We start from the raw sequence: 228,492 nt of genomic DNA, 5'->3' as shown, positions 1-228,492 counted from the left end.
TAGAACGGTTCGGCGGTCAGCGAGGACGGCACACTCAGGGTCGTCACCCCGGCTTCGCGGGCACGCAGTTCGATTTCAATCATCAATAGCCGGCCAATGCCCTGCCCTTGCAGTGCCGGGTTGACGAACACCGAGCGCACCACATTGGCGTCGAGGGCAGCGGTGGCGACGATCATTTGATCCTGGACCGCCACCAGCACCACGCGGCGCTTGAGCAACTCCAGCACGGCATCCGGTGTGAAGTTGCTCGCCACGCGGGCGATCACATCCGCCGGGTAATCCCGTGCATTGCTGCTGTGCAAGGCGGCGAGGATGACCTGGCTGATGCCTTCGGCATCTGAGGCTTGAGCGAGACGAACGGCGGTAGACATGATTCCCCCTGCCTGACACGACTATGACAGACGCCACAATACCAATGTCGCACCGCCCCTCCCACCGTTTGAGCGCATTTCAATCCAACAGCCGATTCGGCTGCCACACCCCGCCTTTCAGCTTTCCCGGCTGGGCCACCTGGTTGTTTCAGCCGGGATTCACCCAGCACAACGCACAAAATAGCGTCAACGCTCACCCCATGGATTTCGTGCCCCATGCAAACCACCAACACCGTCCTGATGATTCGCCCGGCGCGCTTTGCCTTCAACCCGGACACCGCGATCAACAACCGCTTCCAGCGCCCACCCCTCGACCCGTCAGGCGCGCAGCACAAAGCGCTGGAAGAGTTCGACGGTTATGTCGATACGCTGCGCCGGCATGGCGTGGAGGTACTGGTGGTGCAGGACACGCCGGCGCCCCACACGCCCGACTCGATTTTCCCGAATAACTGGTGGAGCAGCCACGCCGACGGCAGCCTGGTGCTGTACCCGATGGAAGGCCAGAACCGACGGCTGGAGCGCGACAAGGGTGTGCTGCAAATACTGGAGCAGCGTTTTGCAATCCACCACACCATTGACCTCAGTCACCTGGAACAACAGAACATTTTCCTCGAAGGCACCGGCAGCATGGTGCTCGACCGCCAGCACCGCATCAGCTACGCCTGCCACTCCGGGCGCACGCACCAGGACGCCCTGCGCCAGTTCGCCGAACGCCTCGACTACCGACTGTGCGTGTTCCACGCCGTGGACCGTCACCAGGCGCCGATCTACCACAGCAACGTGATGATGAGCGTCGGTCGCGACCTCTCGGTGGTGTGCCTGCAGGCCCTGCCCGACGCCACCGAACGCCAGGCCCTGGAACGCTCCCTGCGCGACACCGGCAAAGACATCCTCAGCCTCGACTTCGACCAGCTCGAAGCCTTCGCCGGCAACATGCTCGAAGTGCATGACCGTGACGGCCAGCCGCTGCTGGTGATGTCCGCCAGCGCCTGGGGCGCGCTGCAACCGACACAGCGCCAGCACGTGGAGCGCCACACGCGCCCCGTGGTGGTGAACATCGACAACATCGAACGCATCGGTGGCGGCAGTGCCCGCTGCATGCTGGCGGAAGTGCACTTGCCTGCCCGCCCCTCATTTCAATAAGGAGTCTTGCCATGACCCGTTACATCGACGTCAACGACCTCTGCTACCTGGTCTCGCAGAAGGGCCTGCCCACCTGCATCAGCGAAATGGCCGAGTACATCCGCGCCGACTACCTGCGCTGGCCGGATTTCGAAAAATGCGCACGCCTGGCCAACCACTCGCCGGACGGCGTGATCGAGTTGATGCCGGTGTCCGACGCCTCGCTGTACGCCTTCAAATACGTCAACGGCCACCCGAAAAACACCCTGGCCGGCCTGCTCACCGTGATGGCCTTCGGTGCCCTGGGCGATGTGGATACCGGCCAGCCGGTGCTGCTCGCGGAAATGACCCTGACCACCGCCATCCGCACCGCCGCCACTTCGGCGCTGGTGGCCCGCTACCTGGCTCGCGACAACAGCCGCAGCATGGCGTTGATCGGCAACGGCTCACAAAGTGAATTCCAGGCCGTGGCGTTCCACGCCATGCTCGGCATCAATGAAATCCGCCTGTTCGATATCGACGCCCAGGCCACCGCCAAACTCGCCGCCAACCTCAAGGCGTTCCCGGCGATCAAGGTGATCCTGGCCGGCAGCGTGGCCGAAGCGGTCAAAGGTGCGGACATCGTCACCACCGTGACCGCCGACAAGGCCTGCGCGACCATTCTCACCGACGACATGATCGAACCGGGCATGCACCTGAATGCCGTGGGCGGCGATTGCCCGGGCAAGACCGAGCTGGACCGACGTATCGTCGAGCGCGCCCGGGTGATCGTCGAGTACGAACCGCAAAGCCGCATCGAAGGCGAGATCCAGCAAATGCCGCAGGATTCGCCGGTCACCGAACTGTGGCAGGTGATCAACGGCCGGCAGCCCGGCCGCGAGAACGCGCGCCAGGTCACCCTGTTCGACTCGGTAGGCTTTGCCATCGAAGACTATTCGGCGCTGCGCTATGTGCTGGATGTGGCCAAGGCCCTGGATGTTGGCCGTGAGCTGGAGCTGGTGCCGGACCTGGCCGACCCGAAAGACCTGTACGCACGGCTGGCCCAACAACCGGCGGCACAGCAGAAAAAGCGCGCCTGAAACCGCTCTGGCCTGCCGCTTCACGCCCGAGGCAGGCCAGAATTTCAGCTTTGACAAGCCGATTCAGCCCGTGCAACAGCCGATTCCGCTGCATTGCACTTTTTAACAGCGCAATTTGCGCTTTATGCAGGGGGTAAACGACACAAAAAACGCACCACCATGGAGCATCCTCTGCGCCGACGAGAAGGATGTTTCAACTTTATGACCGCCCCTGACATCAATTACAAAATATAGGGACTCCACCATGACTTCACTGCGATCACTCTTCGCTGCATTGCTGTTGCCACTGTGCGCCACCGCCGCCCATGCGCAAGACTGGAAAGAAATCCGCTTCGGCGTGTTCCCCGAGTATCCCCCCTTCGAGTCCGTCGCCGCCGACGGCAGCCTGCAAGGCTTCGATATTGAATTGGGCAACGCGATCTGCGCCAAGCTCGAGGTCAAATGCACCTGGGTGCATAACGAATTCGACGGCATGATCCCGGCCCTGCGAGCGCGCAAGTTCGACGCAATCATGTCGTCCATGGCCGTCACCCCGGCCCGCGAGAAGGTCATCGACTTCAGCGACCGGCTGTTCCTCAGCCCGACCTCGGTGATCACGCGCAAAAGCGCCGACTTCGGCGACACCCCGCAATCATTGAAGGGCAAACAAGTGGGCGTGCTGCAGGGCTCGCTGCAGGAAGCCTATGCCCGTGCGCAGTTGGCCAAGCTGGGGGCGCAGATCAAGGCGTATCAGTCCCAGGAGCAGAACTACGCCGACCTGCAAAACGGTCGCCTCGATGCCACCCTGACCGACAAGCTCGAAGCCCAGCTCAACTTCCTGTCCAAGCCCGAAGGCGCCGACTTCAAGACCGGCCCGGCCTTCAAGGACCCGACCCTGCCCCTGGATATCGCCATGGGCCTGCGCAAGAACGATCAGCAGTTGCGTGAACTGATCAACAAAGGCATCGCCGCGGTGCAGGCTGATGGCACCTATGCGCAAATCCAGAAGAAGTACTTCGGCGATCAGGACATCTACCACGAGTGATGCCAACCCCGACCCTGTGAGAGAAGGCTTATGTGGGAGGGGGCTTGCCCCCGATGAGGACATGCCAGTCGACACATGCATTGACTGACCCACCGCTATCGGGAGCAAGCCCCCTCCCACAGAAGCCCGCTCCCACGAGGGTATGTCCGGGCCCTTTAGAGACCTCCCCCATGAACGAATTCCTCAATCTGCAGGGCTACGGCCCGATGCTGGCTCAAGGCGCGTGGATGACGCTCAAGCTGGCGTTCCTGGCACTGGCCTTGAGCCTCACCCTCGGCCTGATTGCCGCCGGCGCCAAACTGTCCAGCGCCCGATGGCTGCGCGTGCCGGCCACGCTGTACACCACACTGATCCGCAGCGTGCCGGACCTGGTGCTGATCCTGCTGATTTTCTACAGCTTGCAACTGTGGCTCAATGACCTGAGTGAAGTGTTCGGCTGGGACTACTTGGAAATCGACCCGTTCACCGCCGGGGTGATCACCCTGGGCTTTATCTACGGCGCGTATTTCACCGAAAACTTTCGCGGTGCGATCCTCAGTGTGCCGGTCGGCCAGTTGGAAGCCGCGACCGCCTATGGCTTGAACCGCTGGCAGCGTTTTCACCTGGTGCTGTTCCCGCAGTTGATGCGCTTCGCCCTGCCAGGCCTGGGCAATAACTGGCTGGTGCTGCTCAAGTCCACGGCGCTGGTGTCGATCATCGGCTTGTCGGATCTGGTCAAGGCCGCCCAGAACGCCGGCAAGACCACTAACGAACCGTTGTATTTCCTGATCCTCGCGGGCCTGGTGTATCTGGTGATCACCACCTTGTCCAACCGCGTCCTCAAGCGCCTCGAACGACGCTATAACCTCGGCATCAAGGGGATGGCACGATGATCGAACTGTTCCAGCAATACGGCCTGGCCTACCTGTTCAGCGATGGCACGGGCCTGTCCGGCGTGGCCATGACCTTGTGGCTGTTTATTGTCTCGGTGGTGCTGGGCTTTGCGCTGTCGATACCCTTGGCACTGGCTCGCGTTTCGGAGCACTGCTGGTTGCGATGGCCGGTGGAGGTCTACACCTACCTGTTTCGCGGCACACCGCTGTATATCCAACTGCTGATTTGCTACACCGGGCTTTACAGCCTGGAAGTGGTGCAGGACAACGCGCTGCTCAACCAGTTTTTCCGCAATGCGCTGAACTGCACCCTGCTCGCCTTCGTACTCAACACTTGCGCCTACACCGTGGAGATTTTCGCCGGGGCGATCCGCAATATTCCCTACGGTGAAATCGAAGCGGCCCGCGCCTATGGCCTGCACGGCTGGCGGCTCAATCTGTTTGTGGTGGTGCCGGCGGCATTGCGTCGCGCATTGCCGGCCTACAGCAACGAAATGATCCTGATGCTGCACGCCACCTCTCTGGCGTTCACCGCCACCGTCGCCGACATCCTCAAGGTGGCCCGCGACGCGAATGCCGAGACGTTCCTGACGTTCCAGGCGTTCGGCATCGCCGCTCTGCTCTACATGCTGCTGTCCTTTGCACTGGTGGGCCTGTTTCGACTGGCCGAACGTCGCTGGATGCGCTTCCTTGTTTCTACCCGAGGCTAACCCATGAATCAGTCCGCACAGGCCCTGGCCACTTACCCGCTCGATGTACCCGTTGCCACACCCGCAACCGCGGCTATCAAGCTGCAAGTCGAAGGCATCCACAAACGCTACGGCGAACACGAAGTGCTCAAGGGCGTGTCCCTCAACGCCCGCAACGGCGACGTGATCAGCCTGATCGGCGCCAGCGGCTCGGGCAAGAGCACCCTGCTGCGGTGCGTCAACTTTCTCGAACAGCCGGACGCCGGGGTGATCACCCTGGACGGCATCAGCCTCAAAATGCAGCCCGGCCGCGCCGGCACCCGCGCGCCCCACCCGGCGCAACTGCAAAACCTGCGCACACGCCTGGCCATGGTGTTCCAGCACTTCAACCTGTGGAGCCACATGACGGTGCTGGAGAACATCACCATGGCCCCGCGCCGGGTGCTGGGCGTCAGCGCCGCCGAGGCGCAACAACGCGCGCGTCTGTACCTGGACAAAGTCGGCCTGCCGAGCCGCGTGGCAGATCAATACCCAGCATTTCTGTCGGGTGGCCAGCAGCAACGCGTGGCCATTGCTCGGGCGCTGGCGATGGAACCCGAGATCATTCTGTTCGATGAACCGACCTCGGCGCTGGACCCAGAACTTGTAGGAGAAGTCCTCAAAGTCATACAGACGTTGGCCGAGGAAGGCCGTACCATGCTGATGGTCACCCACGAAATGGGCTTTGCCCGCCAGGTGTCCAGCCAAGTGCTGTTTTTGCACCAGGGTCGGGTCGAGGAACAAGGCGGAGCCGACATCCTCGATCACCCCAGCAGCGAACGCTTGCAGCAATTTCTTTCCAACCGTTTGAAGTGAACTCATGGATACCAAGGCCAACGGACCCCATTCTTCCCCTGCGCTGGATCGCATCGATGAAGCGATCATCGATGTGTTGCGTCACCAGGGGCGCATCACCTACGAAAAGCTCTCGTCGCTGGTGCACCTGACGCCCAGGCCTTGCCTGGAACGGGTGCGCAAGCTGGAGCGACGCGGGGTGATTCGCGGGTATGGGGCGATCATCGATGTACAGATGGTCTCGCCGGGGTTGTCGCTGCTGGTGCTGGTAGCCTTGTCCAATCAAAGCGGGCGCTCGGCGCAGAAGGCATTCGAGGCCTGCGTCAAAGCCTGCCCTCAGGTGTTCGAATGCCAGTTGATCAGCGGGCCGTTCGACTACAGCCTGCGCATGCGCTGCCGCGATATGGAGCATTACCGGGTGCTGACCGAGACTTGGTTGAACAACGATGAGTTGCACATCGACAAGTTGGTGGCGCATCCGGAGTTGGCGGTGGTGAAGAACACCGCCATCGAGCTGACCTGATGTAGTGAGCGGGCTTGTCCTAATGCCAGTCAGTTAAGGCTTAACGCTGTCACTGTGGGAGGGGGCTTGCTCCCGATGAGGGTGCGTCAGTCGATAAACTGCTGACTGGCACACCCTCATCGGGAGCAAGCCCCCTCCCACAAGTTATTCATCGTCCGTTCTATCGCTTAACTGACTGGCATTAGGGCCTGTCCCGCGCTGGGGGGCGAAGCCGCCCCAACAAGGACGCCGTGGTGTTTCAGAAATACCGAGGTGAGCGGATTTGGGGCGGCTGTGCCACCCAGCGCGGGGCAAGCCCGCTCACTACAAGGCAATGCGTTTGCCGGGGCGGGTGCTGATCGGCGCGGCCTGTCCGTCCTTCTGTTTGCCCGTTCGCGCTTCGCTGATCAGTCCCGGTATCAATTTGCCCTCCGGCAGATTCTTCCAGAACCGACTCGGCAAGTGCCCTTCCATGACTTTGGGGTTCAAGCGCGCCGGGTTGAAGATATGGCTGTAGTAGGTCAGCCACATGTCGCTGTGCGGGTCTTCGACAGTCTGCGCCAGTTGCCGCCACGCCTCGGGGCATTCGCGTTGATGAATCAACTGCTCACCGTCGTAATACACCCCATCTAGAGGCGTGGCGATCATCCAGCGATGGCGCCCCATGCGTCCGATAAAATGCTGGCTGGCACTCTCGAGAATGTCATGGGCCGGCTCATGCCAGGCGACGTACTCCGGCAACTGCGGCCCCGCCTCGGCCGGCAGTGCAATGAACCGTACAAAGGCATGCAGGTGATGGGCTTCACGGCTCACCTGCTTGATCCGCCGCTGCAACTCGCTGCCCAACTTGTCCCCCGCCAGCATCGCCGTACGGTCACCATGGCTGACTCGCCATAGCACTTCGTACAAGAGGCTCCAGCGCTGGTCGCCGTGGTAACGGGCCGCCGACTCCAGCAACACCAGCAGTGCCTTGGGAATGCGCGCCTGAAACGGCCCCAGCCCGGCAGGGATCGGTTCATCGGTGGCAAACAGGTCCGCCACTTCCGCCTCGCCCCAGCTCACCTGGCTCGGGTCGACCTGATGGCTGAGCAACCAGCGCGCCTGTTCGCGCCAGGTGCTGAACAGGTTGTCGCATTCCAGGCTGATCATCCCCATAACCCCATTTGTTGCGGCTGCGGACGGTCGCGCAACTGTTCACGCAGCAGCACACTGCTGCTGTCGGCCTGTTGCGGGTGATAGTCACTGGTGATGAAGAACGGCTTGGCCTTGGCCAGCACGCACCGCATGCGCGCCAGGTCTTCGAAACGGATCTTGCGTTCACGTCGCAAGTCCACCAGGCGCTGGGTGGTGCGCAAGCCAATGCCGGGGATGCGGGCGATCAACGTGGGTTCGGCGCGGTTCAGGTCCAAGGGGAACACTTCGCGGTTGTCCAGGGCCCAGGCCAGCTTGGGGTCGATATCCAACGCCAGGTGGCCTGGGCCTTCAAACAGCTCGTTGGCGCTGAAACCGTAGCTGCGCAACAGGAAGTCGGCCTGGTACAAGCGGTGTTCGCGCATCAGCGGGGGTGCGGCCAGGGGCACGCTTTTCGGGCTGTTCGGAATGGGGCTGAACGCCGAGTAATAAACGCGGCGCAGCTTGAAGTTGCCATACAACGCCTCGGCGCCATGCAGGATGGTGCTGTCGTCAGTGTCATCGGCGCCGACGATCATCTGCGTGCTCTGCCCGGCCGGGGCAAAACGCGGCGCCCGGGGTTCGTTGAGGACAGTCTGCTCGCCGGTGTAGATGGTGCGCATCGCCTGTTTGATCGAGCCGATCTGTTTCTCCGGTGCCAGGGTTTGCAGGCTGGCATCGGTGGGCAATTCGATATTCACGCTCAAGCGATCCGCATAGCGCCCCGCTTCGGCGATCAGCGCCGGGTCGGCTTCGGGAATGGTCTTGAGGTGGATATAGCCGCGAAAGTCGTGCTCTTCGCGCAGCAGCTTGGCCACGCGCACCAACTGTTCCATGGTGTAGTCGGCCGAACGGATGATGCCGGAACTGAGAAACAGCCCGCTGACGCAATTGCGCCGGTAGAAGTCCAGGGTCAGGGTGACCACCTCCTCCGGGCTGAAGCGTGCGCGGGGCACGTCGCTGGAGCGGCGGTTGACGCAATACTGGCAGTCGTAGAGGCAGAAGTTGGTCAGCAACACCTTGAGCAACGACACGCAGCGACCATCCGGGGTATAGCTGTGGCAGATGCCCATGCCGTCGGTGGAACCCAGCCCGGCCTTGCCTTCGGAACTGCGCTTGGGCGCGCCACTGCTGGCGCAGGAAGCGTCGTACTTGGCGGCGTCGGCGAGGATGCTGAGTTTTTCGATCAACTGCATGGAGGGCTACCGATACTGGTTTTTTGTACAGTATCAGGAGCCGGACGGCGTTGCCAGTACCGTCTGTAGGAGCGAGCGTGCTCGCCCCTACGGCAGACGATCAGCTCGCGGTGGCGAGGAGCAGATCCTGCACCGAACGTCCTGTGCCACGATGGCGGTCATGCTCGAACAACGAGCTCGCAATTTCGTCCGCGCGAATCGGCAGTACCGACAGCAAGGTATCGCTCAAGCCATGGCTGGCCTGGCTGAAGCCCTGGATGTAGACGCCCGCCTTGCAACGTTCATCGGTGATGATGCGGTAATCGCGGGCCACTTCGAAGTCGCCCATATAGGCCTGCAACGGCGCCAACAGTTCGCGGTGCTGCTGGCGCTCATACCCCGTGGCGAGGATGACCGCGTCGTAGTGGTTGACGCTGGTTACGCCGCTGGCGTTGTCGCGCAGGATCAGTTCAATGCCCAGCGCGCTGGCGCTGGCTTTCTCCACCACGGTCAGGGGGCGGAACGCCTGGCGGGCGATGCCGGAGACTTTCTGGCGGTAGAAGATGCCGTAGATACGCTCGATCAGGTCCAGGTCCACCACCGAGTAGTTGGTGTTCTGGTACTCGGCAACCAGCCGCTCGCGTTCGGCACCGACTTGCTGGAACACCAGGTCGGTAAAGGCCGGCGAAAACACTTCGTTGACGAACGGGCTGTCATCGGCGGGCTTGAGTGCCGAACCGCGCAGGATCATGTCGACCTGCACCGACGGGAAGCTGTCGTTCAAGTCGATAAACGCCTCGGCCGCACTCTGGCCACCGCCGATGATCGCAACACGCATCGCCTTGCCTTCGACACACGGCTGGGTGGCCATGCGCTCCAGGTAGTGAGAGTGGTGGAAGACACGGCCATCATCCTTGAGGCCCTTGAACGCTTCGGGCACGCGCGCGGTGCCACCAGGGCTGACCACCACGTTGCGGGTGGTGCGTACATGCTGCTCGCCCACCGCATCGCGGGAAATCACACGCAGCGCTTCAACCTGCTGCTGATGCAGGATCGGCTCGATCGCCAGCACTTCTTCGCCGTAGCGCGCCTGGGCCTGGAACTGCCCGGCGACCCAGCGCAGGTAGTCGTTGTACTCCATGCGGCACGGATAGAAGGTGCCCAGGTTGATGAAATCCACCAAACGGTCGTGGGTTTTCAAGTAATTGACGAAAGAGTAAGGGCTGGTGGGGTTGCGCAAGGTCACCAGGTCTTTGAGGAAAGAGATCTGCAACTCACTCTGGGTGACCAGGGTATTACCGTGCCAGCGATAGTCGGCCTGTTTGTCGAGAAACAGTACGTCCAGTTTGCCCTGGGCCTTTTCGCGCTCCTGCAGGGCGATGGCCAGCGCCAGGTTCGAAGGGCCGAAACCGATACCGATCAGGTCGTGAACCGCAGCCGAAGCAATTGCCTGTGTCATTCCAGTGTCCTCTGGATAAGCCCCTGGCGGTGGGGCGGGAATACCTTCGCGACCCGCACATCAGGTCGTGTGTTGATAGGAAACGAGGACAGTGAAATAAAATTTAACTGATCAGCGATCAGTGTGCTTCCCACTCGCGCATTCGCACCCGGCAATGCTTCATGGCATTGACGATGTGCTTTTCTACCAGGGCGCGGGAAATGTTCAGGCGCTCGGCGATTTGCAGGTGAGACAAGCCGTCGAGTTTGCGCAGCAGGAAGCTGTCGCGGCAGGCGGCCGGCAATTCGGCCAGGGCACGCTCGAGCATTTCCAGGCGCTGCCCGCGGTCGTGACTGATGTGCGGCGAGTCCGTGGCGAAACGCTCTTCGCTGTCCAGCACCTCCAGGGGTTCGGCCTGACGCAGGGCATTGCGTCGATGGCCGTCGATCACCAGGTTCAGTGCCGTGCGGTACAGAAACGCGCGTGGCTGCTCGATCGGCGTGTCACTGGAGCGTTCCAACACCCGGACATACGCGTCATGCACCACATCCTCGGCCACCTGGCGGTTGCCCAGCTTGGCGTTGAGGAAACACACCAGCTCGCGATAGTAGTTTTCCAACATGACTCCCGACAGACCCGTGGCGGCATTAGGTGCGCGCACCGGCAAGTGCGACTGTTCAGTGATAGCAGTTTGAGAGCGTGCAATTTATAGTAATTCTCATCTACTTTTAAACAGCTCTCGCCTCAACGGTCATTTTTTTTCTTCACCGAACCTGTAACTGCTTGTGTAACCGGCTAAATCTCCGGCCAATTTCCTCGTTTAACTGTCAGCTCTGCGCGACTGCGCCCCGATCTTGACTGGCTGGAACACAAGCATGAAACGCCCTCGACCTGCCCGACGCGCCCTGCTTATCGCAGCGTGCCTGATTCCCATCATCGCGGCCGCAGCCTGGCAGGCCCTTCCCCCGAGCCGTGACACTTACGCGACCGTCACCGTCACCCGCGGCAGTATCGAAAACAGCGTCACCGCCCTCGGCACCTTGCAACCCCGACGCTATGTCGACGTTGGCGCCCAGGCTTCCGGGCAGATCCAGAAGATCCACGTAGAAGCCGGTGATCAGGTCAAGGCCGGCCAACTGCTGGTGGAGATCGACCCGTCCACGCAAAAAGCCAAGCTCGACGCCAGCCGCTACGCCATCGAAAACCTCAAGGCCCAGTTGCAGGAACAAACAGCCCAGCATGCCCTGGCACGCCAGAAGTACCAGCGTCAGCAACGCCTGGCCGCCGGCAACGCCACCCGTGAGGAAGATGTGCAAACCGCCCAGGCCGAACTGAGTGCCACCCAGGCGCGGGTCGAGATGTTCCAGGCACAGATTCGCCAGGCCCAGGCCAGCCTGCGCAGCGACGAAGCCGAGTTGGGTTACACGCGGATCTTCGCGCCGATGGATGGCACCGTGGTCGCCGTGGACGCACGCGTCGGCCAGACGCTCAATGCCCAGCAACAAACACCCTTGATCCTGCGGATCGCCAAGCTGTCGCCGATGACGGTGTGGGCTGAGGTTTCAGAAGCCGACATCGGCCACGTCAAGCCCGGCATGACGGCCTACTTCACCACGCTGAGCGGCGGCAATCGACGCTGGACCAGCACCGTGCGACAGATCCTGCCGATCCCGCCCAAGCCCCTCAATGAGACCAGCCAGGGCGGTGGCAGCCCCAGCAGCACGAGCAAAAGCGGGAGTGGCCGTGTGGTGCTGTATACGGTGCTTTTGGATGTGGACAACGCCGACAACGCGCTGATGGCCGAGATGACCGCCCAGGTATTTTTCGTCGCCGGCCAAGTCAAGGATGCGCTGACCGTGCCCGTTGCCGCCCTGCAAGGCACCGCCAGTGCCGACCGGCAGATCGCCCGGGTCGTGGCGAAAAACGGCGCTATCGAAGACCGCGAAGTCCGCCTGGGCATCAGCGACCGCCTGCGTGTCGAGGTGCTGGACGGCTTGCGCGAAGGCGAGCACCTGTTGATCGGCCCGGCCGACGGCAACGGGGGCTGAGTTGAGCACGCCCCTGATCGAACTCAAGCACATCCGCAAATCCTACGGTGGCGGTGACAGCCCGCAAGTCGATGTGCTGCGCGGCATCGACCTGTCGATTCATGCCGGGGAATTCGTCGCCATCGTCGGTGCGTCCGGCTCCGGTAAATCCACGTTGATGAATATCCTCGGTTGCCTCGACCGACCCACCGAAGGCGAGTACCTGTTCGCCGGCGAAAATGTCGCGCACCTGGACAGCGACGCCTTGGCCTGGCTGCGCCGCGAGGCGTTCGGGTTTGTGTTTCAGGGTTATCACCTGATCCCGTCGGGTTCCGCCCAGGAAAACGTCGAGATGCCGGCGATCTACGCCGGTATCAGTGCCGATGAACGCCATGCGCGGGCCCATGCCCTGCTCACTCGCCTGGGCCTGGCCGAGCGTACCGGCAACCGTCCGCACCAGCTTTCCGGTGGCCAGCAGCAACGGGTGTCGATTGCCCGGGCACTGATGAATGGCGGGCATATCATCCTCGCCGACGAGCCCACCGGCGCCCTCGACAGCCACAGCGGCGCCGAGGTGATGAACCTGCTGGACGAGCTCGCGAGCCAGGGTCACGTGGTGATCCTGATCACCCACGACCGTGATGTGGCCGCACGCGCCAACCGTATCATCGAGATCCGCGACGGCCTGATCATCAGTGACTCGGCCGAAGCCGACAGCCCCGCCCCCACTCTTACGGCCGGCGCTCTGCAAGCGGTGGACCTGCGCCAGCGCCTGGCCGACGGCGCCGAACACAACGGCGCCTGGAAGGCCGAGCTGCTCGACGCCGTACGGGCGGCGTGGCGGGTGATGTGGATCAACCGATTTCGCACGGCCCTGACCTTGCTGGGGATCATCATCGGCGTCGCCTCGGTGGTGGTGATGCTGGCGGTGGGCGAAGGCAGCAAGCGCCAGGTGATGGCGCAAATGGGCGCATTCGGCTCGAACATTTTGTATGTCAGTGGTTCGTCGCCGAACCCGCGTACACCGCTGGGCATCATTACCCCGCAGGACGTGGCGGCGCTGGCCACGCTGCCGCAGGTCAAGCGCATCATGCCGGTCAACGGCGCTGAAGCCGGCGTGCGCTTCGGCAATATTGACTACATGGCCTATGTGGGCGGCAACGACACGCAATTCCCGGGCATTTTCAACTGGCCGGTCGTGGAAGGCAGCTACTTCACCGAAGCCGATGAACGCAACGCCGCCACGGTGGCGGTGATCGGCGCCCGCGTGCGCGACAAGCTGTTCAAAGGTTTGATCAACCCCATCGGCCAATACATCCTGATCGAAAACGTGCCGTTCCAAGTGGTGGGCGTACTTCAGGAGAAGGGCTCCAGTTCCGGCAACAAAGACAGTGACGACCGCATCGCCATCCCCTACTCCGCCGCCAGCATCCGCCTGTTTGGCAGCTACAACCCGGAATACGTGGTGATCGCCGCCGCCGACGCCAGCCGGGTGCACGACGCCGAGCAGGCCATTGACCAATTGCTCAAGCGGCTGCACCACGGCAAGCCCGACTATCACCTGACCAACAACGCCGCCATGATCCAGGCCGAAGCCCGCACGCAGAACACCCTGTCGCTGATGCTGGGCTCGATTGCCGCCATTTCGTTGCTGGTGGGTGGCATCGGCGTGATGAACATCATGTTGATGACCGTGCGCGAACGCACCCGTGAAATCGGTATCCGCATGGCGACCGGTGCACGCCAGCGCGACATCCTGCGCCAGTTCCTCACCGAGGCGGTGATGCTCTCGGTGGTCGGCGGCCTGTGCGGTATCGGCCTGGCGCTGCTGGTGGGCGGCGTGTTGGTGCTGGCGCAGGTGGCGGTGCAGTTTTCCCTGGTGGCGGTGGCGGGTGCGTTTGGCTGTGCGCTGGTCACCGGTGTCGTATTCGGCTTTATGCCGGCCCGTAAAGCAGCCCGGCTCGATCCGGTTAAGGCGTTGACCAGTGAATAAACCCTTCCCGCTATCCGTGCTCAGCCTGTGCCTGGCGCTCAGCGCCTGCGCCGGCAACCCGCCGGCTGTGGACAACGGCATCGCGCCGCCGACTGCCTGGCAGTACGCGGAACGTGAGGCCGCGCAAGCAAGCAACCAGCGTTGGTGGACGCAGTTTGGCAGCGTGTCACTCAACCGGCTGATCGATCAGGCGCGCCGTGACAGTTTCGACGTGGCCGCCGCCATGGCACGGGTGCGCCAGGCCCAGGCCAGTGCCGTAATAGCCGGGGCGCCGTTGTTGCCTGAAGTTAAATTCAACCTGAGCGCCAGCCGTGAAAAACTGCTGCACGGCAGCGGTAACTCGTCGCTGGATGCTACCGAAAACAATAACACCGTGGACAATTTCGGCGCCAACCTCACCGCCAGTTATGAGCTGGACTTCTGGGGTGGCCGCGCCGCCGCCCGGGACAGTGCGCTGTACACCCTGCGCGCCAGTGAGTTCGACCAGGCCACCGTGGAACTGACGCTGCTCAGCAATGTGGCCGACCGCTACGCGCAAACCCTGGCCGCACGCCAGCGCCTGCAGATCGCCGAGCTGAACCTGGCGAATGCGCGCAACGTGCTGAACCTTGTGCAAACCCGCTTTGACGCCGGCTCCGCCACCGCCCTGGAACTGGCCCAGCAGAAAAGCCTGGTGGCCAGCCAGCAGCGGCAGTTGCCGTTGATCCAACAACTGGCCGAGGAATCCCGGATTACCCTCGCCGCGCTGCTCGGCCAGCCGGTGCAAACCCTGGACCTGGGCAACGAAGCGTTCCAAAGCCTGACTTGGCCGGCCATCGGCGCCGGGGTGCCCAGCCAGCTATTGAGCCGTCGTCCCGATCTCGCCCAGGCGGAAGCGCAACTGGCGGCGGCCAGTGCCGACATCACGGTGGCCCGCGCGGCGATGCTGCCCACCGTGACCCTGGGCGCGACCCTGGGCTCGGGGTCGTCCAAGGCAGAAGAGATCCTGCGCAGCCCGTTCTACAACCTGACCTCCGGGTTGGTCGCACCGATTTTCAATCATGGCCGTCTGACCGCTGAACGCGACAAAGCCCGCGCGCGCCAGGATGAGCTGCTGCAGGCTTACCGAGGCGCGATCATCAACGGCTTTGCCGATGTGGAAAAAGCCCTCAGCAGCATCACGCGCCTGGACCAGCAGCGCGAGTGGCAAGCCGAAGAACTGCAACAGGCCCAGACGGCCTTCCAGATCTCGCAAAGCCGCTACCAGGCCGGCGCGGAAGACCTGCTGACGGTTCTGGAAACCCAACGCACGCTGTACGCCGCCCAGGACTTGAACGTGCAACTGCGGCTGTCGCGCGTGCAAGCCAGCATTGCCTTGTACAAAGCATTGGGTGGCGGATGGAGTACAGATATCCGATAAACGAAACTCCTGTTTCTTACACAAACCGTTTTCTCTGCCTACATTTTATGACCCCAGGTCCTTGGTAAAAAAGCCGCCATCACATGGCTGCCCGGGACCTCTCGATGAAACCCAGTGTTCTTGTAACCAGCCTGGCGGGGGCGTGCTTGTGGCTGATGGCAGCGGTGCCCCATGCGCAACCGCTGATCGCGCCCACCGCGATTGACTGGCTGCTGGACTGCCCCCTCCCGGCTTTTGAACGACTGGATCCCGAGGTGCTTGAACGCACCCAATGCGGCCAGGTGAGCGTCCCGCGCGACCACGCCGCCCCCGCACGTGGCCGTGTGCGCCTGAACCTCACCCGCGTCGGTGCGCGGCAACCGCTCAACCGTGAAGGCGTGGTCTTCATCCAGGCCGGCGAGCCGCAAACCGCCAAGCGCACCACGTTTGCCCAGCAGTTGGCCAGCCGCTGGGAGTCTTATGCCACCCCGGCCTATCGCACACTGGTCGACCGCTATGATGTGATCGAATTGAGCCTGCGCGACCTCAACACCCCGAACGCAATCGAACAGGCCGCGCGAGACCTGGAGTATGTGCGCGAACAATTGGGCGAGGCCCAACTGCATTATCTGGGCAACGCCCAGGGCACCCGGCTCGGCAATCGTTACGGCGCGCTGTTTCCCGAGCGCGTTGCACGCATGGTGCTGGTCAACACCCGGCCGGGAGAACCGGGCGTTGCGGGTGTCGAGCAGTTGCTGCTCAAGGAGACGGCCCGATCCGGCAGCGATGGGTGTGTGGCCCGTTGGCTGGGGGATTTTCTGGTTTATGGCAAGCACCCGCCGCCTTCGGCGCGTTGCCTCGACACTGGCCATTGGGAGTAACCCCACGACAGCGTGCGTTGACCTGCCACTGATCAGTTCTACAATGCCCCCCATTCTTTCCCGGGAGCCTTCATGGACATCGAACTGGCACGCACCTTCCTCGAAATCACCCGCTGCGGCAGCCTGGCCGCCGCAGCCGAGAAGTTGCACGTTACCCAGACCGCCATTACCGCCCGGGTCAAAAGCCTGGAGAGCCAGTTGGGCAGCACGCTGTTCGTGCGCAATCGCGCCGGTGCGCGGTTGACCGCTGATGGCGAGGCGTTTGTGGTTTACGCCAACCAGTTGCTGCAAACCTGGGAAGCGGCGCGGCGCGACCTGCCGTTGCCCGACGGCTATCGCAACGTGCTGCATATCGGTGGCGAGGTCAGCCTGTGCACCCCGTTGATGCTCGGCTGGGCGCGGGTGCTGCGCGAACAGATTCCGGGGTACGCGCTGCGTACCGAAGTACGCGAAGGCGACTACCTGCTGCGTCAACTGGAATTGGGCGTGCTGGATGCCGCCCTGGTATTCCAGCCGCAGTACTGGCCGGGTTTGCAGGTGGAGCAGGTGCTGGAAGAGAAACTGATCCTGGTGCAACTGGTGAGCAAGCCTGCGCCATACGTGTATATCGACTGGGGCCCGGGCTTTCGTCAGCAGCACGACGCCGCTCTGCCCGACAAGGCGCGTGCCGCCTTGAGCTTCAACCTCGGGCCACTGGCGCTGCAATACATCCTGGAAAATGGCGGCGCCGGCTACTTCCGCACCCGCGTCGTGCAGAGCTACCTGGACAGCGGCGTGATGCAACGCGTGCCCAAGGCGCCGGAGTTCAGTTTCCCGACTTACCTGGTGTATTCACGGGCGCGGGACTCGGCGGTGTTGCAACAGGCGCTGGAATTGTTGCGCGGGGTGGTCAAGGTCGAAAGTGACTGGTCGCAGCGCTGGGACCCACTGATATGAATCACCCCTCGCACACTCAGATCACTTCGCCTGCAAAAACTCGCACAATTTCGAGCACCAACTAAGCTGACGTTCCAACAAAAAACACCGAGCTGCCCACCATGGCCCATCCCACCGAAGCCTTCCGCGCCCGCTACCGTGCCGGAGTCAGCCGCCATTACCACCCCTGGCTGCACGCCGGTTTCGTGTTGGGCTACGGCATTTTCTGCATCATCCTGGCCGGGGCCTCCCTCGAGCGTATCAGCCCGCTTGAATGGCTGACCGTCCCGCTGACGCTGGTGTTCTTCAACCTCTGCATCTACCTGGTCCACCGTCACCTGGGCCATCACAAGCACGCCTTCGCCCGGCTGTTCTACGCACGCCATACGGGCGATCACCACAGTTTCTTCACCCCCGGCTTCATGACCTACAGCAGCCCCAGGGACTGGCGCGTGATCCTGTTCCCGGCCTGGCTGATCGTGCTGCACAGCCTGGTCATCACTCTCCCCGCCTGGTGGTTGCTTCAACCACTGAACCCCAACGTCGCCGGGCTGTTTGCCGCCTGCATGATCCTTGGGTATTTACTTTACGAAGTGTTTCACGCCTGCGAGCACCTGCCCGTTGCCCATCCCATCGCACGCCTGCCATGGGTGCGCCAGATGCACCGGCTGCATGCCCTGCATCATCGCCGCGAATTGATGCAGGGGCGTAATTTCAACATCGTGCTACCGCTGATGGACTACCTGTTCGGCACCCTGCATTGGGAGCCGGCCCCCCACGACAACCAGGAATCGTCATGAGTACCCGTCCCAAAAAACTGCGTCATCTGCTGTTCGTACTGGTTCTGGCGGTGATCGCTTTTCTGCTGCTGATGCCGACCAAAGTCCAGCCGGTCAACTGGACGCCGCCCAAGGCGCCTTCATTGAAAGACGGGGTGTATGCCGAAAACCAGCGGCTGAAGCATGTCCAGAAAGTCGGCGCACAAAACATACCCGGGCCCGAGGCTTTGGTGCTGGATGCCCAGGGTTTGCTGATCAGTGGCTTGCATGACGGGAGGATCATTCGTACCGCGCCCGACAGCCAGACCCTGGAAGTACTGGCCAATACCGGTGGGCGACCGCTGGGCATGGCGCTGCATCCGGATGGGCGCTTGATCATTGCCGATGGCATCAAGGGCCTGCTCGCCCTGGATGGCGCCCGCCAACTCACGACCTTGAGCACCAGCGCCAACGGCGTGCCATTGGGTTTTACCGATGACGTGGTCGTGGATGCCGAAGGACGTTATGCCTACTTCAGCGACGCGTCGAGCCGCTGGGGTTACGGCCAGGATGGCGAAGCGGTGATTGAGCACGGCGCTGACGGGCGCCTGCTGCGTTATGACTTCAGCCACGGCACCACCGAAGTGCTGCTCGATCACCTGCAGTTCGCCAACGGCGTGGCGTTGGGCCCGGACGAAAATTACGTGCTGGTCAATGAGACCGGTGCCTACCGCATCAGCCGCTATTGGCTCAAGGGCGAACGCAGCGGCAGCCACGACCTGTTTATCGACAACCTCCCCGGCCTGCCGGACAACCTCAGCTTCAACGGTCACGAGCGCTTCTGGGTTGCCCTGTATTCACCGCGCAACCCTTTGCTGGATGCCTTCGCCGGCTATCCCTCACTGCGTAAAGTGATGGTGCGTGCCCTGATGGTGGTGCCCAAGCCCGTCGAGCGCAAAGCCTTTGTGCTGGGGCTGGATACCGAGGGCAAGGTGATCGCCAACCTGCAGGATGGCAGTGCGGGCAACTATTCGCCCATCACCACCGCGCGGGAATATGGCAACTGGTTGTACCTGGGTTCGTTGACGAACACGAGCCTGGCGCGCCTGCCCCTGAAATTGGCACTCAACGCCGAATGACAAAAAAGGGGCAGCCCGCCAAGGCTGCCCCCTCTGATTGACGCCGTTGGATCAGTGAATAATGGTCTGGGTGCAGATATGCCCCAGGCTCACGTATTGCACATTGTTCCCGCCCACGCCCACACCGGGGAACTCGGCCAGCTCGATGCGCCAGCCACCCTGGTTATAGGTGGTCGCCCACTTGTACGGAACGCCGGTGCTGCTGTCGTTGATCACGGTGCTGTAATCACCGAAGCAAGTGCCGATGTTGGCCGAAGCCTGGGACACGCCGGCGCTGTTGGTAGTCGCGGTGTAGTCCACCCAGCGGTAGTTCAAGTCGATGAAGTGGTTATCCACGCGCAGCACCGGGGTGACACCGAGCAGCGGCGCACCGGTGGAGTCCGACCATTTGGTCGACCAGTTCAGCACGCGAGCGGTTTGCGTGGCCAGCGGCATCTCACTCACCGGCACTCGCACGATGTTGTCACCCTTCACGTCGTGCGTATCCAGACGGGGCGTGGAACCCAGGCTCAGTTGGTAATACTTGCTCGGGTCCTGCGCCACGGCCGGGTTGGCACGTACCCGCACCTTGACCGTGGTGCCGGGCGCAACGCTCGGGTAGGTAGAGGTGGAACCGGCCGGTACAGGCACCCAATTCACCCCGTCGAAGCGGTCGAAGATCCACTGGTTGCGGCTGCCGCTCTCATCGCCCGCCAGGTACATACTCACGCTCTGGCCACGCACGGCCTTGAAGTCGAAATAATCGACATCGCTGGCGTTGTCGAGGTTGCCACTGACCTTGTTCATCGAGTCCGGCAACACAAACGCAGTTTGCGCGGTGTCGTTGGGTTCGAAGGCGTCGATATTGGTGTCCACCGCCACACCGAAACTGAACTGCGCGTTGTTGGCGGTCTTGGCCAGCATGAACCAGTAGTAATCACCGGCCGGCAGGATGCCGGTCAGGTATTCATCGGCGCTGCCTGGGTTGTCGGACGTTGCCACCAACTGCGGGTTGCCCTGGCCGTCATCCACGAACAGGCTCAGCGACATATCGGCACCGGCGCTCTGGTCGATCAACTGCACCACCGCCCGCGCGTTTTGCGGCAGGTTGAAGTGGTAGGTGAAATCCTGGCCCGTCTGCACTTGGTCAATGGTGTAGAGGGTGTTGATGTCCAGGGTCGGAAACAGCGGTACAAAATCGGCAACGGCCGCGCTTTTCAGCTGAGCCTGGCTCGGCTTTTTCAACTCGCCGACGGCGGTGTTGAACGGTGCGGCTTTGGCGTTCTTGGTCACCGCCTTGGCCTTGCCCTTCATCGCGTCCAGCAGTTTTTGCCGAAGCTCGGCCGAGACCGGTACCGCCTCGATCTTGCCGCCAGGTTTGAGCGCGTCAACCACAGCTTGGTTGACCGTACCAGGGGTCAGTTTAGGAAGGGTTACGTCGGCCAGGGCAGAGGCCGAGGTGAAGCAGGCAGCCATCATGGCCGCGCCCAGGATCAGGCTTTTTTTCGATTTCATTTTTTATCCATCCATAGTTAAAAAATTGAAGCTCAGGTGACGGGTGACGTCCTGTCACCTGGGATGGACTGCAGGATAAAACTGTATGGATGTACAGTATTTTTATGAATGCAACATAGGAGGCTTTCCTTCGATCTTGCAGGAGACTTCACTCAATACCCGGTCATCTCCAGGTACCCCGCCCCACCCTCAAACTTCACCGGCCCTTCCCAGTACGGAATACTCAGGTTCATCCATGCCTTGGGGTTGACTGCTTCAAGGGTGATACCCAGCTGTTTGCCGGGGATTTTCAGCGACCAGCGTGTGGGAATCCGGCGCCCGTCGATGTGGGTGGTGTTCAGCGGGGTGAGTTGGATATCGGCGTTGTGCAAGGTCTGGGTGCGGCCCTGTGAATCGATCCAGGTGCCGGTCAGGTAGCCCGCGCCGTCTGTTTGTCGAACGCGGAACACCATCAGCTGTTCGCCTCGGTCCAGGTGCAGGGAGAACCAATCCCAGCCGGTCTGGCTGGGGGCCAGGGGCTGGCTGCTCCATTCGCGATCAAGCCAGGCGGGGCCACTGACCTGGTAGGTTTTGCCGTCGAGGGTGACACGGCCGTCAGCCATGAAAAACGGTTGGCTGTAGTAGTAAGAGGCTTGGCCCTGGTCGGATTTGCGGCTGTAGCCGTTGTCGCCTTGCAGCACCAGCGGGCGTTGGCTGGTCAGGTGCAGGTCGTAGGCGAATTGCGCACCACCGGCCTGGAGCTGCATCTCTGCCAGCGGGCTCGCCACGCCAGGGCGGGTGGCGAAGCTCCAGTCGTCGATCCAGGCGCTGAACGGCACGGCCTGGGCGCCCGCCTGGCCGACGCCGCCACGGGCGAAACGTTCGGCGGCGTAATGCCGGGTAGCGGAGGTGACGGCGGCGTGGCCGAGCCAGATCGTCGAGTCGTGCCAGCCCGGCTCGGTGGGGCCTGCTTTCAAGGCGTTGCGAAACAGCGTCCATTGCACGCCGAACACGTTGCCTTGCGCGTCCTTGAGGTTGGCGGTGACGTACCACCACTCGATGCGAAAGCCCGGGTGGGGGCCGTGGTCCTCGGGAAAGCTGAAGACTTTGCCGGGCACCACTTGGGCAAAATCCGCCGCATCGCTACCCAGGCCGGCGAAACTTTCTTCGGGCGCGGGGGCTTTATCGCACGCACTCAACAGGAGCAACGCCGCCCAAACCCACGCTTTAATCTTCATCGGCAAAGGTCCTCAATAAGTCCGCCGGGCGGCTGCGATACAACTGCCACAGAGGCCAGGCCGACGCCAGCAAGGTCGCGAACAGCGCCAGCCCGAGCAACTGCGCGAGCTGCCCCGGGAACACCTGCAACGGCAGGCGCCAGCCGAACGCCTGCACGTTGATCACTGCATCCAGGCACCACGCCAGCAGCAGCCCCAAGGGCAATGCCAGGATCAACGTGAGTACCGCCAGCAACCAGGTCTGGCCCAGGTTGAGCAACATCAGCTGCCTGCGTGTCACCCCCAGCGCCCACAACGGTGCGAGCTGGCCGAGGCGGCTTTGGCTCTGGGTCAGCAGGCTGATGAACAGCGCCACGCCCGCCACCCCCAGGGTGAGGCTGTTCAGCGCGGCGGTCGCCGCGAAGGTGCGTTCGAAGACCTGGCTGGACCAGCCCTTGAGTTGCTGTTGGTCAACGATGCGGCTGTCGTCGAGGCCAAATTCGCGCTGCACCGCCTGCACCAGCGGCGTCACGTTATGCGGTGCCACACGCAGGTTGAAGCGTGCAGGCGACAGCGTCGGCCAATGCGCCAACAGGTGCTGTGCGTTGACCAGCACATGACCCTTGGGGTTGCCGTAGTCGGCGTAGATCCCTACCACTTTGGGTGACCACAGACCCTGCGGCGTGGGGATATCAACGGCGTCGCCCAACTGCACGTGCAGGCGCCGCGCCAATTGTTCGCTGAGCATCAGGCTGTCGTCCTGGTGCAAGTGGTCCCAGGGTTCGCTCACCGCCTCCAGCAACGGCCAGTGCTGGCGATAGGTCGGGTCATCGACCACGCCGAACACATCCGCCGGCCAGCCTTGCAATTGCACCGCGACCTGCCAGGTGGGCAGCACCGTCTGTACCAGTGTCTGTTGCGCCAACCAGGTGCCCAGTTGCGAAGCCTGGGCCGGGGTTTGCGGGTTGATGTACAGCTCGGCGGTCAGGCGTTGTTCCAGCCAGTTGTTGAAGGTATGGCGAAACCCCGAGGTCATGGAACCCGCGCCGATGTTCGCCGCCAGGGCCAACAGCAATGCCATCAGTGCCAGGCTCAAGGCCGGCAGTTGCTGGCGACAATCGGCGAGAAACCACTGGCCGAGCACGGAACGGCTGCGCCCCAGCACGGCCTTCAGCACCCCATTGAGCAGCACCGGCAACCCCAGCGCGGCGCCCAGCAGCAAGGCCGCCATCAGCACAAAGCCGGCGGCCAGGCTGTCACCCAACCACAGCGCCAGCAGTGCGATCAGCAGCGTCGCCGCCGCGACCCAACCCTGGCGTCGCAGCCAGCGCCCATGGGCCTCATGCCAGGCCTGGGCATTGGCCAATGCCAACAGTGGCAAGCGCGCCGCCCGCCACAGGCTGCCGGCCCCCGCGAGCAAGGCCCCCATCAGGCTCAAGCCCAACCCGCTCAACCACCAGGCCGGGCTCAGGCTCAGTTGCCCTGCCACTTCGGCGCCATACAACCCACGCAAGCTGGCGGCCACATCCGGCAGCAACAGGCTGGCCAGCAGATACCCGCTGGCAACGCCCAGCACACCGCCGAATAACGACAGCACGCCAAGTTCCACGCCAAGGCTGACGAGTAACATCCGCGCGCTGACCCCACAGGCGCGCAAGGTCCGCAGCAGGCCACGGCGCTGTTCCAGGGCCAGGCCGATGGCGGCGTGGACGATAAACAAGCCCACGACAAACGACAAAAAACCCAGTGCGTCGAGGTTCAGGTGAAAGCTCTCGGTCAGGCGTGCGAGGTTGTTGTCTTCACCTTGCTTGAGCTGCAATGGGACCGGGGGCGTGAGATGGGTTGCGGCGAAGGTCTTGTCCAACAGCAAACGCGAGAGTCGCCCGGGCATCGCCAGCAACGGTTGGGCAAACCCGATATCGGTCAGCAGCATGCCGGGGGCCATGTCCGGCTGCACCTGTAACGGCGGCAGCGCTTGCCCGTCTGCCGTCAGCGGCTGCGCGCCCTCGTGCAAGCCGAGCGCCTGCAAGGTTTGCGCGGCAATCCAGGTGCGCCCCGGCGGCTCGAAGAACGCGAGCATTTGCGCCTGGCTCAAGTGTTGCCCGGCCACGCTACCACTGCCAGGCAACGACAACGGTTCAATGCCCATCAACTGCAGGCGCTGGCTTTCATGCCCCTTGAGCACCACGCGCCCCTGCACCACCGGCGAAACCGGCCAGCCGGCACGGCGCAGTTCGGCGAACAGCGCCTGCGCAAAACCGCCGCCGTCCAACGCGCTCAAACTGGCCTGGGGTTCGCCGCCGATCAGTTGGCTGGCGCGTGCATAGCTGTCCCGCGCCTGGCTGTTAAGCGCCTGCACCCCAGTCAGTAACGCAGTGGCCAGCCACAAGCCGGTCAACACACTGAAGAACTGCACGGGATGACGCCGCCAATGGCTCAGCAGTGCGCGCAACGCCCAATAAAACACGGCCATCTCAACGGGCGTCCGCGGGCACGACGCGGCCGCGATGCAACACCACCTGGTGCTCGAGCCGTGCAGCGATGCGTGGGCTGTGGGTGACCATCAACAGGCTGGTGGAGCTGTCACGCAGCAGGTCCAGGAGTAATTGCAGCACCTCATCGCTGGTGGCTTCATCCAGATTGCCGGTCGGCTCATCGGCCAGCAGCAAGCCTGGTCGAGAGGCCAGCGCGCGTCCCACCGCGACCCGTTGTTGCTGGCCGCCGGACAATTGTTCGGGGTAACGCTTGAGCAAATCGCCCAGGCCCAGGCGCTCTACCAACTGCGCCTGCCAATGCGGATCAAAACGCCCAGCCAGACGCGCCTGGAACGCCAGGTTGTCCTCCACGCGCAAACTGCCGATCAAGTTGAATTGCTGGAACACCAGGCCGATTTCGGTTCGACGCCACTGGGCCAGTTGCCCTTCACTGAGTTGCTCCAGGCGCAATCCACCGACCTCAATACTGCCCGCGTCGACGCGATCCAGGCCGGCTATCAGGTGCAGCAAGGTACTTTTTCCACTTCCCGACTCGCCCATCAACGCCAGGCTGCTACGCTCAGTCAGGCATAGGTCCACCCCGGCCAGTACCGTCAGCGGTCCTTGGGGCGTGGCGTAGTTTTTGCGAACACCTTGCACCTGCAACATAAGAACGCTCGTTTGAAGGATTCCAAACGAGAATAACGGCTGCCTGCATGCCTCACGCAAATTTTTCACATGGATTTCACTGCTTGCCCACCCTCACCTCTCTAAATTGCCCGCCAAGCGTCAACTGCCGGCAACTTTTTAGTTACCGCCATCGACTCTTCTTAATATCTAAGTGTTCAGCTAAAAGACAGCAGCCCTGTGACAGGCTTTTGCTCCATGACGGGCATCCGCCGATTAGTTGCGCCTGTTTTTTACAACACAATAATAGTGACGATGGTGAACAGCGTGGCTGACGTAACCCTGAGCAAATCCCAATCCAATGGGGCAATGTTAAAGCGCTGGAAAAAAGCTCGATTGTCATTGGCCTGTGTCGCCATTATCGGCCTGCTGCTGGCCGGCTTCCTGTTCTGGCCAACAACCCCTGTTGACCTTGGCGTCGGCAACCGCCTGGTGACCTCCGGGGTCCTGGCCAGTTGGCGCAACGGCGACCTGATCGTACTGGTACGCCATGAAGAACGCTGCGATCGCTCCAGCAACCCGTGTTTCGGACCGGCCGAAGGCCTGACGATCAACGGCACCCAACAAGCGACCAACCTGGGCAAAGCCTTCAATACCCTGGGCATGGAAAATACCGATGTGCTCGCCAGCCCCGCGACGCGCACCGCACAGACCGCACAATTCATGTTCGGCAAGGCCACATTGTTATCGTCCCCTTCGGCCATCTGCGGTAAAGCCATGGGCGAAGAGTTGCTCCCTCATAAAGAGCCTGGCCGCAACTTGGTAGTGGTTACCCACAGTGGCTGCATCAGCGATCTCCAGACAGAGCTGGGTTACCCCCATGCCGATGCGGCCGAGTATGGCAGCGCACTGTTTGTACAGGTCTTGCCAAACGGCAAGCTCAAGGCGGTGGGTTCGATGAAAACCGAAGAATGGGCGGCGGCTCTGAAACAACTTTAAACACACTTTTTTACATATTCGCACCTGTTGTGTTCAGCCAAACGACAGCCCTCTTCTGGCATGTTTAATCGCGCCCGTTAGTTAAGGACGTTATGACTTTTTCCCACCGCTTAGTGAACATTGTGATGCTTTGTTCTATGAATTCATTACACTCGTGGCCCTCCATTAAACGTCAAGGAGCGACGTGTTCATGACCCGGTTGAAACCTCTGCCGCTGTTTTTGCTCGGCTTCGCCATTTTCTTTTTGTTGCCGCTGGGTTTTCACGGCCTGTGGATTCCGGACGAGACCCGCTACGGCCAGGTGAGCCAGGAAATGCTCATGAGCGGCAACTGGGTATCGCCGCACTTCATGGGGTTGCGTTATTTCGAAAAACCGGCCGGCGGTTATTGGCTGATCGCCATCGGCCAGGCCGTGTTTGGCGAAAACCTGTTTGGTGTACGCATCGCCTCGGTGCTCACCACGGCCCTGAGTGTGTTGCTGGCCTACTTGATCGCCCGCCGCCTGTGGAATGACCCACGCAAGAGCTTCGCCTGCGCCCTGCTCTACATGAGCTTTGGCCTGGTGGCCGGCCAGGCGGGCTATTCCAACCTCGACCCCCAATTCACGTTCTGGGTCAACCTGAGCCTGGTTGCCCTGTGGTTTGCCCTGGACAGCCGCACTACTCGCGGGCGGCTCGGTGCCTGGGCATTGCTGGGCGTCGCCTGTGGCATGGGCTTCCTGACCAAGGGTTTCCTGGCGTGGCTGTTGCCGGTCCTGATCGCCGTGCCATACCTGGTGTGGCAGCGCCGTGTAGGCGAGCTGTTGCGCTATGGCCCGTTGGCGGTGCTGGTCGCCGCGTTGGTGTGCTTGCCTTGGGTATTGGCCGTTCATGTACAGGAACCTGACTTCTGGCGCTTCTTCTTCTGGCACGAGCACATCCGCCGCTTCGCCGCCGACAACGCCCAGCATGCGCGCCCGATCTGGTTCTTCCTGCCGATCATGGTAGTGGCGTGCCTGCCTTGGTCGGCGCTGTTGCCGGCCACGCTGCTCAAGACCTGGAAGGAAAAAGGCCAGCCGGCGATTGCCTTCCTCGCCTTGTGGATGTTGCTGCCGCTAGCCTTTTTCAGCCTGAGCAAGGGCAAGCTGCCGACCTACATCATGCCGTGCCTGTTGCCCCTGGCCCTGTTGATGGGCCACGCCTTGATCGACCTGGTCAAGCAAGGCAAGACACGTTCGATCCTGGTCAATGGCGTGGTCAACGCCCTGATCGGCCTGACGGCGATGGTGGCGCTGATCTACCTGCAAGTCAGCAACCCGGTGTACGGCAACAGCCATGCCGAGATGTTCAGCCTGTCCCTGACCTTCATCGTGCTGCTGGGCTGGATTCTGGCCAACCTGCTGCAAGTGGTGCGCCCGCTGACCTTGTGGGCGATGCCGGCCCTGGGCATTGGCTTGCTGGTGGCGCTGTTGCCGGCGGGCATGCCGGCGATGATCACGGATAACGAAATGCCCGACCAGTTCGTGGCGGAGCATCTGGATGAATTGCAACAAACCCATGCTTTGCTGAGCAACGAATTGGGCTCTGCGTCGGCGTTGTCGTGGCGCCTGCGTCGTCCGCAAGTGATGATTTATGACACCGAAGGCGAGTTGCGCTACGGCCTGCGCTATGACGATTCAGTGCACCGCAAGGTCGACCTGGCCAGTGTCCAGGGCTGGTTGGCCGATGCACGTAAACAAGGCTCGGTCGGCGTACTGATGCGGGTCAAGAACACCAGTGAACATCTCGAGGAAGGGCAATTGCCACCCGGTGGCAAACGCTATCGCAAGGGCGACCTGCTGCTGATCGTTTACCCACAACAACCTTGATGCAGCGCCTGCCACAGGAATAACCGATGAATTTCTGGAAAACCGAACGTGGCGCGCTGGTGCTGCTGCTGAGCGTTTCCGCCCTGCTCCTGCTGCTGGGATTGGGCGCACGCGATCTGTGGGGGCCGGAAACCCGCTGGGCCAACATCGCCTTGCAGATGCTGCAAAGTGGCGATTACTTCGACCCCTACCTCAAGGGCATGCCGTATTACGACAAACCCCTGCCCTCCTATTGGCTGATCACCGGCTTTGCCAACTTGATGGGGGGCCTGGGCCCTTGGTCGTTGCGCCTGTCGTCAGTCATCTCGGCCTGGTTGAGCATCTGGCTGGTGTACCTGATCGGTGAACGCCTGTTCCGCAAAGGCACCGGGCTGATTGCCGGCTGGATGCTCGCGACCACGTTCTACTTCCTGTTCTGGGCCCGCGTGGCCACGGCGGATGTGCTGACGGTGTGCGGCGTGCTGGCGGCAGTGTGGTGGTACTGGCGCGGGCCGGATGACACTCGCCTGGGACGCTATACCGTGTTCTTCCTGCTGCTGGCGGCAACCTCGCTGTTCAAAGGCTTGATCGGTTTTGTGCTGCCGGGCCTGGTGCTGTTGCCGCACCTGCTCAGTGAGCACCGCTACAAGCGCCACCTCAACCTGCGCCTGGTGGCAGCCATCGTCATCGCCGCAGCGTTCTACGCCATTCCGTTTGTACTGTCCCACCTCTACGGCGCACCGACCTACGGCGCCAGCGGCCTGGAGCTGGTGTTTCGCGAAAACGTGGTGCGCTTCTTCGACCCCTTCGACCATATGGGACCGATCTACACCTACCTGATCTACCTGCCGGTCTACACCCTGCCCTGGGCACCTTGCTGGGTGCTGGGCCTGTGGCTGGCCGTGCGCAACTGGCGCCAGACGCCAGCCAATGTGCGCTGGCTGGTGTGGGGCCTGGGCCTGCTGTTCGTATTCTTCACCGCCAGCGGCAGCCGCCGCAGTTATTACGTGCTGCCGCTGGTGCCGTTTGCGCAGTTGCTGGCCGCCTGGTGGTTGAGCGAGCGCCTGGAGAAAAAGCCGGCCCGTTGGCCGCGCTGGCAAAAAGGTTTCGGCTTCACCGCAGGCTTGCTGCTGTTGGTACTGGGTGTGATCTACCCCTGGACCACCGGCAACGGCGGCGTAACACGTTTCGCCGAAGACGTGCAAGCCGAGGCCGTCAAAACCGCGCCGTGGAACCAATGGCAGATGGTGCTGGTAGAAGTGGACAACAAACTGCCGATGTACTTGCAGAACGGCAGGCAAAACGGCGCCAAACCCTTCTACTACGTCAGCGAAACCCAGGACTTCCCGCGGCAGGGCGACAGTGCCGCGTTCATGGCCTGGCTGAAAAAAACCAGCGGCCAGGACTTCGATCCGCAACGCACAATCATCGTCGCCCAGTATTCCAAGGAAGACCCGACGCCGCTGGCGTTTTTGGGGGCGGACCATCAGGTCATCACCACCCAGCCGGACAATGGCGAACGGCTGTTTCAGAAGCGTTCGGGGGGCAGTGTGGCGTTTATACCGACGCCGCGTGAATAAATGCCTCATCCAAAGTACTGCCGCCATACCTGCTCATGAAGCCTTCAGCATCGGTAAAACGATGAAAACGCTGTTGGCTCAGCATGTAAAAATCATCGCAGTGCGCGACAATCTCATCGACATTATGCGACGAGACGAGTACAGCAACACCTTCCGCTGCGGCCCCCTCCAAACACTTCCAGATGTGGTAACGGAATTCCGGGTCAACCCCCGCCGTTGGCTCATCCAGAATCACGAGGTCTGCGTTAACGGACAACAGGGACAACGTAAAAAACCAGCGTTTCTCTCCGTAACTACAAAGAGATGATTTTTTCTTCCAGATTTCGCAATAGCGCTCAGCAATGCCTGGGCTCCACTTTTCAATTTTTTCCAAGGCACACCGTTGGGTGATCGGTGTATCAGCGCAAAAAATCATCATCATGTTGAAAACATCAAACATGCGAAATACAGGAGGCGTCGCAATGATTTGCGACAGGTAAAGCAGTTTGGAAAATGAATGATGTATTTCACCGCTATCTTTTTTTTTCAGGCGACAGATCACGTCAAAAAATGTGGTTTTCCCTGAACCATTAGGCCCCAACAGTCCTGAAATCGAACCCGCCTCAACGCCTAAAGAAGCGCTTTTGAATAAAACATGCTGGGCATAGCTGATATCCAGCGCATTCACGATCAGCCGCTTCATCAGTACCGACTCCAAACAGGGTTGATTAGCAAAAACCGAAAGACTAATACCCCTGTAAAAATGAACAACCCAACAACCACTGTGACCATAGGTAAGGATTCAGCTACCCCCACCAACATAATGCGATTCGCCCATCCCATAGGATTAAAAATGGCGATGGTCTCAACTAATGGATGTGAGGAGTTTAGACTACCGATACCGAGCGCCAACATCGCGAATGAAAATATTGAAAAAACAGTGCTCGTATTTTGAAAACCAATGGGTATCAGCGTCAACAAGAGTGACGGCGTGGAAAATAGCAAAAAACAAATATAAAAACGTCCAACGATAACCACCCACTCTGTCAGACTCATCAAGCCAAAATGACTTCGCGTCAATACATAAAAAACAGAGCAATAGATTACCGACATAAATGAATGAGCTAATAGCTGCCCAGTGAGAAAAATGATTTTCGTACGCTTTACATAGACAAAGGATCGCAAGAATCCGCTTTCTCTACGTCCCACTATATAAAACGCCAACCCAAACAGGGCCACACTCGAAGCAATGAACGCGTAGAACCATGAAGTTCCAGACAAATAATCACTCGACAGTTGATCACTTGAGACTTTAGTGTACATTATCAAATAGAAGGTAATCGCAGGAGATATCACAATCCAGAGCAGCGCGACAGGCTCCTTCAACTGCTCCTTGATGAAAAGCATCGCCAAGAAAAACGGCTTGAATATTGGGTAGAGTCTCATCACTCACCTCATGGAAACGGCACCATTCTCTCCAAACGCAATGACAATATTGAAGACTCAAAGCCTTTAGAGTACTTATTATTTAAGTTTATATTTTTTGAGTTATTCATATGCAAAAATAGGTCAGGCGAGACATATTTGCTGAAAGCGCAGTTAATACCATTGACCGTCGAGCACTTCACATAAAAGTAACCCGATATATCAATATTTTTCAACACAGAGAGAAAAACCTCCAACGAAAATTCTGACAAGGGTGTTTTTTCTGAATCATCAACAATCGCCACATCCCCGGTTACCTCCTCATATATCTTATAATTATTGCAACTTAAAAAATATCGAAGGTACGCATCTTCCACTTTTTCCTCATCAGCCTCGATTGCCTTAAACAAATCCATGAATCGATAAGTTTGCCACAACTCAAGCAGTGACTTTTCCAATGCTTCGGCAGCCTCACCCGCATAGGACATACCCGCACAATACTTCACATGGTGACTCGTCTTTTTTTGGCCATAAACGACCAGCACACAAACCCCAGGAAAACGGATATCAGATATATCAAAAACAGAAACTTCACCTGAATTCACTAGCGCATCATACAAATATTTGACATTTCTCCCCGCCAGCAAACTTCTAACTTGATCGGGAGAAATCAGTGAGCGACATTGCTTTGTCAACCAAAACCTTACTAGAAATTGTCGCTCAAGGTACTCTTTTACTGAGCCCAAGATTGCGAAATCCAGACGCCAATGAAAACTGCACCCACAGGTATCTCTTAAAGGATATAAAAAATTATCTTTTTCAAGCCCATACGGAGAAAGTGAAATGAACATCGTGGGGATAAAGCACACAGAAAAATCTGAAGTTCTCACCACTTTAGTCAATGAAAACTGATGCTTTTCAATTTCCTCAACAGACACCGGCCTTGACGCCGTCTGAGTGAGTGCACCGATAAAACTATCAACTTCAGTCACCGTCAACGATTCATTAAGAAACCCAGATTTTACTGAGAAAACTTCTCTGTAAAAATGACGTCGTTCAAAATACTCCCCCAAGGCAGCTTTAATAGAGTGCGAACCTCCGCCCACCCCTGATCCATTGACTGAAAGGGAGTCTGATACTTCTACGGAATGTGGTAAAGAGAACAGACACGCAGGTTGAAAAAGTAATGTACCGGGTAGATCCGGCTTTTGCATAGCGTTAACAAGTTTCATGCTGCCTACCTATCAAGTGAACACACACAGGAAAGAATAAGGCTGGATTGACCCCTAGCACTTTACATATCATAGAATCTGTATAGGCCGACCAAGGGCGGCATGCGAGCCCTAACTTTTTAGCCTGAATCTCCACAAGCATGTAAATAGAACCGACCTCCATAAGCGCCATTCGATACCCACGATACCTGTACTTGAACAGGTTCTTAGGAATATAGACTGCATAAATAAGCGCCACGCTTGGGCTGCCAATGTCTCGAGCAGAAGTCAATAAAGCTGCCTTGATATCCTCAAGTTTGACCGTCGCCTGCATGACTTCAAACCTCCGTGAGTTAGGGAGCAAGTGTAGAGTCCTCCCTGCGACGGGCCAGTCATTATCAAGCTCAGTAAGTGAACAAACAAATACTTCAACGGGGTAAAGCGCGCCTCCACTCGGATACCCTCGCTTATGTGTTCCCACGCTCCTTGAGACAAGTGGGCTCACAAGTTTTTCAACTTCCTCAAAACTCAAAGGCTCTGACGAGAAGCTTTCACACGATTCGTTTCTATACAAGCATTTCGCCCTATCCTCATCAGATATTTTAAACTCAACCGTCAGATCCATATCAGGATAAAGGACCAATTCATTTCCGGTTAACTGGGCCAAATGCTTTTCGTCCAACGAATGGAGACCGGTGCAGTGCTGGAAAGCCGCATGAAAGGTAAAATTACTCTTACTATGAAAATCAAGAACCGCCTCATAGACTGAAGCATCTAAAAATCTGAGGTAATAATCGTGTGGAATATTTTTCATACCTCTCCCCCCAGGCAGTCGCACAGATACCAATGTGAAGCTGGCTCTTGGAAAATCCTGCCATCACTTAACTGCAGATACGAGGCACACAAAACATCATCATGGTATTTACGCAGCACACCGCTCTCAGTAAAAAACTTTATACTCCTGACAATTGCACCAACGACAATTAACTCTTGATACAAGCTCAGCTTCTTAAAAGGCATGCTAACGTGGTTGTTTTTACAAAATGCCAGTGCAGACGCCCAATTATTTTTTGCCCGCATAACTGATTCGTTATGAACAAGCCTATCAACGGTACAAAAATGACAAGGATTTCCAACCTCAGCAATGTAAGGCTGCCCAATGCAAAAAAAACCTCCCATCGGCCAACAAACACTAATTGCACTGAATGGTGATAATTTCGCCAATTCAAAATGCATTCTCTTAAGACTTTCATAATCATAAGAATGACAGAGCAAAACAATAAAACATCTGGAGCCCGCGACAGCTTTCACCACATCATCTGAAAAACTTTTAAACTCTATAACTCCCGACACCCCTTGCCTGAAGAGGTCCTCAAAACCCTCTTTTCCTTCCCATGAATGTACGATTATGGTCTTTTCAAAATAAAGGCCATCCATCGCCCGCAAAGGAACTATTTTTTCTAAAAACTCAAATGCACCACCTGCGCTCAAACCATTTTCTGAGAGTACCTCATCCAACTCATCCCTGGTCATCAAACGAGACAATTGCAACTGTCGCAAGGCTTTTAACAGTGGTTGTGAATGTACCTTTGAAATCCCTATATCGGAAACAACTAGACTTCCTGTTTCGAAATTCAGAATCTGGTAATTAGGTATGGCAATATTCATTGCGTGATCCCCCGTGGGGGTTTCAGGCGTAGCCCAGGAAACCCCGCCAAGTGGGTAATTTGAACCTATTCGGAGACAAGTGGCTGCTCTACAATCGAGTTGTGACCGCATCCACCACACCCACCACTTCCTCCATTACAGCCGCCTCCACCGCCACATCCACCGCTCCCACCACAACCACCCTGACTTCCTGACGCCCCTGCGTTACCAGCATACGGATTAAAGTCGTATTCATTATCAAAGTCGAAAACAACCTCTCCAAACTCTGAATTTTTCATTTCAACTCTCCTTACCCTTAATCGTGCGCGAGGCCACTTACTGAAAGTGACAATCACAATTTAGCCAGCATAAAAAAACATGCAAGATATTTAACTCCTCACCGTAGGAACATGAATACATTAAATTAGGAAATTTCACTCATAAAAACCAGAAGCACAATAATTGCTTAAATAGGAAACCCATGAACCAAGTTTTTTACCATCGAACTATTATTTCGTAAAATTAACACCTTACAAACTATCAACTTTCAGATATAAGATTTTTCTACGAACGAACTCCGCGTAGAAAATAGGAAGTCACCTAAAAAACATGGCGGTAAATTCGACAAACGGTATATCCAGATTGCGCAAAGCCATTGAAAAGCCCCGAGCGGGCGCAGCTTCAGCGGTATGGCACTTGTTGGCGATTGCCAAGATCACGGTGGATCGTTCTGTCGAGTGCATAACTCCTTGAAAGCATCGACCTGACATCCTGCTCCCGATGGCGGTGAATCAGCTGTAGACACTCCGCTATCGGGAGCCCCCTCCCACACCACATGCCAATACTCAGATCCGGCGACGACGGTTAAGCTGGGGGATGGCCGTTTGGGGGGCTTCCACGCGCTGCACGCTGGCCGTTGTACCGGCCGCCAGTTGCGCCAGGGTCGGCTGGCTGAACAAGCTGCGTGCATCCACCTCCAACCCGGCCTTGCGCAAGCGTGCCACCAGACTCACCGCCAATAAGGAATGCCCGCCCAGCTCAAAGAAATGGTCGTGGCGCCCTACCCGCTCGAGTTTCAAGACGTCGGCCCAGATGCCCGCCATCACGGTTTCCACCTCGCCCTGCGGCGGCTCATACGCACGGCTGACCACGGCATCCAACCCTGGCTCCGGCAGGGCCTTGCGGTCGAGCTTGCCGGCGGGGTTGAGGGGCAACTCACTCAATTGCACAAAGGCGGCCGGCACCATGTATTCCGGCAATCGCTCCAGCACATGGGCACGCAAGGCCTCCAGGCTCGGCGCCGGGGCGCGCAGGGTGAAATAGGCGACCAGGCGTTCATCGCGAATCAGCACCGCCACTTCACGCAGTGCCGGGTGCGCCGCCAGGCAGGCTTCAATTTCGCCCAACTCCAGGCGCACGCCGCGCAGCTTGACCTGGAAGTCGTTGCGCCCCAGGAACACCAGGTTGCCGTCCGGCAGGTAACGCACCAGGTCGCCAGTGCGATACAACCGATCACCGGGTACGAACGGGCTGTCGATAAAGCGCTCGGCGGTCATTTGCTCCAGCCCCAGGTAGCCTCGTGCTACGCCGACGCCGCCGATATGCAGTTGACCGCTGACACCCAGCGGCACCGGCCTGTCGTGCTGATCCAGCACATAAAGGCGGGTATTGCTGATGGCCCGCCCGATCGGCAACTGCAGGGCAGGCACCGGCGCATCGGGTTGCAGGGTCCAGATGCAGCTGTCGACCGTGGCTTCAGTGGGGCCATAGACGTTGTGCAAGCGCACCTGGGGCAAGCGCGCGCGGACGCTGCGGGCCAAGGCTTCGGTGAGTTCACCACCGCCGCAAAAAACGTCGGTGAGGCTGCTGCACAACGCCGACGCTTCCAGTTCGAGAAATTGCTGCAGCATGGCCGGTACAAATTGGATCACGGTGATGCGCTGCGTGCGAATCACCTCAGCCAGGTAAGCCGGGTCGCGATGACCGTCAACGCGTGCCAGCACCAGGCGCATGCCATGGGTCAACGGCCAGAACAGCTCCCACACCGAGCCATCAAAACTGGACGGAGCCCTTTGCAGCAAGGCGCCTCCCGCAGCGTCCGGGCACAATCGGCAAGCCCACTGCATCAGGTTGCACAGGCCGCGATGCTCGACCATGACGCCCTTGGGCGTGCCGGTGGAGCCGGAGGTATACATCACATAGGCCAGGTTGGCGGCGCTCAGGCCGGGAACCGAGGGGTTGCCGGTCGGTGCGTGGCTCCAGGCACAACGGTCGAAGTCGATGACCGGGAGCGAGACTTCACCCAATAACTCGCGCGTAGCCGCGTGTACCAGCAGCGCTACGGGTTGACTGTCTTTGAGCATGTAGGCCAGGCGTTCGCTTGGAAAGCCCGGGTCCAGCGGCACATAGGCGCCGCCGGCCTTGAGAATCGCCAGCAAGCCCACGACCAGTTCCAATCCGCGCTCGACGCACAACGCTACCCGCGAATCCGCTTGCACCCCACGCTCGCGCAGGTGAAAAGCCAATTGGTTGGCGCGCTCGTTGAGCTCGCGGTAAGTCAGTTGGCCGGCATCGGCCTGCACCGCAATGGCCTGCGGGGTGTGTCGCGCATGGGCTTCAAACAACCCTTGCAGGGTGACAGTCGTAGGGTAGTCGATGTTGCCGGGGTTGAACTCCACCAACAGCTTGCGCAACTCGCTGGCGGGTAACACCGGCACCTCGCTCAAAAGCGTTTGCGGGGCGTGCTCAAGTGCCTGCGCCAGCCCGTTCAATACGGTGTCGAGATAGTCCAGCAAACGCTCGGCGCCGACCTCGCGTGGCGCCATCGCCTTGAGCTGAAAACCGCTCGCGGTGTCGTCCACGCTGATCATCAGCGGATAACTGACGATGTCTTCACTGCTGACCAGGGCGACGCCCGGCACCAGGTCAAAGTCCTTGTCGCCAGGGGTATGCCGATAGTTGAGCAGGCTGTTGAATAGCGGCGTCACGCTGCTGCAACGTTGCGCCAACGCCAGGGACGCTTGCTCGTGAACGAGCAAGGCGCTCAGTTGCGCATGGGTGTCGCCCAACGCCTCGACCACGGTCTTGCCGGCCAGGCAGGCCCGCAACGGCAAGGTATTGATAAACATACCCAGTGCACGGTCAGCGCCCTCGCCCGCCTGCAAGCGGCCCAGCAGCACCGTACCGAACACCACGTCATCGCGGCCGGATACGCAACCCAGCACCTGGGCCCACGCCAAGTGGAACAGGCTCGCGGCGCTCACACCCAGCGCACTGGCCTGCGCCCGCAAACGCCGGTTGAGGGGGGCCGTCACCGAGCGTTCGAAGGCTTCGATTTCAGTGCGGTCCAGCTGATGCTCCTGTAGACCGAACGCCAGGGTCGGCTCGCTGACATCCGCCAACCGCTCGCGAAAAAACGCCTCGTGGGCGGCCTGCTGCGCCGCACAGCGACTCTGTGCCACGACGTTGCGATAAGGCACCGGCGGCGCAAGCTGCGCCTGTTGACCGAGCATGTGGGCGCGGATTTCGTTGGCCAGGACCGTCATCGAGGTAGCGTCATTGACCAGGTGATGGAAGCGTAACCTCGCCGTCCAGCCTTGCTGCCGAGGGTCTTCGGCATACTCCAGGGCCATCAGCGGCGCCTGGCGCAAGTCCAGGGGCTCACACTGTTCACGCAGTGGTTCGACGCGCAAGTGAGCCTGGCGCCACACCACTTGCATCGGCTGCTCAAGGGCCTCCCACACCAGGCTGGTGCGCAGGATGTCGTGGCGGTCGATCACCTGTTGCAGGGCCTGGGCAAACGCGTCCAACTGCTCGCGCCGGGCAAAGCTGAATATCGCGTGTTGCTGGTACGGGTCGTGTTCGTCGGTGATGTGGTGGTAGAGCAAGCCTTCCTGCAGCGGCGCCAGCGGGTAGATTTCCTGCACATTGGCGGCGCCTCCCGGAATACCGGCAACGATGCGCTCCAGACTCGCCTGGTCCAGCTCGGCCAGCGCGAGCATTTCCGGGGTGATCTGGGTGCAGTGCGCTGCAATCCGGTTGGCCGGTACCTCGCTGTCACTGCCGGCACTCGCCGCCGCCAGTGCCGCCAGGGTCGGCTGGCCGAACAGCACCTGCACATCGGCCCGCAACCCGGCCTGGCGCATGCGCTGCACCAGTTGCACCGCCAGCAATGAATGCCCGCCCAGTTCGAAAAAGTGGTCGTGACGCCCGACCTGTTGCACGTGCAAAAGGTCGGCCCAGATCTGCGCCAGGGTGGTTTCCACGCCCTCATGCGGCGCCTCGAACAACCGCGTGATGAAAGCAGCCTGGGTCGGCGCAGGCAGCGCTTTACGGTCGAGCTTGCCATTGGCGGTCAGGGGCAACCCGTCGAGCTTCACGTAGGCCGCGGGCAGCATGTAGTCAGGCAGCGACCCTTGCAGATGCGCGCGCAACGCGTCGATATCGACCGGATGCCGCGCAACGAACCACGCCAGCAATTGCCCCTCGCGATACAGCACCACCGCGTCCTGAACCGCCGGATGCATGGCCAGGGCAGATTCGATTTCCCCCAGTTCAATACGCACGCCACGGATTTTCACCTGGTCGTCGTTGCGCCCCAGGTATTCAAGGTTGCCATCAGGCAACCAGCGCGCCAGGTCGCCGGTGCGGTAGAGGCGACCCTCGCCGAAAGGGTTATCGAGAAAGCGCTCGGCACTCAGTTCGGGACGGCTCAGATAGCCACGCGCCACGCCTTTACCGCCAACGTACAACTCCCCCGTCGCGCCGACGGGCACCTGGCGCTGTTGCGCATCGAGCAGGTACACGCGGGCATTGGCAATCGGCCCGCCGATATGCAGCGGCCGGCCCACTTCGACACGCCCGCTGGTGGCGACCACCGTGGCTTCAGTGGGGCCATAGTTGTTGACCACCTCGAAGGTTTGCGCTCGGCTGTACGTGCGCAGACGGTCGCCACCAATCAACAGGGTGCGCAGGGTCGGGTGTTCCAGCTGCTGGCTGAAGGCGTACTCGGCAACCGGCGTGGGCAGGAAGCATACGTCCAGAGGTTGCGCACGCCACCAGTCGAGCAAGGCATCAATGTCTTCAGCCCCTTCCTGGGGCGGTGGCAGGTGCAGCGTCGCGCCCACACACAGCGCCGGCCAGACCTCCCAGGCCATCGCGTCAAAACCGAACCCGGCCACGCTGGCGGTGTGGCTGCCGGTCTGTAGCTTGAACGCCTGGCAATGCCAGTCCACCAGGTTGGACAGGGTGTGATGCTCGACCATCACGCCTTTGGGCAACCCCGTGGAACCGGAGGTGTAGATCACATAGGCCAGGTTCGACGCGCCGGCCGCCCCCCGCGGGTTGTCGCCCAAGTGCACCGTCGGCCGATCAAGCAACAGAACCGGCACGTCCAGGGCTGGCAGCCGATGCAGCAGAGCGTGCTGGGTCAGCACGGCCACCGGGGCACTGTCGTGCAACAGGTAGTTCAGGCGCTCGGCGGGATGAGCCGGGTCTATCGGCACATAACAGGCGCCGGACTTGAGGATCGCCAGCAGCCCCACCAAGGTATCCAGGCCACGTCGGGCCACGATCGCCACGCGATCATCCGGCTCCACACCGTGCGCCAACAGTTGATGGGCCAACGCATTGGCCTGCTGGTTGAGCTGCTGGTAGCTCAGTTGCCGCCCTTGGCACACCGCCGCGACGGCCTGGGGCGTAAGTGCCACCTGGGCTTCGATACGCCGGTGCAGGGTCTGCGGCGTGGTGTTGGGCTGCGCGGTGGCATTCCAGCGTTGCAGCTGTGCCTGTTCGGCCGGCGTCACCAATGAGAATTGCGCGAGCGTCAACTCGGTGTTTTCCAGCCCCTGTTCCAGCAGCCAGGTGAAGCGCTGCGCCAACGCCTGTACCTCGTCGTGCTGGAAGTACGCCTCGTTGTAGACGCAATGCAGGCACGCCGTGTCCTGGTAGCGGTTGCTGCGCAGGTGAATGGCGATCGGCAACGGTTCGTGATGGTTGGAGACCTTGATCGCCCGGGCCTGGACCTGGCCATAGCGCAGGTCATGGTCGTCCTGTTCGAAGGACACCGACAGGTCGAACAACTGGCCGCGATCGGTGCGGCGCAGGCCCAGTTCGCGGTTCATTTCACTCAAGGGGAAACGCTGGTGGCGAAAATCCCGCTTGAGCTGATCGCGCACACCGCGCACCAGTGCGCTGAACGGCAACTGCTCACTGAACTGAAAACGCACCGCACTCACCTGGGTGAACAAGCCCACCGTGGAACGAAACCGTGCGTTGGAACGATTAAGAATCGGCAGCCCCACCACCCAGTCATCACGCTGATGGGTGCGGGTGAAATACACATACAACGCCGCCAGCAACACGTGAAACGCCGAGGCCTGGTAATGGTTGGCCACGCGTTCCATACGATCGAGCAGCGATACCGGGAAGGGTTGCAGCAGGGTGTTGCTCGGTGCCGGGGTATTCAACCGGGGGGTGAGCAGCGGCTCGGGCAGCAGTTGGTATTTGTCCAGCCAGTAGTCCCGGTCACGGGCGTAGCGGGCGGATTGATGGTAGTGCAGGTCAGCCTCGATGAAGTCGATATAGGACGGCGCTCGCAACTCAGGTGACCGGCCGTGCTGCAGGTCGGTGTACAGCCGAGCCAGGGATTGCAGCATCTGGCCAAAGCCCCAACCGTCGAGAATCAGGTGATGCGCCTGAGTGCCCAGGCGATAGTGATCATCGTCCAGCTTGACCAAAAAAAAGCGAAACAGCGGCTCGCCGGTCATGGCGTAGGGCCGAGACATCGTGGCCTGCATCAGGGCCTGGGTCGCCGCCTTGGGGTCGGGCAGCGCAGAGAAGTCATGCAGCGTCACTTCGGTCGTCAAGGCGGTGGCGAAGGTTTGCCGGGGCAAGCCATTGCCATCGCTGTGCAGTTGCGTACGCAACGCATCGTGCTTGGCCACCAGCAACTCGACGGCACGCTGGATCAAACCTGGCACCACCGGGCCCGCAAAATCGACATAACCGCCGATGTTGTACAGCGGCGAGTCGCCCACCCGCAGTTGGTCGAGCCAGATGTCTTGTTGGGCGGCGGTGAGGGGGTAACTGACCGGCAGGCTGTCGAGATACTTCATAAGATCCTTCTCATGGGGTCAACACTGGCCGCGCAGGAAGTCCATTACGACGAATTGTCCGGATTGGAGCACGCAGGGCCGGGGACGTCTGTCACCCCAAACCCGGACATTCCTGCACGCCAACGGACCTCGCTGATGGTTCATTACTGAAACGATTAAAGCTGTGTAGGACATTGGCCATATTCGGCCGATGCCACTTTTCTAAAATTTCTATTTAAAATTAATATTTCACTTAAATATCAAGTAGTTAAATAACTCTAAAAACCACCTCCGGCTTTTTTCTGTCGGAATACACCTTCAGAAACGTCGAATTAATGACACCGTTTTTATGGCAGGTTGTGTCCCTCGTTTCCGCTACATACGTAGGACAATTCGCTATGGCTAAATAAAATCTCGAACTCCGAGCTGCGTTCAAGGAGTACGGCACGTCCCTCCAGACCCGGGGCGTCCGTTGACGGTTTTCGACATCAAGGATGAGATGGCTATGAGTCTGCCCCGTAGTATTGGCAACACGGAAAACCCGCATTTCTATGCTGAATTGGGTGAGTTGATTTCCAACAGCGGCCACACGAACTTCGCCGCCAACATGCTGCACCTGTTGGACAAGTGGGTACCGATTCACTTGGTGGACCTGAGTGAATGGACCCTCGATGAACTGCGCGACAACGTGCTGGATATCACGTTGCTGGGCAGCGCCGGCCTGCAACAAGACCTGTGCGCGCCCCAGCCCCTGCAGCCGCTCAAGGATCATCCGCTGCTGCGCGAGATGCTGCGCATGCAAGACCCGCTGCTGATCCAGTTGAAGGCCAAGGCCGACAGCACCCACCCGCTGGGCACCTCGCACCAGTGCAACCTGGTGTCGCGCCAGGGCAATCGGCGCTGCGTGATTTCACTGTATCGCCAAGCGACCCAGCGTGGATTTTCCCTGGCCGAATTGTCGTTTCTCAAGAGTCTGTCAGACACCTTGCTACCGCTGATGGAGCGGCATGCGCAACTTCTGCGCCAGGCACCCGACACCGAGGCCGAGCCGAGCCACAACCTGATGGAGCAGTCACAGTTGCAGCGTGAGTTCTACAAGCGCTTGTCGCTCAGTGACATCACCCTCTCCGCCCGGGAGCAGGAAGTCTGCCTTGGCCTGTTGACCGGCGGCACTGTGCCGCAAATGGCGGAAAAACTCAGCGTGAAAAACAGCTCGATCGAAACGTACCTCAAGCGTGCCGCCGCCAAGTTGGGCGTCAGTGGCCGCCATGGCCTGGCCAAATGGATGGTTGGCGCCTGATGAGCTGATGGACTTTCGCCGCGCTGGGCATGGCGCGTGGAGCGTCAACGCAAACCCGACTGCCGCAACCGGTATTCCCTCGGTGTCAGCTGTGCGTAACGAAGAAAAAACCGGCTGAAATAGGCCGGGTCCTTGAACCCCAGCTGATAGCAGATTTCATTGGCGGAGCTGCCGGTAAACAGCAACAGGCGCTTGGCTTCCTGCATCAGGCGCTCCAGGATCAGGCGCTTGGACGGCAGGTCGGCCAGGCGCCGACAGACCTCATTGAGGCGCGCTTCGGTGACGCCGATCCCCTCGGCGTAACGCGCCAATGGCCAGTGCTCCAAATAGTGGGCTTCGATCAGTTCGTTGAAGCGATGGAAGATGCGCAGGTCCTCATGCCGCGTCGGGCGCGCCGGCAGCGAGTGGGCGCACAGCCGCAGCAGGCGAATCATGATCAGGCGGGTCAGGCTATCCAGCGCTGCGGCGCGCCCTGCCCAATCGGCGTTGATCTCGCTGCTCAAGGCTTCAAACAGTTGATCCAGCCCTTGGGCATCCTCCGTCAACGTGACGCAGGCGGCACCTGAAGCCAGGCTGGGGTCGGCTTCCATCAAGGCCCAGACCAATTGCTGGCGCACCGTCAACACATGCCCATCGGCATCGGCTTCAGTGACAAAGGCATGGGGCACCGTGGGCGGCGTGAGGAAAAACATCGGCCCCGACTCGACGTACTGGCGGTCATCCAGATACACCCGCACCGCACCACTTTTCACGTAATGCACCTGGAAAAACCGGTCATGCCGATGCACGGGCATGTTGCGCCCGAAAAATCCCGCCAGGTTGGCGAGCTTGTCGTAATGCACCTCTGCATCGCTGTAACGCTGGTCGTAGACCTGCCCGATATTGATGTTGGGAATCGGCTTCACACTGCTCTCTTCTTGTTATTGAGCGGTCACTGGATCTTGCCACGCTTGACGGTAGTTAACATATTAATTATAACGTTAACAAATTAACGAACGGCCGATGCAGCCGTCGCCACCGTCAGGAGAAACGCATGAGCCGTACCCTGCATGATGTTGCCAGCGGCACCCTGTTCGGCGTTGCGCTGAACTACCAGGGCCTGCTGGACCAGCATCTCGCCGCCTTCGAACAGGCGCCCTACCAGAAGCCGCCGTCCAAACCGGTGCTGTTCATCAAAACCCCCAATACGCGCAATGAGCACGACGGTGTCGTCCTGCATCCCGCAGGAGAGCGCCTGCAACCGGGGCCTGCGCTGGGTGTGGTGATCGGCCGACCTGCCAGCCGCGTCAGCCTGGAAAACGCCATGACCCATGTGGCCGGGTATGTGGTGGTCAATGAGTTCAGCTTGCCGGAAGACAGTTACTACCGCCCTGCCGTCAAAGCCAAATGCCGCGATGGCTTCTGTGCCTTGGGGCCGCAGGTGGTGCCACGGGATCAAATCGCCAACCCCAATCAGTTGAGTCTCAAACTCTGGGTCAACGGTGAGCTGCGCCAGGAAAACTCCACGTCCAACTGGGTGCGGGACATTGCGCAATTGATCGCCGAGATCAGCGAGTTCATGACCCTGTACCCGGGCGATGTGCTGATCACCGGCACCCCGCAAGGCCGTGTGGATGTGCAGCCAGGCGACCGGGTTGAAGTCGAGATCGAGGGCGTGGGCCACCTGGTCAGCCATGTCCAAGCGGAGAATCAAGCATGAGACACGCCCGCATCCGCTTTGAAGGTCAAACCCACGCCGTCCAGGTCGAGGCCGATAACAGCGTGCGCCTGAACGATGGCCGCCGGGTCGAGGAAGATCAGGTGCAATGGCTGCCGCCGGCTACCGGCACCATGTTCGCCCTCGGCCTGAACTACGCCGACCACGCCGCCGAGCTGGCCTTCAAGCCGCCGATCGAACCCCTGGTATTCATCAAGTCCGTGGGTACCTACACCGGCCATCGTGAGGTCACCTGGCGCCCGGACAACATCGCCTACATGCACTACGAGTGCGAGCTGGTAGCGGTCATCGGCAAGACCGCACGCAACGTCAAGCGCGCCGACGCCCTGGACTATCTCGCGGGCTACACGGTGTGCAACGACTATGCGATCCGCGACTACCTGGAAAACTACTACCGCCCCAACCTGCGCGTGAAAAACCGCGACGCCACCACGCCGGTCGGCCCGTGGATCGTCGATGTGGCCGACGTGCCCGACCCCGGCAACCTGACCCTGCGCACCTGGATCAACGGTGAACTGCGCCAGACCGGCAATACCCGCGACATGATTTTCGATATTCCCTACCTGATCGAATACCTGTCCAGCTTCATGACCCTGCAGCCCGGCGACATGATCGCCACCGGCACGCCCGAGGGCCTGGCCGACGTAGTGCCAGGCGATGAAGTGGTGGTGGAAGTCGAAGGCGTAGGCCGCCTGGTCAACCGAATTGTCAGCGAGGCGGACTTTTTCTCCGCCCGGAAAGAGGCGTGAACCGCATGATCAAACATTGGATCAACGGCCGTGAGGTCGAAAGCAAAGACACCTTCATCAACTACAACCCGGCCACCGGCGAGGCCATTGGCGAAGTCGCCAGTGGCGGGGCCGCAGAGGTCGCCCAAGCGGTGGCGGCCGCCAAAGAGGCGTTCCCCAAGTGGGCCAACACCCCGGCCAAGGAGCGCGCCCGGTTGATGCGCAAGCTCGGCGAATTGATCGAGCAGAACGTGCCGCGCCTGGCCGAGCTGGAAACCCTCGACACCGGCCTGCCGATCCACCAGACCCGGAACGTGCTGATCCCACGCGCTTCGCATAACTTCGACTTCTTCGCCGAGGTCTGCACACGCATGGACGGCCATAGCTACCCCGTCGACGATCAGATGCTCAATTACACCCTCTACCAACCGGTAGGCGTGTGCGGGCTGGTGTCGCCGTGGAACGTGCCGTTCATGACCGCCACCTGGAAGACCGCACCGTGTCTGGCGCTGGGCAATACGGCGGTGTTGAAGATGTCGGAGCTGTCACCGCTGACCGCCAATGAACTCGGACGCCTGGCGGTGGAAGCCGGGATTCCCAACGGCGTGCTCAATGTGATCCAGGGTTATGGCGCGACTGCCGGCGATGCGCTGGTGCGCCACCCGGACGTGCGCGCGATTTCCTTTACCGGGGGCACCGCCACCGGCAGGAAAATCATGCAGACCGCCGGCCTGAAAAAGTACTCCATGGAGCTGGGCGGCAAGTCGCCAGTACTGATCTTTGAAGATGCCGACCTTGAACGTGCCCTCGACGCCGCGCTCTTCACCATCTTTTCCCTGAACGGCGAACGTTGCACCGCCGGCAGCCGGATCTTTATCCAGGAAAGCGTCTACCCGCAATTCGTCGCCGAGTTTGCCGCTCGTGCCAAGCGCTTGATCGTCGGTGACCCTCAAGACCCGAAGACCCAGGTCGGCTCGATGATCACCCAGGCGCATTATGACAAGGTCACCGGCTACATCCGGATCGGCCTCGAAGAAGGTGCCACCCTGCTCGCCGGAGGCCTGGAGCGTCCGGCCAACTTGCCTGCGCATTTGAGCAAAGGCCAGTTTATCCAGCCGACCGTCTTTGCCGATGTGCACAACAAGATGCGCATCGCCCAGGAAGAAATCTTCGGCCCGGTGGTGTGCCTGATTCCCTTCAAGGATGAGGCCGAGGCGCTGCAACTGGCCAACGATACCGAATACGGCCTGGCCTCTTACATCTGGACCCAGGATATCGGCAAGGCCCATCGCCTGGCGCACGGAATCGAGGCCGGCATGGTATTTATCAACAGCCAGAATGTGCGGGACCTGCGCCAGCCGTTCGGCGGGGTCAAAGGCTCCGGCACCGGCCGCGAAGGCGGTCAGTACAGCTTTGAAGTGTTTGCCGAGATCAAGAACGTGTGCATTTCCATGGGCAGCCATCACATCCCGCGTTGGGGCGTATAGCCACCGACGTTTGCACTCCAACAAGAATAATGACTCAGGAGAATCATCATGGGCGAAGTAGTTCTGGCAGCGAAAATCTGCCACGTACCGTCGATGTACCTGTCGGAACTGCCCGGCAAACATCATGGCTGTCGCGAAGCGGCGATTGCCGGCCATAAGGAAATCGGCCGTCGCGCTCGAGCATTGGGCGCCGACACCGCCGTGGTATTCGACGTGCACTGGCTGGTCAACAGTGGGTATCACGTCAACTGCGGCGCACAGTTCCAGGGGACCTACACCAGCAACGAGCTGCCGCACTTCATCAAGAACATGGACTACGCCTACCCCGGCTGCCCTGAGCTGGGAGAGCTGATCGCCGCCGAGGCCAACCTGGCCGGTGTGCGCAGCATGGCCCATAACATCCCCAGCCTGGAACTGGAATACGGCACGCTGGTGCCCATGCGCTACATGCACATGGACGTGCCGGAGGCTGAAAAACTCCAGGTCATTTCCATCGCCGCCTGGTGCGCCTGGCATCGCCTGGAGGACAGCTTCACGTTCGGCGCCGCCGTGCGCCGAGCCATCGAAAAGAGTGACCGCAAGGTCCTGGTGCTGGCCTCCGGCTCGCTGTCGCACCGTTTCTCGGACGACCGCGAGGCCGAAGCGAATATCCACAACTGGACCCGCGAATTCGACAAGCAGATGGACCTGCATGTCGTGGAAATGTGGAAGCAAGGCCGCTTCAAGGAGTTCTGCGCGATGTTGCCCGATTACGCCGAACACTGCTTCGGCGAAGGCAAGATGCACGACACCGCCATGCTCCTGGGCCTGCTGGGCGGACCGGAATATGCCCAGCCCGCCGAGATCATCACGCCGCCGTTCGGCAGCTCGGGCACCGGCCAGATCAACGCGATTTTCCCGCTGTAAACCTGGGAGCAAGCCATGCCGCACTTTATCGCCGAGTACACCGACAACCTCGAACAACAGGCAGACCTGCCCGGCCTGTTTGAAAAAGTCCATCGCGTGCTGGGAGACAGTGGCGTGTTTCCCCTTGGCGGTATCCGCAGCCGGGGTGTACGCCTGGACACCTGGCGCATGGCCGATGGCAAGCACGACTACGCCTTTGTGCACATGACGCTCAAGGTTGGCCACGGCCGCGACTTGGCCACGCGCCAGGCGGTGGCCGAGGCGGTCTTTGCGCTGATCACCGCGCACTTCGCCGAGCTGCAGGCGCAGCGCTTGCTGGCGCTGTCGTTCGAGATGGTCGAGCTGCACCCACAGCTCAACTTCAAGCAGAACAACGTGCATGCGTTCCTGAACAACCCGGCGAACTGAAACGGACGCAGTCCTTGCAGGAGCGAGCTTGCTCGCGAAGATCCCACAAGCACCGTGGGTAACCAGGGGCATTGCGTTTTGTTGAGGTTTTTCGCGAGCAAGCTCGCTCCTACAAATAAAAAGTACAACATCATGAGCACAGCCCATTCCACTGCCGGCCGCGTACTGGCCGAGCACGACCGCACCCATCGTTTAGTCACCTGGCGTCTGATGCCGCTGTTGCTGGTGTGTTACCTGTTCGCCCATCTGGACCGCATCAACATCGGTTTTGCCAAGATGCAGATGAGCAGCGACCTGCACTTCAGCGATACGGTCTATGGCTTCGGCGCCGGGCTGTTCTTTATCGCCTACGCGCTGTTCGGCGTGCCGAGCAACATGGCACTGGACAGGGTTGGCCCGAGGCGCTGGATCGCCAGCCTGATGATCGTGTGGGGGCTTTTGTCCACCGGCATGTTGTGGGTCGAGAGTGCCCGTGGCTTCTATGTGCTGCGTTTTCTGCTGGGGGTGGCCGAGGCGGGGTTTTTCCCGGGCATCCTGGTGTTTCTCAACCGCTGGTATCCGGCGCGCCGTCGCGCTCAGGTCACCGCGCTGTTTGCGATTGCGGTGCCCATGGCCGGAGTCCTGGGTGGGCCGATTTCCGGTGCCATCCTGGAAAATTTCCACGACGTAGGCAGCCTGCGCGGCTGGCAGTGGATGTTCCTGATCGAAGGCGCGCCGGTGGTGCTCCTCGGGCTGGTGGTACTCAAGTGGTTGCCGGAGGGTTTCGATTCGGTGAACTGGCTGACGCTTGAGCAAAAACAACAACTGCGTGCCCAACTCAGCAGCGAAGAACAGCGCAAGACCATCACCTCATTCGGCGGCATCCTGCGTGACCGTCAAGTGTGGCTGCTGGTGGCAGTGTATTTCGCAGTGATGCTCGCGGTGAACACCCTCGCGTTCTGGATGCCCACCCTGATCCACGGCGCCGGTATTGGCCGCGACAGCCAGGTCGGCTTGTTGAGTGCCGTGCCGTATCTGGCGGGCTGCTGTTTCATGATCGGCTGCGGGCGGTCTTCCGACCGTCATCGCGAGCGCCGCTGGCACCTGTGCATACCGCTGCTGATGGCTGCCGTCGGCATTGCCGTCGCCGGCCTGGCGCCGGGCAACCCGTTGCTGGTGATGAGCGGGTTGGTGGTGGCCGGCATGGGCGCCAGTGCGGCCCTGCCGATGTTCTGGCAGTTGCCGCCGGCGTTTCTGTCCAACACCACCCAGGCTGCCGGCATTGCCATGATCAGCTCGTTCGGCAGCATCGCCGCGTTCCTCGCGCCCTACCTGATCGGCTGGATGCGCGACGCCACCCAGAGCGCCAGCCTGGCCCTGTATGGACTCGCCCTGTTTATCGCCTTCGGCGGCCTGCTGGTGCTGCGCACCCACGCCGCCATCGTCAACCCACACTAGAGACCGTTGCCATGCTCGACTCCCAGCAAATCCTCGAGGCGGCCAACCGCCTGGACCAAGCCGAACGCAGCCGTGAACAGCTACGCCAGTTTTCCCTCGACTACCCGGGCATCACGATCGAGGATGCCTACGCGATCCAGCGCGCCTGGGTCGCGCAGAAGATCAAGGACGGGCGCACCTTGAAGGGCCACAAGATCGGCCTGACTTCGCGCGCCATGCAGGTGTCGTCGAACATCACCGAGCCCGACTACGGTGCGCTGCTCGATGACATGTTTTTCGACGAAGGCAGTGACATCCCCTTCGAACGCTTCATCGTGCCGCGGGTGGAGGTCGAACTGGCATTCATCCTCGGCAAGCCCCTCAAAGGCCCGAACTGCACGGTGTTCGATGTACTCGACGCCACCGAGTGGGTGATCCCGGCCCTGGAGATCATCGATGCACGCATCCAGCAGGTCGACCCCCACACCCACACGACCCGCAAGGTGTTCGACACCATTTCCGACAACGCCGCGAATGCCGGTGTGGTACTTGGCGGCCGCGCCGTGCGCCCCACCGAGATCGACCTGCGCAAGGTGCCGGCGGTGCTGTACCGCAATGGCGTGATCGAGGAATCCGGCGTATCGGCGGCGGTGCTCAACCACCCGGCCAAGGGGGTGGCGTGGCTGGCCAACAAACTGGCGCCGTACGACGTTACGCTGCTGCCTGGGCAAGTCATCCTGGGGGGCTCCTTTACCCGGCCGGTGGCGGCCAACCCTGGCGATACCTTTCATGTCGACTACGACCTGCTCGGGTCGATTGCCTGCCGTTTCGTCTGAGCCCTGGAGGATTGCCATGGACATGCCCGTCAACCGCTTCAAACACCGCTTGCTCAACGGCGAAGTACAGATCGGCCTATGGCTCGGCCTCGCCGACGCCTACTGCGCGGAACTGGCCGCCAACGCCGGTTTCGACTGGCTGTTGATCGACGGCGAACACGCGCCCAACCCCTTGCAGGGCATGCTCGGTCAGTTGCAGGCCGTGGCGCCCTACCCTGGCCAGGCGTTGATTCGCCCGGTGATCGGTGACAGCGCGCTGATCAAGCAGCTACTGGATATCGGCGCCCAGACGTTACTGGTGCCGATGGTGGAAAGTGCCGCCCAGGCCCGGGAACTGGTACGCGCCATGCGCTACCCGCCTCAGGGTATTCGCGGGGTCGGCAGTGCCTTGGCCCGGGCGTCACGCTGGAACAGCATCCCCGACTACCTCGACAAAGCCGATGAGCAAATGTGCCTGTTGGTGCAGATCGAAAACCGCGAGGGCCTGGCCAATCTGGACGCGATTGCCGCCGTCGACGGAGTCGACGGTGTATTTATCGGCCCGGCGGACTTGAGCGCATCGATGGGGCATCGGGGCAATCCTGGGCACCCTGAGGTGCAGGCGGCGATCGAAGACGCCATCGTCCGCATCGTGCGGGCAGGTAAAGCGGCGGGAATTCTCAGTGCCGATGAACGCCTGGCGCGACGCTATATCGAACTGGGCGCTACGTTTGTGGCGGTGGGGGTGGATACCACGGTGTTGATGCGCGGGTTGCAGGCGTTGGCCGGAAAATTCAAAAGCATTCCAGCGGTCGCAACGCTTGGCGGGGTGTACTGATAATCCCGTGTGGGGAGGGGCGGTGCGACGACTCGACTTGCCCCCTCCCACATTTTGCTCCTCAGTGGGAGGGGCAATGATTCAGCGCTTGAGGTTGATGTTCTTCAAGTCTTCCAGCAGCCCCAACAGGGCCTCGAATTTCTCTTCGCCCAACTGATCCTGCAAGCGCTGATAGTTGGCCTCCATGCACTGGCTCATGGACTCGAAACTCGCTTTGCCCTTGTCGGCCAGCGTCACCAGTACGCGGCGCTGGTCCTGCTCGGCTTTGCGCCGGTGCACCATGCCGGCGGCTTCCATGCGCACCAGCACGCCGGTCATGCTCGGTTTGAGGATGCAGGCCAGTTCCGCCAACTGGTAAATCTCCAGCTCACCATATTGCTCAAGGATGCGGATGATCCGCCATTGCTGTTCGGTCAGGCCGTGCTCATTCAAGGACGGGCGGAAGAAACTCATTGCGGCTTCGCGGGCTTGCAGCAGGGTCAAGGTCAGGGACTGGCGAGGTTTGGACATAGGGATCAGGGTCACGAGGTATTTAGTTAATAATTTAACGAAACTCTAGCATTCCCTGCCGACGAGCGCGCTATAACTTGTTGATCGCACCGCCCGTGGCGCTCTGAATCAAATGCCTGGGCACGCAGCGTCAAGACTTCCATCCCGTCTGGGGCCCTAATGGAGGCATCCGCTTTAGAGCCTTCCTTCACTTTTTCAGGCTACGCCATGATCAACATCGAAACCCCGACGTATTACACCGCGACCAAGAAATACAACCTCAGCTTCCCCACCCTGGAACAGGATATCGACGCCGATGTGGTGGTGATCGGCGGCGGTTTCTCCGGCATCAACACGGCCCTGGAACTGGCGGAAAAAGGCATCACCAACATCGTCGTGCTGGAGGCCCGCTATCTGGGCTTCGGTGGCACTGGCCGCAACGGCGGGCAGATCATGGCCGGCATCGGCCACGACCTGGAGAAGATCAAAAAGGATGTCGGCGAAGACGGCCTGCGCCAAGTGTTCGAGATCAGCGACCTGGGTGCCGACATCATCAAGAACCGTATCGCCAAGTACAACATCGATGCGGATTTCTGCCACGGCTACGGCTACATGGGCTTCAACGCCCGCCAGGAAAAAACCCTGCGTGCCTGGGAAAAAGACTTCAAGTCGATCAACAGCCAGCACGAGATCCGCTTTCTCGGCGGCAGCGATGTGCAACAGATCATCGGCTCCACCGCCTACACGAGCGCCCTGCTGCACATGGGCGGCGGGCATGTGCACTCGCTGAACCTGCTGCTGGGCGAAGCCACCGCCCTGGCCGGCCATGGCGTACGGATTTTCGAGAACAGCCCGGCGCTGGAAGTCCGCTATGGCGAGCGCATCACCGTGCGTACCGGGCGCGGTTCGGTGCGCGCCAGCAAGTTGTTGTGGGCCTGCGACAGTTTCCTCAACAAGCTGGAACCGGAGCTGCATCGCTCGACCATCAACACCTACGCGTTCCAGATGATGACCGAGCCGTTGCCCGAAGAGTTGATCCAGCGCATCAGCCCGATTCGCGGGGCCTACAGCGACATCCGCCCGGTGATCGACTACTACCGCGTGACCAACGAGAACCGCCTGCTGTTCGGCGCCGCCACCCCGCTGGTGGAACATATTCCCGGCGACCTCAAGGCCTGGAACCGGCACCTGATGCTGAAGATTTTCCCCTACCTCAAGGACGTGAAAATCGACCTGGCCTGGGGCGGCCCGATGGCGTGCAGCCCCAACCTGTTTCCGCAGATCGGCACCTTGCCGGGGCGCAGCAATGCGTTTTTCGTGCAGGGCTACTCAGGCTTTGGCGTAACGCCCAGCCACATCATCTGCAAGGTTTTGGCCGAAGGCATGAGCGAAGGCTCGGCGCGCTATGACCTGGTCAGCTCCATTCATCGCCCCACCATCATCGGCAAGGACGCTATCCGCCCATTGCTGCTGACGGCGGGCAAATCCTGGCACCAACTTTCCGGTTACTGGAACGGGCGCCGCTAATCCCCCTTTTTACTCATCAGGAGCAACTGCCATGACCCTTACCACCCTCAAACACGACGTCCAGCTATCGGCACTCGACGCCTGGGGCAGTGTGGCCGACCTCGGCTCGCAGATTCTCGAAGGCGAAGTACGCGCCTTCGGCAAGATGACATTCGGCGCGCCGACCGACCCCGTCAGCAGCGCCTATTTCGGCACGACCCAAGGCAAGTTCCGCATGATCTACCCGTTCGCCGAACAAGCCACCCTCCTGACCGGCGAGGTGATCCTGACCGATGAATCCACCGGCCAGTCGGCGCGCTACAAGGCCGGAGACAGCTGGTTCGTGACCAAGGGCACGCCGGTGTTGTGGGAAGTGGTCAGCGAGAGTTTCGTCAAACACTACTTCGCCGTCGTGTAAGGAGGCGTTGCCATGACGAGTTCTACCGATTGGATCACCGTCGGCGCGCTGGCCGACGGCTTCGCCCCGCACGCCTTTATCCTGCCGAACCTGGCCGAGCTGGCCGGCCAGACCTTCACCCTGCACTTCGCCAATGGCTGGCAGATTGAGCACCGTTTCGAGCCGGAGCGCCTGGCCTGGCATGCCGCCGATGGGCACTCCAGCGGCAGCGCGCCCTACCGCGCCACCTCGATCCGCCCAGGGCTGTACCTGGTGGATTTCATCAAGCACGAAGCCGGGCAAAGCTGGTCGATCAGCCTGGTGCTGGATGTTGCGGGAGCGTCGTTCACGGCCGTGATCGGCAGCCTGCCCAGTCCACAGCAGACCCAGGAAGGCCTTTACCATCGTGCCCTGGCCGGCAAACCGCTGACCTCGGTGCAGGTCGACTTCCTCCACGGCAGCCTCGACCGCCCCTGGCAGGACGGTCATTGCCTGCACGCACCTACCGCCGAGCTGGTGGGGCTGCGCAACCAATATCGCTACAGCCCCAGCGAAGTCTATGAGCACATCTACCTCAACGAGCGCTTCTACGCGTGGCAGTGCCTCAAGGGCGTGGAGCAAGGCCTGTGCGACACCGACCGCTGCCATTACTACAAGATCGCCGAGCAGTTGTACCTGTTTGTATGGCAGGAGAAGATCGTGCCCACCCTCGGCCTGGTGCTGATTGATCTGCAACAGCACCGCAGCGACGGCAAGATTTTCGGCTATGCCGGGACGTCGTTCGATGCGCTGTCGAACTTCCCGGTCAGCTCGTACTGCCAGGTCCTCAACCACACGGAATACCCCCGTGACTGAGCCGCGCACGGTGCTGATCACCGGCGCCGGCAGCGGCATCGGCGCGGCCTGCGCGCGCATGTATGCCGAGGACGGCGCACGCCTGGTGCTGGTCGGCCGGCGTCGTGAGCCGCTGGAGCAGGTGGCACGCGAAACCGGTGGGCTGATCCTGGTGGGCGACGCCGCCTGCCCGGACACCTGGGACGGCTTTATCCAGCAGATCCGTGAGCAGTACGGGCGACTCGACGTGCTGCTGGCCTGTGCCGGTGGCCATGGCCTGGGCAGCGCGACCCAGACCCGCCCCGCCACTTGGGCAGACGCCCTGCGCAGTAACCTCGACAGCGCGTTCTACAGTGCCCGCGCCTGTTTGCCGTTGCTGCAGGCGAGCACGGGCAACATCGTGCTGATCGGCTCCATCGCCTCGTTGGCCGCAGGGCCTGAAGTGTGCGGCTACACCACGGCCAAACATGCGTTGCTCGGGCTCAATCGCTCCCTCGCGCGCGATTACGGGCCGTACGGCGTGCGGGTGAACGCGGTGTGCCCGGGCTGGGTACACACGCCCATGGCCGATGCGGAGATGCAAGCGTTGATGGACGCTTATGGCGATACCTTGCAGCAGGCCTATGCCCGCGTATGCACCGACGTCCCTTTGCGACGGGCCGCCCAGCCGGAGGAAATCGCCAAGGTGTGCCGCTTCCTGGCGTCCAGCGATGCCTCGATCATGACCGGTGCCACCGTGGTGGCCGACGGTGGTTCCAGCATCGTCGACGTTCCCACGCTGGCCTTCGCACACTTGGAGAGCGCCCATGAATGACCTGGAATTCAGCGGGCAAGTAGTGCTGGTCACCGGCGGCGCCCAAGGCATCGGGTGTGGCATCGTCGAGGCTTTTGCCCGGCGCGGCGCACGGGTGGTGATTGCCGACCGCCTGCTGGCGCAGGCCCAGGCAGTGGCCGCGACACTGTGCACGCAGGGTTATGACGTCCAAGCGCTGGGTGTGGACCTGGCGGAGGCCGAGGCGGTGCGGGACTGCGTCCAGGCGCTGCCCCGGCTGGATACCGTGGTGCACAACGCCGGGTATTTTCCATTGACCGCCCTGGAAGACATCACCCCGGCACTGCTGCAGCGCACCTTGGCGGTCAACCTGTCGGCGCTGTTCTGGCTGACCCAGGCGGCGTTGCCGATGTTCCGCGCACAAGGCCGGGGCTGTGTGCTGGTCACGTCGTCCGTCACCGGCAATCGCGTCGGCTACCCGGGGCTGAGTCATTACGCGGCGTCCAAGGCCGGGGTCAACGGTTTTATCCGCAATGCCGCGCTGGAGCTGGCACCGCTGAACGTGCGGGTCAATGGCGTGGAGCCCGGCATGATCGCCACTGCGGCGATGGGTAATCTGGGCGACGCTTCGGTGACTGACAGCATCGCCCGTCGCGTACCCCTGGGGCGCCTGGGTGTGGCGGCGGATATTGCCGGGGCCATGCTGTTCCTGGCCTCGGATCTGGCCAGCTATATCACCGGGCAGACCCTGGTGGTAGATGGTGGCTCGACCTTGCCGGAGGTCTGAAATGCGATTCGAATGTGGGAGCAAGCCCCCTCCCACATGGGATCGAGTTTGTTTTGGCGAATGTCTTTATGCTCCCACCGCCTGCATCCGGCTTGATCTGAAATCCTTCGGCGACACCTCAAACTGCTTCTTGAACGATCGGCTGAAGTGCGCCGAATCGGTAAAGCCCCACTTGTAGGCAATCGAGGTGATCGACTCGCTGCGCAGGAACGGGTTAGTCAAATCGTCCGCACTGCGCTTGAGCCGCGCCCGCTGGATATAACGGCAGACACTGTCGTCCTGTTCTTCAAACAACCGGTACAACTGGCGCACGGAAATGTTGAGCCGATTGGCCAGTCCGATCGGGCTCAGGCCCGGCTGGCTGAGTGACTCATCAATCACCTTCTGCACATAGCTGCGCAGGTTGTTGCCGTGCAGCGCCGCCACGCCTTCGCAGCACTCATCGCCCTGCTCCAGGGCCGAGCCCAGCAGCGAGACGAACGCCGCTTGCAACGCCTCGACTTCACCCCCGCCGTCTTCGGTGTCGTCCTTGCACAGTTGGTCCATCAGCACGTGCAGCATGCGCCCACAGGCCTTGGTCGAGGAGATCTTGCCAAAGGCACGTGCATCACCGCCCACGTGTTTGCAGACCTCGGCGCGCGCGAGAGACAGCGAGGCATGTTCAATCAGGCCGAAGGGGGTGATTTCAATAGAGCCCACCGAATCCATCAGCAGCATCTCGCCGGGGGCCAGTTGCAGGGTCTGGCCGTTCTGGACGATTTGCGAGTAACCGCTGCGCTGGCTGACCAGGAAACACTCCTGGTCGTTGTCGTGGTCGGCGTGGTGCGCCGGGCGCGTGATCAGCCCAGCATTGGTGCGCAGGATAGCCAGGCCACGTGGCAGGTTATGGATTTCGCCGATGAACAGCGAGCGGTTGAAGGCCAGTTCGGTATCGAAGTGGCCGCACGCGGCGCGCAGTTCGCTGTTCCAGCTGTCGAGTCCGTCGTGTGCATGCTGTGGGATGCTCATGGGGTGTCTCCGCAATGGCTTCTTTTTGTTGTTCTGGCGCAATAGTTAACATGTTATCTATATGCGCGCAACAACAACCTGTCTGCCATTGCAGAAGCACTAATGATGCCAATCAGAGGTTCGATAACACCCGTGGCAACCCGGCCAACGTCGCGAGCAAATGCCCGCGTTGTACCGGGCTCAGGGCGATATAACGCCGAAACGCCGGCATTCGATTGACCACTTCACTGCCACCCATATGTTCCAGCCGCACGGTCCATTGCCGGTCGCGCAGTTCAAGGCGCAAACGCTTGAAATCCAGTGGCATCAGGGCCTGGTACAGCGCCTCGTCGGCGTGCAACCGCGCCTGCAACTCACGGCCCAGCGCCGGGTCGCCGCAGCGGCGCCGCACACGAAGACCAGTGCGGCGAATCGCGCCTCCATGCTGCACCTCAAAACTCCCAGCGCCGCCTGCCCCAGCGGGGACTTGCAGGACAAATTCGGTCATGACCAAGTGCATCAACAGCTGCGCCTCGGTGCGCTCGACGATCTCAAACGCGAAGCCGTCCACTTCGAGTGTGGCCAGCCCAAGATTGCGTCGCAAATGCGCCAGGGTCACCCCTGGCCGATAGCCGCTCGGGGCGCGGTCGGCGCGCAACAGCTCAAACAGTTTTTGCCGCAAAGTCGCCATAGCCGTCATGGAGATGCCCCGGTTCATTGCTGAATTCCTTGGCCAGCACCTCCTCCACGGAGGCCGGCTTGAAGGGGTTGACCTTCTGCACCACGAGGGTCCAGAACAATGCATACGCCGCCGTCACGCCCAGCATCACGCCAAATGGCACATAAATGTCCGCCGGGTGCATGCCGGGCGGTGTGATAAACCACATGCCCAACAGGATGCCGATACTCGATACGATCTGCGGCAACGGAAACCATGGCGAACGGTAGGCACGCGGCAAATCCGGGCGACGAATGCGCAGGATCACCACCGATACCGTCACCAGCAGGTAGGCAAAGCTCCACGCACACACCGCCGCCAGTACCAGGTGCATGATGTTGTCGGTGTTACCGCCCAGGTACAGTGCGTGCAGGCAGGGAATCAGCATCGCCACCAGGATGCACAGCAGCGGCGTCTTGAAGCGCGGGTGCAGGTAGGTGAAGACCTTGGGCAGCGCACCGTCCACCGCCATGCCGTAGAGGATGCGCGGCACACCCGCCATCAGGGTATTGATGGTCGCCGCCCCGGCAAACAGAAAGCCGATGCCCAGCCACAGTGGGCCGACCTGCCCCATCACCTGCTCGGCGAATTTGGGAATGGCCATGGGGGTGTCCAGCAGATGCAGGCCGGACGCCGCATCCAGCACCACGTTTTCCACTTGGCGCTTCATCGCCGCACCGTAGATGAACATGCAGGTGGCCACCCCCATCAGCCCCAGCATCATCGCACGGGGCATCACTTTGGCCGATTGGCGCAGGTCCGGCGCCAGGGGTGTGACGAACTCGCAGCCGACGAACATGAACATCGCCATGCCCACCAGTGACAGCACCGTGATCAGGTCCGTGCCCACCAACGAGGCGCCGAACCAGCCGTCCAACTGCACCGCCGGGGCGGCGATCAGGCCGAGCACGCCGAACACCATCAGGGTGGTCCACATGCCAAAGGTGAGGATGATTTCCGCACGGCCGAACGCGCTGACGCCGAAGGCATTCAGCACGCCGAAGACCATCACGAAGCCCACGCCGAGCAGCCATGAACCGCCAGCGGATTCGGCCAGGGTATTGAGGTGTTCGAAATTCACCAAGGCCATGACCCCGGAGAGGATGGTCTCGGCGGTGCCGGCGAACACATGCACGATGAGGTAGGCCGACAAGGTGCCGGTGATCGCAAAAAAACGCCCCATGCCGCAGTTGATGTAGTCGTACACCGAACCGGTGGTGGGCAGGATCGCGGCGGCTTCGGCGAAGGTGGTCGCCTGGGCCAGCATCATGACCACCGCGATCAGCATCGCCAGGGCAAACGCACTGCCGCCGATGCCGAACCCCATGGTTGCGGTGAGTATCACGGGGCTCGCCATGATCAGGCCGATGGTGCTGGCCAACGCGGTGGGAAAACCTACCGTACCCCGGTTGAGGTGCGCGGTGAGTGGGTCGTTGCTCGACATGGTGGGGCCCTCGAAAACGGTTTTTTTAATGTATCGGCACTCTGCGCCCCACCCGAGTTGCTCGTCTTGCCCCTGTGTGCCGCCGGTTTTGTTGCTCCCTGCCACGGCGCAGGGTCTGGCGGCCAGGGTCAATTCCCTGGCACGCAAATGAAAGACTTCAACACCCGGCGCTCGCCCTAATGCGCCCTCACTCTTAACCAAGATGGGGGCAATAACAATGGAGCACACCCTGAAAAATCGTCGCCTGCGCCAGGCGGTCGTGCTGGGCATCACCTTGCTGGCGGGCAAAGCCTGCGCCATCGAGTTGTACGCCAATGCCGACACCCAGGTCACCGGCAATTTCCTTGCCGTCTACGGCATGTTCAACAGCCCGAAGAACTACGACGGGCGCAGCGGCGGTTCCACCTGGCGAGAGGCTTTCATCAAGTATGGCCTGAGCGTGAACCAGAGCCTGGGCAGCTTTGGCGGGGTGTATGGCACTGCCAACCTGGTGAGTTCCGGTACCTGGGGCGACGGCGATGCCTCCGGCGTCACCACCGGCCAGGAACGCACCACCAAGTTTGACGAAGCCTTTGCCGGCTGGCGCTCCGGCGACCTGTTCCCGGCCCTGGGCAAAGACGGCGTGGACCTGTCGTTCGGCCGACAGGTCATCACCCTGGGCGACGGTTTTATCGTCAACGACGACGGGCCCAATCTGGGCAAAGGCGTGGGTGATGGTGAGTTCAACCGGGGCGGCGCCTACTACATCGCGGCGCGCCATGCCTTCGACAAGACCGCCGTGATCCGCCTGGGCGGCAAGGAGGGCGTGCATGGCAGCCTGATGTGGATCAAATCCGATAACCCGGCCCAGGCCATGACCGAAATGGCCGCCGGCACCCTGGAATACAGCGCCGCGCCGGGCACCCTGGGGCTCACCTATCTTCACGGAATCGATGTGGATGAACGCTTCGCCAGCGATGTACAACGCCAACGCAAAGGCATGAACCTCTACAGCCTGCGCGGCACCGGCAATGCCGGTATCGAGCATGCACATTTCGCCTTCGAACTGGCCCGCCAGGACCGCCGCGACAGCCAGGAAAACGCCGGCTACGCCGAAGCCGGCTACACCTTCGCCGACCTGCCGTGGTCACCCGACCTGACGTATCGCTACGCGCGTTATTCGAAAAACTGGGACGGTATGTTCTCAGGCTTCAACCGAGGCTACGGCACCTGGGTACAAGGCGAAGTGGCGGGCAACTACTCCGGGCCGTACAACACCAATACGGCGGTGCAACACGTGGCACTCAAGGTCAAGCCGCTGGACAACGTCACCCTCGGCGCACTGTTTTTCGACTACAACACCGTCAGCACCCGTGGCCAACTCAACCTGGATGGCCGCGAGCTGGACCTGTACGCCGAGTGGGCAGTCAACGAGCACCTGATCATCACCCCCCTGCTGGGCCTGTATAAACCCAACAAGGGGGCAGAGACCGGCGGCAACCAGGTCGGTGGCAACGGCACCAATGTCTACAGTCAGTTGGTGGTCGCCGTCCCCTTCTGAACTTCCTCGGGCGCGCACGGACGCAGCGCCCGGACTTCTGCATATGCACCTTGGTGATAGAGCAGCGGCGCACGGCCGAAGTCATCGAAAGCCACCACCTTGCCGATCATGATCCAGTGGTCGCCACCGTCCACCTGCTGGTATTTCTCACAGTGAAAGCGTGCACTGCAATCGGCGAATACCGGCGAACCACCCTCGCCCGGTTCGTACTCGATCAGGGCAAAACGGTCTTCACGGGGGCGCGCAAAATTATTGGACAGGTGTACCTGGTCTGCCGCCAGTACGTTCACTGCGAAGTGGCTGGCCTCCTCGAACACTTCATGGCTATTGGAACGTTTGTCGATGCTCCACAGCACCAGCGGTGGGTCGAGGGACACCGAGTTGAAGCTGTTGGCGGTCACGCCGACCTTGCGCCCGGAGGCGGTGGCCGCGGTGACCACGGTCACACCGGTGGCGAAGTTGCCCAGGGCGCGGCGAAAGGCCCGTGGGTCGAAAAGGCAGTTGTCAGACATGCAAGACTCCCGGGCGCGTCCCGTGGGGCACCCTCATCGTTATGAGTGAAGAACGTGTCACACCATGCTCGGGTCCGGCGCAAGCCCCATCAGCTCACGGCCGAGGATTTGCGCGCAGACATCGTAATCGGTGTAGGCATGGGCGCCGGTCATATGGGAATCGCGGAACAGGCGCTGCATTTCGTTGTACTCAAACCAGGCATTACCCCCCGCTGCAGCAAACAGGCGATCGACTGCCTCAATGCACATTTTAGTCGCGTAGGCTTGGTTGGTACGCCAGAACGCCAGGGTTTGGCGGCTCGGGTAACGCTGCGCCGCGCTGTGTTCGGCATGCTCCTGCCAGGTTTTTTCAAGGAAGGCGCGGGCAGCAGCCACCTGGTGCGTGGACTCGGCCAGGCGCATCAACGCCGGGGTGGCGGCGCCCACTGCGGCACCGGTGTAGGCGCGCACGCGGTTTTTGGTTTTTTCACGGAACACCTCCAGCATGCGTTCGGCCACGCCGAGGCTGACGGTGGAAAAACCGCTGGCGAAGTACGGCCGATACGGTGCATAGAAAATCTGACTGTCGGGGTAGAGACCAAAACCTGCGGATTTGCCTTCCATCATGTCCTTGGCCTTCTGGATACGGTGTTCGGGCACCCAGGCGTTGTCGATGAGCAAGGTCTTGGTGCCGCTGCCTTTCATACCGGCGGCGTACCAGTCATCACGGATCTGGTAGTCGCTGCGCGGCAGCACCGCGAAGCAGTAATCCTGGGTGCCTTCGGCGTTCTCGCGGCGGCAGCCGACAATCGCCCACTCGCCATGGTCACAGCCACTGCTCCAGCCCATCTCGCCACTGAAATACACACCGCCCTCGCCCTCCGTCACCCGCCCGAACGGCGCGATACTGCTGCTGGACGTGGCATCCGGGTTCTCGCCCCAGATCTCCTGCTGCAACTTCGCCGAGAACAGCGCCAACTGGTGACTGTGGGTACACAGCAAGCTCATGGCCCAGGCGGTGCTGGCGCAGCTGCCGGCGAGCAAGGCGATGCAGTCGGCGAATTCGGGCAGCGACAGCTCCAGGCCACCAAATGCCTTGGGCTGAAAAGCACGGTGCAGGCCGATGCTTTTGAGCAAGGCGATATTTTCATCCGGCACTTGGCGCAGTTGTTCAGCGCGCACCGCATTCGCGGCGATGGCGGGCAGGAGGGGCTTGAGGTCTTCGAGCAGTGGGTTTGGCTTTTTCATGGATGGCCCTGCTTATTATTGGAGGTCCGGCACACGCTCCGGATCGAGGAGCGACGCTGGATGCAGGGCCAGTATCGACCGCATGGCCCGGGCGCAAAATGCACGTTCCACAGGCAAGGTTGTACTTTTCACAAGTTCGGCAGGCACAGGCATAAAACCTGGCAGGCACAGTCAAGCCACCTCGATAGCCGTTGGTTACCCTCGGTTTTTCTCAGTGAACTGCCAGGAATCTTTCATGAGCGATATCCCGCTGCTGCCTCAGGTCGAAGCTTTTCTGCGTCGCCGCCATGGGTTGTTCATCGACGGCATCAACGTGCCGAGCCATGCCGACCAGACACTGGCCGTGACCAATCCTGCCACCGGCCAGGTCATCGCCCAGGTTGCCGACGCGGACCTTGCGGATATCGACGCCGCCGTCAGCTCCGCCACCCGCGGCTTTGCGCGGTGGTCCCAGACCGCACCGGCGACACGCGGCAATGTGTTGCTGAAACTCGCCGACCTGCTGGAACACAACCGCGAAGAACTGGCGCAGATCGAAACCTGCCAGTCAGGCAAGATCATCCAGATTGCGCGCGCCTTCGAGGTCGACCAGGCCGCGCACTTCCTGCGTTATTACGCCGGTTGGGCCACCAAGATCAGCGGCCAGACGATCACGCCATCGCTGCCTTCCTTCAATGGCGAGCGCTACACCGCCTTCACCCTGCGCGAACCGGTGGGTGTGGTGGTGGGCATCGTGCCGTGGAATTTCTCGACCATGATCGCCATCTGGAAACTCGCTTCGGCGCTGGTGTGCGGTTGCAGCATCATCATCAAACCCAGCGAATTCACACCGCTGACCCTGCTGCGCATCGCTGAGCTGGCCATCGAAGCCGGGTTGCCGGCGGGCGTGCTCAATGTGCTGACCGGGGGTGGCCACGTCGGCAAGGGCCTGGTGGAACACCCCGGCACCCACAAGGTGTCGTTCACCGGCTCGGTGCCCACCGGCATCGCCGTGGGCCGCAGCGCCATGGGGGCAGGCTTGACCCGCACGACCCTGGAGCTGGGCGGCAAGAACGCTGCCGGGTTCCTGCCCGATGTGGACGTGGACAAAGCGGTGGAGGGCATCATCGAGGCCGGGTTTCTGCACTCCGGGCAAATCTGCGCGGCGGCCGAACGCTTCTTCGTGCATCGCTCGCAGATCGACGTGGTACTGGAAAAACTCAGCCAGCGCCTGCGCCGCCTGACCATCGGCTCGCCCCTGAACGAACGCACCGAATTCGGCCCGGTGACCCACCGCCAGCACCAACTCAAACTGCTCGGTTACTTCACCCAGGCCCGCGCAGAGCACAACACAATCATCCATGGCGGCACCCTGCTCGATCGCCCCGGTTGCTACGTCGAACCCACGGTGATCCTGGCCAACAATATCAACGACACCCTGCTCAATGAAGAAACCTTCGGCCCTATCGCCACCTTCCTGCCCTACGACAGCGAAGACGAACTGCTCGCCCTGATGAACAACAGCCCCTTCGGCCTCAGCGCCAGCCTGTGGACCCATGACCTGGGCAAAGCCCTGCGCATGGTACCGGCCATCCAGGCGGGCACGGTGTGGGTGAATATGCACACACTGCTCGACCCGGCGGTGCCGTTTGGGGGGAATCGATCCTCGGGGGTAGGCCGCGAGTTTGGCAGTGCATTTATCGAGGATTACACCGAGCTCAAGTCGGTGATGATTCGGTATTGAGCGAACTGAAGGTCAGCAATAGCACCGTTCCCAAACATATCCAGTGACCAAGTGGTGCAGGCTCGAGTAAACCACAAGCTAGCGTTAATGCTCTGAAGGACTCTCTCAGGAGCAACGGATTGCGCCCCACACCCCAAACCCACCGCCTGCGTCACGGTCGCTACTCGGAACATGGGCGTAGCTACCTCATCACCATCGTCGTTCACCAACGCCAGCAGTTTTTTACCGACCTGTTTCTGGGTCGCCTGCTGGTTGCCGAGCTCCGGCAGGTTCATGAACTTGGTTTGGTCGACTCCATGGCCTGGGTCATCATGCCTGACCATATCCATTGGCTGTTTGAGTTGAAACAGCAAACGCTGGCCGACGTCGTTCGTCGTATCAAGTCACGCAGTACGCTGACAATCAACAGGTATCGCCAAAGCAAAGAACGCGTCTGGCAACCAGGCTATTACGATAGGGCTGTGCGTGTAGAAGACGATGTACGCACAATGGCGCGCTATATCGTTGCCAACCCGCTGCGCGCGGGTTTGGTAGAGCGGGTCGGGGACTATTCATTATGGGATGCCGCCTGGCTCTGAAACCGGCCCGTAGTGAGCGGGCTTGCCCCGCGCTGGGCTGCGCAGCGGCCCCAAACCCAGACACCTCGGTCTCACTGAAACAACGCGGCGTTCTTGTTGGGGCGGCTGCGCCACCCAGCGGGGCGAGCCCGCTCACTACAAGCGTTCGGCGCTCGGGTGATGGGTTGCGTGCCCGCTTCTAAAACCGGCCCGTAGTGAGCGGGCTTGTCCCGCGCTGGGCTGCGAAGCGGCCCCAAACCCAAGCGCCTCGGTCTCTCTGAAACAACGCAGCGGACTTATTGGGGCGGCTGCGCCGCCCAGCGCGGGGCGAGCCCGCTCACTACAAGGGCCCGCTATGCCAGCGCAGGGCCAGTGCCGCTGGGCGACGTATCACCTGTTCCACCGTCACCGTCCATAACCGTTGTGCGCCTTCGAAGCGGGCCACTTCGGGCCCCTCCAGGATCAGCGAGGTGCGCCCGGCCAGATGCAGCACCTCTCCCGACTCGAAGTCGATGAACAACAGGCCCGCCACCGGGTTGACCTGTAGGTTGCCCAGGGTGTTGAAGAACAGGTTGCCGGCAAAGTCAGGGATGGTCAGCACGTTGCCCTCGACCCGCACAAAACCGGTGTTACCGCCCCGATGCGAAACGTCCACCGAACGCTGGCCGTCCACTTCGACGTAGCTGGCGACGAAGAAGGTGTCGGCGCTGCGAATCATCATTTGCGCCGCGTCATCCAGGCCGTCAAGACGCTCAACCTGCGTGCCGGGTTTACGTGCAATCGCGTCGACCGGGCGCAACTGGATGTACTTGGGGCAGTTGCCATAGGTGTGCACGACGTCGACCGAGAAGCCATCGTGATCAAGCACCTCGATTCGGCCGTTCATGCGGTTGCGGCGGCGGGTGTTGAGGTCGATCCCCAGCAGGCCCACCGAGGCGCCGACGTGCAGTGCCGTGCGGGCCGGGTCGCCGGTGGACGGCAGGCTGTCGATCTGCAAGGTCTGCGGGTCCGGCGAGTGGGCAAAGCCGGGGGCGCCTTCAAGCATCGTCGCCCAGGGAATGCCCTGCTCGTCCACCACGCCCAGTACCAGGTACGGCAACAAGGGATAGAAGTCCCGGTGTTGTTCCGGCAGGTGATCGCGAATCACCTTGGGCCCGACCACGGCCATGCGGTCGGCCACGCCAACCGCTGCTTGCAGGTAACGTTCGCCGGCATGCCAGGGGGATGTCTGCCGGAGGGATGGTTCGATGGGGTTCATGCTGAGCACCTCATGCTGGAGAGCCCTATGCTGCGCCCTGACAGCCCGTGTGCGAATAACCACGTCAGGCAATCCACTATTACACTCACTGAAATGCAGGATGCTCACGCAGCTGCGCCACACAGTGCTCGACAAAACTGCGCACGCGCATCGGTGCGTTGCGGCCTTCGCGATACACCACCTGCACGGGCAGTGGCGGCTGTTCGTAACCGGCCAATACCCGACGCAGCTGCCCACTGCGCAAATGCTCGTGCGCCGGGTAACTCAGGCAGCGGATCAGCCCCGCCCCATGCACGGCGGCATTGATCGCGCCCTGCACCGTGGTGCAACCCAGGCGGGCACGGGCCTTGAGCTGGTAGCCGTGGAAATCCCAAGCCACCCGGTCGCCTCCGGCTATCAGCCGATGCTGCTTGAGATCGTCCGGGTGCTGGGGTTCGCCGTGGGTTGCAAGGTAGTCGGGGCTGGCGCACAGGATATGCCGCACCTGCCCCACCGACCGTGCGATCAGCGACGAGTTGGGCAAGTGGCCGACAAGGATCGCTACATCCAGACCTTCTTCATGCAGGTTCGGGTAGTAATCGTGATAGCACGCTTTCAGGTGCACGTCGGGATAACGCTCCATGTAAGCGGCCAATACCGGCGCCATCACGTAGCGACTGAACAGAAACGGCAGAAACACCCGCAGGTTGCCTTGAGCCTCAGTCTGCAAGCCCTTGGCCGAAGCTTCAGCAGCATCCACGGCCGCCAGCAAGCGCACACAATCGGCCAGGTACGCCTGGCCCGCGTCGGTCAAGCGCACACCCTGGGTACTGCGCAGCAGCAACGGCACGCGCAACCGTGCCTCCAGCCGCGCCACCGCACGTACCAGTGTCGGCGCGGAGACACAGGTTGCACGTGCCGCCGCGGCCAGGCTCGTGTGCCCGGCCAACGCGGCAAACAGCTGCATATCGCGATAACGCTCCATCAGCCGCGCCGCGTCATCGCCGGGTTCAGCGCGGCGTCCTGGCCCAGCCGCTGGCTGAGGAAATCCACGAAGGTGCTGACTTTGGCCGGTACGCGGGCACTCTGCTGAAACACTACCTGGATCGGCAGCGGTGCCGGTTCGAACGCCTCCAGCACAATCTCCAGCTCGCCCGCCGCCACCTGCGCCGCGATTTGATAGGACAACACCTGGGTCGCGCCCCAGCCCAGGCACGCCAGGTTGATCGCCGCGTTATTCGCCGTGACCACCAGGCGCGGTTCGATAGGCACCGTCACCGGCTGGCCCTGGTCGAAAAACGCCCACTCGTGCACCCGTTGGCTGGCGGACGAGGTGACGATCTTGAAGTCACGCAATTGGGCGGGATGCCGAGGCCGCCCGTGTTGATCGAGAAAGGCCGGCGCCGCACAGACCACCCGGCGTACCTCGCCGACTTTGATTGCCTGTTGCCCCGGCTCGTACAGATGACCGATGCGTACGGCCACATCAACACCTTCATCGGCCAGGTTCACCACACGGTCGACCAGCAACGCGTTGAGCGTCACCAGCGGAAAACGATCCAGGTAATCCCCCAGCACCGGCGCCACATACCGCTCGCCGAACAGTACCGGCGCGGTCACCGTCAAATGCCCGCAAGGGCTGGAGTAACTGCCTGCCGCCGCCTCTTCGGCCTCATCCAGTTCGGCCAGGATGCGTCGGCAGTCTTCCAGGTAACGCTGGCCGGCCTCCGTCAAATGCAGGCTGCGTGTGGTACGCGCCAGCAATTGGGTACCGATGCGCGCCTCCATGGCGGCGATGGCCCGGGTCACGCTGGGCGGTGAGGTATTCAGGCGGCGTGCGGCGGCGGCGAAGCCCTCCTCCTCGGCCACCGCCAGAAACACCTGCATCTCATGAAATCGGTCCATCGGCGCCCCTTGTGGACGTTACGGTGTTTGCAGGCCCGCTACCGTGCGAGGCATGCCGACAAAGCCCGGCAACGCCTCGATGCCGGCGAGCCAGGCCCGCACTTTAGGGTAGTCGGCCAGCGACACATTGCCTTCCGGCGCGTGAGCCACGTAGGAGTAAAACGCGATATCGGCGATGGTCGGTTGCTCACCGACAAGAAACCGCGTCTGGCTGAGTTGCTGTTCCACCAGTTTGAGCAAGGCGTGGGAGCGCGCGATGGCATTGGCGGTGTCGATCTCGGCACCAAACACCACGGCCAGGCGCGCCGACGCCGGCCCTACATGCAAGGGGCCGGCCGCGGCCGAGAGCCAGCGTTGTACGCGAGCCTGCCCCACCGGATCGCTCGGCAGCCATTGGCCTTTGCCGTAGGTGGCGGCCAGGTAGACCAGGATGGCGTTGGAGTCCGCCAGCACCATGCCGTTGTCATCAATCGCCGGGACCTGTCCGAAGCTGTTGACCTCAGTCAGAAATTCCGCGGTTTTGTGCGCGCCGTGCTTGAGGTCCACCAGGATGAATTCCATGGGCAGCCCCAGCAGGGACAGCATCAACTCGACCCGATGCGAGTGGCCGGACAACGGGAAACCATACAGTTTGATCGCAGGCTGGGACATTGAGACGCTCCAAAGGTGGGGGTTTCGACGCCGGTCATGTTCCACCGCAGTGCAAATCGTTGGAATCACCAGGATTTACAATCCAGCATTTCACAGCATGAAACAATACCGCGAGGGTGCTCAGCGCTCCTCCAGCCGGTCACGCAGAAACCGGTGGCTGGCGGAAAACAACCGCTGGTAGGTGAGCAGCACTGCACCGACCGTGCCCAGCGCCGATGATGCGGCGATCAGGAACATGATCACGATCTGGTAGCGCACCGCGTCCAGCGGGCTCTCCCCCGCCAACACCTGGCCGGTCATCATGCCCGGCAGGCTGACGATACCGACCACGGTCATCTGGTTCAGCGTGGGGATCATCCCCGCCCGCACGGCCTGGCGGATCGCCTCCTGGGCGGCTTCCCAGCGTGAGCCGCCCAGGGCCAGGATCATCTCGATGGTATTGCGCCCCGAGGTCAGCTCCTGGGTCATGCGCTCAATGCCCAACGACACGCCGGTCAGCGTATTGCCCAGGATCATGCCGAGGATCGGGATCGCATATTGCGGTTCATACCAGGGGTGGATACGGATCACCGCGAACAGGCCCACCGCCGTCACCAGCCACGAACTGCCCCAGACCGACACGATGCTGTCGACCCGCTGCCCGCGATAAGTGCGTCGCCCACGTCCCGCCGCCGAGATGCCGGCGATCAAGGTCATCGCACACATCAACGGCAGTACCACGTACCAGTAGGCAAACTCGAATACCCAGCCCAGCAGGTACCCGATGGCCATCAACTGCACCACCGTGCGCACGGCGGCCCACAGCAACTGGCGCTCCAGGCCCAGGCGCAACAACAGCGACAAGGCGCCGTTGATCAGGATCAGCGAGGCGGCGATGCCCATGTCCAGTGCGGTCAGGTTTTGATAATTCATGGCTGGGCGACTCCGCTCAGAACACCGGCACTCATCTGCAAATGCAGGTCGCTCATGCGCCGGGCCTGCTCCAGGTCGTGGGAGACCCAGAGGTAGGCGCGGGCCTTATCGGCGGCGTACCAGGCATCGATCAGCGCTTCGACATCCCGGGAGGACGTGGGGTCGAGGGCGGCGGTGGGTTCATCCAGCAACAGCACTTCGGGGTTCAATTGCAGGGTGCGGATCAACGACACCACCTGGGCTTCGCCCCCCGACAGATCGCCGGCGTTTTTAGTCAGGAAGTCCGGTTGCTTACCGGCATGCTCCAGCAACGTGATCACGGCTTGCCGATCGAAGCTGCGCTTGCGCAGGGTCTTGAGGCTGAACGGGAAGCGCAGGTTGTCCTCCACAGTCCCCTCGATCAACGCCGGGCGCTGGGACAGGTAGCTGATATGGCTGCGGTAATGGGGAATCTCTGAGTTAGCAATCGGTTGACCGTTCCACAGGATCTGCCCGGAGCTGGGCGCGTCCAGCAGGGCCAGTGCGCGCAGGAATACGCTTTTGCCGGAGCCTGAGGAACCGGTGATCGACACGCGGTCGGCGCGGTTCAAGCTGAAGTCGGTGGGTTGCAGCAAAATCGCCTGGCGACGCTCGTCCTGGCGCGTGAGGGCGCGGGTTTCTATCAGTGCGCTCATGGACAGGGTGTTCCTCTTGATCCGGTTGGCGGACATGGTGCGGCAGCCGCACAAAGTTTTCATGAAAAAATTCAAACTATCGCCCCTCACGTCGTTCACACCTTCACGTGCAACGTTAGGTAGGAGGCGACATGCAATACCGACAACTGGGCCATAGCGGCCTGCTGGTATCTGAAATCATCCTCGGCACCGTGCCGTTCGGCGGTCGCGCCGAGTTTGCAAAATGCGGCGCGGTGGATGTGCCCCAGGCCAGGCGCATGTTCGACATCGCGTTCGAGGCCGGGGTCAACATGGTCGACACCGCTGACCTCTACTCCCACGGCCTGGCCGAGGAAGTGGTGGGCAAAGCCTTGGGTGACAAGCGCAACGATATCCTGCTGGCCACCAAGGGCCGCAGCCCCGTGGACAATAATCCGAACAACTCCGGCGCCTCGCGCTACCATCTGATCCGCGCGTGTGAGGCCAGTTTGAAGCGCCTGGGCACCGATCACATCGACCTCTACCAATTGCACAATTGGGATGGCCTGACGCCCATCGAAGAGACCCTTGAAGCGCTGCGGCTGTTAGTCGGTTCGGGGAAGATCCGCTACTTCGGCACCAGCAACTTCACCGCCTGGCAGATGATGAAAACCCTGGGCAAAGCCGAGCTGCACGGCATGCTCAAGCCCCTCACCCAACAGATCTACTACACCCCGGAATCCCGTGAGGCCGAGTACGAGTTGCTGCCCCTGGCGCTTGACCAGTCCGTCGGCACCCTGGTGTGGGGCCCGATGGGCGAAGGTCTGCTGACCGGCTCGACCCGACGCGGGCAAAACCCGCCAGCCAATACACGCCAAGGCAGCGACTGGCCGGAACCCTATGTGCATGACCGCGAGCGCGCCCTGGATATCATCGAAACCCTCGCGGCCGTCGGCGATGAGCTGGGTGTGTCGGTGGCGCGCACCTGCCTGGCCTGGCTCAAGGACCGCCCCGGCATCACCGCGCTGATCGTCGGCGCCCGCACCGAAGAGCACCTGCGCGACAACCTCGCCGCCACTGAATTGAAACTCACCGAGGCGCAGTCTTCGCGCATCGAAGCCGTCACCCGGCGCCAGCCGTTGTATCCGTACTGGCACCGCTTCACCGCCGGGATCGACCGCTTCGACCCGGCAGAGCAGCCGTTTTTGGCCGAGCACCAAAAGACCATGGATGCCCGCAAGGACAAGTGATGGAGGGGGCGACCCTCCCGCCGAGGGTCGCCTTGCGCAGTCTATTTCCCGTCAGGCGCCCTCTACGCGATCTTCCGCAAAAAGGGTGGCCCCCCTTACCGCTTGGGCGTCAACCCCACCGCACACGCCACCACCGCCGAATCGCCGTGGTCATGGGGGCGCAGTCTTATCGGCGATTGCGGGTTTCGCGTGTCTACCGCTCGCAACGTGGGGCGTTCAACCACGGGAGGGCTGTGGGCGGGGTCGACGATTTCCATGCAGCGGCGCAGCGAGTTGAAGTCGGGCGACTGCGACAGGGACAGGTGCAGGGTCTGGCTGACCGACACCGACACCACCGAGCTCAATGCGCATTGCCCGTCATAGATCAGGGTGTGGCGGATCAGCGGGTTGTCGTGGCAGTACTTGAGCAGGTTGACTTCTCGCGAATGCACCAGCGCGGTGTTGATGATCAACAGGTCGAACGCTACCCCCACCGAACGTGTCAGCCCCTGCAGTTCGTCGAATGAACTGATGGGCGCAATACGGTGATAACCCAACTGGTTAAGCATTTTCTCGATCTTGATCCGTTGCAGCAGGTCGGTATCGGCAATCAGAAGGCGTAGCGCTTTATTAGACATAGGGTAAACCTGACAGTTGGGCATCCACGTCGATCATTCAACGGTGAATACGGTAACGGTCGGCACCCGGCTATGACTTTAAGGCGATTCTGAAACGGCAGACGCAGCGCGAGCGCACTTTTAAGAATCGCCTGAAAGCCCTGCCGCCGGCTTGCCTCTACCATGGTCTGCGTCTGCAAATGCCCGATGGAATTGATTGTGTTGATGCCCCTTTTGCGAATCCTGCTGATCGCCGGTGCGTTGCTGGCCCTGGCGCCACCGGCCCGCGCCGCGCTGAAAATCGAAGGTACACGGCTGATTTACTTCGGCCAGGACAAGGCCGCCGGCATCAACGTGGTCAACCAGGCGTCACAAGACGTGGTGGTGCAAACCTGGATCACCGCCGAAGATGAAACCGCCAACCGCGATGTGCCGTTTGCCGCCACCGAGCCGCTGGTAAAACTGGGGCCAGGGGAGCATCACCGGCTGCGGGTGCTCTACGCAGGCGCCGGACTGCCCAGCGATCGTGAATCGTTGTTCTGGCTCAACTTCATGGAGGTCCCGCTCAAGCCGAAAGAGCCCGGCAGCGTGCAATTTGCGATCCGCCAACGCCTCAAGCTGTTCTACCGACCGCCCACGCTCGAAGGCGGCTCGACCGAAGCGTTGCAGCAGTTGGTGTGGAGCCGCCACGACGCGAAGAGCATCACCGTGAGTAATCCCAGCGCGTTTCACCTGTCGTTGGTGAACGTGCACACCGACACCCAGGCGCTCAGCGATTATCTGCTGCTCAAGCCCCACGAAAGCATCACTTTGACCACGCCGGGCGTTTTGCCCAAAGGCACCACCCTTCACTTCACCGAAATCAACGACATCGGTTTGCAGGCCCGCCACCGCGCGGCGCTCAACTGATCCATCGCGGGGTATTGGCACCTATGTCACTCATCAAACGTGTTCTCCCATTCTTGCTGTGGGGCTGCGCCGCGCTGCCCGCCACCAGCCATGCCCTGGCCTGCGTGGAAGATGGCAGCGGCGCGTACGAGGACATCAACCCCCTGGGTACCTCGCTGGCGGTGGCGGCCGACGCGCCGGATGGCACAATCATCTGGGAGTCAGGCCCACGCTCCACGAATGTACTGTGCAAGGATGACCGCAACCACGGCCGCGAAGAAGTGTATTTCTACGTCAACCCGGCCAGTGTCAGCATCGGCCAAGGTATCCGTGTGGGTATTCGCTACAACAACACACCAATCACCCAAAGCACCGGCAAGGTCGGTACCGGCTTCTTCTCGGACCATGGCTGCAACTTGTCCAACTGCACCGGTTGGGACAAGGCGCGCTTCACCCTGAACTTCAGTGTGTTCATCGAGAAATATGGCAAGACACCGCCCAATGGTCAGGCCAGCACCCTGGCCAAATACCGCGTATTTCAACTCGACGGGGTACGTGGACAGAACACCAACCCCAACAGCAACCTTAACTACATCGTCACCGGTATGAACGACATCCGTTTCGTGCCCTGCGCGCCCGAGCTGACTATCACCCCCAGCGTGGTCAACTTCCCCACGCCTTCGCGCACGGCGCAGATCGGCGCGGTGGCCAGCACCGCGAATTTCAACCTGAGCCTGCGCAAAGCCTGCGACACGCCCTACACCGTCAACGCACGTTTCGCCACCACCCCGGGCGGCGGCAGTGTGATCAACGGATTGCTGGTGCCGGCCAACAACAGCTCGGTCGGCATCTCGTTGTCGCGTGCCGAAAGCGATCTGCGTTTGCCGTTCAATGACTGGTTCACCTTGCAGACGCTGATGGGTTCCGGCCAGGCGCGCAATGATTTCCGTGCGGACTTGAGCTGGCGCACCCTGCCGATTCCCGGGGCTTTCGAGGCGGCGGTGGTGGTCGACATGTTCTACAAGTAGCCGGCGACTTTAAGGATCGTCTTATGCCACTGGCAGCGATCTGCCACTACTCTCTGTCGATGCGATTGAAAAGTTATCTGCTCCAGATCAACCCCGTCCTCTCCCGACCCGAAGCAGCCAGAAGGCTGCTTCGTACGTTTGCCACCGTGTTACTGATTGGTATCTTGAGCGGCGTCTATACCTTCCTGTTGTCCACCTTCAACAACGATATCTCCCAACGACGCGGCTACATGAGCAGTGCCATCGCCGAGGCACATACTTTTTTCACCAATCGCGAGGCCCTGCTGGAAAGCCTCAGCCTGTCGGCGGTGCGCAAACAGTCACGGATCTATCCGCCGTCCCCGGAAGAAGAACATCTGCAACTGGGCGATATCCCTGGCAACCAATGGAGCATCTGGCTGACCGCACGCATGCGCGACTACCTGAAGGCCCGGCAACTCAACCTGCTCTACGTGAACGCCGGCCCCAGCCCGCAGGTGACCCGCCTCTACAACTCGACCGCACAGGTGCTGCCGACGTCCAAGTGCATGCTCAACCGCCTCAAGGCCCTGCAATATCGTGACCCGAGCACCCTCGGCGAGCTATGGCTGAGTGACAGGACCGAGCACCACTCGCACCTGTACGTGTTCATCCGCCTGGACGAGCGCGATGTCAATTCAGGTTGGCTGGGCCTGGAGATGGAGAGCCGCGAGGTCTCCTCGACGCTCAGCGACCAGAGTGCCGGCGAGTTCATGATGCTCAACTCCCAAGGCATGCTGGTCTTCACTAACAGTGCCGATACACGGCTGAGCCAACAGCGCCTCAAGCCGGGCGAAGACAGTTTTTTCGGATTTGTCGGCAATGGCTGGCTACCCGACCACTTGGTGATCCGCAAGCATTTGAAATCCTCCGACTGGCAACTGATGTATTCCATTGATCTGCGCGCGGTGGTCACCGGTCTGTGGAAACAACTGCTCGGTTCATTGTTGTTCTGCCTGTTCAGCCTCACGCTGATCTGGCTGGTGATGCGCCGGGTTGACCAGCGCTTCATCATCCCGTCGATCCATCGCATCCAGGCCCTGATCGAGAGCGAAGCCTTTGGCCGCGACGTCATCCAGACCGCGCCCGTCGCCTTGTGTGTACTGCGCCGTACCGATGGCCAGGTGGTGCTGGAAAACACCCTGGCCCAGCAGTGGCTCGGCAACGGCCCGGAGCGCGAAGCCCTGCGCGACGGCTGGATCGAGCAAGCCTTTGCCGGCGAGCCTTGCGAACGCAGCGACTACTTTGAAACCGTCGACGGCCGGCATCTGTACTTGAGCAGCGCGCCGACCCGCTACAAGGGTGAAGACGTGCTGTTTTGTGCCTTCAGCGACCTCAGCGCGCGCAAGCAGGTCGAGGCTGCACTGGAAGAGGCCAGGCAATCGGCGGACGCCGCCAACGCCGCGAAAACCCTGTTCCTGGCGACTATGAGTCATGAGATCCGCACGCCCCTGTACGGTGTGCTGGGCACCCTGGAGCTGTTGGCCCGAACCCAACTGGATGCCCAGCAAAAAGACTACCTGCAGGCCATCGAAGGCTCGTCCGCCACATTGCTGCAACTGATCTGCGATGTGCTTGACGTGTCCAAGATCGAGGCCGGGCAGTTGGCACTGGAGATGAGCGAGTTCTCGCCATTGGACCTGGTGCACGAAATCATCCAGGGCTATGCCGCAGCCGCCCAAGGCAAGGGTTTGCAGTTGTACGCCTGCTTGGACCCCAAGTTGCCCGAACGGTTGATCGGCGATGTGACGCGTATCCGCCAGATCCTCAACAACCTGCTCAATAACGCGGTGAAGTTCACCGATTACGGGCGCGTGGTGCTGCGAGTCAAGGTGCTCGGCCGCGACGGCGAGCGGTCCAGTGTGTTGTGGCAAGTCTCGGACACCGGCAAAGGCATCGCCCAGGAAGACCAGGCGATGATTTTCGAGCCGTTTTACCAGAGCGAAGGCAACACCAATGTGGTGGCCGGCACCGGGTTGGGCCTGCCGATTTGCCAACGCCTGACCGAGCTGATGAACGGCTCGCTGCGCATGGTCAGCGAGCTGGGCCTGGGGAGCAGCTTCAGCCTCACGCTGCCGCTGGAAGAGGCGCCCACCCTGCCGCTGAGCGCATTACTAGCCGACACCGTCTACGTCGCCTCGCCCATTCCGGAACTCGCCCACGCGATCAGCGGCTGGCTGCGTCGCTGGGGCGCACGCGCCCAGCCCGGCCTGCCGAACCTGCCCGACCACAACCTGCTGCTGCAATTGCACCCCGGCAGCGTCGACCCCCTGCTGGCACCCGACTGGCCGGGGCCGGTGATCCATGTCAGCAGTCACGCCAGCACCACCGTAGAAGCTGACAGCGGCGCGTGGCACGTCAACCTCAACCACCTCGGTGCCATCCATCAGGCTGTCAGCCAGGCCCAGGGGCTGTGGGTGGCCCGCAGCGATGAGCCGACACGCCAGAGCGACGTGGACGCCCTCAACCTGCACCTGTTGGTGGCCGAGGACAACATCATCAACCAACTGATATTGCGCGACCAACTCGAAGAACTCGGCTGCACGGTGGAACTGGCGGCCGACGGCCAGGAGGCGCTGCAGTTGTACAGCGCCGGGCATTTCGACGTGGTGCTGAGCGACGTCAACATGCCCCACATCAACGGCTATGAGCTGGCGCGCGAATTGCGGCGCCAGGGCTGCAGGCTACCGATTATCGGGGCCACTGCCAACGCCATGCGCGGCGAAGCCGACCTGTGCCTGGCCGCCGGCATGAACCATTGCCTGGTCAAACCCTTTGCGTTGCGGGCGCTATTGAACGCCCTGGCACCTTATGCACGGACCACCCATGAAGCCCCTTAGTATTTTGATCGTCGAGGACCACCCCCTGCAGCACATCTACCTGCAGCACCTGCTCAGCGAGTTGGGGGATTTCAGCCTCGAAACCGCCGAGGATGGCAAACAAGCGCTGGAGCGTCTGCGCCAGCGGGATTTTGATCTGGTACTGACCGACCTGCTGATGCCCGGCATGGACGGTGTGCAATTTATCCAGTGCCTGGCCAACCTGCGCTGCAAGCCGGCGCTGGCGATCATGAGCGCGGCTTCGCGGCGCATGCTGATGGCGGCCAGCCTGGTGGCGAAAAACCTCGATGTCGAGGTGATCGGACTGATCTCCAAACCGGTCGCCGTCGACGCCCTGCGCAGCCTGGTGGAGCAACTCAAGACCAAGGTACACCGGCCCTCTCCCGCCCTGACCGAGTACCTGGATATCGACCGCCACACGCTGGTCCAGGCCATGGGCAACGGCCAGCTCCAGGCCTGGTTCCAACCGAAAAAGTCCCTGGCCAACGGCCGTATCGTCGCCGCCGAGGCCCTGGTGCGCTGGATGCACCCTGAGCAAGGCGTGCTATTGCCAGCCGCGTTCCTGCCGGCGATCAAGGCATTCGAGCTGGAGGAACGCCTGTTGTGGGTGGTCCTCAAGCAAGCCATCCATGCCCAGGAGCGTTGGCGCCAGCGCGGTTATGAAATACCCGTGTCGATCAATTTGCCCACCCACCTGCTCAACAGCCATGACCTGGCCGACCGCCTGCTGGAGTTCGTGCTGCACTACAACGGGATCCCGGGAATGATTTGCTTCGAACTGATGGAGTGCTCGGTACCGCAGGACATCAGTAACTTCTATGCCGGGGCGTGCCGCCTGCGTATCAAGGGCTTCGGGCTGTCCCAGGACGATTTCGGCAAAGGCTACAGCTCGTACCTGAACCTGGTGTCCACGCCCTTCACCGAACTGAAGATCGACCAGGCCCTGGTGCAAGGCAGTCACGACAACGAAGGCATCGCCCAGGCCTTGGCGAGCATCATCGCACTGGGCCGCAAGCTCGGCCTGACGGTGGTCGCCGAAGGCGTGGAAACACCCCAGCAACTGGCCCTGTTACGCAAGATCGACTGCAATCAGGTGCAAGGTTTCCTGATTTCTCACGCGGTGTCTTCAGACCAATTTCAGCAACTACTGAACAATGATGGCCCCGCGACATCTCACTAGCTGGCGGCCCCGGATCATTTGCGCTTTATTAAAGAGCAAGCGCCCTCCAGTGCCGATCTATCCTGCGCCTGTGGACCCTCCTGATGAAGCACAACAACGCGATCCTCGAAGCCTTTACCCGTAGCTCTGCGCGCCTGAACAAAGGCCTGATGGTACTGATTGGAATCGCGTTGCTGCTGGTCCTCACCAATTACTGGTCACTGCAACGAGGCATCGAAACCCGCTACGGCGCGACGCGCTTTCACTTCACGCGCCTGATGGAAAACCTCGCGGAGCAGCAAACCTACCTCAAGAGCCTGACCCATCCGGGCATCCAGGCCGAACTGCTACGCGCCACCCACGTCCAGGTCAGTCTGAAAAGCCGTATGGTCGACAATCGCCGCACGCTGTACGAAGGCCAGAAGTATTCGTTTTCGGTGCCGTTCAGCGTCAAGTTCGATGAGCAGCAGGTGGGTGTCGCCGCCAGGCCGGCGATTTTTGCCTTGGGCGCGCACCTGACCAGCTACTACAGCGCTTTCTGGTCCTCGTCGCCGTACGAGGCGCCGCAAACCTTTCTGTCCAACCGCCAGGCGAACTACACCATCACCATTCCGTCGGTGGGCTACCAGCGAAGGGAAGGCACCGAGGAAACCGGCAATCTGGTGACGTTGGTCAATGCGGTGCAACAGATCCTCACGCAAACGCCGCAACCGCTCGAGCAGGATCGCGTGTATTGGCACACCGGACCCGAGCCCGAACACTTGCTGGCCTATATCGGCCTGCCACTCGAAAGCCAGGGCCAGACGGTAGTCGGCACCTTGCTCGATCTGTCGCAGGTCGACGACGTACAGCGTGCCCTCGATCACTCGGCGTTTGATCGCTTCACGCTGATTGCGCCGGACGGCGAGCGGTTGATCGGGCCTCCGACACCGGCGTCACTCAGTGATGGCGTGCATTTCACCGCCAATGGCTTTCAATTCAAGATCACCCACGCAGGCGACCAGCCGTGGAGCGCGGTCTATGGCCTGAACTACTCGCACTTCTTCCACTCCGCCGTATGGCCGCTGAGTACCCTGGCGCTGCTGCTGGCCAGCCTGATCACCCTGGGTTGGGCCGGCAGCCGTTGGTATCGACGCCAGGTCATCGCGCCAGCGCGCCTGGCCCATGAACGCATTGCCGAAAGCATGGCGTTCAGCCGCGTCATCATCGACACCGCCCCCACCGGGCTGTGCGTGGTGCGACGCAGCGACGGCAAGGTACTGATCGAAAACCAGCGCGCCCAGCAATGGCCGGGCACCGCCCGCCTGGTGGCGGCCATGGCCGGTCAACATGACCCAGCCGAGCATGGCGAGACGCATCTGGAGATCGAAGGCCGGCACCTGCAAATCGGCTTCGTGTCGACCCGCTATCAGGCCGAAGACGTGCGTTTGTACGCGTTCAACGACATCACCCGGCACATCGAAGATGCGCAATCATTGGAGGAGGCACGTCACGCCGCCGACACCGCCAACGAAGCCAAGACGCTGTTCCTGGCAACCATGAGCCATGAAATCCGCACGCCGTTGTATGGCGTGCTGGGCACCCTTGAGTTACTCGGCCTGACCGACCTGGACCCGCACCAGCAAACCTACCTGCACACCATCCAGCGCTCGTCAGCCACGCTATTCCAACTGATCAGCGATGTGCTGGATGTCTCGAAGATCGAGTCCGGGCAAATGGCGATAGAAGCCATGGACTTCTGCCCCCTGGACATACTCGAAGACACGCTGCACACCTACACCGCGTTCGCCCAGCGCAAGGGCTTGCAGCTCTACAGCTGCATCGACCCGCAGTTGCCTGACTGCGTAATGGGCGACCCGATGCGCATCCGCCAGATCCTCAACAACCTGGTGAGCAACGCCATCAAGTTCACCGACACCGGCCGTGTGGTCATTCGTGCCAGGGTGATCGGGCGCGACAGCGACAGCGTCGATCTGGAATGGCAAGTCACCGACTCCGGCGTCGGCATCCCCGAGGCACAGCAGGCCAAGCTGTTCGACCTGTTCTACCAGGCACCGGATACGGCCAGCGAAGGTGGCGCCGGCCTGGGGCTGCCGATATGCCGGTGGCTGGCGCAGATGATGGGCGGTGAAATCAGGCTGGTCAGCGAGCCGGGCCTGGGTAGCAGTTTTACGCTGAAAATCCGCCTGCCCTTGTGCAGCGGGGCACTGCCCCACCCGCCAGTGATCGAACCGAGCCCCACGCCGGTGTACGTGCAGGCACCGGTGCGCGAACTGGCACAGTCGATGAGTGACTGGCTCAATCGCCTGGGCATTGCGGCCGACCTGGCGGCGGCCATCCAGGAAAAAGACAGCCGCCACGCGGTGCTGGTCGACCTGCTGCCCAGCGAGCCCCCCTGCCCCTGGACCGGCCCACGTGTACTCTGCCTGCCGGGCGCACACAGCCCGCCACTGCATACGGCGCAAGGCTGGGTAGTCGATTTGCATGATGTGCGCACCCTCGCCGCCACCGTGTCACTGGCGCAGCACGGCAAGTATGAGCAACCCGCAGCGGCACAGCCGCGCAGCGCCGGTCATTTGGGGTTGCGCATCCTGGTCGCCGAGGACAACCCGGTCAACCAGGCGATCATCAAGGAACAGCTAGAGGCGCTGGGTTGCTCGGTGACCCTGGCCGTCAACGGTGAGCAGGCGTTGCAACTGTGGCAACCGCAGGTCTTCGACCTGGTACTGACCGATGTGAATATGCCGTTGATGAACGGTTATGAACTGGCCAGGAAGCTGCGCGAGCATGATCCGCAGTTGCCGATCATCGGCGTGACCGCCAACGCAATGCGCGAAGAAGGCGTGCGCTGCCTGGCGGTGGGCATGAACGCCTGGATCGTCAAACCCTTGAGCCTGCAAACCTTGCGTGCGCAGTTGATCAAGTTTTGCCAGGCCAAGCCGCCGCCGGAGCGCGCCGTCGCGGTTTTCGATGACCGCGTGCAACTGTCGGACACGATGCGCCCCCTGTTCATCAGCACGTTGCGCCAAGACCTGCAGCAGATCGGCGCAGCCCTTGAGCAACGTGATGCGCACAGCCTCGGGCAGCGCCTGCATTCAGTCGCCGGTGCCCTGGGCGCGGTGCAGGCACTGGCGCTGTCCCAGGCCTGCATCGAACTGGAAAGTGCACTCAACAGCAGCAGCCTCAATACCGCACTGGTACTCAACGTGAAGGCGGTCATGCAGCGAATGTCGGCCATCCTGGAGACGCTCCAGCCTGGGCACACTTCACTCACTTGAACTGGCACTACGGACGGCCCCTTATGAAAACATTCAACGTGGTTATCGCGGACGATCACCCGATCGTGCTGCTCGGTGTACGCGAACTGGTGGAGCGTGATACGCGCTTTGCGGTCGTGGGCGAGGCTGTCTGTTCGGCGGGCTTGATCGAGTTGCTGCAACGCCAGGTGGTCGACATCGTGATCACCGACTACAACATGCCGGGCGACTCGCCCTACGGTGACGGGCTGAAACTGGTGGAGTACCTGAAACGGCATTTCCCGCAGGTGCAGGTCCTGATCCTGACGATGATTTCCAATCACCTGATCCTCACCCGCCTGCAGGAACTGGGCGTGGTCGGCATCATCCAGAAAAGCCAATTGCACACCGAGATTCAACTGGCGCTCAAAGCCATTGCGCAACAAGGCGCCTATCACAGCCTGGAGCCGCCGAAGACCTCGGTGATCGAGACGCTGACGGCGATCGACGAACGCGTTTCCACGTTGTCACCCAAAGAGTTCGAAATCTTGCGCTTATTTATTGCCGGCATGAGCGTGAGTGATATTGCACGCTGCCAGAACCGAAGTTCCAAAACCATCAGCGCGCAAAAGATTTCAGCCATGCGCAAACTTGAAGTGAGCAGCGACCAAGACTTGTTGGCTTATTGCCTGGCCCGCAACATTTTCAACTAACAAGCACTTGCAAGCCATTCCTGGATAATGGCTTTGCCCTTTATTTACGGGCCTAAAAGCTGTTCAACCCGCGCAAACTTGCCGCCCCTCGTGCCACTTATAAGAATCGTCTTATTTGCCCGCCTGCCACTGCCCCTTACTCTTTGCGGGCAGTTCAACAACAGCATTTCCCAACTAACACTTACGGACATCATCATGAAGAAGTTTTCCCTGGCTGTTATCGCCTCGGCCATTATCGCCGCTTCCGGCAGTGCATTCGCCGCAGACCCGGTAACCCCCACTCCAACCCTGGGTGGCAGCGGCAAAATCACCTTCACCGGCGTGATCAACAACGATGCATGCTCGGTGGACGGCGCCAACTCCGACCGCACCATTTCGGTCGACATGGGCAACGTTTCGATCAAGGACATGGGCACCGCAGAAAACCCGGCTGCCGGTCGCGTGACCGCCAAAGACTTCAACCTGAACGTCAACTGCAACGCAGGCACCAAGGTCGCGATGATCTTTGACGCCAACAACGGCGGTTCGGGCCTGGTCACCGGCAAGAAAGTCCTGGCGCTGAACGCCGGCTCCGCTTCGGCGAAAAACGTCGGTATCGCCCTGCTCGACAGCAACGGCGCGCTGATCGATCTCAGCTCGCCGTCCACGGCGCGCATTGAAAGCACCATTCACGGCCAAGGTTCCGAAGGCGGCGACGCCACCTTGAGCTTCGCAGCCGCCTACGTGACCACCGCAGCCGCCGGCTCGGCCGTTGCCGGTCGTGGTGATGCAACCCTGCCGTTCATCCTGCAATACGAATAATCGGCGCCCCGGCACCCGACGTGCGAGGCCCTGCGGCCTCGCCATTCCTTCTGATCACACTGGATAAACCTCATGCTGCCTCGTTCGATTGCCGCATGCCTGGGGCTGCTGGGCATGCTTATGGCGACCCAGGCCGGCGCCAGCATTTCACTGAACGCCACCCGCATCGTCTTCGATGGCGACCACAAGGAAGCCAACATCACTGTGCGTAACGGTAACCAGGATGTATTGGTGCAATCCTGGGTCGACATGAATGACGCCGGCGCCAGCCGTGCGCCCTTTGCGGTCACGCCGCCCCTGGCCCGCGTGTTTGCCAAGGAACAGCAACTGCTGCGCGTGCTGTATGAAGGCACCGGCATGCCCACGGACCGCGAGTCGGTGGTGTGGCTCAACGTCCAGGAAATCCCCAAGGCCAGTGAGGCCGAGAACACCTTGCAGTTGGCCATCCGCCAACGCATCAAGATTTTCTACCGGCCTGCCGGGTTGCCCGGCAGTGCCTTGCAAGCCCCGGCACAGCTTGAATGGACATTGGTCCGGCAAGGCGCGCAGACGCTGCTGAGCGTGAAAAACCCGACGCTGTATCACGTGTCGATGGCCGACATCAAAGTGCAGGCGCAACTGGCGAGCGACTCCACCATGATCGCGCCCGGCGAGCACAAGCAATTTGCGCTCGGTGCCCTGCCCACCAGCGGCCCGGTGCAATTGTCGTTCTACAGCATCAATGACTACGGCGCGCAGAATCACTACACCACGCCCCTTTCAAGCGGCGTTTCGGCCCCTGCACACGCCACTGAATCACGACTGGCCCCTTAAGCCTGCTCTCTAACCCCCAGGCGAATGCCGGGTGCGCATTTGCGTGCCTGCCTGTTCGCTGCCGGGGGACGTCAAAGGTCTTCGCATGTCTTCTCTTTCCAGCAACAGGCCCGTGCGTTGCGCACTGAAATTCAAGACACTGTCGTTGGCGATCGCCGCCAGCTTGCCAGCCTGGGTGATGGCCGATGAGGCCACCGAAGCCTTCAATACCACGTTTTTACAAGGTGGGCAGGCGGTCGACCTGCAGCAATTGCTCGCGGCCAACAGTGTGCTTCCGGGCAATTACCGGGTGGACCTGTTCAGCAACGAAGTGCTGGTCGGGCGGCGTGATATCGACTTCCTGCGCAACCCGCAAAACGGCCAGGTCGAAGCGTGCCTGACCCTCGACCTGCTCAAGCAACTGGGAATCGACATGGCTCGCCTGCAGGCTCAAGGCAAAATCGACCCTGAACATCCCGCGCCCTGCTACTCACTGGCGCAGTTGATCGAAGACGCCAGCGTGCGGTACGACAGCAGCCGCCTGCGCATGATGGCAAGCATTCCACAGATAGCTATGCAACGTGGCCTGCGTGGCTATGTCGACCCGCAGTTATGGGATGACGGCGTGCCGGCGGCGTTCATCAACTACCAACTCAACAGCAGCCGCACGGCCGGCGACTATCAAACCCGCGTCAACCATAACCTGGGCTTGCGCAACGGCATCAACCTGGGTGCCTGGCGCCTGCGCAACGAGTCGAATTTCAGTGGTGGCACCGCGCGCTCGAACACCTTCACCAGCAACCGTACCTACGTGCAGCATGACGTGACGGCGATCAAAGGCCAGTTCAGCGCCGGTGAGATTTTCTCCGATACCGACCTGTTCGACAGCGTGCGCTATCGCGGCGTGAAACTGGCCTCGGATGAAGGCATGCGCGCCGACAGCGAGCGCGGCTATGCGCCGGTGATCCGTGGCGTGGCCCAGACCAACGCGACCGTGGAAATCCGCCAGAACGACTACATCCTCTACACCGCCAACGTCGCGCCGGGCCCGTTCGAGATCAACGACATCTACCCCAGCGGTTCCAACGGTGATTTGCAAATCACCGTGATCGAAGCTGACGGCAGCCGCCGCGTGACGATGCAGGCGTTTTCCAGCCTGCCGATCATGGTGCGTGAAGGCCAGGTCAAGTACAGCGTCTCGGCGGGCACGTTCAAGAGCAATGCCGAGGGCCTGGCGACTCCCCGATTTGTCAGCAGCACCGTGGCATATGGCTTGACCAGCAGCCTGAGCGGCATCGTCGGTGTACAAGCCAGCGAGGCGTACAACGCGCTGTCTCTGGGAGCCGGCAAAAACACCGCACTGGGCGCGGTATCGCTGGATGTCACACACTCATCGAGCAAGGCCCGGGGGCAAACCACCCAGGGCAACAGCGTGCGCGCGCTGTATGCCAAGACCTTTGCCGGCACCGACACCAACTTCACCTTGGCAGCCTACCGCTACTCCACCGAGGGCTACCGCAGCTTCACCGACCACGTCGAAGACATCAGCGAAGGCGCACGTGTACGCACCGGCCACTCCAAGACCCGCACCGACCTGACGATCAACCAAAGCCTCGGGCGTCATCGTGAATACGGCAGCCTCTACGTGAACGCCAGCGATCAGCGCTATTGGAACCGTGGCGGCTCCCAGAGTTTTTCTGCCGGCTATACCAGCAACTGGGGCGATGTGACTTACAACCTCGGCGTCACGCGTACCAAGCAAATCGTCACCTGGGGCGAACCCAGCGATGACACCCAAGTGAACCTGTCCATCTCCTTCCCGCTGGGCAGCCAGCCGCGTGCGCCACGAGCGTTCGTCACCACCAGCAGCAACCGCGGCGACACCACCACCCAAGCCGGGATCAACGGCTACGTCGCCGACACCAGCGACACCTTTTATTCGGTGCAAGCCGGCCACAGCGACACCAGCGGCGATTCGGGCTCGGTGAACATCAACAGCCGGACCTCGGTAGCGGACGTCAGCCTGGGTTACAGCCAGGGCCAGGGCTACAACTCGCAGAACCTCAACCTCGCAGGCTCCGTAGTGGCCCACGCGGGCGGGATCAACCTGGGGCAGACCGTCAGTGAAACCTTCGCGCTGGCCGAAGTGCCCGGTATCAGCGGGGCAAAAATCGGCAGCTACAGCGGCGTCGAAACCGGCTACAACGGCTATGCGGTGATCCCCACGGCCCAACCCTACCGGGTGAACTGGGTGAGCCTGGACACCCGAGACCTGGGTGGCGATGTCGAAATCAGCAATGCCACGCAACAATTGGTGCCGCGCCGTGGCGCCATCGTCGTGGCGCACTACAGCGGCACCACCGGACGGCGGGTACTGTTCGAGTTGTTCGATGCCCAGCACCAACCGCTGGCGTTTGGCGCGTCGCTGGAAGATACCCAAGGCAAGCAACTGGCGATCGCCGATCCGAACGGCAACGCCCTGGCATTGGTGGAGCAGGATCACGGCACCTTGATCATCAAGTGGGGTGAAGAGCAATGCACTGCAAGCTACGCGCTGCCACCGCAGAACAAGGCGCTGAACTATGAGCGCCAGGCGCTGGTGTGCAAGCCCCCGGCCGGTTGAGGGGGCCGAGCATCAATGCGTGCGTGCGCTCCTCTGCACCACGCACATGGGTGTACCTGCCACCGGCTCATTGATGATCTGCACATGCACATCGAACACCTGGTGCATCAACTCGGCACTGATCACCGCTGCTGGCGCGCCATCGGCCACCAACCTGCCGCCGTGCATCACCGCCAGATGATCGGCGTAGCGACAGGCCTGGTTGATGTCGTGCAGCACGGTGATGACGGTCTTGCCTTCGGCAGCCAGTTCGCCCATCAAGTCCAGCAGTTCGACTTGATGGCTGATGTCGAGATAGGTGGTGGGTTCGTCGAGCAGCACCACCGGCGCATTCTGTGCCAGCACCATCGCCAGCCAGGCGCGCTGGCGTTGGCCGCCCGACAAGTCGGCCAAGGCACGCTCGGCCAGGGTGTCCAGCTCCAGGCGCTGCAGGGCCTGGGTCACGTGGGACTGGTCATTGCCGCTCAGGCGCCCCCACAGCGAGTTATGCGGGCTGCGACCATAGGCAACCAACTGCCGCACGCTGACCCCCTCCGGCACGGGCAACACCTGTGGCAGGAACGCGATCTGCCGCGCCAGTTGCCGCGCGGACAAGCTGGCATAGGGCTGCCCCTCCAGGGTCAGTTCGCCCTGGGTTGGCTTGAGGATACGCGCGAAGGCTTTGAGCAAGGTGGACTTGCCGCAGCCGTTAGGACCGATCAACGCCGTGACCTTGCCCGCCGGCGGCGCGAACGACAAACCTTGCACGATGCGCGTCGCGCCATAACCGATATCGAGCTGGTGTGCCTTCAGAATACTCATGTCATCAGCCCTTGAAGCGTGCCAGTAACCAAAGAAAATAGGGCGCGCCGATCACCGCCGTGAGCACCCCTGCCGGGATCTCGCTGGGAGCGATCAAGGTGCGTCCGAGGGTATCGGCGAGCACCAGCAGCAACGCGCCGATCAACATCGCCGCCGGCATCAGGTAGTGGTGATGCCCGCCCACCAGGCGCCGCGCCATATGCGGCGCCACCAGCCCAATGAAACCGATCGGCCCGATCACGCCGACTCCCAGGCTGGTGAGCATCACTGCGCAGGCCATCGCCCACCCGCGCGTGCGGTTCAACGCGGTGCCCAGGCTATGCGCCGCCTCATCACCGAGCGCGATCAGGTTCAGTGGCTTGGCCAGGCACAACCCCAGCGGGATCAATACGAGAAATGGCAACACCAACCCCACATGGTGCCAGTTGCGGCTCCACAGGCTGCCGGTGAGCGCGAGCAATGCGGTGTTGATATCCAGCGGGTGGGACAGGATCAGGAACTCGGTGATGCTGGACAAGGTCACCGCAATCGCCACCCCGGACAGCGCAAAGCGCACCCCGGAAAAACTCACCCCGCTGTTGTACAACGCCAACAGCAAAGCCCCGGCCGCCCCACCCAGGCACGCCACCAGTGGCAGCCAGCCAATCGGCAATTGCGGCCAGGTGATGATCGCCACGGTGAGCGCCAACCCTGCGCCCTGGGTCACCCCGAGAATCTCCGGCGAGGCCAGCGGGTTGCGTATCACCCCCTGCACTATCGCGCCTGCCAGGCCGAAAGCGCAGCCGGCAAGGATCGCGATCAGGCTACGCGGCAGGCGGTGGTTCCACACTTCAAAATCGACGGCGTCGTGGGCCAACAGGCGTTCCACTACCGTTTCGGGCGTGAGCCACCGGGTGCCGGCGCTGAGGCTGACAAACGTCACCAGCAGCAACAGGCCCGCCAGCAGCCAAAGGCGAAAGCGTGGCCGAGTCATAGGGCGCGCCTGGCGAGAAAGAGAAAGAATGGCGCACCGATCAACGCGGTGACGACCCCGGCCGGGGTTTCCACGGGGAACGCCACGGCGCGGCTGAGCAGGTCGGCGCCGAGCACAATCACTGCGCCCAGGGCGGCACTCAGCGGGATCAGCCAGCGATAGTCGTTACCGAGAAACTGCCGCACGATATTGGGCGCAATCAGGCCGACGAACCCGATGGGGCCGACGGCGCAGACACTGGCACCCACTAACAACAGACTGGCGACGAAGACCTGCAGGCGCAGGCTGGCGATGCCCACGCCCAACGAGCGGGCGGCCTCCTCGCCCAGGTTGATCAAGTTCAAGCGCGGCGCGCACCACAACGCCCACAGGCCGCCGACCAGGGTGCAGGGCCAGAGCAGTTGCACCTGCGCGGTGCCCACGTTGGCCAGGGAGCCGGCCAGCCAGTTGAGGACACTTTGCGCCTGGGCCTCGACCAGAATCACCGTGAGCCGCGTCAACGCCGCGCATAACGCCGCCACGGCCACTCCGGCCAACACCAGGCGCCCTTGGGACGTGGTGGGCGACCAGGCGCCGCCGAGGCTGAACACCGTGACCCAGGCCAGCGCGCCCCCTACGCACGTCATCAACAAAGCGCCACCGGCAAAGAGTGGCGCCACCAGGCCGGTGGAAAACAACGCCAAGCCCAGCGCCGCCCCGGCGGTAACGCCGAACAGAGACGGCGAGGCCAGGCGGTTACGCGTGATGCCTTGCATCAATGCCCCCGCCAAGCCCAGGCAGGCACCCACCAACGCCGCGCACACCGCACGCGGCACCCGCAGTTGGGCGACGATATAAGCCATGTTGCCGCCCGAATGACCTTGGTGCACCAGGCCATTCCACGCATCCGCCGGGGTGATCACAAACGGCGACCAGCTGTACAGCGAAAGCCAGAACAAACCGCCTCCCAACAGCACGATGCCGGCGGCGGCTAAACTGCGCTGCACGGTTATTGGCTCAGTACGGCTTTGCCGCCCTTGAGAATCGCCAGGGCGTCTTCGGCGATTTGCTCGGAGGCCAATACCCCTCGATTGCGCGCCCAACTGTCACCGTCCACTTCAGCCACATGCTGGTTGCGCACCGCGCCAAGCACCTGCCACAGCGGTTGCTTGCTCCAGGCGTCGACGATGCTCGGGCGGCGGTAATGGCCGACCAGCAACCAGCCCGGATCCAGCGCCAGCAGTTGCTCCAGGCTGACAAACTCCGTCGGCGCCGCCTTGGCACGTACCGACGGGACTTTCAGGCCGATGGCTTGCAATACGCTGCCGGCATAGGAGTCCGGGCCGTGCACGGAAAAACTGTCTTCACGCGCAACGCCGAACAGCACACTGGCGCCGGCGGGGATCTGCTGTGCAATCGCCTTCAGGTGCTCACGGTTTTGCGCGATACGCGCCTGCATCTGCGGGCTCTTGCCCAACGCCTTGCCGATCAGTTCGGCGGACTTGAGGCTGCCCTGGTAATCCTCACCGCGCGAGGGCAGCAGCAAGGTCGGTGCGATACTGGAGAGGTCGCTATACAGCGCCTGGTGGCGGTTCAGGTCGGCGATGATCAGGTCAGGCTTGAGCCTGGCGATTTCCTCGATGCTCGGCTGCGAGCGCAAGCCCACGGACGTCCACTGGCCGATGGCCTGGCGCACCTTGGGCAACACGCGGTTGGCGTCGCCATCATCCGCCGCCCCGACAGGCGTGACGTCGACTGCCGCCAGGCTGTCGAGAAAGGAAAACTCCAGTACCACCACGCGCTTGGGCGCATCCGGCAGATGCACGGCGTGCTGGCCGTCATTGAGGTCGATGGGAGCGGCGCATAACACGCTTGAAGAGAACGCCAGGAGACAGGCGGCAAGGGTCGCAATGGAGCGCAGTAATCGCATGAAGCACCTCGGCGTTGACACACCCCGCCCAGGCAGGCCGGGGAAAACGGCGGGTACTATTCCACAACGGCGCGGTGCAATCAAAAAACATTCTTATTAACACCGCGTCAGCCGACCAGACGGTCAATGGCTTATTGCGGCCATTGCTCAAGCAATATCGACACGAATTTTTCCGCCGCCGGCGAAAGCGATGCCCCACGGCGGTAGACCAGACCCAACGAGCGGTTCACCACCGGCTCGATCAACGGGACGCTGACCAAGGTGGGATGGTCCTCGGCCGGCATGGCCAGGCTCGGCATCGCCGACACCCCCAACCCAGCCTCCACCAGGCCCAGCGAGGTCGACAGATGCTGGACTTCGTAGAACCACTGCGGCCGCCAGCTCAAGCCAGACAAGGCATGATCGAGCAGCATGCGGTTGCCGCTCAGGCGCCCGACGCCGATCAGGCGGTAATCGCTCAATTCAGACCAGGTGACCGCACTGCGCTTGGCCAACTCATGATCACGCCGGCAGGCCAACACAAACGGTTCGCTGACCAAGGGCACGAACTCGATGTCCGGGTGCTGTCCACTCATCATGTTGATACCGAAATCAGCTTCCCCACGCAGGACCGCTTCAAGCCCCTCGTTGGCGCTCAAGTCCAGCAGGCGGATGCGGATTTTTGGGTAGCGTTCGTTGTACAGACGAATCACCGAGGGCAGGAAATAGAAAGCAGCCGTCGGGATGCACGCCAGGGTGACCCGGCCGATCTGGCGTTCGGCGAGTTCACGGATATTGAGAATCGACTCGTCGAAGTCGTCCAGCAGGCGGCGTGCCTTGGGTAGGAAGTCGCGGCCGACGCTGGTGAGGCTGACCTTGCGCGTGGTGCGATCGAGCAACGCGGTGCCCAAGCCCTCTTCGAGCTTTTTGATCCGGCGGCTGAGTGCGGGTTGGGACAGGTGCAGGGCATCGGCAGCCTCGTGAAAACTGCCAAGTTCGGCGATCTTCACGAAAGATCGAATGTCGTTAAGCTCATAGTCCACGTTATGCCTCATCCGCTGCAAGGTTCGAAAAGAAAATCCAGCGTAAATTTATCATTCGTAAAACGCAACAATCTCGTCAATTTTTGCATTTGATAGATCTTTTAAAGCTTGAGACTCTTGTTCGCAGAGCATCAATTAACTCGATTGATCAACAAGAGTCAGTATCATGCAAAGAATTCCCTGTGTGCTGATGCGTGGTGGCACCTCCAAAGGCCCGGTATTTCTAGCCTGGGATTTGCCGGCAGCGATTGAGGCCCGTGACGAGCTGCTGCTCAACCTGATGGGTTCCGGCCACGAGCTGGAGATCGATGGCATTGGTGGCGGCAGCCCCCAAACCAGCAAGGTCGCGATTGTCAGCCCCTCACTGCATCCCGATGCGGACGTTGATTACCTGTTCGTTCAAGTCATGGTTTCGCAACGCCGCGTCGACAGCGCGCCCAACTGCGGCAACATGCTGTGCGCCGTCGGCCCTTTCGCCATCGAACAGGGCCTGGTCAAAGGCACGCCGGGGCGCACCCGAGTACGTATTCGCAATGTGAACACCGGGACCCTTATCCATTCGCAGGTGTACACACCGGATGGCAACGTCAGTTACGAGGGCGACACCGCCATCGACGGCGTGCCGGGCACCGCAGCACCGGTGCAACTGACGTTCCTCGATGCGGCCGGCAGCAAGACCGGCAAGCTCTTCCCCACCGGCAACACGCAGGATGTGATCGACGGTATTGCCGTCACCTGCATCGATATGGCGATGCCGATGGTGCTGATCGAGGCTGGCCAACTGGGCAAGCGCGGTGATGAAAGCCCGGCGGAACTGGACGCCGATAAAGACTTCCTGCGGCGCCTTGAGTCATTGCGACTGCAAGCCGGCCAGGCCATGGGCCTGGGCGATGTCAGCCACAAAGTGATTCCCAAGCCGGTACTGGTCTCGCCTGCCAAAGCCGGCGGTACGATCCAGGTTCGCTATTTCATGCCGCACAACTGTCACCGGGCCCTGGCCATTACCGGCTCGATTGGCCTGGCCACCGCCTGCGTGGTAGAAGGCAGCATCGTTGCGCAGATGCTCGGCGGGATCAGTACGCCGCGCCCTCAAGCGGTGCGTATCGAGCACCCCAGCGGCGGGATTGATGTCGTATTGTCCTACACCGGGCTCAACAGTGAGACAATCCAGGCATCCGTCGTTCGTACTGCGCGCAGGCTTTTTTCCGGCTACGTCTACGCCACAGATTCACAGCGCCTCGCCGGATAATTCCGGCGGTCGTTGGCATTTTTTGCATCCGCACAATTCTAAAAAATGGGTGATGCCATGAAAGTTGTTAAATCGCTCTACTTCCAGATTCTCTGCGCCGTGGTACTGGGCATCGTGGTCGGGCATTTCTGGGCCCAGCAAGCCATTGCACTCAAACCGCTGGGTGATGCATTCATCAAGCTGATCAAGATGATGATTGCGCCCGTGGTGTTCTGCACCATCGTCACGGGCATCGCCGGGATGAGCGATAAACGCTCGCTCGGACGCCTGCTCAGCAAGACCCTGCTGTTGTTCCTGGGCTTGACGGTGATCAGCCTGCTGATCGGCCTGGTGGCGGTATTTGTGTTCCAGCCGGGCGCGGGCATGAACATCGATCCCAGCCAGCTGAGCACCAAAGGCTTGACCCAATACACCGAGTCGGCCGCCAAGCTTGGGGTGGTGGAATTTTTCATGCATATCATCCCGGAGACGTTTATCGGCGCCTTCAGCAAGGGTGAAGTGCTGCCGGTGCTGTTTATTGCGGTGTTGTCCGGCTTTGCCTTGTCGTCACTGGGCGAGCGTGGCAAGCCGGTGCTCGACGTGCTCGAAGCCGCCTCGCAGATGGTGTTCAAGATCTTCGCCTACCTGATGCGTTTCGCTCCGATCGGCGCCTTCGGTGCCTTGGCGTTCACCGTCGGCCAGTACGGCATCACGTCGCTGGGCTCGCTGGCCAAGCTGATCATGACCTTGTACATCGCCTGCGGTTTCTTCGTGTTCGTGGTACTGGGCAGCATTTGCCGCGCCAACGGTTTCAGCCTGTGGAAACTGCTGCGCTACTGCCGCGAAGAGTTCCTGGTGGTGCTGGGCACCTCCTCCACCGAGCCGGTCATGCCGCGCATGCTGGAGAAGCTCGAAGCGCTGGGTTGCAAAAAAGGCGTCGTGGGCCTGGTATTGCCCACCGGCTACTCGTTCAACCTGGACGGCACTGCGATCTACCTGTCGTTGGCGGCGATCTTCATTGCCCAGGCCTGCAATATCGACCTGAGCCTGACGCAGATCATCACCATGCTGGCAATCATGCTGCTGTCCTCCAAGGGCGCTGCGGGCGTCACCGGCAGCGGGTTCGTCGCACTGGCCTCGACCCTGACGGTCATTCACGACATCCCATTGGCCGGCCTGGCGTTGCTGATCGGCATCGACCGCTTCATGTCTGAAGCGCGAGCCCTGACCAGCCTGGCCAGCAACGCCGTCGCGACGGTGGTGATGTCGCTGTCGGAAAATGCCTGCGATCGCGAAACGCTGCACCGGATGCTCGACGCCAAACCCTCTGCGGCACCGGTAGAAGCCTGGGAAGACTTGAAAGTCCCCAAACGCGCTTAGTACTCCCCGGGCAACGCCCCTCCTGACTTGACTCCCTCCCCCGCCAGGCGCCTTTGCCCGCCCGGCGGGCCAGGGCTCGTGCGCCTCGGCGTCAGCCATTATTACGATAACAACAAGAGAATCGTCCTATGCTTGCTTTCCTTGGCTTGGCCATGGTGGTCGTATTCACCGTCCTCATCATGACGAAGCGCTTGTCGCCGATCGTCGCGCTCACCGTGGTACCTATCGTCTTCGCGGTGATCGGCGGTTTCGGCGGCACCACCGGCAAGATGATGCTCGATGGCCTGAAAATGGTCGCACCATCTGCCGCCTTGCTACTGTTTGCGATCCTGTTTTTCGGCCTGATGATCGATGCAGGCCTGTTTGACCCGCTGATCCGCAAGATCCTCAAACGGGTCAACGGAGACCCGATGAAGATCGCGGTGGGTACCGCCCTGCTGTCGTTGCTGGTGGCACTCGACGGCGACGGCACCACGACCTACATGATTACCTGCGCGGCCATGCTGCCCCTGTACAAACGCATCGGCATGAACCCGATGATCCTGGCGACCATCTCCATGCTGTCGCTGAGCATCATGAGCGGCATGACACCCTGGGGCGGCCCCGCAACACGGGCGATCGCCGCGCTGGGCCTGGATGCCGGCGAATACTTCGTACCGCTGCTGCCGACCATGATCGGCGGCGCCCTGTGGGTGGTGTTCACGGCCTTTCTACTCGGGCGAGCCGAGCGCAAGCGCATCGGTAACGTGCAACTGCAAAGCGGTGGCGGCAATTGCTATATCAACGCGATTCTTGAGGACACGCCGCACAAGCGCCCGAAGCTGGCGTACGTCAACCTGGCCTTGGTGATTGCGGTGATGGCGGCCCTGGTGATGGGGCTGATGCACTCTGCGATCCTGTTTCTGATCGGCTTTGTGCTCGCACTGATGATCAACTACCCGCAATTGGACATTCAGAAAGAACGCATCCTGGCGCACTCGGGCAATGCCATGACGGTGGTGCTGCTGGTATTCGCCGCCGGGATTTTTGCCGGGATCTTTTCCGGCACCAAGATGGTCGACGCCCTGGCCCAGACACTGGTCGACTGGATCCCGCCGTCCTGGGGCCACCTGTTCCCACTGGTGGTGGCGATCACCAGCATGCCGCTGACCTTCGTGCTGTCCAATGACGCCTACTATTTTGGCGTGGTGCCGATCCTGGCCAATGCCGCCGCCGCTTATGGCATCGACCCGGTCGAAATCGCACGTGCCTCGATCCTGGGGCAACCCGTGCACCTGATGAGCCCATTGGTGGCCTCGACCCTGCTGCTGGTGGGCATGGTGGATCGCGATATCGGTGACTTCCAGAAAGCCACCGTCAAGTGGGCGGTGCTGACCTCCCTGGTCGTCACCGCGCTAGCCCTGCTGACCGGCGCCATCAGCCTGTTCATCTGATTCCCCAACGCCACTGCTGCCGTCCAACGCGCCTCGCTCAAGCGGCGCGTGCTGCCCTGCCCCCCAATAACAACAATGAGAGAGTTGCCATGAACCCTGTGTATACCCGTCGGGCTCTGTTTTGCGCATTGGGCCTGGTGCCCTTCACCGGTGCCAATGCCGAAGGCTTTATTGATGAAAGCAAGCTCAAGTTGCAGCTGCGCAATGTGTATTTCAACGAGAACTTCCGTGACGAGCACGGCATGAGCGCACGCGCCGCAAGAACCGCAAAGAGCGAACGCACGGAATGGGCCCAGGGCTTCCTGCTGGATTATCAGTCCGGGTTTACCGCCGGCACTCTCGGCTTCGGCGTGGATGCCCTGGGCCTGTATGGTGTAAGGCTCGATTCAGGCCGCGGCCGCAGCGGCACCGGGCTGATGCCGGTGCACGATGACGGGCGGGCGGCCGGCGAATTTGCCAGCGCCGGCGCTACCGCAAAAGCCCGGTTCGCCAAAACCACCGTCAAGTACGGCACCTTGCTCCCCAAAACCCCGGTGCTGATTTACAACGATGCACGCTTGCTGCCCCAGACCTACCAGGGCACTCAAGTGAGCAGTAACGACATCGAGAACCTGAGCGTCACCGGCGGGCACCTGGACCACTTCAAACTACGCGACTCCACCAACAGCGTGCCGATCGTGCCGGATGGCTACAGCGGGGCAAAGTCGGGGGATTTCAACTACGCCGGGGCCGAGTACAAATGGGGTAAAAACATTCGCTTGAGCTATTTCTACGGGGAACTCGAGAACTTCTACCGGCAGAACTTCGCGGGCATCCAGTACGACCTGCCATTGGCCGGTGGCGTGCTGACCAGCGACCTGCGCTACTTCAATAGCGTTGATAGCGGCTCTGCCTACGCCGGCAAAATCGACAATGACATGCTCAGCGGCCAGTTATCCTACGCCATCGCCGGCCATACACTCGGCGGCGGCTATCAGGCCCTACACGGGGATGCCGGGTTGCCCTACATCAGCGGCGCAACCGTGTACTCGTTCAGCAACGCCGGTATCGGCAAATTCATCGAGGAAGACGAGAAGACCTGGATGCTCAGCTACGGCTACAACTTCGCGGCTGCCGGTGTGCCCGGCCTGACCTTTTCGACACGCTACCTGAGCGGCGACGACGGCAAGTCCGCGACGACGGTCAAGGAGTGGGAGCGTGATACCGAACTGGCCTACGTGGTGCAAGCCGGCACGTTCAAGGGATTGGGGGTGCGCCTGCGCAACTACGTCTATCGCTCTGAATTCTCCCGGGGCCGCGACAGCAACCGCCTCTACCTCACCTATGACATCGCGCTCTGGTAGGTCGATGTTCGCGGCCCTGGTGGGCCGCTTTGCTGCGGCAAATCATGAAAAAGCTCGAGCAATACCTGCTCCAGGATGCCGAAGAAACATCGGATCTGCGCCTGCTTCAACGCTTGGGGCCGGGTGACCAGATAGACCTCCATATCGGGAAGTTCTAGCTCGGGGAACAGCTCGCTCAGGTCTTTGGCCAGGATACGCGGCAGGACAGCCACGCCCATCCCCTGGCGCACCGACTCCAGCTGCACGGCAAACGAGTTCACGCTGATTTGCGCACGGTCCAGGCCCGCGGCCTTTGCGGCACGCATTTGCGGCAACATATCCAGCGGAGGCAGCAAGGCGATATTGACCGCCGTCTCCAGGGTCACCGGTGGCGATCGCTTCAGGTAGCCGGCATCCGCGAAGACGCCGTAGGCAAGCTTGCCGATGGGCCGATAGATCAGCGATGGCTCGCCCAGGTGCACGGTGCGGATCGCGATATCCGCCACGCCACGGACGATCTTGTGAAACTCGGCGGTGACCTGTAACTCCACGGAGCAGCACGGATGCAGCGCCGTAAAACGCCGTGCGGCCTCCAGCACACCAGCAGAAAACCCTTCACCGGCACTGACCAGGACACTGCCCTGTAGCGCTGTGTGCTCCCCGGACAGGTCCACCGCCGTTTGACGCCGCAAGCCCTCCTCCGCAGCCAGGGCGACTTCCACCAGGGATTGGCCACGCGAAGTCAACCAACACCCTTCAACACCTCGCTCCACCAGCGGCTCACCGAGGGCCGCTTCCAGCTGGGTCAGGCGACGGGACACGGTGGACGCCGCGATACCCAGCAACTGGCCCGCCTGCAGAAAACTGCCACGCCGCGAGACGGCCAACAGCAGACGAAGATCATCCCAATTTGCCTGCACCGCCATACCCCTGGTCCTCCATGGTCTGCAAATATGCAAAGCCATTATGCAGCAGTCGCTGTTTTTCAGGCGTGGCCTCAGCGGTATATCTACCGCCCTTCGAAACGACTGGAATGAAATGTATGACCAAGGGCCTCGACCATGACGCAGAACACGCGGTGATGCGCAACGTATTCGTTACGGGATCAACCGGCTTGCTGGGAAACAACCTGGTGCGGGAACTGGTCGCACGTGGCTACGCCGTCAAAGCGCTTGTCCGCTCAAAAGCCAAAGGTGAGCAGCAGTTCAAAGACCTCCCCACGGTGCAACTAGTGGTTGGCGACATGGCCGACATCGACGCGTTCGCCCCCTCGTTGCGCGGCTGCGATACGGTGTTTCATACGGCAGCGTTCTTTCGCGACAACTACAAGGGCGGCAGCCATTGGGAAGCACTCGAAAAAATCAATGTCGCCGGTACGCGAGACCTGCTTGACCAGGCTTACCGAGCGGGGGTCCGCCGGTTTGTGCATACCTCATCGATTGCCGTGCTCGACGGCGCCCCAGGCTGCGCTATCGATGAGACATGCCTGCGCGCCGAAGCCGATGCGGACGACTACTACCGCAGCAAGATCCTCGCCGACCGTGTGGTTTTGACCTTTCTTGAAACGCATCCCCAGATGCATGCCTGCATGGTCCTACCGGGCTGGATGTGGGGCCCGGGTGATATCGGCCCGACCTCCTCGGGACAATTGGTCAAGGATGTCGTCAACGGCAAGTTGCCCGGGCTGATCCCCGGCACCTTCTCCGTCGTCGATGCCCGTGATGTGGCCTGGGCTCTGATTGCCGCGGCGCAAAACGGACGACGAGGCGAGCGCTACCTCGCGGCCGGTCGTAACCTGACCATGCGCCAGTTGGTGCCTGCCCTGGGCCGGATCGCCGAGGTCAAAACCCCTGCCCGGCAACTGCCACTGCCCGTGCTCTACCTTTTAGCGGCGGTGCAGGAAGTGTATGCGCGCCTGACCGGCAAGCCGGTTTTGCTGAGCATGGCGACGGTGCGCCTATTGGTAAGAGAGGAGCACCGCACCGGCTTCAACCCTCGCAAGAGTGAACAAGAGCTGGGCCTGAGGTTTCGAGGGCTGGAGCAGACCCTTTCTGACACCGTGGCCTGGTATCGCAAGCATGGCGGGTTCAACAAAAACCAGGGCGCAACAGACAAGGTCTGATGCGTCACGGCCCTGCACAGAGCCGTGAATAGCGAATGGAATCATGCCGTCCGCGCGGCAATCGCCTCCACTTCTACCAGCGCACCGGGCAACGGCAAGGCCACCACTTGCAACGCGGTGCGCGTCGGTTTGTTGGGCTGCTCCGGCGTGCCGAAAAATTGCGTGTAGCCGCGCTGCAGCCCGGCGAAATCCAACTTCCCGGCGGTTTCCTCGGCGCCCACCAGAAAGACGCGCAGTTGCACGATATCGCCCAGGTCGAGGTCTTGCTGGCGCAAGATCCTGCGGATTTTGTTGAACACCGAGACCGTCTGTATTTCGGTATTGCCGTAGGCGGCCGGGACGTTCGGATCGACCAGGTCCGGCAAGGTACCGCTGACAAACACCAGGCTCGCCGACGCGGGGACGGTGACGGTCTGCGAGATCGGGAAATCACCGAGACCGGTGCGTTGAATGCTGTCGCTCATGGTGTTGCTCCTTATGAAGCGGCCACTGCCGCCATCTGTCGTTGATGAGTCACCTGTTCAGCCAGTTGCCCGACCACATGCCGCGCCGAGTTGGCCGCCGATTCCTGCCAGATACCCACGCCGCTCTGCACCAGGCCGTCACCTGCGAAATACACACGGCCGTGGGGTTGCTCCAGCAAGGCGCTGGCGTCGGCCGGGAAGTGTTCGCGTTGCAGCCAGGGGCCTTCGCTGTAGGGGATCTGCTCCCACGACACCGCCAGCGGGTGGCGCAGGTGCCTGGAGTAACCCGGATGCAGCCACTCCACGGCGTCCCTGGAGGTGGCGTACTGCTGGGCCAACGGCTGTGCGCCAAATACGTCGGCGCCCTCCCCGGTCACGTAACCGGCCACCAGCACACCTTCGCGGGTATTGAGGTCGTTGCTCGGATACCACAGCAGGCGCGCCGGGTGTTCGATCCACGAGAGGCCGCCGTAGGTGCGGTAATCGGTCTCCCAGAAGCGCGGGGATTGCCACGCCACCTTGGTCGCCTGGTCACTGCGCGTGCTGCGCAAGGCGGCCTTGATCGGCGCGCTGAAGTCGGTATCGAGCCTGGCCAGGAGCGGCAGCGGCAAGGTCGAGACCAGATAATCAGCCCGCACCACCTGTTCGCGCCCGCTGCGCGAGTCGTGGTAGGTCACCGCCACACCGTCTTCAAGCTGGCGGATCTGCCGCACCTGGGCGCCCAGCTGCACCTGCCCACTCACGCGCTGGTAGAACGCCTCGGTGATGCGGTCCATGCCGCCCACGGGCTGGAACATGGTGGCCGAGAATTCCGGAAATTCAGTGTGCAACAACGCGCCCCAGAGTTCGGGGTGCAGCAGCCGCTCCAGCGCCAGCGGATTGCGGCTGGCGGGCAAGGCGCCGGGATGGGCCGGTGAGTCCAGGTGGCCTGAACGAAGCGTGCCTTCGAACGCCAGCTCTTGGGACAAGTCGCCATACACCTGCAAGAACGCCAGCAACCGGGTGCGTTCTTCGCCGCTCAAGACATCATCGAGGGCATCGCGTTGCACCGCCTTGGCCAGCAAACCGGACAGGTGTCCACGCGTGTCGTTGATCGCCTGGCCCACCGTGAACGCCGGCTGTTGCAGGTCCGGTCGCACCTGGGCGCCATGGCTGCTGTTGACCAGCACTTCCAGCGCCACCCCCAGCTCGCTGCAATAGTCGAGTATCGTGCGATGCTGGCTGGGAATCCGCGCCGGCCCCGCATTGAAGTAGTGGCCCTGGTCAAAGGCGGCGGTTTGCGTACGGCCGTCCAGGTAGTCCACGCGGTCGCCGTTACGGATTGTCCAGGTGCGCCCGCCGACTCGCTCGCGAGCTTCCAGCACTTGCACGCTGAACCCGGCGCGGCTCAGTTCCAGGGCGCTGACCAGCCCGGCGATACCGGCACCGAGCACCAGCACGCGGGTGCCCTGCCCCAAGCCTGCGTTGAGTTTCAGGGGTTGCGGCCGGCGGTGCGACGAAGGCCCCAGGCCCAATACCGCCAGGGCATCCTTGACGGCGTGCTCGCCGCCTATTGCAGCAATCGTCGAGAGTGCTTCACGTCGTGTCAGTCCCATGTCGTTGCTCCTAGTCCGGCAGGCCCGGTGGGTTGATCCGCGACTGGTCGACACGCTCCACATCCAGGCCCCAACGTTGCAGCACCTGTTCGTATTGACCACCGGCAATGGCGCCCTCCAACGCAGTGTGGATCGGCTTGACCAGACCGTTGTCCTTGCGGGTGGTCACGGCGATATCCGCCTGCAGCGGCCAGCCGCCATTCACAGTGCCGACACGCTTGATGCCGCCGGTGATCGCCGCCGAATAGGCATACACCGAATTGGGCCCGAACAACGCATCGCTGCGCCCCGACTGCACCGCCAACTGGGCGGCGGCCTGGTCGTCGAAGTACTGCAACAACGCAGGCTTGATGCCGGCCTTTTCATTGGCTTCGTTCCAGGCCAGCAGGACTTTTTCCTGGTTGGTACCGGAGCCGACAATGATCTTCAGCCCGGCAATGTCCGAGGCCTGCTTGATCTGGCTGATCTGGCTGGTGCTCTTCACATAAAAACCGAGCACATCCTGGCGATATGTAGCGAAGTCAAAACGCTTCTTGCGCGCCTCGGTCACGGTGACGTTGCTGATCACCGCGTCGTATTTGCCCGAGCTGACACCCAGGGGCCAGTCTTCCCAACTGGTCTGCACCAGATTGAGCTGCAGGCCCAAGCTGTCAGCGACCAACTGCGCGGTGTCGGCTTCGCTGCCGATGGTGGTCTTGTCGTCATTGGCCAGCAGCGCCAGGGGTGGCCCGGCCACGCCGGACACGGCCACCGTGAACTTGCCCGGCTGGGCGAACTTGAAGCCCGGCGGGATCTGCGCGATGGCGGCTTCATTACGCGGCGCATGAATGCGCACGCGGTCGGGGCTGAGGTCGACCTGTTGCACGGCATAAGCGCTATGCGCGGTGCCGACGGCGAGCGTCAGCAAGGCCAGGCGGGCGGTGTGGATGAGCATGGGCAGTCACTCCTTGAACTAAAGCACTTTGCCGAGAAAGGCCACGGTGCGGGGATGTCGGGGTTGGCGGAAGATCTGTTCGGGCGGGCCTTCTTCGATCAGTTGACCGTCGCAGAGAAACACCACGTGGTCGGCCACTTCGCGGGCAAAACCGATCTCGTGGGTGACGATCACCAGGGTCACGCCCAGTTGGGTCAGGCCCTTGATCACATCGAGCACTTCGCCCACCAGTTCCGGGTCGAGTGCCGAAGTCGGCTCATCGAACAGCAGCACCTTGGGGTCCAGCGCCAAGGCTCGCGCAATGGCGACCCGCTGTTGCTGGCCGCCGGAGAGCTGGCGTGGGTAGGCATCGGCCTTGTCCGCCAGGCCGACCTTGGCCAGCATCGCGGCCGCCTTGGCCGGCGCCTCGGTCTTGCTCCAGCGTTTATGGGCCAGGGGCGCTTCGGCGATGTTTTCCCAGGCGGTGAGGTGCGGGAACAGGTTGAAGTTCTGGAACACGAAACCGACGTCGATACGACGCTTGAGAATCTCGCGCTCCTTGAGCTCAAACAGCAGGTCGCCCTGGCGTCGATAGCCGACGTATTCACCATCGATGGTGATATGCCCGCTGTCGATCTTCTCCAGATGGTTGATGGTGCGCAGCAACGTGGATTTGCCCGAGCCGGAGGGCCCGAGGATCACCGTGACTTTGCCCGGGTCGATGGTCAGGTCGATATCCCGCAAGACCTGCTGGTGGCCAAAGCGCTTGCCCACGCCCTGGATCTGAATGCGCCCGGCGCGTGCCTCAGCCATGGGTTTTCTCCTTGAACCAGCCGCGCACGCGTTGCAGCGGCGTGGGCGGCAATACGCGCGCGGTGCCACGGGCAAAGTGGCGCTCGACGTAGTACTGGGCGCTGGTGAGCACGGTGGTGATGATCAGGTACCACACGGTCGCCACGATCAGCAGCGGGATGACCGCCTGGGTGCGGTTGTAGATGACCTGCACGGTGTAGAACAGCTCGGGCAAGGCCAGCACGTAAACGATGGAAGTGCCCTTGACCAGGCCGATGATTTCGTTGAAACCCGACGGCAGGATCGAGCGCAGCGCCTGGGGCAGGATAATGCGAAAGATGCGCCGCGAGGCGGGCAGGCCCAGGGCTGCCGCCGCCTCATGCTGGCCGGCGTCGACACCGATCAGGCCGCCGCGAATGATCTCCGCCGCATAGGCCGCCTGCATCAGGCTCAAGCCCAGTACCGCTACGGTGAATTGGCTGAGCACATCCACCGTCGACCACTCGGCGAACACCACCTCGGTGAACGGCACACCGAGCACGATGTGGTCATACAGATAGGCGAAGTTGTAGAGGATGATCAGCACCAGCAGTGCCGGTATCGAGCGGAAGAACCAGATGTAGCCCCAGGCCAACGCCGCCAGCAGCGGCGACCCCGACAGCCGCGCCAACGCCAGCGCGGTGCCGAGGATGACGCTGAACACAGTACTGAGCAGCGTCAGCAGCAAGGTCTGGCCCAAGCCGCGCAGCACCGACGGCGAGAAGAACCACTGGCCGAACACCCCCCACTCCCAACGCGGGTTGGTGGCCAGGGAATGCACAATGGCGAATAGCACCAATGCGGCGAATATCGACCCGGCCCAGCGCCAGGGATGCCGGGCGGGCACCACCTGCAGGGCCTTGATCGGCGGGGTGACGCGGGCCTGGCGAACCGGGCCGGCCTGATCAATCAGGTCATAGGATTTGGCGACGATCGGCATGTTCTGTTCCTCGCTCGTGCAGGCGTTAGAAGGCGTAGGTCAAACGGGTGTAGTAGTACCCGCCGGTAAAACCGTAGGGCGAATAGGTGCCGTAGCTGGCGAGCATGGTGCTGCTCGGCACGCCTTGTTTCTTGGGGTAGAGGTCGAACAGGTTCTTGGCACCGACGGCGATGTTCAGGGCTTTGGTGAGGTTGTAGCCAAGGTCGAGGTCGGTGATCCAGCGGGCGTTGTAGATCCGGTCGAGGTCACGATTGGCCGAGGAGTTGACCTCCTTGTACGACCCGTAGCGGGTCAACGCCAGGTTGAGGTTGAAACGGTCGATGCTCCAGTCGCCGCCCAGGATCAGCTTGGTATTGGGTTGCACACCGGTGATCAGGTTGCGGGCCTGTCGATCCATCAAATCGTAGGCGGTGCCCAGAATGGTGGTGGATGCCTGGTAATTGAGGATCCGGGTCTGGTTCCAGTTGAACGCCGCCGTCCATTTCAACGCACCGAATTGGCCGAGGTCCTGGTTGTAGTTGCCCACCAGGTCGAGCCCCTTGGTACGGGTGTCGGCACCGTTGATGAAGTACTGGCCGCCGGACGTGGAATTGATGCCGTTGTTCTGCAACACCTGGGTGACTTCGGGGCCGAGCAAGGTGCCGGTGAGGGTGATGCGGTCGCGCAAGTTGATCACGTAGGCATCGGCGGTGAAGTTCAAGCGGTCGGAGGGCGTGAAGGTGAAACCGAGACTGAAGTTGGTCGAGCGCTCGGGCTTGAGATCCTGCGCGCCGAGGGCTTTGGCCGCCGCCGAGCCCACCGGCAATACGCCGTAGTTGATCGATTGATACACACCATCAACCACGCCGTATGTGGTGGAACGCGCACTGAACAGGCTGTTGGCCAGGGACGGCGCACGAAAGCCATTGCTGACCGTGGCCCGCACGGCCAGTTGCGGCGTGAAATCGTAGCGGGTGGTCAACTTGCCGCTGCGGGTGGCGCCCACGCCTTCGTTGTAATGCTCATAACGAAAGGCCGTGCCGACGTACCAGTCCGGCAGCGGGTTGAACCCCACATCGACGTAACTGGCCAGGCTGTTGCGCGAGGCGCTGCTTTCTTCCGCCGGCGAAATACCGTTGGTGACCTGGGCCCCCGACGAGGCGCAATTACCCGGCGCCACGCAGTAGCCGCCGTTGGCATAGGAGGCGTAGTCACCGGCCTGCACCTCATACGTGTCGCGTCGATGCTCGAAGCCGTAGGACAGATCAAGCGGCTTTTGCAGGCCGATATCGAAACCGCGCTTGAAGTCGAGGTTGGTGGTCAGCTCGGTGGAAACCCAGGTGCCGGAGGTGAAGCTGTTCGGCGTGGCTTCACCCAGGGACGGGTTCTGGTTATGCGTGGTGCCCTGCTCCGCTTCGTTGCGCCCGTAGGTGGTGGACAAGTCCCAGTTCCACTCACCGACGCTGCCCTTGCCGCCGAAGGCCGCCTGGAAATCGTCCTCGTCGATGTACCAGGTAGGCGTGTAACCGGCCGGGTAACCATTGGGCCCGGTGGTGATGGTGTTGGTGATGGTCGGCAGGCGAAAGTTCTGGCCCTGCTCGGCCTTGCGCCGCGAATAGGTGGTGAAGGAGTACAGGCTGAGGCTGTCATCGACCGGCAGCTCGGCGTTGTAGCCCAGGGTCAGCAGGTTGGTCTTGGGCGTGCCGTAGCCGCCATAAGTAGCCTTGCCCGCCAGGCCATACGCCTGCTCATAGGTGTAGCCGTTGGCGCTGGCTTTGTTGTCGTCATTCTGGCTGCGCGCATCCAGCGCCAGTTGCAGGATACCGCCGTCACCGATCTCGAAGCCTTTGTTGAGGCTTTGCTGCACGGTCTGCTTCTTGCCGTCGTAACCCTGGCCGATGTTGGTGACCGAGGTGCCGCTGGTGTCGGCCTTGAGAATCACGTTGATCACGCCGGCAATGGCATCGGAACCGTACTGGGCGGCGGCGCCGTCGCGCAGCACTTCCACATGGTCGATGGCACTGATGGGGATCAGGTCGAGATCGGCCGGCGCCGCCCCCGTGTTGATACCGTTGATGTTCAACGTGGCGCTGGTATGGCGGCGCTTACCATTGACCAGCACCAGCACCTCGGCGGCGCTCAGGCCACGCAGATTGGGCGCACGGGCAATGCCGCTGGCGTCCCAGCCGGTTTTTTCCGGCAGGGTGAGCGACGGAATGACCGCACTCAGGGCTTCCATCAGGCCGGGCTTGCCGGTGCTCTGCAACTGCTGGGCGCTGAGCACATCGATAGGCACCGGGCTGCTGGTGACCGTGCGCTGCTCGGCGCCACGGTTGCCGGTGACGACCACCGTGGACAGGGTACTGTCGTCCTGGGCTTGTGCAGCGTTGGCCAGCATGGCCAGTGCCAGCGCGGCGGTGGGTTGCAAGACTTGTTTCATATCCACTCCAGCATTTCCAAATCGCGAAGTCGGGCAGACACGCCGTCGTGGTGACGGCGCGGTGTCAGAAGGTGTTTCGGCGGTTTGGGCTAGGTGTGGCGAGGGGGTTGAATCAGCAACATGGGTTGAGCTCCCTTCCAACGATTCGCTGCGGGCTCAGGGGTTGATCACCCTGGCATGGTGCGCGGAATCTGAATCACGCTGGGTACCATCCGGGGTCAGGGGTAGGCTGTTGAGTCCAAACATAACGGAATGGATTTCAAAAATATAATGCTGTTTTGGTATAAGCTAATATTCTCTAATTTTATTATTTATAAAAATCTTTATTCATATTAAGAATGTTTTATGGATGATCTGAGTCCTGGTGATACTCGCGTGCTTTCGCGTTCGATCAAGTGGCACTCCAACCGACTCAATCGTTGCACCTCATGTTCAACCGGCAGTACGCCGAGACTTTCCAGCACGCGGGTCGCAGCCAGAACACCTATCTCCAATGCGGGCGGCTTGATCGTACTCAGGCTGGGCAACAGCATTTCGGCGAACGGGTAATCGCCGAAACCCAGCACCGCGCAGTCCTGGGGGATGTTCACACCGGCGCGCTGACCGGCGAGCAATCCACCGGCGGCCAGGTTGTCATTGGCAAAGAAGATTGCATCCGGCGGCGTGGCGTGGCGCATGAGCGCGTCCATTGCCTGCTTGCCGGCTTCGAACGGAGCGCTGCCGGCATCGGGGGTAAAGACTCTGGGTTGCACGCCCAGCTCGATCAGCGTCGCGGCAAACCCTTCACCTCGCTCCATCGCACTGAAGTCACCGATGGCGCTGTTCTGTACAAAAGCGATGCGGCGGTAGCCCTGGCCGTGCAGGTAACGCGCAGCGGTGACGCCCACTTCGTAATGGGAGAAGCCGATCTGTAACGGTTCGCGCTCGGGCACGTAATCCCAGGTTTCCACCACTGGAATATCGACGTCAGCGATCATCTTTTCGGTGCCGGCACTGTGAAAACGGCTCGTCAGCACCAGCGCCGCCGGCGACCAACCGAGGAATGCGCGCACTGCCCGCTCCTCCTGCTCGGCACTGAAGTAACTCGACGCCAACAAGAGCTGATAACCATGCTGAGCGAGGGTGTCGCTGACCCCCTGTAGAGTATTGGCGAAGATCGGCCCGGAAATATTCGGGATCACCATCGCCACGATGCGCCCTCGAGCCGACGCCAGCCCGCCAGCAACCAGGTTGGGCACGTAACCCAACTCGGCCACCACCTCGGCAATGCGTTCGCGGCGCTCCACCGAGACTTGCTCCGGCTGGTTGAAATAGCGTGACACGGTGATCGCCGACACGCCTGCCTGCCGGGCGACGGTGTTGAGGGTAACGCGCCCTGCGCCACGACGTTTACGCGGTTTCTCTTCGCTCACAAGGCCATCCTGATAAAAACCAAAAAGAATATAGGGCTAATTTTTAAATATTTGACGTTCTAAAACGCGCCCAACAATAATGCCGATGTTAGCGCTAACAAAGCGCAATGTCTGCTACTCGCTCGAGCGAATGCCAAAGACGATTTCACAGGCGTTACCGTCGTAGAACGGTAACGGTCCAGGGCATTTTTTGAGCGGGCAAAGCATGTACAACTTTCCAAGACACTCTCAACTGCTGTTTCTCGCCGGCCTCACCATGCTGCCCTTGCCGGGCGCATTTGCGGCCGACGAGCAGGAATCGACGCTCAACGCCGTGACCGTCACTGCCACTCGCCGTGAAGAATCGCTGCAGAAAGTCCCAGTGGCCGTCTCCGTGCTGGATGGCGAACAACTGGAGCGTGACAACCGCAACGGTGTGGCCAGTATCGCCCAGCAGGTACCGTCGCTGAACTTCCGCACCGGCGCCTCGAACAAGGACACCTCGCTATTCGTGCGCGGCGTGGGCACCATCTCCACCTCCCCCGGTGTCGAGCCGACGGTGGCTACGGTGATCGACGGCGTGGTCTACGCCCGCCCCGGCCAGGCCACCCTGGACTTGCTGGATCTGGAGCGCGTCGAAGTGCTGCGCGGCCCGCAAGGCACACTGTTCGGTAAAAACGCGTCGGCCGGTGTGCTGAACATCACCAGTAAAGCGCCCAGCGCCGAACCCCACGGCTATATCGACCAGTCCTGGTACAGCGGCAACGAAAGCCGCACCCGTTTCGGCATCGGCGGCAGCCTGGTGCCGGATGTGCTCAAGGGGTCGATCAGCACCTTGTTCGGCAGCTACGACGGTAATGTCGACAACAAGCATAACGGGCAAGAAGTAAACGGTTACAACCACAAGGGCATCCGCGGCAAGTTGGAATTTACCCCCAACGACGACGTGAAATTGACCCTGATCGCCGACTACATGCAGTCCCACGACGACGCGCCAAACGGCGTGGTGAGCAAGTCCCTGACCCCGGCGTTCGCCAACGCGCTGGCGCCGGTGCGCGCTTCCGGCGACAACCGCGACATCAACACCGACACCCGCAGCCATGTGGAAGACACCAACAAGGGGCTTTCGGCCCAATTGGACTGGAACCTTGGCGACTACACCCTGACCTCGATCACCGCGTGGCGCGGCTGGGATAACACTCAGTACCAGGACGGTGACCGCCTGGGCACGGTGACTGCCACGTTCCCCGGCACCGCCGACAAAGGCGAGCTGGCGTTCGATCAATACTCACAGGAACTGCGCCTGGCCTCACCCAAAGGTGAGTTTCTTGAATACGTCGGTGGCCTGTTCTACATGCACGGCAAGGATGAAGAAACCTATCAGCGTACACTGACGACTCCGTCGCGCACCGACCGTGGCGTCGCCGACTACAGCACCACCAGCGACAGCAGCGCGGTATTCGGCGAGACCACGCTGAACTTCACCTCGCGCTTTCGCGGCATCGCCGGACTGCGCTACACCCACGACGAGCTGAAATATGCTCACCGTCGTGTCTCCACCTCGGCCACCACGGTCAGCGGGATTCAACCTGCCACGTCCAGTTCGGGCTCGGTGAACGAGGATGGATGGTCCGGCCGCCTGGGCGTGCAGTACGACATCAGCGACAACCTCACCAGTTACCTGACTTACTCGCGCGGCTACAAAGGCCCGGCGTACAACGTGTTTTTCAATATGCAACCGCGTGACACCAGCGCGCTCAAGCCAGAAACCTCCAACACCTGGGAAGCCGGGGTCAAGGCCACGGCCTGGAACAACCGCCTGACGACCAACCTGGCGGTGTTTCACAGCGACTACGACAACTATCAGGCCAACTTCTTTGACACGGTTGCCGGCCAGGTCGTGACACGCTTGATCAACGCCGGCAGCGTCAGCACTGAAGGTGTCGAGCTGGATTACGCCTTGCAGGCCACCCAACAGCTCAAACTCTCCGGCGCCCTGGCGTATACCCGTGCGCGCATCGATGAGTTCGCCTGCCCGGCCGGCGCAGCGGCAACCTGCAACGTCAACGGCAAGCCACTACCCTTCAGCCCGGACTGGAAAAGCTACGTCCGCGCCGACTACACCATCCCCTTGGACAACGGCCTGGATATCGAACTGGGCACCGACTACAGCTGGCAGAGCGAAGTGCAGTACGACATCAGCCAGAACGTCGACACCCGACAAGGCGCCTACGGGATCTGGAATGCCAGCGTCGCCCTGGCCGACTACAGCCATGGCTGGCGCGTGGCCCTCCTCGCCAAGAACCTTGCCGACAAGTCCTACTCGCCGCTGCTGGCCAGCGGTGGCAACTACATCTACCGCGCCGTGCCCCGTGACGATGAACGTTACTTCGGCGTGCAACTGCGCAAGGACTTCTGAGCATGAGCCGTCAACTGAAGCTCGGCGCCTTTCTCATGGCCACCGGTCACCACGTCGCCGCCTGGCGTCACCCGGATGTACCGGCCAATGCCGGGCTGGATTTCGCCCAATACAAACATTTGGCACGCGTGGCCGAAGCGGCAAAATTCGATGCCTTGTTCGTGGCTGACAGCATTGCAGCGGCCGCGGGCGAGATTGCCAGTCACATGGCGCGTTCGGACCATTTTGAGCCGCTGACCTTGCTGTCGGCGCTGAGTGCCGTGACCGACCACATCGGCCTGATCGCGACAGCGACCACCACGTACAACGAGCCCTACCATGTGGCGCGTAAATTCGCCTCGTTGGATCACTTGTCCAATGGGCGGGCGGGCTGGAACCTGGTGACCTCCGACGCTGCCGCCGAGGCGCAGAATTTCGGCCGCGACGAACATCTGGGCCACGCTGAACGCTACAGCCGTGCCCGGGAATTCCATCAGGTGGTGACCGGGCTGTGGGACAGTTGGGAAGACGATGCCTTCGTGCGCGACAAGGCCAGCGGCACCTACTACGACCCGGCGAAGCGGCATGTGCTGGATCACGTCGGCGAGCACTTTCGCGTCAAAGGCCCACTGAATGTGGCGCGCTCGCCACAGGGCCAGCCCGTGATTGTGCAGGCGGGCTCATCAGAAACCGGTCGTGAGTTGGCGGCGCAAACCGCCGAGGTGGTGTTTACCGCGCAGACGTCACTGGAACAGGCCCAGGCATTTTACGCCGACCTCAAAGGGCGCCTGGAAAGCTACGGGCGTGCGCAAGATTCGCTGAAAATCATGCCGGGCATGTTTGTCGTGGTCGGGCAGACCGAAGCCCAGGCGCAGGCGAAATTCGAGGCATTCCAGGCGCTGGTCGAGCCGCAAGTCGGCGTGGCATTACTGGGGCGCATGCTGGGCAATTTTGACCTGTCGGGCTACCCCCTCGACGGGCCACTACCCGAGCTGCCCTTGACCGACAGCGGCCAGCGCAGCCGTCAGCAACTGCTCAGCGAGCTAGCCAGTCGCGAGCACCTGACCCTGGCGCAACTGGGCCGGCGCATTGCCGGTGGCCGCGGGCATTACAGCGTGATTGGCACACCTGGGCAGATCGCCGATGAGCTGCAGCACTGGTTCGAAAACAACGCGGCCGATGGTTTCAATATCCTGGTACCGCACCTGCCGGGCGGGCTTGAAGATTTCGCCCGGTGGGTGGTGCCCGAACTGCAACGGCGTGGCCTTTTCCGCACCGAATACACCGGCTCTACCCTGCGTGAAAACCTCGGTTTGGCGCGCCCTGCCAATCGTTTTGAAAGGACCTGACATGGGGATTTGTCTGCCAGAACCGCCTGCTGCCTAAAGCCATTGAAGTCAAAAACGCTGTCGATGGCGGCATTCGTGGATGAGATGGCTTTGCTGAAAAAATGCCGTCACCCAAGGCCGAGCACCTTGATCGCATTCTCTTTCAGAATCAAAGCATGGACTTCCTCTTTAAAACCGGCCTGGGTGAAATCCTTCATCCAGCGATCCGGGGTAATCAACGGATAGTCAGAACCAAACAACATCTTATGTTTCAGCAAGGTATTGGCGTACTGCACCAACTGAGGTGGGAAGTACTTGGGCGACCACCCCGACAGGTCGATGTAGACATTCGGTTTGTGCAGGCACACCGACAGTGCCTCATCCTGCCAAGGCCATGAGGGGTGCGCCAGGATGATTTTCATCTCGGGGAAGTCCGCTGCGACATCGTCCAGGTGCATAGGGTTGGAGTATTTCAAGCGCAACCCTCCTCCCCCCGGCATGCCACTGCCGACACCTGAATGGCCACTGTGGAAAATGGCCGGCAAGCCATATTCCGCAATGACCTCGTACAGTTGATAGACCATGCGATCGTTCGGGAAAAAACCCTGGCAGGTCGGATGAAACTTGAACCCCTTGATGCCGAAGTCCTCGATCAGACGGCGCATTTCCCGAACCCCCATTTTTCCTTTATGGGGATCCACACTGGCGAACGCCATCATCATGTCAGCGTTGTCCTGAGCGGCACGAGCCACCTCTTCGTTGGGCACCCGCCTGCGCCCGATCTCGAACTCCCAGTCCACGGTGAACATCACCAGGCCAAGCTTGCGCTCACGGTAATAAGCAATGGTTTCGTCGATGGGGGGTGGTGAACCGGATTTGAAGTATTTGCGTTTGGCGTCTTCGAACTCGATGCGATAGTCATCATCCGGTTCATGACAGGAGAACTCGGCATGGGTGTGCACATCGATAGCGACCAGATCGGCGATGTTCATTTCAGCTCCTTCAACAGTCAGGCAAACGGCAAGCTAGCGGCGAACATTCGCCAGTTGCCGATCCGGATCGATACCGGCATGCGGCGCCTCGGTTTTTTGGCGCGTCTACCGTTTTGTTGAGGCGAAATTAGCTGTTCAAATTAGTTACGTCAATTAATTATTTTCTGCAGCAGATCAAACCGACTGACTCGCCTTGACTCCGGCGCCCCTCCTCATAAGCTCGCAAACCTTGCAATTTTAGGCGACATCAGATCATTAAAAATCAGGCTGACTCAACATTGACGAGGCCGTTCCCGGCATCTAAAACCGACAGCTAGTTAATTAAATAAACCAAATAGAGGGCCCAGCGTTCATCTCCCGGAACGGCAGCGGCCGCGACGCCTACCGCGAATGGAAAGTTTACGCCTGACCCGACCAAGCTCTCGTGCCAAACTCCAGCGACTCCTAAACCACGAACGGTGTTGAAATGGCGCGTTTGCTCGCTGTCTCGGGAAGTCTGCGTCAGGCCTCTTCCAACTCAATTTTGTTACGAGCAGCGGAGCGTCTCTGCCCCGAAGGGATATTGATCACACATTACGAAGGCATCGGAGAATTGCCACACTTCAACCCGGACCTGTTCGAGGATCCCCCCGAGACCATCATGGCGCTACGCTCGATTATCTGACTGCCGGATAGACGAAAGAATGGGCCTCCCGTTCAGGGGAGGCCCATCTTCTTACCGCTTTTTATCATTCCTTCCGCTTGCTGCCGCTCCGACACCGAAGGATTTCAGTTGCCAGGCTGATTAACGCACTGAGTAACATCAACCACTCTGTGAGATGTGCCATGCATTGCTCCTCTGGGAAAAACTCCCAACAGGTGGTGCATAACGTCGGCAAATATCGTCGCCCCCCCCCCCCCCACTCCACCGCCCGGGCATGGCCCGGCAAGGACTACCCCATGCCTACAGAAAACAAAATTGAAGCTTTCTTTGCACTGTTGAGTGCGGATGACTGAGGGCCAGGATGAGGCGGTCTAAACGCGGATCAATCGACTTGCCTGGTGATCATCTATGGTAGGTATAAATCCACGACGCTTTTGCTGCTCAAGCCAAGCTCTGACCAACTCCTCATCGAAGCTCCAATCGCGAGACCTCAGCAGACTGAGCGCCGCGCTCGTGATTCGATAGTGCCCGCATTTTTGACAAATTCTTTCTTCGTAATCCTTGCCAACATCGGTTGCGAGCGCTTTTTCGCCGCAAATAAAGCATGTCATAGATCTGTCCTTAGGGATCATCTTCGAACTGTAGCCGACTCTCTAAACCTAACCACCTCCCGGGCATCGCCCGGCAAGCACTTTTCGTGAAGCGGGATTACCTCAGCGGCCCCGTGACCGACCTGCCTGACGGTTGTGAAATCTCGTTATGTGGTCTGTTAAGACTTATTCGAAATTGCCGCATCCAGAAGAAACTTCACCCACTTGGAGTGAGCAGCATCGTAACGAGCGATCGCTTGAACCCATTCGACGCCTGCCGTCTTTCGGGAGGCAACGAGCTTCATCAATTCGGCTACTGAGGCATCAATTTCGAGCAGATGTTTGTGTGATTCAAATCGAAGATCGTCATTGTTGATCATGGTCTGAGCACCTGTGGTACGAAGTGAATGCTACCAGAAATAGTTGTACAACAACCTAGACCACGTACAACTTTTGAAAATTCCCTCCCCCTTTAAAGTCAGCCGCTATAGCAGCAAAGGAGCAGTCATGTCTGAACCAGCCGGCTGCCGTAGAGCGTGACAAGGGCGGCTAGTGGTATCACCTCGATATTCCAAGCTTCGGCGGTGGCGAAGACCCTGCGCCATACATTCAATGGACGAAAACAAAAGGCCTTGAGTTGAAGGGATGGCATATGGATAGCGATCTGGATGGCCACCCATACGAATACGGAGCACGGTCCGTACGCCCAGTGGGCGCGCCGGGTGACGCCATGATCGCCACCCTCTGGTTCGCCTACGTCTTCATCTACAGGGGCCAAGGCCATGACACAGACAATGCAGGCTCAGTTCGAGCAGGCATTCAGCGACGATAACGGCAAGATGCCGGTGGCATTCATCAAACTGCAGCGCCTGGGCGACAGCTACAGCGTGCCGCGCGTTGCCCGAGCTTGGTACTGGTTCAAGCGCTCGCGGGAAACCCTGGTGGTGCTGAATAGCGTGGCCAGGTCGATCATTGAAAAGCAGCGCGGTATCAGCAAGGAATGGGTTTTCCCATACAACGGAACCGCGACGCACCGTATGAACGACTCGGCCTGGAAGAAGGCACGGGTGAGAGCGGCGAAACTCTGGCAGGAGGAAAACCTTCGCCCCGCTCACCCTGGGTATGCATCCATAAGGACCCATGATCTCAAACACACGTTTGGCCGCCGACTGCGTGCAGCGGGCGTAACCGAGGAAGACCGCAAGGCACTGCTTGGACACAAGAACGGCAGCATCACCAGTCGTTACTCGGGCGCTGAGCTCGGGCATCTGATCGAAGCTGCGAACATGGTATCAGCAACCGATTCGCGAGGACCGGTCCTGACAATTTTGAAGAGGAAGCAGGCGTGAAAATTGGACAAGTCACGCAAATGTCACGCACATGAAAAAGGCCAATGCTGTGAACATTGGCCTAAATCATTGAAATATATGGTCGGGACGGAGTGATTCGAACACTCGACCCCTAGCACCCCATGCTAGTGCGCTACCGGACTGCGCTACGCCCCGACTAGGCGTGTTACTGGGTTCGCTTCGCAACGAAGCGATGAGGAATATACCGCAAGCTTTTGAAATGTGGAAGTATTTTAAAAGCCGGAATTATTTCTTCAAAACCACCAGCACATCTTCGAGTTCGGAGATCATCTGGCGGATCAGTTGCTTGTATTGGGTGGTGTCGTCTTTGGCTTCATCACCGGACATACGCTGACGCGCGCCGCTGATGGTGAACCCCTGGTCGTACAGCAAGGCACGGATCTGTCGGATCATCAGCACGTCCTGGCGCTGATAATACCGACGGTTCCCGGTGCGTTTGACGGGGTTGAGTTGAGGAAACTCCTGCTCCCAATAGCGCAACACGTGCGGTTTTACCGCACAGAGCTCGCTGACTTCACCAATGGTGAAGTAGCGTTTGCCTGGGATGACGGGTAGCTCGTCGTTATGACTTGGTTCCAGCATAAGCCTCAACTCGGGCCTTCAACTTCTGCCCTGGACGAAAGGTGACCACACGGCGAGCCGTGATCGGGATTTCTTCTCCCGTTTTTGGATTGCGGCCAGGCCGCTGGCGTTTGTCCCGCAGGTCAAAATTGCCGAAACCGGACAGCTTGACCTGCTCATTGTCTTCCAGAGCGTGCCTGATTTCTTCAAAAAACAGCTCGACCAATTCCTTGGCCTCGCGCTTGTTCAGACCCAGCTCTTCGTACAGACGTTCCGCCATCTCAGCTTTCGTCAAAGCCCCCATACGTCACTTCCTTAACGTGGCGTTCAACCTTTGTTCGAGCGAGGTGAGGATATTTTGTGTCGTGGTATTCACCTCATCGTCATTAAGAGTGCGCGATGGATGCTGCCAGGTCAAGCCAACTGCAAGGCTTTTTCTATGCGGATCAATACCTTTACCCTGATAGACGTCAAATAGCCTGAGGTCTGTCAGCCATTCCCCTGCATTTTCACGGATTACATCCAGAACGGCAGTGGCGGCGACTTCACGGTCAGCGATCAGGGCCAGGTCGCGGCGCACTTCAGGGAAGCGCGACAACTCGCTGAATTTAGGCATTTTGCCCGAAGCCACTTCAGCCAGGACCAGCTCGAACACGAAGACCGGACGATCAAGGCCCAGGGTTTTCGACAGCTCGGGGTGAATGGCACCCAGGAAGCCCACCAGGCGCCCTTCTCGCTCGATACGCGCGGTCTGGCCTGGGTGCAACGCCGGGTGGCTGCCTGGCACGAACGTAAAGTCGTCCAGTGCACCGGCGAAGCCCAATACCGCTTCCACATCAGCTTTAACGTCGAAGAAGTCCACGGCATCGCGGCCTTGCGCCCAGCCTTCCGGCAAGCGACTACCGCAGACGACACCGGCCAGCATCGGCTCTTGCTTCAGCCCGTCCAGTTGCCCCACAAACCGCAAGCCGCTTTCAAACATGCGCACGCGATCTTGCTGACGGTTCAGGTTGTGCGAAAGTGCTTTCACCAGACCCGGCCACAGCGACGAACGCATGGCCGCCATGTCGTTGGAGATCGGGTTAGCCAGCAGCAGCGGTTCAACACCTGGGTTGAACAGTTCGAACTGTTTCGGATCGATGAAGCTGTAGGTTACCGCCTCCTGATAGCCACGGGCGACCAGCAGACGACGCAGCTCAGGCAGGTGCGCACGCGCCTCGGCCTTGGGTTGCGGCGCCAGGCGTGCTTGCGGATAACGAACCGGCAAGCGGTTGTAACCGTACAGGCGGGCCAGTTCTTCGATCAGGTCAACTTCCAGGCTGATATCGAAGCGATGGCTCGGCACTTCAACGCGCCACTGGCCTTCCCCACTCGAGGAAATGCCCAGGCCGAGGGCCGACAACAGTTGCTCGATTTCAGCGGGGTCAATGACCAGGCCAAGCATCTGTTCAACGCTTTTGGCACGCAGGGTGATCGGCGCAACAGAAGGTAGGTGCTGCTCACTGACGGTTTCAGTGATCGGACCGGCTTCGCCTCCGGTGATTTCCAGCAGCAGGCCAGTAGCACGCTCCATGGCTTCACGGGCCAGCTTCCAGTCCACGCCACGCTCGTAGCGATGCGAAGCGTCGGTGTGCAGGCCGTAGGAACGCGCCTTGCCAGCGATAGCAATCTGATCGAAGAACGCGCTTTCCAGGAAAACATCGCGAGTGGTCGCAGACACGCCGCTGTGCTCGCCCCCCATCACGCCGGCAATCGCCAGGGCGCGGGAATGGTCAGCGATGACCAGGGTATCGGCACGCAAGGCAACTTCCTGGCCGTCGAGCAGAACCAGCTTTTCGCCTTCCTCAGCCATGCGTACGCGGATACCACCGTTGATTTCGGCGAGATCGAAGGCGTGCAGCGGCTGGCCCAACTCCAGCATCACGTAGTTGGTGATGTCGACGGCAGCATCAATACTGCGCACGTCGGCACGGCGCAGACGCTCAACCATCCACAATGGGGTTGGCTTGGACAGGTCGACGTTACGGACCACACGCCCCAGGTAACGTGGGCAAGCGTTTGGCGCCAGCACTTCAATGGAACGCACTTCGTCGTGCACTGCCGCTACCGGGGTTACAACCGGGCGCGTGACGGGTGCGTTGTACAACGCGCCGACTTCACGCGCCAGGCCCGCCAGGGACAGGCAGTCGCCACGGTTCGGAGTCAGGTCGACCTCGATGCTGGCATCTTCCAGCTCCAGGTAAACGCGGATGTCCTGGCCCACCGGCGCATCAGCCGGCAGTTCCATCAGGCCATCATTGCCCTCGCCCACCTGCAGTTCAGCCTGGGAGCACAGCATGCCGTTGGACTCGACACCGCGCAGTTTGGCCTTCTTGATCTTGAAGTCGCCGGGCAATTGAGCACCGATCATCGCGAACGGAATCTTCAGGCCCGGGCGCACATTCGGTGCCCCGCACACGACCTGGAAGGTTTCGGCGCCATTGCTGACCTGGCACACACGCAATTTGTCGGCATCGGGATGCTGCTCGGTGCTCAACACCTCGCCCACCACCACGCCGCTGAAAACACCGGCGGCCGGCGTCACACTATCGACCTCAAGGCCGGCCATCGACAGACGGGCAACCAGCTCGTCGCGATCTACCTGCGGGCTTACCCAGCCACGCAGCCATTGTTCACTGAATTTCATCCTGCTCTCCTAAAGATTCGTTACGACTAGCGAAATTGCGCGAGGAACCGCAAGTCGTTGTCGAAGAACAGACGCAAGTCGTTCACGCCGTAACGCAGCATGGCCAGACGCTCAACGCCCATGCCGAAGGCAAAGCCCGAGAACTCTTCCGGGTCGATCCCGGACATACGCAGCACGTTAGGGTGCACCATGCCGCAGCCCATCACTTCCAGCCAGCCGGTCTGCTTGCAGACGCGGCAGCCTTTGCCGCTGCACATCACGCATTCCATATCAACTTCGGCGGATGGCTCTGTGAACGGGAAGAACGAAGGACGGAAGCGCACCGCCAGCTCTTTCTCGAAGAACACCCGCAGGAACTCTTCGATAGTGCCTTTGAGGTCGGCGAAATTGATGTCGCGATCGACCAGCAGGCCTTCGACCTGGTGGAACATCGGCGAGTGGGTGATATCCGAGTCGCTACGGTACACACGGCCTGGGCAGACGATGCGGATCGGCGGTTTGTTCGCTTCCATGGTGCGGACCTGTACCGGCGAGGTATGGGTGCGCAACAGCATGTTCGCGTTGAAATAGAAGGTGTCGTGCATCGACCGGGCCGGGTGATGGCCTGGGATGTTGAGCGCCTCGAAGTTGTGATAGTCGTCTTCGACCTCAGGACCTTCGGCAATGCCGTAGCCGATATGGGTGAAGAACTGTTCGATACGTTCCAGAGTCCGGGTGATCGGATGCAGACCGCCCGAGGCCTGGCCACGGCCAGACAAGGTTACGTCAATGGACTCGGCCGCGAGCTTGGCTGCAAGGTCAGCCTCTTCGAGCGACGCCTTGCGCGCATTGAGAACCTCTGTGACACGCTCCTTGGCGACGTTGATCAGCGCACCGACTTGTGGGCGCTCTTCAGCCGGCAAATTTCCCAGGGTCTTCATCACCTGAGTCAATTCACCCTTCTTGCCAAGGTAGTGAACCCGGATTTGCTCCAGGGCATTGATATCTTCAGCGCTTTGCACAGCCTCAAGAGCTTGAGCGACGAGCGCGTCCAGGTTTTCCATGTACAGACTCCAGATACAAAATAGGGGAAGAGCTTGAAGGCTCTTCCCCTATTTAAGACGTTTACCACCTTGGGTTGCAGGAGCAGCCCAGGGTGACTGTCGGGGGTACTTAAGCCAAGGTGGCTTTAGCTTTCTCGACAATCGCAGCAAACACCGCTTTTTCGTTCACGGCCAGTTCAGCCAGAACCTTACGGTCGATTTCGATGGACGCTTTTTTCAGGCCAGCGATGAAACGGCTGTAGGACAGACCGTTAACACGAGCACCAGCATTGATACGAGCGATCCACAGAGCGCGGAACTGACGTTTTTTCTGACGACGGTCACGGTAGGCGTATTGGCCTGCCTTGATTACCGCTTGCTTGGCAACACGGAATACGCGTGAACGCGCGCCGTAGTAGCCTTTAGCAAGTTTCAGAATTTTTTTGTGACGCTTACGGGCAATGACGCCACGCTTTACACGAGCCATGAGTTACTTCCTCTATTCTTGATCCAAAAATTAACGAAGGCGCAGCATGCGCTCGACTTTTGCCACGTCAGACGGATGCAGCAAGCTGCTACCGCGCAGTTGACGCTTACGCTTGGTCGACATTTTGGTCAGGATGTGGCTCTTGAAAGCGTGCTTGTGCTTGATACCGTTAGCAGTTTTCAGAAACCGCTTAGCAGCACCACTTTTAGTCTTCATCTTTGGCATGTTCGGATACTCCGCATTCAGTTGATAAACATAATCAGAAGGCCTGCCGTGCCCTGTTGATTACTTCTTCTTTTTCGGGGCGATGACCATGATCAGCTGGCGTCCTTCCATCTTAGGATGCTGTTCGACCGAACCGTACTCGAGCAGGTCTTGTTCAACCCGCTTGAGGAGTTCCATCCCCAGCTCCTGGTGGGCCATCTCACGGCCGCGGAATCGCAAGGATACCTTGGCCCTGTCCCCATCACTCAGGAAACGTACCAGGTTGCGCAGTTTTACCTGGTAATCCCCTTCCTCCGTCCCTGGACGAAACTTGATTTCTTTTACTTGAATCTGCTTCTGGTTCTTCTTCGCCGCAGCAATCTGCTTCTTCTTTTCGAAGATCGACTTGCCGTAGTCCATCACCCGGCAAACAGGCGGGACTGCGTCGGCGGAGATTTCCACCAGGTCCAATTTGGACTCTTCAGCGATACGAAGCGCTTCATCAATAGAGACGATGCCAATCTGCTCGCCGTCAGCGCCAATTAACCGAACCTCGCGTGCCGAGATATTCTCGTTGATCGGGGCTTTCGGTGCAGCTCGTTTATCTTGTCTCATTTCACGCTTAATAATAATTACTCCGAATCTGGGCGACCACGCCGGGAAACCGCTTGCGCGAGGAACTCAGCGAACTGGGCGACGGGCATCGAGCCCAGGTCAGCACCTTCACGAGTACGCACAGCGACAGTCTGCATCTCGACTTCCCTGTCTCCAATAACCAAAAGATAGGGAACCTTGAGCAAGGTATGCTCGCGGATTTTAAAGCCGATCTTTTCATTTCTCAAGTCGGACTTGGCACGAAACCCGCTTTCGTTGAGAGTTTTTTCAACTTCAGCGGCAAAATCTGCCTGTTTATCAGTGATATTCATGATCACTGCCTGGGTCGGAGCAAGCCACGCCGGGAACGCACCCTCGTAGTGCTCGATCAGGATCCCGACGAACCGTTCGAACGAACCGAGGATCGCCCGGTGCAACATAACCGGGTGTTTACGGCTGTTGTCTTCGGAGACGTATTCGGCGCCCAGACGGATCGGCAGGTTAAAATCGAGCTGCAGGGTACCACACTGCCAGACGCGACCAAGGCAATCTTTCAGCGAGAACTCGATCTTCGGACCGTAGAACGCGCCCTCACCCGGCTGCAGATCGTACGCAAGCCCCGCACTGTCGAGCGCTGCGGCCAGTGCCGACTCTGCGCGATCCCACAGCTCGTCGGAACCGACGCGTTTTTCCGGACGAGTGGACAGCTTCATCTCGACTTCGGTAAAGCCGAAATCGCGATAAACGTCCATGGTCAGCTTGATGAACGCGGCGGATTCCGCCTGCATCTGCTCTTCGGTGCAGAAGATATGGGCGTCATCCTGAGTGAAGCCGCGCACACGCATGATGCCGTGCAGCGCACCCGAGGGCTCGTTACGGTGGCAGGCACCAAACTCCGCCAGGCGCATCGGCAGCTCGCGGTAGCTCTTCAGGCCCTGGTTGAACACCTGCACGTGGCAAGGGCAGTTCATCGGCTTGATGGCGTAGTCGCGGTTTTCCGACTGGGTGGTGAACATGTTGTCGGCATAGTTGGCCCAGTGCCCGGATTTCTCCCACAGGCTGCGATCAACGACCTGAGGCGTCTTGATCTCCAGGTAGCCGTTTTCGCGCTGGACCTTGCGCATGTACTGTTCAAGCACCTGATACAGAGTCCAGCCGTTCGGGTGCCAGAACACCATGCCCGGCGCTTCTTCCTGGAGGTGGAACAGGTTCAGGCGCTTGCCGATCTTGCGGTGATCGCGTTTTTCGGCTTCTTCGATGCGCTGGATGTAGGCTGCCAGCTGCTTCTTGTCAGCCCACGCAGTGCCGTAGATCCGCTGCAGCTGCTCGTTCTTCGCATCACCACGCCAGTAGGCGCCGGACAACTTGGTCAGCTTGAACGACTTCAGGAAGCGCGTGTTCGGCACATGCGGACCACGGCACATGTCGACGTATTCTTCGTGGTAGTACAGGCCCATGGCCTGCTCGTCCGGCATGTCTTCGACCAGGCGCAGCTTGTAGTCTTCGCCACGGGCAGTGAACACCTCGATCACTTCGGCGCGCGGCGTGACCTTTTTGATCACGTCGTAATCTTTTTCAATCAGCGCATGCATGCGCTGCTCGATGGCCGCGAGGTCGTCCGGAGTAAAAGGACGCTCGTAGGCGATATCGTAATAGAAGCCTTCGTCGATGACCGGGCCGATGACCATCTTCGCGGTCGGATACAGTTGCTTGACCGCATGGCCAATCAAGTGTGCGCAAGAGTGGCGAATGATCTCCAGCCCCTCTTGATCCTTGGGCGTGATGATTTGCAGGCTGGCATCGCGGGTGATCAGGTCGCTGGCGTCAACCAGCTTGCCGTCGACCTTGCCGGCCACGGTGGCCTTGGCAAGGCCCGCACCAATGGATGCGGCGACCTCGGCTACGGAAACCGAATGATCGAATGAACGTTGACTGCCGTCGGGAAGAGTAATAGTTGGCATGGCGCCTCCTCTCCTAGTGGTGACCCCTACCAAAGGTCACGTGGGTTGGGATGAGCCAGTACAAGATCCAACACCAGGCCGTTCAGTGATGAACGCCTGCCTTACAGCGGCAGGAGCCTTTCGGCCAACCGATAATCGAACCAGAGTGACTGGAGTGAGCTAAAAAGACATGGCGAGGCGGCAAATGGCGCGCCTTGGAATAGCCAGGAGGCGGATGCTATCACAGATGAACGGTCATCGTGCTGGCGCCTCTTCATGCAATAGCAAATTCCAGGCTTTATGGTCACGAAAGTGAACTTGAGCTGTACGCTACCCCTCAAACCCACTGAGAATTGCCGTTCGTCCTCAAACCCCAGGAGCATTTCATGATGCGTTTTACCTCCAGCCTCGCCCTCGCTGCCTCCCTGACCCTCCTTTCGCTCGGCGCGCAGGCAGCAGCCCCCTCGAACTGGCCAGCGGGCGCACGGGACAGCTTTATTAATGACTGCAGCGCGGCAGCCAGCCAGAATGTGGATGCCAAAACCGCAAAGACTCACTGCGAATGCGGCGCTGACAAGATCAACGCAGAATTGAGCACCGCCGAAATCAAGGAACTCATGACCAACCAGAACGCCAGCCCGGAGCTTAAAAACAAAGCCGTCGCGGCAATTTCGTCCTGCAAAGTCGTGAAGAAAAAGTAAGATTTTCCACTGACACCACTGCTTTGCGCTGAGCAAAACAGCCCAAAAACTGCCATTTCTCACAAAATACGCAGCTTTTACGGCTTTTTTTATCAGTTGATATTTCGAGCCAAAGCCCCGTAAATCGGGGCTTTCAGCCGATCCAAACCCGCAATGCAGCGCTATTGATGAGCAAACAGTGCCTTGGGGGGGCTCCCAAGTCGAACATTTCGACTATGATAGCTCGGTGTGCCCAGTTGGCCTGAGCAGCACAGTACTACTGAAAATATATGTTTCTTGGAGATACACCATGTCTAATCGCCAAACCGGCACCGTTAAATGGTTCAACGATGAAAAAGGCTTCGGCTTCATCACTCCTCAAGGTGGCGGTGACGACCTGTTCGTACACTTCAAAGCTATCGAAAGCGACGGTTTCAAAAGCCTGAAAGAAGGCCAAACCGTTTCCTTCGTGGCTGAGAAAGGCCAAAAGGGTATGCAAGCTGCACAAGTTCGCGGCGAGTAATTCCCCGCTGAGCTAAAAAAACCCCGTCCATGTGACGGGGTTTTTTATGGGCGCTACAAAAGAGGCGCTATCAGCCGCAATTGACCCGCGTGATCACCAGGTTGTCGTCGGTGTTCAGGTTCAAGCGATCGGAGCGATACTCCAGCGTGATCATATCGTTGGGCTTGAGGATACGTGCGTTCTGCGCGCCGGCACGCGTACGCGCCTGTTCCAGCAGTTGCGGCGAGGCTTTCTGGCCGATCGCGAACTCGGCGGCCTTCGACTCACAGCGGCTATGACCGGCATCGGTCACGGTGGCATCTTTGCCTGGCTCAGAGGCACCTGGGGTGCTGCAACCCGCCAACGCGAGTGCTGCCAACAAAGTACCGAATGATGCGAGCTTCCAAGGCATGAAGCCTCCTATGATAAAAAATGGACAGAGATCGTGCGACAGCAGTCAAGGCGATTGGTTTCAAGACGTTAACCGCCTGCGCGCAAGTCTGCCTGACTCACAGCCGGCAGGCGCCCGGTCAATCGTGACTAGATATGAACGTATTCAGTAGATATCGATATAGTCGGACGCTGGTTTTGGCCAGTTCTGTTTGAGTGCGTTGAAAATCTGCATGACCCAGACTTCATCGCTGGCCGCCACGATGCCGACATAGCCGGACCCTTTGGCCCAGGTCTCCAGGCGAAACAGCAGGCCATCAACCTCAGCCCCTCCGACCACCCCTGACGAGATGTAGGCGATGCCCGCCTTGCTGACCCGCAATTGGGTATGTTCATCGTCACTGGCGCTGCCAAGCAGTTGGCGCACAGCCTCCAGCGTAAGGTTATCGGGCTTGTTCAAATCGATTTGCACGCGCAGTTTCCCGGCCGTTAAACAGGGCGCCAGTGTCGCACAGCCCCCTCCCTCATGCCTAAGTAGCAGTGCCAAATGCCCTGCAAAATGCTTAACTGCGCCCGCTGGAACCGCTTTCCAGTGCATTGCCCCGTATTTTCAGCCCGTGAGATTTCCATGACCACCGTAACGCTCCAAGCCGATATCAAAGCCAAGTGGCCCCAAGGCCAAAGCTCCTACAGCCCTGGAAGCGCTGAAGAACTGGCGATCATTGGTATAGACCTGCTGGTCAAGGAACTGGGCACACAGGCGGCACAAGCGTTCATCGGCCAGGTATTCGAGAAATACCCGGCCGACTACATGGGGGCGCAAACGCGCGATTAAGGACCGGACGACGAACGTCGACCGGGTCAAGCACCCTACTTCAGACGCGCCAGGCGCTCGGTCAGCAGATCGAAAAAGCCCTGGGCGTCGCCGTTCTCGACCCAGAATACATTCTTCGGCTGCTTGAGGCCGTCGTACCAGTCGACGATGGTCTGGCCGAAGGTGGGGCCCTCACGGCTGTCTACGACCATATTGGCCTCGCGCCCGCTGAACAGCGAAGGCTTGAGCAGGTACGCCACCACGGTAGCATCATGGACCGGACCACCCGGAATCCCGTAGTGCTCCATATCGCCTTTGACATACTCATTCAGAATGGCGCTGACCACCTTGCTCGCGTTGTTATTCAGGTCGGCAATCTTTTTAAGACGGGCATCGCTGGTGAGGACCTTATGAGTTACGTCCAGCGGCAGGTAAGTCAGCTTCACACCACTTTTGAGCACGATCTCAGCCGCGACCGGATCGGCGAACAGGTTGAACTCGGCCACGGGCGTAATATTACCGCCATTGAAATGCGCGCCGCCCATCACAACGACTTCCTTGATGCCCTGGGTGATTTCCGGCGCCTGGGTCAACGCCAGCGCCAGGTTGGTCTGTGGGCCAAGCATGGCGATGGTGATGCTGTGCGGCGCGGCGCTGCTCAGGGTCTTGATCAGGTAGTCAACGGCATTGCCTTCGGCCAGGCCCTTCTTGGGCTCGTGCACGGTGACGCCGGAAATCCCTTCCTTGCCATGAATATTCTCTGCGTAGATCGGTGTGCGCAGCAGCGGTTTTGGCGCACCTGCGTACACCGGAATATCTTCGCGCCCGGCCCACTCACGTGCCAGGCGCGCATTGCGAGAGGTCTTGTCCAGGCGCACATTACCGGCGACGGTGGTCAGCGCACGAATCTTCAACTCCTCCGGCGAGGCCATGGCAAACAGCAACGCCACCACATCATCGGCCCCCGGGTCGGTGTCGATGATCAGGTCGATTTTTTCCGCCGCTTGGGCGCTTGCAGCAGTGAGCGCGGACAAAAGCAGAACACTCCGGAACAGGTTTTTCAGGGTATGCATAAAACACTCCTTGTCATAAGGGGGGACGCTAGAACGTTACGCCGGACACCAGCGCGATATTGCAATAAGGTTGGCACTCGCCCGTGCGCACGACCGCACGGGCATTGCGGCTCAGTTGCTTGAATTGGTCATGGCTGAGCAGGCGCCTTTCACCCAGCGCCGCCTGCTCTGCGAGCCTATCAAGCTCGCCCAGTGCAGGCGGTTGTTTAAGCAGGATTTCCTCCGCCAGCACGTGGCTTTCAACCTGCATTTCGCTCAGCACGATGCGCAAGGTGCTGATGAAATCCGGAATACCCTGGGTCAGCGCCAGGTCGATCAGCTCCACGCCGGGAGGCACCGGCAGACCCGCATCACCGATAACCAGGATGTCACCATGGCCCAGCGATGCGATGACCCGCGACAGGGCGATATTCAGCAAAGGTGTCTTTTTCATGAGGGCACAAAACCTTGTACGTCTTGCAGTGTAGGAATGGATGGCTGAGCACCGGCACGGGTCACTGACAACGCCGCCGCCACCTGGCCGAAACGGATCGCCTCGGCCTCGCTCTTGCCTGCGGCCAGCGCGGCGGCAAAGCCACCGACAAAGGTATCGCCAGCGGCCGTGGTATCGACCGCCTTGACCTTCGGCGCCACCCAGTGTTCGAAGCCTTTGCCGTCGGCAAACAGTGCTCCCTGGGCTCCAAGGGTGATGATGACCTTGCCCGCCCCCGCCTTGATCAGCGCGGTCGCGGCGACCTTGGCGCTGTCGAGCGAGTCAACCGTCACACCGCTGAGGGCAGTGGCCTCACTTTCATTTGGGATCAGGTAATCGATCGAGCTATACCACTCGGCAGGCAACGGTGCGCTTGCCGGGGCGGGGTTGAGAATGACTGTCTTGCCCAGCTCACGCCCCCGCTTGAGCGCCTGCCCAACGGTATCCATCGGCACCTCAAGCTGACAGATGATCACATCTGCCGCCTGTAACACCGCGTCGCAGCTTTTCAGAGACGCTGGCGTCAACTGGTCGTTGCTGCCCGCCACAATCACAATGGCGTTCTGGCTGCTGTCATCCACCACGATCAACGCCACACCGCTGGAGCCTTCCACGGCACTGACCGCCTGGCAATCGACCCCCTCCACCAGCAGCGCTTCCCGCAATTGGCTGCCGTAGGCGTCAGTGCCGACGCAACCGACCATCGCGACATCCGCCCCCAGGCGGGCCGCTGCGACGGCCTGGTTCGCGCCCTTGCCGCCGGGAACGGTGGAAAACGTCTGGCCGATCAGGGTTTCACCGGCACGTGGCAAACGACTGGCGCGGGTGACCAGGTCCATGTTCAAGCTGCCTATTACCACTACTTTTGCTGGCATACATCAGTACTCATCAATTCGGTTCAGCGGTATTGGGCGAACACATCGGCCAATGGCGCGGTCGACTCACGCAAAACAATGCTGGGCGTCACGATGCGTTGATCGATCGGCAGTTGGGGGGTTGCTATTCGTTGCAGTAATAATTCGGCCGCCGTCTCGCCCAATTGCAGGATCGACTGCCCGACCGTCGTCAGCGCGGGGTAGACATAGCGCCCCATCTGAATGTCATCGAAACCGATCACCGACAGTTCGCCCGGCACACGCAGATTGCGCTCCGCGGCGGCGCGCAGCACGCCAAAACCAATCATATCGTTGCTGGCGAAAATCGCACTGGGCGGGTTTCCCGACAACAACTGCACGGCTGCGGCATAACCTCCGGTGCTGGTGAAGTCACTTACCAGGATACGGCTGGCCGACACTTCGACGCCCGCCTCGCGCAACGCGCGCTGGTAACCCGCCAGACGCATCTGTGCTACCCGGGTATGCACCGGACCACCGATACAGGCGATGTCCCGATGCCCCAGTTCCAGCAGGTGGCGGGTGGCGAGATAAGCGCCCTCTTCGTGATCGATGCGTACCAGATCGACATCAATGCCATCCAACGCCCGGTCGACAATCACCATGGGCGTGCGCACCGCACTCAAGCCGGCGGCAAGACCACTGTCATCGCCGCCCACGGACGTCACGATCAAGCCGTCGACGCGTTTTTCCAGCAACACGCGCAAATAACTGCGCTGTTTTTCAGCGTCGTCGTCGGAGTTGCAGAGAATCACGCAATAGCCATTGCGCTCGCAGTAATCCTCGATGCCCCGCGCCAGCTCCGCAAAGTACGGGTTGAGGCTATTGGGCACCAGCAAGCCAATGGTGGCCGTGGTCTTGGCCTTGAGCGAGCGCGCAACGGCGCTGGGCACGTAGTCCAACTGCTTGATCGCCGCCTCGACTTTGACACGTACCGGCTCGCTGACCGGGCGCGTCTTGTTCACCACATGGGACACCGTGGTATAGGAAATACCCGCAAGCGCCGCCACATCCTTGATCGTTGCCATGGTTCAGCCCCGCCGACTGGCGCGCTGGCTGCGATAGGTATCGAGGACCACGGCAATCACAATGACAGCACCGGTAATGATGCGTTTAGTGGGTTCCGTAGCACCGATCTGCGCAAGGCCAGCCGCCAGCACCGAAATAATCAACACCCCGAAAAAGGTACTGATGACCGAACCGCGCCCACCCATCAGGCTGGTACCGCCGATCACCACAGCGGCGATCACTTGCAGCTCCAGGCCGGAACCGGCGTTCGGGTCTGCCGCTTCAAGGCGCGAGATCTGGAACAACGCCGCAACACCGGCCAACAACCCCATCAGGCTGAATACCAGGATTTTGTAGGGCTTGGGATTGATCCCCGCCAGACGCACAGCCTCCTCGTTTGTGCCGATACCAATGAGGTAACGACCGAATACCGTACGGGTCAACACCAGTTGCGCCGCGATGATCACCAGCAACGCAATGATGAACGACGGAGAAATACCAAAGGCAATCGGGTTGGATAACCAGGCAAACGAGTCACCGATGTAAGCGGTGCGCGAGCCGGTCATCTGATAGGCCACGCCCCGCGCCATTTCCAGCACACCGAGCGAGACGATGAACGACGGAATCCGCCAGGCCACGGTGATCGAGCCGGTGATAGTGCCGGCCAGCGCCGCGCAACCCATGCCGAGTATGGCGGCCGGCAACACGCTCCAGCCCCAGCCGAGAATCGCCACGCTGACCGCCGATGCGGCCAACGCCAGCACCGAGCCCACCGACAGGTCGATACCGCCGATGATCAGGATGAAGGTCATGCCCACCGCCAGCACCATCAGGTCCGGAATCTGGTTGGCCAGGGTGCTGAAGGTGTCATAGGACAGGAAGTGGTCGCTGAGCACCGAGAACAGCGCAATCATCGCCAGCAAGGCACCGGCCAGGCCCAGGTAGGTACCCAGGCCGTAGAAGTTACCGCCGGTTTTGCCGGGGGAAGTTGTTGTTTTCATGGGGTATCCCTAAGCACTGCATCGTTGAGCAGCGCATCACGTTTTTGATAGCCGGCAAAGGCGGCGGCAAGCAGCTCGTCCTGGGTCCAGCTGTCGCGCTCGAAGGTTTCGATCAGGCGTCCGGCGGAGAGCACGCCGATCCGATCACAGATCAGCATCAGCTCTCGCAGATCGCTGGACACCACCACCAGCGCCTTGCCCTGGCGAGTCAGCTCGCCCAGCAAGGCATAGATGTCGAACTTGGCACCAACGTCGATGCCACGGGTCGGTTCGTCGAACAGCATCACCGCACAATCGCGCTCCAGCCAGCGACCAATCACGACTTTCTGCTGGTTGCCACCCGACAGCTCGCTGACCAATTGCGCCGGGCTGGAGCTGCGGATGCGCATGGCATCTACCTGACGCTTGGCCAAGGCGGTTTCGTCACGGTTGTTCACCACGCCACCACCGGAAATCTTGGGCATGTTGCCCAGCGCGATGTTGGCGCTGATGGATTGGGTCAGCAGCAAACCTTCACCTTTGCGGTCCTCGGTGATCAAGGCAATCCCATGCCCCACCGCGTCCACTGGCGAACGAATGCTCACTACCTGGGCAGGCGAGCCCAGGGCAATGGTGCCGCTGTCGGCCAGGTCGGCACCAAAGATCAGGCGCAACAGCTCAGTGCGGCCGGCGCCGATCAAGCCGGAGATGCCATAGATTTCGCCGGCGCGCACTTCAAAGGACACATCGCGAACCTTGTCCGAACGGGTCAGCCCTTTCACGGTCAAGGCGGGACCACCAATGGTCCGCGGGCCCAGGTCAATCTGCTCACCCAACTCACGGCCCACCATCAGGGTGACCAGTTGCTCGCTGTTGTAGTTGGCCATCGGCTCGACGCAGACCAGCTTGCCATCACGCAGTACCGCAATGCGCTGGGCAACACGGGCCAGTTCCTCGAGCCGGTGCGAAATGTAGATGATCGCCACGCCGCGAGCCTGCAAGCGGGTGATTTGCTCGAACAGCATCTCGACTTCACGCGCGGTGAGCATGGCCGTGGGCTCGTCGAGGATCAGCACATGGCAATCGCCGATCAGGTTGCGCGCAATCTCGACCATTTGTTGATGCCCGATACCCAGGCTGCCGACGAGTGTATCCGGGTCGATGGCGTCCAGGCCAACCTGGGCCATGGCTTCGATTGCGGCCGTGCGCAGTTGCTTGCGGCTGATCCAGCCGCACCGGCTGGGCAGGTTATCCAGGAACAGGTTTTCGGCCACGGTCAGCGTCGGCAGCAAGTTGAGTTCCTGCATGACCATGCGCACGCCCAGCTCTTCGGCCTGGGTACGGCTGGCCGGGCGGTAATCCTGACCGTTGAACTGCATGTGCCCGGTGGTCGGCGTGACCAACCCGCCGATAATCTTCGACAGCGTGCTTTTACCTGCACCGTTTTCACCGGTCAGCGCCAGCACTTCCCCGCGATTGAGCGTCAGGGTGATGTCGGCCAGAACCGGTTGGGCATAGGTTTTGCCGATACCGCTGACCGAGAGGACAGCGTTCGGGGCGGAAGATGACATAGGAAAATCTCCAGGCGCCCGCTCAGGACGAGCGGACGCTGTTGGGTACTGCCAGGATTACTTCTTGAGGACGAGTTCGACAGGGGTTTCGATCACGCCGTCTTTGGCATCGACTTTCTCACCCTTGACCAGCTTGAGCGCGTTCTGGATACCGAACACGGCTTGCTGGGCAGCAGCCTGGTCGGCGGTCGCCAGTACACGGCCGTCTTGCAGCATCGGCTTGATGGCTTCGATGTTGTCATAGCCGACCACCTGCACTTTGCCAGTCTTGCCTGCGGCACGTACCGCAGACACAGCGCCCAGCGCCATGTTGTCATTGCCGGCCAGCAGTGCCTTGAGGTCTGGGTGTTCGCTCAACATGGCGGACGCCACTTTCTGGCCCTGGTCGATTTCCCAGTTGCCGGACTGGGTGGAAACGATCTTCATACCGGCAGCGTCCATCGCATCCTTGAAGCCTGCGGTGCGCTGCTGGGCATTGGTGGTGGTGGGTACGCCTTCGATGATCGCGACTTTGTCACCCGAGGTCAGGTGCTTGGCCAGGTAATCGCCTACCAGCTTGGCGCCTTTGCGGTTGTCCGGGCCTACGAACGGAATGTCGAGGTTTTTGCTTTTCAGGACGTCAGGGTCCAGGCGGTTATCAATGTTGACGACCTTGATGCCCGCGTCCGAAGCCTTCTTCAGCACGGTAACCAGCGCCTTGGAGTCGGCAGGAGCAATCACGATGGCGTTAACCTTGGCGAGGATCATCTGGTTGACGATATCGATCTGCGCGCTGGTATCGGTTTCGTTCTTGATGCCGTTGGTGATCATGTCGAAGTCGGCGGCGTGGGCTTTCTGGTAGTCCTTGGCACCGTCCTGCATCGTGACGAAAAATTCATTGGCGAGGGACTTCATGACCAGGCCGACCTTGGGTTTGGCGGCGGCATCATCGGCAAATGCAGAGGAGAGAGGCAGGGCAGCGGATGCGGCGGCAAGCACAGCGACAGCAAGAAGGCGTCCAGCAAATGGCAGCTTCATGGGTTCACTCCGATCTTATGATTATTGTGAGCAACGCTTGCACCGAAACCCTGTTCGGCAGCCGCCCCACCCGGGGGGCTGAAACGAGCGGTCACGACACACCAGAAGCGCTTCGTGAAACATCTCGCAAACGTTTGCGTTATTCAAACTATGAGAACCTTGTCGAGGTTTGTCAACGGGGTAAACCGTCTTTCATCCAAGGTCCTCAGCGCCGCAGTTACGCTCCCTGAGGATGTGTTTGAACATCGCCTCACCAGGTCCTGCGCCGAAACGACAGGCTGTTACACCAAGGTCATGCGGGAGCCAGGAATATTCCGTCATCTTTTTCGGACAACCGAACGAAATACCCACGCACTGTTCGGAAAGCCGGACAAACGCCCTTTTCGCACCGTCAAAAATTCAAATTAAGTTGTTCTAAATCAATACGTTAATTTATATCCCTGCGCACAATCCGCCTGGTACAAATCCTGCTCTTTCTCAGCACCCGAGGCGTTCAGAGTCGCCCGGGTGTTCTGGATGAAACTGCCACCGCACTCATCAAAAACCAGAGAGAAAAATAATGAAATCTGCATTGAAGAACTTTGTTCCGGGCGCCCTCGCCCTTCTGCTGCTGTTCCCTGTTGCCGCCCACGCTAAAGAAGTTGAAACCAAGACCAAACTGTCCAACGTGGTGATCCTCGCCACCGGCGGTACCATCGCCGGCGCTGGCGCCAGTGCCGCCAACAGCGCCACCTATCAGGCAGCCAAAGTCGGTATCGAACAACTGATCGCCGGCGTTCCCGAGCTCTCCCAGATCGCCAACGTGCGTGGCGAACAAGTGATGCAGATCGCCTCCGAAAGCATCAACAACGAAAACCTGCTGCAACTGGGCCGCCGCGTGGCCGAACTGGCCGACAGCAAGGACGTTGACGGCATCGTGATCACCCACGGTACCGATACCCTCGAAGAAACCGCCTACTTCCTGAACCTGGTGGAAAAAACCGACAAGCCAATCGTGGTGGTCGGCTCCATGCGCCCAGGTACCGCGATGTCCGCGGACGGCATGCTTAACCTGTACAACGCCGTGGCCGTGGCCGGCAGCAAAGATGCGCGTGGCAAGGGCGTGCTGGTGACCATGAACGACGAGATCCAATCGGGTCGCGACGTCAGCAAAATGATCAACATCAAAACCGAAGCGTTCAAGAGCCCTTGGGGCCCGCTGGGCATGGTAGTGGAAGGCAAATCCTACTGGTTCCGCCTGCCAGCCAAGCGCCACACCATGGATTCGGAATTCGACATCAAGACCATCAAGAGCCTGCCTGACGTTGAAATTGCCTACGGCTACGGCAACGTAAGCGATACCGCCTACAAAGCATTGGCCCAGGCTGGCGCCAAGGCCATCATCCACGCCGGTACCGGTAATGGTTCGGTATCGTCCAAGGTCGTGCCAGCGCTGGTGGAACTGCGCAAGCAAGGCGTGCAGATCATTCGCTCCTCCCACGTCAACGCCGGCGGCATGGTTCTGCGTAACGCCGAACAGCCGGACGACAAATACGACTGGGTCGCCGCCCTTGACCTGAACCCACAGAAAGCCCGCATCCTGGCAATGGTTGCCCTGACCAAGACCCAGGACAGCAAGGAACTGCAACGGATGTTCTGGGAATACTGATTCCTGGTGACAGCGCGGTAGAGGCAGATACGTCTGCCTCTACCCACTCGTAGGCCCCGCGATAAAAATCCCCCCGCCCTACCCCGAGAAACCAGCGCCACCGACAGCATCGGAATGACGCTGTCATAACGTCAGTTGCCCGTTGTTTTCCCAGTGTCTAAGTGTTCTTTGAGCATCCATATGTCTTTCCCACAGCTACCAAGAGCGCGGGCTTGAAGCCTGTCGCGGGAGATGCCTTAATAAGCAAGCTAACAGTTTCAATATTATTGAGCCCACAATGACGTACGCAAACGAAAGCCTGGATAACTCGACTTCGCGCTCATCCGAACATCTCTTGAGACACCTTAAAACCCACGGCACATGCAGTACGGCGGATTTGTCAAAGGTGCTGGGGGTGACATCCGAAGCGGTGCGCCAACAAATGGTCAAGTTGGTCGAACAAGGCTTGGTCGATAGCGTGGTCTCACGCTCAGGCGTTGGTCGCCCCAAACAGCTATGGCAGTTGACTGATTCCGGTCATGCGCGATTTCCCGATACGCACGCCCAACTCACCGTGCAAATCATCGAATCGGTGACGCTGTTGTTTGGCCAGGGGGGCATAGATCAAGTCATCGAACTACGCGGCTCGCAACAATTAGCCGAGTATCAAGCGCAACTGGCATCGGCGAGTTCCTTGGCCGAACGCGTCAAGCGACTGGCCAATGCGCGAGATGCGGAAGGCTATATGGCACGGGTTGAGAGCGATGGTGATGATTTTTTATTGATTGAGGACCATTGCCCGATTTGCGCCGCCGCAACCAAATGCCAAGGATTCTGCGCATCAGAACTGTCGCAATTTCAAATGCTGATGCAGGGCTGGGGCCAGGTGACGCGTGAAGAGCATTTACTGCGTGGCGGTCGCCGCTGCGTGTACCGCATCCGTAAATTGGCCGACCGATAGACCACTGGAACCTTGGATACCCCGCCTTCCAGAACCTCTTGAATTTTAAGTAGTTGCGAAAACGCCCACAGTTAAATACTGTATGTGCGTACAGAATATCAAGGAATTCTCTGTGGCAAAGTCCTCTTCCGCAGCGCCCACACCGCCAGACGCCTACGAACGCCTGGCGCTGCGCGTGCAAAAAATCATCAATTCAACCAACGCCCAAAAAGCCAAGGCAGCGTTGATCTTCCGTCTGCCGGAAGAGCCTGTGGATGAGTGGGAGCGCCTGCTGGAAGAGATCGCCGAAAACGATAACGTCACCCTCGCCTATCGGGATGACGGTGGCGTGCAGATTTTCTGGGTTGTGCCGAAGGAAGATTGATTGAATGAGTGTCCGTTTTATCGCTGTGTGCTGCCTGTTTTTTGCCCTCACCGCCAACGCCCAAGCCCCTAGAACCTTCAGCGAAGCCAAGAAAATCGCCTGGAAGCTCTACGCTCCGCAATCCACCGAATTTTATTGCGGCTGCAAATACACCGGTAACCGGGTGGACCTGAAAGCCTGTGGTTACATCCCACGCAAAAATGCCAACCGCGCCGCGCGTATTGAGTGGGAACATATTGTACCGGCCTGGCAAATTGGGCATCAGCGCCAATGCTGGCAAAATGGCGGGAGAAAAAACTGCACGCGCCACGATGATGTGTTCAAGCGGGCCGAGGCGGACCTGCACAACCTGGTGCCGAGTATCGGCGAAGTGAATGGCGACCGTAACAACTTCAGCTTCGGCTGGCTGCCAGTGCAAAGCGGGCAATACGGCTCATGCCTGACCCAAGTGGACTTCAAGGCCAAGAAGGTCATGCCACGACCGTCGATTCGCGGAATGATCGCACGCACGTATTTTTATATGAGCAAACAATACGGGTTACGCCTGTCAAAACAGGATCGCCAGCTGTACGAAGCCTGGAACAAGACCTATCCGGTACAGACCTGGGAGCGCCAGCGTAACCAGACAGTTGCCTGCGTGATGGGCCGCGGCAATGAATTTGTCGGCCCGGTGAACTTGAAAGCCTGCAGTTGAACGTGGGCGGTATTCCCGCCCAGCCCGCCTACTATGGCGCGGCCTTGTGCTCGATGACTTGCGACTCGGTGTCGTTCTTCTTGGCGCGGGCCAGCTTTTCAGTCAGCAGTGCCTGCTTGGCTTCGGCCTCAGCTTTGCTGGCGAACGGCCCCAGAAACACCTCGTCCTTACCGTCCACTTTCACAATATAAAAACTGAAGCCGTGTTCCAGCAACCACGCGGTCAGGTCGGTGATCGCCTGCAGTTTGTGATCCGGCGGGCCTACCCACACATCCCATTCCTGAGCGGCAATCGCGCCGGTTTGTGGCTGGCTTTCGGTCACGGCAGGCTTGGCCTTGGGGGCATCGACAGGTTTGCCTTCACCGCAACCGGTCAATGCCAACACCGCAATTCCCATCGCTACTTTACGCACTGCCCTGCTCCTTTGAGGATAAAGAGGCAACTTTACCATTCACTGTCTATTCTGGCCGTCATAAACGTTGGCTTAAACAATGCGAATGATGTACCGCAGACCTGTATGATGCCGCCATGGGAATTAATGTCGCCTCTATGCGTCCTAAAAGAGGCAGTCACAGGGAAGCGCTTAGCAGTAAGCTACACACATCTGACACCTACCCTGTCTGGAACATGTGTCCTTAAAAGTAATCAAGGAGAAGTCCATGCTTATACTCACCCGCAAAGTCGGTGAAAGCATAAACATCGGTGATAACATTACGATCACCATCCTGGGCGTCAGCGGCCAGCAAGTTCGAATCGGCATCAACGCTCCCAAGGACGTCGCCGTGCATCGTGAGGAGATTTATCAGCGCATCCAGGCCGGCCTCACCGCGCCGGACAAAAACCAGACGCCTTGAAGCGCCCCGAGTAGCCAGCCTTTTCGTTCACAGTGACGGCTGGCGAAAACCCATTCAGCCTGCTCGCGTATGCTTACGCGTTCAGCGCGCCTCCTGCATTTCCCTCGCGGTGAGATAAAACTGTCATAAAGCCTGGAACTTGCGGCGTTATTCGTAGCCGAACCTTCTGACAATCACCCTGCCATCTGTCTGTGTGCATTCAGGAGCACGTCGATGAGGCATCGAGCAACGCCGCCGCTTATTTCCAGATCCTGGATGATCACTCTGTTGATAGGGCTGGTTTTTCTGGCTGCCGGATATGGCCTGAGGTTCGAAATTGACCGCGTCAGCGATCCCGGCACTCACTCTTCGCTGGAACTGGCGTTACTGCTCTGTGGCTACTTGCTGGTGTTTTGCATCAGGCCGATCCAAAAGACTGTTTTGCGCAAGTTGTGCCAACGCGCGGCCCATCGTGAGTATCGAAAAACCACACGCTGACGTTGCCACGCTAGCAGATTGCCGGTATTTACAGACCCACAGTAGCACCTATGCTTGGGCTGGCGCGGACAGTGAAAGGTGCTAAAAGCCGATGGACACCCTCAGCAAATCTCAAATCGAACAAGCGCTGGCGGCACGCCTGCCCAGCTACACGGTGACCTGCACGCTGCATGCTGACGGCACCCTTTCAGCCATTCTCAGCGGCCCGGAAACCGACCACTTTGCGATTACCGGAATCGTGCGCGCGCACTATCGCGGCACTGAAGCCATTGCCCGGCTCGCCAACGAGATACTCAGGGAAATGGTGCTCTCCCGCCAGGGAATGAGAAGCAGCCGGTTACAAGCGTCAACCGACCTGTGTGAAGACCACCGAGGCCGATGACCGACTCGGTGTATTCAGATCACCTTGCCAACGGCCTCAAAGACAACCAGCCGTCAGCATCACACCGGGCTTCTAATCCCTCATACCCTGCTATGCAAGCATGCGCTGTCGCCAGGGGCGTGAGGTGCGTTGAGGTGACCACCATCACATCCGCTCCCGCAGCCTCCCCAGCTCGGATCCCTACGGCAGCATCCTCGAACACCAGACAATCCTGTACCGGCACGCCCAAGCGCTGCGCGCCGAGCACATAACAGGCGGGGTCAGGTTTGCCGCGCGCGACATCTTCGGCCGTCACCAATACTACGGGCGCAGCAATGCCCGCCGCCTCCAACCGACGCAATGCCAACGCCTTGGGTGCCGAGGTCACCAGCGCCCATCGATCGCTTGGCAGACTGTTCAGAAACTCGACTGCACCGGGAATTGCCACAACACCCTGCACATCGTCGATTTCAGCCTCGGTGATCCACTGCGCTTCGACCTCCGGATCAATGCCCGGCAACGCCTGGCGGGTGATGGTATCGATGGCCCTGGCACCATGGATCGTGGCGAGGAACGCCTCGACCTCCAAGCCATGCCGCGTCGCCCAGCGGCTCCACACACGTTCGGCAGCGGCAATGGAATTGAGCAGGGTCCCATCCATATCGAACAGAAAGGCACGGTAGCGTTGGGTCAGTAAGGAGGGGCCTGGAGCGGACACTGCTGGTTTTCCTTCTATTGGCGAACATTGGCTGACCCCGATGCAATCTACGGATCACGCGATTGCATCGCAACCTCGAAATAAAGCGGCAGGCCGCCCATCCCCCCCGGCCTGAAACGTTACGCGCCCCAAAAATCACCTCTCTGATCCTCGAAACCTTCGAGCCTCAGGCACTTCATTACAAACTTGTCATGATTCTGTTGGTTGGCTGTTCGGGGTGCCTGGTTACCGTGAACTCACTGCCGGAACCTGGCAGCCATCCCTTGGAAAGAGACACCATCATGAAACTGTTTACCCTCGGCTTTGCCACCTTGCTCGCCACCGGTTCGGCATTCGCCGCCGACACTGCCCCTGCAACAAACGTGATCCACGACAAAACCGGCTTCTTCGTTCACCTGGACATCGACAAAGTGTTATCGAGCACCGACACCTACGGGCAGTGCGGCATTGTCCCCGCTCGTCTCAACTACCTGGACCATCAGGGCCGCGAACACGTACTCGACTACCAGGTGCAAGGCATCGGTTGTGCCAGTGAGAATTGATCGGGCTACACTTGCGCCACACATCGAACCAAGGCACCTGCCATGAATATCCTCGTAGTCGAAGACGAACCCAAGGCCGGCAACTACCTGCTCAACGGACTGCGGGAGTTGGGTTACTCGGTGAGCCTCGCCCGTGACGGTGTCGATGGACTGCATCAAGCGCTGGAAGCGCCATTCGATGTGATCGTGCTGGATGTGATGATGCCGAAAATGGACGGTTGGGAAGTGCTGCGCCGCCTGCGCAAGGAAGCCGATACGCCGGTGCTGTTTCTCACCGCCCGCGATGACATTGCCGACCGCATCAAGGGCCTGGAGCTGGGCGCCGATGACTATCTGATCAAGCCCTTCTCGTTCGCCGAGCTGGTGGCGCGCCTGCGCACCCTGACCCGCCGCGGCCCCAGTCGCGAAGAAGAACAGCTGCAAATCGCCGACCTGCAAATTGACGTCCTGAAACGCCGTGTCACCCGCGCCGGTACGCGCATTACGCTGACCAATAAAGAGTTTGCCCTGCTGCACCTGTTCGCGACTCATCAAGACCAGGTGTTATCACGCTCGATGATTGCCTCGCGGGTGTGGGACATGAACTTCGACAGTGACACCAACGTGGTGGACGTTGCCGTACGGCGCCTGCGCTTGAAAATCGATGATCCGTTCCAGCTCAAACTGATTCACAGCGTGCGGGGCATCGGCTACCGCTTCGATACCCAGCCATGAGCAACCGTCGCCATTATTCACTGACCCTGCGCCTGGCGCTGATCTTCGCCTTGCTCGCCTTCGCCCTGCTCGCCACGTTAGGCGTAGCGCTTTACCGCGAGCTGGAACGTGAACTGATCAAGCGTGACGACGCTTCGCTGATCTATCGCGCCGACCAACTGCGCAAACTACTCAACGACAGCAACACCCTGGACCTGATCAAGACCAAGCCGGAGCTGTTCCAGAACATGCTGGGCAACAGCGAGTCGGTGCTGAGCATCGCAGCACCTGGCCAGAAGCCCTTGCTGCTGGTCAACCCGGGAAACATTGAAATACCGTCCGTGCCCCCGGCGCCCAAAGACCGCGAGCTGGGCTTCGCCGACGTGCACCATCTGCCCGGTGTAAATGGCGTGCCCTTCGCCACCGTCGCTGCGTCGATCGACTCGGGAGACCTTGGCAGCCTGCAGGTCACCACCGGGCGCCTGATGACCGAACGCACCAGCATGCTCGCCAGCTATCGCTTGAACGTGTTTATCCTGGCAAGCATCGCCGCGATCATCCTCGCGGTGGTGGGTTACCTGCTCGTGCATCGTGGCCTGCTGCCGTTACGTCGCCTGGCCAGGCACACTCAAGGCATCGGCGTGGGCAACCTGGCCGAACGGCTCGATAGCCACGGCACGCCGAAAGAACTGCTGCCCATGATCGATGCCTTCAACACCATGCTCGAAAGACTGGCCAAAGGCTTTGTGCAGTTGGGCCAGGTGTCTACCGATATGGCGCATGAACTGCGCACACCGATCAACAATTTGCTGGGAGAAACCCAGGTGGCCCTGCAACAAGGCCGCAGTATTGAAAGCTATCAACAACTGCTGGCCTCCAATGTCGAAGAGCTTGAGCGCCTGGCACGGATGCTCGACAACATGCTGTTTCTGGCTCGCACCGACCCCGCCAGCGCGCAGCGCCAACGTCAGGAGTTGAGCGCGGCGGATGAAGTGGAACGCATCGCAGATTACTTCGAAGGGCTGGCCGGTGATGTGCACATGCCCATTGTTGCTGCGGGCGAAGGGGTGATCTGGGCTGAACCGATGCTGCTGCGGCGTGCCTTGGCGAACCTGTGCGCCAACGCCATCAAGTACGGCGCGCCGGGCTCGGAACTGAGCATCCAGGCGATCCCTGATGACGCGGGCATCCATCTGAAGGTGAGCAACCACGGCCAGACCATTCCCGCCGAGCATCTGCCTCGCTTGTTCGAACGGTTTTACCGGGTTGATGAATCCCGCGAACGGTCGTCCCAGTCCAACGGACTGGGGCTGTCGATCGTGGCAACCATCATGCACTTGCATAACGGGCGATACCGCGTGAGCAGTGAAGATGGCGTGACGTGCTTTGAGTTGTTTTTCCCTGGCCGTGAGGTCTGAGGGAAAGCCCGTCGTCAGCTTACCTGACCACCGCCCAGCACGATGTCGACGTGGGTTTGCCAGGCTGCCGAAACCGCAACACGCAGCCCCTCCACTACCGTCGATAACGCCATCGACGGCTCGCCCGATTCAGGCAGGCCCGGTACATGAATAAACCCACTGCGCACCGCAGACCCCGCCAGTGCATGCTGCAACCGATAAAACACCTGGTTGCACACAAACGTCCCCGCTGTCTGCGAAACCGAGGCCGCAATACCCGCCTCGCGCACCGCCCTGACCATGCTCTTGATCGGCAATGTCGAGAAGTACGCAGCCGGGCCGCCGTCCAGCACTGGCGTATCAATCGGCTGCGCCCCCAGATTGTCGGGAATGCGCGCATCGTTAACGTTGATCGCAATACGCTCGATGGAAATATCGCTACGCCCAGAGCCCAAGCCCGTGGCGATGACCATGACCGGGTGCAGTTCGTGGATCAACCGGAGCAGGCTCTCGGCAGCGGTGGCAAATGCGCAGGGCAAGCAACGCGCAACTATCTGCACATTCTCGCTCAACAGCACGCCATCCAACTGGCGCACGGCCTCCCACGAGGGGTTCACCCGGTCGTTATCAAAAGGCTCGAAGCCCGCCAGCAGCACAATTTGCATAGTGGTCTCACATCAACAGGTAAAGCAGCACGATATTGACCAGAAGCATCATCAATGCAGTCGGTATCTGCGCCTTGATCACCGCATTTTTATCGGGCAACTCCAGTAAAGCCGCCGGAACGATATTGAAGTTGGCCGCCATCGGCGTCATCAGCGTTCCGCAGTAGCCGGAAAACATACCGATGGCGGCCATCACCGCCGGGTTGCCGCCGTAAATTCCCACCAGTACCGGCACGCCGACACCGCCGGTCATGACAGGGAACGCGGCAAACCCATTGCCCATGATCACGGTAAACAAGGCCATGCCCAGCACATAAACCATCACCGCCACCCACTTGTAATCCAGGTTGATATAGGTGGTAGTGACGTGGGCGACCGCAGTGCCTACCCCGGCCTCGTTGAACAGCAACCCGAGCATTGCCAGCATCTGCGGCAATACCATGGCCCAGCCTAGGGCTTCGGTCAGACGGCGCGATTCACGCAAGGCTTGTACCGGCGTATCACGGGTCAGCCAGCAGGCCAGGCCAAGCGCAATCAGGCAGCCGATGCCCAGGGAGACAAAGGTTGTATTCTTCGGGTCCAGCAGCGGTACACCGCCAACTTCGGTGTGCTTGAGCAATACCGAGCCGATCACCGTGGTCAGCGGTATGGCCAACGCCGGGATAAACAGCTTGTGGCCCAGGCGCCCGGCACTGGCGCGGGAAGCCTTGTCGTGCAGCTCGGCGTGCTGGCCACGGCCAACGCCGCCCAGACCCGCGATCAACGCCATCACCACCACTCCGACGCCGATGACCACCGAGGGCAGGCGCTCCCCTGCCAGGAACGGCACGGCAAACAACAGCCAGAACACTGCGCTGGACCAACGCTTGGGGTGGGTACGGTCGAGCAGGATCATGCCCGCGGTGATCAGCAACAGGACACCCGCCAGCCAGTAAAGGTATTGAATGGAAATGATCATTGAGCGGCCTCCACCGGGACACCAGCGGGGCTCATCTCGCGGGTCAGTCGTCGATCGAAGCGATGGAGCCGGATCGCATGAATGATGAAGGCGCAGATCGCCGTCGGGATGCCCCACACCGCAATGTGCAACGGTTCCACATCAATTCCCGAACCCAGCAAAAAGGTGTGCATCAACGCAATCGCACCGAAGGCGACAAAGATGTCCTCACCAAAAAACAACCCGACGTTGTCGGTGGCGGCGCACATGGCCAGAACCTTGTGGCGCAGCTTGTCCGGTAACTTGCCAAAGCGTTTTTCCGCTGCGCCTTCGGCCATCGGCGCCAAGAGTGGCCGTACCATTTGCGGATGGCCACCCAGGCTGGTCAGCCCCATGGCCGCCGTGGACTCACGCACAAACAGATACATGATCAGCAAACGCCCGACCGTGGCACGTTCGAAGCGGGCGATCCAGTTTTGCGCATGCAGGCGCAAGCCATGGCGCTCCAACAAGCCGATCACCGCCAGCGGTAATAACAGAATCAATTGCAGGGCGCGGGTCTGAAGGAAGCCATCCCCCATGGAAGTCAGTATTTTTTCCAGCGGGAATTGGGCGGCGAGCCCGGTGGCGATGGCGGCGGCGGTGACCACCAACAGCGGATTGAAGCGCAATACAAAGCCGACCACGATGACGAGTACGCCGATCAACGGCCATAAGTTCACAACTGTTTGCATGGCGGAGAGGTCCTTTAGTGCGCGCTGCGGCGCCATTACAGCAGGATGTGAGCAAAGGGCTCACAGCATGAAAGTGGCGTGCAGTCGGCTAGGTTTTTTTATTGTTGACCTGGAAGGTCGAGCGACAGTGGCGGCATCTTTGCCGCTTGGGCCGGGGGGTGTCCAACAAGAAAAATTGTTGCTGCAAACCAATAATTTTTGTGGGTGATCGGCGCCGGTTTACCTGGCGTGGTCCAGTCGTTCAGCCCCGGCGACACCTCCATGGCCGAGAGTCGAATTCAGTCGTGAAAATTCTGGATCAGCGCCTACACTCAATAATGCAGTGCTGTATCTGGGCAAAATCCACAGCGCCAGTACCGATCAAGAGGCTAGCCGATATGTATGCCGGGCAAATGAGTAAGGCAACAGCGACGTTGGGCGAGATCCGCTGCCAGGTGGTCGTCCAGATTATCTGCCTGCTAGGGGTGGCGCAGCTTTTCTGCTGACGACCTCGCACACACGGGGCATAGGGATCCGTATAGCGGTGCAGGTTATGCGGGTAATCCGACCGTCGTGCCCAGTATCAAGACCAGCCCTGGTTGATTCCAAGGGCGTACCCGGTAGCGCCTGATTCATATATGCCGCTGTCGAATTCCCCAATCATTGATCGAGTACCTGGAGACGGGCGCGAACTGGCGTTCTGAGGTGGGTGTTTGCGAGCGCTGTGCAAATCGCGGACAACAAAAAAGGGCTCACCTTTCGGTGAGCCCTTCCAGACCGCCCAGCAGAGCGGATTTTGTTTGGTAGGCGCGATTGGACTCGAACCAACGACCCCCACCATGTCAAGGTGGTGCTCTAACCAACTGAGCTACGTGCCTGCTGTGAGGCGGCATTCTACGGAATTCCGGAGGGGTGTCAACATCTTTTTTGCAGCTAACCCTATGAATATGCGAATTTTTTATTTGCGGCGGGTATGCCCATGGTTTTTCGGTGGCTGGCAGGCAATTTTCAACTCAGGTAGGATCGGAGCACTCGTAAAAAATATAAAACAGAGGTTCCAGGATGGCGAACACCCCCTACCCCCAGTCGTATTACGCAGCGTCCGCCAATGCGGTCCCGCCTCGTCCGACGTTGCAAGGCGAAGTCGAAACCGATGTATGCGTGATCGGCGCCGGCTACACCGGTCTTTCCAGCGCGCTGTTCCTGCTGGAAAACGGTTTTCGCGTGACGGTGCTGGAGGCCGCCAAAGTGGGGTTCGGCGCCTCGGGTCGTAATGGCGGGCAAATCGTCAACAGCTATAGCCGTGACATCGATGTGATCGAGCGCAGTGTCGGCCCCAGGCAAGCCCAGTTGCTGGGACAAATGGCATTCGAAGGCGGCAAGATCATTCGCGAGCGCGTGGCCAAGTATCAGATCCAGTGCGACTTGAAGGACGGCGGCGTGTTCGCCGCACTCAACAGCAAGCACATGGCTCATCTGGAGTCGCAGAAGCGCCTGTGGGAACGCTTCGGCCACACTCAGCTGGAATTGCTGGACGAACGCCGCATTCGCGACGTGGTGGCCTGTGACAACTATGTGGGTGGCATGCTGGACATGAGTGGCGGGCATATCCACCCACTCAACCTTGCATTGGGAGAAGCTGCGGCCGTCGAGTCCCTGGGGGGCGTCATTTATGAACAGTCGGCGGCGGTGCGCATCGAGCGCGGCGCCAACCCGGTAGTGCATACCGCCGAGGGCAAGGTCAGGGCCAAATTCATCATTGTCGCGGGTAACGCCTATCTGGGGAACCTGGTGCCGGAGCTGGCGGCCAAGTCGATGCCCTGCGGCACTCAAGTCATCACCACGGCACCACTGGGCGATGAGCTGGCGAAGACACTGCTGCCGCAGGACTACTGCGTAGAAGACTGCAACTACCTGCTCGACTATTACCGTCTCACCCGCGACAAGCGCCTGATCTTCGGCGGCGGCGTGGTGTATGGAGCACGCGATCCGGCGAACATCGAAGCGATCATCCGACCGAAGATGCTCAAGGCCTTTCCGCAGCTCAAGGATGTGAAAATCGACTACGCCTGGACCGGCAATTTCCTGCTGACACTCTCCCGACTGCCGCAGGTCGGGCGCCTGGGCGACAACATCTACTATTCCCAGGGCTGCAGCGGCCATGGGGTGACGTACACGCACCTGGCAGGCAAGGTATTGGCCGAGGCATTGAAAGGCCAGGCAGAGCGTTTTGATGCGTTTGCCGACCTGCCGCACTACCCATTTCCGGGCGGACAACTACTGCGCACGCCGTTTGCGGCACTCGGGGCCTGGTACTACGGGCTGCGGGATAAGCTGGGGTTCTGACAGCACAGTGAGAGCCGGCTCGCCGGCTCTTCGGGCAGTTTTCCAAATCGCAGAAACAAAAAACCCCGGTCTTTCGACCAGGGTCTTTGCTATCGGATCAAAGTAGCCAGAGGCTTTCTTTGTGCTTCAAGGCGTTCAGTGGGCCTTGAGGCAGATATGGCGCAGCGGACGGGACTCGAACCCGCGACCCCCGGCGTGACAGGCCGGTATTCTAACCGACTGAACTACCGCTGCGTATCGCTTGACCAGCCAAGGCAAAACCTCAACTGTCTTGGAACATCTGATCAATCAGCCTTGGCTGTTCGATCTCAAGCCCGACACATCGGACCTGGAAAATATGGCGCAGCGGACGGGACTCGAACCCGCGACCCCCGGCGTGACAGGCCGGTATTCTAACCGACTGAACTACCGCTGCGCGTCGGTGCAACCTTTAACGTTGCGTCTTGCCCCAAGGCAAAACTCTCAAGAAGTGGTGGGTGATGACGGGATCGAACCGCCGACCCTCTGCTTGTAAGGCAGATGCTCTCCCAGCTGAGCTAATCACCCTTTGCTTCGTTGAGGCCGCGAAATTTACGCAGGTAACGGACCTAAGTCAATAGCCCGCTTGAAGTTTTTCTGAAAAAGACAAAATTACTTCAAGCCGGCCACCTGCCCTACTCGCTATAAATCATCTTCTTGCTCATACCGCCATCCACCACAAACTCCTGCCCGGTAACGAACCCCGCCTGGCGCGACAGCAGCCACGCGACCATCGCCGCCACATCCTCCACCGTACCGACCCGGCCCGCCGGATGTTGAGCATGGTCGGCATCGGTCAGGGGCTCGGCACGCCGTGCGGCAGGATCACGCGCATCGATCCAGCCTGGGCTGACGGCATTGACTCGCACTTCCGGCCCCAGGCTCATCGCCAAAGCGTGAGTCAGCGCCAGCAGGCCACCCTTGCTCGCCGCATAGGCCTCGGTGTCCGGTTCGGATTGACGCGCCCGGGTCGATGCCAGGTTGACGATGGCGCCACCATGGGCACGCAGGTACGGCGCGCAATGCTTGGCCAACAACATCGGCCCACTGAGGTTTACCGCCAGCACACGATTCCAATACGCCAGATCCAGGCTTTCCAGCGTGCTATTGCGCGGGTCGGCGACCGCCGCGTTGCACACCAACGCGTCCAGGCGACCAAACTGCCCCAACACCTCGGCGACACCCTGGGCGACCTGTTTCTCGTCAGCCACGTCCATGCTGATAAACCAGGCATTTTCGCCCAGCACCTTGGACACCTTGGACCCACGCTCGCGGTCCAGATCGGTCAAGACCACCTGCCAGCCCTCGCTGATCAGCCAGGCGGCGATCCCGAGGCCGATTCCCCGCGCCGCGCCGGTGACCAGCGCGACACGCCCATTACTGGCGACCGCGGCTTCCATGGACCACTCGATCACAAGGCTGCCAGCCCGCGAGCCAGGTCCGCCTGCAGGTCGGCCACGTCTTCCAGGCCCACCGCGATGCGAATCAGGCTGTCACGGATGCCCGCCGCCTCACGCTCCTGCGGCGCCAGGCGGCCGTGGGAGGTGGTGCTCGGATGAGTAATAGTCGTTTTGCTGTCACCCAGGTTCGCAGTGATGGAGATCAGGCGCGTGGCATCGATAAAGCGCCAGGCGCCCTCTTTGCCGCCCTTCACTTCGAAGCTCACCACGGCGCCGAAACCACGCTGCTGGCGCTGGGCCAACTCGTGCTGCGGGTGGCTCTTGAGGCCGGCGTAATGCACCTTCTCGATCCCTGCCTGCTGCTCCAGCCACTCGGCCAGGGCCTGGGCGTTGGCACAATGGGCCTTCATGCGCAGATTGAGGGTTTCCAGGCCCTTGAGGAAGATCCAGGCGTTGAAAGGACTCAGGGTCGGGCCAGCGGTGCGCAAGAAGCCCACCACTTCTTTCATCTGCTCACTGCGCCCCGCTACCACGCCACCCATGCAACGGCCTTGGCCATCGATAAACTTGGTGGCCGAATGCACGACGATGTCCGCGCCCAGTTTCAACGGCCGCTGCAACGCCGGGGTACAGAAGCAGTTGTCGACTACCAGCATCGCGCCCTTGGCATGCGCCACCTCGGACAACGCGGCAATGTCCACCAACTCGGCCAGCGGGTTGGATGGCGACTCGACGAACAGCAGTTTGGTGTTGGGCTTGATCGCCGCATCCCAACCGGACAGGTCCGCCAGAGGCACGTAGTCCACTTCGATACCGAAGCGCTTGAAGTACTTTTCGAACAGGCTGATGGTCGAACCAAACACACTGCGTGATACCAGCACGTGGTCGCCGGCACTGCACAGGCTCATCACCACCGCCAGGATGGCGGCCATGCCAGTCGCCGTGGCCACCGCCTGCTCGGCACCTTCCAGCGCCGCGATACGCTCTTCGAACGCACGGACGGTCGGGTTGGTATAACGCGAATACACATTGCCCGGCACTTCACCGGCAAAACGCGCAGCCGCGTCGGCAGCCGTGCGGAATACGTAGCTGGAGGTAAAGAACATCGGGTCACCGTGCTCACCTTCCGGGGTGCGGTGCTGACCGGCGCGCACAGCCAGGGTATCGAAAGCTACGCCATCGAGGTCGCTGTCCAACCGACCGGCATCCCATTCCTGACTCATGCTGCGACTCCTTACTCAATGCTTTATTTAAGATACAAAACCGGCCCCTCAGGGCCGGTGTCTACTCAGTTGTTGTACAGATCGATGATCGCACTGACCGCCTGGGTCTTGATCTTCGAGGAGTCGTTACGCGCCTGCTCGATCTTGTTCAGGTAAGCCTCGTCGACATCACCGGTCACGTACTTGCCGTCGAACACGGCACAGTCGAACTGCTCGATCTTGATCTTGCCACCGCCAACCGCTTCGATCAGGTCCGGCAGGTCCTGGTAGATCAGCCAGTCGGCGCCGATCAGGTCAGCCACATCCTGGGTGGTGCGGTTATGGGCGATCAACTCGTGAGCGCTCGGCATGTCGATACCGTACACGTTCGGGTAACGCACGGCTGGCGCAGCGGAACAGAAGTACACGTTCTTCGCACCGGCTTCGCGGGCCATCTGGATGATCTGCTTGCAGGTGGTGCCACGCACGATGGAGTCATCCACCAGCATGACGTTCTTGCCGCGGAACTCCAGCTCGATGGCGTTGAGCTTCTGGCGCACCGACTTCTTGCGCGCCGCCTGCCCCGGCATGATGAAGGTACGGCCGATGTAGCGGTTCTTCACAAAACCTTCGCGGAACTTGACGCCCAGGTGGTTGGCCAACTCCAGCGCAGCGGTACGGCTGGTATCGGGAATCGGGATGACCACGTCGATGTCGTGCTCAGGACGCTCACGCAGGATCTTCTCGGCCAGCTTCTCGCCCATGCGCAGGCGTGCCTTGTAAACCGAAACGCCATCGATGATCGAATCCGGGCGCGCCAGGTAGACGTGTTCGAAGATGCACGGAGTGAGTTTCGGGGCAACCGCGCACTGGCGGGTGTGCAGCTTGCCATCTTCGGTGATGTACACCGCTTCGCCCGGTGCCAGGTCGCGGATCAGGGTGAAGCCCAGCACGTCCAGGGACACGCTTTCGGAAGCGATCATGTACTCGACGCCTTCGTCGGTATGACGCTGGCCGAATACGATCGGACGGATACCATGGGGGTCGCGGAAACCGACGATGCCATAACCGGTGACCATGGCCACGACCGCATAACCACCGACACAACGGTTGTGCACGTCGGTGACGGCGGCGAACACGTCTTCTTCGGTCGGCTGCAGCTTGCCGCGCTGGGCCAGCTCGTGAGCGAACACGTTGAGCAACACTTCCGAGTCAGAGCTGGTGTTGACGTGGCGCAGGTCAGATTCGTAGATCTCCTTGGCCAGTTGCTCGACGTTGGTCAGGTTACCGTTGTGCGCCAGCGTAATGCCGTATGGCGAGTTGACGTAGAACGGTTGAGCTTCGGCCGAAGTCGAGCTACCGGCCGTCGGGTAACGCACATGGCCAATGCCCATGTGCCCAACGAGGCGCTGCATGTGACGCTGGTGAAACACGTCACGCACCAGGCCATTGTCCTTGCGCAGGAATAACCGGCCGTCATGGCTGGTCACAATACCGGCAGCGTCCTGGCCGCGGTGCTGGAGGACGGTTAGCGCGTCATACAGCGCCTGATTGACGTTCGACTTACCGACGATACCGACGATGCCACACATGCGACGCAACCCCTACTTAATGAATCTTGACTGAACACAACTTACTGAGGCGTTTTGGCCGGTAAGAGGTGCTCCTTGAACGGAAGATCAGCGGGTACGCTGATTCCGCTGGCCAGCCACTGACTGCTCCACCCCAATATGAGGTTCTTGGACCAATCTGCAACCAATAGAAATTTTGGCACGAGTACCGACTCCTGCCACCACGAATCCTGCTGTACCGGCCCCAGGCTCAACAGCCCGACCGCCACGACCACCAGCAACGCGCCACGCGCGGCACCGAAGGCCATGCCGAGAAATCGATCGGTCCCGGAGAGGCCGGTGACACGTATCAACTCGCCAATAAGATAATTGACCATTGCTCCCACCAGCAGCGTGGCGATGAACATGATGGCGCAGCCCGCGATGACGCGAGCCGAAGGTGTCTCGATGTATCCGGCCAGGTAGACCGACAATGAACCGCCGAACATCCAGGCTACGACTCCTGCGATGATCCAGGTCAGCAACGACAATGCTTCTTTTACGAAGCCGCGGCTCAGACTGATCAAAGCGGAGATGGCGACGATTGCAACGATCGCCCAATCAACCCAGGTAAATGCCACAGTGCAGCCTACATACGGATAAGGCGGCGCATTTTAGCAGAGCGTCGGGCTATCGGTAAGCGGTGATTGCGCGTGCTTTGCAAAACAATAGTTGGTGATGCAAAGGCCGCATTTCAACCCCGCCCCAAAAGCACTGTGGGAGGGGGCTTGCTCCCGATGGCGCTGGGTCAGTCAAAAAATCTGAACTGACACACCACTATCGGGAACAAGCCCCCTCCCACACTTGACTGCATTTCCAGCCGTAATCAGCCGCGCTCAGGCTGGAAACGGGTGACGAACCCCTTGAGGTTCTGCTGGCGGTCCAGCAGGTCGCGCAGGCGATCCGCCTCGGCGCGCTCGATCAGCGGGCCGATAAACACGCGATTCTTGCCGTCGGCGCTACGGATATAGGCGTTATAGCCTTGGCTGCGCAGCTTCTTCTGCAAGGCGTCGGCGCCTTCACGATTGCCCAGGCTGGCCACTTGAATCGACCAACTGACCGGCAAGCCATTCGGATCGATACGGCTCTGGCCCACATCCGGTTTGCCGGGTGCGGCAGGCTGCGGCACAACCGGCTTGGGTGCCGGCGCAGGCGCAGCAGGCTTGGCCGCCACCACGGGCGCCGCTGGAGCCGGTGCCGGCTTGGCCACGGGCACGCTTGGCTGTACCGGCATGGTCGGTGCCTGCTGTGTCGGCGCCTGTTGAGCCGCCACCTCAGCGTCGCTCGGCACGGGCTCTTCTTCAGGCAACGCCTGCGGCTCCGGCACCACCACCGGTTCGACCTGAACCTGCGGCATCACCGGCGCCTGCGGCGCAGCGGGCGCCTCGATAACCACCTGACGCTCTTCATCCTGACGGGAAAACAGCATCGGCAGGAAAATCACCGCCAACGCTACCAGCACCAGGGCTCCAACCATTCGCTGCTTGTATGCGCTATCCAGTAATGCCATGTGCAGCTTCCTCCGTGGAGCGCCGGGACAACCACTCGAGCGCCTCGGCAACACAATAAAATGATCCGAACAACAGAATCTCGTCCTCGGCCGTAGCCACCGCACATTGCGCTTCGAGCGCGGCAGTGACGCTTGCATACGACGCCACTGGCGCGCCAAGGTTCTGCAACGCGACCGCCAATTCGTTGGCCGGACGGCTGCGCGGGGTATCCAGCGGCGCTACCGCCCAAGCCTGGACGCTGTCCAACAAAGGCGCAACCACACCGTCCAGATCCTTGTCGGCCAACAGCCCGAACACCGCCAGGCGACGACCGGCAGGCAGATCACGCGCCAGACGCTGCGCCAGGTATTGCGCCGCATGCGGGTTATGCCCCACATCCAGCAGCAGGTTAAGGCGCTTACCCTCCCAGTCGAACGCACGACGATCCAGACGCCCGACCACACGGGTCGCCCGCAAGGTCTCGGCGATCTGCCGGGCATCCCAGGGCAGATCCAGCAAGAGATAGGCCTGCAGCGCGAGGGCTGCGTTTTCCATCGGCAAGTTCAGCAGCGGCAGGTCGCGCAGCTCTACGGCTTGACCCCGCGCATCACGCCCGCGCCACTGCCAATGCTCAGCACCTACTTCGAGATTGAATTCACGGCCACGCAGGAAAAACGGACAATCCAGCTCACGCACCTTGTCCAGCAAGGTATGCGGTGGGTCCAGGTCACCGCACAGGGCAGGTTTGCCCTGGCGGAAGATCCCGGCCTTCTCAAAGGCCACGGACTCGCGGGTGTTACCCAGGTAATCGGCGTGATCCACGCCAATGCTGGTCACCAGCGCCAGGTCGGCATCCACCACGTTGACCGTGTCCAGACGCCCACCCAGGCCAACCTCGAGGACCACCACATCCAACTGCGCACGCTCGAACAGCCAGAACGCCGCCAGGGTGCCCATCTCGAAATAGGTCAGGGAAATCTCGCCACGCCCCGCATCCAGCGCAGCGAACGCTTCGCAGAGCTGCTCGTCAGTGGCTTCGACACCCTCGATCTGCACCCGCTCGTTGTAACGCAGCAAGTGTGGCGAGCTGTACACGCCGACCTTCAGCCCTTGAGCTTGCAGCAACGCCGCGACAAAGGCACAGGTAGAGCCTTTGCCGTTGGTGCCGGTCACCGTGATCACACGCGGTGCCGGCCGGCCCAACCCCAGGCGGCCCGCTACCTGTTGCGAGCGCTCCAGGCCCATGTCGATGGCGGACGGATGCAACTGCTCAAGGTAGGCGAGCCATTCGCCCAGGGTACGCTGGGTCATAGGTTTGCCGGCACCGGCGGAACCACGACAGGTTCAACTTTAGGCGCGACGTACACTGGCGTCGGCAGGCCCATCATTTGTGCCAGCAGGTTGCCCAGGCGTGGACGCAGTTCACCGCGCGGGATGATCAGGTCGATCGCACCGTGCTCCAGCAGGAACTCACTGCGCTGGAAGCCTTCCGGCAGTTTTTCGCGTACGGTCTGCTCGATAACGCGCGGGCCGGCAAACCCGATCAAGGCCTTGGGTTCTGCGACGATCACGTCACCCAGCATCGCCAGGCTGGCGGATACACCGCCGTAGACCGGGTCGGTCAGCACGGAGATGAACGGGAGACCTTCTTCACGCAGACGCGCCAGCACCGCCGAGGTCTTGGCCATTTGCATCAGGGAAATCAGGGCTTCCTGCATGCGTGCACCACCCGAGGCGGCGAAGCAGATCATCGGGCAGCGATTTTCCAGGGCATAGTTGGCGGCACGAACAAAGCGCTCGCCAACGATGGCGCCCATGGAGCCGCCCATGAAGGAGAATTCGAAGGCCGAAACGACCACCGGCATGCCCAGCAGCTTACCGCTGACGGAAACCAATGCGTCTTTCTCACCGGTCTGCTTCTGCGCAGCGGTCAGGCGGTCCTTGTACTTCTTGCCGTCGCGGAACTTGAGACGGTCAACCGGCTCCAGGTCTGCACCCAGCTCGGCACGACCATCGGCGTCCAGGAAGATATCGATGCGGGCGCGAGCGCCAATACGCATGTGGTGGTTGCACTTGGGGCAAACGTCCAGGGTCTTTTCCAGCTCGGGACGGTACAACACCGCGTCGCAGGACGGGCATTTGTGCCACAGACCTTCAGGAACCGAGCTTTTCTTCACCTCGGAACGCATGATCGAAGGGATCAGTTTGTCTACTAACCAGTTGCTCATGCTTTCTTTCTCCAGTACCGGTGGCTTGAACACAGCCCCGCGTATGCCCTTGAGCTAAATTCATATGTGGCGATGACACAGACTGGACGGGGTCAGACGCTCGACCTGCCATTTCCGGCCTGTATCCTCAGCCTTCCAGACAACCTGCCAGTGCAGGGTTGCCACTTCATTTCCGGGCCACCCACAGGCGGCGCCGGGCTGTTTTACACAGTGGTAGTTATGGACGGCGGCAGACTGCCAGCCGTCACATCCCGCCACTGCTGTTGCGCACAGCCTGCATGAATGCGCGAATCTTGCTGTGATCCTTGATGCCCTTGCCCTGCTCCACGCCGCCACTGACATCCACGGCATAGGGCCGAACCTGCTCGATTGCCGCCCCGACATTCGCGGGATTGAGCCCTCCGGCCAGGATAATCGGCTTGCTCAGCCCTTCAGGAATCAGCGACCAGTCGAATGCTTCACCGGTCCCGCCGGGCACGCCTTCAACATAGGTGTCCAGGAGAATCCCGCGCGCGCCGGTATAGGCGGCACACGCAGCTGCGATGTCATCCCCGGCCTTGACGCGCAGCGCCTTGATATAAGGGCGCTGGTAGCTCTCGCATTCGTCCGGGCTTTCGTCACCGTGAAACTGCAGCATGTCCAGCGGCACGGCATCCAGGGTCTCGTTGAGTTCGCAACGGCTGGCGTTGACGAACAACCCCACCGTGGTCACAAATGGCGGCAGCGCAGCGATGATCGCCCGCGCCTGCAGTACATTCACTGCCCTCGGGCTCTTGGCGTAAAACACAAAACCGATGGCATCGGCCCCCGCCTCGACTGCCGCCAGCGCGTCTTCTATGCGGGTAATCCCGCAAATCTTGCTGCGAACGGCTGACATGTCGTGGAAACCTCAGGGTTGGACCGAGAAAGTCCCGGATGTTAACAAAAGCTTTTCCGGGCGTCAGCCGCCAAGTTCGCTGAAGCCTGTGAGGAAGTGCGGCCCGATGAAACGCTCCGGCAATTCGAATTCGTCACGGTACTCCACACCCACCAGGTACAGGCCGAACGGATGCGCGGTTACCCCTCCGGTGCGACGAATACGACTGTCCAGCACTTCCTTGGCCCACTCCACCGGGCGCTCACCGGCACCAATGGTCATCAGCACGCCGGCAATGTTGCGCACCATATGGTGCAGAAAGGCGCCGGCACGGATATCCAGCACGATCATCTTGCCGTGCCGCGTCACCCGCAGGTGATGAACTTCCTTGATCGGCGACTTGGCCTGGCACTGTCCCGCCCGGAAAGCGCTGAAATCATGCACGCCGACCAGATGTTGCGCAGCCTCGGCCATACGCTCGGTATCGAGCGGGCGATGGTTCCAGGTAATTTCTTCGTTGAGGTGCGCCGGGCGGATCTGATCGTTGTAGATCACATAACGGTAGCGCCGAGCGATGGCCTTGAAGCGCGCATGGAAGTGCGCAGGCATGACCTTGGCCCAACTGACACTGATGTCATGGGGCAAATTGATATTGGCGCCCATTACCCACGCCTTCATCGAGCGCTCGGCCTGGGTGTCGAAGTGCACCACCTGGCCGCAAGCGTGTACACCGGCGTCGGTACGCCCGGCGCACATCAGCGACACCGGCGAGTCGGCGACCTTCGACAAAGCGTTTTCCAAGGTTTCCTGCACGGTCAGCACACCGGAGGCCTGGCGCTGCCAGCCGCGATAACGCGAACCTTTGTATTCCACGCCCAAGGCGATGCGATGAAAGCCTGCGGCCGCCATTTCGGCGGCCGCGTTATCTATATTTGCCAAGAACTGAGAGCCCGATGAGTTGCGCAAAGGCCGCCATTATAAGGAAGCAGGCCCGCGCCAGGCGCTTTTTTTGCGATCAAGGAACGAGTGCCTTCAGCCGCAAAAGCCAGCGATCGGATCAGGCCAGTCGCCCGAGCATTTCCTTGGCTTCACCGCGTTGGGCTTCATCACCTTCGGTGAGCACTTCGGACAGAATGTCCCGTGCGCCGTCCGCATCGCCCATGTCGATATATGCCTGGGCCAAGTCCAGCTTGGTCGCGACCTCGTTGGTGCCGGAGAGGAAGTCATACTCAGGCTCATCACTGCCCAAAGCCGCATCCTGCTCCGTGAAGGAAGGCTCGATCGGCGGGTGCTCCAAGGTCTGGGACAGGCGATCAAGCTCGGCGTTGACGTCGCCCAGCTCAGTTGCAAAGGCATCGGGCTTGGTCGCCGCAGCGCCAGCAGGTTCATTCTCCAGGGACAGGTCGAAGTCTTCCGGCAGCTCGAAATCGTCCAATGCGCCGGCCGTGAGGGTCGGAGGCTCGACCGCCGGCACGTCCTTCATGGAGTCTTCAAGGCCGGAAAGGAAATCTTCATCGGCCTGCGAGGCTGGCGGATCAAGCTGCAGATCCAGGTCGAAGTCCGACAGATCGTCCGCATTGCTCTTGGCTTCAGTCTGCTGTTGCAGCAGCGCCTCGAACGTCTGTTGATCAGCCTTGACCTCGGCCGGCGATGCCGCTTCCAGGTCGTCCAGGCTCAAGTCAAAATCCGTGTCGAACGGCTCTGGCTCGGGAGCTGGGGTTGGCTTGTCTTCCAGCAGATCCTTGACGTACTGGGCATCCAGGGCCGCCGCCGCGACGGCAGCACTGACGCCCGCCGCCAGCACGGCCATGGCCGGGAAGCGGCTCTTGAGCTGCTCGACCTGGGCGTGGTTTTGACCATTGGCCACCAGTTGACGCTCTTGGGTGACGAAACCGTCCTTGTCACCCTGCAGGCCGTAGACTTCCATCAGTTTCAAACGCAGATCGCTGCGCTTGGGCTCATGCTTGATCGCCTGCTCCAGTATGTCGGCGGCCTGGTTCAGATGGCCGCGATCGATATGGGATTGGGCCTGGGCCAACGCATCGCTGGAGTTTTCCGGGGCCACGGCCACGGCCAGCGGGGCCAGCACGGACGCCACCGTCGGCGCGACAACAGGCTCAACCGCTGGGGCTGGGGCTGGAGCCAGCTTGACGCTCGGCGGTGGTACTTCCAGACCTTCGAAGCTGTCAGGCGGCAGGTCCTGGTCGATATTCGAAGCGAACACCGGCTCTTCCGCCAAGGCCCGCGCCATGCGCAGGTGCTTTTCTTCTTCGCGCCGGGCATTGCGATGACGTGCCCACAGCAGCAGGAGCAGCAACACCAGCAAACCTGCCGCACCACCCACTACGCCAAGCACAATCGGGTTGGTCAGCAGATCGTTGAAAGCTCCATCGGCGCTGGCGGGTGCCGTGCCAGGCTTGCTGGCTTCAGGCTTGGCCGCCTCAGGCGCCGGGGTCACGGCGGCCGTGGGCGCCGCAGGCTGCGCCGGAGCAGCGGCGGGCTCGCCGGGCAACTGCGCCGGCATTACCGCCGGCGCAGGCGCGGCCGGGTCAGCCTTTTCAGCCTGCAAACGCGCCAATTGATCATTTTTCAGTTGAATCAGCTTTTGCAGCTTGTCCAACTGGCTTTGCAGGTCCGCCGCACGGCTTTTCAGCTCGGCGTTGTCACGGCGGGTGGTATCCAGTTCTTCCTGGGTCATCGCCAGCTTGTCGCTCAGGCCGCGGTTGTCACCCGCTTTACCCTTGGCACCTTTTTTCGCGGACTCGGCCGAGACCAGGCTCAAGTTGTCCTTGCCTGTGGTGCTCGATGGCGCTTTGCCCGCCTGGGTGCGCTTGGTGGCGTCCAGCTGGGGCTTGCCGGTGGCTTGACGGCTCGCGGTACGACGCCCCTCCCGCCACGCCGCGTTTTGCGCACGCACTTCTGCGATGGCTTTGGGTTGCGGCAGGCTGGTCGCTTGCACGCGATCGGGCAGGCGCAGGACCTGGCCGGTTTTCAGGCGGTTGATATTGCCATCGATAAAGGCATCGGGGTTGAGCGCCTGGATCGCCAGCATCGTTTGCTGGACCGACGCGCCATTACGGCTCTTTTCGGCGATTTCCCACAAAGTGTCGCGGGACGTGGTCGTGTACTGGGCGGGCTTTCTGGCAGCGGGCGCAGCGCCTGCCGGTGCGCTCAAGCGCGGGGCGGGTGCACTGGCGACCGGCGCCGGCTGATCAAACTTGGCCGGGTCGAGCAGCACACTGTAATCACGCATCAAGCGGCCGTTAGGCCATTGCACCTGCAACAGGAAACGGATGTAGGAGTCCGGCAGCGGCTTGCTGGACGTGACACGCACGACACTGCGACCGCTAGGGTTGACCACCGGGGTGAACGTCAGGTCATCGAGAAACGCCTGGCGATCCACGCCGGCATCCACAAACGCCTGGGACGATGCCAGGCTCGGCGTGATCTCGGAAGCCGTGAGGCCACCGACATCGAGCAATTCGATTTCCACCGACAACGGCTGGTTCAACTTCGACTTGAGGGTCATCTCCCCAAGCTGCAGCGCCTGCGCCATACCGGAGGACAGCGCCGAGGCGGCCGCTATTGCTAACACCAGTTTGCGAACTTGAACCATAGCCTCATCCTTTGTTTTGAACACTCCCCGGCCTGCGAGAAGGTTGGTAACCGCTGCCATAAGGCATGGCGAGCCGATAGGTCACCGACGCACTTCTATTGCGCTTCGGGCCAAGCATAGCGCTTAGTTAGAATCAATCTACAAATTGCCGCCAAGTATCTTTTACACAAGGCGTTTTATCAACAACTGCGCCAGTTCTACGGCGTAGAGGGCCGAGCCCTTGCGTACGTTATCTGACGTCAGCCACAGATTTAGTTCCGCAGGGTCGTCCACGCCTGCGCGAACCCGTCCTACGTACACCACATCCTGGCCGACGGCATCGCCTACCGCCGTCGGGTAGTCACCCTCCTCCACCAGCTCGATTCCAGACGCTGCGTCCAGTACACGATTGACGACGGCCAGGTCGACCGGTGCGCCCAGCTGCAACGACACAGTCAGGCTATCGCCAAAAAACACCGGGGCTTGAACGCAGGTTGCGGAAATCTTCAGCAAAGGGGTTTCCAGTACCGCTCGCAGCTCGTGTACGAGGCGTTTCTCCAGAGCGGTATGACCTTGGGTATCCGGGGTGCCGACTTGCGCCAACAGGTTGAAGGCCATTTGTCGATCAAAAAACTGCGGCTCCAGCGGACGCACATTCAGCAGCTCGGCGGTCTGCCGGGCCAGCTCGCTGACGGCCTCGCGGCCCAGGGCAGATACGGCCAGGCTGGCGGTAACGCTGACGCGCTGAATGTCCAGCACGTCGCGCAACGGTGCGAGCACTACCGCCAGGTTCGTCGCCGACGGGCTCGGGCTGCCGAGCTGGAAGGGCTTTTTCAAACCCTCCAGGACATGCGCATTCGCTTGCGGCACGACTTGAGGCGCCTGATCGGCCGGCAAGGCCCCGGACAGGTCGATCACCGCGCAGCCTGCCGCCGTGGCGCGCGGAGCGAAACTCAGGGTGACGGCCGGGCCGGCCGCAAAGAACGCCAGCTGCGCCTTGTTGAAGTCGAACTCATCGACCTCCCTGACCCGCACGTTCTTGCCGCGAAACGGTACCGATGCGCCGGCGGAGTTGCTGCCCGCCAGCAGATACAAGGTGCCTACCGGAAAATCCAGCTCCTCGAGAATCTGCACCAAGGCTTCACCGACGATGCCGGTGGCGCCGATCACGGCAATTTCAAAGGTCTGGGTCATGGGGGCTGCCTCGGGCATTGCGGGGGGAGCGGCACTTTACCGGGTGGCTTGGGGTGAGGCAATTAAACTGGGGGTTGCGGTGTGACTAATGGCCCTATCGGGGGCAAGCCCCCTCCCACAGTGAGTGTGCTCACCCATCAAAATTGTGGGAGGGGGCTCGCTCCCGATAAGGCCCGCAAGAACCATAAAAAACCCCGCGACTGTCACCAGCGCGGGGTTCTTCAACAGCAGCAAACGATCAACGCTCCAGCAGGATCCGCAGCATGCGACGCAGCGGTTCGGCCGCGCCCCACAGCAGTTGGTCGCCGACGGTGAACGCACCAAGGAACTGGCTGCCCATGTTCAGCTTGCGCAGACGCCCCACCGGTACATTCAGGGTGCCGGTCACTTTGGTCGGGCTCAGCTCCTGCATGCTGATATCGCGGTTGTTCGGCACCAGCTTGACCCATGGGTTGTGCTGGCTGATCAGCGCTTCGATATCCGCGATCGGCACGTCTTTGTTCAGCTTGATGGTCAGCGCCTGGCTGTGGCAACGCATGGCGCCGATGCGCACGCAGATGCCATCCACCGGGATCGGGCTCTTGAAGCGACCCAGGATCTTGTTGGTTTCGGCCTGGGCCTTCCACTCTTCACGGCTCTGGCCGTTCGGCAGTTCCTTGTCGATCCACGGGATCAGGCTACCGGCCAGCGGCACGCCGAAATTCTCGGTCGGGTAGGCATCGCTGCGCATGGCTTCGGCGACGCGACGGTCAATGTCGAGAATCGCACTGGCAGGGTCTGCCAGTTGATCGGCGACCGCAGCGTGGGTGGCGCCCATCTGCTTGATCAGTTCACGCATGTTCTGCGCGCCGGCACCGGAGGCCGCCTGATAGGTCATGGCGCTCATCCACTCGACCAGGCCCGCTTCGAACAAGCCACCCAGGCCCATCAGCATCAGGCTGACGGTGCAGTTGCCACCGACGTAGTTCTTGGTGCCGGCATCCAACTGCTGGTCGATGACCTTGCGGTTCACCGGATCCAGGATGATCACGGCGTCGTCCTGCATGCGCAGGCTCGACGCGGCGTCGATCCAGTAACCCTGCCAGCCGGCTTCGCGCAGCTTGGGGAAGACTTCACTGGTGTAGTCGCCGCCTTGGCAGGTCAAAATCACGTCGAGGGTCTTCAGCTCTTCAATGCTGTAGGCGTCCTTGAGCGGGGCAATATCCTTGCCCACGGACGGCCCTTGGCCACCCACGTTCGACGTGGTGAAAAACACCGGCTCAATAAGATCGAAATCCTGCTCTTCCAGCATCCGCTGCATGAGCACGGAACCGACCATACCGCGCCAACCGATCAGACCTACACGTTTCATCGCAACTACACCTTGTTAAAAAGTGGGCCGCCTTGCAGCAACAACTGCAAGTGGGCCCGAGAGATTACAGATTCCGCAGCGCGGCGACTACTGCGTCGCCCATTTCTTGCGTGCCAACCCTGGTGCAACCCTGCGACCAGATGTCGCCGGTACGCAAGCCCTGATCCAGCACCAGGCTCACGGCTTTCTCGATTGCGTCTGCCGCATCAGCCAGGTTGAAGCTGTAACGCAGCATCATCGACACCGACAAAATGGTTGCCAGCGGGTTGGCAATGCCCTGGCCCGCGATGTCCGGCGCCGAACCGTGGCACGGCTCATACATGCCCTTGTTATGGGTGTCCAGGGACGCCGACGGCAGCATGCCGATGGAACCGGTGAGCATCGACGCCTGGTCGGACAGGATGTCGCCGAACAGGTTGTCGGTGACGATCACGTCGAACTGCTTGGGTGCGCGCACCAGTTGCATGGCGGCGTTGTCGACGTACATGTGGCTCAGCTCGACATCCGGGTAGTCCTTGGCCACTTCTTCGACGATCTCACGCCACAGCTGGCTGGACGCCAGGACGTTGGCCTTGTCCACCGAGCAGACCTTCTTGCCGCGCACGCGGGCCATGTCGAAGCCGACGCGGGCGATACGGCGGATTTCGCTCTCGCTGTACGGCAGCGTGTCGTAGGCCTGGCGCTCACCATTGTCCAGTTCGCGCACGCCGCGTGGCGAGCCAAAGTAGATACCGCCAGTCAGCTCACGCACGATCAGGATATCCAGGCCCGATACCACTTCCGGCTTCAGGCTCGACGCATCGGCCAGTTGTGGGTAGAGGATCGCCGGGCGCAGGTTGCCGAACAGGCCCAGTTGCGCGCGGATTTTCAGCAGGCCGCGCTCAGGGCGGATGTCACGCTCGATCTTGTCCCACTTCGGGCCACCGACGGCGCCGAGCAACACGGCGTCGGCAGCGCGAGCACGCTCCAGGGTCTCGTCAGCCAGCGGCACGCCGTGCTTGTCGATGGCGGCACCGCCGATCACGTCGTGGCTCAATTCGAAGCCCAGGCTGTACTTGGTGTTGGCCAGTTCCAGAACCTTGACCGCTTCGGCCATGATTTCCGGACCAATACCGTCGCCAGGGAGAATCAGAATCTGCTTGCTCATGGGTTCCTCATTTCATCAAGCGACCCGCCCGCAGGCAGGTCGGGGAAAATTGATCAGCGTTCGGCCCATACCACCAGCACATCGGTGCTGAAGGTGCCGTCGGCTTGAATTTCGAAGTAATCGCGCACTTCCTGGCCCATTGCCTGCTGCAGCTCAAGGATCGCGGCGCGCAAGGCCTGCGGCGTGCGCATGCGCTCGACCCAGGAGGTGTATTCCAGTCGCAGGCGCTGGCGACTGCTATTGCGTACATGCAAACCGGCTTCGCTCAGCTGGCGCATCCATTCGGCGGCGGAGTAATCGCGCACGTGGCTGGTGTCGCGCAGCACTTCGACGGTTTGCAGGTAAGTGTCCAACAGCGGGCTGCCCGGTGACAAGACGTCGACAAACGCCGCCACGCCACCCGGCTTGAGCACCCGACGCACTTCACGCAGGGCCAGGCCCAGGTCGCTCCAGTGGTGCGCCGAGTAACGACTGAACACGAAGTCGAACTCGCCGTCGGCAAACGGCAAGCGTTCAGCGGCGCCGTGTACGGTACGGATATTGGCCAGGCCCCGGTCTTTCGCAGCGGCGGCGACCACCTCGAGCATCGGCTGGGACAGGTCGTAGGCCACCACTTCCTGGACCAGCGGCGCCACGTTGAAGCTCACATGACCGGCGCCACACCCCAGGTCCAGCAGGCGTGCACTGCCCTGCCCGGCCAGTTCGGCCTGCAGCAGCGCGAACTCGGTGCCTTGGGCGTGCACGGCACTGCTCAGGTAGGCCGAGGCTTGCTCGCCGAATTGTTTTTGCACGACTTGGGTGTGGGCGGTGGTGGTCATGGGGGGTTCCTCAATGGACCTTGGGGTGTTGGTTCTGGCCTCATCGGGAGCAAGCCCCCTCCCACATTTTGTTTTGTGAACACCTTCAAAATGTGGGAGGGGGCTTGCTCCCGATGGCGGCGGTCCTGCCTACAGCGGTTTACGCGTCGCGAAACAACCAAGGCTGGCTGGCCCGGTGCCTGGCCTCAAACGCTGCAATCGCGTCGCCGTCCTGCAAGGTCAGGCCGATGTCATCCAGGCCGTTAAGCAGGCAATGCTTGCGGAAGGCGTCGACCTCGAAGTGGTAAACCTTGCCATCCGGACGGGTCACGGTTTGCGCGGCCAGGTCAACGGTCAGTTGGTAGCCCTCCTCGGCCTCCACCTGCTTGAACAGCTCATCCACTTCGGCATCGCTCAAGATGATCGGCAACAGGCCGTTCTTGAAGCTGTTGTTGAAGAAGATGTCGGCGTAACTCGGCGCGATGATGCTGCGAAAGCCGTATTCTTCCAGGGCCCAAGGCGCGTGTTCACGGCTGGAGCCGCAACCGAAGTTTTCCCGGGCCAACAACACGCTGGCGCCTTGGTAGCGCTGGGCGTTGAGCACGAAATCCTTGTTCAGCGGGCGCTTGGAGTTGTCCTGGTAGGCGTAGCCCACGTCCAGGTAGCGCCACTCGTCGAACAGGTTGGGGCCGAAGCCGGTACGCTTGATCGACTTCAAGAACTGCTTGGGGATGATCTGGTCAGTGTCGACGTTGGCACGATCCAAAGGGGCGACAAGGCCGGTGTGTTGGGTAAAAGCACGCATCGGGTATTCCTCAGATCAATTCGCGAACGTCGATGAAACGACCGTTGACGGCGGCCGCAGCAGCCATGGCCGGGCTGACCAGGTGGGTACGCCCACCGGCGCCCTGACGCCCTTCGAAGTTACGGTTGGAGGTCGACGCGCAATGCTCGCCCGACTCCAGGCGGTCCGGGTTCATCGCCAGGCACATGGAGCACCCCGGCTCACGCCATTCAAAACCGGCCTCGAGGAAAATCTTGTCCAGGCCTTCCGCCTCGGCTTGCGCTTTGACCAGGCCCGAGCCCGGCACCACGATGGCCTGCTTGATGGTCGAGGCCACTTTGCGGCCCTTGGCGATCACGGCCGCAGCACGCAGGTCTTCGATCCGCGAATTGGTGCAGGAGCCAATGAACACACGGTCCAACTGGATATCGGTGATCGCCTGGTTGGCCTGCAAGCCCATGTACTTCAACGCGCGCTCGATGGAGCCACGCTTGACCAGGTCGGTTTCCTTGGCCGGGTCCGGCACGTTCTGGTCGACGGCCAGCACCATTTCCGGCGAGGTACCCCAGCTGACTTGCGGCTTGATCTGGGCCGCGTCGAGCTCAACCACGGTGTCGAACACCGCATCGGCGTCGGAGACCAGGTCTTTCCAGGCTTCGACAGCGGCATCCCAATCGGCACCTTGCGGAGCGAATGGACGGCCTTTTACGTATTCAACGGTCTTTTCGTCCGCTGCCACCATGCCCACGCGGGCACCGGCTTCGATGGACATGTTGCAGATGGTCATGCGGCCTTCGATGGACAGATCACGAATGGCGCTGCCGGCGAACTCGATGGCATGGCCGTTACCGCCGGCGGTGCCGATCTTGCCGATCACGGCCAGTACGATGTCCTTGGCGGTCACGCCGAACGGCAGCTTGCCCTCAACGCGTACCAACATGTTCTTCATTTTCTTGGCGACCAGGCACTGGGTGGCGAACACATGCTCCACCTCGGAAGTGCCGATGCCATGGGCCAGAGCGCCGAAGGCGCCGTGGGTGGAGGTGTGGGAGTCGCCGCAGACCACGGTCATGCCGGGCAAGGTGGCGCCCTGCTCCGGGCCGATCACATGCACGATGCCTTGACGCACGTCATTCATCTTGAATTCGGTGATGCCATATTCGTCGCAATAGTCGTCGAGGGTCTGCACCTGCAAACGCGAGACCTGGTCGGCAATAGCGTCGATACCGCCCTTGCGCTCGGGGGTGGTCGGCACGTTGTGATCCGGGGTGGCAATGATGGAATCGACGCGCCAAGGCTTGCGCCCGGCCAGTCGCAGGCCTTCGAACGCTTGGGGCGAGGTCACTTCATGGATGATGTGACGGTCGATATAGATCAGCGACGAGCCATCGTCGCGCCGTTTCACTTCATGGGAATCCCAAAGCTTGTCGTAAAGCGTTTTGCCGGCCATCAGTCGGTCCTCATCAGCGGTCTTTCTATGCCCCGGGTCTTGAGACATTCAATAACCCTTTGGCTTGTGAGGCTGATGGTATGGCGCTACATTAAATAACTCAAATTCATATTTTTTATGCTTTGGATTACCAACTGGAATACATAAATGGACTTGGCCAACCTCAATGCCTTTATTGCCATCGCCGAAACCGGCAGTTTCTCCGGCGCCGGTGAACGCCTGCACCTGACGCAACCGGCCATCAGCAAACGTATCGCCGGGCTGGAACAACAATTGAAGGTGCGCCTGTTCGATCGCCTGGGCCGCGAAGTGGGTTTGACCGAAGCCGGGCGGGCCTTGCTGCCGCGCGCTTATCAGATTCTCAACGTGCTGGACGATACGCGTCGCGCCCTCACCAACCTGACCGGCGAGGTGAGCGGACGGCTGACGCTGGCCACCAGCCATCATATCGGCCTGCACCGCTTGCCGCCGATCCTGCGCACGTTCACCCGTGAATATCCCAATGTCGCGCTGGATATCCAGTTTCTCGATTCAGAAGTGGCCTACGAAGAAATCCTGCATGGGCGTGCCGAAGTGGCGGTGATCACCCTGGCACCCGACCCGCACCACGTGGTGAAGGCCACGCCGGTGTGGGATGACCCGCTGGATTTCGTGGTGGCGCCGGAGCACAGCCTCATCAGTAACGGCAGCGTCAACCTGGCCGACATCGCCCGCCACCCGGCCGTGTTTCCCGGCGGCAATACCTTTACCCACCATATCGTCAGCCGTCTGTTCGAGGCCCAGGGCCTGACGCCGAACATCGCAATGAGCACTAACTATCTGGAAACTATCAAGATGATGGTCTCCATCGGCCTGGCCTGGAGCGTGCTGCCACGGACTATGCTCGATGATCAGGTGGCAAGTATCGCTTTACCGGGCATACAGCTCAGTCGCCAGCTAGGCTATATCGTGCACACCGAAAGGACGCTGTCGAACGCTGCGCGGGCTTTCATGAGCCTATTGGATGCACAGGTCGATCTGCCAGGGATACCGGCATGAAACCGTGCGGCCTCAAGGCCTGAACCAAACCGCGCCGAACGCCCATTGAGCCAAGGCCCTCGAATAATGCGCAACCCCGTCGATTCCGTGCCACCCCTGCCCCGCATCTACGCCTTGGACCCCAAGGACGCCGAGCAAAGCTGGGACAGTGCGCCCCAACTGCTGGCAGCGCTCAACGCGGCGCGGCTGGGTGCGTGGTGCTGGGAGATCGACACCGGCCGCATCAGTTGGTCGCGGGGCACCCAGGCGCTGTTCGGCTTTGACCCCAGGCAACCGCTGCCCCAGGACCTGGATTACCTGGACCTGCTTGCACCGTCCGATCGCACCCGGGTGATACGGGCCTTCCATGCCGTGGTGGCGGGCGAGCCATTCGAGCAGGCCATGCATCACCGTATCCAGTGGCCGGACGGCAGCCTGCACTGGCTGGAAATCAGCGGCAGCCTGGCCCCGGACAAAACCGGCCGACGCCGAATGATCGGGGTGATCCGCGAAATCACCCAACAGCGCGAGCGGGAAACCGCCCTGAGCCATTCCGAAAAACGTTTCGCCACGCTGTTTCACCTGTGCCCCAACATGGTCTTGTTGACCCGCCAGGCCGACGGGCTGATCAGCGAGGCCAACCAGTATTTCGAAATGCTGTTCGGCTGGCCGGTAGCCGATGCCATCGGCCGCACCACCCTGGAACTGGGCCTGTGGCGTGACCCGGAACAACGTGAAACGCTGGTCAAGGCTACCCAGCGCAAAGGTGAACAGATCACCATGGAAGTGCAGTTCTGCGCCAGCAACGGGCAGATCCATGACGGCACCCTCAGCGCGCAAAAGGTCGAGCTGGAGGGCGAGGCCTACCTGATCAGCACCTTTCTGGACACCACCGAACGCAAAAACGCCGAACAAGCGCTCAAGGACAGCCAGGAACGCCTTGACCTGGCGCTGGACTCGGCACAACTGGGCACCTGGGACTGGCACATCCCCAGCGGCATGCTCTACGGCTCGGCCCGCGCCGCCCAACTGCACGGCCTGCCGCCCAAGCCTTTTCACGAGTCTTTCGACGCGTTTTTTGAAGGGATGACCGATGAAGACCGCGAGGGCATGCGCAACGCCTACCGCAGCTTGCGCGAAGGTCCGGAAGGCAACTACCAGATGACCTATCGCGTGCTGATGGAGGACGGCAGCCCGCGCTACCTGGAAAGCCGCGCCCGTCTCTATCGCGATGAAGCCGGCAAGCCCCTGCGCATGGCCGGCACCTTGCTCGACATCACCGATCAGGTGGAACGCGAACAACGCCTGACGGCCTCCGAAGAAAAGTTTGCCAGCCTGTTCCAGGCCAGCCCCGACCCGATCTGTGTCACTTACCTGGACAGCGGCGCCTTTATCGAAATCAACCCGGCCTTTACCCAGACCTTTGGCTGGACCGCTGCCGAGGTGATCGACAGAAGCGCCGAGCAGATCGGCCTGTGGGACGACTCCAGCAAGCGCTTGCAACGCATCGAACAGGTGATCCGCGAACAGTCGTTAAACAATGTGGCCATCGTGGTCCATCACAAAGATGGCCAAAGCCTGACCTGCATGATTTCCAGCCGGCTGATCACAGTCGGCGACCAACCCTGCATCGTCACCACCTTGCGCGACATCACCCAGCAGCAACGTTCGGAAGCCGCCCTCAAGGCCAGTGAAGAGAAGTTCGCCAAAGCCTTTCACTCCAGCCCCGACGCCATTTCCATCACCGAGCGCGATACCGGCCGCTACGTCGAGGTCAACGACGGTTTCTGCCGCCTGACCGGCTACCGCGCCGAAGAAGCCATCGGTTTGACGCTGTACCAGATCGGCATCTGGGCCGACGAAAACCAGCGCACGGCGTTGCTGGCCGAGCTGCAGATCAAAGGCCGTATTCATCACCTGGAAATGCTCTGGCACAACAAGCGTGGCGATTTACTGGCCGTGGAAGTCTCGGTCGAACCCATCACCCTGAATGAAACCCCGTGCCTGCTGTTGACGGCCCGGGACGTGAGCCTGCTGAAAAACGCCCAGGCACAGATTCGTCACCTGGCCTATCACGACCCGCTGACCAACCTGCCCAATCGCGCACTGTTGATGGACCGCCTGAGCCAGCAGATCGCCCTGCTCAAGCGCCATAACCTGCGGGGTGCCTTGCTGTTCCTGGACCTTGATCACTTCAAGCACATCAACGACTCCCTCGGCCACCCTGTGGGCGACACCGTGTTGAAAATCGTCACGGCGCGCCTGGAAGCCAGCGTGCGCATGGAGGATACGGTGGCGCGCCTGGGCGGCGATGAGTTTGTGGTGCTGCTCAGTGGCCTGGACGGCACGCGAATGGAGGTCAGCGCTCAGGTACAGGAGCTGGCCGATACCTTGCGCGAATTGCTTTCGGAGCCGATGTTCCTGGATGGCCACCGCTTGCAGGTCACGCCGAGCATCGGCGTGGCGCTGATTCCCGATCACGGCTCCACGCCGGCCGACCTGCTCAAGCGCGCCGACATTGCCCTGTATAGGGCCAAGGATTCGGGGCGCAATACCACCCAGATGTTCCATAACAGCATGCAAAAAACCGCCAGTGAACGCCAGCGCATGGAGACTGACCTGCGCCTGGCGCTGTCACGCGGCGAGTTCAGCATGCATTACCAACCCCAAGTGGATGCACGGGGCAATGTGCTTGTCGGCGCTGAAGCCCTGGTACGCTGGCAGCATCCACAACTGGGCGCACAGTCTCCCAGCGAATTTATCAAAGTGCTGGAGGACAGCGGCCTGATCCTGGAGGTCGGCACCTGGATTCTCGATGAGGCGTGCGCCGCCTTTGCGCAGTTGATTGCCGAGCGCCTGATCGACCCGCTCAACTTCAGCCTGTGCGTCAACATCAGCCCTCGACAGTTTCGCCAGAACGACTTCGTTGAGCAGGTTGAGTACAGCCTCAGGCAGCACCAACTGCCCTACAGCCTGCTGAAGCTGGAAATCACGGAAGGCATCGTGATCCAGAACCTGGACGACACCGTCGCCAAGATGCGTCGCCTGAAAAAACTCGGGATCAGTTTTGCGATGGACGACTTTGGCACCGGCTATTCATCGCTGACTTACCTCAAACGCTTGCCGGTGGATACGCTGAAGATCGATCAATCCTTTGTGCGCGACGCAACCCATGACCCCAACGACGCGGAAATCATCCGCGCCATTGTGGCCATGGCGCGCAGCCTGAACCTGAAGGTGATTGCCGAAGGCGTGGAAACCCCGGAACAGCTGGCATTCCTGCAACTGCTGGGGTGTCACGTGTTCCAAGGGTATCTGCATAGCCGGCCGTTGCCGATCGACGAGTTCCGGCGGTTGCTGGAGTGAGCCCGGCGCCTGTCAAACCAGCTTCAACGCACGGAACCCCGTGTTCATCCATTCGGACGAAGCCAGGTCATGTTTTTGCCCGTAAAAGTCGAGCACACCGTCAATGACGACCACCGAATGGTGACCGTCCGCCAGTGTGCCGATGGCGCCTTTGGCCAATTCACTCACATCACTTTCCCGTAGATAACCAAACAGCCCCAGTCGGCGCAGGGCCTGCCCTGGAAATTCGCCATCGTTGAGCGTCTCCAAGGCGGCTGCATAGCTCTGGCCGGCACGGAAATCGTTGTTCTTCAACTGCGCACGCTTGGCACTTACGGCGTACAGGAAGTTGGCGTCGTCGAGCAGACGCTGGTCACTACCGGCCAGCCCTGAGGCGGCCCTGGCTTGGTTGATCTCTTCATGGGTGAGCCGCAGGCTGAAGCTATCGCGCATGACCACTTCATACCCACCAGGCACCGCAGTGACCTGCCGAAAAATATTGTGAGGATTTTGTCCGAACCGCATCATGGCGGCCTTGATCGCCGACACCGTCACGCAATTACCCGGCGCGCCCTGGAAGAAGCCGCTCAAGACATCTTTCGGCTTTTGACCCGCCAACACTTTGTGCGCTGCGGCGCCCGTGCGAGGCTTGTCGGCAAACAGCCTGTAGCCATAACGATTGCTCACCGGGCTCGCCCGATCGTAGTCGTGCCCCACCCCACCCACCACCAGCGCACTGCCAAACTGTCGAGTGCCCGTCACTGCCACCACGCCCTCGCCGATCATTTCGCTCGGTGGTACATACTGGGACAGGCCATACACGCCCATGCCCTGTAAGCACCGCAGGGTGGTTTCGCCCTGGAGTGTCTTGGCCAATGCCGCCTCAAAACTGGCGTAATCGCCGACTTGCTGCTTGCGCTTCACAAACACCGCCAACGCGAAGTTGGCCGCCCTCACCGCCTCGCTGTCATCGCCGCTGAACCTGGATGCCTGCGCTGCCTGCCTCAGTTCATCCTGCGTGACATGAACCTTGTATTCATCCTTCATCGTGACGTCATAGCCGTCACCCGAAGGCGTTACGTGCTCGAACATATCGGCTGGCGTGGGGCCGAGTGTCGCCATCATCAGTTGGATGACGGCCGCGTGGGTGCTGCCGTCGAAGTGCTCACCAAACCGCCGCTCGGCGACTTTGAAGGTATTCACGACAGGCTGCGTCTTCCCGGCAGCCGGCCCAGTGCACGACATCATTTGAGGATGGGCTACAGAAACAGCGGGGTTTAAGCTTGAAGCATTCATGGGCCAGATTCCTGAGGTGTATGCCCCGATGTTCGTGGAGTGACGCGCTGTTCGGTTCCAACAGTTACGTTTCACCATAAAAAAGGGCGCCAATGGCGCCCTTGCTAGAGGTGTCTGTGCGTTACGCGGCCGCGGCAGGATGCGGCATGCCCAACAACCGGCTGATCGCCACCAGCTCCGTCTCGCGACGCATCGCGGTGAATAGTTCCACCGCTTGCGGATAATTGCGCGTCAACATTGCCAGCCACTGCTTCAAACGGCCTGGCGCCTGGCGCTCGGTCAGTTGCGCCACCGATTGGCTCCAGAAGTCCTGAAGCATGGGCTGCATCTGCGCCCAGGTCATCTCCACGACTTCCTCGCCGGCCCGCGCGGCGGCGATCTGCCGTGCCAAGTCTGGGCGTGCTACCAGGCCGCGGCCGAGCATGATGTCCTCGGCGCCACTGACTTCGCGACAACGCCGCCAGTCTTCCACGCTCCAGATATCGCCGTTGGCGAACACCGGCACCTTGACCACGTCCTGTACTCGCGGGATCCATTCCCAGTGGGCCGGTGGCTTGTAACCGTCGGTCTTGGTGCGCGCATGCACCACGATATGCGCCGCGCCACCTTCGGCCAGGGCCGTGGCGCAGACCAGCGCGCCGTCCGGGCTGTCGAAGCCCAGGCGCATCTTGGCGGTGACCGGGATATGCGCCGGAACCGCACGGCGTACGTGTTCGACGATCTGGTTGAGCAGCTCCGGTTCCTTGAGCAGCACCGCGCCGCCACGGGACTTGTTGACGGTCTTGGCCGGGCAGCCGAAGTTCAGGTCGATCACCTCGGAGCCCAGTTCGCAGGCAAGGGCAGCGTTTTCCGCCAGGCAGACCGGGTCGGAGCCAAGCAATTGCACGCGCAACGGCACACCGGCTGCGGTGTGGGCACCGTGCAGCAGTTCCGGGGCAAGTTTATGGAAATAGGCAGGCGTGAGCAGGCGGTCGTTAACGCGGATGAACTCGGTCACGCACCAATCAATACCGCCCACGCGGGTCAATACGTCCCGCAGGATGTTGTCGACCAACCCCTCCATGGGCGCCAAAGCAATTTGCATGGGAAACACTCAACAAAAATCGTCGCGCAGTTTACTGGGTTTCCTGCGGCAACCGTTAACCCCCTGTCAGGGCGGGGCCATAACCTTCAAGAAACTCGACGGGCATGCGCTTGGGCTTGCCGCTGGACAGCTCGATACAGACAAAGGTGGTTTGCGCACGCAGCAGCGTCACGCCGTCGCGGGGGCGCACCAGTTGGAAACGACGGGTCATTTTCAGGCGCTGGTCCCAATCGACGATCCAGGTGGCCAGTTGAAGCTCGTCACCTTCATAACCCGCCGCCAGGTAATCGATCTCATGGCGGACCACGGCCATCGCACGATCCAGGCGACGGTACTCGGTGAGGTCCAGCCCCAGACGCTGGGAATGACGCCAGGCGCAACGTTCCAACCAGGACACATACACCGCATTGTTGGCGTGCCCCAGGCCATCAATGTCCTCAGGGGCAACCTGCAGATCGATGATAAACGGCGTTGCCAAATCCCAGCCCATGCCTTGCTCCAGTCGATTAATGTCGGCGGGAGCAGTGTATCAGGCGGTTTGCCGTGCCTGTAGATGACAACCGGCGAGCAGGCTCAGTACGCCGTCGATCACTCGGGGATCGGCCAGCACTTTCTGGTGCCCCCCACTTTCCAGGCGCAACAGCCGGCTGTCGAACCACGCCTCGTGGATGGCCTGAGAAGCCCTGACCGGCACGAATGTATCGTCTTCGGCATGCACGATCAGACCCGGCATATTCATTTGGTAGTGAGCGACATCCAGATGCTTGAGCGGCATGCCGAAGGCCCATTCGACCTCCTGGATAAAGGCCGAGCGTGCCCGTGGCGGCAAACCGACCATGCCGGCGAACCCGCGCAGCACATCCAGGAAACGCGACGGCGCAGCGATACTGACCAACGCCTCGGTCCGAAGGCCCAATTGAACAGCCAGCATGGCACTGGCACCGCCCATGGAATGGCCGATCACCGCATGCAGCGGTGGCAATTCGGCTGCGGCTTCCAGCATGGCGCGGGCAAACAGCAACACATGCGCCTCACGCCCCGGCGAACGTCCATGGGCAGGCCCTTCCAGCGCGATGACCGAATACCCCTCGCGCACCAACGCCGTGATCAAGCTGGCGAACTGCGTGGGGCGCCCTTCCCAGCCGTGCATCAGCAAAACGGCGGGCCCTTGCCCCCATCGCAGCGCAGACAGGCCGAAACGCAAAGTGATGCGCTCAGATTGGGCCAGCAGCGGCAACTCCCAATCACGCGCAGGCAGGTCACGCGGGGTCATGAAGGTGCGACGCATCTTGCTCGCCACGGTGTGCGGCGCCAAGCGGCCGACAGTGCGGTTGAAGCCACGAACCCAGGTCAGTGCGCCCATGCTGGAACTCCTCTCCTTATTTAGCGCACCGCCGACTTGGCTGCGCGTAACACACGGTCAGACAGCTCGCCCGGGCCCAGGGCACGCGCCAAGGCCAAGCCACCGATCATCAACGCCATGTCAGCCAGGGCTTTGTCAGTGTCTTCAGGACTGGCGGCCAGTTGCGCGGCCATCAGCTCCACGTGCTCATTCAGGGCATGGCGAAATTCGTCCGGCAGGCGGCTCATCTCACCGACGGTCGCCGGTATGGGGCACGCCTGGGCGGTGGAGTCGCGGTGTTTGCGCGACAGATAAAACGCCGCCACCAGACTTCTGCGCTCCTCACCCGTGAGCTGCGCATCCATATCGTCAATCGATGCACGCCGCCTCGCCAATAACTGGGTGAATGCCTCCAGCATCAGCGCGTCCTTGCTTTCAAAGTGCGCATAGAAACCGCCAACCGTAAGCCCGGCGGCGCCCATGACTTCACCCACACTAGGCTCGGCAGGGCCACGCTGGATCAATGCAGCGCTGGCAGCTTGCAGAATGCGTTCGCGGGTTTGCGCTTTTTTATCACTCATCGTTGCCTCCCTCTCTCATGGGTTGAATATTATTACCATAATAATATTGCGCAAGCGACAAGCATGACCGCTGGTCAGAAGAGAAGATTGAAATAAAGGAGAGAGTTGGCTGAACGCCAGACAAACAAAAGGGCCATTCAATAATTGAATGACCCTTTAAAATCCCGCATAGCGGGTAATCGTGGCGTCCCCTAGGGGACTCGAACCCCTGTTACCGCCGTGAAAGGGCGGTGTCCTAGGCCACTAGACGAAGGGGACATAAACCTTCTGTACATTGATCAGTGCTGAGAACTGATCGATTCAAGGACGGTGTGGCCAGACCTTGAACCTGTAAATTGGTGGAGCTAAACGGGATCGAACCGTTGACCTCTTGCATGCCATGCAAGCGCTCTCCCAGCTGAGCTATAGCCCCGGATTTTTCGCCTCGCGGCGCAGCAGACCTTTCGAACTGCTTGTTGAAACTGGCGTCCCCTAGGGGACTCGAACCCCTGTTACCGCCGTGAAAGGGCGGTGTCCTAGGCCACTAGACGAAGGGGACAAAACCTTCTGAACAACTGATCAGCGCTGAGAGCTGATCGATTCAAGGACGGTGTGGCCAGACCTTGAACCTGTAATTGGTGGAGCTAAACGGGATCGAACCGTTGACCTCTTGCATGCCATGCAAGCGCTCTCCCAGCTGAGCTATAGCCCCTCATCGGTGAGGACGGGTCGAATCTTAATGGCGGTTTGGAAGTGTGTCAAATTTATTTTCAACAATTTCCAAAATTTTTTGCCGGGATAACAAACACTTACCGGCGAAACCCCGGAAAACCTGGGTTTCGCCGTTACCACAGCCTGCTTAAGCAATCGCGCCCAACAGCTTTTCCCACTCTTTGTTTTCTTTCTTCGACACACCACCAAGCAAATCAAGGGCTTGGCGCAGACGGAAACGCGTGAGGTCCGGGCCGAGGATTTCCATCGCATCGAGCACCGACACCGAACTGGCCTGCCCGGTGATCGCGGCAAACATCAGCGGCATGGCATCACGCAATTTCAGTTCAAGGGATTCAACCACCGCCTGGATCGTTGCGGTAATCGCCTCCTTCTCCCACTGACGCAGGCTTTCGAGCTTCCACAGGATCAGTTGCATCAACTGGCGAACCTGATCGCCCGAGAGCTTCTTGGACTCGAACAGCTTGGCATCCGGGTTCACGCCACCGGCAAAGAAGAAGCTGGCCAACGGTGCGACCTGGCTGAACGTCTCCACCCTGCCCTGCACCAACGGTGCGATCTTCATCATGTACTCGGGGTTCAACGCCCATTGCTGCACACGACTGGCGAACTCTTCCACCGGCAGATCACGCAGCCACTGGCCATTGAGCCACGACAGTTTCTCGATATCGAAGATCGGCCCACCCAGCGACACCCGGGACAGGTCGAAGTTGTCGACCATTTCCTGCAGCGAGAACTTCTCACGCTCGTCCGGCATCGACCAGCCCATGCGGCCCAGGTAGTTGAGCATCGCCTCCGGCATGAAGCCCATACGCTCGTAGAAGGTCACCGAGGTCGGGTTCTTGCGCTTGGACAACTTGCTCTTGTCCGGGTTACGCAGCAGCGGCATGTAGCACAACTGCGGCTGCTCCCAGCCGAAGTACTCATAGAGCAGGATCAGCTTCGGCGCCGACGGCAGCCATTCTTCGCCACGCAGCACATGGGTGATGCCCATCAGGTGGTCGTCGACCACGTTGGCCAGGAAGTACGTCGGCAGGCCGTCGGTCTTCATCAGCACCTGCATGTCCATGCGGTCCCACGGGATCTCGACGTCACCGCGCAGCATGTCCGGCACTACGCACACGCCTTCGCTCGGCACTTTCATGCGGATGACGTGCGGCTCGCCTGCAGCCAGGCGCCGAGCCACTTCTTCTTTCGACAACAACAGCGCACGGCCGTCGTAGCGCGGGGTTTCGCCGCGTGCCATTTGCTCGGCACGCATCTGGTCCAGTTCCTCTGCGGTGCAGAAGCAGGGGAACGCGTGCCCCATGTCGACCAATTGCTGGGTGTACTGCTTGTAGATGTCGCTACGCTCGCTCTGGCGATACGGACCGTGCGGGCCGCCGACGTCCGGGCCTTCCGCCCAGGTAATGCCCAGCCAGCGCAGGGCATCGAAAATCTGCTGTTCCGACTCGCGGGTAGAACGCAGTTGGTCGGTGTCTTCGATCCGCAGGATGAATTCACCACCGTGCTGCTTGGCAAAGCAGTAGTTGAACAAGGCGATGTAAGCAGTGCCGACGTGGGGATCCCCAGTAGGCGATGGCGCAATGCGCGTGCGGACGGTGGTCATGGCAGGTCTCGAATGGGCGATAAAACTGAAAATTGAAACAAGGGGCGAATGGTAACAGCCTGGGTGATTTCTGGAAAACCGAGGGGATGCCATCGGGGGCAAGCCCCCTCCCACTCCGACCGATTTCCAACATGAGAATGCGGTCAAGGTGGGAGGGGGCTTGCCCCCGATGAGGCCGGCGGACTCAGCGCAAATCAGACAGCCAACAGCCGCTCACGCAACTTGCCAATCTCATCGCGTGTCTGCGCCGCCGCCTCAAACTCCAGATCCCGCGCCAATTGGTACATCTTCTCTTCCAACTGCCGAATACGCTTGGTGATCTCACTCGGCGAACGCAGTTCGTTCTCGTACTTGGCGCTCTCCTCGGCCGCCTTGGCCATCCCCTTGCGTTTCTTGCTGCGCGAGCCGGGCACAGTGGCGCCTTCCATGATATCGGCGATGTCCTTGAATACGCCCTTGGGCGTAATGCCATTGGCGAGGTTGAAGGCAATCTGCTTATCGCGACGCCGCTCGGTCTCGCCAATCGCCCGCTCCATGGAGCCCGTCATGCGGTCGGCGTAGAGAATCGCACGCCCATTGAGGTTACGCGCAGCTCGGCCAATGGTCTGGATCAACGAGCGCTCCGATCGCAGGAAGCCCTCCTTGTCCGCATCCAGGATCGCCACCAGTGACACTTCCGGCATATCCAGGCCTTCACGCAACAGGTTGATGCCCACCAGCACATCAAAGGTGCCCAGGCGCAGGTCGCGGATGATTTCCACGCGCTCCACGGTGTCGATGTCCGAGTGCAGGTAGCGCACGCGCACGCCGTGGTCGGCCAGGTAGTCGGTGAGGTCTTCGGCCATGCGCTTGGTCAGCGTGGTCACCAGCACCCGCTCCTCCACGGCCACGCGCTTGTTGATTTCCGACAGCAGGTCGTCCACCTGGGTCAACGCCGGGCGGATTTCCACCTGTGGGTCGACCAGGCCCGTCGGCCTGACCACCTGTTCGATCACGCGGCCGGCATGCTCGGCTTCGTAGTTGCCCGGCGTAGCGGAGACGAAAATGGTCTGCGGGCTGATGGCCTCCCATTCATCAAAGCGCATCGGCCGGTTATCCAGCGCCGAAGGCAGACGGAAGCCGTATTCCACCAGCGTTTCTTTACGCGAACGGTCGCCCTTATACATGGCGCCGACCTGCGGCACGCTGACGTGGGATTCGTCGATCACCAGCAAAGCGTCGGGCGGCAGATAATCGTAGAGGGTCGGCGGCGGCGCACCGGCTTCACGGCCCGACAAGTAGCGCGAGTAGTTTTCGATCCCGTTGCAGTAGCCCAGCTCCAGGATCATCTCCAGGTCGAAGCGGGTGCGCTGCTCCAGGCGCTGGGCCTCTACCAGCTTGTTATTGGCGCGTAAGTATTCCAGACGTTCAGCCAGCTCGACCTTGATCCCCTCAATGGCGCCCATCAGGGTTTCACGGGGCGTCACGTAATGGCTTTTCGGATAGAAGGTAAAGCGCGGCAACTTGCGGATCACCTCGCCGGTCAACGGGTCGAAAGCCGACAGGCTCTCGACTTCATCGTCAAACAGCTCGATGCGGATCGCTTCCAGGTCGGATTCGGCCGGGTAGATGTCGATCACGTCGCCACGCACGCGGAATGTGGCGCGGGCAAAGTCCATGTCGTTACGGGTGTACTGCAAGCTGGCCAGGCGGCGCAGCAGTTCGCGCTGGTCGAGTTTGTCGCCGCGGTCGACGTGCAGCACCATCTTCAAATAGGTTTCCGGGCTGCCCAGGCCATAGATGCACGACACCGTGGTGACGATGATCGCGTCCTTGCGCTCGAGCAACGCCTTGGTCGCCGACAGCCGCATCTGTTCGATGTGGTCGTTGATCGACGCATCCTTTTCGATAAAGGTGTCGGACGACGGTACGTAGGCCTCGGGCTGGTAGTAGTCGTAGTAGGAAACGAAGTACTCCACCGCATTGTTCGGGAAGAATGCCTTGAACTCGCCGTACAACTGCGCGGCCAGGGTCTTGTTCGGTGCCAGCACCAAGGTCGGGCGATTGATCTGGGCGATGACGTTGGCGATGCTGAAGGTCTTGCCCGAACCGGTTACCCCGAGCAACGTCTGGTGCGCCAGGCCGGCCTCGATACCCTCGACCATCTGGCGAATGGCTTCCGGCTGATCGCCGGCGGGTTCAAAGCGGGTGACGAGTTGGAAATCCGACATAACGTACCTCGTGAAGTCACCCCCAGACTGTAAACCCGTCGAGGACGAAATAGACCACCCTCCGCGAAGATTCAGCGCGGGGAGTAGGAAAAGATCATGATAGCCATAGAACTGGTGGCGAATGTGACGGGTTTCAAGGCAATCGTCCTACTTGCCGTTCGGAATCAATGTTGCAATAAGACTAACGGTCAGCAAATAAACCGAAAAACTTGGCCGAAAAGCCGTTTCGGTTGTCGCCTCAAGCGGTGATGGCCTCTATACTAGCTCCCCGTTTGTGCACCGCTCTAGTGCCTTCGGCCGGAGCGCGACACGTCCCTCCTTTCCCCCATAGAGCTGCCGCAAAAATGAGCCTGTTCTCCGCTGTCGAAATGGCACCACGCGATCCTATCCTGGGCCTCAACGAAGCATTCAACGCCGATACACGTACCACCAAGGTCAACCTTGGCGTAGGCGTTTACTGCAACGAGGAGGGGAAGATTCCACTCTTGCGTGCCGTTGCCGAAGCGGAAGCCATTCGCGTGGCGCAACACGCTGCCCGTGGCTATTTGCCGATCGACGGCATCGCCGCCTATGACAAGGCCGTACAAACCTTGCTGTTCGGCGCCGAGTCGCCACTGCTGAGCGCCGGCCGCGTCGTCACCGTCCAGGCCGTGGGCGGTACCGGTGCCCTGAAGATTGGCGCCGACTTCCTCAAGCAACTGCTGCCCAACGCCGTCGTCGCCATCAGCGACCCGAGCTGGGAAAACCACCGCGCGCTGTTCGAAACCGCCGGCTTCCCGGTGCAGAACTACCGCTACTACGACGCCGCCACCCACGATGTGAACCGTGCCGGCCTGCTGGAAGATCTCAACGCCCTGCCGCCACAGTCGATCGTCGTGCTGCACGCCTGCTGCCACAACCCGACCGGCGTCGACCTGAGCCCGGCCGACTGGCAGAACGTGCTGGACGTGGTCAAGGCCAGGAACCTGGTGCCGTTCCTCGACATGGCCTACCAGGGCTTTGGCGACGGCATCCACGAAGACGCCGCAGCGGTGCGCCTGTTTGCTGAATCGGGCCTGACCTTCTTTGTGTCCAGCTCATTCTCCAAGTCGTTCTCCCTGTACGGCGAACGTGTCGGCGCGTTGTCCATCGTCGGCGAATCCAAAGAAGAAAGCGCGCGCATCCTGTCCCAGGTCAAGCGCGTGATCCGTACCAACTATTCCAACCCGCCAACCCACGGCGCGGCAATCGTGGCAGCCGTGTTGAACAACCCTGAGCTGCGCGCCCAGTGGGAAGCCGAATTGGCCGAAATGCGCCTGCGCATCCGTGGCATGCGTGAGCAGATGGTCGCCGACCTGGCCAAAGCGGCTCCAGGTCATGACTTCAGCTTCGTCGGTCGCCAGCGTGGGATGTTCTCCTACTCGGGCCTGACCGTTGAACAAGTCACCCGCCTGCGCAGCGAGTTTGGTATCTACGCGCTGGATACCGGGCGTATCTGTGTGGCGGCGTTGAACCAATCGAACATTGATGCCGTCACAAAGGCAATCGTTCAGGTGCTGTAAGCCTGTAGCCATTGCACGCGAAGGGGGAAGCCGATGGCTTCCCCTTTTTCGTCTGCAGCTCCTAGACTGAACCCCAACTGCCCCTTTGCTGTGAGAGCCTCATGAGAAACGATGACCTGGACCTGCGCGCAGACCGCGATGAACTGGACGACGATTACACCCCGCGCGCACCACGCGCCAAGCGCCAGAAGAGCCTCGTGCTGCAAGTTGCGCTGGGAGTGTTTCTGGGTGGGTTGGCCCTGTGGCTGGTGCAACTGGGCGCTACGGCGCTGATGGCAAAGCTGGCCATGGGCACCTTGCAGTTCGGCGGCTGATTAAATCGTGTGGATCTCACATTGATCTACGAAATTTCCAGCCCACGCTCTTCCAGAAGTCTTACGAAGCTGTTCAAACTCTGCGACACCGTGCCCCGCCGCCAGATCAACCAGGTGTGCAAAATGCGGAAATTGTCCGCCAACGGCCACACACTCACGGCGGCAAATCCCGGCATGCTTTCCAGCATGCTGCGCGGCATCAATGCCAGGCCGGCCCCGGCGCTGACGCAGGCGAGCATGCCGTGGTAAGACTCGATCTCGAAGATCTTGCCTGGTACCGCGCCATCCTGGGAAAACCAGCGCTCCAAGTGATGCCGGTAAGAGCAGTTCGAGCGAAACGTATAGATGCTCTCCCCGTTCACGTCCTGCCCCCGGTTGATCGGCGCGTGATGCAACGGCGCAATCACCACCATCTCCTCCTCGAATACCGGCACGCCTTCCAGCGTGGCATGCAGCACCGGCCCATCGACAAATGCCGCGGTCAGCCGACCTGACAGCACCCCCTCGATCATCGTGCCCGACGGCCCCGTGCTCAGGTCCAGCTCGACCTTGGTGTACTGCTGGTTATACGCCGCCAGCAACGTCGGGATACGCACCGCGGCTGTACTTTCCAGGGAGCCAAGGGCAAACGTGCCCTGGGGTTCCTCCCCCGCTACCGTCGCCCGGGCCTCCTGGACCAAGTCGAGAATGCGCCGCGCATAGCCGAGGAAATTCCAGCCGGCCGGTGACAGGCGCAGACGGCTCTTCTCGCGGATAAACAACTCGACGCCCAAGTCCTGCTCCAGTTGCTTGATGCGCGTGGTCAGGTTCGACGGCACGCGATGAATCAACTGAGCGGCGGCGCTGATGCTGCCCTGCTCGGCAACCGCCTTGAAGATTTCCAGCTGCACCAGGTCCAAATCATTCTCCAAACGTGAATATATTGCTCAATATTATTCAGTTTCCAGAAAACATACAGCCCCGTACGCTGAACCCATTCCACTCATTCAGCAGGACGGTGCCATGAACCCGACGACCCACGCCCTCTCGATCAACCCGGCCAATGGCGAAACGGTCGGCAGCTATCCCTACGAAACCGAGCAGCAACTGGACGCAGCCCTCGAGCGCGCTACCCACGCCTTTCGTACCTGGCGCCGCCAGCCGGTCAGCCAGCGTGCCGAGTTGCTGCTGGCCCTGGCCACCACCCTGCGCGAACAGGCCGAAACCATGGCGCAGATGATTACCCTGGAAATGGGCAAACCTATCGCCCAGGCCCGCGCTGAAATCGAAAAATGCGCCCAGCTCAGCGAATGGTATGCCGCCCACGGCCCGGCCATGCTCGCCCCGGAACCGACCCTCGTGGACAACGGCAACGCCCGGATCGAATATCGCCCCTTGGGCCCGATCTTCGCCGTGATGCCGTGGAATTTCCCGGTGTGGCAAGTACTGCGCGGCGCCGTGCCGACCTTGCTGGCCGGTAACACCTACGTGCTCAAACATGCGCCGAACGTCATGGGCAGCGCCTACCTGATCCAGCAAGCGCTGCAGAAAGCCGGCTTCGCCGACGGGCTTTTTGAAGTGGTCAACGTGACGAACGAGGGCGTTTCCAAGGCGATTGCCGACCCGCGCATCGCCGCCGTCACCCTCACCGGCAGCGTGCGTGCAGGTATTGCCATTGGCTCCCAGGCGGGTGCCGCGCTGAAAAAATGCGTGCTGGAACTGGGCGGCTCCGACCCGTTCATCGTACTCAACGACGCCGACCTCGACGCCGCCGTGCAGGCCGCCGTGATTGGCCGTTTCCAGAACAGTGGCCAAGTCTGCGCCGCGGCCAAGCGCCTGATCATCGAAGCAGGCGTCGTGGAGGCTTTCACCGCCAAATTTCTCGAAGCCAGCCGCAAACTGGTAATGGGCGACCCGACCTCGTCCCAGACCTACATCGGCCCGATGGCACGCTTTGACCTGCGCGACGAGTTGCACGGTCAAGTGCAGGCCACATTGGAAGAAGGCGCGACCCTGCTGCTGGGTGGCAACAAAGTCGCAGGTGCCGGCAACTACTACGAGCCGACCGTGTTGGCGAATGTCACCGACCAGATGACCTCATTCAGGCAGGAGCTGTTCGGCCCTGTGGCCTCGATCATCACCGCCCGCGACGCCGAGCACGCGGTAGCCCTGGCCAACGACAGTGAATTCGGCCTGACCGCGAGCCTCTTCACCACCGATGCGGCAAAGGCCCGTGATATCGCCAACCAACTGGAAACCGGCGGCATCTTCGTCAACGCATTCAGCGTGTCTGACCCGCGAGTGGCGTTTGGTGGCGTGAAGAAAAGTGGTTTCGGGCGCGAGTTGTCGCACTTCGGCGTGCGGGAATTCTGCAATGCGCAGACCGTGTGGCTGGATCGCAAGTAAACCCGGCCAGTCCCCTTACGACACCTTACCTGTGGCGAGGGAGCTCGCTCCCGTGGGGCTGCGCAGCAGCCCTCAACAGCCTCAGCCACGCACATGCCGGCGCACGCACTGCACCAACCCATCCAGCGCCTGGGACTTCACCGGCGCCAGCACACAGACCGTGTGTTCGCGCTGGCCCTCGCTCACGGTCAGGGTGTAGTGCACCTGGCCCGGGTTACCGGGCGCGGGCGGGTTGTTTGGCGGCAACTCAAAGAAGTCTGAAGCCTTGATCAGTTGCCGCAATTCCTGCTGGTCTTGCTCAGGCAGTGTATCCAGCTCCACCGTACGCGGCTTGGCCAGGCCCGGGAAAAACCCCGGCCCGCCGTTTTCCTTGATTGAGATGTGCATGGCTGCTCCTCACGTCAAACAGCAATACCGACCGCTTGCCAACCGTCCTTGACCGCCTTCTGTTCGTCCTTGTTCACGCCGTACAGGCGCCCCGCAACATCGTAAGTAATACGCGCAAAGCGCACAAACCCCGAATTAGGCCGCAGCCGCGCATCACGCAGCGCGTCATACCAGATGCGCCCCGCGCGCTCCCAGGCAAACCCACCCAACCTGGTCGCCACCTGGTAGAACGCATGGTTGGGAATACCGGAATTGATATGCACCCCACCATTGTCCTCGTAGGTCTGGACAAAATCATCCATGTGCCCCGGTTGCGGGTCCTTACCCAACAACTTGTCGTCAAAGGCAGTGCCGGGGGCTTTCATCGAGCGCAGTGCAGTGCCTTTGATCTTTTTGGTAAACAACCCTTTGCCGATCAACCAATCGGCATCTTCAGCCTTTTGTTTCAAGGCATATTGCTTGATCAGTGAGCCGAACACGTCCGACAACGACTCGTTCAACGCCCCGGACTGATTGAAATACATCAGCTTGGCCTCATCCTCCGTGACGCCATGGGCCAACTCATGGCCAATCACGTCGAGGGCCACGGTGAAGCGGTTGAACAACTCGCCGTCCCCATCCCCGAACACCATCTGGGTCGAGTTCCAGAACGCGTTGTTGTAGTTCTGGCCAAAATGCACGGTCGCGTCCAACGCCATGCCCGCGTCGTCGATGGAGTTGCGGTCGAAGACCTGTTCAAAAAAATCGAAGGTGGCGCCCAGGCCATCATAGGCTTCGTCCACCGCCGCATCACCACTCACGGGCTGCCCTTCACCACGGATCAGTTTTCCTGGCAGGCTGTCGCTGCCCTCGGCGCTGTAGATCGAACGCTGTTTCTCGGCGCCCATGGCCAAGGCCAGCCGGGCCGGCCCCTTGGCGGGCACCGCGACCATGCGCAGCGAGCGGAACGTGCTGTCCTTGGCGCGGGTACGTAACGCGACGTCCCGCTGCGCCTTGTCGCCGTTGCGCGCGATCTGGTCGAGCATATAGGGCGGGATCAGGCAAAAAACCGGGTTACGCAAAGGGTGATCACACATGAACTGGCTCCTTGTTGGCATGGGGTGAACGTCCGGGTAACCGTTTCAGGATAGCCCCCAGGGATTAACGCGTGTCATCAATTGTCATTAACCTATGTTGCAGTCGTGTTTATCCAAGGAGGACTTACCGATGCCCGCACGTAAAGCCAAGATTGACCTGTCGTACCGCCCACGGCTCGCTGACCTGCGCCCGTTGATCACTGCGAGCCCCACGCTGCTGGAGGCACGGGCGGCGACGCCCCGCGTCACCTCGGCCAACGACCTGAAGGACCGGCACGGCTACGCAGAGGATTTCCTCGGCAGTTTCGTGGTGCCCTGGCCCACGGCTGAAGGGGCCTTGGCGGATGATGTGCAGGTCTTGAAGGGGGGTGGTGAGCGCCTGGACTACACGCACTTCTCGATCACCATGTCGCGCTCGAAACGGCTCGCGCTGTATGTCGGCGTCAACATTGACGGCAACCAGCACGTGGAGATTATTCGCAGCAATGACAGCTGGGCCTATGACGGTCGCTTGCCTATCGAAGCACAGGTAGGCGACGCGCTTTATGCCAACAATGGCCTGGATCGCGGCCATCTGGTCCGCCGCCAAGATCCCAATTGGGGTGACGTGGCGCAAACCGCCAACCTCGACACCTTCCACTTCACCAACTGCTCGCCGCAGATGAGCGGGTTCAACCAGAAGACCTGGCTGGAACTCGAAGACTACATTCTGGACAACACGCAACGCTGGAAAGCCAGGGCCACGGTATTTACCGGCCCGGTGTACGCCGACGATGACCGCGTGTACCGCGGCGTGCAAATCCCCAAGGCCTTCTGGAAAGTGGTCGCCTACCTCAACGACGACGGCAAGCCGTCCGCCAGCGCCTACATGATCGACCAAACCCGCGAACTGGGGCAGCTCGACCTGGTGTTCGGCCAACTCAGGACCTACCAGCGCAGCGTGATCCAGATAGAACGCCTGACCGGCATCCGCTTCGCCAACCTGGCCGACTACGACGGTTTCAGCAACGAAGAACGCGCCACCGGCACGCGGATCGAAGCGCTGATCCAGGGCCCAGAGGACATTCGTCTGTGAGCAGGCCCACCTTGGGCTATTTCACCTCGCTCTAATCAACTACCATACCGCGCCGGTTCCCAAACGGGACTAATAGGGAATCCGAAGCGCGGTCCACCCGCGTCAATCGGAACTGCCCCCGCAACTGTAGGTGCTGAGCCTGCTCCTGGATGCCACTGGACCTTGTCCGGGAAGGCCGGAGCCTGGCGACGACGCATCAGTCAGGAGACCTGCCGGCCCAAGCTCGATCACTAACCGGCGGGGTGTCCGGGAAGGACATCCTTGCCCTGCCCCATCGGCAGCGTTAATGGCTGTATTTCCACGACCGTACCTCCCCAGCTACTTGTACGGTTCAAACGGAGATTGCCCCATGCTGCCACGCTTTAGCGCACTGCTCACCGGCCTTGGCTTCTGTGCCCTGGCCCAAGCCGCCCCCACCCAGTACCCACTGACCGTGGAAAACTGTGGCAACCCCGTCATCTTTCAACAGGCCCCCGCGCGCAGTGTGACCATCGGCCAGGCCGCCACCGAAATGCTCTACACCTTGGGTGTGGCGGATAAAGTGGTCGGCACCTCGCTGTGGTTCAACGATGTGCTGCCCCGGTTCAAGGTGCAGAACGACAAGGTCGAGCGCCTGGCCAACAACGAGCCGAGTTTCGAAGCCGTGATCGCCAAGCGCCCGCAACTGGTGGCCGCCGAGCTGGAATGGGTGGTCGGCCCGCAAGGTGTGGTCGGCACCCGCGAGCAATTTGCTGAACTGAAGATTCCCACCTACGTGCTGCCCTCCGATTGCGAAGGCAAGGACAACCTGGTGGGTGCCGACGGGACGCGGCTGGAGCCTTTCCGTATCGACACCGTGTATAAAAGCATCCGCCAACTGGCCGAGATCTTCGACGTGCAGGCGCGCGGCCAACAAGTGAACGATGAGCTCAAGGCACGCCTGGCCAAATCCGTTGCCACCGCGCAAAGCAAAGGGCTCAAACAGGCCAGTGCATTGGTCTGGTTCTCCAGCGCCGAAATGGCCAGCGACCCCTACGTGGCCGGGCATAAGGGCGTTCCGCAGTTCATGCTGGACACCCTGGGCCTGACCAACGTGGTGCAGTCCGATGAAGAGTGGCCTGCCGTCGGCTGGGAAACCCTGGCCAAGGCCAACCCGACCTTCCTGGTAATCGCCCGCATGGACCGCCGCCGCTACCCGGCCGACGACCATGAAAAGAAACTCGCGTTCCTGCGCACCGACCCAGTGACCCGCAACATGGATGCGGTGAAAAACAACCGCATCATCATCATTGACGCCCTGGCCCTGCAGGCCAGCCTGCGTACGTTCGATGGCCTGGAACAACTGGCCGGTGCCATCGACGGCTACGACCTGCCGAAATGATCCGTCCCTTGCTCGCCCTCATCCTGCTACTGCTCGCGATCCTCGCGGGCGTGGCCATTGGTGAAACCGCCATCGAACCGCAGGTGGTGTTGCAGGTACTCGCCAACAAACTGTGGGCGGCCGGCTACGCACTGGACCCGATCGATGAAGGCGTGGTGTGGAACTACCGTCTGACCCGCACCCTGGTCGCCGCCGCCTGCGGTGCGGGGCTGGCGACGTGCGGAGTGATCTTGCAGTCATTGCTGCGTAACCCGCTGGCCGACCCGTACCTGCTGGGCATCAGCGCCGGCGCCTCGACCGGTGCCGTCCTGGTGGCGCTGATCGGCGTCGGCGGCGGCTTGATTTCGCTGTCGGCCGGCGCCTTTGTCGGCGCCATGGCGGCGTTTGCCCTGGTGATTCTGCTGGCGCGCGCCAGCGGTTCGGCCAGCGGTACCGGGCAGATCATCCTCGCCGGCATTGCCGGATCACAGCTGTTCAATGCCCTCACCGCCTTCCTGATCACCAAGTCGGCCAGCTCCGAACAGGCCCGGGGCATCCTGTTCTGGCTGCTGGGCAACCTCAGCGGCGTACGCTGGCCCTCGGTATGGCTGGCGGTGCCGGTGGCGGTCCTGGGCCTGGCGGTGTGCCTGTGGCATCGCCGTGCGCTGGATGCGTTTACCTTCGGCACCGACTCGGCGGCGTCCCTCGGCATCCCGGTACGTCGTGTGCAGTTCCTGTTGGTGGGCTGTGCAGCGCTGGTGACGGCGGTGATGGTATCGATTGTCGGCTCCATCGGTTTTGTGGGGCTGGTGATTCCCCACGCAGTGCGCCTGCTGCTCGGCACCGGACATTCGCGCCTGCTACCGGCCAGTGCGCTGGGCGGCGCGCTGTTTCTGATCGCCGCCGATGTGCTGTCGCGGACCTTGATCAAGGGCCAGGTGATTCCGGTCGGCGTGGTCACCGCGCTGGTCGGCGCGCCTGTGTTTGCGCTGATCCTGATCGGTCGGAGGAACGCGCGATGAGTATGCTGAGCTGCAACGGCCTGGGCTTCAAGGTGCGTGATGCCGAGTTGCTGCGCGATATCCATCTGGATGTTCAACTGGGCGAAACCCTGGGCATCGTCGGGCCGAACGGTTCCGGCAAATCCACCTTGCTCAAACTGCTTGCCGGTTTGCGCGCGCCGGCCAGCGGCGAAGTACGCTTGGGCGGCCAACGCCTGAATGAACTGTCACGCCGTGCCATCGCCCAACAGCTGGCGGTGGTGGAGCAACAGGCCGACACCGACGACGCGATCCGCGTGTTCGACGCTGTGGCCCTGGGCCGTACGCCGTGGCTGTCGGCGTTGAGCCCGTGGTCCAGCGAAGACCACGCCATCGTCAACCAAGCCTTGCATGACGTCGACGCCACGCACCTCAGCCAGCGTGCCTGGCGCAGCCTCTCGGGCGGTGAACGCCAGCGCGTACACATCGCCCGCGCCCTGGCGCAACGACCGCAGATCCTGTTGCTGGACGAGCCCACCAACCATCTGGATATCCAGCATCAACTGGCGATCCTCAAAGGCGTGCAGGCGCTGCCCGTGACCACCTTGATTGCATTGCATGATCTTAATCAGGCACTGACCTGTGATCGCCTGGCCGTGCTGGATCACGGCCGATTGGTGGCGCTCGGCAAACCACTGCAAGTGCTGACGCCGCAACGGTTACAGGAGACCTTCGGGGTGCAGGCGCATTACCTGACAGACCCGTTCGATGGCGCGCAGATACTGCGGTTGCGCCCCAGTTGATGGCCCATTCGGTTGACTATCCATTGGCGAGCGTAGCCGAGCACATCCCGCGCCATATCCACGGGAAAATGGATAAACCCATGCGCCGCCTCCGGCAGCAGATACGCCTCAGCGCCAGGCCATCGCTCGGCGATCAATAAGGTGTCATCTTTGAGCGGGTCCAACTCGCCGACAAACATCAACGCCGGCGGCAACCCTGCGAAATCGCCATATAACGGCGACCACCGCGGCTGGCGGCGCGCATCATCAGTCAACCCCGGCGTCAGCCTACGCAGCGCTGCAACCATCCCCGGCCCGTCCAGCAACAAGGTCTGCGGCCCCGCCGTGCGCACGCTCGGCGTACCGGTCAAATCATAAACGCCGTAATACAACACCGCCCCGCTGACCCGCTGGAGCAAGTGCGGCCATTGCTTGAGCGCCAATAACGTCGCTGCCGCCAGGTGCCCACCCGCCGACTCACCGACGACGATCACCGGCAAGTCGGCGAATTCAGCGCAGTCCTCCAGCAACCAACGGGCGGCCGTCAGGCAGTCGTCCAGCAGGCCCTCGAGCGGCGTGTCCAGCGCCAGCCGATAGTCCACCGACACCACTGCCACGTCGCAGGCGTTGACCATGCCCAGGTTGAGGTCGTCATCCATCTGCGCATTGCCGATTACCCAGCCGCCGCCGTGGATATCCAGCACCACGCCCTTGGGTTGGCCGCGTGGGCGCAGGATACGCACGGGCACCGTCCCGATGAGCCGGGTTTCAGCCTCGGGGGCCTTCTTGAGCTTTTGGCTGACCCGCAACAACGCCTGGATCAAACGCGGCGTCACGCGATTGCGGATTTTAAAGCGTGGCATCCAGGCGAGTTTCTGGTTGAAGCGACGCATCTGGGCCAGTTCAGGCTGACTGGCGGACCAGGGTTTGGGCGCCATCAGCGGTTATTGCGCAGGATCGAGAAGTTCAGCGCCGCCGCCACACACAACCACGCCAGGTAAGGGAACAGCATCAGGCCGGTGATCAGGTCCAGGCGCACCGCCAACACCACCATCGCCGCCACGGTCACCCACAGCACCGCGATAATCAGCATCCCGGCGAGGATCCGATGGGCACCGAAGAACACCGGCGTCCACAGCGTATTCAAGGCAATCTGCGCTGCCCACAAGGCCAGGACGATTTGGCTGCCGGGAATCAGGCTGAGACGATAACCAGCCCAGGCCAGCAGCAGGTAGATAAGGGTCCACGCGACCGGAAACAGCCAATTGGGCGGCGTGAAGCTGGGTTTGACCAGGGATTCGTACCAGGCGCCGGGCTTGAAAAGTAGGCCGGTACTGGCAGCGGCGATGCAGGCGAGCAGGAAGATGAAGAAAGTCATGGTCGATCCTTGGCTGGGCATTTCAGGCTTGGACGTGCCGCACGCGGGTAAAAGTTCACTGGCGTACGCAAGCTAAGCAGGCGCCACAATCCTCAACCAAGGCCAACGCGCCTGGTAACTCCTGGCCTTCTGCGCAAACAATGCCGGCTCCGGATGCTGCGGGTTGATACGCAACACCCCCTGCGCCACATCCTCCAACCCGTACGGCGCATACACCTCGCCCGTCGCAATCTCCAGGCCGATGCACGTACCCGCCACCAGGTAACGATCAATCCCCTGTCTGGCCGTGTGCAACTGCGGATAAGGCCGACCGAACCGCTGCGCGTACCAAAGGTGCACCCGCGCCTGATTCTTCACCTCAACGTTGACGCCCAGGTCCTGGAACAGCACTTCGGCCGAACGGATCACCGCATCCTCGGCCTCGTAGGACAAGTCCGTATCGAAATAAAAAACGTCGTAGTCTTTGACGCCCTGGTCAGCAGGCAGCTTCGCCTGATGATTCCACACCGCCTGGAACAGACAGCCCGCCGTGAGGAAACACTGGTCCACCCCGAGGTCAGGCAGGCGCGCGGTGATTTCGGCGTTGATGGGGTTGGCCATGGCCAGGTCGAGCAGGGTTTTGACGGTCAACGTCATGGTCATCCCTTTCAATCGTTTCCAGCGGCCAACTGTACAACAGGGCCACGTCTCTTAGCGCAACAGATGCACAGCCAAACCGACCAGCGCGCAAGCGATCAACACCTGAATCACCCCGCGCTTGAAATAAAACAGGGCGACCGCCGCCATCAGTGCGATCAAGGCGGAAGGCCAATCAAGGCTAGCGCTGAAACCCTTTGGCCACAGCACGTGATACCCGAAGAAGCACGCCAGGTTCAGGATCACGCCAACCACGGCAGCGGTAATGGCGGTCAATGGTGCGGTGAACCTGAGTTCGTTGTGGGTCGACTCCACCAGCGGGCCACCGGCAAGAATGAACAGAAATGAGGGCAGAAAGGTGAACCATGTCACCAGAGACGCGGCGACAGCCCCAGCCAGAAACATTTGATCGGCGCCAAACACCTGCGAGACGTAGGCGCCGACGAAGCCGACGAAGGCCACCACCATGATCAGCGGCCCGGGCGTGGTTTCCCCTAGCGCCAGCCCGTCAATCATCTGTGTCGGGGTCAGCCAGCCATAGTGCCCCACCGCTCCTTGGTAGACATAAGGGAGCACCGCGTAGGCACCGCCAAACGTTAACAGCGCAGCCTTGGTAAAGAACCAGCCCATCTGGGTCAACGTGCCCTGCCAGCCAAACGACAGGATCAAAACAGCCATTGGCAATGCCCACAGTGCAACGCCAAGCAGAGCGAGCGATGCCAATTTCAACCAACTGAACCGGGCATGCTCTGGGGACGGGGTGTCGTCATCGATCAAGGCCGGGCCAAACGTTCTCTTGGCGGCACTATGCCCCCCTGTTCTGAATTTCTCGGGTGCCAGGCGTCCCCCGACATAACCGATCAATGCCGCCCCCAGGACAATCAACGGGAATGGGACATTGAACGCGAAAATTGCGCTGAATGAAGCGGCCGCTATCGCCCATAGCCAATGGTTCTTCAGCGCTCGCGAGCCGATCCTGTGGGCTGCCTGTACAACGATGGCGGTCACGGCAGGCTTGATGCCATAAAACAGGCCCACCACCACCGGCACTTCGCCGAACGCAACATACAGCCATGACAAAGCGATCAGGATAAACAGTGAGGGCAGCACAAACAGCCCACCCGCGACCACCCCGCCCCAGGTTCGATGCATCAGCCAGCCGATGTAGGTCGCCAACTGCTGAGCCTCCGGCCCAGGCAGCAACATGCAATAGTTGAGCGCATGCAGGAACCTGCGCTCGGATATCCAACGGCGCCGCTCGACCAGTTCCTGATGCATGATCGAGATCTGCCCCGCAGGCCCGCCGAAGCTGATGAAGCCCAACTTCAACCAGAACCAGAAAGACTCCCGCAAACTGACCGCCTGCGGCCTCGACAACGCTTCTTCACCCACGGGTCCCGATACCTCGCTCATTGCGCTGTTCCTCATTCACGAACCCGATGAGTTGCATAATTCGGGGGCGATGCAATCGTTCTACCCCGCGATGACAAGCGCTTCAAAAGTTGCGAATCAACGCCCCAAACAGATCGCCACGCGGCATTTTGTTCAACGGGATGTCGGCATTCTCGAACCATTCGCGACCGGCCTCGGGATGCGGGCCGCTAAGCACGACCACACCCTTTTCATAGGTATAGCGCGCCGCCGCGACGTCGCCGTTGCGGTAGGTCGCGATGGTTTTGTAGGGCGCGGCCGGGTCGGCTGCGGGAATGTAAGGCCCGTCCTGGAAGAACACATGGTCAGGCTTGCCTTCCCACATGACCTGCACGGCGGCGTCGGCGATGCCGGGCACTTCAAAACCGGGGCGACCGGCTTCGCCGTCGAGGTCCTGGGGGATCAGGCCGAGGTTACCGTCATCCGCCAAGTAGGCGCCCATGCACAACCCCAGGTAGCGCCCGCCGCCGGCGACATAACCGCGAATCGCCTCGGCGCGCGCATCGCCCAGGCTGCGCAGGGCACCGGGAATGTCCTGGCCGCCGCCGGGCTGCACGTAGAGGTCATAGCGCGCCAGGGTTTGTGGCGTGATGTCGGTGGCCTCCTGCGCGCCCACATAATCGATCTGATACTCGGGATTGAGGCGGCGCAAGGCATTCGCCACGTTCTCGGAACAGTCATCGCAGCCCGCCGGGCCGCGGTAGATGGCGACGTGCTTGATGGGCGTGGCGGCCTCGGCCGGCGACGGCAGCAAAAGCGCGAATGCAATTAACGTGACGGCGACAGCTCGTAAGTTCATGACCGAAGGCTCCTGTACGGACAACGCAAAGCCTATAGCGATTGCGCCCTTCAATCCGTTAACAGTTGTAAACGCCGTGAAGCCCCTTACTTGGCAAACGCATACTCCCCACCCTGCTCCACCGCCTTGCGATACGCCGGCCGCGCCTGGAATTTTTTCACCCACGCCGCCAGGTTCGGGTAAGCCTGCAACTTGCCCTGGGCCTTGGCGATTTCGCCGATGAAACTCATCTGGATATCCGCGCCACTCAGCTCATCGCCCAGCAGGTAGGCTTTATCCGCCAGCACGTCGTTCAGGTACCCCAGGTAATTGGCCACTTCCGATTCGATCCTCGGGTGCAACGGCGCGCCAGCGTCACCAAGGCGGCCGACGTAGAGGTTGAGCATCAGCGGCAGCATCGCCGAGCCTTCGGCGAAGTGCAGCCATTGCACGTATTGGTCATAGGTGGCCGTGGCGGGATCGGGTTGCAGGCGGCCCTGGCCATAATGGCGGATCAGGTAGTCGATAATGGCAGCGGATTCGATCAGCACTTGGCCACCGTCTTCGATCACCGGGGATTTGCCCAACGGGTGGATGGCCTTGAGCTCGGGCGGCGCGAGGTTGGTCTTGGGGTCGCGCTGGTAGCGCTTGATCTCGTAAGGCAGGCCGAGTTCTTCGAGCAGCCAGAGGATGCGTTGCGAGCGCGAGTTGTTGAGGTGATGAACGGTGATCATGGTAGCTCCGCTAAGCGAAAGGGGGGGTGTCCTGAAAAGAGACTACACCACCGCCCTGGAGTGCCCACCTAATTTACTTGTAGTGAGCGGGCTCGCCCCGCGCTGGGTTGCGAAGCAGCCCCAAAACCAGGCACCTCGGTCTTTCTGAAACACCGCAGTGACGGGGTTTAGGGCGGCTTCGCCCCCCAGCGCGGGGCAAGCCCGCTCACTACAAACGCTCAACCCAATCGGAAGCGCGCGGTGTTATCGCTCAGTGCACGACTGCCTTTGCTCAAGGTGTCCGCCGCCTGGTTCACGGCACGCGCGCCATCGAGCAGGCGCCCTGCCGCTTGGTCGACCTGCTGGATATTGCCGCTCACTTCATCCGCCGTGGCAGCCTGTTCTTCCACCGCTGTGGCGATCTGCGCCAGGGTGTCGGTGACGTGTTGTACAGCGCCTGCGATTTCGCCCAGGCGCGCCCCCAGGCCGGTGACCGACTCGGCGTCGGTCAGGGCTTGCTCGCACGCCGCGCCCATCAGGGTGACCGCCTGGCTGACGGTTGCACGCAGGCTGTCCACGGTGCCGGCGATCTGCGCCGTGGACGCCTGGGTGCGTTGCGACAGGCTGCGCACTTCATCGGCCACCACGGCAAAACCGCGCCCCTGTTCGCCAGCTCGGGCGGCTTCGATGGCGGCGTTGAGCGCCAGCAGGTTGGTCTGTTCGGCAATACCACGAATGGTATCGACCACCGATTGGATCTGCTGGCCTTGCTGGCTGACCTGTTCCAAGGCGTTGGCGGTGTCGGTCAGACGCTGGTTGAGTTGCTGGATGCTCGCGGTGGTGCGCTGGCTGTCGCGACTGCTGTCCTCGGCAATGCTGCGGGTGTGCTGGGCACTTCCAGAGGCTTGCTCGCAACTTCTGGCGACACCCATCGAAGTGGCGGCCAGTTGGGTGGCGGCGGCGGCAATCTGGCTGATCTGGTGCTGCTGGTCTTCGACCTCGGTGAGGGTGCTGCCCGATTGTGCGTTGAGGGTGTGTACGGCCGAACCGAGTTGCTGGGTTTCGTGATTGACGCCCAACAGGCTGGTGCGCAGTTGCACCACTGCGGCGTTGAGTGCGGCGCTGATCAGCGCCAGTTCATCGCGGCCTTCCACCGCCACTTCGATACACAGGTTGCCGTCGCGCAGGGACTCGGCCAGCGTGGTGATGCCGCTGGCGCTACGGCGGATCGAGGCTTGCAGGCACATGAACAGGTACAGTGCGGCCAACGCCAACAGACTGAACGTCGCCGCCACCGGAATGAACTGTTTGAGCGATTGCCCGTGGTAGTAACCCAGGCGCGCATCCAGCGCGTGCAGCGACTGGCTGCGCAACGCGCCCAGGGCACCGAGCACGGCGTCGACACTGCTGTCGAACGCTGCAGTATCGAGCTTGATGGTGCCCCCGAAAACGCCCTCGTCCAACGTCTTGAGTTGGTTGTCCAGCAACTGCAGGCTGCTGTCATATTGGGCAGTCCACGGCTCAATGCCCGGATATTGCTTGGCCTTGAGCGACGCGGCGGCTTTGACCAACTGATCCCGGGCATCGCCGATACGGCCGCGCAGGTCACGCATCTGCAAGCGGCTTTGCAAGGTGAACTGCCCCGAGGCAATGGACGACTCACCGACGCTGGCGGTGCGGCCGATGCGCTCGATCAGGTCCGGGGTGTACTGGCTGGAAATCTGCATCAGCAGGTAGGTTTCCAGCCAGGGATCGAGGATCAGGCCGGTATCCAGGGTGATCTGCTCGCGCAGGGTTTGCATGGCGGTCAATGCAGCGGTGAAGCGGTCATAACCGTCCGGCCACCAGCCCACGGCACGCAAGGACTGGGTGTCCATGCCCTTGACGGCGGCCTGCAACGCCTCGAAACGCGCCAGGGTGTCGGCGCTGGCGTGCTCAGTGTTGAGCACATCGCCCAAGGCTTGCAGGCTCTGCTGGATCAGCGGGTTAGCGGCATCGACTTTGTCCATCGCAGCCTGGGCGGCAGGGGTTGGCGCACGTAGGATGTCCACGGCCTTCCAGCGCGCAGCGAGGTTGCGTTGTGCGGTGAGCTGGCTGTCGAGCGCGTCCAGGGCCAACAACTGGCGAACGCCGGACTGTTCGCTGGCAATCACCGCGAGTTTGTCGCGATAGCCCTGCCCGATCAGCCACACACTCGCGGCCAGGGGCAGCATGAACAGGAAAAACAAGACCTGGAACTTGCGTGCGAAACCGAAACGGCCGAGCAAACGGATACCCGGTGATAAAAGACTGTGCATCGCCGACCACTCCCCCAAACAGCTTAGAAATGACTAAAAGCAAAATGCCATGTCATTGATTAAACTGGCTCAAGCAAGATGTGGGCCGTTGGTGCCGAGGCCGAAAACAGGCGCTTCTACACAGACTGCCCGCTCAGGCGCGCACGAAAATGGGGCGAAAGCACTCAGTGTTGCGTGCACGTCTGTAACCCGTCGAGACGCCTTGAAATCAGCCCTCGGTGTTTACCAGCATATACCGGCTGAAATTATTGATGTGATCATCCAGATTATCCTCAAGCATCATCCGGTACTGATCACAGAAATACTTCAGCATGGCCTCCCGCGCCTCGGCCATTTCTGCGCCGGACTTGAAGTTGCGAGCACTGGCCCAGGCGTTGAAACGCGTGGTGCCGAACATCATCGAGGCACTGACCTCGCCGAGGTTTTCACAGGTCTTGAGCTGCTCGTTCGACAGTTCGATGTGCGCGTCGGCACGGTCGTAGAAGGCTTGGTCGGTGGTATCGGCCATGGCGGGGTCCTGGGTCAGCGAATGAAGGGCCGCATTGGAGCATAAGACGTCGACCTCAGGCGACCGAAGCCTGCGCCTTCACGCCAGTAATTCACTAATCCAGCGCACCTCTCGGGCCACTTCCTGCACCTTCGCCGGCGGCACCGCCTGCCGCGCCTGTTCAAGGTTGGCCAGGGTCTTGTGCTTCTGACGCAGCAGGCGTTGCCACTTGGCCAGGAACACCGGGCTGCGCGCTTGCATCTGCAGGGGGCCGAAGTACAGTTGTTCGGCGCTGTAGGTCACGGGCCCGGCGCGTTCAGCCACGATGATTTCGTAGTAGAAGCGGTTCTCGTGCAACAGCTCTTCGTGCAGGATCGAGTAGCCATTGTCCATCAACCACTGGCGCAACGGTTGCTCGCCACCGTTGGGTTGCAGGATCAGGCGCTCCAGGCCGCTCAGGCACGCCTGGCCGGCGTCGAGGATGTCGCGAATGGTTTCGCCGCCCATGCCGCAGAGGCTGATCGCGGTGATCCCGTCCCCCGGTTCGATCGCCGCCAAGCCATTGGCCAGGCGCACGCTAATGTGTTGTTCCAGGCCATTGTCGCGCACGGTACGTTGGGCGGCGTGCAATGGTGTGGTCGCGACCTCCCCCGCCACCGCGGCGGTAATCACGCCACGGTGCATCAACACCACCGGCAGGTAGGCGTGATCGGAGCCGATATCGGCCAGGCGCGATTCGGCCGGCACGTTGGCGGCCACGCGCTCCAGGCGCATGGACAGCGTGTGTTCGTTCAACGGTTGGTCCTTTTCATTCCCCGGAAAATCGATCCCGGCTATTGGTCAAATGCAACACCATGGCGGCCCGCGCGGCGTCCGGGTCCTGACGCCTGATCGCGTTGAAGATCGCCTCATGCTCCAGGTTCGCCAGTTGCCCCAGCCTGGCAAAATCCGCCCCGCCGCGTTCGGCGCCCTTGACCTGGGTACGCGGAATCATCGCATTGCCCAGGTGCGCCATGATCTCGGTGAAAAACGTATTACCGGTGGCTTCGGCGATCAGTTGATGAAAGCGCTTGTCTTCATCCACGCAACTGTCGTTATTGGCCAGCGATGCCTGATAGTCATCCAGCGCCTGGCGCATACGGGCCAGTTGTTCATCCGACCGGCGCAGTGCCGCCAGCGCCACAGCCTGCACCTCCAGGCCCAGGCGCAACTCAAGCATGTTGCGCACACTGGCGACCGTATCCACGTGCAGGCGCAAGCCCTGCTGTGCGCGCGGCTCCAGCACGAAGGTGCCGATACCGTGACGCGTCTCCACCAGGCCGGATGCCTGCAATTTGGAAATGGCTTCGCGCACCACGGTACGGCTTACGCCGTGCTCCAGCACGATGCTGGATTCGGACGGCAGTTTTTCGCCGGGCTTGAGTTGCCCGAGCAGGATGCGCTGGGTCAGCGCGTCGACCACGCCTTGGGCCAGGTTGCTGGAGCGTCTACGGACAAGGGTTCCGTTTTCAATGGGCATCACTGCGGGTCCACGGGGTTGGGCTGGAGGGAGCTTAACACTCCCTATCCGAGCCTGGCAGGCTAGGTTCACAAGACACCCAACTTGTATGACAACCAACTTGATAAATCTGCATTTCAACGCCCCCTGCCGCCAGCCCCAGATAACGTCGGCTTTGCTCGACAACGCTAAAAAAATCTATAACCACCAATAAAAATGGGCAAATAACCATAAAATCTATTTCAATGGCGGCCTTATAAGCACAAAAACATCAATCACCCAATTGCGAATCCAAGAACACCACTTGTATGATGTCTATCAACAACACACAAACCCGCATAAAAATAAATCAGGGGGAGTTTTCGAGTCATGAGCCATTCAAATCCAGCATCCGCCGCTGCAGAAAACGAATCGGTGCTCAGCCGCACCGTCAGCAAAGTGAAGAGCCATGTGCTCCCCCTGTTCGTGATCATGTTCATCCTCAACTACATCGACCGGGTCAATATCGGCTTCGTGCGCACGCACATGGAGCACGACCTGGGCATCGGAGCAGCCGCTTACGGCCTGGGCGCCGGACTGTTCTTCATCGGCTACGCGCTCTTCGAAGTGCCCTCCAACCTGCTGCTGCAGAAGGTCGGCGCACGGATCTGGCTGACCCGCATCATGTTCACCTGGGGCATCGTCGCCACGCTGATGGCGTTCATCCAGAACGAAACCCACTTCTACATCCTGCGCTTTTTACTGGGCGTGGCCGAAGCAGGCTTTTTCCCGGGGGTGATCTACTACTTCACCCGCTGGCTGCCGGGTGTTGAACGCGGCAAAGCGATCGCCATCTTCCTCAGCGGTTCGGCCGTGGCCTCGCTGATTTCCGGGCCGTTGTCGGGCGCGTTGTTGCAGATCGAAGGGTTCGGTTTCCACGGCTGGCAATGGATGTTCGCCATCGAAGGCCTGGCGTCCGTGGCATTGGGGTTCTTCGTGTGGTTCTGGCTCGACTCCAAACCCCACGACGCCAAATGGCTGACCCGTGAAGAACAGGATGCACTGGTGAGCGCCATCGACCAGGAGCAGCGCGACCGTGAAGCGCTGACCACGGTCAAGCCGACCCTCGGCAAGCTGCTCAAGGACCGTCAGATCCTGTTGTTCTGCGCCTTGTATTTCTGCATCCAACTGACGATCTACGCGGCCACCTTCTGGCTGCCCAGCATCATCAAGAAGATGGGCGATTTGAGCGACGTGCAGGTCGGTTTTTTCAACTCGATCCCGTGGTTGATCTCGATCATCGCCATGTATGCCTTCGCCGCGCTATCGGGCAAATTCAAGTTCCAGCAGGCCTGGGTTGCCGCTGCGCTACTGATTGCCGCAGCGGGCATGTTCATGTCTACCACCGGCGGACCGATCTTTGCCTTTGTGGCGATCTGTTTTGCAGCCATCGGTTTCAAGTCCGCCTCATCGCTGTTCTGGCCAATCCCCCAGGGTTACCTGGACGTGCGCATCGCCGCCGCCGTGATCGCCCTGATCAACTCCATCGGCAACCTGGGCGGTTTTGTGGCACCGACCACGTTCGGCTTTCTGGAGCAGACCACCGGCTCGATCCAGGGCGGCCTCTATGGCCTGGCCGGCACCTCGGTGCTGGCGGCGATCCTGGTGTTCTTCGCCAAGACGTCGCCCTCTGCCGCGTTGCCTGCGTCAAGCGTTACACCCACGGCCACCGCTATCAGCAAACCTCTTTGAGCCCATTCAGGACATCACCATGACTACCCCCGTCATCACCCACTTCCAAGTCATCCCCGTGGCCGGCCATGACAGCATGCTGCTGAACCTGAGCGGCGCCCACGGCCCCTTCTTTACCCGCAATATCGTGATTCTCCAGGACAGCAGCGGCCAGACCGGCGTCGGTGAAGTGCCCGGCGGCGAACGCATCCGCGAAACCCTGGAGGACGCACGCAGCCTGGTCATCGGCCAACCCATCGGCCAGTACCAGCGCATCCTCAACCAGATGCGCAGCACCTTTGCCTCACGCGATGCTGCGGGCCGTGGGCTGCAGACCTTTGACCTGCGCATCACCATCCATGCAGTCACCGCCGTGGAAGCGGCCCTGCTCGACCTGCTGGGCCAATACCTTGAAGTGCCGGTGGCCGCCCTGCTCGGCGAAGGCCAACAGCGCGATGCGGTAAAAATGCTCGGTTACCTGTTTTATATCGGCGACCGCACAACGACCAACCTGGCCTACCGCAACGAGGCGCACGCAGAGGACGAGTGGTTGCGCTTGCGCCACGAACCGGCCCTGACCAGTGAGGCCGTGGTGCGCCTGGCCGAAGCCGCCAAAACCAGATATGGCTTCAACGACTTCAAGCTCAAGGGTGGTGTCTTGAGCGGCGATGCGGAAATCGAAGCGGTTACCGCCCTCGCCGAACGCTTCCCGGATGCACGCATCACCCTCGACCCGAACGGGGCCTGGTCACTCAAGGAAGCCATCCGCCTGTGCCGTGACCAACACCATGTGCTCGCCTATGCCGAGGACCCATGCGGTGCGGAAAATGGCTATTCAGGCCGCGAAGTCATGGCTGAATTCCGCCGTGCCACGGGCCTCAAGACCGCCACCAATATGATCGCCACCGACTGGCGCGAAATGGGCCACGCCATCCAGTTGCAGTCCGTGGACATTCCCCTCGCCGATCCGCATTTCTGGACGATGCAAGGCTCGGTGCGCGTGGCGCAGATGTGCAACGACTGGGGCCTGACCTGGGGTTCGCACTCCAACAACCACTTCGATATTTCCCTGGCGATGTTCACCCAGGTCGCGGCGGCGGCACCCGGTGATATCACGGCCATCGACACCCACTGGATCTGGCAGGACGGCCAACGCCTGACGCGCGAACCGCTGAAAATCGAAGGTGGCTACGTGAAGGTGCCGGCCAAGCCGGGCCTGGGTGTGGAGATCGACATGGACGCAGTGGCCAAGGCCCACGAAGTCTATAAAGGCATGGGCCTGGGTGCGCGGGATGACAGCGTGGCCATGCAGTTCCTGATCCCGGGCTGGCGCTTCAATAACAAGCAGCCTTGCCTGGTGCGCTAGGCACTTCGTTCGATGCAACCAAAGCGAGCTTCACCGATCTCTTGCGCTGCACTGGGTGCCGACGGTTGTGTGGTGTTTGGGGCTAATGGAAAGCCCCGTGCACTCGTGCAAAAAACATGCTGGCGACGAGAATGACGCAGTGAATGTCAGGGCTTGCTGGGTGTGGCCTGTTTGGTTGTGACCGTTGTAATCGGCTGCACTGTCAGCTCCACACCCAGCGCCAGCATGAGCTTCTGGACTGTCTCATAACGTGTTTTTGAGCCACCTTTCAGGGTTTTATACAGACTCTCCCGATTAACCCCAGCCGCCTCCGCCACCTTGTTCACGCCCTGTGCCTTGGCAACCTCGGCCAGCGCCTTCATAAGTATCTGCGGGTCTTGGGACTTCATGCTTTGCGCCAGGTAAACGCTGATGGTTTCCGGGCTGTCGAGAAAGCGCGAAGCTTCATAGACGCGGGTGCCGGATGTATCAAGATCGAGGATAGGCATGTCCTCTGGTTTGAATTTCGATTCGCTCATTTCAATGACCTCTCAGGGCATCAAGAATCTCTCTCGACCGCTTGATGCCTCTTTTTTGGTCGGTTTTATCACTGCCCCACAGCATCAGGTAAGCAGTAATCCCGGTGCGTACGAAGTAAATTCTGTAGCCGGGCCCGACAAAAATACGCATTTCACTCAGGCCGTCGCCTACCGACTCGCAATCGCCAAAATTGTTTTCCTCGGCTCGGTCCAATCGGGCCAGAACCGCAGCTTTTCCCCAAATGTCCCTCATACCGTCGAGCCATGTATCAAACTCCGGCGTCCTGCCGATCAAGTTGGTCACAGTTTCACCTGTAGCCTACTGGCTACTCCATACGGATGCTAGTCAATTTTCAAATCCAATGAAAGCCGGAAGAAAAAATTCTAGTTCAGCCCCACAGGTGTGAGCGGTCGATACTATTAACGTTTGTTTCCCTTGCGCTTAGCGCATTGTCAGGCTGGCAACTTGAGGTGTCAGGGCTTGATGTTTCTCAATATCGTGAATAAGTGACCAGGCCAGATCCAGCGCTGGGTGGGCTGATCGCGGGTCTCTGCGAGGGCATCCAAAATCGTGCGATTAGCCGCGTCGGTGGCAGGTACACCCAGGGTTGAGGGCGGCGGCGTTTTCTCGCCAGGGGAGTCCGACGGCGTGCTCAATCTGCCAGTGGCCGAGTCAATCGCATAACCGCAAGCCTTGCCATATTCGGTGAGGCTCCAGACACCGTTGATGACGACGGCGACTGATTTGTCGGGCGGCAGCCTTATGGCCTTGTTGGTGGTACGAACGGCATAGTCTTCGAAGCTGATTTTTTTGAAGGTGGCGAACTCGCTGCCAAGGGGCGGTTGATCATCGCCTTCATTGGAGAATTTGTTCACCATTCGCTCCAGGAACGGTATGCCGCCAAGGTTGGTGAACGCCCCGTGGTCCGGATGCAGGATGTACCGCAAAAAACCCTGATCGATACGGGTGCTGTTGATCGCCGAACCGTTCAGGATGCGAGAGGCGATCTGCGCCTCCTCTTTCTTGAAATCGAAAGTGACCCGGTAGCCGTTGGCGTCATAACCATTATTGCCACCCACCGTTTGCCGACCGTCACTGGAGCGCCGATAGTCACCCAGGACCACGGCCACTTGGGTGACATGAGCCAAGTTAGCGCCCTCCGCTTGAGCATAAGCAAACATATCCGCAATTAAGTTTCGATCCTCAATGGTAAGAAAGTCGCAGGGGTTTTGAGCCATGTTGTAGAAGGTGGCAGGTGGAAGGGCAACGGGTGGCTCACTGCCGCGAAACAAGCGCGAAATCATCAGGTCTCGCCCGTTGACAGGTATCGACTTCAAGCTGGGCGCTGGCGTTGATTGCAACTCTTCCCATGCCGCACGCCGCTCATTGATGGTGAAAGAACCACCCTCGTCATGCGCAATCAAGCTGAGCTGGTCACGCACAAGGCCTTTAAAAGGATTGCTGTCGACTCCGTTGACGAAACCTGTCGCTTGACGGGCACGTGCCAGAAGCTCCGGATCAATCGTGTCGGGAATCTCTACATCATGCTGTGTTTTATTGGCGAGATAGTGGGTGCCGATAATCGAATCGATTGGGTTGGTGTTCTTCTGGTCGATACGGGCTTCAGCACGCGTTGCGGCTTCATTCAACTGACGAGCAAGCGGCGAAACGCTGCTGGTTGCAGGGTCTCCACCCGTGAAAACAACGACATCCATCTTATTTTTATCAGGTAGAGCGAGGGACGGAATAGCAACGTTACCAGCCTTGCCTGCCACACGGCTGTCAGGCAAGGATGTATAAGAACTTAAAATAATCATGGGCATGCACCCCTGAACAACGTTGCTATATAAAAACAACCCTGAATTATCACTACGCAAAACAGCTCACACCAAATTTGACCGAACAAACATTACACTTCATTAATCCCTATATCTGAATGTTACCGAATCTACTCCCGCGGGGTGTGCCAAAGGTGGAATCCCTCCCCAGACAGAATGTCGGATAATTACTCGTGAACCATGATTGAAAGCCTGATCATTAAAGTCCGTCAGCGTTCCGGAGGTATTAGGATAAATAACGGCACAGTTCTCTTGAGAGCTGTAGGGACGGTAGTAACACAATTTCACTTCCTCCTTGATACTTTGAGGGTAATAGGTCGCTCTCCATTGGATCTCCAACAACTGCTTGGGATCGGTAAGGGTACCTGTGGGGATATCCGAGGTATTAACATAAAAACTTGTCGATCCGAAGCCTGGATCCTCATTCGAAGTCGACAGAACAAGGACAGAGCCAGGCGCACTTGTTTTAGTGATCAGTCGCTCCAACGCGAAAACTTCTCCGCTGGCAGAAATCAGCGCTGCCCCTAACAAAGCTAGAATAAAATTTCGCGCACTCACACAAAACCACAAAGCCGTCGAGCTTTTCATAATCATCACCATAGCGTCAAAAGTTGAGTACCTAAGGTTCCAATCAATCCAGCCGTATGAATCACGCCATTACCCTTGCACGTTTTATCAACTCAAGTAACCCCACAACCTCCTAAAAACACGAAGTCCTCATCTGTCATACTTGAAAGTAAGACTTCGTCAGCAACTTCCTAGTCCCGCACACCCTCTACTCAACCCGCCCATTTCACGTCATGATGTGCCCCCCATATCAAGGACGTTAAATAATGAAAGTTTCCCTCGCCGCCTGGGTACTGGTGCTTTTACCCGGTGTGGCCTGCGCGCTCCCCGTCCTGAAAGACACCACGCTCTACACCGACACCGCCCACGACTGCCAAGACGTCGATCTCGCCACCTGGCAACACCCGACCCGTGCGCTGCTGGAGAAAAACCATTTTCAGCTTGAACGCATCCAGCTCTGCAACGATGGGCACTACCCGGTTTTCCATGTGCAAGCGCCCTACGACCCGCGCGGCCAGACCAAGGATTTTTACCTGCCGTTGTATGAACGCATGCGCAAGGCCAACGGCAAATGGCCGTTCGCGCTGGTGGATAACAGCGATGCGGTAGTGGTGTATGTGAGCTACCCCAAAGACGATGGGATGTCCCTGGATTACGAGGGCTTCGAAGCGCCGTAGTCATTCGGAGCCCGGGACTTGCTGGAATTTGCTGCAACGTGAACCGGCGCCTCACGGCGCCGGTTTTTTTACCTCGCGATCAGAACGGTTTGGTCGGCAAGTATTTGCCATCCAGAGTGATCACGGCGCGGGAGCCGCCGTCCGGATCATCGACCTTTTTGACGTCCAGCTTGAAGTTGATGGCGCTGATGATGCCGTCGCCAAACTTCTCGTGAACCAGCGCCTTGAGCGTGGTGCCGTAGACCTGAATCATTTCGTAGAAGCGGTAGATCGTCGGGTCGGTGGGAATGCCGTTGCCGAGGCTGCCGCGCAACGGAATTGTTTGCAGCAGGGCGACCGCGTCCGCGTCCAGGCCCAGGGTGTCGGCCACCTTTTGCGCGGCGTCCGCCGGCAGTGGGTGCTGGCCTAGCAAGGCGGCGGTAACGAAGGCTTCATGCAGGCCGGTGCCTTCGGCAATCTGGGCGAACGACAGGTCTTTGCGGGCCTTGGCCAACAGGATGACGTCGGTCAGGGCAAGGCGGGTGTTCTGGCTGATTTGCGACTGGATCATGGGTTTATCTCCGTGGGTAAACATCAGGGGTTAGTGCGAAACGGCCCGCACGCTCGGGTTGTCGGCGAGGGCGACGAATTTGCCGGTACGGTTGTCGAAGGCTTGGATGCCGCCGCTTTCGATGTCGTAGACCCAGCCATGCAGGGTCACCCGCCTCTCTTCAAGGGCAAGGCGAACCGAAGGGTGAGTCTGGATATTGGCCAATTGCGCGATCACGTTTTCACGCACCATGGCGGCGACTTTCGCGGGCACATCGACATGCTGGCGGGCCTCGTTGACCACCCGGCCGGAATCGGCGTAACGCAACCAGCCGGCCACGGCGGGCATGTGGTCCAGGCACGTGCAGGTGGCGATGGCGGTCATCGCACCGCAATCGGAATGCCCACAGATCACGATATCGCTGACTTGCAGGGCAGCCACCGCGTATTCCACCGAGGCCGACACACCTCCGGGCTCCGGGCCGTAGGACGGCACGATATTGCCGGCGTTGCGGATCACGAACAGGTCGCCTGGCTCGCGCTGCGTGACCAACTCAGGCACCAGGCGGCTGTCGGAGCAGGAGATGAACAGCGCTCGCGGGCTCTGCTGGTTGGCGAGGTCTTTGAACAAGCCGGCGCGCTCGGGGAAGGCATGGCGTTGAAACTTCAGGAAACCTTCGATGATGTCTTGCATGGGTGACTCCGTGGGTTCGCGATGCGATGGAGCAGAGGTTACGCAGCCGTTTAAATAAGGTAAAAGTCTCAAATATTATCCAGAGCATTAGATAATCTTATGAAATCAAACATGCTGGCACGGCACATCCAGTACTTTTTGGCCGTGGCACAACACGCAGGCTTTACCAAAGCGGCCGAGGCCTTGCATGTCTCGCAACCGGCGCTCTCACAGCAAATACGGCAGTTGGAGGAAAGCCTCGGCGCGCAATTATTCGATCGCTCGGGTCGCAAGACACGCCTGACCGATGCCGGCGAGGTTTACCTGCGTTACGCATTGAGGGCCGCGCAGGAGCTGCAGCAAGGTCAGCGTGCGATTCATGACGTAGGCGATTTGAGCCGGGGGTCGCTACGGATCGCGTTCACGCCCACCTTCACCACTTACCTTGTCGGGCCGCTGATGGAAGCTTTCCACCGCCGCTATCCGAACATCACCTTGAGCCTGTATGAGGTCGCCCAGGAAGCGCTGGAACGCCAGCTACTGGCCGACGAACTGGACGTGGGGATCGCCTTTGATGAGGTGCACGCGCAGGACATCGAGGCCACCCCGCTGCTGGTTGAAACCCTGGCGCTGGTGGTCGGCAGTCAGCATCCGCTGGCCGGGGAACGGACTATCGGCCTGCCGGCGCTGAACGCCGAATCCCTGATTTTGTTGAGCCAAGCGTTCGCTACCCGCGAGCAAATCGACCGCTACTTCAACCAACACGGCATTTGCCCGCGCGTGGTGATGGAGGCCAATGTCATCGGTGCGCTGATTGAGGGGGTGCGCAGGACGACCCTGTCTACTCTGTTACCCGCCGCCATTGCGCGGGCGCATCCGGGGTTGATCGCAATTGAACTGGGGCCACAGCGCCTGCAACGCACGGCCGTGTTGATGCAGCGTAAAGGGGTGTACCCGTCAGCGGCCACGCGGGCGTTCAGGGAGGTCGCCGAGGAAGTCGCGTCAGCGCTGGAGGCAAGCTGTTGAGCCTTTGATGGAACGCGGCAGAGGTCACCTGCGATGAATATTCCAAGCCATTTCTTGACAAAATAAATCGCCGCATCGCAATATTCAAAGCGATCACTTGGTAAATCAAGCCAAGCCCGACAGCACAACAAGGAATAGTCGATGCAAACCCATGACAGCAGTTGGGGCGAATTGCTGCGCGGCGAGAACGCCGCTCGTTCCATCGCCCTCTCCGGCGGCATAGCGCTCTATGCCACCAACACCTACATCGCCACCACTATTTTGCCGTCGGTGGTCGCTGAAATCGGCGGGTTGGCGCTCTATGCATGGAGCACCACGCTGTACGTGGTGGCCTCGATCCTCGGTTCCGCCCTCACCTCCAAGCTGTTGCAACACACCGGCCCGCGGCTGGCCTATACCGTCGCCACGCTGATCTTCATGGTCGGCGTGTTGATCTGCGCACTGGCGCCGAGCATGCCGGTGATGCTCGCAGGGCGTTTGATCCAGGGGCTGGGCGGCGGGATGTTGCTGGCCCTGTGTTATTCAATGATCCAATTGGTGTTCGAAGAACGCCTGTGGCCCCGGGCAATGGCCTTGGTGTCGGGCATGTGGGGCGTCGCAACGCTGGTAGGCCCGGCCGTGGGGGGCGTGTTCGCCGAACTGGACGCCTGGCGCTACGCCTTCGGCGCCATGGTGCCGGTGAGCCTCGCCTACATCGTGCTCACTCACCGTGCGCTGCCACCCCGTGACAACGCCACGGACAGCGCCAGCCGCTTGCCCGTGCCGCAACTGGTGCTGCTGGCCGCTGCGGTGCTGGCCGTGTGTGCGGGCAGCGTCTCGTCGCTGCCGAGCTGGAACCTGCTGGGCATTGCGGCCTGTGCCGGGCTGGTATTTCTGCTGATCCGGCACGAGTCCAGCGCCTCGATCCGCCTGTTGCCCAGGGACGCGTTGAGGTTCAACACCCCGCTTTGTGCGCTCTATGCGACCATCTGCCTGCTGGTGATCGGCATGAGCAGCGAAATTTTCATGCCGTACTTTCTGCAGCATCTGCACGGCCAGTCGCCGCTGTATGCCGGTTATATGGCGGCACTGATGGCCGTCGGCTGGACCGTCTCGGAAATCCTCAGCTCCGGCTGGACAGGCCGCAGCGCACAACGCGCCATCCTCGCCGGGCCGCTGTTTATCTTGGGCGGACTGGTGCTGCTGGCAATCACCACCCCCGTGGCCAGCCTGGGCGAATGGGCACGGCTGGCGCCCATCTGCCTCGGAATGTTCCTGGTAGGTTTCGGCATTGGCCTGGGTTGGCCGCACCTGCTGACGCGCATTCTGCAAGTGGCGTCGGAGCAGGACAAAGACACGGCCGCTGCGTCGATTACCACTCTGCAACTGTTCGCCATGGCCATGGGCGCGGCACTGGCGGGCGTGATCTCCAACGTGGCGGGCATCAATGATGCGACCGGCAATGCCGGCATCGCCAATGCGGCACAATGGCTGTTCGCGCTGTTTACCCTGGCGCCGGTATTGGCTTGGGTGATGGCACGGCGCGCAACCCGAGCGCAGGCCAGTACCGGCGGGTTAACGGTGTCTTGAGCGTGGATTTCCGTATGGCATCGCCTTGCAGGATACTGGGCCGGACCAACCCCTGATGGGCGTGCCATCATTAGCGGTCGAACGCTTCGAGTGATCATGGAAAAAACCCAGCACAGCTCTTTTGCCTATCAAGCCGTGTATCGCTACCTCGTCGAGTTGATCGAGGCGGCCCCTGTGCACACCGAGCAAAAACTACCGTCGCTGCGCCAACTGGCGCGGCGCCTGGGAGTGTCGGTGTCGACCACCAAGTACGCGTATGCGCTGCTTGAAGATGAGGGGCGGGTCGAAGCCAGAGCCAAGTTCGGTTACTTCATCAAAGCCCTCCCCGGCGGCACGTTGGCCCCCCGCCCTTCCAACCTGCTCGATCAGGTATTCGCCAACGCACGGCAACCGGGAATGCTGGCGCTGAGTAGCGATGCACCCGCCCTGTTGCTGTCTCTGGAAAACCCACTGTGGATGATCGAGCGCGAGTTGGCGCGGCAGTATCCGCGCTCGCTTGCGCCCCTGTACCTGCCATTCGGCGAGCCCGAACTGCGTGCCGCATTGGCCGCGCGCTACACCCACTCCACCGACCGCTACTGGCAAGCCGATGAGGTGTATATCGGCGCAGACCTGCACAGCGTGCTGGCCATTGCCCTCAATGCCCTGAACCTGGCGGGCACGGTAGCGCTGGTGGAGTCGCCCTGCTCGTGGGCGGTGTTGCGTCAACTGGAAGCGGCGAAGGTGCGTGTGATCGAGTTGCACCTCGACGCCGACGGGCGTTTCGACCTGGTGGCGCTCAGTGGCTTGCTCCGGCAAGAGCCGATTCGACTGGCGGTGTTCTCGTCGACCGTGAATATTCCCCAGGGCGGCCTGATGCCGGCGCAGGACAAGCAGCAGATCTGCCGTTGGCTGGCGGAACGGGATATCTGGCTGTTCGAGAACGACACCTACGGCGAGCTGTGTTTTGCTGCGTACCCCGCGCGCTATCGCGACTTTGCCGACCCCAGCAGACTGCTGGTGTTCTCCACCTTCGACAAAGTGATCGGCTCCGAAGCGCCCTACGGGTACGTGCTATGCCGCGAGCAGCGGCCGGCGTTACAGCGGTTGTTTCTGGAGCGCGGGTTTCGCCTTTCGCCGATCCGTCAGAGAGCCATCGCCAAGCTGTTGACCTCCAAACGCGTCGACGCCCATTTAAAAGCACTTCGCGCGCAGCTATTGACGCGGATGAACCAACTCAAAGCCCTGCTGGAGGTCCACGATCTGTGGCACGTTCAAGTGCCCCAAGGCGGCGCGAGTTTCTGGTTGCAGGCCAGGCGCCCGGTGCAGATGCGGCGTGTGTTCGAATCCTTGCTGGCCCGGCGCATCGTCATCGCCCCAGGTGAATTGTTCAGCCAGCATGGCGCCTGGCAGCAGCATCTGCGCCTGAGTTTTACCCTCGACTGGAACAAGGATATCGCCCAGGCGGTACACCAACTGGCCGAGGCGATCCGTCAAAGCCCGTAACAGTGACGCGCTTCGGGAAAGCGGCCATGGCGCACGTCGTCGGCAAAGCGGGCGCAGGCATCGCGAATCACTTCACTGACATCCGCATACTGTTTGACGAAACGCGGCAGGTACCCGCTGCCCAGGCCCAGCACATCTTCGGTAACCAGTACCTGGCCGTCGCACGCCGGCGACGCGCCAATGCCGATGGTGGGCATGCTTGAATCCAGGGTGATCTGGCGCGCCACGCCTTCGGCCACACCTTCCAGCAACAGGCTGAAGGCGCCCGCCTCGAGGTTGGCGCGGGCGTCTTCGGCAATCACCGCACCGGTTTGCGCCGTGAGGCCCTGGGCCTTGAAACCGCCCATCACATTGACGAACTGCGGCATCAACCCCACATGGGCCATTACCGGAATCCCTCGCGCCACCAGAAATTCCACCGTTCCCGCCAGCGCCTGATTGGCCTCCAGCTTGACCGCATCACAGCCCGTGCGCGCCAGCACCTGGGCACAATTGCGGAAGGCCTGCTCGAAGGATTCCTGATAACTGCCGAAGGGCATGTCGGCAATCACACAGGCCAGCTGCGTGCTGTCGACCACGGCGCGGGTATGCCCGATGGTTTCTTCCAATTGCATGCTCAAGGTCGAGGCGCGGCCATAACCGACCATTGCGGTGGAGTCGCCGACCAGAATGAAGTCGACCCAGGGGTCGATCAGCCGGGCGATGGCGCTGGAGTATGCGGTCAATGAGACGATTTTCTGCTGGCCCTTCATCGCCACCAGTTGCGGAACCGTCATGCGTTTTGTGCGGGTGTGGGTGCTCATCAGGATCTTCCGTTTACGCTGGATACCCGACCGGATTATTGGCAAAAGGACTCGCGGTTCAATGTACAGATCGACGCTAAAAAGCGACTCAGGTAACGGGCCGTTTTTTTAAACTGATATCATCCGGGTCTGTACAACCCAGGTAAAAGACATGAATCGCCAAAAGAAACTCCAGCAGCTCTTCAAGGCCAAGGCCAAAAAGGCCAGCGCCAAATTGGCGCCGAAAAGCAAAGACAAATACATCAGCAAAGCCGACCGTGCGAAACTGGCGGCTGAAGCGGCTCAAGAGCCGGCCACGCCCGCCGACACGTCCTGCTGAACCATCAGCCGGCATCAACCAGGAGGCGCAGGCTGGAAGGCGTGCCGGCTTCGTATTTGCTCCAGATGCGCCGCAGGTGGCGCGCCGAACCAAAGCCTGCGCGCTCAGCGACCGTTTCAATACCCAGGGCCGACTCGGCCAACAGTTCACGGGCCACGGCCAGTCGCAGCCGATGCAGGTAGTCGAGCGGGCTGCTACCGACGTGCTCGTGGAACAGCCGCGCCAGGTGGCGGCTGCTGGTGTAGGCCAACGCCGCCATGCGCGTGGCGGTCCAGGCTTCACAGGGGGCGGCAGCGATGGCGTCCTGCACCCGATGCACGGCCGGATGCAGATGATTGCGCCCGGCGATCCAGGGCGACAATTGCGGGTCGGCGCCACTGCGGCGCATATACACCACCATGTCCCGAGCAACCGTGCAGGCCAGGCGTGGGCCGGCCAGCTCGGCAAGCAGGTGCAGCATCAGGTCGATCCCCGCAGTGACGCCGGCGCTGCAACTCACCGGACCGTCAGTGACGTAAAGCCGGTTTTCCAGCACTCGGGCCTTGGGCGCCACGGCCTGCAATGTGGCGCACAGCGCGTGGTGCGTGGTGCACTGGCGCCCATCCAGCAATCCGGCCCTGGCGGCACTCAACGCTCCCGCACAGACGCATACCAGCCGCTCGCCCGAAGGCGCGTACACGTTCTGTAGCCACTGGGTCAGCGCCTGACTGGCCACCTCGAACGCCTGTTGGCGTGCCTTGCTCACCTTCGACGTGGAGCCTACCAACACCACCAGGGTACCAGGTGCCAGGACCGCTGGAAGTGGAGCCAAGCCGGCCAGCGGCAAACCAATGGAGGTTTGCAGGGACTCCACCGGGCTGACGTACTGCAGGTCGAAATCGATGACGGCCGGGTCCTCAACTTGAGCCGCCAGGCGCAGCACTTCGGCGGGGCCTGCCAGGTCGAGCATCAGTACATTGGGCAGCAACACGAACAGCACCGGCACGCTCACGGTCAGGCCTCCAAGGCCTGGGCGACGGTGACGATGCGCGCAAAGCGGTCTTCGAGCACCAGCTCCGTGCGCTCGCGGATCTCGGCCGCAGTGTAGACCCGGGCACTGCGCGCGTGAGTCATGGGGAAGGTCAGCGTCGCCTCGCTGACAAAGTCGACGGTGAAGCCGCTGTCCGACGCCTGCCGCGTGGTGGTTTCGCAGCATTGTTCGGTGCGAATGCCACTGATGATCAATGTGTCCACCCCCATCTCCGTCAGCCGTGCCGCCAGGGGCGTGCCGGCAAAAGCACTGTGGTAGCGCTTGTGGATGACCAAGGCCGGCTCGATCGACAACTCGCTCAAGGTTCTGACGTTGCCCGATGCCATCGAAAAATGCCCCTGGTCTTCAACATGGAAGACTTGTATCACCGAGATACCTCGTTGAACACACCCATCAATCAGGGCCTGTTGTTTGGCAAGGTAGTCAGGCAGGTCATTTTCGGACCAGTAGGTGGAATGGCGGAACGAATGCTGGGCATCGATCACGATCAGGGCTTTGCGTTTCATGGACAGTCCTCGTGGTGTGAATTTCAGACGCCATGGTAGGCGCGCCACCCGGTACGCAACAGGCACAGGCCGGACCAGCCGAGGACGGATTCGGACATCATGACATACCAGCTTTCGGCAACCGCTCGACGCCTCGCGTTGTATAGGGGGGCGGGGTATGCAATGATCCGCCCCATCATAGGTAGGGGGGGTATGCCGTGGGCCATATAGCCGCGAACAAAGACAGCTTGATCAAACGCGTCAAACGCATCGCCGGGCAAATCCAGGCAGTCGAAAAAGCGCTGGAGTCAGACGCCGACTGTGCCAAGACTCTGCATCTGGTGGCCGCCACCCGTGGCGCCATCAACGGGCTGATGGAGGAAATCATCGAAGACCACGCCAGGGCCCATGTGGCCGATCCGTCCCTTAGCGAAGAAGCTCGCAACAAAGGGGTCGAAGAATTGCTCGAAGCCATCCGGCGGTATTCCAAATGACTCTCACGCCTCACACCCACGAGCATGTATTCCTCGGTTCATCCCACGAAGAAAACGCCAGGCGCACCCTCTGGGTGGTGTTGCTGACCGTCGTCATGATGGTGGCGGAAATCGCCGCCGGCGCGTTGACCGGTTCCATGGCCCTGCTGGCTGACGGCTTTCATATGGCTACGCATGCCGGCGCCTTGGGCATTGCCGCTGCGGCCTACGCCTACGCCAAACGTCACGCGAACAGCCCGCGCTACAGCTTCGGCACCGGCAAAGTCGGCGACCTGGGCGGCTTCGCCTCGGCGCTGATCCTGGCGCTGGTGTCCCTGGGCATTGCTATCGAGTCGGTGATTCGCCTGCTGCAGCCTGCCGAGGTGCAGTTCGGGACAGCGACGCTGATCGCCGTGTTGGGCCTGGCGGTGAATATCCTCAGTGCGCTGCTGCTGGGTCACGGCCATAGCCACGGGCATGACCACGACCACGATCATCACCCGCACGGCCACGACAACAACATGCGCTCGGCCTATGTGCACGTGATCGCCGATGCCTTGACCTCGGTGCTCGCCATCGCCGCGTTACTGGCGGGCCGCTACCTGGGTTGGGTGTGGCTGGACCCACTGATGGGCATTGTCGGCGCCCTCGTGATTGCGCGATGGGCCTGGAGCCTGATGAAGGCCACCGCCGGTGTGTTGCTGGACCAGACCGATGAACAGGTCGCCGCCGAGATCCGCGAGTTGGTTGAACAACCCGGCGATGCCAGGATTACCGACTTGCACGTCTGGCGCGTCGGCCCCGAGGCATATGCGGCGATTGTCAGCGTGGTCGGCCGCTCGACCAATGCCGAGAGCATTCGCGAGCGCCTTGAAGCTGTCCATGAGGTGAGTCACCTCACGGTCGAATTTCACGCCGCGTAACGGCGGCCTTTACTGCGCACCCGGGTGAGACCTTGGCCAAAGATATTGAAAACCCCTGCATTTCCATCTGCCAGCTCAGCGGTGACCTGTGCGTCAGCTGCGGACGCAGCAAGGACGACATCCGCAAATGGAAACGCATGAAGCGTCCCGAGAAAATGGCCGCTGTGCAACGTGCGACGCAGCGGCTCAAGGCATTGAAGAAGGCCAGGTAAGGTGGACGGATCAGGTCCGCCCGACAGACCCCGCGACCGGCAAATGACCCAGCAACCTGAGCCCGGTGCTTTTGACAAAAGTGTCGTAGTCCATCGGCTTCTGGATGCGAGTCTCGGCGTTAGGCAGCACATAGGCCCAGGCGCGTTTTGACGAAGCGTCGTACACCAGTTTGAACAGGCGCGTCGGCACCCAGACCTTGTGAGGGCCCATGGTGCTGTAGCCCGGGTCAAACAGCGGCCCAGTGAACACGAAGACATTGCCACCGGCACGGGTGGCAAATTTACGCACGTCTGCTTCGACCTTGCTCCAGATCTTGCGGTTGTTGGTCGGGTCTTGGGGCACCATGTTCGACAGCGCGAAAGACTGCGCCATGGCATTGGCACTCGGTGCGTCGGCGGCCGGAGACTGGTGACCGCGATCCATCGCCGGATGCTGGCCACGATAGTCGCTCAGTTCTGCGCGACCGTCCTTGGGAATGCGTGGGTCCGGGTAGAACTGGTTGGTGCGCTCCTCGCCCTTGGCATCTTTCAACTGCGCGGCATTCAGGCGTTCGACCACCACCAGCGGTGTCCTGCTGGTTTGCGAATAGAGCACTGCGAAGTTGTCGGAACACAGCGCCAGAGGTTTCATCATGGCAGGCACGGTGGCGGTGTTGATCGGTGTAGCGCCAGGGAACAGATCGGCACAACTGTCGAACGACGGCTTTTTCTGTTGGCTGGAATAAAGCTCAAGAGCCGCGCCCTGACTGACCGAGCCGGATCGAGTGCTGTGTTCTTGGGCCGCTGGTTTGAACAGGTCCAGCAAGCCACGAGCTTGCGTCTGGATGGGGAGCAAAACAAGGGCCGTCAGCCCGACTGCAATAATACGCAGGTGCATGGAATGATTCTTCGAATGAGAGTGAGGCGAAAGGCTTCGTCACCGGAGCCAAGCTTATGATATTGCTATGTTTATTGACTTGTCCAAGTCACATTAGTGCCTCACTCAAGCCGGTTTTCATCTCACCAGCTGAAACGGTCGATAACCATCGACACCAACTGTTGCCCAGCCCGAGCGGGCCGTCTTTGCGCCGCGCCAGGCAATACGTCGAGCACGAAGAAACGCTGAGGGCCGACATTGCCAACTGCAACCCACGCTGGAGCTGGATCGACAACGTTCTGGAGAACGCAGGCCTGACGAACTGATGGGAACACCGCACTCACTCGTGCGCCGGTACAGCACGCGAGCGAGTGCCCACGCGCGTCACTCCTCGAAAAACAGCGCCTTGGCGGGCAAACGCCGACGCCTGAGGTACATCCACACCGCCATGATACTCAACGCACTTAACGGCAGGCCGTGGAACAGCACAATCACCTGCGCCGGGCTCCAGGCCAGATAGAACGGCCCGACGATGAGCATTCCCACGCCGAAGCCGGTCATCTGGATCAGCGTCAGTAAGCTGAACAGCGGCAAACGTAGCGTCTCGGGTTCACGCTGGGCACGCGATATCAAGGCCACTTCGGCTACGCCATCGCCCACGCCCGCCCAGACAATAAACACCAGCGCCAGCCACAACTGCGCCTGCTGGAAGGTCAGGATGAAGCCGGTCGACATCAGTGCGACTCCGACCATGAACAAGCGCTCCATGCCTTGGATGCCGCATCCTTTCAACAGTGCATTGGCCAAACGCGCCCCGGCAAACTTGCCGCATGCCCACACTGCCAATAAATAGCCCATGACCGTGTTCACGGTATCGGGGGCAATGAGCTGGGACAGCACCGGAAACCCGACGTTGTGTGCTGCACTGCCCAGGGTATCAAGCAGGCTGATGAGCAACATCGCCGCTAGCACAGGCGTACTTCGCAGCCCCTGCTTGAGTGCGTGCCACTCTCCCGACAGCCCTTTGTGCGCCACGGGAGATACCGCATACAACGCCCGCAGCGGAACAATCAGGATGGCGGCCAGCAAGTAAGTGGCGATATTGGTTGCAAAGACGGCCTCAAATCCGCCTTCTGCGATCAACAATCCCGACAGCAGGCTGCCGAATATTGCTCCCGTGGCGGCCGCGGACGTCAGCCAGGCATTAGTGTTCACACGCAGGCCGGGGGCAACCCAGGTAGGCAACTGGCTATTGAGGCCGATCGCAAAAAGGGAATTGCATAATCCGATGCCGAACGCGATGAAAGGCAGGATGTTCAGTTGGTGGGCCGGTGCCAGCAAGAGCAACGGCGTCAATAGCATAGCCCGGGAGAGATCCAGCCCGGCCAATGCGCCTCGCCCGGGAAAGTGCCTGAAAAAGCTGATCCCGAACAGGCTGGCGACAATGCCGCCCGCGACTCGACACGCCAGGAACACACTGACGAACACCACACTTTGGCTTAGCCAATAGACGTAGGTCGATAAAGCCACCATGTTAAGAAAGGCACCAAAATCGGAAACGCCCCTGGCGAATACGATCAGGCGTCCGTTGCGGGCGGACCGGGCAAGCGCAAGGTCGTCATTGAGCATGATCCGCCCCCTCCACCTTAGCGGGCAGGCGTCGGAACCCGACAAGCAGCAGGTCGCGGCTGGCGGGCAGATCGCCGCTCAATGGGCGAACCAAGCCGGCGCGGTGGTAGACCTTGCTGTCGTTGATCGCGATGGTTTCCAGGAAGTGCTCCATGGGCACGCTGAGCAGACAGCTGTCAGCCTCCTGCGAGGCGTAGATCTGCGATACCACAGGCACCGTATTGCACGCGTCGATGAAGTGCATGAACACCCAGTCAAGCCCATCCTGATGAATCCCCGAGGTTGTCGGGCTGCCGCTTGGTTTATCCGCCTTGACCCGAAACTGGTGGATATCAATGGCGTACGAATACTTGCCTAACTGCGGACCAATAGCAGCAATGTCGGTGGCCAGCAGCCGCTGCAAGAGCGGATGGGAGATAAAACCTTCCTCTGAATAACTCAGGGCATTCACCCCTTGGCGGTACTCAATGGGGTATACGACCGAGGAGGCGTAATTGGCATCTCTGTCCATCTGCAAATGCCCGTTGGGCGCTAAGCGATAGCGCAGAATCCGCCGCTCGCGGTGGGTGTACTCTCTGAACGCCTCGTCCCGGACCAGGTTCGACCAGTAAGCCCGGAAGCTGTGCTCTTCCTCTCGCTCGATGTGCAGCAACTCGCGAAAGTGACGTCCATGCCAATAATGATGCTGGCTCAAGTGAGCCGAAATCTGTGAGCTATCCATAGCGCTATCCTGCGAAGGGGAGGTCGATAACTGCGTTGAGGTTTTGCCGGACCGCATCATGCAGTGCACAGGCGTGGGCAACACCGTCGACCTTGGCCCAGCATTTGAGGAGGTAATGTTCTTCAATATCGGCGTCGAGATAGCCACCGGCTTCCTGCACGGCGTATTCCACTACAGCCGGGTGATCGTCCAAGTACCCTAGCCCTTCAAAACCTTTGAAACAGCCACTGCTTTCGGGATAAACCGCCAGCATTGCGTAGCTTTGCGTTGCCGCACCGACTTTGCGTTGCACGGTATCAAGCAGCGTGTCGACTACCGGATCACGCAACAGCAGGGAAACATACAACTGATACGGATCGAAGCCCGCGAGATCGCGCAAAGCGGCATTAACATACAACCCACCCAACCGGGGGTTGATCTCAATGACCACAGGCCCCTGCTCCGTCATGCGAAATTCGAAATGCGCGAGCGCGTCAGTCAGGCCTAATGCCTGCAAGCACGCCGCGGCGTAACTGCGGATCTGGTCACACTGCTGCGCCGTGAACGAAACAGGAGGCGTAATCAACAGATTCTCCAACACGGTGCCGCTACGCTCTGTCAGCAGCAGCTTTTCGTTGATCAGCACGGGATAAATTCGATTGCCCGCCGCCACACATTCCACCGTGCCTTCAACGCCCTCGATAAATCCCTCAAGCATGAGGCTTCGACCCGGAATGTACTCGCGTGAAGTCCCGTCGTCGTTGGGCAAGGTATGGGCGCATCCGTAGAAATCGGCACATGCGGCTTCACCGTGACGCGCGACAAACTGCACATAGTGATCTCGCAACTGCGCCCAGTTCGAACAACGCTTGATAAACGCCGACGCGCCGCCAAACGCAGGCTTGGCAATCAGCGGGTAGCCCACCCGGGCGGCGCCCTCTTCCAGCTCTTTTTCATCATTGCACAGCGCAAAAGGAACTGAGCGCAGCCCGTGCTTTTGCAGGGCGCGACGCATCAGGTACTTGTTGTTGCACGCGGCGATGGCCTCCGCCGACGCAGAAACCAGACCGAGCTTTTGGCACACCCTTGCGACGATACAACCCACTTGCCCTTGGGCAGAAGCATGTCCCGCATGACAAAAGATCGCTCGCACGGTGTACCGATCCTGAAGCTCGTCGACCAGCTCTAAAATAGTTTGCTCGCTCAGGGTTTCAAGCAAGAACACTTCGTCACTGTCCTGCTGCAACCGTTGCAGTTGGGTGCGCCCACAGACTCCTGCGATCAGGCACAGCAGCCCTTGCAAGCGAGCAGCGGCAAAGTGCGGTTCACGGTAGCGATAGCGCACAGAGGGGCTGTCGTCGATATCAATAAACAGAATAGCGTCTTGCTTCATCGTTGTTCACCACGTCTAGTCAAAGGCTGCTCATGCATCGTGCCAACTGCACCGATGACCGTTCCAACTCTGGAACGTGTAATAACGCTGACCATCGCGCATTTCAAAGCGGGGCAGCTCATCGGGCTTATCGAAATCCATGATGGGCACGGTAAATTTGCCTTGGGCATGGGGAAGCACGTATTCAGGCATGGCGATATTGGAAACGCGCCGCTTGAGGCGTTTCATCAGCGCGATCGCGTGGCTGATGGACGCTTTGTATTCACTGGCACCGGGAGAAAACGGCATGAAGTGGTACAGGTAATAGGGCTTGACGCCCATGCGGTAGAGATCGATGAATAGCGTGTGAAGCGTGTGCTCATCGTCGTTGACGCCCCGTAGCAACGGCATGTTCGAAAAGACGATCGGCACTACCGACTGAATACGTTTAACGGCACGTGCAAAGTCGTCACTCAATTCAAGCGGATGGCAGACATGTAGGCCGAATGCATTGACCTTGTATTTTTCCAGCATCGCCACCAGCTCGTCAGTCACGCGAAACGGGTTGAAACTCAAGGCCCGCGAGTGGATACGAATCAGCAGGTCATCACTGATCGAGCGCAGCGCCGCCAGGTTTTCCTCCAGCTTGCGATCGGACAGCATTAACGGATCGCCACCGCTGAGAATGACTTCCTCGATGGCAGGCGTATTACGGATATATTCAAGGGAATCGAGAAAAGAGTTGGTATTGGCGTTGGGCTTCTCGGTCCCCACTTGCAGAGTCCGCAGCGCCTCGAAGCAGAACTGACAATAGGCGTTGCAGGTATTGGTCATGCGCAGGATGACGCGGTTATCGTATTTATGCTGGCAGATCGGTGTTTTCATTTCATGGTGCAACTCCCAGTTCTCAGAAATACCGTCGTAATCATTCTGCGCAAGTTCGTTCCAGTAGGGCACTACCTGTCGCCAAAGTGGATGTTCCAGCACACTGCCGGCGTTGAGCGACCGCATGATCAAATCAATATAGTAGGGCGTGATCTGCAACTTGCGTCCTTGTAAGTTGTGCACGATATGGGCCGTCACGTCGTCGCCCCAACCGCCGCAGGCCTCACGCAGTGAAGGCTCGTCGCGCACGGCGTTTTTCTGCTGCCAGCGCCAGTCGCTCCATTGGTTTACAACGTGGATAACCCGATTGATTGTCGTCATTGACCGGATGCCTCCCTCAGTAAATATTTACAACACGGTAGTGAATATCGCACTGATAAGAACGTGCGGGCGTGGCTAAAACCAATGAGTGAAACATCGACTCAATTGTTCTTATTTGAAGAGTGGTCTGCCGTAGGGACCGAATACTTATGTCTGGCGTAAATCGCGCAAGGTAGGCACTTTTTCCCGCGCACTGACCCAAAATGCCGTGTCGGGTTCAACCTGGATCGTCGCGACGCCGCGTCGCAATCCTTCTGCCAACGCCGGCATTGCCATCAGGGCAGATTCGATGTCGGCACGGGCTGTTTGAGCGTCAGTAAAATGGGTCAAATCACCCGTTACACACAGGTGATCTCTGCCCGCATCGCCGCTGCTCAGTGTCAGTTGCAGAGCGAATGGCTGTCCGCAGCGCTGCCATATCGTTTCGCTCACCTGGGATAGGCTTAATAAATTACCGCAAAAGTTAAAACTTTTATCACTGCGCCCGTGCAACACCAAGGTGCCGACCCGCGGGTTAGAAGTGGGTAATAAAGTTGCCAGGTCTCCGGTGTCATAACGTAATACCGGAACCCGAGGTGCTTTCAAGTCGCTAAGGTACAACTTGCCTTGCTCATCGACTTCCGCCAACACCCATTTACTCAAGAAATCATAATGTCCCGGCGGGTGCTGGGGAGTCGATACACCTACCAACCCTACTTCGGTATTGCCATAAAGGCCGTAAAACGCGGCGTTTGGCCAAACCGTGCGAATATAGTGCTGCTTGGCCGCGGAGAAGGCCTCGCCAATATAGATAACCTTGCGAATATCCAGCTTTACATGCGCCTGCACCGCCCAGTGTGCGGCTTGAATAATACCGCCCGGTGTTGCCAACAAGGCCGAGACGCCGGCGTCTCGGCATATCTGCAGACAGGTTTGAGGGCAATCCTGTGCGTCCAAACGACCAACCGGCAAAAGCGTGCACCCAATAGGTTCCAATAAACGCGAAAACCCTTCATATAAACAACCAAACCCGCCAGGCACCAATAAGTTGGCCACCACATCGCGACTGGAAAATACCCGCTGCCCTAGAAAGCGGCGGGTCTCCAGAGAATAAGCATCACGTAATTCGCCGACGGCATAATCACTGGCAACCACTAAAGGAGACGCCGTGGTACCTGATGAACTGATCAGATAGCACTGACGCAAACCACCTGCCCGTCGAAGTTTCTCCGATCGCTCATGCAGATTGGCTTTTGAAGCCTGAGGATAAAGCCGGTCGAACTGCTCATAGTTCAGCACTCGCGGATAGCCCGTGTAACCGGCATCGTGATAGTGCTGAACCATTCGGTCGAACGACTGCGTATCAAAAAAAGAGTGATTGATCATGCAAGCTGCCTTCCCTGCAGTGCCTTGCTAGAAATAGGCGCGGTACTCATTCCTGAGAAACTGCCACGCGGCCGGCGTTAATGTCGCACCGTTCAAGACGGTCTCGGTCCATCGTTCAAATACCGCCAGGTCGTCCCAAAGAACCGTTTCATCCTGATGGGAAAACGCCGCATTCATTGATGAGGAAAACAAATCGCTGGTGGTCTTGAAGCGCTCGCCCACTTCGACTGAAGCTTGAAGCCCGATGAAACTTTCGAGCGGTGCAAGCGCTTCCTTTGCCCCGTTGAATACGCCCGGCGCCATACTGATGACGTCACTGATAATGCCGCGTCTGATCAGCCTGGCTGAACCGACCTCGCCCCTTGCAAAACTGGTGGCGTATAGTTGGCTCAATAAATGCGGGTCATAACAATGTTCGAACAGCGCCGGCGTAATGGTCCCGTGCAACCGCGCGCCGACTTCGATCATGACCGGCCCAGCCGGACTATCGAGCAACTCCATATGGATCGCGCCCGTATGAATACCCAACGCGCAAGCGGCCTGTTGCGCATAGGCGACCAGCGCACGAAGACGTTCGCAGTCCGGGTCCAGTAAAAAGGTAAATTTCTTCACGAAGGGGCAGCTATCAATTCCCAGCTCATCACACCGAATATAACGACAGACCGATGAAACAACGTACTTGCCTGCCTGCGCCACCATGTCGACAACGTACTCTTTGCCGGTGATGAATGGCTGCAACACAAAGCAGTCATTGTTGGACCATGTCGATGAAAAACCGCCCCAATCCGCGCCCAGAAATGCCTGCTCCAGTTCAATACGGTTGCGGCAAAAAACGACCCCTTCCCCGCCTGCGGAAGATTGCGGTTTGAATACACAGGGATAAGCCTCCCAACACGGTAACAGCGAAAGGGCCGCCGAGAGCCCGTCCAGCACGCAGGTCGGTATTGCGGCCAAACCGGCCTGTGCGAGCGCCCGGTGCATGGCATCTTTATGACGACGGAGTCCGGAATGCGCCGGGTCATTGCCCGCCAGTCCATGTCGCTGGCTCAGGCGCTCGGCAAGCGCAACGCCGTTTTCACTGCCGGCCAGGATAATATCGAACGGCAGTTCCTCCGGCCCCGGCACTTGCTCGGCCGAGATGAAGATGCCGTGATAAAGCTCGGCGTTGAATTCACCTTTCTTTTTCTCGCTCAATGATGGCATCCGGCTGACTTTATCCATCTCAATGACGGCATAACAGTCGACACCTTGTGCCTTCAAATACCCGACCAACAGGTTCGCATTGGAGACGGGGTTGGTTATCAGACAGCGCTTGGTCATTGGTGTTAACCCCTGCCGATCCCGGGCGGTAAGTGGTGAAATCTTTCCGGAGAAAGCGTGATATTGAAGTGTGATTTGAGCAGGCCGATCAATTCGTCAAGCGTGCGCGCGGTATAGCTCGTGCGACGCTTTGCGTGAACACACACCAACGTCCCGTTCTGCAGAAGATCGCCGCCTTCCCAATGAGGCCTGGCGCAAATGAAATTGCCGGCAAACAGTGAAGTGGGTGAATGGGTGTTATAGAAGTGTGTGACACGAAACTCTTCATAGGGGTAGTCCGCATCCCGAACCACCAACAAGCCTTGCCAGGACTCACCGCGCAGGTACTCCACCAACCACTCCCGTGTGACCAGCCGTTTGACACGGTAACGATGACAACCCTGCACTTGCGTCACCTGATCATCACGTTCATCCAGTGAAAGCGGCCTTATTGGCCCCCGCAGGCCAAACCCGACATCACACAGCCAGCGCTGTCCCTCCACATCGACCAACAGTGCCATATGGGTGGACAGCTCCCGGCATACGCCATTCTGAAAGGTCTTGGCCAACGTGCGTCGGACCTGGAACCCAAGGCTGTGTAGAGCTTGAGCAAAAATGCCATTCATCTGCGTGCAGCCGCCGCCCCGCTGTTCGTGGACGATTTTCTGAGCTACATCGTCCAGCAAGAAAGGCACCTGAGCATCCAGGAAGCCATCCGCCATATCGAAGGGAATATGGGCGATGTGCGCCTCATGCAACCGGGCCAGGCAGGCAAAATCCACCCCAGCTGCATTCGGGCCGCCCAATCGCTGAAAGTATCCGGCCAACCATGGCGGGCTTACCGACTGCACAGCTGCGCTGACTTTGAAGGTTTCACCCCACATTTTCGCCATTCCCTACACGCAACACAGTGCCCAGGGTGGACAGTTGCCGAGTGGCCAGCAAACACACGATTTGGGCAACTTCATCCGCTGTCATGACGCGTCTTGCGGGTATCGACTTCAGGATCTCTCTGGCCTGTTCACCGGCGAACGTCTGAAACATGTCCGTGTCCACAAAGCCCGGCGATACACAGTTGACGCGGACATCGAAGCGCGCAAGTTCAACTGACAGGCCCAGGCTCAAGCGCTCTATCGCCGCTTTAGCGCAGCCATAGGCCGTGTTGCCCAACTTGATCTTTTGCGCAGCCACCGAGCCGATATTAATGATATTGCCGTGGCGCGCCTTGGCCATGAGCGGCGCGAACACTTCACAAAAATTCAGGGTGCCGCCAAAGTTGTTGGCCATCACCTGTGCAAACGAGGACGGCTCCTGACTCAGAAACAGCCCGTCACGTGCGATGCCTGCGTTATTGACCAATACCGAGGGCAGAGGATAGTCGATGAGTTGCGCCTGGAAGCGCTCGACCTGGCCCCGATCGCTACCATCAACGCGTGCGGTAATGACGCGTGCGCCGAACTCGCCGGACAGTCGGTCAGCGGCGGCCTCATCGTTGTGATATGTGGCGAAAACGGTGAAGTCCTGCGCGACCAACCTGGCGACGATCGCACGACCTATTCCCCGCGTTCCCCCGGTAACGATAGCGATATCAGTCATACATGACGCTCCCTCGGCAATGTATAGAATGTGAGGTTTTCAGGACAAAACCGATCTCTTTATCCTCTGGAAGATCTAGCCCTGAAAACTGCAACTGCAAACAGGCACCCGGCGTTATCGGCTTGATGAAAACCACACGCTTGACCCGTACCGCATTCTGCGACAGTAACTGTCTACAGCACGCCAGCACGAAGCCGACCGTGAACGCCCCTGGAACAATCGGATAACCCGGAAAATGCTCATCAAAAATCGGCGCAACGGCATCCACTTCAACATGCACCGTAGCGTTCGAGTTGATCAATTCGAGGGCAGTATTGAAAACCTCATAGCGCACGGTTTCGCTCTCCTTGAGCCAAGTAAACGTCCGGGTACTTCTGGGTAAAGACAACTGCACACAGAATGGTGAAGTAAGACATCAGCAGATAAATCGGCCAGTCGTCGACATCAGTCAAACTGGCCAAGGCAAACCCAAAGTTAAGCGTGAATACCGCGTTCCACACCAACGTAATTTTTTTATTGATATGAATGAACGGCGGTGTATTCCAGAATTCCCGAGGTGTTTCCAACCTCGCATACTGCAACGTAAAGGGTTTACCGACGCAGTAGGACACCCACCCTGCAATAGCCAACAAGCCATAAATCAAAGGCTTGGTAAATGACAGACTGAAAAAACTGGGTTGAACATAAGAGACGCCGGCGATCAAAACAAAACCACACGCGACACTCCAGTCAATGACGAACTTATTTTTCAAGCCTTTATAACAAAGCGCCACCAGCACCAACAATGACAGTAAAGCAGCTTCAACATAATTACCGGTGCGCCACTCGAGAAAGTATGGAAACAGCAAGGGTGGAACAAGAAGATTAATCATCACGACGTCATCCCACAACAGTAGAACGCATTAAGTGGCGGCACGCTGCTCATTCATGGCCCGCAGGGCCATGACCGTCACTGAGCACAACAGATCATCATGAGCCGCTGAGACGGCGGATGAATAAATCTGCACAGTTCCGCCCTGCTGCTCCCTGGAAACCTGTCCGAACAAATAACCGATTTGCCGAATGTCGGCCGTACTCAGTTGACGCAAGGATACCGGCAGAAAGCGCTCACTTGCGGCGCCTGCATCCACCGTCGCACGCACGCACCGCACCGCGAATTGATGACAAAGTTCTACAGTGACAAGGGTGGCGTCAAAGCGTGACAGAAACGTCGCCAACAAATCCGGATCAAGCCGAACGCGAAAAAACGGTCCGTGCCTTTCCAACTCAGGACACAGATCAAGGTAATTCATGGCAAGCACCCTCATCGCCTCATCAGGCTCTTTATTATTGAAAACTTAGGGACTCGTTCATTTCTTGTTTGCACAGGCAACGTCAACTTCGCTGTGACGGGAAAATGCATTCAGGATCGACAACATTTTCCACGCCCGGCCGCACAATAATCCTATGGTTAAACCCGAGGCGGCGCCTATCAGCAGTCGCATTGGCAAGGACCCGGCAAATAGGGGGTCTGTCGCCTGTTGATAGCCGATAAAGTATTTAATCGCGAAAAAAAACATCGATAGCACCAGTAACTTGAATGACCCTGGTACCGAGATAGAATGACGAGCCTCACCCTCGGTAATACCGTGATAGTCAAACCACCGCATAGCAATCATCACCCCCACGAACACGCCTGCTATCCAACTGCCCATCGACACCCAGGGTTGAGTGGCATAGTCCATGGCCATCAAGGACCAGGCTACGAATATCGCCGGGCTGAGCAACAGTGAGCGTCGGGTTTCATTACTTTTGAAGCATGCCATTACACCGTAATAAAGCAGCAGAAAAAAAACGGCGTAAACCCACAGCGGTGTTTCGCGCAATATGACTAACATGGTATCCCTCAATCGTTGGATCGAACGCCGTAGATGGCACTGCTGATCGGGCAGCCTGAAGAGTGAGTGAGCAACTCCAACCGGTGTTGGCTGGGTAAACCCACCGGGCGATAAATAAACTGTTTCCAACCCTCGGTATCGCGCAACACAATTCGAAGTTGCGGCTTGCGGCAGGTATCAAGAATGCGCTGCAGGACGTTGGATCGTCCGGAAACCGTCATGGACAGCACAACGACATCGTAGTCACCGTAATCAAAATCCGCGCCGTCAGCCTCGACCAGACTCAAGCGCTCACGGGGTATATCCAGTGCGCTGAATACTGCGTCCAGCCCTTGCCGCGCTCGCACAATCGCCGTGGGGTCAATGTCAATTCCCGTGACGACAAACTCGGTTTTCTGCACATACAGCAAAATACTCAGCGGCATGGCGCCCACACCCACTTGGCACAGTTTTCCATGGTGGGCGTCGAGGCCAGTGAGTTCGCTGCTGACCATGCGTTGATAAATGCGATAGAAAAACCGGCTGAGTGGACTGCCCTCAGTCAATAACGTATTCCATTGATGACTCAGCGCCGACTCAAACAGTTGCTCTATTTCCAGCACTTTGCGCTGGCAGTCTTCCATGCGGTATCGTTCAGCACGTTCTGAGTGTTCGTAAGGGGCGCTACGTTGATAGCTGTTCAGCAAGATCAACAAATCCGAATACGCATGAAAAAGCTCATCCAGCCGCCCCGCTTCTGTTGGGATGGCCAGCAACCTTTCGATACGCCGTCCTGGCTCAGCATCCATTCAGGCAACTCCAACGCGCGGGCGCTCATCACGCAGTGCTGGCAGTTTTTGTCGTGCGTTGAACTTAAACCGCTCGCGTCCCACGATGGATACCTCGGCGACGCCACGCCGCAGTGCTTCGCCCAATTTGGGAATCTGACTCAGCGCCGACTCCACTCGCGCCCGTAAGCCTTCATCCACTTCAATGTCCGGCAGGTCCAGCGCCACTTCCACGCGGTCTCGACCCTGTTCGGCCGGTTTGAGCGTGACCTGGCACCACGTTGCATCCACGTCTGCAACCGCAAGCTGTTGACGGACCTGGTCCAGGCGGATTTTATGTCCTCCCAGACTGAACTCCTCGCCCACCCTGTCGCCAATGGTCAAGTAGAACTCAGGGCTGGCGGGTTCCGAAAAAAGCGCGCCATAGTCGCCGATTCTGTAGCGAATAAGCGGCACGACCGGCGCCCTCAGATCGGTCACCAATAGCTCCCCTTGATCGCTGACTTCGACGAAAAACCAATCGGAGAGCAGCAGATGCTGGCCGGGGCTCATTTGTGGCGTGTTGATCGCGGCGAACCCCAACTCCGTGGCGCCATAAATGCTGTAAAAATGCGCGTCGGGCCATTGCTCACGGACAAATGTGCGCTTGGAGGCGTGAAAGGCTTCGCCGACGAACACCACTTTGCGAACCGGCAGCGACACGCCCGCCCGCAATGCCGCTTGCGCAACCTGCACAATGCCACTGGGAGACCCCACCAGCACATCGACGTGAAAGCGTTCCAGCAGATCGAGCAAGAGCGCGTCGTTGGCCAAGGTATCCGGGCGGCCCACGGGGAGAATGGTCACCCCGATGCTTTCGAGCAAACGGCACATGCCCTCATAACTGTTTCCCAGACCACCTGCTGTCAGCAGATTGGCAACAATGTCATCGGCACTGAATACATGCTTGGCCATCGCGACACGCACTTGATAGGGATAGCTGTGTTCCGTGACGCCCTGCAGAAATTTATTCGCAAGAATGACAGGGCCGCTGGTCGTACCTGAGGTCGACACTACATAACAACCCTGCATTTTTCCCGCACCAAGCAACTGCCGTCCCGAGGCTGACAGCGCACTTTTATCCATGACAGGATAGGCCTCGACAAACCTCTGGTAATCCTCGACTGGCTCAAGCGTGCCGGGGTAATCATCACGCAAGTAACCCATGATCATTTGATTAAACTTATCGACTGGAAAATCTGTCCGGCGTTGGATTGTTTGCATCCTGCAATCCCTTATTAGGCGTCAATTCGGCGAAAGATCATTGAGGCTGCCAGTCCACCCATCCCAAACGAGTTCTTGAGACAGTATTCGATGTGGGCGCTCTGCGTCTGACCTATTATGTTGGCCTTGCACTGCGGGTCCGGGGTCTCAAGGTTGCGCGTCCCAGGAATGAATCCTTCTCTCAAACCAATCAGGGTATTGAGTGTTTCCATGGCCCCCGCCGCGGCGATCATATGCCCGTGCAGTGATTTATTGGCGGTGACCGGCACTCGCTCCGATAACACTGAGCAAATAGCAGCTGACTCGTGCAGATCATTCAACACGGTTGAGGTGCCATGGGCATTGACCAACCCTATTTGACTGGGGTTGAGCCCGGCACTGGCCAGTGCCCGAGTCATTGAAAGTTTCATCTCCCGGGATTCAGGATCGGGCTTCACAATATGGCTGGCATTCATGCTCGCCCCATACCCGACGATTTCCATCAAAGGCACCGCGCCTCTCCTGAGCGCATGGGTGTAACTCTCCAACAAGAACAGCACCGCGCCCTCAGCCGGCACATAACCTGAACGGCGCGTATCAAAGGGGCGCGACAAACCATCAAACGGTAATGAAGCGTCGGTGCAAATCACATCGACCGATTCAAGGCCGATATAGTGCTCGGGCGTTACTTTGGCGCTGGCACCGCCGACGATAGCGGCATCCACTCGCCCGCGAGCTACCTGTTCAAATCCCGTACCAATTGCCTGCAGTGAGGCCGCGCACAGCCCCAGGTGCACCATGCTCGGGCCATGGAATGGAATTTGCGCATGGACCTGGCGCAATACCTGAGTTGAATCCAGGCGGGCAAAATCACTGATGCGATAGTGCTTTTCCATCACCTCGGCCATATTGGTAAATGCCTTGTCAGCGTCACGCTGCAAGTCATAAACAAAATCAACGGTTTGATGGATATCCGGAACGGGTTCATCAACGCCCAGGAAACATCCAATACGCTGCGGCGAGAAATGACTCAGGTCCATACCGGGCCATGCCATTAATCCCTTAACCGCATTATTGATATACAACTCGTCCCAGGAGCGACTGCGTTTTAATGAGGACGTGCGCATGTTGCCAACCTCTGGCACGCCCGCGAAATGGCTTTTGAACGAAGCCGTATCGAACTTCTGTATTTCACGAATGCCGGTTGTCCCGTCACGCAATGCCGCAGTGACCGAATCATAGGTATTGCCCAGGGGCGTACAACAGCCCAAGGCGGTGATGACCACGCGTTCTCTCATGACGCTTCTCCCGATACGGGCCGGTCGATGGGCAGATGTTGCAACTTTTTGACCACGGCGCACGCACAGCCGATGCCGATCCCCATGCCATTGACCAGTAGTGTGCGGCCAACTTCAACGCTCTTGTCGGCCAGCGCACAGGCAAGGTCCACCAGGCCACTGGTACTTCCCGCATAACCTGTATAGGGTTTGTAACGACGAATATCGACGTTCGGGAGGGCCTTGAACACCGCTGCATTCTCGACCTGACGCAGGTTCGGCGCGCCGTTGTCATACATCACAACCACCGGTTTTTCGCCGATTACTGCAGCAGGCAAGCCGCTGAGCAAGGCCTCCCAATCCGCTTGCTGTGAATGGATTTTCCCGTCGAAACGACTATGGACAGACACAATCTGCGCAAGCGCGACATGGCCGGAGCGTTGCAACAGGGCGGCATTTTCCAGCATCAATGCAACCGCGCCATGGGTGACGTTGACTTTATCGGTTTGCGGCCGGTGCGGGTCCGACTCAATCAGACCCATCTTGCGGAACGCTTCAAAGTTATCAGCTTTGATCATATCCCCGACCCCACACAATAAAGCCCCTCCCTGCGCCTCGTCCTCAAGTTTGAATAGCGCATGTTCCAATAAGGAGAGCCCGCCCAGTGACATACTGCGCAATGGATAACCCCCTCCGATAAATCCGAAGAACTTGGCAATGTGGTACAGGTTATTAGTCGGCAACTTTCGAAATAACCGAAGTGGGTGGACGCTGCCGGCAACACGTCCTAACACCGCGTGTAGATCAGCGGCCGTCAGTTCCGGGTGCTTGATACGGTATTCGTAAAGAATTTCGTAAAAGTCCCGGACGGTTTCAGCGGTGGTATAGACATTAATAAGCGCACGCGCCTCTTCGCTAAAGGCAAGCTGTTGTTGCGCCATTGCACATGCGGCATCCGCGACGGTAAGGCTGCGTATTGCTGCGTCGGATAATATCGCCCTGTCTTCACGGGCAATATCTTTAGCCATCTGCGCAGACAAAACCGCAACCCCTTTGGACGCTGCTTCAGCGGTTACAAAAGCGGCCTCTTGCCGAGCGATATCGGCCAGGTCGAGCCCGGCCTGACGTACGGCGATTCCAGTCAAGTAAACACTAGCCATGGGCGAGCGCCTCTAGACGCCGGGAACAGAACTCCGGCGTCCAGAAACGACCGATCTTATTCGGCTCAACCACATCGCTATCCGCAACTTGCAGGATGTCGCGAGTCATCTCCCGCCCGCGGGTGGTCCACTGACTGTCCACGCACAATGCTGGATCCGCCATCATTTTATGGAACGGCCACAAGTACTCGGGCTCCACATCGGCGTTGATCTGCGACTTGACTTCAAAACAGAAGTCGATGAAATCAATCGACGTAAATCCGATTTGATCAAATGACTGGTCACTGGGAATTGACTCTGGCCCCTCCAGAAAAAGAATGTCTGCTGCGATCTCTTTTATTTTGACCAAGTACATATCAATCACACCCCTTCATCCATGTTTGTCTAAAACTTGAGCGGCAGAAAAGTCAGTCGACTTTGTTGTTCTTATGATTGGATCCAATCCAGACTAATCAAATAGATATAAGCCTGTCAAAATCTTTTACAAAGAATTTTTTCAGCCCGATGAACGGTAACTACTAATTAAAAAACGATAAAATACGCAGCACCTGAATAGGGCTGAGTCATACAAAATCTACGACTTACTTAAAATTATCTTCTTCCAACAAGCTGGGATCAGTGTGCTTTATTACCGAGTCATTACAGGGATCCCATCCACCTCGACCTTTCGCACCTCGCTCTTGGCCAATAACGTATAGACGCACGGCAGGACAAATAACGTGAATAGCGTGCCAATCGACATCCCGGTGGCAATCACCATACCGATGTCATAACGACTTACCGCTCCCGCACCGGTCGCAAGTATCAACGGCACCATGCCAAACACCATCGCCGCCGTGGTCATCAATACTGGCCGCAAGCGAATGGAGGCCGCCTGTTCTACGGCTTCACGGGCCGACAAGCCTTTGTCTTTAC

The 228,492-nt window shown here is 60.3% G+C and carries 214 protein-coding genes, 9 tRNA genes, 2 pseudogenes and 1 riboswitch (2 of these 226 cut by a window edge); of the genes and pseudogenes, 86 read left to right on the top strand and 139 right to left on the bottom strand.

The features are described 5' to 3' along the window. A protein-coding gene (locus JBE38_RS03450; protein ID WP_205343571.1) for a GNAT family acetyltransferase crosses the window boundary here: on the bottom strand, positions 1 to 371 show its start. The gene continues 520 nt to the left of window position 1, outside the view; only the first 371 of its 891 coding nucleotides appear in the window; its start codon is at positions 369 to 371; the stop codon falls past the left edge of the window. A 216-nt stretch (positions 372 to 587) separates the two neighbouring features. On the opposite strand from JBE38_RS03450, the gene ctlX reads away from it, so the two are divergent. The 7 genes from ctlX (at position 588) to JBE38_RS03415 (ending at position 6,514) form a co-directional block, all read left to right on the top strand. Beyond that, a complete protein-coding gene (gene ctlX / locus JBE38_RS03445) occupies positions 588 to 1,514 on the top strand; it encodes a citrulline utilization hydrolase CtlX (protein WP_205343570.1) in 927 nt (308 codons plus the stop codon). 11 nt (positions 1,515 to 1,525) lie between these two features. Then, positions 1,526 to 2,572 carry an ornithine cyclodeaminase gene (locus JBE38_RS03440; RefSeq protein ID WP_205343569.1) on the top strand — a complete coding sequence of 349 codons (1,047 nt, stop codon included), beginning with the start codon at positions 1,526 to 1,528 and terminating at the stop codon, positions 2,570 to 2,572. A 244-nt stretch (positions 2,573 to 2,816) separates the two neighbouring features. Continuing rightward, positions 2,817 to 3,596 (top strand): ABC transporter substrate-binding protein, encoded by a 780-nt coding sequence (locus JBE38_RS03435; protein WP_060756814.1) that lies wholly within the window; start codon positions 2,817 to 2,819, stop codon positions 3,594 to 3,596. A 170-nt stretch (positions 3,597 to 3,766) separates the two neighbouring features. Then, a complete protein-coding gene (locus tag JBE38_RS03430; protein ID WP_205343568.1) occupies positions 3,767 to 4,468 on the top strand; it encodes an ABC transporter permease in 702 nt (233 codons plus the stop codon). Then, entirely contained in the window at positions 4,465 to 5,178 is a 714-nt protein-coding gene (locus JBE38_RS03425) for an ABC transporter permease (RefSeq protein WP_060756816.1), read from the top strand. The genes JBE38_RS03430 and JBE38_RS03425 overlap by 4 nt, the downstream gene beginning before the upstream one ends. 3 nt (positions 5,179 to 5,181) lie before the next feature. Next, on the top strand, positions 5,182 to 6,012 hold the full coding sequence (locus tag JBE38_RS03420; RefSeq protein WP_234016656.1) for an ABC transporter ATP-binding protein: 831 nt from the start codon (positions 5,182 to 5,184) through the stop codon (positions 6,010 to 6,012). 4 nt (positions 6,013 to 6,016) lie between these two features. Then, positions 6,017 to 6,514, top strand: a complete 498-nt coding sequence (locus JBE38_RS03415; RefSeq protein ID WP_060756818.1) for an Lrp/AsnC family transcriptional regulator — start codon at positions 6,017 to 6,019, stop codon at positions 6,512 to 6,514. A 303-nt stretch (positions 6,515 to 6,817) separates the two neighbouring features. Here JBE38_RS03415 and JBE38_RS03410 read toward each other — a convergent pair whose 3' ends face one another. From JBE38_RS03410 to JBE38_RS03395, 4 genes are all read right to left on the bottom strand, one after another. Continuing rightward, positions 6,818 to 7,642, bottom strand: a complete 825-nt coding sequence (locus JBE38_RS03410) for a TIGR03915 family putative DNA repair protein (protein WP_060756819.1) — start codon at positions 7,640 to 7,642, stop codon at positions 6,818 to 6,820. Next, a complete protein-coding gene (locus JBE38_RS03405; RefSeq protein WP_060756820.1) occupies positions 7,639 to 8,859 on the bottom strand; it encodes a putative DNA modification/repair radical SAM protein in 1,221 nt (406 codons plus the stop codon). Before JBE38_RS03405 ends, JBE38_RS03410 begins: the two co-directional genes overlap by 4 nt. A 100-nt stretch (positions 8,860 to 8,959) precedes the next feature. After that, entirely contained in the window at positions 8,960 to 10,297 is a 1,338-nt protein-coding gene (locus JBE38_RS03400; RefSeq protein ID WP_205343567.1) for a lysine N(6)-hydroxylase/L-ornithine N(5)-oxygenase family protein, read from the bottom strand. Between the two features lie 118 nt (positions 10,298 to 10,415). Continuing rightward, a complete protein-coding gene (locus JBE38_RS03395) occupies positions 10,416 to 10,898 on the bottom strand; it encodes a sigma-70 family RNA polymerase sigma factor (RefSeq protein ID WP_090369987.1) in 483 nt (160 codons plus the stop codon). 253 nt (positions 10,899 to 11,151) lie between these two features. Between JBE38_RS03395 and JBE38_RS03390 the strand changes: the two genes are divergently transcribed. The 7 genes from JBE38_RS03390 (at position 11,152) to JBE38_RS03360 (ending at position 19,367) form a co-directional block, all read left to right on the top strand. Beyond that, positions 11,152 to 12,324, top strand: coding sequence for an efflux RND transporter periplasmic adaptor subunit (locus JBE38_RS03390; RefSeq protein WP_205343566.1), 1,173 nt, complete (start codon positions 11,152 to 11,154; stop codon positions 12,322 to 12,324). A 1-nt stretch (position 12,325) separates the two neighbouring features. Continuing rightward, positions 12,326 to 14,296, top strand: a complete 1,971-nt coding sequence (locus JBE38_RS03385) for a MacB family efflux pump subunit (RefSeq protein ID WP_090369982.1) — start codon at positions 12,326 to 12,328, stop codon at positions 14,294 to 14,296. Then, positions 14,289 to 15,695 carry an efflux transporter outer membrane subunit gene (locus JBE38_RS03380; protein ID WP_205343565.1) on the top strand — a complete coding sequence of 469 codons (1,407 nt, stop codon included), beginning with the start codon at positions 14,289 to 14,291 and terminating at the stop codon, positions 15,693 to 15,695. Before JBE38_RS03385 ends, JBE38_RS03380 begins: the two co-directional genes overlap by 8 nt. 104 nt (positions 15,696 to 15,799) lie before the next feature. Then, positions 15,800 to 16,555 carry an alpha/beta fold hydrolase gene (locus JBE38_RS03375; RefSeq protein WP_205343564.1) on the top strand — a complete coding sequence of 252 codons (756 nt, stop codon included), beginning with the start codon at positions 15,800 to 15,802 and terminating at the stop codon, positions 16,553 to 16,555. A 72-nt stretch (positions 16,556 to 16,627) separates the two neighbouring features. Then, a complete protein-coding gene (locus tag JBE38_RS03370) occupies positions 16,628 to 17,491 on the top strand; it encodes a LysR family transcriptional regulator (RefSeq protein WP_205343563.1) in 864 nt (287 codons plus the stop codon). Positions 17,492 to 17,592: 101 nt separating this feature from the next. Beyond that, a complete protein-coding gene (locus tag JBE38_RS03365; protein ID WP_090369976.1) occupies positions 17,593 to 18,270 on the top strand; it encodes a sterol desaturase family protein in 678 nt (225 codons plus the stop codon). Beyond that, positions 18,267 to 19,367, top strand: a complete 1,101-nt coding sequence (locus tag JBE38_RS03360; protein WP_090369974.1) for an SMP-30/gluconolactonase/LRE family protein — start codon at positions 18,267 to 18,269, stop codon at positions 19,365 to 19,367. Before JBE38_RS03365 ends, JBE38_RS03360 begins: the two co-directional genes overlap by 4 nt. A 51-nt stretch (positions 19,368 to 19,418) precedes the next feature. On the opposite strand, the gene JBE38_RS03355 is transcribed toward JBE38_RS03360, so the two are convergent. From JBE38_RS03355 to JBE38_RS03340, 4 genes are all read right to left on the bottom strand, one after another. After that, positions 19,419 to 20,861 carry a hypothetical protein gene (locus JBE38_RS03355; protein ID WP_090369972.1) on the bottom strand — a complete coding sequence of 481 codons (1,443 nt, stop codon included), beginning with the start codon at positions 20,859 to 20,861 and terminating at the stop codon, positions 19,419 to 19,421. A 152-nt stretch (positions 20,862 to 21,013) separates the two neighbouring features. Beyond that, positions 21,014 to 22,078, bottom strand: coding sequence for a lipocalin-like domain-containing protein (locus JBE38_RS03350; RefSeq protein ID WP_205343562.1), 1,065 nt, complete (start codon positions 22,076 to 22,078; stop codon positions 21,014 to 21,016). Then, positions 22,068 to 24,530 carry an ABC transporter permease gene (locus JBE38_RS03345; protein ID WP_205343561.1) on the bottom strand — a complete coding sequence of 821 codons (2,463 nt, stop codon included), beginning with the start codon at positions 24,528 to 24,530 and terminating at the stop codon, positions 22,068 to 22,070. The genes JBE38_RS03350 and JBE38_RS03345 overlap by 11 nt, the downstream gene beginning before the upstream one ends. 1 nt (position 24,531) lies before the next feature. Next, positions 24,532 to 25,200, bottom strand: a complete 669-nt coding sequence (locus tag JBE38_RS03340; protein ID WP_060756833.1) for an ABC transporter ATP-binding protein — start codon at positions 25,198 to 25,200, stop codon at positions 24,532 to 24,534. 276 nt (positions 25,201 to 25,476) lie between these two features. Between JBE38_RS03340 and pmrG the strand changes: the two genes are divergently transcribed. The 3 genes from pmrG (at position 25,477) to JBE38_RS03325 (ending at position 29,562) form a co-directional block, all read left to right on the top strand. Continuing rightward, positions 25,477 to 26,157 (top strand): lipopolysaccharide core heptose(II)-phosphate phosphatase PmrG, encoded by a 681-nt coding sequence (pmrG, locus tag JBE38_RS03335; RefSeq protein WP_446731240.1) that lies wholly within the window; start codon positions 25,477 to 25,479, stop codon positions 26,155 to 26,157. Between the two features lie 190 nt (positions 26,158 to 26,347). Next, positions 26,348 to 28,003 (top strand): lipid IV(A) 4-amino-4-deoxy-L-arabinosyltransferase, encoded by a 1,656-nt coding sequence (arnT, locus tag JBE38_RS03330; RefSeq protein WP_205343560.1) that lies wholly within the window; start codon positions 26,348 to 26,350, stop codon positions 28,001 to 28,003. A gap of 26 nt (positions 28,004 to 28,029) precedes the next feature. Then, a complete protein-coding gene (locus JBE38_RS03325) occupies positions 28,030 to 29,562 on the top strand; it encodes an ArnT family glycosyltransferase (RefSeq protein ID WP_205343559.1) in 1,533 nt (510 codons plus the stop codon). Here the strand turns inward: JBE38_RS03325 and JBE38_RS03320 are convergent. The 7 genes from JBE38_RS03320 to JBE38_RS03290 form a co-directional block, all read right to left on the bottom strand. Next, positions 29,540 to 30,244, bottom strand: a complete 705-nt coding sequence (locus tag JBE38_RS03320) for an AAA family ATPase (protein ID WP_205343558.1) — start codon at positions 30,242 to 30,244, stop codon at positions 29,540 to 29,542. The two genes, JBE38_RS03325 and JBE38_RS03320, sit on opposite strands and share 23 nt — an antisense overlap. Next, positions 30,244 to 30,987 (bottom strand): ABC transporter permease, encoded by a 744-nt coding sequence (locus tag JBE38_RS03315; RefSeq protein WP_205343557.1) that lies wholly within the window; start codon positions 30,985 to 30,987, stop codon positions 30,244 to 30,246. The genes JBE38_RS03320 and JBE38_RS03315 overlap by 1 nt, the downstream gene beginning before the upstream one ends. 8 nt (positions 30,988 to 30,995) lie before the next feature. Further along, positions 30,996 to 32,198 (bottom strand): YcaO-like family protein, encoded by a 1,203-nt coding sequence (locus JBE38_RS03310; protein WP_205343556.1) that lies wholly within the window; start codon positions 32,196 to 32,198, stop codon positions 30,996 to 30,998. Beyond that, positions 32,185 to 32,991, bottom strand: coding sequence for a SagB/ThcOx family dehydrogenase (locus JBE38_RS03305; protein WP_205343555.1), 807 nt, complete (start codon positions 32,989 to 32,991; stop codon positions 32,185 to 32,187). Before JBE38_RS03305 ends, JBE38_RS03310 begins: the two co-directional genes overlap by 14 nt. Next, entirely contained in the window at positions 32,988 to 33,845 is an 858-nt protein-coding gene (locus tag JBE38_RS03300; protein ID WP_205343554.1) for an McbB family protein, read from the bottom strand. Before JBE38_RS03300 ends, JBE38_RS03305 begins: the two co-directional genes overlap by 4 nt. Before the next feature lie 88 nt (positions 33,846 to 33,933). Next, a complete protein-coding gene (locus JBE38_RS03295) occupies positions 33,934 to 34,080 on the bottom strand; it encodes a hypothetical protein (protein WP_205343553.1) in 147 nt (48 codons plus the stop codon). Positions 34,081 to 34,669: 589 nt separating this feature from the next. Continuing rightward, entirely contained in the window at positions 34,670 to 40,939 is a 6,270-nt protein-coding gene (locus JBE38_RS03290) for a non-ribosomal peptide synthetase (RefSeq protein WP_205343552.1), read from the bottom strand. Positions 40,940 to 41,423: 484 nt separating this feature from the next. Here JBE38_RS03290 and JBE38_RS03285 point away from each other — a divergent pair, with 484 nt between their 5' ends. Then, positions 41,424 to 42,218, top strand: a complete 795-nt coding sequence (locus JBE38_RS03285; protein ID WP_205343551.1) for a helix-turn-helix transcriptional regulator — start codon at positions 41,424 to 41,426, stop codon at positions 42,216 to 42,218. A gap of 44 nt (positions 42,219 to 42,262) precedes the next feature. Here JBE38_RS03285 and hpaA read toward each other — a convergent pair whose 3' ends face one another. Beyond that, positions 42,263 to 43,123 (bottom strand): 4-hydroxyphenylacetate catabolism regulatory protein HpaA, encoded by an 861-nt coding sequence (hpaA, locus tag JBE38_RS03280; protein WP_205343550.1) that lies wholly within the window; start codon positions 43,121 to 43,123, stop codon positions 42,263 to 42,265. 128 nt (positions 43,124 to 43,251) lie between these two features. Here hpaA and JBE38_RS03275 point away from each other — a divergent pair, with 128 nt between their 5' ends. From JBE38_RS03275 to hpaI, 8 genes are all read left to right on the top strand, one after another. Continuing rightward, the gene (locus JBE38_RS03275) at positions 43,252 to 43,917 is read left to right on the top strand and encodes a fumarylacetoacetate hydrolase family protein (protein ID WP_205343549.1); all 666 of its coding nucleotides are present in this window, start codon (positions 43,252 to 43,254) and stop codon (positions 43,915 to 43,917) included. Beyond that, positions 43,914 to 44,684: a fumarylacetoacetate hydrolase family protein gene (locus tag JBE38_RS03270; protein WP_205343548.1), complete on the top strand. Its 771-nt coding sequence runs from the start codon at positions 43,914 to 43,916 to the stop codon at positions 44,682 to 44,684. The genes JBE38_RS03275 and JBE38_RS03270 overlap by 4 nt, the downstream gene beginning before the upstream one ends. A 5-nt stretch (positions 44,685 to 44,689) precedes the next feature. Next, positions 44,690 to 46,150: a 5-carboxymethyl-2-hydroxymuconate semialdehyde dehydrogenase gene (hpaE, locus tag JBE38_RS03265; RefSeq protein WP_060756933.1), complete on the top strand. Its 1,461-nt coding sequence runs from the start codon at positions 44,690 to 44,692 to the stop codon at positions 46,148 to 46,150. A 48-nt stretch (positions 46,151 to 46,198) separates the two neighbouring features. Then, entirely contained in the window at positions 46,199 to 47,056 is an 858-nt protein-coding gene (hpaD, locus tag JBE38_RS03260; protein ID WP_090369949.1) for a 3,4-dihydroxyphenylacetate 2,3-dioxygenase, read from the top strand. A gap of 15 nt (positions 47,057 to 47,071) precedes the next feature. Then, positions 47,072 to 47,464 (top strand): 5-carboxymethyl-2-hydroxymuconate Delta-isomerase, encoded by a 393-nt coding sequence (locus JBE38_RS03255; protein WP_104994248.1) that lies wholly within the window; start codon positions 47,072 to 47,074, stop codon positions 47,462 to 47,464. Between the two features lie 132 nt (positions 47,465 to 47,596). After that, complete coding sequence (locus JBE38_RS03250; protein WP_205343547.1) at positions 47,597 to 48,901, top strand: MFS transporter; 1,305 nt, start codon at positions 47,597 to 47,599, stop codon at positions 48,899 to 48,901. An 11-nt stretch (positions 48,902 to 48,912) separates the two neighbouring features. Next, entirely contained in the window at positions 48,913 to 49,716 is an 804-nt protein-coding gene (gene hpaH, locus JBE38_RS03245) for a 2-oxo-hept-4-ene-1,7-dioate hydratase (protein ID WP_205343546.1), read from the top strand. Positions 49,717 to 49,732: 16 nt separating this feature from the next. Next, positions 49,733 to 50,533: a 4-hydroxy-2-oxoheptanedioate aldolase gene (gene hpaI, locus JBE38_RS03240; RefSeq protein WP_205343545.1), complete on the top strand. Its 801-nt coding sequence runs from the start codon at positions 49,733 to 49,735 to the stop codon at positions 50,531 to 50,533. An 81-nt stretch (positions 50,534 to 50,614) separates the two neighbouring features. On the opposite strand, the gene hpaR is transcribed toward hpaI, so the two are convergent. Beyond that, positions 50,615 to 51,043, bottom strand: coding sequence for a homoprotocatechuate degradation operon regulator HpaR (gene hpaR / locus JBE38_RS03235; protein ID WP_090369939.1), 429 nt, complete (start codon positions 51,041 to 51,043; stop codon positions 50,615 to 50,617). 207 nt (positions 51,044 to 51,250) lie between these two features. On the opposite strand from hpaR, the gene JBE38_RS03230 reads away from it, so the two are divergent. The 5 genes from JBE38_RS03230 to JBE38_RS03210 are packed head-to-tail and all read left to right on the top strand — an operon-like array spanning position 51,251 to position 55,318. Beyond that, positions 51,251 to 52,549 (top strand): NAD(P)/FAD-dependent oxidoreductase, encoded by a 1,299-nt coding sequence (locus JBE38_RS03230; RefSeq protein ID WP_060756847.1) that lies wholly within the window; start codon positions 51,251 to 51,253, stop codon positions 52,547 to 52,549. Between the two features lie 31 nt (positions 52,550 to 52,580). Beyond that, complete coding sequence (locus JBE38_RS03225; RefSeq protein ID WP_090369935.1) at positions 52,581 to 52,946, top strand: cupin domain-containing protein; 366 nt, start codon at positions 52,581 to 52,583, stop codon at positions 52,944 to 52,946. A gap of 12 nt (positions 52,947 to 52,958) precedes the next feature. Beyond that, positions 52,959 to 53,780, top strand: coding sequence for a molybdenum cofactor biosynthesis F family protein (locus JBE38_RS03220; protein WP_205343544.1), 822 nt, complete (start codon positions 52,959 to 52,961; stop codon positions 53,778 to 53,780). Then, a complete protein-coding gene (locus JBE38_RS03215; protein WP_205343543.1) occupies positions 53,773 to 54,573 on the top strand; it encodes an SDR family oxidoreductase in 801 nt (266 codons plus the stop codon). Before JBE38_RS03220 ends, JBE38_RS03215 begins: the two co-directional genes overlap by 8 nt. After that, a complete protein-coding gene (locus tag JBE38_RS03210) occupies positions 54,566 to 55,318 on the top strand; it encodes an SDR family oxidoreductase (protein ID WP_126870751.1) in 753 nt (250 codons plus the stop codon). The genes JBE38_RS03215 and JBE38_RS03210 overlap by 8 nt, the downstream gene beginning before the upstream one ends. Before the next feature lie 66 nt (positions 55,319 to 55,384). Here the strand turns inward: JBE38_RS03210 and feaR are convergent, their stop codons facing one another. From feaR to JBE38_RS03195, 3 genes are all read right to left on the bottom strand, one after another. Then, entirely contained in the window at positions 55,385 to 56,326 is a 942-nt protein-coding gene (gene feaR, locus JBE38_RS03205; protein WP_104994256.1) for a transcriptional regulator FeaR, read from the bottom strand. A 112-nt stretch (positions 56,327 to 56,438) separates the two neighbouring features. Continuing rightward, entirely contained in the window at positions 56,439 to 57,023 is a 585-nt protein-coding gene (locus JBE38_RS03200; RefSeq protein WP_240202387.1) for a DUF3156 family protein, read from the bottom strand. Continuing rightward, the gene (locus tag JBE38_RS03195) at positions 56,968 to 58,467 is read right to left on the bottom strand and encodes an APC family permease (protein ID WP_205343542.1); all 1,500 of its coding nucleotides are present in this window, start codon (positions 58,465 to 58,467) and stop codon (positions 56,968 to 56,970) included. Before JBE38_RS03195 ends, JBE38_RS03200 begins: the two co-directional genes overlap by 56 nt. 217 nt (positions 58,468 to 58,684) lie before the next feature. Between JBE38_RS03195 and JBE38_RS03190 the strand changes: the two genes are divergently transcribed. Continuing rightward, a complete protein-coding gene (locus JBE38_RS03190; protein ID WP_205343541.1) occupies positions 58,685 to 60,007 on the top strand; it encodes a hypothetical protein in 1,323 nt (440 codons plus the stop codon). 32 nt (positions 60,008 to 60,039) lie between these two features. On the opposite strand, the pseudogene JBE38_RS03185 reads toward JBE38_RS03190, so the two are convergent. After that, a pseudogene (locus JBE38_RS03185) lies at positions 60,040 to 60,519 on the bottom strand (flavin reductase family protein); the annotation flags it as partial. 57 nt (positions 60,520 to 60,576) lie between these two features. After that, entirely contained in the window at positions 60,577 to 61,746 is a 1,170-nt protein-coding gene (locus JBE38_RS03180) for a p-hydroxyphenylacetate 3-hydroxylase oxygenase component (protein ID WP_205343540.1), read from the bottom strand. A gap of 235 nt (positions 61,747 to 61,981) precedes the next feature. Between JBE38_RS03180 and JBE38_RS03175 the strand changes: the two genes are divergently transcribed. After that, positions 61,982 to 63,469: an aldehyde dehydrogenase family protein gene (locus JBE38_RS03175; protein ID WP_205343539.1), complete on the top strand. Its 1,488-nt coding sequence runs from the start codon at positions 61,982 to 61,984 to the stop codon at positions 63,467 to 63,469. A gap of 119 nt (positions 63,470 to 63,588) precedes the next feature. Beyond that, a complete protein-coding gene (locus JBE38_RS03170; protein ID WP_090369920.1) occupies positions 63,589 to 64,047 on the top strand; it encodes an REP-associated tyrosine transposase in 459 nt (152 codons plus the stop codon). A 319-nt stretch (positions 64,048 to 64,366) separates the two neighbouring features. On the opposite strand, the gene JBE38_RS03165 is transcribed toward JBE38_RS03170, so the two are convergent. The 6 genes from JBE38_RS03165 to JBE38_RS03140 all read right to left on the bottom strand — a co-directional run bounded on the left by JBE38_RS03165 (position 64,367) and on the right by JBE38_RS03140 (position 69,405). After that, positions 64,367 to 65,284: a pyridoxamine 5'-phosphate oxidase family protein gene (locus JBE38_RS03165; protein ID WP_205343538.1), complete on the bottom strand. Its 918-nt coding sequence runs from the start codon at positions 65,282 to 65,284 to the stop codon at positions 64,367 to 64,369. An 85-nt stretch (positions 65,285 to 65,369) separates the two neighbouring features. Further along, complete coding sequence (locus JBE38_RS03160; protein WP_205343537.1) at positions 65,370 to 66,248, bottom strand: LysR family transcriptional regulator; 879 nt, start codon at positions 66,246 to 66,248, stop codon at positions 65,370 to 65,372. Continuing rightward, positions 66,248 to 67,168 carry a LysR family transcriptional regulator gene (locus tag JBE38_RS03155; RefSeq protein ID WP_205343536.1) on the bottom strand — a complete coding sequence of 307 codons (921 nt, stop codon included), beginning with the start codon at positions 67,166 to 67,168 and terminating at the stop codon, positions 66,248 to 66,250. Before JBE38_RS03155 ends, JBE38_RS03160 begins: the two co-directional genes overlap by 1 nt. 18 nt (positions 67,169 to 67,186) lie before the next feature. Continuing rightward, positions 67,187 to 67,819, bottom strand: a complete 633-nt coding sequence (locus JBE38_RS03150; RefSeq protein WP_090369912.1) for a glutathione S-transferase family protein — start codon at positions 67,817 to 67,819, stop codon at positions 67,187 to 67,189. A 120-nt stretch (positions 67,820 to 67,939) separates the two neighbouring features. After that, on the bottom strand, positions 67,940 to 68,731 hold the full coding sequence (locus tag JBE38_RS03145) for an ABC transporter permease (RefSeq protein WP_090369910.1): 792 nt from the start codon (positions 68,729 to 68,731) through the stop codon (positions 67,940 to 67,942). Then, positions 68,728 to 69,405, bottom strand: coding sequence for an ABC transporter ATP-binding protein (locus tag JBE38_RS03140; protein WP_090372352.1), 678 nt, complete (start codon positions 69,403 to 69,405; stop codon positions 68,728 to 68,730). Before JBE38_RS03140 ends, JBE38_RS03145 begins: the two co-directional genes overlap by 4 nt. A 131-nt stretch (positions 69,406 to 69,536) precedes the next feature. Between JBE38_RS03140 and JBE38_RS03135 the strand changes: the two genes are divergently transcribed. Further along, positions 69,537 to 70,613, top strand: coding sequence for an aldo/keto reductase (locus JBE38_RS03135; RefSeq protein ID WP_090369908.1), 1,077 nt, complete (start codon positions 69,537 to 69,539; stop codon positions 70,611 to 70,613). Between the two features lie 95 nt (positions 70,614 to 70,708). Here the strand turns inward: JBE38_RS03135 and JBE38_RS03130 are convergent, their stop codons facing one another. Then, a complete protein-coding gene (locus JBE38_RS03130; protein WP_090369905.1) occupies positions 70,709 to 71,230 on the bottom strand; it encodes a chemotaxis protein CheY in 522 nt (173 codons plus the stop codon). 204 nt (positions 71,231 to 71,434) lie between these two features. Between JBE38_RS03130 and JBE38_RS03125 the strand changes: the two genes are divergently transcribed. The 9 genes from JBE38_RS03125 to JBE38_RS03085 all read left to right on the top strand — a co-directional run bounded on the left by JBE38_RS03125 (position 71,435) and on the right by JBE38_RS03085 (position 85,307). Continuing rightward, positions 71,435 to 72,118, top strand: coding sequence for a fimbrial biogenesis chaperone (locus JBE38_RS03125; protein WP_240202386.1), 684 nt, complete (start codon positions 71,435 to 71,437; stop codon positions 72,116 to 72,118). Between the two features lie 23 nt (positions 72,119 to 72,141). Beyond that, the gene (locus JBE38_RS03120; protein WP_060756866.1) at positions 72,142 to 73,125 is read left to right on the top strand and encodes a fimbrial protein; all 984 of its coding nucleotides are present in this window, start codon (positions 72,142 to 72,144) and stop codon (positions 73,123 to 73,125) included. A gap of 59 nt (positions 73,126 to 73,184) precedes the next feature. Beyond that, complete coding sequence (locus tag JBE38_RS03115) at positions 73,185 to 75,983, top strand: ATP-binding protein (RefSeq protein WP_205343637.1); 2,799 nt, start codon at positions 73,185 to 73,187, stop codon at positions 75,981 to 75,983. Then, on the top strand, positions 75,970 to 77,163 hold the full coding sequence (locus JBE38_RS03110) for an EAL domain-containing response regulator (protein ID WP_060756867.1): 1,194 nt from the start codon (positions 75,970 to 75,972) through the stop codon (positions 77,161 to 77,163). The genes JBE38_RS03115 and JBE38_RS03110 overlap by 14 nt, the downstream gene beginning before the upstream one ends. An 83-nt stretch (positions 77,164 to 77,246) precedes the next feature. After that, positions 77,247 to 80,420 carry a hybrid sensor histidine kinase/response regulator gene (locus JBE38_RS03105; RefSeq protein ID WP_205343534.1) on the top strand — a complete coding sequence of 1,058 codons (3,174 nt, stop codon included), beginning with the start codon at positions 77,247 to 77,249 and terminating at the stop codon, positions 80,418 to 80,420. A gap of 23 nt (positions 80,421 to 80,443) precedes the next feature. Next, the gene (locus JBE38_RS03100; RefSeq protein ID WP_090369896.1) at positions 80,444 to 81,091 is read left to right on the top strand and encodes a response regulator; all 648 of its coding nucleotides are present in this window, start codon (positions 80,444 to 80,446) and stop codon (positions 81,089 to 81,091) included. A gap of 195 nt (positions 81,092 to 81,286) precedes the next feature. Further along, positions 81,287 to 81,892, top strand: a complete 606-nt coding sequence (locus JBE38_RS03095; RefSeq protein ID WP_060756870.1) for a fimbrial protein — start codon at positions 81,287 to 81,289, stop codon at positions 81,890 to 81,892. Between the two features lie 72 nt (positions 81,893 to 81,964). After that, a complete protein-coding gene (locus JBE38_RS03090; RefSeq protein ID WP_090369894.1) occupies positions 81,965 to 82,705 on the top strand; it encodes a fimbrial biogenesis chaperone in 741 nt (246 codons plus the stop codon). Positions 82,706 to 82,790: 85 nt separating this feature from the next. After that, positions 82,791 to 85,307, top strand: coding sequence for a fimbria/pilus outer membrane usher protein (locus tag JBE38_RS03085; RefSeq protein ID WP_205343533.1), 2,517 nt, complete (start codon positions 82,791 to 82,793; stop codon positions 85,305 to 85,307). A gap of 12 nt (positions 85,308 to 85,319) precedes the next feature. Here the strand turns inward: JBE38_RS03085 and fecE are convergent, their stop codons facing one another. From fecE to JBE38_RS03060, 5 genes are all read right to left on the bottom strand, one after another. Continuing rightward, on the bottom strand, positions 85,320 to 86,108 hold the full coding sequence (fecE, locus tag JBE38_RS03080; RefSeq protein ID WP_205343532.1) for a Fe(3+) dicitrate ABC transporter ATP-binding protein FecE: 789 nt from the start codon (positions 86,106 to 86,108) through the stop codon (positions 85,320 to 85,322). Positions 86,109 to 86,112: 4 nt separating this feature from the next. Beyond that, entirely contained in the window at positions 86,113 to 87,081 is a 969-nt protein-coding gene (locus tag JBE38_RS03075; RefSeq protein ID WP_205343531.1) for an iron chelate uptake ABC transporter family permease subunit, read from the bottom strand. Beyond that, on the bottom strand, positions 87,078 to 88,067 hold the full coding sequence (fecC, locus tag JBE38_RS03070; RefSeq protein WP_205343530.1) for an iron-dicitrate ABC transporter permease FecC: 990 nt from the start codon (positions 88,065 to 88,067) through the stop codon (positions 87,078 to 87,080). The genes JBE38_RS03075 and fecC overlap by 4 nt, the downstream gene beginning before the upstream one ends. A gap of 2 nt (positions 88,068 to 88,069) precedes the next feature. After that, positions 88,070 to 88,990 carry a Fe(3+) dicitrate ABC transporter substrate-binding protein FecB gene (locus JBE38_RS03065; protein ID WP_205343529.1) on the bottom strand — a complete coding sequence of 307 codons (921 nt, stop codon included), beginning with the start codon at positions 88,988 to 88,990 and terminating at the stop codon, positions 88,070 to 88,072. A gap of 131 nt (positions 88,991 to 89,121) precedes the next feature. After that, positions 89,122 to 90,012 (bottom strand): LysR family transcriptional regulator, encoded by an 891-nt coding sequence (locus JBE38_RS03060; RefSeq protein ID WP_060756877.1) that lies wholly within the window; start codon positions 90,010 to 90,012, stop codon positions 89,122 to 89,124. A 166-nt stretch (positions 90,013 to 90,178) separates the two neighbouring features. Here JBE38_RS03060 and JBE38_RS03055 point away from each other — a divergent pair, with 166 nt between their 5' ends. From JBE38_RS03055 to JBE38_RS03040, 4 genes are all read left to right on the top strand, one after another. After that, a complete protein-coding gene (locus JBE38_RS03055) occupies positions 90,179 to 91,261 on the top strand; it encodes a 4-oxalomesaconate tautomerase (protein WP_060756878.1) in 1,083 nt (360 codons plus the stop codon). A gap of 45 nt (positions 91,262 to 91,306) precedes the next feature. Further along, complete coding sequence (gene dctA / locus JBE38_RS03050) at positions 91,307 to 92,620, top strand: C4-dicarboxylate transporter DctA (protein WP_060756879.1); 1,314 nt, start codon at positions 91,307 to 91,309, stop codon at positions 92,618 to 92,620. Positions 92,621 to 92,748: 128 nt separating this feature from the next. Continuing rightward, on the top strand, positions 92,749 to 94,053 hold the full coding sequence (locus JBE38_RS03045) for a CitMHS family transporter (RefSeq protein WP_060756880.1): 1,305 nt from the start codon (positions 92,749 to 92,751) through the stop codon (positions 94,051 to 94,053). 89 nt (positions 94,054 to 94,142) lie between these two features. Beyond that, on the top strand, positions 94,143 to 95,396 hold the full coding sequence (locus tag JBE38_RS03040; RefSeq protein WP_205343528.1) for an OprD family porin: 1,254 nt from the start codon (positions 94,143 to 94,145) through the stop codon (positions 95,394 to 95,396). Here the strand turns inward: JBE38_RS03040 and JBE38_RS03035 are convergent. Continuing rightward, positions 95,375 to 96,301 carry a LysR family transcriptional regulator gene (locus JBE38_RS03035; RefSeq protein ID WP_240202385.1) on the bottom strand — a complete coding sequence of 309 codons (927 nt, stop codon included), beginning with the start codon at positions 96,299 to 96,301 and terminating at the stop codon, positions 95,375 to 95,377. The two genes, JBE38_RS03040 and JBE38_RS03035, sit on opposite strands and share 22 nt — an antisense overlap. A 155-nt stretch (positions 96,302 to 96,456) precedes the next feature. Here JBE38_RS03035 and JBE38_RS03030 point away from each other — a divergent pair, with 155 nt between their 5' ends. Further along, complete coding sequence (locus JBE38_RS03030; protein WP_205343636.1) at positions 96,457 to 97,497, top strand: SDR family oxidoreductase; 1,041 nt, start codon at positions 96,457 to 96,459, stop codon at positions 97,495 to 97,497. Positions 97,498 to 97,538: 41 nt separating this feature from the next. Here the strand turns inward: JBE38_RS03030 and JBE38_RS03025 are convergent, their stop codons facing one another. The 7 genes from JBE38_RS03025 to JBE38_RS02995 all read right to left on the bottom strand — a co-directional run bounded on the left by JBE38_RS03025 (position 97,539) and on the right by JBE38_RS02995 (position 106,071). Beyond that, positions 97,539 to 97,961, bottom strand: coding sequence for a RidA family protein (locus JBE38_RS03025; protein ID WP_205343527.1), 423 nt, complete (start codon positions 97,959 to 97,961; stop codon positions 97,539 to 97,541). Between the two features lie 11 nt (positions 97,962 to 97,972). Continuing rightward, a complete protein-coding gene (locus JBE38_RS03020) occupies positions 97,973 to 99,556 on the bottom strand; it encodes a flavin monoamine oxidase family protein (RefSeq protein WP_205343526.1) in 1,584 nt (527 codons plus the stop codon). 10 nt (positions 99,557 to 99,566) lie between these two features. After that, a complete protein-coding gene (locus tag JBE38_RS03015; RefSeq protein ID WP_205343525.1) occupies positions 99,567 to 100,490 on the bottom strand; it encodes an ABC transporter substrate-binding protein in 924 nt (307 codons plus the stop codon). Positions 100,491 to 100,508: 18 nt separating this feature from the next. Then, on the bottom strand, positions 100,509 to 101,282 hold the full coding sequence (locus JBE38_RS03010) for an amino acid ABC transporter ATP-binding protein (RefSeq protein ID WP_205343524.1): 774 nt from the start codon (positions 101,280 to 101,282) through the stop codon (positions 100,509 to 100,511). Next, a complete protein-coding gene (locus JBE38_RS03005) occupies positions 101,275 to 102,240 on the bottom strand; it encodes an amino acid ABC transporter permease (RefSeq protein ID WP_205343523.1) in 966 nt (321 codons plus the stop codon). Before JBE38_RS03005 ends, JBE38_RS03010 begins: the two co-directional genes overlap by 8 nt. A gap of 25 nt (positions 102,241 to 102,265) precedes the next feature. Beyond that, entirely contained in the window at positions 102,266 to 104,659 is a 2,394-nt protein-coding gene (locus JBE38_RS03000; RefSeq protein WP_205343522.1) for a TonB-dependent receptor plug domain-containing protein, read from the bottom strand. A gap of 332 nt (positions 104,660 to 104,991) precedes the next feature. After that, a complete protein-coding gene (locus JBE38_RS02995) occupies positions 104,992 to 106,071 on the bottom strand; it encodes a substrate-binding domain-containing protein (RefSeq protein ID WP_205343521.1) in 1,080 nt (359 codons plus the stop codon). A 205-nt stretch (positions 106,072 to 106,276) separates the two neighbouring features. On the opposite strand from JBE38_RS02995, the gene JBE38_RS02990 reads away from it, so the two are divergent. Both JBE38_RS02990 and JBE38_RS02985 read left to right on the top strand, forming a co-directional pair. Beyond that, entirely contained in the window at positions 106,277 to 108,469 is a 2,193-nt protein-coding gene (locus JBE38_RS02990; RefSeq protein ID WP_205343520.1) for a TonB-dependent receptor, read from the top strand. 2 nt (positions 108,470 to 108,471) lie between these two features. Then, positions 108,472 to 109,797, top strand: coding sequence for an LLM class flavin-dependent oxidoreductase (locus JBE38_RS02985; protein WP_205343519.1), 1,326 nt, complete (start codon positions 108,472 to 108,474; stop codon positions 109,795 to 109,797). 107 nt (positions 109,798 to 109,904) lie between these two features. Here JBE38_RS02985 and JBE38_RS02980 read toward each other — a convergent pair whose 3' ends face one another. Further along, positions 109,905 to 110,768, bottom strand: coding sequence for an amidohydrolase family protein (locus JBE38_RS02980; RefSeq protein ID WP_090369863.1), 864 nt, complete (start codon positions 110,766 to 110,768; stop codon positions 109,905 to 109,907). A gap of 466 nt (positions 110,769 to 111,234) precedes the next feature. On the opposite strand from JBE38_RS02980, the gene JBE38_RS02975 reads away from it, so the two are divergent. Continuing rightward, entirely contained in the window at positions 111,235 to 111,432 is a 198-nt protein-coding gene (locus tag JBE38_RS02975) for an NADPH-dependent FMN reductase (RefSeq protein WP_090369861.1), read from the top strand. Between the two features lie 748 nt (positions 111,433 to 112,180). On the opposite strand, the gene JBE38_RS02970 is transcribed toward JBE38_RS02975, so the two are convergent. Next, on the bottom strand, positions 112,181 to 112,381 hold the full coding sequence (locus JBE38_RS02970) for a hypothetical protein (protein WP_090369857.1): 201 nt from the start codon (positions 112,379 to 112,381) through the stop codon (positions 112,181 to 112,183). Between the two features lie 540 nt (positions 112,382 to 112,921). Between JBE38_RS02970 and JBE38_RS02965 the strand changes: the two are divergent. Next, positions 112,922 to 113,350: pseudogene (locus JBE38_RS02965) on the top strand (tyrosine-type recombinase/integrase); the annotation flags it as partial. Positions 113,351 to 113,429: 79 nt separating this feature from the next. Here the strand turns inward: JBE38_RS02965 and JBE38_RS02960 are convergent. The 9 genes from JBE38_RS02960 to thrS all read right to left on the bottom strand — a co-directional run bounded on the left by JBE38_RS02960 (position 113,430) and on the right by thrS (position 120,886). Continuing rightward, positions 113,430 to 113,506, bottom strand: a tRNA-Pro gene (locus JBE38_RS02960). Positions 113,507 to 113,596: 90 nt separating this feature from the next. After that, complete coding sequence (locus JBE38_RS02955; RefSeq protein WP_003174972.1) at positions 113,597 to 113,953, bottom strand: MerR family transcriptional regulator; 357 nt, start codon at positions 113,951 to 113,953, stop codon at positions 113,597 to 113,599. Further along, the gene (gene ihfA, locus JBE38_RS02950) at positions 113,934 to 114,236 is read right to left on the bottom strand and encodes an integration host factor subunit alpha (protein ID WP_002553164.1); all 303 of its coding nucleotides are present in this window, start codon (positions 114,234 to 114,236) and stop codon (positions 113,934 to 113,936) included. The genes JBE38_RS02955 and ihfA overlap by 20 nt, the downstream gene beginning before the upstream one ends. 3 nt (positions 114,237 to 114,239) lie before the next feature. Beyond that, positions 114,240 to 116,618 carry a phenylalanine--tRNA ligase subunit beta gene (gene pheT, locus JBE38_RS02945; protein WP_161549288.1) on the bottom strand — a complete coding sequence of 793 codons (2,379 nt, stop codon included), beginning with the start codon at positions 116,616 to 116,618 and terminating at the stop codon, positions 114,240 to 114,242. Between the two features lie 26 nt (positions 116,619 to 116,644). Further along, positions 116,645 to 117,661 carry a phenylalanine--tRNA ligase subunit alpha gene (gene pheS, locus JBE38_RS02940; RefSeq protein ID WP_205343518.1) on the bottom strand — a complete coding sequence of 339 codons (1,017 nt, stop codon included), beginning with the start codon at positions 117,659 to 117,661 and terminating at the stop codon, positions 116,645 to 116,647. Positions 117,662 to 117,770: 109 nt separating this feature from the next. Then, on the bottom strand, positions 117,771 to 118,127 hold the full coding sequence (rplT, locus tag JBE38_RS02935; RefSeq protein WP_003174975.1) for a 50S ribosomal protein L20: 357 nt from the start codon (positions 118,125 to 118,127) through the stop codon (positions 117,771 to 117,773). A gap of 30 nt (positions 118,128 to 118,157) precedes the next feature. Beyond that, positions 118,158 to 118,352: a 50S ribosomal protein L35 gene (rpmI, locus tag JBE38_RS02930; protein WP_002553160.1), complete on the bottom strand. Its 195-nt coding sequence runs from the start codon at positions 118,350 to 118,352 to the stop codon at positions 118,158 to 118,160. A 60-nt stretch (positions 118,353 to 118,412) separates the two neighbouring features. Beyond that, a complete protein-coding gene (infC, locus tag JBE38_RS02925; protein ID WP_174554058.1) occupies positions 118,413 to 118,964 on the bottom strand; it encodes a translation initiation factor IF-3 in 552 nt (183 codons plus the stop codon). Continuing rightward, the gene (gene thrS, locus JBE38_RS02920) at positions 118,964 to 120,886 is read right to left on the bottom strand and encodes a threonine--tRNA ligase (protein WP_205343517.1); all 1,923 of its coding nucleotides are present in this window, start codon (positions 120,884 to 120,886) and stop codon (positions 118,964 to 118,966) included. The genes infC and thrS overlap by 1 nt, the downstream gene beginning before the upstream one ends. Positions 120,887 to 121,251: 365 nt before the next feature. On the opposite strand from thrS, the gene JBE38_RS02915 reads away from it, so the two are divergent. Together JBE38_RS02915 and JBE38_RS02910 are read left to right on the top strand one after the other, a co-directional pair. Further along, positions 121,252 to 121,566: a hypothetical protein gene (locus JBE38_RS02915; protein ID WP_081087091.1), complete on the top strand. Its 315-nt coding sequence runs from the start codon at positions 121,252 to 121,254 to the stop codon at positions 121,564 to 121,566. 289 nt (positions 121,567 to 121,855) lie between these two features. After that, positions 121,856 to 122,068: a cold-shock protein gene (locus JBE38_RS02910; RefSeq protein ID WP_003234260.1), complete on the top strand. Its 213-nt coding sequence runs from the start codon at positions 121,856 to 121,858 to the stop codon at positions 122,066 to 122,068. A gap of 70 nt (positions 122,069 to 122,138) precedes the next feature. Here the strand turns inward: JBE38_RS02910 and JBE38_RS02905 are convergent, their stop codons facing one another. Both JBE38_RS02905 and JBE38_RS02900 read right to left on the bottom strand, forming a co-directional pair. Further along, positions 122,139 to 122,459 carry an I78 family peptidase inhibitor gene (locus JBE38_RS02905; protein ID WP_090369850.1) on the bottom strand — a complete coding sequence of 107 codons (321 nt, stop codon included), beginning with the start codon at positions 122,457 to 122,459 and terminating at the stop codon, positions 122,139 to 122,141. A 144-nt stretch (positions 122,460 to 122,603) separates the two neighbouring features. Beyond that, a complete protein-coding gene (locus JBE38_RS02900) occupies positions 122,604 to 122,909 on the bottom strand; it encodes a hypothetical protein (protein ID WP_060756903.1) in 306 nt (101 codons plus the stop codon). A gap of 156 nt (positions 122,910 to 123,065) precedes the next feature. Here JBE38_RS02900 and JBE38_RS02895 point away from each other — a divergent pair, with 156 nt between their 5' ends. Further along, on the top strand, positions 123,066 to 123,272 hold the full coding sequence (locus JBE38_RS02895) for a hypothetical protein (RefSeq protein WP_060756904.1): 207 nt from the start codon (positions 123,066 to 123,068) through the stop codon (positions 123,270 to 123,272). A 35-nt stretch (positions 123,273 to 123,307) separates the two neighbouring features. Here the strand turns inward: JBE38_RS02895 and JBE38_RS02890 are convergent, their stop codons facing one another. From JBE38_RS02890 to JBE38_RS02860, 7 genes are read right to left on the bottom strand one after another with little or no spacing between them, the layout of a single operon-like run. Continuing rightward, positions 123,308 to 124,324 (bottom strand): nucleoside hydrolase, encoded by a 1,017-nt coding sequence (locus JBE38_RS02890; RefSeq protein ID WP_205343516.1) that lies wholly within the window; start codon positions 124,322 to 124,324, stop codon positions 123,308 to 123,310. A 28-nt stretch (positions 124,325 to 124,352) separates the two neighbouring features. Continuing rightward, entirely contained in the window at positions 124,353 to 124,757 is a 405-nt protein-coding gene (rbsD, locus tag JBE38_RS02885; protein WP_205343515.1) for a D-ribose pyranase, read from the bottom strand. Next, on the bottom strand, positions 124,754 to 125,671 hold the full coding sequence (gene rbsK / locus JBE38_RS02880; protein WP_205343514.1) for a ribokinase: 918 nt from the start codon (positions 125,669 to 125,671) through the stop codon (positions 124,754 to 124,756). The genes rbsD and rbsK overlap by 4 nt, the downstream gene beginning before the upstream one ends. Positions 125,672 to 125,694: 23 nt before the next feature. Next, a complete protein-coding gene (locus JBE38_RS02875; RefSeq protein WP_090369846.1) occupies positions 125,695 to 126,717 on the bottom strand; it encodes a LacI family DNA-binding transcriptional regulator in 1,023 nt (340 codons plus the stop codon). Positions 126,718 to 126,720: 3 nt separating this feature from the next. Then, positions 126,721 to 127,698, bottom strand: a complete 978-nt coding sequence (locus tag JBE38_RS02870; RefSeq protein ID WP_090369844.1) for an ABC transporter permease — start codon at positions 127,696 to 127,698, stop codon at positions 126,721 to 126,723. Further along, on the bottom strand, positions 127,695 to 129,248 hold the full coding sequence (locus JBE38_RS02865) for a sugar ABC transporter ATP-binding protein (RefSeq protein ID WP_060756910.1): 1,554 nt from the start codon (positions 129,246 to 129,248) through the stop codon (positions 127,695 to 127,697). Before JBE38_RS02865 ends, JBE38_RS02870 begins: the two co-directional genes overlap by 4 nt. A gap of 57 nt (positions 129,249 to 129,305) precedes the next feature. Beyond that, positions 129,306 to 130,265: a sugar ABC transporter substrate-binding protein gene (locus JBE38_RS02860; protein WP_060756911.1), complete on the bottom strand. Its 960-nt coding sequence runs from the start codon at positions 130,263 to 130,265 to the stop codon at positions 129,306 to 129,308. 559 nt (positions 130,266 to 130,824) lie between these two features. Here JBE38_RS02860 and JBE38_RS02855 point away from each other — a divergent pair. The 4 genes from JBE38_RS02855 to JBE38_RS02840 all read left to right on the top strand — a co-directional run bounded on the left by JBE38_RS02855 (position 130,825) and on the right by JBE38_RS02840 (position 133,911). Beyond that, a complete protein-coding gene (locus tag JBE38_RS02855; RefSeq protein WP_090369838.1) occupies positions 130,825 to 131,913 on the top strand; it encodes an asparaginase in 1,089 nt (362 codons plus the stop codon). A gap of 277 nt (positions 131,914 to 132,190) precedes the next feature. Then, positions 132,191 to 132,853, top strand: a complete 663-nt coding sequence (locus JBE38_RS02850; protein ID WP_205343513.1) for a helix-turn-helix transcriptional regulator — start codon at positions 132,191 to 132,193, stop codon at positions 132,851 to 132,853. 112 nt (positions 132,854 to 132,965) lie between these two features. After that, positions 132,966 to 133,217: a DUF1654 domain-containing protein gene (locus JBE38_RS02845; RefSeq protein WP_126870844.1), complete on the top strand. Its 252-nt coding sequence runs from the start codon at positions 132,966 to 132,968 to the stop codon at positions 133,215 to 133,217. A 4-nt stretch (positions 133,218 to 133,221) separates the two neighbouring features. After that, positions 133,222 to 133,911 (top strand): endonuclease, encoded by a 690-nt coding sequence (locus JBE38_RS02840; protein ID WP_090369832.1) that lies wholly within the window; start codon positions 133,222 to 133,224, stop codon positions 133,909 to 133,911. Positions 133,912 to 133,942: 31 nt separating this feature from the next. Here the strand turns inward: JBE38_RS02840 and JBE38_RS02835 are convergent, their stop codons facing one another. Then, positions 133,943 to 134,308, bottom strand: coding sequence for an SPOR domain-containing protein (locus JBE38_RS02835; protein ID WP_205343635.1), 366 nt, complete (start codon positions 134,306 to 134,308; stop codon positions 133,943 to 133,945). A 262-nt stretch (positions 134,309 to 134,570) separates the two neighbouring features. On the opposite strand from JBE38_RS02835, the gene csrA reads away from it, so the two are divergent. The 3 genes from csrA to JBE38_RS02820 all read left to right on the top strand — a co-directional run bounded on the left by csrA (position 134,571) and on the right by JBE38_RS02820 (position 135,624). After that, positions 134,571 to 134,765, top strand: a complete 195-nt coding sequence (csrA, locus tag JBE38_RS02830; protein ID WP_060755766.1) for a carbon storage regulator CsrA — start codon at positions 134,571 to 134,573, stop codon at positions 134,763 to 134,765. A 213-nt stretch (positions 134,766 to 134,978) separates the two neighbouring features. Beyond that, positions 134,979 to 135,242 (top strand): hypothetical protein, encoded by a 264-nt coding sequence (locus tag JBE38_RS02825; protein WP_090369828.1) that lies wholly within the window; start codon positions 134,979 to 134,981, stop codon positions 135,240 to 135,242. Positions 135,243 to 135,333: 91 nt separating this feature from the next. Then, complete coding sequence (locus tag JBE38_RS02820) at positions 135,334 to 135,624, top strand: hypothetical protein (RefSeq protein WP_090369826.1); 291 nt, start codon at positions 135,334 to 135,336, stop codon at positions 135,622 to 135,624. Positions 135,625 to 135,643: 19 nt separating this feature from the next. Here JBE38_RS02820 and JBE38_RS02815 read toward each other — a convergent pair whose 3' ends face one another. Then, positions 135,644 to 136,321, bottom strand: coding sequence for an HAD family hydrolase (locus JBE38_RS02815; protein ID WP_060755769.1), 678 nt, complete (start codon positions 136,319 to 136,321; stop codon positions 135,644 to 135,646). A 281-nt stretch (positions 136,322 to 136,602) separates the two neighbouring features. Between JBE38_RS02815 and JBE38_RS02810 the strand changes: the two genes are divergently transcribed. From JBE38_RS02810 to JBE38_RS02800, 3 genes are read left to right on the top strand one after another with little or no spacing between them, the layout of a single operon-like run. Then, positions 136,603 to 136,863 carry a DUF2790 domain-containing protein gene (locus tag JBE38_RS02810; protein ID WP_104994315.1) on the top strand — a complete coding sequence of 87 codons (261 nt, stop codon included), beginning with the start codon at positions 136,603 to 136,605 and terminating at the stop codon, positions 136,861 to 136,863. Between the two features lie 42 nt (positions 136,864 to 136,905). Continuing rightward, positions 136,906 to 137,577, top strand: coding sequence for a heavy metal response regulator transcription factor (locus JBE38_RS02805; protein WP_090369822.1), 672 nt, complete (start codon positions 136,906 to 136,908; stop codon positions 137,575 to 137,577). Beyond that, complete coding sequence (locus JBE38_RS02800; protein WP_205343512.1) at positions 137,574 to 138,974, top strand: heavy metal sensor histidine kinase; 1,401 nt, start codon at positions 137,574 to 137,576, stop codon at positions 138,972 to 138,974. The genes JBE38_RS02805 and JBE38_RS02800 overlap by 4 nt, the downstream gene beginning before the upstream one ends. A gap of 14 nt (positions 138,975 to 138,988) precedes the next feature. Here the strand turns inward: JBE38_RS02800 and pcp are convergent, their stop codons facing one another. The 4 genes from pcp to JBE38_RS02780 form a co-directional block, all read right to left on the bottom strand. Then, entirely contained in the window at positions 138,989 to 139,618 is a 630-nt protein-coding gene (gene pcp / locus JBE38_RS02795) for a pyroglutamyl-peptidase I (RefSeq protein WP_205343511.1), read from the bottom strand. 7 nt (positions 139,619 to 139,625) lie between these two features. Then, entirely contained in the window at positions 139,626 to 140,576 is a 951-nt protein-coding gene (locus JBE38_RS02790) for a DUF979 domain-containing protein (RefSeq protein WP_090369817.1), read from the bottom strand. Beyond that, a complete protein-coding gene (locus JBE38_RS02785; protein WP_090369815.1) occupies positions 140,573 to 141,289 on the bottom strand; it encodes a DUF969 domain-containing protein in 717 nt (238 codons plus the stop codon). Before JBE38_RS02785 ends, JBE38_RS02790 begins: the two co-directional genes overlap by 4 nt. Positions 141,290 to 142,069: 780 nt before the next feature. Next, positions 142,070 to 142,146 (bottom strand) — tRNA-Val (locus JBE38_RS02780). Positions 142,147 to 142,330: 184 nt separating this feature from the next. Between JBE38_RS02780 and JBE38_RS02775 the strand changes: the two genes are divergently transcribed. Further along, on the top strand, positions 142,331 to 143,614 hold the full coding sequence (locus JBE38_RS02775) for an NAD(P)/FAD-dependent oxidoreductase (protein WP_060755776.1): 1,284 nt from the start codon (positions 142,331 to 142,333) through the stop codon (positions 143,612 to 143,614). A 157-nt stretch (positions 143,615 to 143,771) separates the two neighbouring features. Here the strand turns inward: JBE38_RS02775 and JBE38_RS02770 are convergent. From JBE38_RS02770 to leuC, 19 genes are all read right to left on the bottom strand, one after another. Then, positions 143,772 to 143,848 (bottom strand) — tRNA-Asp (locus JBE38_RS02770). Between the two features lie 104 nt (positions 143,849 to 143,952). After that, a tRNA-Asp gene (locus JBE38_RS02765) sits at positions 143,953 to 144,029 on the bottom strand. A gap of 55 nt (positions 144,030 to 144,084) precedes the next feature. Further along, a tRNA-Val gene (locus tag JBE38_RS02760) sits at positions 144,085 to 144,160 on the bottom strand. A gap of 107 nt (positions 144,161 to 144,267) precedes the next feature. Then, positions 144,268 to 145,032, bottom strand: a complete 765-nt coding sequence (locus tag JBE38_RS02755; RefSeq protein WP_161549918.1) for an SDR family oxidoreductase — start codon at positions 145,030 to 145,032, stop codon at positions 144,268 to 144,270. An 11-nt stretch (positions 145,033 to 145,043) separates the two neighbouring features. Next, complete coding sequence (locus JBE38_RS02750; protein ID WP_205343510.1) at positions 145,044 to 146,255, bottom strand: O-succinylhomoserine sulfhydrylase; 1,212 nt, start codon at positions 146,253 to 146,255, stop codon at positions 145,044 to 145,046. A gap of 65 nt (positions 146,256 to 146,320) precedes the next feature. Further along, positions 146,321 to 147,826 (bottom strand): amidophosphoribosyltransferase, encoded by a 1,506-nt coding sequence (gene purF / locus JBE38_RS02745; protein ID WP_017737850.1) that lies wholly within the window; start codon positions 147,824 to 147,826, stop codon positions 146,321 to 146,323. Between the two features lie 41 nt (positions 147,827 to 147,867). Further along, entirely contained in the window at positions 147,868 to 148,425 is a 558-nt protein-coding gene (locus JBE38_RS02740) for a CvpA family protein (protein ID WP_060755779.1), read from the bottom strand. Positions 148,426 to 148,670: 245 nt separating this feature from the next. Then, the gene (locus JBE38_RS02735) at positions 148,671 to 149,354 is read right to left on the bottom strand and encodes an SPOR domain-containing protein (RefSeq protein ID WP_205343509.1); all 684 of its coding nucleotides are present in this window, start codon (positions 149,352 to 149,354) and stop codon (positions 148,671 to 148,673) included. Continuing rightward, positions 149,338 to 150,645, bottom strand: coding sequence for a bifunctional tetrahydrofolate synthase/dihydrofolate synthase (folC, locus tag JBE38_RS02730; protein ID WP_205343508.1), 1,308 nt, complete (start codon positions 150,643 to 150,645; stop codon positions 149,338 to 149,340). The genes JBE38_RS02735 and folC overlap by 17 nt, the downstream gene beginning before the upstream one ends. After that, positions 150,642 to 151,562: an acetyl-CoA carboxylase, carboxyltransferase subunit beta gene (gene accD, locus JBE38_RS02725; protein WP_205343507.1), complete on the bottom strand. Its 921-nt coding sequence runs from the start codon at positions 151,560 to 151,562 to the stop codon at positions 150,642 to 150,644. The genes folC and accD overlap by 4 nt, the downstream gene beginning before the upstream one ends. Positions 151,563 to 151,806: 244 nt before the next feature. Further along, positions 151,807 to 152,439 (bottom strand): phosphoribosylanthranilate isomerase, encoded by a 633-nt coding sequence (locus JBE38_RS02720; protein ID WP_205343506.1) that lies wholly within the window; start codon positions 152,437 to 152,439, stop codon positions 151,807 to 151,809. Positions 152,440 to 152,502: 63 nt separating this feature from the next. After that, entirely contained in the window at positions 152,503 to 153,327 is an 825-nt protein-coding gene (gene truA, locus JBE38_RS02715; RefSeq protein WP_060755784.1) for a tRNA pseudouridine(38-40) synthase TruA, read from the bottom strand. Positions 153,328 to 153,475: 148 nt separating this feature from the next. Next, entirely contained in the window at positions 153,476 to 156,034 is a 2,559-nt protein-coding gene (locus JBE38_RS02710; protein WP_205343505.1) for a FimV family protein, read from the bottom strand. Between the two features lie 162 nt (positions 156,035 to 156,196). Beyond that, the gene (locus JBE38_RS02705) at positions 156,197 to 157,207 is read right to left on the bottom strand and encodes an aspartate-semialdehyde dehydrogenase (RefSeq protein WP_205343504.1); all 1,011 of its coding nucleotides are present in this window, start codon (positions 157,205 to 157,207) and stop codon (positions 156,197 to 156,199) included. Positions 157,208 to 157,445: 238 nt separating this feature from the next. After that, the gene (asd, locus tag JBE38_RS02700; protein WP_025856452.1) at positions 157,446 to 158,558 is read right to left on the bottom strand and encodes an aspartate-semialdehyde dehydrogenase; all 1,113 of its coding nucleotides are present in this window, start codon (positions 158,556 to 158,558) and stop codon (positions 157,446 to 157,448) included. A gap of 64 nt (positions 158,559 to 158,622) precedes the next feature. After that, positions 158,623 to 159,705, bottom strand: a complete 1,083-nt coding sequence (gene leuB / locus JBE38_RS02695; protein WP_205343503.1) for a 3-isopropylmalate dehydrogenase — start codon at positions 159,703 to 159,705, stop codon at positions 158,623 to 158,625. A gap of 53 nt (positions 159,706 to 159,758) precedes the next feature. Beyond that, positions 159,759 to 160,523, bottom strand: a complete 765-nt coding sequence (locus tag JBE38_RS02690) for a class I SAM-dependent methyltransferase (RefSeq protein ID WP_104994328.1) — start codon at positions 160,521 to 160,523, stop codon at positions 159,759 to 159,761. A 139-nt stretch (positions 160,524 to 160,662) separates the two neighbouring features. Beyond that, positions 160,663 to 161,307, bottom strand: coding sequence for a 3-isopropylmalate dehydratase small subunit (leuD, locus tag JBE38_RS02685; protein ID WP_060755789.1), 645 nt, complete (start codon positions 161,305 to 161,307; stop codon positions 160,663 to 160,665). Between the two features lie 10 nt (positions 161,308 to 161,317). Continuing rightward, positions 161,318 to 162,736, bottom strand: a complete 1,419-nt coding sequence (leuC, locus tag JBE38_RS02680) for a 3-isopropylmalate dehydratase large subunit (RefSeq protein WP_060755790.1) — start codon at positions 162,734 to 162,736, stop codon at positions 161,318 to 161,320. 147 nt (positions 162,737 to 162,883) lie between these two features. On the opposite strand from leuC, the gene JBE38_RS02675 reads away from it, so the two are divergent. Next, positions 162,884 to 163,774: a LysR family transcriptional regulator gene (locus JBE38_RS02675; protein ID WP_104994330.1), complete on the top strand. Its 891-nt coding sequence runs from the start codon at positions 162,884 to 162,886 to the stop codon at positions 163,772 to 163,774. A gap of 66 nt (positions 163,775 to 163,840) precedes the next feature. Next, the gene (locus JBE38_RS02670; RefSeq protein WP_205343502.1) at positions 163,841 to 167,119 is read left to right on the top strand and encodes an EAL domain-containing protein; all 3,279 of its coding nucleotides are present in this window, start codon (positions 163,841 to 163,843) and stop codon (positions 167,117 to 167,119) included. A gap of 12 nt (positions 167,120 to 167,131) precedes the next feature. On the opposite strand, the gene JBE38_RS02665 is transcribed toward JBE38_RS02670, so the two are convergent. The 11 genes from JBE38_RS02665 to uvrB form a co-directional block, all read right to left on the bottom strand. Beyond that, on the bottom strand, positions 167,132 to 168,301 hold the full coding sequence (locus JBE38_RS02665; RefSeq protein ID WP_342592902.1) for a hypothetical protein: 1,170 nt from the start codon (positions 168,299 to 168,301) through the stop codon (positions 167,132 to 167,134). Between the two features lie 214 nt (positions 168,302 to 168,515). Continuing rightward, entirely contained in the window at positions 168,516 to 169,478 is a 963-nt protein-coding gene (locus JBE38_RS02660) for a tRNA dihydrouridine synthase (protein ID WP_060755794.1), read from the bottom strand. A gap of 55 nt (positions 169,479 to 169,533) precedes the next feature. Then, positions 169,534 to 169,968 (bottom strand): acyl-CoA thioesterase, encoded by a 435-nt coding sequence (locus tag JBE38_RS02655; RefSeq protein WP_060755795.1) that lies wholly within the window; start codon positions 169,966 to 169,968, stop codon positions 169,534 to 169,536. A gap of 39 nt (positions 169,969 to 170,007) precedes the next feature. Further along, complete coding sequence (locus JBE38_RS02650) at positions 170,008 to 170,841, bottom strand: alpha/beta fold hydrolase (RefSeq protein ID WP_060755796.1); 834 nt, start codon at positions 170,839 to 170,841, stop codon at positions 170,008 to 170,010. Positions 170,842 to 170,861: 20 nt separating this feature from the next. Then, on the bottom strand, positions 170,862 to 171,401 hold the full coding sequence (locus tag JBE38_RS02645) for a TetR/AcrR family transcriptional regulator (protein WP_060755797.1): 540 nt from the start codon (positions 171,399 to 171,401) through the stop codon (positions 170,862 to 170,864). Between the two features lie 182 nt (positions 171,402 to 171,583). Beyond that, positions 171,584 to 171,659: transfer RNA gene (locus tag JBE38_RS02640), tRNA-Glu, on the bottom strand. 78 nt (positions 171,660 to 171,737) lie between these two features. Next, positions 171,738 to 171,813, bottom strand: a tRNA-Ala gene (locus JBE38_RS02635). A gap of 50 nt (positions 171,814 to 171,863) precedes the next feature. Next, a tRNA-Glu gene (locus JBE38_RS02630) sits at positions 171,864 to 171,939 on the bottom strand. A 77-nt stretch (positions 171,940 to 172,016) separates the two neighbouring features. Continuing rightward, positions 172,017 to 172,092: transfer RNA gene (locus tag JBE38_RS02625), tRNA-Ala, on the bottom strand. Positions 172,093 to 172,239: 147 nt separating this feature from the next. Next, positions 172,240 to 173,721: a glutamate--tRNA ligase gene (gltX, locus tag JBE38_RS02620; RefSeq protein ID WP_090369783.1), complete on the bottom strand. Its 1,482-nt coding sequence runs from the start codon at positions 173,719 to 173,721 to the stop codon at positions 172,240 to 172,242. Between the two features lie 194 nt (positions 173,722 to 173,915). Next, positions 173,916 to 175,931, bottom strand: coding sequence for an excinuclease ABC subunit UvrB (gene uvrB / locus JBE38_RS02615; RefSeq protein ID WP_205343500.1), 2,016 nt, complete (start codon positions 175,929 to 175,931; stop codon positions 173,916 to 173,918). A 344-nt stretch (positions 175,932 to 176,275) separates the two neighbouring features. Between uvrB and JBE38_RS02610 the strand changes: the two genes are divergently transcribed. Continuing rightward, positions 176,276 to 177,472: an amino acid aminotransferase gene (locus tag JBE38_RS02610; protein ID WP_060755800.1), complete on the top strand. Its 1,197-nt coding sequence runs from the start codon at positions 176,276 to 176,278 to the stop codon at positions 177,470 to 177,472. A gap of 101 nt (positions 177,473 to 177,573) precedes the next feature. Beyond that, complete coding sequence (locus tag JBE38_RS02605; RefSeq protein WP_060755801.1) at positions 177,574 to 177,786, top strand: hypothetical protein; 213 nt, start codon at positions 177,574 to 177,576, stop codon at positions 177,784 to 177,786. 26 nt (positions 177,787 to 177,812) lie between these two features. Here JBE38_RS02605 and ptrR read toward each other — a convergent pair whose 3' ends face one another. Beyond that, entirely contained in the window at positions 177,813 to 178,685 is an 873-nt protein-coding gene (ptrR, locus tag JBE38_RS02600) for a putrescine utilization regulator PtrR (protein WP_090369782.1), read from the bottom strand. 103 nt (positions 178,686 to 178,788) lie between these two features. On the opposite strand from ptrR, the gene JBE38_RS02595 reads away from it, so the two are divergent. Continuing rightward, positions 178,789 to 180,171, top strand: coding sequence for an aldehyde dehydrogenase family protein (locus JBE38_RS02595; RefSeq protein WP_205343499.1), 1,383 nt, complete (start codon positions 178,789 to 178,791; stop codon positions 180,169 to 180,171). 81 nt (positions 180,172 to 180,252) lie between these two features. On the opposite strand, the gene JBE38_RS02590 is transcribed toward JBE38_RS02595, so the two are convergent. Next, entirely contained in the window at positions 180,253 to 180,558 is a 306-nt protein-coding gene (locus JBE38_RS02590) for a protealysin inhibitor emfourin (protein WP_104994338.1), read from the bottom strand. 14 nt (positions 180,559 to 180,572) lie between these two features. Beyond that, the gene (locus JBE38_RS02585) at positions 180,573 to 181,634 is read right to left on the bottom strand and encodes a M4 family metallopeptidase (protein ID WP_060755804.1); all 1,062 of its coding nucleotides are present in this window, start codon (positions 181,632 to 181,634) and stop codon (positions 180,573 to 180,575) included. A gap of 130 nt (positions 181,635 to 181,764) precedes the next feature. Between JBE38_RS02585 and JBE38_RS02580 the strand changes: the two genes are divergently transcribed. The 4 genes from JBE38_RS02580 (at position 181,765) to JBE38_RS02565 (ending at position 185,831) form a co-directional block, all read left to right on the top strand. Beyond that, positions 181,765 to 182,709 carry a DNA/RNA non-specific endonuclease gene (locus tag JBE38_RS02580; RefSeq protein ID WP_060755805.1) on the top strand — a complete coding sequence of 315 codons (945 nt, stop codon included), beginning with the start codon at positions 181,765 to 181,767 and terminating at the stop codon, positions 182,707 to 182,709. A gap of 36 nt (positions 182,710 to 182,745) precedes the next feature. Further along, positions 182,746 to 182,940: riboswitch (cobalamin riboswitch) on the top strand. Between the two features lie 118 nt (positions 182,941 to 183,058). Further along, a complete protein-coding gene (locus JBE38_RS02575; RefSeq protein WP_205343498.1) occupies positions 183,059 to 184,069 on the top strand; it encodes an ABC transporter substrate-binding protein in 1,011 nt (336 codons plus the stop codon). Beyond that, positions 184,066 to 185,070 carry a FecCD family ABC transporter permease gene (locus JBE38_RS02570; RefSeq protein WP_205343497.1) on the top strand — a complete coding sequence of 335 codons (1,005 nt, stop codon included), beginning with the start codon at positions 184,066 to 184,068 and terminating at the stop codon, positions 185,068 to 185,070. Before JBE38_RS02575 ends, JBE38_RS02570 begins: the two co-directional genes overlap by 4 nt. Continuing rightward, complete coding sequence (locus JBE38_RS02565; protein WP_205343496.1) at positions 185,067 to 185,831, top strand: ABC transporter ATP-binding protein; 765 nt, start codon at positions 185,067 to 185,069, stop codon at positions 185,829 to 185,831. The genes JBE38_RS02570 and JBE38_RS02565 overlap by 4 nt, the downstream gene beginning before the upstream one ends. Here the strand turns inward: JBE38_RS02565 and JBE38_RS02560 are convergent. From JBE38_RS02560 to JBE38_RS02515, 10 genes are all read right to left on the bottom strand, one after another. Then, a complete protein-coding gene (locus tag JBE38_RS02560) occupies positions 185,777 to 186,748 on the bottom strand; it encodes an alpha/beta hydrolase fold domain-containing protein (protein ID WP_205343495.1) in 972 nt (323 codons plus the stop codon). The two genes, JBE38_RS02565 and JBE38_RS02560, sit on opposite strands and share 55 nt — an antisense overlap. Continuing rightward, entirely contained in the window at positions 186,748 to 187,188 is a 441-nt protein-coding gene (tspO, locus tag JBE38_RS02555; protein WP_060755810.1) for a tryptophan-rich sensory protein TspO, read from the bottom strand. Before tspO ends, JBE38_RS02560 begins: the two co-directional genes overlap by 1 nt. Positions 187,189 to 187,260: 72 nt before the next feature. Next, on the bottom strand, positions 187,261 to 187,824 hold the full coding sequence (locus tag JBE38_RS02550) for a nucleotidyltransferase family protein (protein ID WP_090372344.1): 564 nt from the start codon (positions 187,822 to 187,824) through the stop codon (positions 187,261 to 187,263). Positions 187,825 to 187,878: 54 nt separating this feature from the next. Beyond that, positions 187,879 to 189,237, bottom strand: a complete 1,359-nt coding sequence (gene chrA / locus JBE38_RS02545) for a chromate efflux transporter (protein WP_205343494.1) — start codon at positions 189,235 to 189,237, stop codon at positions 187,879 to 187,881. Between the two features lie 82 nt (positions 189,238 to 189,319). Continuing rightward, positions 189,320 to 190,054, bottom strand: a complete 735-nt coding sequence (locus JBE38_RS02540) for a BPL-N domain-containing protein (RefSeq protein WP_205343493.1) — start codon at positions 190,052 to 190,054, stop codon at positions 189,320 to 189,322. 86 nt (positions 190,055 to 190,140) lie between these two features. Beyond that, positions 190,141 to 190,767 (bottom strand): glutathione S-transferase family protein, encoded by a 627-nt coding sequence (locus JBE38_RS02535; RefSeq protein WP_161549951.1) that lies wholly within the window; start codon positions 190,765 to 190,767, stop codon positions 190,141 to 190,143. A gap of 218 nt (positions 190,768 to 190,985) precedes the next feature. Then, positions 190,986 to 191,678, bottom strand: a complete 693-nt coding sequence (locus JBE38_RS27905; protein WP_446731241.1) for a methyl-accepting chemotaxis protein — start codon at positions 191,676 to 191,678, stop codon at positions 190,986 to 190,988. Positions 191,679 to 193,251: 1,573 nt separating this feature from the next. Continuing rightward, positions 193,252 to 193,551 carry a DUF3144 domain-containing protein gene (locus JBE38_RS02525; RefSeq protein WP_090369759.1) on the bottom strand — a complete coding sequence of 100 codons (300 nt, stop codon included), beginning with the start codon at positions 193,549 to 193,551 and terminating at the stop codon, positions 193,252 to 193,254. Between the two features lie 78 nt (positions 193,552 to 193,629). After that, positions 193,630 to 194,325 (bottom strand): tRNA (adenine(22)-N(1))-methyltransferase, encoded by a 696-nt coding sequence (locus JBE38_RS02520; protein WP_205343491.1) that lies wholly within the window; start codon positions 194,323 to 194,325, stop codon positions 193,630 to 193,632. A 13-nt stretch (positions 194,326 to 194,338) separates the two neighbouring features. Beyond that, positions 194,339 to 195,049, bottom strand: coding sequence for a FadR/GntR family transcriptional regulator (locus tag JBE38_RS02515; protein WP_090369756.1), 711 nt, complete (start codon positions 195,047 to 195,049; stop codon positions 194,339 to 194,341). A 348-nt stretch (positions 195,050 to 195,397) separates the two neighbouring features. Between JBE38_RS02515 and JBE38_RS02510 the strand changes: the two genes are divergently transcribed. After that, positions 195,398 to 196,759, top strand: coding sequence for an MFS transporter (locus JBE38_RS02510; protein WP_205343490.1), 1,362 nt, complete (start codon positions 195,398 to 195,400; stop codon positions 196,757 to 196,759). A 19-nt stretch (positions 196,760 to 196,778) separates the two neighbouring features. Further along, entirely contained in the window at positions 196,779 to 198,104 is a 1,326-nt protein-coding gene (gene gudD / locus JBE38_RS02505; protein WP_205343489.1) for a glucarate dehydratase, read from the top strand. 146 nt (positions 198,105 to 198,250) lie between these two features. Here the strand turns inward: gudD and JBE38_RS02500 are convergent, their stop codons facing one another. From JBE38_RS02500 to JBE38_RS02490, 3 genes are all read right to left on the bottom strand, one after another. Further along, a complete protein-coding gene (locus JBE38_RS02500; protein ID WP_205343488.1) occupies positions 198,251 to 198,622 on the bottom strand; it encodes an addiction module antidote protein in 372 nt (123 codons plus the stop codon). Between the two features lies 1 nt (position 198,623). Then, the gene (locus tag JBE38_RS02495; RefSeq protein ID WP_205343487.1) at positions 198,624 to 198,926 is read right to left on the bottom strand and encodes a type II toxin-antitoxin system RelE/ParE family toxin; all 303 of its coding nucleotides are present in this window, start codon (positions 198,924 to 198,926) and stop codon (positions 198,624 to 198,626) included. A gap of 170 nt (positions 198,927 to 199,096) precedes the next feature. Then, on the bottom strand, positions 199,097 to 200,440 hold the full coding sequence (locus tag JBE38_RS02490) for a hypothetical protein (RefSeq protein WP_205343486.1): 1,344 nt from the start codon (positions 200,438 to 200,440) through the stop codon (positions 199,097 to 199,099). Between the two features lie 854 nt (positions 200,441 to 201,294). Here JBE38_RS02490 and JBE38_RS02485 point away from each other — a divergent pair. Beyond that, a complete protein-coding gene (locus tag JBE38_RS02485) occupies positions 201,295 to 201,705 on the top strand; it encodes a hypothetical protein (RefSeq protein WP_205343485.1) in 411 nt (136 codons plus the stop codon). Between the two features lie 79 nt (positions 201,706 to 201,784). On the opposite strand, the gene cynS is transcribed toward JBE38_RS02485, so the two are convergent. Both cynS and JBE38_RS02475 read right to left on the bottom strand, forming a co-directional pair. Next, entirely contained in the window at positions 201,785 to 202,255 is a 471-nt protein-coding gene (gene cynS, locus JBE38_RS02480) for a cyanase (RefSeq protein ID WP_060755824.1), read from the bottom strand. Between the two features lie 30 nt (positions 202,256 to 202,285). Further along, entirely contained in the window at positions 202,286 to 202,927 is a 642-nt protein-coding gene (locus JBE38_RS02475; RefSeq protein ID WP_060755825.1) for a carbonic anhydrase, read from the bottom strand. Positions 202,928 to 203,038: 111 nt separating this feature from the next. On the opposite strand from JBE38_RS02475, the gene cynR reads away from it, so the two are divergent. From cynR to JBE38_RS02460, 3 genes are all read left to right on the top strand, one after another. Next, positions 203,039 to 203,932 carry a transcriptional regulator CynR gene (gene cynR / locus JBE38_RS02470; protein ID WP_205343484.1) on the top strand — a complete coding sequence of 298 codons (894 nt, stop codon included), beginning with the start codon at positions 203,039 to 203,041 and terminating at the stop codon, positions 203,930 to 203,932. A 141-nt stretch (positions 203,933 to 204,073) separates the two neighbouring features. After that, a complete protein-coding gene (locus tag JBE38_RS02465) occupies positions 204,074 to 205,501 on the top strand; it encodes an MFS transporter (RefSeq protein WP_205343483.1) in 1,428 nt (475 codons plus the stop codon). A gap of 96 nt (positions 205,502 to 205,597) precedes the next feature. After that, positions 205,598 to 206,986 carry an aminotransferase-like domain-containing protein gene (locus JBE38_RS02460; RefSeq protein ID WP_205343482.1) on the top strand — a complete coding sequence of 463 codons (1,389 nt, stop codon included), beginning with the start codon at positions 205,598 to 205,600 and terminating at the stop codon, positions 206,984 to 206,986. Here JBE38_RS02460 and panB read toward each other — a convergent pair. After that, positions 206,974 to 207,789: a 3-methyl-2-oxobutanoate hydroxymethyltransferase gene (gene panB, locus JBE38_RS02455; RefSeq protein ID WP_205343481.1), complete on the bottom strand. Its 816-nt coding sequence runs from the start codon at positions 207,787 to 207,789 to the stop codon at positions 206,974 to 206,976. The genes JBE38_RS02460 and panB overlap by 13 nt on opposite strands. Positions 207,790 to 207,940: 151 nt before the next feature. On the opposite strand from panB, the gene JBE38_RS02450 reads away from it, so the two are divergent. Beyond that, positions 207,941 to 208,108, top strand: coding sequence for a DUF2986 domain-containing protein (locus tag JBE38_RS02450; RefSeq protein ID WP_090369737.1), 168 nt, complete (start codon positions 207,941 to 207,943; stop codon positions 208,106 to 208,108). 4 nt (positions 208,109 to 208,112) lie between these two features. On the opposite strand, the gene JBE38_RS02445 is transcribed toward JBE38_RS02450, so the two are convergent. Together JBE38_RS02445 and JBE38_RS02440 are read right to left on the bottom strand one after the other, a co-directional pair. Next, on the bottom strand, positions 208,113 to 209,099 hold the full coding sequence (locus JBE38_RS02445) for a GlxA family transcriptional regulator (RefSeq protein ID WP_090369735.1): 987 nt from the start codon (positions 209,097 to 209,099) through the stop codon (positions 208,113 to 208,115). Positions 209,100 to 209,101: 2 nt separating this feature from the next. Then, a complete protein-coding gene (locus JBE38_RS02440) occupies positions 209,102 to 209,644 on the bottom strand; it encodes a cysteine hydrolase family protein (protein WP_205343480.1) in 543 nt (180 codons plus the stop codon). 197 nt (positions 209,645 to 209,841) lie between these two features. On the opposite strand from JBE38_RS02440, the gene JBE38_RS02435 reads away from it, so the two are divergent. The 3 genes from JBE38_RS02435 to JBE38_RS02425 are packed head-to-tail and all read left to right on the top strand — an operon-like array spanning position 209,842 to position 211,231. Then, entirely contained in the window at positions 209,842 to 210,117 is a 276-nt protein-coding gene (locus JBE38_RS02435; RefSeq protein WP_060755830.1) for a metal/formaldehyde-sensitive transcriptional repressor, read from the top strand. Further along, entirely contained in the window at positions 210,114 to 211,019 is a 906-nt protein-coding gene (dmeF, locus tag JBE38_RS02430) for a CDF family Co(II)/Ni(II) efflux transporter DmeF (protein WP_205343479.1), read from the top strand. Before JBE38_RS02435 ends, dmeF begins: the two co-directional genes overlap by 4 nt. 32 nt (positions 211,020 to 211,051) lie before the next feature. Next, complete coding sequence (locus JBE38_RS02425) at positions 211,052 to 211,231, top strand: DUF1289 domain-containing protein (protein ID WP_090369728.1); 180 nt, start codon at positions 211,052 to 211,054, stop codon at positions 211,229 to 211,231. Positions 211,232 to 211,241: 10 nt separating this feature from the next. Here JBE38_RS02425 and JBE38_RS02420 read toward each other — a convergent pair whose 3' ends face one another. The 19 genes from JBE38_RS02420 to JBE38_RS02330 form a co-directional block, all read right to left on the bottom strand. Beyond that, the gene (locus tag JBE38_RS02420; protein ID WP_090369726.1) at positions 211,242 to 212,108 is read right to left on the bottom strand and encodes a DNA/RNA non-specific endonuclease; all 867 of its coding nucleotides are present in this window, start codon (positions 212,106 to 212,108) and stop codon (positions 211,242 to 211,244) included. A gap of 363 nt (positions 212,109 to 212,471) precedes the next feature. Next, positions 212,472 to 213,716, bottom strand: coding sequence for an MFS transporter (locus tag JBE38_RS02415; RefSeq protein ID WP_205343478.1), 1,245 nt, complete (start codon positions 213,714 to 213,716; stop codon positions 212,472 to 212,474). Further along, positions 213,706 to 214,437, bottom strand: a complete 732-nt coding sequence (locus JBE38_RS02410; RefSeq protein ID WP_205343477.1) for a 2OG-Fe dioxygenase family protein — start codon at positions 214,435 to 214,437, stop codon at positions 213,706 to 213,708. The genes JBE38_RS02415 and JBE38_RS02410 overlap by 11 nt, the downstream gene beginning before the upstream one ends. A 4-nt stretch (positions 214,438 to 214,441) precedes the next feature. Further along, positions 214,442 to 215,809 carry an ATP-grasp domain-containing protein gene (locus JBE38_RS02405; protein ID WP_205343476.1) on the bottom strand — a complete coding sequence of 456 codons (1,368 nt, stop codon included), beginning with the start codon at positions 215,807 to 215,809 and terminating at the stop codon, positions 214,442 to 214,444. A 30-nt stretch (positions 215,810 to 215,839) separates the two neighbouring features. Then, complete coding sequence (locus tag JBE38_RS02400) at positions 215,840 to 216,994, bottom strand: KamA family radical SAM protein (RefSeq protein WP_205343475.1); 1,155 nt, start codon at positions 216,992 to 216,994, stop codon at positions 215,840 to 215,842. A 147-nt stretch (positions 216,995 to 217,141) separates the two neighbouring features. Then, positions 217,142 to 218,359, bottom strand: a complete 1,218-nt coding sequence (locus tag JBE38_RS02395; protein WP_205343474.1) for a hypothetical protein — start codon at positions 218,357 to 218,359, stop codon at positions 217,142 to 217,144. Positions 218,360 to 218,386: 27 nt separating this feature from the next. Then, positions 218,387 to 219,679 (bottom strand): ATP-grasp domain-containing protein, encoded by a 1,293-nt coding sequence (locus tag JBE38_RS02390; RefSeq protein ID WP_205343473.1) that lies wholly within the window; start codon positions 219,677 to 219,679, stop codon positions 218,387 to 218,389. A 5-nt stretch (positions 219,680 to 219,684) separates the two neighbouring features. Continuing rightward, a complete protein-coding gene (locus JBE38_RS02385; protein ID WP_159438932.1) occupies positions 219,685 to 220,542 on the bottom strand; it encodes an arylamine N-acetyltransferase family protein in 858 nt (285 codons plus the stop codon). Next, the gene (locus JBE38_RS02380; RefSeq protein WP_090369708.1) at positions 220,532 to 221,254 is read right to left on the bottom strand and encodes an SDR family NAD(P)-dependent oxidoreductase; all 723 of its coding nucleotides are present in this window, start codon (positions 221,252 to 221,254) and stop codon (positions 220,532 to 220,534) included. The genes JBE38_RS02385 and JBE38_RS02380 overlap by 11 nt, the downstream gene beginning before the upstream one ends. Further along, positions 221,247 to 221,588, bottom strand: a complete 342-nt coding sequence (locus JBE38_RS02375) for a hypothetical protein (protein ID WP_205343472.1) — start codon at positions 221,586 to 221,588, stop codon at positions 221,247 to 221,249. Before JBE38_RS02375 ends, JBE38_RS02380 begins: the two co-directional genes overlap by 8 nt. Beyond that, positions 221,578 to 222,129, bottom strand: a complete 552-nt coding sequence (locus JBE38_RS02370; RefSeq protein ID WP_205343471.1) for a hypothetical protein — start codon at positions 222,127 to 222,129, stop codon at positions 221,578 to 221,580. Before JBE38_RS02370 ends, JBE38_RS02375 begins: the two co-directional genes overlap by 11 nt. A gap of 27 nt (positions 222,130 to 222,156) precedes the next feature. Next, positions 222,157 to 222,546 carry a hypothetical protein gene (locus tag JBE38_RS02365; protein ID WP_143038199.1) on the bottom strand — a complete coding sequence of 130 codons (390 nt, stop codon included), beginning with the start codon at positions 222,544 to 222,546 and terminating at the stop codon, positions 222,157 to 222,159. 57 nt (positions 222,547 to 222,603) lie between these two features. Beyond that, positions 222,604 to 223,131 (bottom strand): DUF6622 family protein, encoded by a 528-nt coding sequence (locus JBE38_RS02360; RefSeq protein ID WP_205343470.1) that lies wholly within the window; start codon positions 223,129 to 223,131, stop codon positions 222,604 to 222,606. 8 nt (positions 223,132 to 223,139) lie between these two features. Next, positions 223,140 to 223,919: a nicotianamine synthase family protein gene (locus JBE38_RS02355; protein ID WP_090369699.1), complete on the bottom strand. Its 780-nt coding sequence runs from the start codon at positions 223,917 to 223,919 to the stop codon at positions 223,140 to 223,142. Beyond that, complete coding sequence (locus JBE38_RS02350; RefSeq protein WP_107338851.1) at positions 223,920 to 225,161, bottom strand: AMP-binding protein; 1,242 nt, start codon at positions 225,159 to 225,161, stop codon at positions 223,920 to 223,922. It lies immediately after the preceding gene. Positions 225,162 to 225,175: 14 nt separating this feature from the next. Then, a complete protein-coding gene (locus tag JBE38_RS02345) occupies positions 225,176 to 226,438 on the bottom strand; it encodes a beta-ketoacyl-[acyl-carrier-protein] synthase family protein (protein ID WP_090369695.1) in 1,263 nt (420 codons plus the stop codon). After that, positions 226,435 to 227,577: a hypothetical protein gene (locus JBE38_RS02340; RefSeq protein WP_205343469.1), complete on the bottom strand. Its 1,143-nt coding sequence runs from the start codon at positions 227,575 to 227,577 to the stop codon at positions 226,435 to 226,437. The genes JBE38_RS02345 and JBE38_RS02340 overlap by 4 nt, the downstream gene beginning before the upstream one ends. Then, a complete protein-coding gene (locus JBE38_RS02335) occupies positions 227,570 to 227,932 on the bottom strand; it encodes a phosphopantetheine-binding protein (RefSeq protein ID WP_328586474.1) in 363 nt (120 codons plus the stop codon). The genes JBE38_RS02340 and JBE38_RS02335 overlap by 8 nt, the downstream gene beginning before the upstream one ends. A 273-nt stretch (positions 227,933 to 228,205) precedes the next feature. Further along, positions 228,206 to 228,492 carry the end of a multidrug efflux RND transporter permease subunit gene (locus JBE38_RS02330; protein WP_090369688.1) on the bottom strand. The gene runs 2,776 nt beyond the window's last position, so the window shows 287 of its 3,063 coding nt (coding positions 2,777-3,063); the start codon falls outside the window, past its right edge; it ends in the stop codon at positions 228,206 to 228,208.

It is taken from the genome of Pseudomonas sp. ICBG1301, assembly GCF_016918385.1.
Lineage (GTDB): Bacteria > Pseudomonadota > Gammaproteobacteria > Pseudomonadales > Pseudomonadaceae > Aquipseudomonas > Aquipseudomonas palleroniana.
The sequence above is the reverse complement of the archived record's forward strand: the minus strand, read 5'-3'. Positions and strand labels throughout refer to the sequence as shown.

Excerpts from the sequence above, each read along its gene's own strand:
- ctlX (WP_205343570.1), top strand. The coding sequence starts at position 588 with ATGCAAACCACCAACACCGTCCTGATGATTCGCCCGGCGCGCTTTGCC.
- JBE38_RS03440 (WP_205343569.1), top strand. The coding sequence starts at position 1,526 with ATGACCCGTTACATCGACGTCAACGACCTCTGCTACCTGGTCTCGCAG.
- JBE38_RS03435 (WP_060756814.1), top strand. The coding sequence starts at position 2,817 with ATGACTTCACTGCGATCACTCTTCGCTGCATTGCTGTTGCCACTGTGC.
- JBE38_RS03430 (WP_205343568.1), top strand. The coding sequence starts at position 3,767 with ATGAACGAATTCCTCAATCTGCAGGGCTACGGCCCGATGCTGGCTCAA.
- JBE38_RS03425 (WP_060756816.1), top strand. The coding sequence starts at position 4,465 with ATGATCGAACTGTTCCAGCAATACGGCCTGGCCTACCTGTTCAGCGAT.
- JBE38_RS03420 (WP_234016656.1), top strand. The coding sequence starts at position 5,182 with ATGAATCAGTCCGCACAGGCCCTGGCCACTTACCCGCTCGATGTACCC.
- JBE38_RS03415 (WP_060756818.1), top strand. The coding sequence starts at position 6,017 with ATGGATACCAAGGCCAACGGACCCCATTCTTCCCCTGCGCTGGATCGC.
- JBE38_RS03410 (WP_060756819.1), bottom strand. The coding sequence starts at position 7,642 with ATGATCAGCCTGGAATGCGACAACCTGTTCAGCACCTGGCGCGAACAG.
- JBE38_RS03405 (WP_060756820.1), bottom strand. The coding sequence starts at position 8,859 with ATGCAGTTGATCGAAAAACTCAGCATCCTCGCCGACGCCGCCAAGTAC.
- JBE38_RS03400 (WP_205343567.1), bottom strand. The coding sequence starts at position 10,297 with ATGACACAGGCAATTGCTTCGGCTGCGGTTCACGACCTGATCGGTATC.
- JBE38_RS03395 (WP_090369987.1), bottom strand. The coding sequence starts at position 10,898 with ATGTTGGAAAACTACTATCGCGAGCTGGTGTGTTTCCTCAACGCCAAG.
- JBE38_RS03390 (WP_205343566.1), top strand. The coding sequence starts at position 11,152 with ATGAAACGCCCTCGACCTGCCCGACGCGCCCTGCTTATCGCAGCGTGC.
- JBE38_RS03375 (WP_205343564.1), top strand. The coding sequence starts at position 15,800 with ATGAAACCCAGTGTTCTTGTAACCAGCCTGGCGGGGGCGTGCTTGTGG.
- JBE38_RS03370 (WP_205343563.1), top strand. The coding sequence starts at position 16,628 with ATGGACATCGAACTGGCACGCACCTTCCTCGAAATCACCCGCTGCGGC.
- JBE38_RS03365 (WP_090369976.1), top strand. The coding sequence starts at position 17,593 with ATGGCCCATCCCACCGAAGCCTTCCGCGCCCGCTACCGTGCCGGAGTC.
- JBE38_RS03360 (WP_090369974.1), top strand. The coding sequence starts at position 18,267 with ATGAGTACCCGTCCCAAAAAACTGCGTCATCTGCTGTTCGTACTGGTT.
- JBE38_RS03355 (WP_090369972.1), bottom strand. The coding sequence starts at position 20,861 with ATGAAATCGAAAAAAAGCCTGATCCTGGGCGCGGCCATGATGGCTGCC.
- JBE38_RS03350 (WP_205343562.1), bottom strand. The coding sequence starts at position 22,078 with ATGAAGATTAAAGCGTGGGTTTGGGCGGCGTTGCTCCTGTTGAGTGCG.
- JBE38_RS03345 (WP_205343561.1), bottom strand. The coding sequence starts at position 24,530 with ATGGCCGTGTTTTATTGGGCGTTGCGCGCACTGCTGAGCCATTGGCGG.
- JBE38_RS03340 (WP_060756833.1), bottom strand. The coding sequence starts at position 25,200 with ATGTTGCAGGTGCAAGGTGTTCGCAAAAACTACGCCACGCCCCAAGGA.
- arnT (WP_205343560.1), top strand. The coding sequence starts at position 26,348 with ATGACCCGGTTGAAACCTCTGCCGCTGTTTTTGCTCGGCTTCGCCATT.
- JBE38_RS03325 (WP_205343559.1), top strand. The coding sequence starts at position 28,030 with ATGAATTTCTGGAAAACCGAACGTGGCGCGCTGGTGCTGCTGCTGAGC.
- JBE38_RS03320 (WP_205343558.1), bottom strand. The coding sequence starts at position 30,244 with ATGAAGCGGCTGATCGTGAATGCGCTGGATATCAGCTATGCCCAGCAT.
- JBE38_RS03315 (WP_205343557.1), bottom strand. The coding sequence starts at position 30,987 with ATGAGACTCTACCCAATATTCAAGCCGTTTTTCTTGGCGATGCTTTTC.
- JBE38_RS03310 (WP_205343556.1), bottom strand. The coding sequence starts at position 32,198 with ATGAAACTTGTTAACGCTATGCAAAAGCCGGATCTACCCGGTACATTA.
- JBE38_RS03305 (WP_205343555.1), bottom strand. The coding sequence starts at position 32,991 with ATGAAAAATATTCCACACGATTATTACCTCAGATTTTTAGATGCTTCA.
- JBE38_RS03300 (WP_205343554.1), bottom strand. The coding sequence starts at position 33,845 with ATGAATATTGCCATACCTAATTACCAGATTCTGAATTTCGAAACAGGA.
- JBE38_RS03295 (WP_205343553.1), bottom strand. The coding sequence starts at position 34,080 with ATGAATACGACTTTAATCCGTATGCTGGTAACGCAGGGGCGTCAGGAA.
- JBE38_RS03290 (WP_205343552.1), bottom strand. The coding sequence starts at position 40,939 with ATGAAGTATCTCGACAGCCTGCCGGTCAGTTACCCCCTCACCGCCGCC.
- JBE38_RS03285 (WP_205343551.1), top strand. The coding sequence starts at position 41,424 with ATGAGTCTGCCCCGTAGTATTGGCAACACGGAAAACCCGCATTTCTAT.
- JBE38_RS03275 (WP_205343549.1), top strand. The coding sequence starts at position 43,252 with ATGAGCCGTACCCTGCATGATGTTGCCAGCGGCACCCTGTTCGGCGTT.
- JBE38_RS03270 (WP_205343548.1), top strand. The coding sequence starts at position 43,914 with ATGAGACACGCCCGCATCCGCTTTGAAGGTCAAACCCACGCCGTCCAG.
- hpaE (WP_060756933.1), top strand. The coding sequence starts at position 44,690 with ATGATCAAACATTGGATCAACGGCCGTGAGGTCGAAAGCAAAGACACC.
- hpaD (WP_090369949.1), top strand. The coding sequence starts at position 46,199 with ATGGGCGAAGTAGTTCTGGCAGCGAAAATCTGCCACGTACCGTCGATG.
- JBE38_RS03255 (WP_104994248.1), top strand. The coding sequence starts at position 47,072 with ATGCCGCACTTTATCGCCGAGTACACCGACAACCTCGAACAACAGGCA.
- JBE38_RS03250 (WP_205343547.1), top strand. The coding sequence starts at position 47,597 with ATGAGCACAGCCCATTCCACTGCCGGCCGCGTACTGGCCGAGCACGAC.
- hpaH (WP_205343546.1), top strand. The coding sequence starts at position 48,913 with ATGCTCGACTCCCAGCAAATCCTCGAGGCGGCCAACCGCCTGGACCAA.
- hpaI (WP_205343545.1), top strand. The coding sequence starts at position 49,733 with ATGGACATGCCCGTCAACCGCTTCAAACACCGCTTGCTCAACGGCGAA.
- hpaR (WP_090369939.1), bottom strand. The coding sequence starts at position 51,043 with ATGTCCAAACCTCGCCAGTCCCTGACCTTGACCCTGCTGCAAGCCCGC.
- JBE38_RS03230 (WP_060756847.1), top strand. The coding sequence starts at position 51,251 with ATGATCAACATCGAAACCCCGACGTATTACACCGCGACCAAGAAATAC.
- JBE38_RS03225 (WP_090369935.1), top strand. The coding sequence starts at position 52,581 with ATGACCCTTACCACCCTCAAACACGACGTCCAGCTATCGGCACTCGAC.
- JBE38_RS03220 (WP_205343544.1), top strand. The coding sequence starts at position 52,959 with ATGACGAGTTCTACCGATTGGATCACCGTCGGCGCGCTGGCCGACGGC.
- JBE38_RS03210 (WP_126870751.1), top strand. The coding sequence starts at position 54,566 with ATGAATGACCTGGAATTCAGCGGGCAAGTAGTGCTGGTCACCGGCGGC.
- feaR (WP_104994256.1), bottom strand. The coding sequence starts at position 56,326 with ATGAGCATCCCACAGCATGCACACGACGGACTCGACAGCTGGAACAGC.
- JBE38_RS03200 (WP_240202387.1), bottom strand. The coding sequence starts at position 57,023 with ATGAACCGGGGCATCTCCATGACGGCTATGGCGACTTTGCGGCAAAAA.
- JBE38_RS03195 (WP_205343542.1), bottom strand. The coding sequence starts at position 58,467 with ATGTCGAGCAACGACCCACTCACCGCGCACCTCAACCGGGGTACGGTA.
- JBE38_RS03190 (WP_205343541.1), top strand. The coding sequence starts at position 58,685 with ATGGAGCACACCCTGAAAAATCGTCGCCTGCGCCAGGCGGTCGTGCTG.
- JBE38_RS03180 (WP_205343540.1), bottom strand. The coding sequence starts at position 61,746 with ATGAAAAAGCCAAACCCACTGCTCGAAGACCTCAAGCCCCTCCTGCCC.
- JBE38_RS03175 (WP_205343539.1), top strand. The coding sequence starts at position 61,982 with ATGAGCGATATCCCGCTGCTGCCTCAGGTCGAAGCTTTTCTGCGTCGC.
- JBE38_RS03165 (WP_205343538.1), bottom strand. The coding sequence starts at position 65,284 with ATGAACCCCATCGAACCATCCCTCCGGCAGACATCCCCCTGGCATGCC.
- JBE38_RS03160 (WP_205343537.1), bottom strand. The coding sequence starts at position 66,248 with ATGGAGCGTTATCGCGATATGCAGCTGTTTGCCGCGTTGGCCGGGCAC.
- JBE38_RS03155 (WP_205343536.1), bottom strand. The coding sequence starts at position 67,168 with ATGGACCGATTTCATGAGATGCAGGTGTTTCTGGCGGTGGCCGAGGAG.
- JBE38_RS03150 (WP_090369912.1), bottom strand. The coding sequence starts at position 67,819 with ATGTCCCAGCCTGCGATCAAACTGTATGGTTTCCCGTTGTCCGGCCAC.
- JBE38_RS03145 (WP_090369910.1), bottom strand. The coding sequence starts at position 68,731 with ATGAATTATCAAAACCTGACCGCACTGGACATGGGCATCGCCGCCTCG.
- JBE38_RS03140 (WP_090372352.1), bottom strand. The coding sequence starts at position 69,405 with ATGAGCGCACTGATAGAAACCCGCGCCCTCACGCGCCAGGACGAGCGT.
- JBE38_RS03135 (WP_090369908.1), top strand. The coding sequence starts at position 69,537 with ATGCAATACCGACAACTGGGCCATAGCGGCCTGCTGGTATCTGAAATC.
- JBE38_RS03130 (WP_090369905.1), bottom strand. The coding sequence starts at position 71,230 with ATGTCTAATAAAGCGCTACGCCTTCTGATTGCCGATACCGACCTGCTG.
- JBE38_RS03125 (WP_240202386.1), top strand. The coding sequence starts at position 71,435 with ATGCCCCTTTTGCGAATCCTGCTGATCGCCGGTGCGTTGCTGGCCCTG.
- JBE38_RS03120 (WP_060756866.1), top strand. The coding sequence starts at position 72,142 with ATGTCACTCATCAAACGTGTTCTCCCATTCTTGCTGTGGGGCTGCGCC.
- JBE38_RS03115 (WP_205343637.1), top strand. The coding sequence starts at position 73,185 with ATGCGATTGAAAAGTTATCTGCTCCAGATCAACCCCGTCCTCTCCCGA.
- JBE38_RS03110 (WP_060756867.1), top strand. The coding sequence starts at position 75,970 with ATGAAGCCCCTTAGTATTTTGATCGTCGAGGACCACCCCCTGCAGCAC.
- JBE38_RS03105 (WP_205343534.1), top strand. The coding sequence starts at position 77,247 with ATGAAGCACAACAACGCGATCCTCGAAGCCTTTACCCGTAGCTCTGCG.
- JBE38_RS03100 (WP_090369896.1), top strand. The coding sequence starts at position 80,444 with ATGAAAACATTCAACGTGGTTATCGCGGACGATCACCCGATCGTGCTG.
- JBE38_RS03095 (WP_060756870.1), top strand. The coding sequence starts at position 81,287 with ATGAAGAAGTTTTCCCTGGCTGTTATCGCCTCGGCCATTATCGCCGCT.
- JBE38_RS03090 (WP_090369894.1), top strand. The coding sequence starts at position 81,965 with ATGCTGCCTCGTTCGATTGCCGCATGCCTGGGGCTGCTGGGCATGCTT.
- JBE38_RS03085 (WP_205343533.1), top strand. The coding sequence starts at position 82,791 with ATGTCTTCTCTTTCCAGCAACAGGCCCGTGCGTTGCGCACTGAAATTC.
- fecE (WP_205343532.1), bottom strand. The coding sequence starts at position 86,108 with ATGAGTATTCTGAAGGCACACCAGCTCGATATCGGTTATGGCGCGACG.
- JBE38_RS03075 (WP_205343531.1), bottom strand. The coding sequence starts at position 87,081 with ATGACTCGGCCACGCTTTCGCCTTTGGCTGCTGGCGGGCCTGTTGCTG.
- JBE38_RS03065 (WP_205343529.1), bottom strand. The coding sequence starts at position 88,990 with ATGCGATTACTGCGCTCCATTGCGACCCTTGCCGCCTGTCTCCTGGCG.
- JBE38_RS03055 (WP_060756878.1), top strand. The coding sequence starts at position 90,179 with ATGCAAAGAATTCCCTGTGTGCTGATGCGTGGTGGCACCTCCAAAGGC.
- dctA (WP_060756879.1), top strand. The coding sequence starts at position 91,307 with ATGGGTGATGCCATGAAAGTTGTTAAATCGCTCTACTTCCAGATTCTC.
- JBE38_RS03045 (WP_060756880.1), top strand. The coding sequence starts at position 92,749 with ATGCTTGCTTTCCTTGGCTTGGCCATGGTGGTCGTATTCACCGTCCTC.
- JBE38_RS03040 (WP_205343528.1), top strand. The coding sequence starts at position 94,143 with ATGAACCCTGTGTATACCCGTCGGGCTCTGTTTTGCGCATTGGGCCTG.
- JBE38_RS03035 (WP_240202385.1), bottom strand. The coding sequence starts at position 96,301 with ATGGCGGTGCAGGCAAATTGGGATGATCTTCGTCTGCTGTTGGCCGTC.
- JBE38_RS03030 (WP_205343636.1), top strand. The coding sequence starts at position 96,457 with ATGCGCAACGTATTCGTTACGGGATCAACCGGCTTGCTGGGAAACAAC.
- JBE38_RS03025 (WP_205343527.1), bottom strand. The coding sequence starts at position 97,961 with ATGAGCGACAGCATTCAACGCACCGGTCTCGGTGATTTCCCGATCTCG.
- JBE38_RS03020 (WP_205343526.1), bottom strand. The coding sequence starts at position 99,556 with ATGGGACTGACACGACGTGAAGCACTCTCGACGATTGCTGCAATAGGC.
- JBE38_RS03015 (WP_205343525.1), bottom strand. The coding sequence starts at position 100,490 with ATGCTCATCCACACCGCCCGCCTGGCCTTGCTGACGCTCGCCGTCGGC.
- JBE38_RS03010 (WP_205343524.1), bottom strand. The coding sequence starts at position 101,282 with ATGGCTGAGGCACGCGCCGGGCGCATTCAGATCCAGGGCGTGGGCAAG.
- JBE38_RS03005 (WP_205343523.1), bottom strand. The coding sequence starts at position 102,240 with ATGCCGATCGTCGCCAAATCCTATGACCTGATTGATCAGGCCGGCCCG.
- JBE38_RS03000 (WP_205343522.1), bottom strand. The coding sequence starts at position 104,659 with ATGAAACAAGTCTTGCAACCCACCGCCGCGCTGGCACTGGCCATGCTG.
- JBE38_RS02990 (WP_205343520.1), top strand. The coding sequence starts at position 106,277 with ATGTACAACTTTCCAAGACACTCTCAACTGCTGTTTCTCGCCGGCCTC.
- JBE38_RS02985 (WP_205343519.1), top strand. The coding sequence starts at position 108,472 with ATGAGCCGTCAACTGAAGCTCGGCGCCTTTCTCATGGCCACCGGTCAC.
- JBE38_RS02980 (WP_090369863.1), bottom strand. The coding sequence starts at position 110,768 with ATGAACATCGCCGATCTGGTCGCTATCGATGTGCACACCCATGCCGAG.
- JBE38_RS02975 (WP_090369861.1), top strand. The coding sequence starts at position 111,235 with ATGGCGCGTTTGCTCGCTGTCTCGGGAAGTCTGCGTCAGGCCTCTTCC.
- JBE38_RS02970 (WP_090369857.1), bottom strand. The coding sequence starts at position 112,381 with ATGATCAACAATGACGATCTTCGATTTGAATCACACAAACATCTGCTC.
- JBE38_RS02955 (WP_003174972.1), bottom strand. The coding sequence starts at position 113,953 with ATGCTGGAACCAAGTCATAACGACGAGCTACCCGTCATCCCAGGCAAA.
- ihfA (WP_002553164.1), bottom strand. The coding sequence starts at position 114,236 with ATGGGGGCTTTGACGAAAGCTGAGATGGCGGAACGTCTGTACGAAGAG.
- pheT (WP_161549288.1), bottom strand. The coding sequence starts at position 116,618 with ATGAAATTCAGTGAACAATGGCTGCGTGGCTGGGTAAGCCCGCAGGTA.
- pheS (WP_205343518.1), bottom strand. The coding sequence starts at position 117,661 with ATGGAAAACCTGGACGCGCTCGTCGCTCAAGCTCTTGAGGCTGTGCAA.
- rplT (WP_003174975.1), bottom strand. The coding sequence starts at position 118,127 with ATGGCTCGTGTAAAGCGTGGCGTCATTGCCCGTAAGCGTCACAAAAAA.
- rpmI (WP_002553160.1), bottom strand. The coding sequence starts at position 118,352 with ATGCCAAAGATGAAGACTAAAAGTGGTGCTGCTAAGCGGTTTCTGAAA.
- thrS (WP_205343517.1), bottom strand. The coding sequence starts at position 120,886 with ATGCCAACTATTACTCTTCCCGACGGCAGTCAACGTTCATTCGATCAT.
- JBE38_RS02915 (WP_081087091.1), top strand. The coding sequence starts at position 121,252 with ATGATGCGTTTTACCTCCAGCCTCGCCCTCGCTGCCTCCCTGACCCTC.
- JBE38_RS02910 (WP_003234260.1), top strand. The coding sequence starts at position 121,856 with ATGTCTAATCGCCAAACCGGCACCGTTAAATGGTTCAACGATGAAAAA.
- JBE38_RS02905 (WP_090369850.1), bottom strand. The coding sequence starts at position 122,459 with ATGCCTTGGAAGCTCGCATCATTCGGTACTTTGTTGGCAGCACTCGCG.
- JBE38_RS02895 (WP_060756904.1), top strand. The coding sequence starts at position 123,066 with ATGACCACCGTAACGCTCCAAGCCGATATCAAAGCCAAGTGGCCCCAA.
- JBE38_RS02890 (WP_205343516.1), bottom strand. The coding sequence starts at position 124,324 with ATGCATACCCTGAAAAACCTGTTCCGGAGTGTTCTGCTTTTGTCCGCG.
- rbsD (WP_205343515.1), bottom strand. The coding sequence starts at position 124,757 with ATGAAAAAGACACCTTTGCTGAATATCGCCCTGTCGCGGGTCATCGCA.
- rbsK (WP_205343514.1), bottom strand. The coding sequence starts at position 125,671 with ATGCCAGCAAAAGTAGTGGTAATAGGCAGCTTGAACATGGACCTGGTC.
- JBE38_RS02875 (WP_090369846.1), bottom strand. The coding sequence starts at position 126,717 with ATGGCAACGATCAAGGATGTGGCGGCGCTTGCGGGTATTTCCTATACC.
- JBE38_RS02870 (WP_090369844.1), bottom strand. The coding sequence starts at position 127,698 with ATGAAAACAACAACTTCCCCCGGCAAAACCGGCGGTAACTTCTACGGC.
- JBE38_RS02865 (WP_060756910.1), bottom strand. The coding sequence starts at position 129,248 with ATGTCATCTTCCGCCCCGAACGCTGTCCTCTCGGTCAGCGGTATCGGC.
- JBE38_RS02860 (WP_060756911.1), bottom strand. The coding sequence starts at position 130,265 with ATGAAGCTGCCATTTGCTGGACGCCTTCTTGCTGTCGCTGTGCTTGCC.
- JBE38_RS02855 (WP_090369838.1), top strand. The coding sequence starts at position 130,825 with ATGAAATCTGCATTGAAGAACTTTGTTCCGGGCGCCCTCGCCCTTCTG.
- JBE38_RS02850 (WP_205343513.1), top strand. The coding sequence starts at position 132,191 with ATGACGTACGCAAACGAAAGCCTGGATAACTCGACTTCGCGCTCATCC.
- JBE38_RS02840 (WP_090369832.1), top strand. The coding sequence starts at position 133,222 with ATGAGTGTCCGTTTTATCGCTGTGTGCTGCCTGTTTTTTGCCCTCACC.
- JBE38_RS02835 (WP_205343635.1), bottom strand. The coding sequence starts at position 134,308 with ATGGGAATTGCGGTGTTGGCATTGACCGGTTGCGGTGAAGGCAAACCT.
- csrA (WP_060755766.1), top strand. The coding sequence starts at position 134,571 with ATGCTTATACTCACCCGCAAAGTCGGTGAAAGCATAAACATCGGTGAT.
- JBE38_RS02825 (WP_090369828.1), top strand. The coding sequence starts at position 134,979 with ATGAGGCATCGAGCAACGCCGCCGCTTATTTCCAGATCCTGGATGATC.
- JBE38_RS02820 (WP_090369826.1), top strand. The coding sequence starts at position 135,334 with ATGGACACCCTCAGCAAATCTCAAATCGAACAAGCGCTGGCGGCACGC.
- JBE38_RS02810 (WP_104994315.1), top strand. The coding sequence starts at position 136,603 with ATGAAACTGTTTACCCTCGGCTTTGCCACCTTGCTCGCCACCGGTTCG.
- JBE38_RS02805 (WP_090369822.1), top strand. The coding sequence starts at position 136,906 with ATGAATATCCTCGTAGTCGAAGACGAACCCAAGGCCGGCAACTACCTG.
- JBE38_RS02800 (WP_205343512.1), top strand. The coding sequence starts at position 137,574 with ATGAGCAACCGTCGCCATTATTCACTGACCCTGCGCCTGGCGCTGATC.
- pcp (WP_205343511.1), bottom strand. The coding sequence starts at position 139,618 with ATGCAAATTGTGCTGCTGGCGGGCTTCGAGCCTTTTGATAACGACCGG.
- JBE38_RS02790 (WP_090369817.1), bottom strand. The coding sequence starts at position 140,576 with ATGATCATTTCCATTCAATACCTTTACTGGCTGGCGGGTGTCCTGTTG.
- JBE38_RS02785 (WP_090369815.1), bottom strand. The coding sequence starts at position 141,289 with ATGCAAACAGTTGTGAACTTATGGCCGTTGATCGGCGTACTCGTCATC.
- JBE38_RS02775 (WP_060755776.1), top strand. The coding sequence starts at position 142,331 with ATGGCGAACACCCCCTACCCCCAGTCGTATTACGCAGCGTCCGCCAAT.
- JBE38_RS02755 (WP_161549918.1), bottom strand. The coding sequence starts at position 145,032 with ATGGAAGCCGCGGTCGCCAGTAATGGGCGTGTCGCGCTGGTCACCGGC.
- JBE38_RS02750 (WP_205343510.1), bottom strand. The coding sequence starts at position 146,255 with ATGAGTCAGGAATGGGATGCCGGTCGGTTGGACAGCGACCTCGATGGC.
- purF (WP_017737850.1), bottom strand. The coding sequence starts at position 147,826 with ATGTGTGGCATCGTCGGTATCGTCGGTAAGTCGAACGTCAATCAGGCG.
- JBE38_RS02735 (WP_205343509.1), bottom strand. The coding sequence starts at position 149,354 with ATGGCATTACTGGATAGCGCATACAAGCAGCGAATGGTTGGAGCCCTG.
- folC (WP_205343508.1), bottom strand. The coding sequence starts at position 150,645 with ATGACCCAGCGTACCCTGGGCGAATGGCTCGCCTACCTTGAGCAGTTG.
- accD (WP_205343507.1), bottom strand. The coding sequence starts at position 151,562 with ATGAGCAACTGGTTAGTAGACAAACTGATCCCTTCGATCATGCGTTCC.
- JBE38_RS02720 (WP_205343506.1), bottom strand. The coding sequence starts at position 152,439 with ATGTCAGCCGTTCGCAGCAAGATTTGCGGGATTACCCGCATAGAAGAC.
- truA (WP_060755784.1), bottom strand. The coding sequence starts at position 153,327 with ATGGCGGCCGCAGGCTTTCATCGCATCGCCTTGGGCGTGGAATACAAA.
- JBE38_RS02710 (WP_205343505.1), bottom strand. The coding sequence starts at position 156,034 with ATGGTTCAAGTTCGCAAACTGGTGTTAGCAATAGCGGCCGCCTCGGCG.
- JBE38_RS02705 (WP_205343504.1), bottom strand. The coding sequence starts at position 157,207 with ATGACCCAGACCTTTGAAATTGCCGTGATCGGCGCCACCGGCATCGTC.
- asd (WP_025856452.1), bottom strand. The coding sequence starts at position 158,558 with ATGAAACGTGTAGGTCTGATCGGTTGGCGCGGTATGGTCGGTTCCGTG.
- leuB (WP_205343503.1), bottom strand. The coding sequence starts at position 159,705 with ATGAGCAAGCAGATTCTGATTCTCCCTGGCGACGGTATTGGTCCGGAA.
- JBE38_RS02690 (WP_104994328.1), bottom strand. The coding sequence starts at position 160,523 with ATGACCACCACCGCCCACACCCAAGTCGTGCAAAAACAATTCGGCGAG.
- leuD (WP_060755789.1), bottom strand. The coding sequence starts at position 161,307 with ATGCGTGCTTTTACCCAACACACCGGCCTTGTCGCCCCTTTGGATCGT.
- leuC (WP_060755790.1), bottom strand. The coding sequence starts at position 162,736 with ATGGCCGGCAAAACGCTTTACGACAAGCTTTGGGATTCCCATGAAGTG.
- JBE38_RS02675 (WP_104994330.1), top strand. The coding sequence starts at position 162,884 with ATGGACTTGGCCAACCTCAATGCCTTTATTGCCATCGCCGAAACCGGC.
- JBE38_RS02670 (WP_205343502.1), top strand. The coding sequence starts at position 163,841 with ATGCGCAACCCCGTCGATTCCGTGCCACCCCTGCCCCGCATCTACGCC.
- JBE38_RS02660 (WP_060755794.1), bottom strand. The coding sequence starts at position 169,478 with ATGCAAATTGCTTTGGCGCCCATGGAGGGGTTGGTCGACAACATCCTG.
- JBE38_RS02655 (WP_060755795.1), bottom strand. The coding sequence starts at position 169,968 with ATGGGCTGGGATTTGGCAACGCCGTTTATCATCGATCTGCAGGTTGCC.
- JBE38_RS02650 (WP_060755796.1), bottom strand. The coding sequence starts at position 170,841 with ATGGGCGCACTGACCTGGGTTCGTGGCTTCAACCGCACTGTCGGCCGC.
- JBE38_RS02645 (WP_060755797.1), bottom strand. The coding sequence starts at position 171,401 with ATGAGTGATAAAAAAGCGCAAACCCGCGAACGCATTCTGCAAGCTGCC.
- gltX (WP_090369783.1), bottom strand. The coding sequence starts at position 173,721 with ATGACCACCGTCCGCACGCGCATTGCGCCATCGCCTACTGGGGATCCC.
- uvrB (WP_205343500.1), bottom strand. The coding sequence starts at position 175,931 with ATGTCGGATTTCCAACTCGTCACCCGCTTTGAACCCGCCGGCGATCAG.
- JBE38_RS02610 (WP_060755800.1), top strand. The coding sequence starts at position 176,276 with ATGAGCCTGTTCTCCGCTGTCGAAATGGCACCACGCGATCCTATCCTG.
- JBE38_RS02605 (WP_060755801.1), top strand. The coding sequence starts at position 177,574 with ATGAGAAACGATGACCTGGACCTGCGCGCAGACCGCGATGAACTGGAC.
- JBE38_RS02595 (WP_205343499.1), top strand. The coding sequence starts at position 178,789 with ATGAACCCGACGACCCACGCCCTCTCGATCAACCCGGCCAATGGCGAA.
- JBE38_RS02590 (WP_104994338.1), bottom strand. The coding sequence starts at position 180,558 with ATGCACATCTCAATCAAGGAAAACGGCGGGCCGGGGTTTTTCCCGGGC.
- JBE38_RS02585 (WP_060755804.1), bottom strand. The coding sequence starts at position 181,634 with ATGTGTGATCACCCTTTGCGTAACCCGGTTTTTTGCCTGATCCCGCCC.
- JBE38_RS02580 (WP_060755805.1), top strand. The coding sequence starts at position 181,765 with ATGCCCGCACGTAAAGCCAAGATTGACCTGTCGTACCGCCCACGGCTC.
- JBE38_RS02575 (WP_205343498.1), top strand. The coding sequence starts at position 183,059 with ATGCTGCCACGCTTTAGCGCACTGCTCACCGGCCTTGGCTTCTGTGCC.
- JBE38_RS02570 (WP_205343497.1), top strand. The coding sequence starts at position 184,066 with ATGATCCGTCCCTTGCTCGCCCTCATCCTGCTACTGCTCGCGATCCTC.
- JBE38_RS02565 (WP_205343496.1), top strand. The coding sequence starts at position 185,067 with ATGAGTATGCTGAGCTGCAACGGCCTGGGCTTCAAGGTGCGTGATGCC.
- JBE38_RS02560 (WP_205343495.1), bottom strand. The coding sequence starts at position 186,748 with ATGGCGCCCAAACCCTGGTCCGCCAGTCAGCCTGAACTGGCCCAGATG.
- tspO (WP_060755810.1), bottom strand. The coding sequence starts at position 187,188 with ATGACTTTCTTCATCTTCCTGCTCGCCTGCATCGCCGCTGCCAGTACC.
- JBE38_RS02550 (WP_090372344.1), bottom strand. The coding sequence starts at position 187,824 with ATGACGTTGACCGTCAAAACCCTGCTCGACCTGGCCATGGCCAACCCC.
- chrA (WP_205343494.1), bottom strand. The coding sequence starts at position 189,237 with ATGAGCGAGGTATCGGGACCCGTGGGTGAAGAAGCGTTGTCGAGGCCG.
- JBE38_RS02540 (WP_205343493.1), bottom strand. The coding sequence starts at position 190,054 with ATGAACTTACGAGCTGTCGCCGTCACGTTAATTGCATTCGCGCTTTTG.
- JBE38_RS02535 (WP_161549951.1), bottom strand. The coding sequence starts at position 190,767 with ATGATCACCGTTCATCACCTCAACAACTCGCGCTCGCAACGCATCCTC.
- JBE38_RS27905 (WP_446731241.1), bottom strand. The coding sequence starts at position 191,678 with ATGGGTGTCGCCAGAAGTTGCGAGCAAGCCTCTGGAAGTGCCCAGCAC.
- JBE38_RS02525 (WP_090369759.1), bottom strand. The coding sequence starts at position 193,551 with ATGGCCGATACCACCGACCAAGCCTTCTACGACCGTGCCGACGCGCAC.
- JBE38_RS02515 (WP_090369756.1), bottom strand. The coding sequence starts at position 195,049 with ATGCCCATTGAAAACGGAACCCTTGTCCGTAGACGCTCCAGCAACCTG.
- JBE38_RS02510 (WP_205343490.1), top strand. The coding sequence starts at position 195,398 with ATGAGCCATTCAAATCCAGCATCCGCCGCTGCAGAAAACGAATCGGTG.
- gudD (WP_205343489.1), top strand. The coding sequence starts at position 196,779 with ATGACTACCCCCGTCATCACCCACTTCCAAGTCATCCCCGTGGCCGGC.
- JBE38_RS02500 (WP_205343488.1), bottom strand. The coding sequence starts at position 198,622 with ATGAGCGAATCGAAATTCAAACCAGAGGACATGCCTATCCTCGATCTT.
- JBE38_RS02490 (WP_205343486.1), bottom strand. The coding sequence starts at position 200,440 with ATGATTATTTTAAGTTCTTATACATCCTTGCCTGACAGCCGTGTGGCA.
- JBE38_RS02485 (WP_205343485.1), top strand. The coding sequence starts at position 201,295 with ATGAAAGTTTCCCTCGCCGCCTGGGTACTGGTGCTTTTACCCGGTGTG.
- cynS (WP_060755824.1), bottom strand. The coding sequence starts at position 202,255 with ATGATCCAGTCGCAAATCAGCCAGAACACCCGCCTTGCCCTGACCGAC.
- JBE38_RS02475 (WP_060755825.1), bottom strand. The coding sequence starts at position 202,927 with ATGCAAGACATCATCGAAGGTTTCCTGAAGTTTCAACGCCATGCCTTC.
- cynR (WP_205343484.1), top strand. The coding sequence starts at position 203,039 with ATGCTGGCACGGCACATCCAGTACTTTTTGGCCGTGGCACAACACGCA.
- JBE38_RS02465 (WP_205343483.1), top strand. The coding sequence starts at position 204,074 with ATGCAAACCCATGACAGCAGTTGGGGCGAATTGCTGCGCGGCGAGAAC.
- JBE38_RS02460 (WP_205343482.1), top strand. The coding sequence starts at position 205,598 with ATGGAAAAAACCCAGCACAGCTCTTTTGCCTATCAAGCCGTGTATCGC.
- panB (WP_205343481.1), bottom strand. The coding sequence starts at position 207,789 with ATGAGCACCCACACCCGCACAAAACGCATGACGGTTCCGCAACTGGTG.
- JBE38_RS02450 (WP_090369737.1), top strand. The coding sequence starts at position 207,941 with ATGAATCGCCAAAAGAAACTCCAGCAGCTCTTCAAGGCCAAGGCCAAA.
- JBE38_RS02440 (WP_205343480.1), bottom strand. The coding sequence starts at position 209,644 with ATGAAACGCAAAGCCCTGATCGTGATCGATGCCCAGCATTCGTTCCGC.
- dmeF (WP_205343479.1), top strand. The coding sequence starts at position 210,114 with ATGACTCTCACGCCTCACACCCACGAGCATGTATTCCTCGGTTCATCC.
- JBE38_RS02420 (WP_090369726.1), bottom strand. The coding sequence starts at position 212,108 with ATGCACCTGCGTATTATTGCAGTCGGGCTGACGGCCCTTGTTTTGCTC.
- JBE38_RS02415 (WP_205343478.1), bottom strand. The coding sequence starts at position 213,716 with ATGCTCAATGACGACCTTGCGCTTGCCCGGTCCGCCCGCAACGGACGC.
- JBE38_RS02410 (WP_205343477.1), bottom strand. The coding sequence starts at position 214,437 with ATGGATAGCTCACAGATTTCGGCTCACTTGAGCCAGCATCATTATTGG.
- JBE38_RS02405 (WP_205343476.1), bottom strand. The coding sequence starts at position 215,809 with ATGAAGCAAGACGCTATTCTGTTTATTGATATCGACGACAGCCCCTCT.
- JBE38_RS02400 (WP_205343475.1), bottom strand. The coding sequence starts at position 216,994 with ATGACGACAATCAATCGGGTTATCCACGTTGTAAACCAATGGAGCGAC.
- JBE38_RS02395 (WP_205343474.1), bottom strand. The coding sequence starts at position 218,359 with ATGATCAATCACTCTTTTTTTGATACGCAGTCGTTCGACCGAATGGTT.
- JBE38_RS02390 (WP_205343473.1), bottom strand. The coding sequence starts at position 219,679 with ATGACCAAGCGCTGTCTGATAACCAACCCCGTCTCCAATGCGAACCTG.
- JBE38_RS02385 (WP_159438932.1), bottom strand. The coding sequence starts at position 220,542 with ATGTGGGGTGAAACCTTCAAAGTCAGCGCAGCTGTGCAGTCGGTAAGC.
- JBE38_RS02380 (WP_090369708.1), bottom strand. The coding sequence starts at position 221,254 with ATGACTGATATCGCTATCGTTACCGGGGGAACGCGGGGAATAGGTCGT.
- JBE38_RS02365 (WP_143038199.1), bottom strand. The coding sequence starts at position 222,546 with ATGAATTACCTTGATCTGTGTCCTGAGTTGGAAAGGCACGGACCGTTT.
- JBE38_RS02360 (WP_205343470.1), bottom strand. The coding sequence starts at position 223,131 with ATGTTAGTCATATTGCGCGAAACACCGCTGTGGGTTTACGCCGTTTTT.
- JBE38_RS02355 (WP_090369699.1), bottom strand. The coding sequence starts at position 223,919 with ATGGATGCTGAGCCAGGACGGCGTATCGAAAGGTTGCTGGCCATCCCA.
- JBE38_RS02350 (WP_107338851.1), bottom strand. The coding sequence starts at position 225,161 with ATGCAAACAATCCAACGCCGGACAGATTTTCCAGTCGATAAGTTTAAT.
- JBE38_RS02345 (WP_090369695.1), bottom strand. The coding sequence starts at position 226,438 with ATGAGAGAACGCGTGGTCATCACCGCCTTGGGCTGTTGTACGCCCCTG.
- JBE38_RS02340 (WP_205343469.1), bottom strand. The coding sequence starts at position 227,577 with ATGGCTAGTGTTTACTTGACTGGAATCGCCGTACGTCAGGCCGGGCTC.
- JBE38_RS02335 (WP_328586474.1), bottom strand. The coding sequence starts at position 227,932 with ATGTACTTGGTCAAAATAAAAGAGATCGCAGCAGACATTCTTTTTCTG.